At 70.4% G+C, this 225,189-nt stretch carries 212 protein-coding genes, 4 tRNA genes, 3 pseudogenes and 1 riboswitch (2 of these 220 only partly in view); of the genes and pseudogenes, 161 read left to right on the top strand and 58 right to left on the bottom strand.

Translation table 11 applies throughout. The annotated features are described in order from the left end of the window. Positions 1–782, bottom strand: the 5' portion of a protein-coding gene (locus tag ACIGDI_RS13860) for a 3-oxoacyl-ACP reductase (RefSeq protein ID WP_399895055.1). 520 nt of this gene lie to the left of the window's left edge; 782 of the gene's 1,302 nt are visible here — the first part of the coding sequence; its start codon is at positions 780–782; its stop codon lies beyond the left edge, outside the window. A gap of 266 nt (positions 783–1,048) precedes the next feature. Here ACIGDI_RS13860 and ACIGDI_RS13855 point away from each other — a divergent pair, with 266 nt between their 5' ends. Together ACIGDI_RS13855 and ACIGDI_RS13850 are read left to right on the top strand one after the other, a co-directional pair. After that, on the top strand, positions 1,049–3,001 hold the full coding sequence (locus ACIGDI_RS13855; RefSeq protein ID WP_399895052.1) for an AMP-dependent synthetase/ligase: 1,953 nt from the start codon (positions 1,049–1,051) through the stop codon (positions 2,999–3,001). 208 nt (positions 3,002–3,209) lie between these two features. Further along, positions 3,210–5,126: an AMP-dependent synthetase/ligase gene (locus tag ACIGDI_RS13850; protein WP_399895050.1), complete on the top strand. Its 1,917-nt coding sequence runs from the start codon at positions 3,210–3,212 to the stop codon at positions 5,124–5,126. Here the strand turns inward: ACIGDI_RS13850 and ACIGDI_RS13845 are convergent. Continuing rightward, positions 5,092–6,036, bottom strand: a complete 945-nt coding sequence (locus ACIGDI_RS13845; protein WP_399895047.1) for a LysR family transcriptional regulator — start codon at positions 6,034–6,036, stop codon at positions 5,092–5,094. The two genes, ACIGDI_RS13850 and ACIGDI_RS13845, sit on opposite strands and share 35 nt — an antisense overlap. Positions 6,037–6,186: 150 nt before the next feature. On the opposite strand from ACIGDI_RS13845, the gene ACIGDI_RS13840 reads away from it, so the two are divergent. Then, positions 6,187–6,747 (top strand): DUF6817 domain-containing protein, encoded by a 561-nt coding sequence (locus ACIGDI_RS13840; protein WP_399895044.1) that lies wholly within the window; start codon positions 6,187–6,189, stop codon positions 6,745–6,747. Between the two features lie 97 nt (positions 6,748–6,844). Next, positions 6,845–8,635 (top strand): 3-oxosteroid 1-dehydrogenase, encoded by a 1,791-nt coding sequence (kstD, locus tag ACIGDI_RS13835; RefSeq protein WP_399895041.1) that lies wholly within the window; start codon positions 6,845–6,847, stop codon positions 8,633–8,635. 62 nt (positions 8,636–8,697) lie between these two features. Here the strand turns inward: kstD and ACIGDI_RS13830 are convergent, their stop codons facing one another. Genes ACIGDI_RS13830 through ACIGDI_RS13820 form a run of 3 tightly spaced genes read right to left on the bottom strand, consistent with a single transcriptional unit; the run spans position 8,698 to position 10,482 of the window. Further along, positions 8,698–9,420 (bottom strand): class I SAM-dependent methyltransferase, encoded by a 723-nt coding sequence (locus ACIGDI_RS13830; protein ID WP_399895038.1) that lies wholly within the window; start codon positions 9,418–9,420, stop codon positions 8,698–8,700. A gap of 49 nt (positions 9,421–9,469) precedes the next feature. Beyond that, positions 9,470–9,766, bottom strand: coding sequence for an AzlD domain-containing protein (locus ACIGDI_RS13825; RefSeq protein ID WP_399895295.1), 297 nt, complete (start codon positions 9,764–9,766; stop codon positions 9,470–9,472). Positions 9,767–9,780: 14 nt separating this feature from the next. After that, positions 9,781–10,482 (bottom strand): AzlC family ABC transporter permease, encoded by a 702-nt coding sequence (locus ACIGDI_RS13820; RefSeq protein ID WP_399895035.1) that lies wholly within the window; start codon positions 10,480–10,482, stop codon positions 9,781–9,783. A gap of 68 nt (positions 10,483–10,550) precedes the next feature. Here ACIGDI_RS13820 and ACIGDI_RS13815 point away from each other — a divergent pair, with 68 nt between their 5' ends. Next, positions 10,551–11,123 carry a helix-turn-helix domain-containing protein gene (locus tag ACIGDI_RS13815; RefSeq protein ID WP_399895032.1) on the top strand — a complete coding sequence of 191 codons (573 nt, stop codon included), beginning with the start codon at positions 10,551–10,553 and terminating at the stop codon, positions 11,121–11,123. Between the two features lie 92 nt (positions 11,124–11,215). On the opposite strand, the gene ACIGDI_RS13810 is transcribed toward ACIGDI_RS13815, so the two are convergent. Further along, complete coding sequence (locus tag ACIGDI_RS13810; RefSeq protein ID WP_003992177.1) at positions 11,216–11,419, bottom strand: cold-shock protein; 204 nt, start codon at positions 11,417–11,419, stop codon at positions 11,216–11,218. Positions 11,420–11,699: 280 nt separating this feature from the next. Here ACIGDI_RS13810 and ACIGDI_RS13805 point away from each other — a divergent pair, with 280 nt between their 5' ends. Together ACIGDI_RS13805 and ACIGDI_RS13800 are read left to right on the top strand one after the other, a co-directional pair. Continuing rightward, on the top strand, positions 11,700–12,548 hold the full coding sequence (locus ACIGDI_RS13805) for a menaquinone biosynthetic enzyme MqnA/MqnD family protein (RefSeq protein ID WP_399895029.1): 849 nt from the start codon (positions 11,700–11,702) through the stop codon (positions 12,546–12,548). 142 nt (positions 12,549–12,690) lie between these two features. Continuing rightward, the gene (locus ACIGDI_RS13800) at positions 12,691–14,454 is read left to right on the top strand and encodes a protein kinase (RefSeq protein ID WP_399895026.1); all 1,764 of its coding nucleotides are present in this window, start codon (positions 12,691–12,693) and stop codon (positions 14,452–14,454) included. An 839-nt stretch (positions 14,455–15,293) separates the two neighbouring features. Here the strand turns inward: ACIGDI_RS13800 and ACIGDI_RS13795 are convergent. Further along, positions 15,294–15,854: pseudogene (locus ACIGDI_RS13795) on the bottom strand (RNA polymerase sigma factor); the annotation flags it as partial. Between the two features lie 245 nt (positions 15,855–16,099). On the opposite strand from ACIGDI_RS13795, the gene ACIGDI_RS13790 reads away from it, so the two are divergent. From ACIGDI_RS13790 to ACIGDI_RS13775, 4 genes are all read left to right on the top strand, one after another. Next, positions 16,100–16,513: an SsgA family sporulation/cell division regulator gene (locus tag ACIGDI_RS13790; protein WP_390630700.1), complete on the top strand. Its 414-nt coding sequence runs from the start codon at positions 16,100–16,102 to the stop codon at positions 16,511–16,513. A gap of 45 nt (positions 16,514–16,558) precedes the next feature. Beyond that, entirely contained in the window at positions 16,559–17,341 is a 783-nt protein-coding gene (locus ACIGDI_RS13785; protein ID WP_399895022.1) for a prepilin peptidase, read from the top strand. A 78-nt stretch (positions 17,342–17,419) separates the two neighbouring features. Next, positions 17,420–18,634: a cyclic dehypoxanthinyl futalosine synthase gene (mqnC, locus tag ACIGDI_RS13780; protein ID WP_399895020.1), complete on the top strand. Its 1,215-nt coding sequence runs from the start codon at positions 17,420–17,422 to the stop codon at positions 18,632–18,634. 7 nt (positions 18,635–18,641) lie between these two features. Further along, positions 18,642–19,088 (top strand): imidazolonepropionase-like domain-containing protein, encoded by a 447-nt coding sequence (locus ACIGDI_RS13775; RefSeq protein ID WP_399895017.1) that lies wholly within the window; start codon positions 18,642–18,644, stop codon positions 19,086–19,088. Positions 19,089–19,131: 43 nt separating this feature from the next. Here the strand turns inward: ACIGDI_RS13775 and ACIGDI_RS13770 are convergent, their stop codons facing one another. Beyond that, complete coding sequence (locus ACIGDI_RS13770) at positions 19,132–20,130, bottom strand: chitinase (protein ID WP_399895014.1); 999 nt, start codon at positions 20,128–20,130, stop codon at positions 19,132–19,134. A gap of 316 nt (positions 20,131–20,446) precedes the next feature. Between ACIGDI_RS13770 and ACIGDI_RS13765 the strand changes: the two genes are divergently transcribed. From ACIGDI_RS13765 to ACIGDI_RS13750, 4 genes are read left to right on the top strand one after another with little or no spacing between them, the layout of a single operon-like run. After that, positions 20,447–20,845 carry a hypothetical protein gene (locus ACIGDI_RS13765; RefSeq protein ID WP_399895011.1) on the top strand — a complete coding sequence of 133 codons (399 nt, stop codon included), beginning with the start codon at positions 20,447–20,449 and terminating at the stop codon, positions 20,843–20,845. 17 nt (positions 20,846–20,862) lie between these two features. Further along, a complete protein-coding gene (locus ACIGDI_RS13760; protein WP_399895008.1) occupies positions 20,863–23,148 on the top strand; it encodes a bifunctional polysaccharide deacetylase/glycosyltransferase family 2 protein in 2,286 nt (761 codons plus the stop codon). A gap of 1 nt (position 23,149) precedes the next feature. After that, positions 23,150–24,259, top strand: a complete 1,110-nt coding sequence (locus ACIGDI_RS13755) for an acyltransferase (RefSeq protein WP_399895005.1) — start codon at positions 23,150–23,152, stop codon at positions 24,257–24,259. Between the two features lie 36 nt (positions 24,260–24,295). Continuing rightward, positions 24,296–24,991: a demethylmenaquinone methyltransferase gene (locus ACIGDI_RS13750; protein WP_200701473.1), complete on the top strand. Its 696-nt coding sequence runs from the start codon at positions 24,296–24,298 to the stop codon at positions 24,989–24,991. On the opposite strand, the gene ACIGDI_RS13745 is transcribed toward ACIGDI_RS13750, so the two are convergent. Continuing rightward, a complete protein-coding gene (locus tag ACIGDI_RS13745; RefSeq protein ID WP_399895002.1) occupies positions 24,978–25,316 on the bottom strand; it encodes a PASTA domain-containing protein in 339 nt (112 codons plus the stop codon). The two genes, ACIGDI_RS13750 and ACIGDI_RS13745, sit on opposite strands and share 14 nt — an antisense overlap. Before the next feature lie 78 nt (positions 25,317–25,394). Continuing rightward, the gene (locus ACIGDI_RS13740; RefSeq protein ID WP_399894999.1) at positions 25,395–25,925 is read right to left on the bottom strand and encodes a GNAT family N-acetyltransferase; all 531 of its coding nucleotides are present in this window, start codon (positions 25,923–25,925) and stop codon (positions 25,395–25,397) included. Between the two features lie 47 nt (positions 25,926–25,972). Here ACIGDI_RS13740 and ACIGDI_RS13735 point away from each other — a divergent pair, with 47 nt between their 5' ends. Then, entirely contained in the window at positions 25,973–27,307 is a 1,335-nt protein-coding gene (locus ACIGDI_RS13735) for a geranylgeranyl reductase family protein (RefSeq protein WP_399894996.1), read from the top strand. A 246-nt stretch (positions 27,308–27,553) separates the two neighbouring features. On the opposite strand, the gene ACIGDI_RS13730 is transcribed toward ACIGDI_RS13735, so the two are convergent. Then, complete coding sequence (locus ACIGDI_RS13730) at positions 27,554–28,354, bottom strand: C40 family peptidase (protein WP_142141846.1); 801 nt, start codon at positions 28,352–28,354, stop codon at positions 27,554–27,556. A 768-nt stretch (positions 28,355–29,122) separates the two neighbouring features. On the opposite strand from ACIGDI_RS13730, the gene ACIGDI_RS13725 reads away from it, so the two are divergent. The 14 genes from ACIGDI_RS13725 to nuoN are packed head-to-tail and all read left to right on the top strand — an operon-like array spanning position 29,123 to position 45,142. Further along, positions 29,123–29,482, top strand: a complete 360-nt coding sequence (locus ACIGDI_RS13725) for an NADH-quinone oxidoreductase subunit A (RefSeq protein WP_003992243.1) — start codon at positions 29,123–29,125, stop codon at positions 29,480–29,482. A 15-nt stretch (positions 29,483–29,497) separates the two neighbouring features. Continuing rightward, positions 29,498–30,052: an NADH-quinone oxidoreductase subunit B family protein gene (locus ACIGDI_RS13720; protein ID WP_023547484.1), complete on the top strand. Its 555-nt coding sequence runs from the start codon at positions 29,498–29,500 to the stop codon at positions 30,050–30,052. Continuing rightward, on the top strand, positions 30,049–30,783 hold the full coding sequence (locus ACIGDI_RS13715) for an NADH-quinone oxidoreductase subunit C (RefSeq protein ID WP_399894993.1): 735 nt from the start codon (positions 30,049–30,051) through the stop codon (positions 30,781–30,783). Before ACIGDI_RS13720 ends, ACIGDI_RS13715 begins: the two co-directional genes overlap by 4 nt. Further along, positions 30,780–32,102, top strand: coding sequence for an NADH-quinone oxidoreductase subunit D (locus ACIGDI_RS13710; RefSeq protein WP_399894990.1), 1,323 nt, complete (start codon positions 30,780–30,782; stop codon positions 32,100–32,102). Before ACIGDI_RS13715 ends, ACIGDI_RS13710 begins: the two co-directional genes overlap by 4 nt. Beyond that, positions 32,099–32,971: an NADH-quinone oxidoreductase subunit NuoE gene (nuoE, locus tag ACIGDI_RS13705; RefSeq protein WP_200701467.1), complete on the top strand. Its 873-nt coding sequence runs from the start codon at positions 32,099–32,101 to the stop codon at positions 32,969–32,971. The genes ACIGDI_RS13710 and nuoE overlap by 4 nt, the downstream gene beginning before the upstream one ends. Then, a complete protein-coding gene (nuoF, locus tag ACIGDI_RS13700) occupies positions 32,971–34,317 on the top strand; it encodes an NADH-quinone oxidoreductase subunit NuoF (RefSeq protein ID WP_399894986.1) in 1,347 nt (448 codons plus the stop codon). Before nuoE ends, nuoF begins: the two co-directional genes overlap by 1 nt. Beyond that, positions 34,314–36,818 carry an NADH-quinone oxidoreductase subunit G gene (locus ACIGDI_RS13695; RefSeq protein WP_399894983.1) on the top strand — a complete coding sequence of 835 codons (2,505 nt, stop codon included), beginning with the start codon at positions 34,314–34,316 and terminating at the stop codon, positions 36,816–36,818. Before nuoF ends, ACIGDI_RS13695 begins: the two co-directional genes overlap by 4 nt. Next, complete coding sequence (nuoH, locus tag ACIGDI_RS13690) at positions 36,815–38,179, top strand: NADH-quinone oxidoreductase subunit NuoH (protein ID WP_399894980.1); 1,365 nt, start codon at positions 36,815–36,817, stop codon at positions 38,177–38,179. The genes ACIGDI_RS13695 and nuoH overlap by 4 nt, the downstream gene beginning before the upstream one ends. Next, positions 38,172–38,813 (top strand): NADH-quinone oxidoreductase subunit NuoI, encoded by a 642-nt coding sequence (nuoI, locus tag ACIGDI_RS13685; RefSeq protein ID WP_390630709.1) that lies wholly within the window; start codon positions 38,172–38,174, stop codon positions 38,811–38,813. The genes nuoH and nuoI overlap by 8 nt, the downstream gene beginning before the upstream one ends. After that, positions 38,810–39,649: an NADH-quinone oxidoreductase subunit J gene (locus ACIGDI_RS13680; RefSeq protein WP_390630710.1), complete on the top strand. Its 840-nt coding sequence runs from the start codon at positions 38,810–38,812 to the stop codon at positions 39,647–39,649. Before nuoI ends, ACIGDI_RS13680 begins: the two co-directional genes overlap by 4 nt. Next, positions 39,646–39,945, top strand: coding sequence for an NADH-quinone oxidoreductase subunit NuoK (gene nuoK / locus ACIGDI_RS13675; protein ID WP_071384283.1), 300 nt, complete (start codon positions 39,646–39,648; stop codon positions 39,943–39,945). Before ACIGDI_RS13680 ends, nuoK (ACIGDI_RS13675) begins: the two co-directional genes overlap by 4 nt. A 15-nt stretch (positions 39,946–39,960) precedes the next feature. Then, positions 39,961–41,907: an NADH-quinone oxidoreductase subunit L gene (gene nuoL / locus ACIGDI_RS13670; protein WP_399894975.1), complete on the top strand. Its 1,947-nt coding sequence runs from the start codon at positions 39,961–39,963 to the stop codon at positions 41,905–41,907. Between the two features lie 5 nt (positions 41,908–41,912). Continuing rightward, a complete protein-coding gene (locus tag ACIGDI_RS13665) occupies positions 41,913–43,487 on the top strand; it encodes an NADH-quinone oxidoreductase subunit M (protein ID WP_399894972.1) in 1,575 nt (524 codons plus the stop codon). Further along, entirely contained in the window at positions 43,484–45,142 is a 1,659-nt protein-coding gene (gene nuoN / locus ACIGDI_RS13660; protein WP_399894969.1) for an NADH-quinone oxidoreductase subunit NuoN, read from the top strand. Before ACIGDI_RS13665 ends, nuoN begins: the two co-directional genes overlap by 4 nt. Positions 45,143–45,209: 67 nt before the next feature. Here nuoN and ACIGDI_RS13655 read toward each other — a convergent pair whose 3' ends face one another. Beyond that, on the bottom strand, positions 45,210–45,731 hold the full coding sequence (locus tag ACIGDI_RS13655; RefSeq protein ID WP_399894966.1) for a hypothetical protein: 522 nt from the start codon (positions 45,729–45,731) through the stop codon (positions 45,210–45,212). Between the two features lie 219 nt (positions 45,732–45,950). On the opposite strand from ACIGDI_RS13655, the gene recQ reads away from it, so the two are divergent. Continuing rightward, positions 45,951–47,930 (top strand): DNA helicase RecQ, encoded by a 1,980-nt coding sequence (gene recQ, locus ACIGDI_RS13650; protein WP_399894963.1) that lies wholly within the window; start codon positions 45,951–45,953, stop codon positions 47,928–47,930. Between the two features lie 83 nt (positions 47,931–48,013). Here the strand turns inward: recQ and ACIGDI_RS13645 are convergent, their stop codons facing one another. Together ACIGDI_RS13645 and fahA are read right to left on the bottom strand one after the other, a co-directional pair. Further along, entirely contained in the window at positions 48,014–48,955 is a 942-nt protein-coding gene (locus tag ACIGDI_RS13645) for a M56 family metallopeptidase (RefSeq protein WP_272175225.1), read from the bottom strand. A gap of 215 nt (positions 48,956–49,170) precedes the next feature. After that, positions 49,171–50,391, bottom strand: a complete 1,221-nt coding sequence (gene fahA, locus ACIGDI_RS13640) for a fumarylacetoacetase (RefSeq protein WP_399894958.1) — start codon at positions 50,389–50,391, stop codon at positions 49,171–49,173. 239 nt (positions 50,392–50,630) lie between these two features. On the opposite strand from fahA, the gene ACIGDI_RS13635 reads away from it, so the two are divergent. From ACIGDI_RS13635 to ACIGDI_RS13625, 3 genes are all read left to right on the top strand, one after another. Further along, a complete protein-coding gene (locus ACIGDI_RS13635; protein WP_399894955.1) occupies positions 50,631–51,878 on the top strand; it encodes an ATP-grasp domain-containing protein in 1,248 nt (415 codons plus the stop codon). Positions 51,879–51,944: 66 nt separating this feature from the next. Beyond that, the gene (locus ACIGDI_RS13630; protein ID WP_399894952.1) at positions 51,945–53,147 is read left to right on the top strand and encodes an FAD-dependent oxidoreductase; all 1,203 of its coding nucleotides are present in this window, start codon (positions 51,945–51,947) and stop codon (positions 53,145–53,147) included. 176 nt (positions 53,148–53,323) lie between these two features. After that, positions 53,324–54,136 carry an HAD family hydrolase gene (locus ACIGDI_RS13625; protein WP_399894949.1) on the top strand — a complete coding sequence of 271 codons (813 nt, stop codon included), beginning with the start codon at positions 53,324–53,326 and terminating at the stop codon, positions 54,134–54,136. A 27-nt stretch (positions 54,137–54,163) separates the two neighbouring features. Here ACIGDI_RS13625 and ACIGDI_RS13620 read toward each other — a convergent pair whose 3' ends face one another. Further along, complete coding sequence (locus ACIGDI_RS13620; RefSeq protein WP_200705086.1) at positions 54,164–54,646, bottom strand: transglycosylase SLT domain-containing protein; 483 nt, start codon at positions 54,644–54,646, stop codon at positions 54,164–54,166. 5 nt (positions 54,647–54,651) lie between these two features. Continuing rightward, positions 54,652–54,828: riboswitch (cyclic di-AMP (ydaO/yuaA leader) on the bottom strand. A gap of 647 nt (positions 54,829–55,475) precedes the next feature. Here ACIGDI_RS13620 and ACIGDI_RS13615 point away from each other — a divergent pair. From ACIGDI_RS13615 to ACIGDI_RS13595, 5 genes are all read left to right on the top strand, one after another. Continuing rightward, positions 55,476–56,486 (top strand): polyprenyl synthetase family protein, encoded by a 1,011-nt coding sequence (locus ACIGDI_RS13615; RefSeq protein WP_200705085.1) that lies wholly within the window; start codon positions 55,476–55,478, stop codon positions 56,484–56,486. Between the two features lie 177 nt (positions 56,487–56,663). Then, positions 56,664–57,617: a CHRD domain-containing protein gene (locus ACIGDI_RS13610; protein WP_399894944.1), complete on the top strand. Its 954-nt coding sequence runs from the start codon at positions 56,664–56,666 to the stop codon at positions 57,615–57,617. A 283-nt stretch (positions 57,618–57,900) separates the two neighbouring features. Further along, positions 57,901–59,115, top strand: a complete 1,215-nt coding sequence (locus ACIGDI_RS13605; RefSeq protein WP_399894941.1) for an outer membrane lipoprotein carrier protein LolA — start codon at positions 57,901–57,903, stop codon at positions 59,113–59,115. A 41-nt stretch (positions 59,116–59,156) separates the two neighbouring features. Next, positions 59,157–60,131: an ABC transporter ATP-binding protein gene (locus ACIGDI_RS13600; protein ID WP_399894938.1), complete on the top strand. Its 975-nt coding sequence runs from the start codon at positions 59,157–59,159 to the stop codon at positions 60,129–60,131. Next, positions 60,118–61,023 (top strand): ABC transporter permease, encoded by a 906-nt coding sequence (locus ACIGDI_RS13595; protein ID WP_399894935.1) that lies wholly within the window; start codon positions 60,118–60,120, stop codon positions 61,021–61,023. The genes ACIGDI_RS13600 and ACIGDI_RS13595 overlap by 14 nt, the downstream gene beginning before the upstream one ends. A gap of 12 nt (positions 61,024–61,035) precedes the next feature. Here ACIGDI_RS13595 and ACIGDI_RS13590 read toward each other — a convergent pair whose 3' ends face one another. Beyond that, on the bottom strand, positions 61,036–61,623 hold the full coding sequence (locus ACIGDI_RS13590; protein ID WP_399894932.1) for a flavodoxin family protein: 588 nt from the start codon (positions 61,621–61,623) through the stop codon (positions 61,036–61,038). 239 nt (positions 61,624–61,862) lie between these two features. Here ACIGDI_RS13590 and ACIGDI_RS13585 point away from each other — a divergent pair, with 239 nt between their 5' ends. Then, complete coding sequence (locus ACIGDI_RS13585; protein WP_399894929.1) at positions 61,863–63,398, top strand: tetratricopeptide repeat protein; 1,536 nt, start codon at positions 61,863–61,865, stop codon at positions 63,396–63,398. Between the two features lie 16 nt (positions 63,399–63,414). Here ACIGDI_RS13585 and ACIGDI_RS13580 read toward each other — a convergent pair whose 3' ends face one another. The 4 genes from ACIGDI_RS13580 to ACIGDI_RS13565 all read right to left on the bottom strand — a co-directional run bounded on the left by ACIGDI_RS13580 (position 63,415) and on the right by ACIGDI_RS13565 (position 67,106). Next, complete coding sequence (locus tag ACIGDI_RS13580; protein WP_399894926.1) at positions 63,415–64,377, bottom strand: M28 family metallopeptidase; 963 nt, start codon at positions 64,375–64,377, stop codon at positions 63,415–63,417. A gap of 146 nt (positions 64,378–64,523) precedes the next feature. Continuing rightward, positions 64,524–65,003 (bottom strand): VOC family protein, encoded by a 480-nt coding sequence (locus tag ACIGDI_RS13575; RefSeq protein ID WP_399894923.1) that lies wholly within the window; start codon positions 65,001–65,003, stop codon positions 64,524–64,526. A gap of 94 nt (positions 65,004–65,097) precedes the next feature. Then, positions 65,098–66,114 carry an EamA family transporter RarD gene (gene rarD / locus ACIGDI_RS13570; protein WP_399894919.1) on the bottom strand — a complete coding sequence of 339 codons (1,017 nt, stop codon included), beginning with the start codon at positions 66,112–66,114 and terminating at the stop codon, positions 65,098–65,100. A gap of 137 nt (positions 66,115–66,251) precedes the next feature. Continuing rightward, positions 66,252–67,106, bottom strand: a complete 855-nt coding sequence (locus ACIGDI_RS13565; protein ID WP_399894916.1) for an SDR family oxidoreductase — start codon at positions 67,104–67,106, stop codon at positions 66,252–66,254. Positions 67,107–67,196: 90 nt separating this feature from the next. Here ACIGDI_RS13565 and ACIGDI_RS13560 point away from each other — a divergent pair, with 90 nt between their 5' ends. The 3 genes from ACIGDI_RS13560 (at position 67,197) to ACIGDI_RS13550 (ending at position 68,863) form a co-directional block, all read left to right on the top strand. Then, positions 67,197–67,619 carry a winged helix-turn-helix transcriptional regulator gene (locus ACIGDI_RS13560; protein WP_399894913.1) on the top strand — a complete coding sequence of 141 codons (423 nt, stop codon included), beginning with the start codon at positions 67,197–67,199 and terminating at the stop codon, positions 67,617–67,619. 181 nt (positions 67,620–67,800) lie between these two features. After that, the gene (locus ACIGDI_RS13555) at positions 67,801–68,382 is read left to right on the top strand and encodes a DUF6082 family protein (RefSeq protein ID WP_399894910.1); all 582 of its coding nucleotides are present in this window, start codon (positions 67,801–67,803) and stop codon (positions 68,380–68,382) included. A 223-nt stretch (positions 68,383–68,605) separates the two neighbouring features. Then, positions 68,606–68,863 carry a hypothetical protein gene (locus ACIGDI_RS13550; RefSeq protein ID WP_200704829.1) on the top strand — a complete coding sequence of 86 codons (258 nt, stop codon included), beginning with the start codon at positions 68,606–68,608 and terminating at the stop codon, positions 68,861–68,863. A gap of 57 nt (positions 68,864–68,920) precedes the next feature. On the opposite strand, the gene ACIGDI_RS13545 is transcribed toward ACIGDI_RS13550, so the two are convergent. From ACIGDI_RS13545 to ACIGDI_RS13525, 5 genes are all read right to left on the bottom strand, one after another. Then, positions 68,921–70,000, bottom strand: a complete 1,080-nt coding sequence (locus ACIGDI_RS13545) for a 2-oxoacid:ferredoxin oxidoreductase subunit beta (protein WP_399894907.1) — start codon at positions 69,998–70,000, stop codon at positions 68,921–68,923. Beyond that, positions 69,993–71,921 carry a 2-oxoacid:acceptor oxidoreductase subunit alpha gene (locus ACIGDI_RS13540; RefSeq protein WP_399894904.1) on the bottom strand — a complete coding sequence of 643 codons (1,929 nt, stop codon included), beginning with the start codon at positions 71,919–71,921 and terminating at the stop codon, positions 69,993–69,995. The genes ACIGDI_RS13545 and ACIGDI_RS13540 overlap by 8 nt, the downstream gene beginning before the upstream one ends. A 290-nt stretch (positions 71,922–72,211) precedes the next feature. Continuing rightward, complete coding sequence (locus ACIGDI_RS13535) at positions 72,212–72,871, bottom strand: LuxR C-terminal-related transcriptional regulator (protein WP_399895292.1); 660 nt, start codon at positions 72,869–72,871, stop codon at positions 72,212–72,214. 254 nt (positions 72,872–73,125) lie between these two features. Further along, complete coding sequence (locus ACIGDI_RS13530) at positions 73,126–74,505, bottom strand: sensor histidine kinase (protein ID WP_399895290.1); 1,380 nt, start codon at positions 74,503–74,505, stop codon at positions 73,126–73,128. 242 nt (positions 74,506–74,747) lie between these two features. Next, on the bottom strand, positions 74,748–75,947 hold the full coding sequence (locus ACIGDI_RS13525) for a sensor histidine kinase (protein ID WP_399894901.1): 1,200 nt from the start codon (positions 75,945–75,947) through the stop codon (positions 74,748–74,750). A gap of 218 nt (positions 75,948–76,165) precedes the next feature. On the opposite strand from ACIGDI_RS13525, the gene ACIGDI_RS13520 reads away from it, so the two are divergent. From ACIGDI_RS13520 to ACIGDI_RS13460, 13 genes are all read left to right on the top strand, one after another. Beyond that, positions 76,166–76,561, top strand: coding sequence for an NADH-quinone oxidoreductase subunit A (locus tag ACIGDI_RS13520; protein WP_142141881.1), 396 nt, complete (start codon positions 76,166–76,168; stop codon positions 76,559–76,561). Next, a complete protein-coding gene (locus tag ACIGDI_RS13515; RefSeq protein ID WP_399894898.1) occupies positions 76,552–77,259 on the top strand; it encodes an NADH-quinone oxidoreductase subunit B in 708 nt (235 codons plus the stop codon). The genes ACIGDI_RS13520 and ACIGDI_RS13515 overlap by 10 nt, the downstream gene beginning before the upstream one ends. After that, positions 77,256–78,656: an NADH-quinone oxidoreductase subunit C gene (locus tag ACIGDI_RS13510; protein ID WP_399894895.1), complete on the top strand. Its 1,401-nt coding sequence runs from the start codon at positions 77,256–77,258 to the stop codon at positions 78,654–78,656. The genes ACIGDI_RS13515 and ACIGDI_RS13510 overlap by 4 nt, the downstream gene beginning before the upstream one ends. Continuing rightward, positions 78,653–79,621: a complex I subunit 1 family protein gene (locus ACIGDI_RS13505; protein ID WP_272175243.1), complete on the top strand. Its 969-nt coding sequence runs from the start codon at positions 78,653–78,655 to the stop codon at positions 79,619–79,621. Before ACIGDI_RS13510 ends, ACIGDI_RS13505 begins: the two co-directional genes overlap by 4 nt. 2 nt (positions 79,622–79,623) lie before the next feature. After that, positions 79,624–80,184 carry an NADH-quinone oxidoreductase subunit I gene (locus ACIGDI_RS13500; RefSeq protein WP_200705671.1) on the top strand — a complete coding sequence of 187 codons (561 nt, stop codon included), beginning with the start codon at positions 79,624–79,626 and terminating at the stop codon, positions 80,182–80,184. Between the two features lie 14 nt (positions 80,185–80,198). Continuing rightward, the gene (locus ACIGDI_RS13495; RefSeq protein ID WP_399895288.1) at positions 80,199–80,909 is read left to right on the top strand and encodes an NADH-quinone oxidoreductase subunit J; all 711 of its coding nucleotides are present in this window, start codon (positions 80,199–80,201) and stop codon (positions 80,907–80,909) included. Next, the gene (gene nuoK / locus ACIGDI_RS13490) at positions 80,909–81,307 is read left to right on the top strand and encodes an NADH-quinone oxidoreductase subunit NuoK (protein WP_272175244.1); all 399 of its coding nucleotides are present in this window, start codon (positions 80,909–80,911) and stop codon (positions 81,305–81,307) included. Before ACIGDI_RS13495 ends, nuoK (ACIGDI_RS13490) begins: the two co-directional genes overlap by 1 nt. Then, positions 81,304–83,298 (top strand): NADH-quinone oxidoreductase subunit L, encoded by a 1,995-nt coding sequence (locus ACIGDI_RS13485; protein ID WP_399894891.1) that lies wholly within the window; start codon positions 81,304–81,306, stop codon positions 83,296–83,298. Before nuoK (ACIGDI_RS13490) ends, ACIGDI_RS13485 begins: the two co-directional genes overlap by 4 nt. Positions 83,299–83,304: 6 nt before the next feature. Then, positions 83,305–84,879, top strand: a complete 1,575-nt coding sequence (locus ACIGDI_RS13480) for a NuoM family protein (RefSeq protein WP_399894889.1) — start codon at positions 83,305–83,307, stop codon at positions 84,877–84,879. Next, positions 84,876–86,396 carry an NADH-quinone oxidoreductase subunit N gene (locus ACIGDI_RS13475; protein WP_399894886.1) on the top strand — a complete coding sequence of 507 codons (1,521 nt, stop codon included), beginning with the start codon at positions 84,876–84,878 and terminating at the stop codon, positions 86,394–86,396. Before ACIGDI_RS13480 ends, ACIGDI_RS13475 begins: the two co-directional genes overlap by 4 nt. A 194-nt stretch (positions 86,397–86,590) precedes the next feature. Next, positions 86,591–87,454, top strand: a complete 864-nt coding sequence (gene htpX, locus ACIGDI_RS13470; RefSeq protein ID WP_399894883.1) for a zinc metalloprotease HtpX — start codon at positions 86,591–86,593, stop codon at positions 87,452–87,454. Next, the gene (locus tag ACIGDI_RS13465) at positions 87,451–87,843 is read left to right on the top strand and encodes a YccF domain-containing protein (protein ID WP_399894880.1); all 393 of its coding nucleotides are present in this window, start codon (positions 87,451–87,453) and stop codon (positions 87,841–87,843) included. Before htpX ends, ACIGDI_RS13465 begins: the two co-directional genes overlap by 4 nt. Positions 87,844–87,975: 132 nt before the next feature. Continuing rightward, positions 87,976–88,542, top strand: a complete 567-nt coding sequence (locus ACIGDI_RS13460) for an SMI1/KNR4 family protein (protein ID WP_399894877.1) — start codon at positions 87,976–87,978, stop codon at positions 88,540–88,542. Positions 88,543–88,669: 127 nt separating this feature from the next. On the opposite strand, the gene ACIGDI_RS13455 is transcribed toward ACIGDI_RS13460, so the two are convergent. Further along, positions 88,670–89,947: an APC family permease gene (locus tag ACIGDI_RS13455; RefSeq protein WP_399894874.1), complete on the bottom strand. Its 1,278-nt coding sequence runs from the start codon at positions 89,945–89,947 to the stop codon at positions 88,670–88,672. Positions 89,948–90,157: 210 nt separating this feature from the next. Between ACIGDI_RS13455 and ACIGDI_RS13450 the strand changes: the two genes are divergently transcribed. Beyond that, a complete protein-coding gene (locus ACIGDI_RS13450; RefSeq protein ID WP_058923828.1) occupies positions 90,158–90,424 on the top strand; it encodes a GlsB/YeaQ/YmgE family stress response membrane protein in 267 nt (88 codons plus the stop codon). A 153-nt stretch (positions 90,425–90,577) separates the two neighbouring features. On the opposite strand, the gene ACIGDI_RS13445 is transcribed toward ACIGDI_RS13450, so the two are convergent. Then, on the bottom strand, positions 90,578–91,066 hold the full coding sequence (locus ACIGDI_RS13445; RefSeq protein ID WP_399894871.1) for a YajQ family cyclic di-GMP-binding protein: 489 nt from the start codon (positions 91,064–91,066) through the stop codon (positions 90,578–90,580). Positions 91,067–91,291: 225 nt separating this feature from the next. Here ACIGDI_RS13445 and ACIGDI_RS13440 point away from each other — a divergent pair. Continuing rightward, positions 91,292–91,373: transfer RNA gene (locus ACIGDI_RS13440), tRNA-Tyr, on the top strand. A gap of 109 nt (positions 91,374–91,482) precedes the next feature. Here the strand turns inward: ACIGDI_RS13440 and ACIGDI_RS13435 are convergent. After that, positions 91,483–92,025, bottom strand: a complete 543-nt coding sequence (locus ACIGDI_RS13435; RefSeq protein WP_399894868.1) for a hypothetical protein — start codon at positions 92,023–92,025, stop codon at positions 91,483–91,485. A 97-nt stretch (positions 92,026–92,122) separates the two neighbouring features. Here ACIGDI_RS13435 and ACIGDI_RS13430 point away from each other — a divergent pair, with 97 nt between their 5' ends. Both ACIGDI_RS13430 and ACIGDI_RS13425 read left to right on the top strand, forming a co-directional pair. Continuing rightward, entirely contained in the window at positions 92,123–92,596 is a 474-nt protein-coding gene (locus ACIGDI_RS13430; RefSeq protein WP_399894865.1) for an NUDIX hydrolase, read from the top strand. A gap of 75 nt (positions 92,597–92,671) precedes the next feature. Further along, the gene (locus ACIGDI_RS13425; RefSeq protein ID WP_142141920.1) at positions 92,672–92,884 is read left to right on the top strand and encodes a hypothetical protein; all 213 of its coding nucleotides are present in this window, start codon (positions 92,672–92,674) and stop codon (positions 92,882–92,884) included. A 35-nt stretch (positions 92,885–92,919) separates the two neighbouring features. Here the strand turns inward: ACIGDI_RS13425 and ACIGDI_RS13420 are convergent, their stop codons facing one another. Both ACIGDI_RS13420 and ACIGDI_RS13415 read right to left on the bottom strand, forming a co-directional pair. Further along, complete coding sequence (locus ACIGDI_RS13420) at positions 92,920–93,576, bottom strand: NAD(P)H-binding protein (RefSeq protein WP_399894862.1); 657 nt, start codon at positions 93,574–93,576, stop codon at positions 92,920–92,922. Between the two features lie 108 nt (positions 93,577–93,684). Next, entirely contained in the window at positions 93,685–94,956 is a 1,272-nt protein-coding gene (locus tag ACIGDI_RS13415) for an amidohydrolase family protein (RefSeq protein WP_399894859.1), read from the bottom strand. Between the two features lie 243 nt (positions 94,957–95,199). Here ACIGDI_RS13415 and ACIGDI_RS13410 point away from each other — a divergent pair. The 8 genes from ACIGDI_RS13410 (at position 95,200) to ACIGDI_RS13375 (ending at position 100,615) form a co-directional block, all read left to right on the top strand. Then, positions 95,200–95,272 (top strand) — tRNA-Thr (locus ACIGDI_RS13410). A gap of 46 nt (positions 95,273–95,318) precedes the next feature. Next, positions 95,319–95,391 (top strand) — tRNA-Met (locus ACIGDI_RS13405). An 88-nt stretch (positions 95,392–95,479) separates the two neighbouring features. Continuing rightward, positions 95,480–95,644, top strand: a complete 165-nt coding sequence (rpmG, locus tag ACIGDI_RS13400) for a 50S ribosomal protein L33 (protein WP_003948671.1) — start codon at positions 95,480–95,482, stop codon at positions 95,642–95,644. A 101-nt stretch (positions 95,645–95,745) separates the two neighbouring features. Beyond that, the gene (locus ACIGDI_RS13395) at positions 95,746–96,198 is read left to right on the top strand and encodes a MaoC family dehydratase N-terminal domain-containing protein (protein WP_399894855.1); all 453 of its coding nucleotides are present in this window, start codon (positions 95,746–95,748) and stop codon (positions 96,196–96,198) included. A gap of 7 nt (positions 96,199–96,205) precedes the next feature. Next, positions 96,206–96,634: a MaoC family dehydratase gene (locus tag ACIGDI_RS13390; protein WP_399894851.1), complete on the top strand. Its 429-nt coding sequence runs from the start codon at positions 96,206–96,208 to the stop codon at positions 96,632–96,634. Between the two features lie 124 nt (positions 96,635–96,758). Continuing rightward, complete coding sequence (locus ACIGDI_RS13385; protein WP_200703318.1) at positions 96,759–97,328, top strand: TetR/AcrR family transcriptional regulator; 570 nt, start codon at positions 96,759–96,761, stop codon at positions 97,326–97,328. Between the two features lie 123 nt (positions 97,329–97,451). Further along, on the top strand, positions 97,452–98,894 hold the full coding sequence (locus ACIGDI_RS13380) for a DHA2 family efflux MFS transporter permease subunit (RefSeq protein ID WP_399894848.1): 1,443 nt from the start codon (positions 97,452–97,454) through the stop codon (positions 98,892–98,894). 665 nt (positions 98,895–99,559) lie between these two features. Further along, positions 99,560–100,615, top strand: coding sequence for a UDP-N-acetylmuramate dehydrogenase (locus tag ACIGDI_RS13375; protein WP_399894844.1), 1,056 nt, complete (start codon positions 99,560–99,562; stop codon positions 100,613–100,615). Positions 100,616–100,625: 10 nt separating this feature from the next. On the opposite strand, the gene ACIGDI_RS13370 is transcribed toward ACIGDI_RS13375, so the two are convergent. Together ACIGDI_RS13370 and ACIGDI_RS13365 are read right to left on the bottom strand one after the other, a co-directional pair. Beyond that, positions 100,626–101,657: an adenosine deaminase gene (locus tag ACIGDI_RS13370; RefSeq protein WP_399894841.1), complete on the bottom strand. Its 1,032-nt coding sequence runs from the start codon at positions 101,655–101,657 to the stop codon at positions 100,626–100,628. A gap of 154 nt (positions 101,658–101,811) precedes the next feature. Beyond that, the gene (locus ACIGDI_RS13365; protein WP_160159850.1) at positions 101,812–103,038 is read right to left on the bottom strand and encodes a pyridoxal phosphate-dependent aminotransferase; all 1,227 of its coding nucleotides are present in this window, start codon (positions 103,036–103,038) and stop codon (positions 101,812–101,814) included. Between the two features lie 284 nt (positions 103,039–103,322). Here ACIGDI_RS13365 and ACIGDI_RS13360 point away from each other — a divergent pair. From ACIGDI_RS13360 to ACIGDI_RS13310, 11 genes are all read left to right on the top strand, one after another. After that, positions 103,323–103,395: transfer RNA gene (locus ACIGDI_RS13360), tRNA-Trp, on the top strand. A gap of 105 nt (positions 103,396–103,500) precedes the next feature. After that, complete coding sequence (secE, locus tag ACIGDI_RS13355) at positions 103,501–103,788, top strand: preprotein translocase subunit SecE (protein WP_200700855.1); 288 nt, start codon at positions 103,501–103,503, stop codon at positions 103,786–103,788. Between the two features lie 80 nt (positions 103,789–103,868). Next, positions 103,869–104,723 (top strand): transcription termination/antitermination protein NusG, encoded by an 855-nt coding sequence (gene nusG / locus ACIGDI_RS13350; protein ID WP_399894836.1) that lies wholly within the window; start codon positions 103,869–103,871, stop codon positions 104,721–104,723. 166 nt (positions 104,724–104,889) lie between these two features. After that, the gene (gene rplK, locus ACIGDI_RS13345; protein WP_055515278.1) at positions 104,890–105,324 is read left to right on the top strand and encodes a 50S ribosomal protein L11; all 435 of its coding nucleotides are present in this window, start codon (positions 104,890–104,892) and stop codon (positions 105,322–105,324) included. Positions 105,325–105,407: 83 nt separating this feature from the next. Next, positions 105,408–106,133: a 50S ribosomal protein L1 gene (gene rplA / locus ACIGDI_RS13340; protein ID WP_058923778.1), complete on the top strand. Its 726-nt coding sequence runs from the start codon at positions 105,408–105,410 to the stop codon at positions 106,131–106,133. Positions 106,134–106,323: 190 nt separating this feature from the next. Further along, entirely contained in the window at positions 106,324–107,262 is a 939-nt protein-coding gene (locus ACIGDI_RS13335) for a hypothetical protein (protein ID WP_399894832.1), read from the top strand. 122 nt (positions 107,263–107,384) lie between these two features. Further along, positions 107,385–108,242: an LppX_LprAFG lipoprotein gene (locus ACIGDI_RS13330; RefSeq protein ID WP_399894829.1), complete on the top strand. Its 858-nt coding sequence runs from the start codon at positions 107,385–107,387 to the stop codon at positions 108,240–108,242. 280 nt (positions 108,243–108,522) lie between these two features. Continuing rightward, positions 108,523–109,053 carry a 50S ribosomal protein L10 gene (gene rplJ / locus ACIGDI_RS13325; RefSeq protein WP_142141931.1) on the top strand — a complete coding sequence of 177 codons (531 nt, stop codon included), beginning with the start codon at positions 108,523–108,525 and terminating at the stop codon, positions 109,051–109,053. Positions 109,054–109,209: 156 nt separating this feature from the next. After that, on the top strand, positions 109,210–109,554 hold the full coding sequence (gene rplL / locus ACIGDI_RS13320; RefSeq protein ID WP_399895286.1) for a 50S ribosomal protein L7/L12: 345 nt from the start codon (positions 109,210–109,212) through the stop codon (positions 109,552–109,554). Between the two features lie 527 nt (positions 109,555–110,081). Further along, entirely contained in the window at positions 110,082–113,567 is a 3,486-nt protein-coding gene (rpoB, locus tag ACIGDI_RS13315; RefSeq protein WP_399894825.1) for a DNA-directed RNA polymerase subunit beta, read from the top strand. Between the two features lie 100 nt (positions 113,568–113,667). After that, positions 113,668–117,567, top strand: coding sequence for a DNA-directed RNA polymerase subunit beta' (locus tag ACIGDI_RS13310; RefSeq protein WP_272175260.1), 3,900 nt, complete (start codon positions 113,668–113,670; stop codon positions 117,565–117,567). 54 nt (positions 117,568–117,621) lie between these two features. Here the strand turns inward: ACIGDI_RS13310 and ACIGDI_RS13305 are convergent, their stop codons facing one another. From ACIGDI_RS13305 to ACIGDI_RS13275, 7 genes are all read right to left on the bottom strand, one after another. Continuing rightward, positions 117,622–118,626 carry a M48 family metalloprotease gene (locus ACIGDI_RS13305; RefSeq protein ID WP_399894821.1) on the bottom strand — a complete coding sequence of 335 codons (1,005 nt, stop codon included), beginning with the start codon at positions 118,624–118,626 and terminating at the stop codon, positions 117,622–117,624. 27 nt (positions 118,627–118,653) lie between these two features. Then, complete coding sequence (locus ACIGDI_RS13300; protein ID WP_399894818.1) at positions 118,654–119,163, bottom strand: Pycsar system effector family protein; 510 nt, start codon at positions 119,161–119,163, stop codon at positions 118,654–118,656. Next, a complete protein-coding gene (locus ACIGDI_RS13295; protein ID WP_399894815.1) occupies positions 119,160–119,918 on the bottom strand; it encodes a hypothetical protein in 759 nt (252 codons plus the stop codon). The genes ACIGDI_RS13300 and ACIGDI_RS13295 overlap by 4 nt, the downstream gene beginning before the upstream one ends. 324 nt (positions 119,919–120,242) lie before the next feature. Beyond that, positions 120,243–122,399: a hypothetical protein gene (locus tag ACIGDI_RS13290; RefSeq protein WP_399894812.1), complete on the bottom strand. Its 2,157-nt coding sequence runs from the start codon at positions 122,397–122,399 to the stop codon at positions 120,243–120,245. Continuing rightward, positions 122,396–123,139: a hypothetical protein gene (locus tag ACIGDI_RS13285; RefSeq protein ID WP_399894809.1), complete on the bottom strand. Its 744-nt coding sequence runs from the start codon at positions 123,137–123,139 to the stop codon at positions 122,396–122,398. The genes ACIGDI_RS13290 and ACIGDI_RS13285 overlap by 4 nt, the downstream gene beginning before the upstream one ends. A 138-nt stretch (positions 123,140–123,277) precedes the next feature. Next, positions 123,278–123,994 (bottom strand): Crp/Fnr family transcriptional regulator, encoded by a 717-nt coding sequence (locus ACIGDI_RS13280; RefSeq protein ID WP_399894806.1) that lies wholly within the window; start codon positions 123,992–123,994, stop codon positions 123,278–123,280. Positions 123,995–124,152: 158 nt separating this feature from the next. Beyond that, positions 124,153–125,151 carry a hypothetical protein gene (locus ACIGDI_RS13275; protein ID WP_399894803.1) on the bottom strand — a complete coding sequence of 333 codons (999 nt, stop codon included), beginning with the start codon at positions 125,149–125,151 and terminating at the stop codon, positions 124,153–124,155. 207 nt (positions 125,152–125,358) lie between these two features. Between ACIGDI_RS13275 and ACIGDI_RS13270 the strand changes: the two genes are divergently transcribed. The 6 genes from ACIGDI_RS13270 to ACIGDI_RS13245 all read left to right on the top strand — a co-directional run bounded on the left by ACIGDI_RS13270 (position 125,359) and on the right by ACIGDI_RS13245 (position 131,993). Then, on the top strand, positions 125,359–125,910 hold the full coding sequence (locus tag ACIGDI_RS13270; RefSeq protein ID WP_399894800.1) for a DUF1707 and DUF4190 domain-containing protein: 552 nt from the start codon (positions 125,359–125,361) through the stop codon (positions 125,908–125,910). 340 nt (positions 125,911–126,250) lie between these two features. Further along, a complete protein-coding gene (gene rpsL / locus ACIGDI_RS13265) occupies positions 126,251–126,622 on the top strand; it encodes a 30S ribosomal protein S12 (protein WP_003948652.1) in 372 nt (123 codons plus the stop codon). Positions 126,623–126,624: 2 nt separating this feature from the next. Beyond that, a complete protein-coding gene (gene rpsG, locus ACIGDI_RS13260) occupies positions 126,625–127,095 on the top strand; it encodes a 30S ribosomal protein S7 (protein ID WP_003992340.1) in 471 nt (156 codons plus the stop codon). Positions 127,096–127,134: 39 nt separating this feature from the next. Then, positions 127,135–129,261, top strand: coding sequence for an elongation factor G (fusA, locus tag ACIGDI_RS13255; RefSeq protein ID WP_200700867.1), 2,127 nt, complete (start codon positions 127,135–127,137; stop codon positions 129,259–129,261). A gap of 155 nt (positions 129,262–129,416) precedes the next feature. Beyond that, positions 129,417–130,610, top strand: a complete 1,194-nt coding sequence (gene tuf, locus ACIGDI_RS13250) for an elongation factor Tu (protein WP_058923768.1) — start codon at positions 129,417–129,419, stop codon at positions 130,608–130,610. Positions 130,611–130,856: 246 nt separating this feature from the next. Continuing rightward, the gene (locus ACIGDI_RS13245; RefSeq protein ID WP_399894795.1) at positions 130,857–131,993 is read left to right on the top strand and encodes an acyltransferase family protein; all 1,137 of its coding nucleotides are present in this window, start codon (positions 130,857–130,859) and stop codon (positions 131,991–131,993) included. Between the two features lie 42 nt (positions 131,994–132,035). On the opposite strand, the gene ACIGDI_RS13240 is transcribed toward ACIGDI_RS13245, so the two are convergent. Further along, positions 132,036–134,033, bottom strand: a complete 1,998-nt coding sequence (locus ACIGDI_RS13240; protein ID WP_399894792.1) for a hypothetical protein — start codon at positions 134,031–134,033, stop codon at positions 132,036–132,038. A 508-nt stretch (positions 134,034–134,541) separates the two neighbouring features. Here ACIGDI_RS13240 and rpsJ point away from each other — a divergent pair. From rpsJ to truA, 31 genes are all read left to right on the top strand, one after another. Beyond that, complete coding sequence (rpsJ, locus tag ACIGDI_RS13235) at positions 134,542–134,850, top strand: 30S ribosomal protein S10 (RefSeq protein ID WP_003948644.1); 309 nt, start codon at positions 134,542–134,544, stop codon at positions 134,848–134,850. A 17-nt stretch (positions 134,851–134,867) separates the two neighbouring features. After that, positions 134,868–135,512 carry a 50S ribosomal protein L3 gene (gene rplC, locus ACIGDI_RS13230; protein ID WP_005481233.1) on the top strand — a complete coding sequence of 215 codons (645 nt, stop codon included), beginning with the start codon at positions 134,868–134,870 and terminating at the stop codon, positions 135,510–135,512. A 7-nt stretch (positions 135,513–135,519) separates the two neighbouring features. After that, a complete protein-coding gene (rplD, locus tag ACIGDI_RS13225) occupies positions 135,520–136,176 on the top strand; it encodes a 50S ribosomal protein L4 (RefSeq protein ID WP_142141938.1) in 657 nt (218 codons plus the stop codon). Beyond that, positions 136,176–136,595 (top strand): 50S ribosomal protein L23, encoded by a 420-nt coding sequence (rplW, locus tag ACIGDI_RS13220; RefSeq protein WP_058923764.1) that lies wholly within the window; start codon positions 136,176–136,178, stop codon positions 136,593–136,595. Before rplD ends, rplW begins: the two co-directional genes overlap by 1 nt. A gap of 38 nt (positions 136,596–136,633) precedes the next feature. Continuing rightward, positions 136,634–137,470, top strand: coding sequence for a 50S ribosomal protein L2 (gene rplB, locus ACIGDI_RS13215; RefSeq protein ID WP_058923763.1), 837 nt, complete (start codon positions 136,634–136,636; stop codon positions 137,468–137,470). A gap of 12 nt (positions 137,471–137,482) precedes the next feature. Then, on the top strand, positions 137,483–137,764 hold the full coding sequence (gene rpsS, locus ACIGDI_RS13210) for a 30S ribosomal protein S19 (protein ID WP_058923762.1): 282 nt from the start codon (positions 137,483–137,485) through the stop codon (positions 137,762–137,764). A gap of 45 nt (positions 137,765–137,809) precedes the next feature. Then, entirely contained in the window at positions 137,810–138,157 is a 348-nt protein-coding gene (gene rplV, locus ACIGDI_RS13205; protein WP_019329637.1) for a 50S ribosomal protein L22, read from the top strand. Continuing rightward, on the top strand, positions 138,157–138,978 hold the full coding sequence (gene rpsC / locus ACIGDI_RS13200) for a 30S ribosomal protein S3 (RefSeq protein ID WP_003998826.1): 822 nt from the start codon (positions 138,157–138,159) through the stop codon (positions 138,976–138,978). Before rplV ends, rpsC begins: the two co-directional genes overlap by 1 nt. A 5-nt stretch (positions 138,979–138,983) precedes the next feature. Continuing rightward, positions 138,984–139,403, top strand: a complete 420-nt coding sequence (rplP, locus tag ACIGDI_RS13195) for a 50S ribosomal protein L16 (RefSeq protein ID WP_007494765.1) — start codon at positions 138,984–138,986, stop codon at positions 139,401–139,403. Beyond that, entirely contained in the window at positions 139,403–139,627 is a 225-nt protein-coding gene (rpmC, locus tag ACIGDI_RS13190; RefSeq protein WP_007494763.1) for a 50S ribosomal protein L29, read from the top strand. Before rplP ends, rpmC begins: the two co-directional genes overlap by 1 nt. Further along, complete coding sequence (gene rpsQ / locus ACIGDI_RS13185) at positions 139,627–139,911, top strand: 30S ribosomal protein S17 (RefSeq protein ID WP_200700871.1); 285 nt, start codon at positions 139,627–139,629, stop codon at positions 139,909–139,911. Before rpmC ends, rpsQ begins: the two co-directional genes overlap by 1 nt. A gap of 93 nt (positions 139,912–140,004) precedes the next feature. Continuing rightward, entirely contained in the window at positions 140,005–140,373 is a 369-nt protein-coding gene (rplN, locus tag ACIGDI_RS13180) for a 50S ribosomal protein L14 (protein WP_003998823.1), read from the top strand. Positions 140,374–140,375: 2 nt separating this feature from the next. Then, positions 140,376–140,699, top strand: coding sequence for a 50S ribosomal protein L24 (rplX, locus tag ACIGDI_RS13175; RefSeq protein ID WP_037929577.1), 324 nt, complete (start codon positions 140,376–140,378; stop codon positions 140,697–140,699). After that, positions 140,699–141,256 carry a 50S ribosomal protein L5 gene (rplE, locus tag ACIGDI_RS13170; protein WP_007494758.1) on the top strand — a complete coding sequence of 186 codons (558 nt, stop codon included), beginning with the start codon at positions 140,699–140,701 and terminating at the stop codon, positions 141,254–141,256. Before rplX ends, rplE begins: the two co-directional genes overlap by 1 nt. A gap of 5 nt (positions 141,257–141,261) precedes the next feature. Continuing rightward, entirely contained in the window at positions 141,262–141,447 is a 186-nt protein-coding gene (locus ACIGDI_RS13165; protein WP_003948630.1) for a type Z 30S ribosomal protein S14, read from the top strand. A gap of 212 nt (positions 141,448–141,659) precedes the next feature. Next, on the top strand, positions 141,660–142,058 hold the full coding sequence (gene rpsH, locus ACIGDI_RS13160) for a 30S ribosomal protein S8 (RefSeq protein ID WP_014674378.1): 399 nt from the start codon (positions 141,660–141,662) through the stop codon (positions 142,056–142,058). A gap of 24 nt (positions 142,059–142,082) precedes the next feature. Continuing rightward, on the top strand, positions 142,083–142,622 hold the full coding sequence (gene rplF, locus ACIGDI_RS13155; RefSeq protein WP_058923759.1) for a 50S ribosomal protein L6: 540 nt from the start codon (positions 142,083–142,085) through the stop codon (positions 142,620–142,622). A gap of 3 nt (positions 142,623–142,625) precedes the next feature. Then, positions 142,626–143,009 (top strand): 50S ribosomal protein L18, encoded by a 384-nt coding sequence (rplR, locus tag ACIGDI_RS13150; RefSeq protein ID WP_200700872.1) that lies wholly within the window; start codon positions 142,626–142,628, stop codon positions 143,007–143,009. 36 nt (positions 143,010–143,045) lie between these two features. Continuing rightward, a complete protein-coding gene (gene rpsE, locus ACIGDI_RS13145) occupies positions 143,046–143,651 on the top strand; it encodes a 30S ribosomal protein S5 (RefSeq protein ID WP_142141939.1) in 606 nt (201 codons plus the stop codon). Positions 143,652–143,653: 2 nt separating this feature from the next. Beyond that, entirely contained in the window at positions 143,654–143,836 is a 183-nt protein-coding gene (gene rpmD, locus ACIGDI_RS13140; protein WP_003974250.1) for a 50S ribosomal protein L30, read from the top strand. Between the two features lie 2 nt (positions 143,837–143,838). Then, complete coding sequence (gene rplO, locus ACIGDI_RS13135; protein WP_030233862.1) at positions 143,839–144,294, top strand: 50S ribosomal protein L15; 456 nt, start codon at positions 143,839–143,841, stop codon at positions 144,292–144,294. Positions 144,295–144,655: 361 nt separating this feature from the next. Continuing rightward, entirely contained in the window at positions 144,656–145,969 is a 1,314-nt protein-coding gene (gene secY, locus ACIGDI_RS13130) for a preprotein translocase subunit SecY (protein ID WP_399894781.1), read from the top strand. After that, on the top strand, positions 145,969–146,631 hold the full coding sequence (locus ACIGDI_RS13125) for an adenylate kinase (protein ID WP_399894778.1): 663 nt from the start codon (positions 145,969–145,971) through the stop codon (positions 146,629–146,631). Before secY ends, ACIGDI_RS13125 begins: the two co-directional genes overlap by 1 nt. A gap of 98 nt (positions 146,632–146,729) precedes the next feature. After that, complete coding sequence (map, locus tag ACIGDI_RS13120; protein WP_399894775.1) at positions 146,730–147,566, top strand: type I methionyl aminopeptidase; 837 nt, start codon at positions 146,730–146,732, stop codon at positions 147,564–147,566. Between the two features lie 384 nt (positions 147,567–147,950). After that, entirely contained in the window at positions 147,951–148,172 is a 222-nt protein-coding gene (infA, locus tag ACIGDI_RS13115) for a translation initiation factor IF-1 (protein ID WP_003948620.1), read from the top strand. A gap of 59 nt (positions 148,173–148,231) precedes the next feature. Next, on the top strand, positions 148,232–148,345 hold the full coding sequence (gene rpmJ / locus ACIGDI_RS13110; protein ID WP_003998809.1) for a 50S ribosomal protein L36: 114 nt from the start codon (positions 148,232–148,234) through the stop codon (positions 148,343–148,345). Between the two features lie 196 nt (positions 148,346–148,541). Further along, entirely contained in the window at positions 148,542–148,922 is a 381-nt protein-coding gene (rpsM, locus tag ACIGDI_RS13105; RefSeq protein ID WP_020135802.1) for a 30S ribosomal protein S13, read from the top strand. Between the two features lie 70 nt (positions 148,923–148,992). Beyond that, positions 148,993–149,397 (top strand): 30S ribosomal protein S11, encoded by a 405-nt coding sequence (gene rpsK, locus ACIGDI_RS13100; RefSeq protein WP_003956432.1) that lies wholly within the window; start codon positions 148,993–148,995, stop codon positions 149,395–149,397. 249 nt (positions 149,398–149,646) lie between these two features. Next, the gene (locus tag ACIGDI_RS13095; protein WP_003966937.1) at positions 149,647–150,669 is read left to right on the top strand and encodes a DNA-directed RNA polymerase subunit alpha; all 1,023 of its coding nucleotides are present in this window, start codon (positions 149,647–149,649) and stop codon (positions 150,667–150,669) included. A 95-nt stretch (positions 150,670–150,764) separates the two neighbouring features. Next, positions 150,765–151,268 carry a 50S ribosomal protein L17 gene (gene rplQ / locus ACIGDI_RS13090; protein WP_399894771.1) on the top strand — a complete coding sequence of 168 codons (504 nt, stop codon included), beginning with the start codon at positions 150,765–150,767 and terminating at the stop codon, positions 151,266–151,268. A gap of 140 nt (positions 151,269–151,408) precedes the next feature. Further along, positions 151,409–152,266 (top strand): tRNA pseudouridine(38-40) synthase TruA, encoded by an 858-nt coding sequence (truA, locus tag ACIGDI_RS13085; protein WP_399894768.1) that lies wholly within the window; start codon positions 151,409–151,411, stop codon positions 152,264–152,266. Between the two features lie 25 nt (positions 152,267–152,291). On the opposite strand, the gene ACIGDI_RS13080 is transcribed toward truA, so the two are convergent. Next, positions 152,292–153,173, bottom strand: coding sequence for a hypothetical protein (locus tag ACIGDI_RS13080; protein ID WP_200700881.1), 882 nt, complete (start codon positions 153,171–153,173; stop codon positions 152,292–152,294). Positions 153,174–153,497: 324 nt separating this feature from the next. On the opposite strand from ACIGDI_RS13080, the gene rplM reads away from it, so the two are divergent. The 3 genes from rplM (at position 153,498) to glmM (ending at position 156,021) form a co-directional block, all read left to right on the top strand. Then, complete coding sequence (gene rplM, locus ACIGDI_RS13075; protein WP_123762523.1) at positions 153,498–153,941, top strand: 50S ribosomal protein L13; 444 nt, start codon at positions 153,498–153,500, stop codon at positions 153,939–153,941. Between the two features lie 41 nt (positions 153,942–153,982). Next, positions 153,983–154,495 (top strand): 30S ribosomal protein S9, encoded by a 513-nt coding sequence (gene rpsI, locus ACIGDI_RS13070; protein WP_058923751.1) that lies wholly within the window; start codon positions 153,983–153,985, stop codon positions 154,493–154,495. A gap of 167 nt (positions 154,496–154,662) precedes the next feature. Next, on the top strand, positions 154,663–156,021 hold the full coding sequence (glmM, locus tag ACIGDI_RS13065; RefSeq protein ID WP_399894761.1) for a phosphoglucosamine mutase: 1,359 nt from the start codon (positions 154,663–154,665) through the stop codon (positions 156,019–156,021). Positions 156,022–156,106: 85 nt separating this feature from the next. Here glmM and ACIGDI_RS13060 read toward each other — a convergent pair whose 3' ends face one another. Continuing rightward, a complete protein-coding gene (locus tag ACIGDI_RS13060; RefSeq protein ID WP_399894758.1) occupies positions 156,107–157,054 on the bottom strand; it encodes a DUF389 domain-containing protein in 948 nt (315 codons plus the stop codon). 16 nt (positions 157,055–157,070) lie between these two features. Continuing rightward, positions 157,071–158,039, bottom strand: coding sequence for a type I pantothenate kinase (gene coaA, locus ACIGDI_RS13055; RefSeq protein WP_200700884.1), 969 nt, complete (start codon positions 158,037–158,039; stop codon positions 157,071–157,073). 165 nt (positions 158,040–158,204) lie between these two features. On the opposite strand from coaA, the gene glmS reads away from it, so the two are divergent. Next, entirely contained in the window at positions 158,205–160,052 is a 1,848-nt protein-coding gene (glmS, locus tag ACIGDI_RS13050; RefSeq protein WP_399894755.1) for a glutamine--fructose-6-phosphate transaminase (isomerizing), read from the top strand. Positions 160,053–160,059: 7 nt separating this feature from the next. Here glmS and ACIGDI_RS13045 read toward each other — a convergent pair whose 3' ends face one another. Then, positions 160,060–161,853 carry a M16 family metallopeptidase gene (locus ACIGDI_RS13045; protein ID WP_399894752.1) on the bottom strand — a complete coding sequence of 598 codons (1,794 nt, stop codon included), beginning with the start codon at positions 161,851–161,853 and terminating at the stop codon, positions 160,060–160,062. 18 nt (positions 161,854–161,871) lie between these two features. Beyond that, positions 161,872–162,873, bottom strand: a complete 1,002-nt coding sequence (locus ACIGDI_RS13040; RefSeq protein WP_399894749.1) for a hypothetical protein — start codon at positions 162,871–162,873, stop codon at positions 161,872–161,874. Between the two features lie 185 nt (positions 162,874–163,058). Here ACIGDI_RS13040 and ACIGDI_RS13035 point away from each other — a divergent pair, with 185 nt between their 5' ends. The 7 genes from ACIGDI_RS13035 to ACIGDI_RS13005 all read left to right on the top strand — a co-directional run bounded on the left by ACIGDI_RS13035 (position 163,059) and on the right by ACIGDI_RS13005 (position 169,295). Further along, the gene (locus ACIGDI_RS13035) at positions 163,059–163,430 is read left to right on the top strand and encodes a holo-ACP synthase (protein ID WP_351562733.1); all 372 of its coding nucleotides are present in this window, start codon (positions 163,059–163,061) and stop codon (positions 163,428–163,430) included. Between the two features lie 71 nt (positions 163,431–163,501). After that, positions 163,502–164,974: an NAD(P)H-hydrate dehydratase gene (locus tag ACIGDI_RS13030; protein ID WP_399894745.1), complete on the top strand. Its 1,473-nt coding sequence runs from the start codon at positions 163,502–163,504 to the stop codon at positions 164,972–164,974. A gap of 78 nt (positions 164,975–165,052) precedes the next feature. Continuing rightward, on the top strand, positions 165,053–165,967 hold the full coding sequence (locus ACIGDI_RS13025) for a L,D-transpeptidase family protein (RefSeq protein WP_399894742.1): 915 nt from the start codon (positions 165,053–165,055) through the stop codon (positions 165,965–165,967). Between the two features lie 47 nt (positions 165,968–166,014). Continuing rightward, positions 166,015–167,193: an alanine racemase gene (gene alr, locus ACIGDI_RS13020; RefSeq protein ID WP_399894739.1), complete on the top strand. Its 1,179-nt coding sequence runs from the start codon at positions 166,015–166,017 to the stop codon at positions 167,191–167,193. Positions 167,194–167,284: 91 nt separating this feature from the next. After that, positions 167,285–168,526 carry an alpha/beta fold hydrolase gene (locus ACIGDI_RS13015; protein ID WP_399894736.1) on the top strand — a complete coding sequence of 414 codons (1,242 nt, stop codon included), beginning with the start codon at positions 167,285–167,287 and terminating at the stop codon, positions 168,524–168,526. Next, positions 168,492–169,004, top strand: a complete 513-nt coding sequence (gene tsaE, locus ACIGDI_RS13010; RefSeq protein ID WP_200705114.1) for a tRNA (adenosine(37)-N6)-threonylcarbamoyltransferase complex ATPase subunit type 1 TsaE — start codon at positions 168,492–168,494, stop codon at positions 169,002–169,004. Before ACIGDI_RS13015 ends, tsaE begins: the two co-directional genes overlap by 35 nt. Positions 169,005–169,142: 138 nt before the next feature. Then, positions 169,143–169,295: a hypothetical protein gene (locus ACIGDI_RS13005; protein WP_200705113.1), complete on the top strand. Its 153-nt coding sequence runs from the start codon at positions 169,143–169,145 to the stop codon at positions 169,293–169,295. A 73-nt stretch (positions 169,296–169,368) separates the two neighbouring features. On the opposite strand, the gene ACIGDI_RS13000 is transcribed toward ACIGDI_RS13005, so the two are convergent. After that, positions 169,369–169,923, bottom strand: a complete 555-nt coding sequence (locus ACIGDI_RS13000) for a hypothetical protein (RefSeq protein WP_399894731.1) — start codon at positions 169,921–169,923, stop codon at positions 169,369–169,371. Positions 169,924–170,037: 114 nt separating this feature from the next. On the opposite strand from ACIGDI_RS13000, the gene tsaB reads away from it, so the two are divergent. From tsaB to ACIGDI_RS12980, 4 genes are read left to right on the top strand one after another with little or no spacing between them, the layout of a single operon-like run. Beyond that, a complete protein-coding gene (gene tsaB, locus ACIGDI_RS12995; RefSeq protein ID WP_399894728.1) occupies positions 170,038–170,694 on the top strand; it encodes a tRNA (adenosine(37)-N6)-threonylcarbamoyltransferase complex dimerization subunit type 1 TsaB in 657 nt (218 codons plus the stop codon). Beyond that, a complete protein-coding gene (rimI, locus tag ACIGDI_RS12990) occupies positions 170,691–171,197 on the top strand; it encodes a ribosomal protein S18-alanine N-acetyltransferase (protein WP_399894725.1) in 507 nt (168 codons plus the stop codon). The genes tsaB and rimI overlap by 4 nt, the downstream gene beginning before the upstream one ends. Next, positions 171,190–172,275, top strand: coding sequence for a tRNA (adenosine(37)-N6)-threonylcarbamoyltransferase complex transferase subunit TsaD (gene tsaD / locus ACIGDI_RS12985; RefSeq protein ID WP_399894722.1), 1,086 nt, complete (start codon positions 171,190–171,192; stop codon positions 172,273–172,275). Before rimI ends, tsaD begins: the two co-directional genes overlap by 8 nt. Next, entirely contained in the window at positions 172,272–172,529 is a 258-nt protein-coding gene (locus ACIGDI_RS12980; RefSeq protein ID WP_399894719.1) for a hypothetical protein, read from the top strand. Before tsaD ends, ACIGDI_RS12980 begins: the two co-directional genes overlap by 4 nt. Here ACIGDI_RS12980 and ACIGDI_RS12975 read toward each other — a convergent pair. The 3 genes from ACIGDI_RS12975 to ACIGDI_RS12965 all read right to left on the bottom strand — a co-directional run bounded on the left by ACIGDI_RS12975 (position 172,433) and on the right by ACIGDI_RS12965 (position 176,156). Next, positions 172,433–172,969, bottom strand: a complete 537-nt coding sequence (locus ACIGDI_RS12975; RefSeq protein WP_399894716.1) for a hypothetical protein — start codon at positions 172,967–172,969, stop codon at positions 172,433–172,435. The genes ACIGDI_RS12980 and ACIGDI_RS12975 overlap by 97 nt on opposite strands. A gap of 144 nt (positions 172,970–173,113) precedes the next feature. Beyond that, on the bottom strand, positions 173,114–173,821 hold the full coding sequence (locus ACIGDI_RS12970; protein ID WP_399894713.1) for a DUF4253 domain-containing protein: 708 nt from the start codon (positions 173,819–173,821) through the stop codon (positions 173,114–173,116). Positions 173,822–173,855: 34 nt separating this feature from the next. Beyond that, entirely contained in the window at positions 173,856–176,156 is a 2,301-nt protein-coding gene (locus ACIGDI_RS12965; RefSeq protein ID WP_399894710.1) for a glycoside hydrolase family 3 N-terminal domain-containing protein, read from the bottom strand. Between the two features lie 131 nt (positions 176,157–176,287). Here ACIGDI_RS12965 and ACIGDI_RS12960 point away from each other — a divergent pair, with 131 nt between their 5' ends. The 3 genes and pseudogenes from ACIGDI_RS12960 (at position 176,288) to ACIGDI_RS12950 (ending at position 178,809) form a co-directional block, all read left to right on the top strand. Continuing rightward, positions 176,288–177,346: a LacI family DNA-binding transcriptional regulator gene (locus ACIGDI_RS12960; RefSeq protein ID WP_399894707.1), complete on the top strand. Its 1,059-nt coding sequence runs from the start codon at positions 176,288–176,290 to the stop codon at positions 177,344–177,346. Between the two features lie 87 nt (positions 177,347–177,433). Then, a pseudogene (locus ACIGDI_RS12955) lies at positions 177,434–177,670 on the top strand (cellulose binding domain-containing protein); the annotation flags it as partial. 83 nt (positions 177,671–177,753) lie between these two features. Beyond that, on the top strand, positions 177,754–178,809 hold the full coding sequence (locus ACIGDI_RS12950) for an LCP family protein (RefSeq protein ID WP_399894704.1): 1,056 nt from the start codon (positions 177,754–177,756) through the stop codon (positions 178,807–178,809). An 18-nt stretch (positions 178,810–178,827) separates the two neighbouring features. On the opposite strand, the gene ACIGDI_RS12945 is transcribed toward ACIGDI_RS12950, so the two are convergent. Further along, positions 178,828–179,793, bottom strand: coding sequence for a hypothetical protein (locus ACIGDI_RS12945; protein ID WP_399894701.1), 966 nt, complete (start codon positions 179,791–179,793; stop codon positions 178,828–178,830). Positions 179,794–179,940: 147 nt separating this feature from the next. Between ACIGDI_RS12945 and ACIGDI_RS12940 the strand changes: the two genes are divergently transcribed. From ACIGDI_RS12940 to ACIGDI_RS12915, 6 genes and pseudogenes are all read left to right on the top strand, one after another. After that, entirely contained in the window at positions 179,941–181,347 is a 1,407-nt protein-coding gene (locus tag ACIGDI_RS12940; protein WP_399894698.1) for an FG-GAP-like repeat-containing protein, read from the top strand. Between the two features lie 256 nt (positions 181,348–181,603). After that, the gene (locus ACIGDI_RS12935; RefSeq protein ID WP_399894695.1) at positions 181,604–182,437 is read left to right on the top strand and encodes a hypothetical protein; all 834 of its coding nucleotides are present in this window, start codon (positions 181,604–181,606) and stop codon (positions 182,435–182,437) included. Positions 182,438–182,496: 59 nt separating this feature from the next. Beyond that, positions 182,497–183,073, top strand: a pseudogene (locus tag ACIGDI_RS12930) (Uma2 family endonuclease). 131 nt (positions 183,074–183,204) lie between these two features. Next, a complete protein-coding gene (locus ACIGDI_RS12925; RefSeq protein ID WP_399894692.1) occupies positions 183,205–183,561 on the top strand; it encodes a YciI family protein in 357 nt (118 codons plus the stop codon). A 55-nt stretch (positions 183,562–183,616) separates the two neighbouring features. Continuing rightward, complete coding sequence (locus ACIGDI_RS12920; RefSeq protein ID WP_399894689.1) at positions 183,617–184,879, top strand: RNA polymerase sigma factor; 1,263 nt, start codon at positions 183,617–183,619, stop codon at positions 184,877–184,879. 102 nt (positions 184,880–184,981) lie between these two features. Continuing rightward, positions 184,982–187,027, top strand: coding sequence for a cell wall-binding repeat-containing protein (locus tag ACIGDI_RS12915; protein ID WP_399894686.1), 2,046 nt, complete (start codon positions 184,982–184,984; stop codon positions 187,025–187,027). A 5-nt stretch (positions 187,028–187,032) separates the two neighbouring features. Here ACIGDI_RS12915 and ACIGDI_RS12910 read toward each other — a convergent pair whose 3' ends face one another. Further along, complete coding sequence (locus ACIGDI_RS12910; protein ID WP_399894684.1) at positions 187,033–188,196, bottom strand: methyltransferase domain-containing protein; 1,164 nt, start codon at positions 188,194–188,196, stop codon at positions 187,033–187,035. A 90-nt stretch (positions 188,197–188,286) separates the two neighbouring features. Between ACIGDI_RS12910 and ACIGDI_RS12905 the strand changes: the two genes are divergently transcribed. The 4 genes from ACIGDI_RS12905 (at position 188,287) to groL (ending at position 192,308) form a co-directional block, all read left to right on the top strand. Continuing rightward, positions 188,287–189,216 carry a polysaccharide deacetylase family protein gene (locus tag ACIGDI_RS12905; RefSeq protein ID WP_399894681.1) on the top strand — a complete coding sequence of 310 codons (930 nt, stop codon included), beginning with the start codon at positions 188,287–188,289 and terminating at the stop codon, positions 189,214–189,216. Then, the gene (locus ACIGDI_RS12900; RefSeq protein ID WP_399894678.1) at positions 189,213–190,019 is read left to right on the top strand and encodes a polysaccharide deacetylase family protein; all 807 of its coding nucleotides are present in this window, start codon (positions 189,213–189,215) and stop codon (positions 190,017–190,019) included. The genes ACIGDI_RS12905 and ACIGDI_RS12900 overlap by 4 nt, the downstream gene beginning before the upstream one ends. A 234-nt stretch (positions 190,020–190,253) precedes the next feature. Continuing rightward, the gene (groES, locus tag ACIGDI_RS12895) at positions 190,254–190,562 is read left to right on the top strand and encodes a co-chaperone GroES (protein WP_055493212.1); all 309 of its coding nucleotides are present in this window, start codon (positions 190,254–190,256) and stop codon (positions 190,560–190,562) included. Between the two features lie 120 nt (positions 190,563–190,682). Further along, complete coding sequence (gene groL, locus ACIGDI_RS12890) at positions 190,683–192,308, top strand: chaperonin GroEL (RefSeq protein ID WP_399894675.1); 1,626 nt, start codon at positions 190,683–190,685, stop codon at positions 192,306–192,308. A gap of 55 nt (positions 192,309–192,363) precedes the next feature. Here groL and ACIGDI_RS12885 read toward each other — a convergent pair whose 3' ends face one another. Then, positions 192,364–193,071, bottom strand: a complete 708-nt coding sequence (locus ACIGDI_RS12885; protein ID WP_399894672.1) for an ester cyclase — start codon at positions 193,069–193,071, stop codon at positions 192,364–192,366. Positions 193,072–193,147: 76 nt separating this feature from the next. Beyond that, positions 193,148–193,921, bottom strand: coding sequence for an SDR family oxidoreductase (locus ACIGDI_RS12880; protein WP_200702362.1), 774 nt, complete (start codon positions 193,919–193,921; stop codon positions 193,148–193,150). A gap of 179 nt (positions 193,922–194,100) precedes the next feature. Here ACIGDI_RS12880 and ACIGDI_RS12875 point away from each other — a divergent pair, with 179 nt between their 5' ends. After that, positions 194,101–195,000 (top strand): LysR family transcriptional regulator, encoded by a 900-nt coding sequence (locus ACIGDI_RS12875; RefSeq protein WP_399894668.1) that lies wholly within the window; start codon positions 194,101–194,103, stop codon positions 194,998–195,000. Between the two features lie 135 nt (positions 195,001–195,135). On the opposite strand, the gene ACIGDI_RS12870 is transcribed toward ACIGDI_RS12875, so the two are convergent. Continuing rightward, positions 195,136–195,465 carry a WhiB family transcriptional regulator gene (locus ACIGDI_RS12870; RefSeq protein WP_200702363.1) on the bottom strand — a complete coding sequence of 110 codons (330 nt, stop codon included), beginning with the start codon at positions 195,463–195,465 and terminating at the stop codon, positions 195,136–195,138. Positions 195,466–195,846: 381 nt separating this feature from the next. Between ACIGDI_RS12870 and ACIGDI_RS12865 the strand changes: the two genes are divergently transcribed. The 4 genes from ACIGDI_RS12865 to ACIGDI_RS12850 all read left to right on the top strand — a co-directional run bounded on the left by ACIGDI_RS12865 (position 195,847) and on the right by ACIGDI_RS12850 (position 200,237). Then, complete coding sequence (locus ACIGDI_RS12865) at positions 195,847–196,458, top strand: response regulator transcription factor (protein WP_003948568.1); 612 nt, start codon at positions 195,847–195,849, stop codon at positions 196,456–196,458. 302 nt (positions 196,459–196,760) lie between these two features. Beyond that, positions 196,761–197,348: a sigma-70 family RNA polymerase sigma factor gene (locus ACIGDI_RS12860; protein ID WP_142141982.1), complete on the top strand. Its 588-nt coding sequence runs from the start codon at positions 196,761–196,763 to the stop codon at positions 197,346–197,348. A gap of 154 nt (positions 197,349–197,502) precedes the next feature. Then, a complete protein-coding gene (gene guaB / locus ACIGDI_RS12855; protein WP_399894665.1) occupies positions 197,503–199,005 on the top strand; it encodes an IMP dehydrogenase in 1,503 nt (500 codons plus the stop codon). A gap of 107 nt (positions 199,006–199,112) precedes the next feature. After that, positions 199,113–200,237 (top strand): GuaB3 family IMP dehydrogenase-related protein, encoded by a 1,125-nt coding sequence (locus ACIGDI_RS12850; protein WP_200702365.1) that lies wholly within the window; start codon positions 199,113–199,115, stop codon positions 200,235–200,237. Between the two features lie 62 nt (positions 200,238–200,299). On the opposite strand, the gene ACIGDI_RS12845 is transcribed toward ACIGDI_RS12850, so the two are convergent. Next, positions 200,300–201,508: a nucleotide sugar dehydrogenase gene (locus ACIGDI_RS12845; RefSeq protein ID WP_399894661.1), complete on the bottom strand. Its 1,209-nt coding sequence runs from the start codon at positions 201,506–201,508 to the stop codon at positions 200,300–200,302. Between the two features lie 272 nt (positions 201,509–201,780). Here ACIGDI_RS12845 and ACIGDI_RS12840 point away from each other — a divergent pair, with 272 nt between their 5' ends. From ACIGDI_RS12840 to ACIGDI_RS12815, 6 genes are all read left to right on the top strand, one after another. Further along, positions 201,781–203,487, top strand: coding sequence for a glycerol-3-phosphate dehydrogenase/oxidase (locus tag ACIGDI_RS12840; RefSeq protein WP_399894658.1), 1,707 nt, complete (start codon positions 201,781–201,783; stop codon positions 203,485–203,487). Positions 203,488–203,836: 349 nt separating this feature from the next. Further along, on the top strand, positions 203,837–206,068 hold the full coding sequence (locus ACIGDI_RS12835; RefSeq protein ID WP_399894655.1) for a serine/threonine-protein kinase: 2,232 nt from the start codon (positions 203,837–203,839) through the stop codon (positions 206,066–206,068). Between the two features lie 163 nt (positions 206,069–206,231). Then, positions 206,232–209,132, top strand: coding sequence for a protein kinase (locus ACIGDI_RS12830; RefSeq protein ID WP_399894652.1), 2,901 nt, complete (start codon positions 206,232–206,234; stop codon positions 209,130–209,132). A 140-nt stretch (positions 209,133–209,272) separates the two neighbouring features. After that, a complete protein-coding gene (locus ACIGDI_RS12825) occupies positions 209,273–210,946 on the top strand; it encodes a serine/threonine-protein kinase (protein WP_399894649.1) in 1,674 nt (557 codons plus the stop codon). A 57-nt stretch (positions 210,947–211,003) separates the two neighbouring features. After that, positions 211,004–212,638, top strand: a complete 1,635-nt coding sequence (locus ACIGDI_RS12820; protein WP_399894646.1) for a serine/threonine-protein kinase — start codon at positions 211,004–211,006, stop codon at positions 212,636–212,638. A gap of 78 nt (positions 212,639–212,716) precedes the next feature. Continuing rightward, on the top strand, positions 212,717–214,315 hold the full coding sequence (locus tag ACIGDI_RS12815) for a serine/threonine-protein kinase (RefSeq protein ID WP_399894643.1): 1,599 nt from the start codon (positions 212,717–212,719) through the stop codon (positions 214,313–214,315). 11 nt (positions 214,316–214,326) lie between these two features. On the opposite strand, the gene ACIGDI_RS12810 is transcribed toward ACIGDI_RS12815, so the two are convergent. Continuing rightward, positions 214,327–215,229: an AraC family transcriptional regulator gene (locus tag ACIGDI_RS12810; RefSeq protein WP_399894640.1), complete on the bottom strand. Its 903-nt coding sequence runs from the start codon at positions 215,227–215,229 to the stop codon at positions 214,327–214,329. Between the two features lie 71 nt (positions 215,230–215,300). Between ACIGDI_RS12810 and ACIGDI_RS12805 the strand changes: the two genes are divergently transcribed. The 4 genes from ACIGDI_RS12805 to ACIGDI_RS12790 all read left to right on the top strand — a co-directional run bounded on the left by ACIGDI_RS12805 (position 215,301) and on the right by ACIGDI_RS12790 (position 221,509). Further along, a complete protein-coding gene (locus ACIGDI_RS12805) occupies positions 215,301–216,209 on the top strand; it encodes an MBL fold metallo-hydrolase (RefSeq protein ID WP_399894637.1) in 909 nt (302 codons plus the stop codon). A 48-nt stretch (positions 216,210–216,257) separates the two neighbouring features. Further along, positions 216,258–217,967, top strand: a complete 1,710-nt coding sequence (locus ACIGDI_RS12800; RefSeq protein ID WP_399894633.1) for a serine/threonine-protein kinase — start codon at positions 216,258–216,260, stop codon at positions 217,965–217,967. A 104-nt stretch (positions 217,968–218,071) separates the two neighbouring features. Continuing rightward, on the top strand, positions 218,072–219,685 hold the full coding sequence (locus ACIGDI_RS12795) for a succinic semialdehyde dehydrogenase (RefSeq protein WP_399894630.1): 1,614 nt from the start codon (positions 218,072–218,074) through the stop codon (positions 219,683–219,685). A 42-nt stretch (positions 219,686–219,727) separates the two neighbouring features. Continuing rightward, positions 219,728–221,509, top strand: a complete 1,782-nt coding sequence (locus ACIGDI_RS12790; RefSeq protein WP_399894627.1) for a GMC family oxidoreductase N-terminal domain-containing protein — start codon at positions 219,728–219,730, stop codon at positions 221,507–221,509. Positions 221,510–221,581: 72 nt separating this feature from the next. Here the strand turns inward: ACIGDI_RS12790 and ACIGDI_RS12785 are convergent, their stop codons facing one another. Beyond that, positions 221,582–222,601, bottom strand: coding sequence for an LAETG motif-containing sortase-dependent surface protein (locus ACIGDI_RS12785; protein ID WP_399894624.1), 1,020 nt, complete (start codon positions 222,599–222,601; stop codon positions 221,582–221,584). A 229-nt stretch (positions 222,602–222,830) separates the two neighbouring features. Here ACIGDI_RS12785 and ACIGDI_RS12780 point away from each other — a divergent pair, with 229 nt between their 5' ends. Then, a complete protein-coding gene (locus tag ACIGDI_RS12780; RefSeq protein WP_399894621.1) occupies positions 222,831–223,958 on the top strand; it encodes a hypothetical protein in 1,128 nt (375 codons plus the stop codon). Positions 223,959–224,509: 551 nt separating this feature from the next. Here the strand turns inward: ACIGDI_RS12780 and ACIGDI_RS12775 are convergent. After that, positions 224,510–224,791, bottom strand: a complete 282-nt coding sequence (locus tag ACIGDI_RS12775; RefSeq protein WP_200705907.1) for a chorismate mutase — start codon at positions 224,789–224,791, stop codon at positions 224,510–224,512. Between the two features lie 320 nt (positions 224,792–225,111). Between ACIGDI_RS12775 and guaA the strand changes: the two genes are divergently transcribed. Then, a protein-coding gene (gene guaA / locus ACIGDI_RS12770; protein WP_399894618.1) for a glutamine-hydrolyzing GMP synthase crosses the window boundary here: on the top strand, positions 225,112–225,189 show its start. It continues 1,497 nt past the right edge of the window; 78 of the gene's 1,575 nt are visible here — the first part of the coding sequence; the start codon lies at positions 225,112–225,114; its stop codon lies off the right edge, out of view.

The raw sequence follows: 225,189 nt of genomic DNA, 5'->3' as shown, positions 1-225,189 counted from the left end.
GCGGCGATCCGCTCGCCCGCGTCCGCGGCGGTGATGTCGAGCGCGAGCGCGCTTCCGCCGAGGCGGGCCGCGACGCGCGCCGCGTCCTCCTCGGCCTGCGGCACGTCCAGTACGACCACCCGGGCACCGTCCCTGGCCAGCGTCTCGGCGACAGCCTCACCGATGCCGCGGGCGCCGCCGGTGACCAGGGCGGTGCGGCCGGCGAGGGGACGGTCCGGGTCGGCGTCCGGCTGCTCGCCCTCCCCGACGGCGATGACCTGTCCGCTGACGTAGGCGGACTTGGGGGAGAGCAGGAAACGCAGCGTCGACTCGGCGGCCGGGGCGTCCGTCAGCCGCACCAGGTTCACCGTCCGCCCGCGGCCGATCTCCTTGCCGAGCGAGCGCACGAACCCCTCCAACGCCTGCTGTGCGGCGGCCTGGTGGTGGTCGGCGGGGTCGAGGGGCGCGCCCAGGACGACGATCCGGCCGCTCGCCGCGACGGACCGCACCACGGGGTGCAGGGCCGCGTGCACCTCGGCGAGCGTGTCGACGTCCCGGACACCGGAGGCGTCGAGGACGACGGCGGCCGGGGCGTCGGCCGACCCGGTCGGCAGTCCCGTACGGGCGAGGACGGGTCCGAGGCCGAGGTCGGACCGGCCGGCCGTGAGGTGGAGCAGGCCGCCTTCGAGCGTGGGGCGTTCGGGGGACCAGCGCAGCAGCGGCGCCGGTTGCGGCAGTCCGAGTCTGCGGGTCAGGAAGCGGCCGGCGGCGGTGTCGGCGAAGCGCAGATAGCGGTCGGCCATGTCCATCTCCCATGCGAAAGCCTGCTTACTCCAGAGTCAGGTTACCCGAGGTAAGGCGAGGTCAGGAGGTGAAAATTGTTCAACATACCGGCTGGTACCGTTCGATCGCCGAGAAAAGCGACGAGACTGCACATCCCTGACGCACCCCCGCCGCCGGACCATCGTCGAACCCTCACCGGCCCCTCACGCGAGGGCCGTACGATCTCCTCTCCCCACCTGCGGCAACTCCCCCGCAGGGCAACTCCGTCGGAGCTCTGGAGTCGCCCGTGTCCAGCACGTCTCCCGCCGCCGGGCCGGCGGTCCACGCCACGTCCTACGACGGCACGCCGGTCCTCGTGGAGCCCGTCGTCCGGCGGCTGGAGGGGGAGGTCCGCGAGGTCTCCGTACCGCCCTTCGTCCCGCCGACGACGTACGGCTCCCTGGCCGACCTGCCCTTCGAGAACGCGCGTATCGCCCCCGAGGACAAGGTCCTCAGCCGCCGTACCGAGTCCGGCGGATGGACGCATGTGACGGCCGCCCGGTTCGCCGAGGAGGTGCTGGCCACGGCGAAGGGCCTCGTCGCCGAGGGGCTGACGCCGGGGGACCGGATCGCCGTCATGGCGCGCACCCTCTACGAGTGGACGCTGCTGGACTTCGCCGCCTGGGCCTGCGGCCTGGTCACCGTCCCCATCTACCCCACGTCTTCCGTGTTCCAGACCCGCTGGATCCTGCAGGACTCCGGTGCCGTCGCGCTCGTCACCGAGACCGCGGCCCAGGCGGCCGCCCTCGGCCCGGAGCTGAGCCGGCTGCTGGACCTGCGCCACCTGTGGGTCATCGAGAAGGGGCACGTGGAGCGGCTGGCGGAACGCGGGGCGCAGGTGCGGGACCACGAGGTGGACGTGCGGCGCGGGATGCTCGCCCCCGACACCCTCGCCACCGTCGTCTACACCTCCGGCACCACGGGCCGCCCCAAGGGCTGCGCCATCAGCCACGGCAACTTCTTCGCCGAGGTCGACAACGCCGTCGAACTCCTCTACCCGGTGTTCCGGTCCCGGACCAGCGAAGAGGCGTCGATCCTGCACTTCCTGCCGATGTCGCACATCTTCGGGCGCATGGTGGCCGTCGCCTGCATCCGCGCGCGGGTGCGCCTGGGTCACGCCCCGAGCCTGAAGTCGGAGGACCTGCTGCCCGACCTGGCGAGCTTCCGGCCGACCTGCCTGATCACCATCCCGTACATGCTGGAGAAGGTCTTCAACGTGGCCCGCGCCAAGGCCGAGACGGGCGGCCGGGTCACCGCCTTCGACCGCGCGGCCGCCGTGGCCCGCCGGTACGGGGAGGCGCGCGAGGCCCGCCAGTCGGGCACGGGCCCGGGCCCGAGCGCCGCGCTGAGAGCGGCCCGCACTTTCTACGACCCGCTGGTCTACCGCCGTATCCGCACCGCCATGGGCGGCCGGGTCCGGTACATGATCTGCGGCGGTTCCCCGCTGGGCCGCCGGCTCGCCTCCTTCTACGCCGGCGCGGGCATCGAGATCTACGAGGGCTACGGCCTGACCGAGACGACCGGCGCGGCCACGGCCACGCCGCCCCTCAAGCCCCGCCTGGGCACGGTCGGTTGGCCTCTGCCCGGGACGAAGGTCCGCATCGCCGCCGACGGCGAGATCCTGCTGTCCGGGGACCATGTGCTGCGCGGGTACTGGGACCCGAACGCGGGCGGGGTCGTCCCCGCGACCACCGACGGCTGGCTCGCGACCGGCGACATCGGCCGCCTGGACGACGAGGGCTACCTCCACATCACCGGCCGCAAGAAGGAGATGCTGATCACGGCGGGCGGCAAGAGCGTGGCCCCGGCCCCGCTGGAGAACTGGCTGCGGGCACACCCCCTGATCTCGCAGGTCATGGTCGTCGGCGACCACCGCCCCTACATCGCGGCGCTGATCACCCTGGACATGGAGGGCGTCGGCCACTGGCGCCGGATGAACGGCAAGCATCCCGCCGTCACCGCCGAACTCGTCCAGGAGGACCCCGAGTTGCTGGCGATCCTGCAGCGCGCGGTGGACGAGGCGAACAAGCTGGTGTCGAGGCCCGAGTCGATCCGCCGCATCACGGTCCTGTCCGTCGACTTCACCGAGGAGGCCGGCCATCTGACGCCGTCGATGAAGCTGCGGCGGGAGGCGATCGCCGAGGAATTCGCGGAAGAGATCGAGCGGCTCTACCGCCAGGGACGTCAGGGCGTTCGATAGCGGAGAGGGGCGCACGTCGCCGTAAAGGTTGCACAGGCCCGGCTCCGGAGCATTTCCGAATCATTACGAAGTCGCCATGTGCGCACCGTATCCTTTCTGCTGTAACCCGCGGTAACATCCCAGCCGCACACCGCCGGTGAACAACTCGGTACGCACCGCACGTACCACTGCAGAGCGGTACCGAGCTGCCCGCCCCAGGAGAGCTGCCATGTCCGTGCCCGTGCCCTACCCGTCCGCGTCCGACTACGACGGCGTCCCTCAGTTGGTGGAGCCCGAGATCCGACGGCTGGACGGCGAGGTGCGCGAGACGTCGGTACCGCCGCTCGTGCCGCCGCGCGTCCACGGCTCGCTCGCCGACCTGCCCTTCGACAACGCGGAGGCGGCACCGGACGCCCGGGTCCTCAGCCGCCGCCGGGACGACGGCGGCTGGACGGACGTGTCGGCGGCGGAGTTCGCGCAGCAGATCCTGTCGCTGGCCAAGGGCCTGATCCAGGAGGGCCTGGTCCCCGGCGACCGCATCGCCGTCATGGCCCGGACGATCTACGAGTGGACGCTCCTGGACTTCGCCGCGTGGGCCGCCGGTCTGGTCACCGTCCCCATCTACCCCACGTCCTCCGTCTACCAGACCCGCTGGATCCTGCAGGACTCCGGCGCGGTGGCCCTGGTGACGGAGACGGCCGGGCAGGCCGCCGCGCTGGGCCCGGAGCTCAGCCGGCTGCCGGACCTGCGCCACCTGTGGATCGTCGAGAAGGGGCACCTGGAGCGGGTGGCGGAACTCGGGCAGCCCGTCCCGGACCAGGAAGTCGCCGTACGCCGGGGCATGCTGGTGCCCGACACGCTCGCCACCGTCATCTACACCTCCGGCACCACCGGCCGCCCCAAGGGCTGCGTCCTGACCCACGGCAACTTCCTGTCCGAGGTCGACAACGCGATCGAACTCCTCTACCCGATCTTCAAGTCCAAGTCGGACGACCCCTGCACCCTGCTCTTCCTGCCCATTTCGCACGTCTTCGGCCGCATGGTGGCGATCGCCTGCATACGGGCCCGCGTCCGCCTGGGGCACGCGCCCAGCCTGCAGGCCGATGACCTCCTGACCGACCTGGGCACCTTCCGCCCGACCTTCCTGCTCTGCATCCCGTACATGCTGGAGAAGGTCTACAACAACGCCCGGGCCAAGGCGGAGGACGGCGGCCGGGCCGGCGTCTTCGACCGCGCGGCGAAGGTCGCCGTCCGCTACGGCGAGGCGCTGGAAGCCCGCGCGGCGGGCACCGGCCCGGGCCCGAGCGCCTCCCTCAAGGCGGCCCGCGCCTTCTACGACCCGCTGGTCTACCGCCGTATCCGCAACGCCATGGGCGGCCGGATCCGGCACCTCATCTCCGGCGGCTCCCCGCTCGGGCGGCGGCTGGCGGCCTTCTACGCCGGGGCCGGCATGGAGATCTACGAGGGCTACGGGCTGACGGAGTCGACGGGCGCGGCCACGGTCACGCCGCCCCTCAAGCCCCGCCTGGGCACGGTCGGTTGGCCCATGCCCGGCACCAAGGTCCGGATCGCTGCCGACGGGGAGATCCTGCTGCAGGGCGGCCAGGTCTTCCGCGGCTACTGGGACCCGCACGGCGGCGGAGTGATCCCGGCCGCGACCGACGGCTGGTTCGCGACCGGTGACATCGGCCGCCTGGACGACGAGGGCTACCTCACCATCACCGGCCGCAAGAAGGAGATCCTCATCACCGCGGGCGGCAAGAACATGGCGCCCGCCCCGCTGGAGAACTGGCTGCGCGCCCACCCGCTGATCTCGCAGGTCATGGTGGTCGGTGACGCCCGCCCCTACATCGCGGCCCTCGTCACCCTGGACATGGACGGCGTGAGTCACTGGCGCCGGATGAACGGCAAGCACCCGGTGCCCGCGGAACTCCTGGTCGACGACCCCGAGTTGCTGGCGATCCTGCAGCGGGCGATGGACGAGGCGAACAAGCTGGTGTCGAGGCCCGAGTCGATCCGCCGCTTCGCCGTCCTGCCACGGGACTTCACCGAGGAGGACGGCCATCTGACCCCGTCGATGAAGCTGCGCCGGGAGGCCGTGATGAAGGAGTTCACGGCCGAGATCGAAGGGCTGTACGAGCGCTGAGGCTCGGGGCGGGAAGGGCGCCAGCCCGTCGGCGCTTTTCCACCACCGTGTCCGCGAACGCCCGTGCCGCCGGGCTCAGGGCGTCCCACCGGCGAACGGCCCAGCCCACCGGCAGCGGACGAAGGCGGGGCAGGGGGACCAGGCGCAGGGGCCCGGCGCCGGGCACCGCCAGGCCGGGCAGGGCGGGCACCACGGCGCGGCCCACGCCGAGCTCCGCCAGCAGCAGGGCCGTGTCCCAGTCGGCGATGCTCGTGTCGTAGCCCAGGCGGACCCCCAACTCCCCGCAGGCGGCGTCCAGATGGAGGGCCGAGGCGGAGTTGGGCGGCAGGCGGATCAGGCGCAGGTCGTGCAACTCCCCGGCGTCCAGCGACCCCCGGCCGGCGAGCGGGTCGTCCTCCCGTACGGCCAGTACCCACGGCAGCTCCACCACCGCCCGCTGCTCGATGCCCCGGGCCGGCGGACCGAGGGTGATCCACACCAGGTCGAGCGTGCCGTCGGTCAGCGCCTCGAAGCTGCCGCGCCCCGAACTGACGGTACGGAACTCGAGGTTGACCTTGGGATGGCGGCGGCGGAACTCGACCACCGCGTCCGACATGAAGTGCCGTACGGTCGTCGCCCCGGTCGCCACCCGTACGTGTCCCGCCTCGCCGTCGACCAGGTCGCGCAGCTGCCGCAGGGCCAGTTCCAGGCCCGACAGGCCCTCCGCCGCCGCGGCCTCCAGGACGCGCCCGGCCTGTGTCGCCGCCACCCCGCGCGCCTGCCGTTCCAGCAGTGCCACGCCCGTCTCGCGCTCCAGCCGCTTCACGTGCTGGCTCACCGCCGACTGGGTGCATCCGAGTTCCCGGGCCACCGCGCTCAGGCTCCCGGCCCGGCACACGGCGACGAACACACGTAGATCGTCCAGGGTCACAACACCCAAGCTAACACTTGGAGTTCGTGAGAAATCCCAAGGATTGACTGAGCCCATCGGTCCGTACGACGATCGTCGCAGGGCCCGACGGGCGGCAACCCGCTCCAGGCGCCGGAGCGGGTGCCGACCCAGACGCGAAGGGACTTCACCGTGCCGCGGACCCCTGTCCTCGACCAGGCCACCACACTGCTGCGAGACCTGGGAGCCGACCGCCAACCACACCCCGGCGGCACCCTCCTCGCCCACCTCGACCGGGTGCGCGAGCGCCTCGCCGGCTGGGGCGCCCGCCCCGAACTCCAGATCGCCGGACTCTGCCACGCCGCCTACGGCACCGACGGCTTCCCGACCGCCCTGCTCTCCCTGGACCGGCGGCCCGAACTGGCCGCCGTGATCGGCCCGGAGGCCGAGCAACTCGTGTACCTCTACGCCTGCTGCGACCGCGCGGCCACCTACCCCGACCTCGCGACCCCGGGCTCCCTCTTCCACGACCGCTTCACCGGCCAGAGCCTCGACCCGCCCACCCGTCCGCGCCGGGACTTCGCCGAGCTCACCGCCGCCAACGAGCTCGACCTCGCCCACCGCGACCGGGACTTCCGCGCCCGGTGGGGCCCCGACCTGCTCGCCCTCTTCACCCGCTTCCGGCCCCTGCTGAGCGACCGGGCCTGGCAGGACTGCCTCGCCACGCTGGGCTCGGGCCGGCACGGCTCTTGACTTACCAAGACCCCCGCGCCACATTCCCCACCCCGTACCTGCACCTTTCCGCACCGCGCAACCCACCCCGTCCACAGCCCGGTTGGAGTGACCTGCCATGGCCACGAGCGCGGAACCCACGAGACGTACCACCCCCATCGATGCGCGCCCCACGCGGCGGCAGGTGCTCGGCGCCACCGCCGCGACCGGAATGACCCTCGCGGCCGGCGCCCGCACCGCCGACGCCGCCGACCTGCCCCTCCTCGGCACCTACGACGTCGTCGTCATCGGCTCCGGCGCCGCCGGGATGACCGCCGCCCTCACCGCCGCCCGACGGGGCCTGTCGACGGTCGTGCTGGAGAAGGCCGCCACCTTCGGCGGTTCCGCCGCTCGCTCCGGTGCCGGTGTCTGGATCCCCAACAACCCCGTGATCCTCGCCGCCGGCGTCCCGGACACCCCCGCCAAGGCCGCCGCCTATCTCGCGGCCGTCGTCGGGTCCGACGTGCCCGCCGCCCGGCAGAGCGCCTTCCTCGCCCACGGCCCGGACATGATCTCCTTCGTCATGGCCAACAGCCCGCTGCGGTTCCGCTGGATGGAGGGGTACAGCGACTACTACCCCGAGCTCCCGGGCGGCCTGCCGAACGGCCGGTCCATCGAACCCGACCAGCTCGACGGCAACCTGCTCGGCGCCGAACTCGCCCGTCTCAACCCGCCGTACATGCAGGTCCCCACCGGCATGGTCGTCTTCAGCGCCGACTACAAGTGGCTCGCCCTCGCCGCGGTGAGTGCCAGGGGCGCCGCCGTCGCCGCCGAGTGTCTGGCGCGCGGCACCAAGGCGGCCGTGCTCGGGCAGAAGCCGCTGACCATGGGGCAGTCGCTCGCGGCCGGGCTGCGCAAGGGGCTGATGGACGCGGGCGTCCCGGTCTGGCTCGGCACCCCGCTCACCGACCTGTACGTCGAGAGCGGCGCCGTCACGGGAGCCGTGGTCACGCGCGACGGCGGGCCCGGCCTGGTACGCGCCCGCCGCGCCGTCGTCGTCGGCTCCGGCGGCTTCGAGCACAACGCCGCCATGCGGTCCCAGTACCAGCAGCAGCCCATCGGCACGGACTGGACCGTGGGCGCGAAGGAGAACACCGGGGACGGCATCCGGGCCGGGCAGCGTGCAGGCGCCGCGCTCGGACTGATGGACGACGCCTGGTGGGGGCCGGCCATACCGCTGCCCGACCAGCCCTACTTCTGCCTGGCCGAACGCACCCTCCCCGGCGGTCTCCTCGTCAACGCGGCCGGCGCGCGCTTCGTCAACGAGGCCGGCCCGTACAGCGACGTCGTGCACACCATGTACCGACTCGACCCCAGCGCACCCGACATCCCGGCCTGGCTGATCGTCGACCAGAACTACCGCAACCGCTACCTCTTCAAGGACGTCGCCCCGACGTTCACCTTCCCCGACAGCTGGTACAGCTCGGGAGCCGTCCGCAAGGCCTGGACACTGGACGCCCTCGCCACGGCCGTGGGCATCCCGGCCGCCGCCCTGCGCGCCACCGTCGACCGCTTCAACTCCCAGGCCCTGCAGGGCAAGGACCCCGACTTCCACCGCGGCGACAGCGCCTACGACCACTACTACACCGACCCCTCCGTCCTGCCGAACTCCTGCCTCGCGCCTCTGTGGCTGCCCCCGTACTACGCCTTCCGCATCGTCCCCGGCGACCTGGGCACCAAGGGCGGCATGGTCACCGACGCACGGGCGCGTGTGCTGCGCGCCGACGGCTCGGTGATCCCCGGCCTGTACGCCGCCGGGAACGCCAGCGCCGCGGTGATGGGGCACAGCTACGCGGGCGCCGGATCGACCATCGGCCCGGCGATGACGTTCGGCTACATCGCGGCACTGGACATCGCCGGGGCGCTCTAGGCCCTGTCGTCAAATTCCCGCCTGCCCGGCGGGCGGACGACGGGAATTTGACGACAGGGCCTCTAGGAGACCTCCCGGGCGGCGGGGTCCGGCTTGCGGGCCAGCAGGAAGGCCTGGGCGGTCGACTCGCCGAGGGCCTCCTCCGCTTCGCGCACCGTCCGTGAGTGGAGGGCGAATCCGGCACGCCTCAACAGCTCGGCCATGTCGTCCGGTCGGCGGCGCAGGAAGTCCAGCGCCACGTCGTGCCCGAAGGGCCGGTCGTGGCGCCGGGGCCGGTCGCCGACCTGGAAGCCGACCAGCAGGTGACCGCCGGGCGCGAGCACCCGGTGGAACTCGGCGAAGACGTCGGGCAGCCGGTCCGCGGGCGTGTGGATGGTGGAGTACCAGGAGACGACACCCGCGAGGGACCCGTCGGGAATGTCCAGGTCCAGCATCGAGCCCTGCTCGAACCGCAGCCCCGGATTCTCCCGGCGGGCGATCGCCAGCATCGACTCCGACAGGTCGAGACCGAAGACCCGCAGGCCGAGCGAGGCGAGGTGTGCGGTGACGCGCCCCGGCCCGCACCCCAGATCCGCCACCGCGCCCTCGCCGCCCACTAGTTCGGCGTACGCGCCGAGTACCGCCCGGTCCAGGGGTGTGGACACGAGGTAGCCCTCGAACATGGCCGCGTAGTCCTCGGCGATGGCGTCGTAGAACACCCGCGTGCTGGTCACGAACCCGCTGTCGGGCTCGCCGTCGCCCTCGGTCTCGGGCTCGCCGCCGGTCTCGGTCTCGATGTCGGTCATGGTCGCGACCGTAGCGGCCGCCACTGACAACGAGCCGGGACCCGCTCCCTCAGGCCGCCCCGGCCAGCCGCAGCACCGCCGCCGTCCCCGCCGCCCCCAGCACGACCACCGCGAACGGTACCCGGCGCCACGCCAGTACACCCCCCACCAGCACCCCGGTCGGCCGCGCCCATCCCGCGAAGCCGCCGCCCTCCGTCAGCGCTCCCGTCGCCAGCAGGGCCGTCAGCAGCACGACCGCGCCCGCCGACAGCAGCTCCTGCACGCGCGCCGGGAGTTCGACACGCCCGTGCAGCGCCGGTCCGACCAGCCGGAAGGCGTACGTCCCGACCGTGAGGGCCAGGATCATGGCGACCGTCGCGTTCACGCCCGTACCTCCTTGCGGCCGTACAGGGCCAGTCCCGCCAGCGCCACCAGCACCGGCACGCCCGCCGGGACGGCCGGGGTGAGGGCGAGGGCGAGCGCCGCGCCGGGCACCGCGCACCGCCGTACCCGTGCGTCGGCGCGCAGCGTCGGCAGGACCAGCGCGACCAGAACGGCGGGGAAGGCGGCGTCCAGGCCGTACCTCGCCGTGTCGCCCAGCGCGTCCCCGGCCAGCGCGCCGGCCAGGACACCGAGGTTCCACACGGCGAACAGGCCGATCCCCGACACCCAGAACGCGGCCCGCCGCCGTACCGGGTCGGCCTGGGCGAGGGCGAAGGCCACCGTCTCGTCGGTCACCAGATGGGCTCCCGCCAGGCGCGTCAGGCGCCCCGGGCCGAGGACGTCGGCGACGGCGAGGCCGAAGGCGGCCGTCCGGGTGTTCAGGAGCAGGCCGGTGGCCGCCGCCGCCAGCGGGCCGCCCCCGGCGAGCAGGACACCGACCGCGCTGAACTGGGCCGAGCCCGCGTAGACCGTCAGGGACATCACGACCGGGACCCAGACCGGCAGACCGCCCGTCACGGCGATCGCGCCGAAGGACACCCCGACGACCCCGCTGGCCACCCAGACCAGTGACGCGTCCCGGACCAGGTCCCGGTGCCGCGACCCGTCCGCACCGCTCTGTGTTCGCTCTGCCGTACGCATGTTCTCTACAATGGACAGCAGTCGACGTGTTCGTCAAGGCGAACGATCGTACCGATGGAGCGAACCATATGTCCGACGCACCGCCCTCGCCCGCCCGGCTCCCCCTGGACTGGATCGCGGCCTCCCTGCGCCGTGAGCGCACGCGCGCCGGGCTCTCCCTGTCCGAGCTGGCCAAGCGTGCCGGCATCGCGAAGTCCACGCTGTCGCAGCTGGAGGGGGCGAGCGGGAATCCCAGCGTGGAGACGCTGTGGGCGCTGGGCGTGGCGCTCGGGGTGCCCTTCAGCGTGCTGGTGGAACCGCCGACGTCCGCCGTCCAGGTGATCCGCGCCGGCCAGGGGCCCACCGTGGCCTCCGAGAAGGCCGACTACGTCGCCACGCTGCTGTCCGCCAGCCCGCCCGGCGCCCGGCGGGACATCTACCACCTGCGGGCGGAGCCCGGGGCGGCACGGGAGTCGGAGCCGCACATCCCGGGCACGGTCGAACATCTGATCGTCGGCGCGGGGCGGGTGAAGGCCGGGCCCGCGGGGGAGGAGGTCGAGCTGGCGCCCGGGGACTACATGACCTACCGCGGCGACGTGCCGCACTCCTACGAGGCGCTGGCGCCCGGGACGGCGTTCGTCCTCGTCATGCAGCACGTGTAGGAACGCGGGCCCAAAAGGCAGGAGCCCCGCCGCCTTGCGGCGCGGGGCTCCTTGGGTACTGCATCAGGTCCGGATCAGAGACGAGGCTCGCCTCAGACGGGGGTGACGTTCTCCGCCTGCGGGCCCTTCGGGCCCTGGGTCACGTCGAAGGAGACCTGCTGGTTCTCCTCCAGCGAACGGAAACCGCTCGCGTTGATCGCGGAGTAGTGGACGAAGACGTCGGGGCCGCCGCCCTCCTGGGCGATGAAGCCAAAGCCCTTTTCGGCGTTGAACCACTTAACGGTTCCGGTAGCCATAAGCCCTCCTTGGGCCCAAAGGGTTGCCCTGCTCCAGAACCTGCATGTGAAAGCTAATGCCGCACTGCATACGTCTGAAAACGACTAGAGCCTGCGGTTACATGCTCCGCAGGCTCTGTACTGCAAGGGAAACCAAACTGCAACTTGCGGCGAGCCTAGCACGCGGGCAGCCGAAAGCAATAGAGGCCAAGATCACGTCACCCGGAAGTTTGAAGATCGGAGTCCGGTTGACCGAGGGGGCGAAGACTGGAGCGTACCTCAAAGGGGCTAGCCTCGCGATGTGGACAATTCTCGCACCCGGCCGCGCGTCGGCCACATCCAGTTCCTGAACTGCCTGCCCCTGTACTGGGGGCTTGCGAGGACGGGCACGCTCCTCGACTTCGAGCTGACGAAGGACACCCCGGAGAAGCTCAGCGAGCAGCTGGTGCAGGGAGACCTCGACATCGGGCCCATCACCCTCGTCGAGTTCCTCAAGAACGCGGACGACCTGGTCGCCTTCCCCGACATCGCCGTCGGCTGCGACGGCCCGGTGATGTCCTGCGTGATCGTCTCGCAGGTACCGCTGGAGCAACTGGACGGCCGCCGGGTCGCCCTGGGCTCGACCTCGCGCACGTCCGTGCGTCTCGCCCAGCTGCTGCTGGCCGACCGCTTCGGCGTGCAGCCCGACTACTACACCTGCCCGCCCGACCTCAGCCTGATGATGCAGGAGGCCGACGCGGCCGTGCTCATCGGGGACGCGGCGCTGCGGGCCAACCTGCACGAGGGCCCACGCTACGGCCTCGACGTGCACGACCTCGGCACGCTCTGGAAGGAGTGGACCGGGCTGCCGTTCGTCTTCGCGGTGTGGGCGGCCCGGCGCGACTACCTGGAGCGCGAGCCGGAGATCACCCGCAAGGTCCACGAGGCCTTCCTCGCCTCCCGCAACCTCTCCCTGGAGGAGGTCGGCAAGGTCGCCGAGCAGGCGGCCCGCTGGGAGGAGTTCGACGAGCGGGTGCTGGAACGGTACTTCACCACGCTGGACTTCCGGTTCGGGGCCGAGCAGCTGGCGGCGGTAGCGGAGTTCGCCCGGCGCGTCGGGCCGACCACCGGATTCCCGGCGGACGTGAAGGTCGACCTGCTCCAGCCCTGAAGGTCTGCTCAGCCCTGAACGCCTGCTCCAGCTGTGAGTGTCTGCTCCGAGCCTGAACGTCCGCTCCGACCCCGAGCGGCGCGGGAACGGCGCACTACCCTTTTCTCGTCGTTACGGGGGATGCGGGGGAGGGGTGGACGTCATGCAACCGCTCGGAGCCGACGAGCCCAGCGCCGTGGGGCCCTACCGGCTGCTCGGCCGGCTGGGCTCCGGCGGGATGGGCCGCGTCTACCTGGGCCGCAGCGCGGGCGGACGCACGGTCGCCGTGAAGATCGTGCACCCGCACTTCGCTCTCGACGACGAGTTCCGCGCCCGGTTCCGGCGCGAGGTCGAGGCCGCCCGGAAGGTGGGCGGCGCCTGGACGGCCCCGGTGCTCGACGCCGACCCGGAGGCGGCGGTCCCGTGGGTGGCGACGGCGTACGCGGCCGGACCGTCGCTGGCGGCGGCGGTCGCGGACCGCGGGCCGCTGCCCGTCCATTCCGTACGGGCGCTGGGCGCGGGGCTGGCGGAGGCGCTTGCCGCCGTGCACGAACTGGGCCTGGTGCACCGGGACGTGAAGCCCTCCAACGTCCTGCTGACCCTCGACGGCCCGCTGCTGATCGACTTCGGCATCGCGCGCGCCACGGACGGCACGGCGTCCCTGACCTCCACGGGTGTCTCGATCGGCTCGCCCGGTTACATGTCTCCCGAGCAGATCACCGGCAAGAGCGCGACGGGCGCGGCCGACGTCTTCTCGCTGGGCGCGGTGCTGGTGTTCGCGGCGACCGGGCAGGCGCCGTTCCCGGGCGACTCCTCCGCCGCCCTGCTCTACAAGGTCGTGCACGAGGAACCCGAACTCGGCTCCCTGGACGGTGAGCTGCGCGAGGTGGCGCAGGCGTGCCTGGCGAAGGACCCCGCGGCCCGGCCCGCCCCCGGGGAGGTCGCCCGGCGGCTCGCTCCGGAGGGGGCGGCGCGGCTGGTGACGGGCGGATGGCTGCCGGGGGCGCTGGTGGAGCAGGTGAGCCGCAGCGCCGTACAACTGCTGAACCTCGACGTGCAGGAGGTGGCCTCCGGGCCGGTGGGGTTCAGCAGCCCTTCGGTCGGCGACGCCGTGACGGTCGGCGGCGAAGGGGCCGGACAGCCGACGGTCGGGGAGTTCGGGCCGGCGCCGGTGATGGTGCCGCCCTCCGCTCCCGGCCGGCTGCCGGAGAGTGCAGCGGTGCCGGAGCCGCGTGACGCGCCGCCGGACGCCGTCGGGAAACCGCCCGGCAAGCTGTCCGTCTCCGTGGCGGCGGCCTCCACGCCCGGGGACGGCGGGCGTGGACGGCGACTGAGCTGCACCGTGGCGCTGGCGGTCGCGGGGGCGCTGGCGGCGGTGACGGTGGGGTCGGTCTTCGTGTTCGACCTGCTGCCGGGCAACGGCAACGACGACTCCGCCTCCAGCGGCAGCGACCGCGGCGCGTACTCACCGGCGCCGAGCGTGGGCGGCAGCGCTTCGAGTGCCCCCACCGCTTCCGGCACTGCCACCGCCTCCGGTGCTCCCAGTGCTTCGGGTACGACGCCGGGTGGCACCGGTGACGTGCCCGCGGCCTACCTCGGCACCTGGGAGGGGCAGGCCACCGCCCTGGGCGGCACCCTGCCGGACGGCACCTTCCGGCTGACCGTCCATCAGGCCGCGGTGGGCGCGGAACTGGGCAGACTCCGCCAGACCGACCAGCTGGGGGGCGTCTGCGACGACGTCCTGACCCTGAAGTCCGTGAAGAAGAAGGATCTCCTCGTCACCTCGGCGGGCGCCGACTCCAACCACGCGGGCTGCGACCCGACGCCCCACACGGTCCGGCTGTCCCGGGTCGGGGACGACCTGAGGTACGTGGCGGAGAGCGAGGCGGAGGGGAATCCGACGGCTCGGTTGTCGCGGATCGGGTAGGGCGGGTCAGGGTCCGGAGAAGGGGTGCCGCCGGGGTGGTGGTGGCAGCCGGGGGACGGGGTGGCGACGGGGGGAGGGGGTTCGGTTTCGGAGGGTGTCGGCTCGGCCGGTGTGGGGTCGGCCGTCACGGGGTCGCTCGGTGTCGGGTCGGTCGGTGTCGGTTCGCTCGGTGCCGGGTCGGTCGGCGCGGGGTCGGCCGGGGTGGTATCGCCAGGTGCCGGACTGCTCGGCGCGGGAGCGGACGGCGACGGTGACGGCGTGTCCCCCGACGGTCCGTCTGCCGGGGCCGCCGGCGCCGGTGTCCCGTCGACTCCCTTGTCGCGGGCGGGCGTTCCGCCCCCGTCGGCGGTGTCGCCCGCGTCCCCCGAACCGACTCGCACATCGGTCCGGCCGGAGGCCTCACCTCGTTCGGACCTGCGGTCCCGTGCCCCGTCCGAAGGCGCCGACGTCGGCGCCCCGGTCACGGGCACCTGCGTCACCGGCGCGTCCGCGACCGGCGTCCGCCCGGCCGGGGCCGGGGAGGAGCCGCCCGGCCCGAGCACCAGGCAGAGGGCGGCGGCGCCGGCCACCACCGCGCCGGCCGTGACGGCGAGGGGCGCTTTGGCCGCGCCGACCACTCCGTGCCGCACGGCGTGCAACACGCCACCGCCATGCCCACCGGCCCCGGCGGCCCCCGCCGCCCCCACCCCGGAGGACAGCAGGAACTTCGCCGTACCCCCCAGCGCCAGCAGCAGCAACGCCGGGCCGGTCAGTGCGGGGAGCCGGTCGTTGGCGGTCATCAGGGAGGCGAGGCGGGCCCGGCAGTCGGCGCAGGTGTCCACGTGGGCGAGCAGGCGTTCGGACTGGCGCGCCGTGGCGGCGCCCCGTACGTAGGCGGGCATCCGGGCGAAGTGCACCTGGCACGCGGGGTCGTCGGGGGCGCCGGTCTGGGCCCGCAGGAACGCCTGCCGCATCCCCTCCCGCGCCCGGTGCAGCAGCACGGCCGTCGCACCCTCCTTGGTGCCGAGCTGCGGCCCGATCGCCGCCAGCGGCTGCCCCTCCGCCTCCGACAGCCACAGCGCCTTGACCCACCGCTCGGGCAACTGCCCCAGGACCCGCACCAGCAGGTCGACGGAGGAGACACGGTCGGCCGGGTCGTCCACGGAGCCCTGCCGGCCCACCACGACCCGCTCATCGCCCTGCGGATCGCGTGGCGTCTCCCGCGCCGTGCTCCCGGCGGCCGTGGCGAGGTGCCGCACGGTCGTCATCAGGTACGCGGGCACGTTCTCGATCTCGTGTCCCGCGGCCAGCCGTCGCCACACCCGGAAGTGGGCCTCGGCGACAAGGTCTTCGGCGGCCCAGGCGTTCCGGGTGAGGGAGCGGGCATACGCGACGAGACGCGGCTGCTGCTCCTCGTACATCCGGGCGTACGAGGACGTGGCGGAACCGTCGGACATGGCGGAACGCTCCAGTGCTGCCTGCTGAGGCCGGAAAGGGTTTGTCAGCCTAGATGGCAAAACTTTCAATTAAAGTTTCAAGCGGCACAGAAAGTGACGTACATCACACCAACAACTTTCCGTACCCGCGTAATGACCACCGAGACCCGGCACTCGAAGAGGTACGCCGCCCCAACCGGCCGCAGCCCCGCCCGACATCGGAGACCCTCGTGCCCATCACCCTGGAACAGCCCACCGGCGCCCACCTGCTCACCCCCGACGACGACGAACTCGCCGTCCCCGTCACCCTGCGCTACACCTGCGCCGACCCGCTGGCCGTCCACCTCGTCTTCCCGGCCTGGATCTCGCTCGACGACGAGGAGGTGACCTGGACCTTCGCCCGCACCCTCCTGGAGGAGGGTCTCGGCGCCCCCGCCGGTGTCGGTTCGGTGCACATCCGCCCGGGCGGTCCCGCCCGCACCTACGTCGAGTTCCGCACCCCCGCCGGTGTCGCCGTGGTCCGCTTCGACACGCCCGCCCTCCGCCGCTTCCTGCTCCGCTCGTACGAGATCGCCGAGCCGGGCGGCGAACCCCTGGGCCCCGCCCTCGACCGCGGCCTGGCGTCCATGCTCGGCGGTGTCTGACACTGGGCGCGGCACGGGAGGCGGCGGGGGGAAGAGGGGGAGCCCATGGGGGACCTGCTGGACGGGCTGCTCGTGGGCGTCGCCGCGGTCTGGGGTGCGGTGGCGGGCGCGCTGCTGCCGCGGGCGGCCTACCGGTTCTCCGTACCGGCCGAAGAGGACTGGCGTACCGCGTGCCCGGACGGGCACCCGCTCGACGGCTGGCTCGGGCCGGGGCGCTGCGCGGGGTGCGCCGAAGCGGCGGGTGACGCGGGCCGGACCGCCGTACGGACGAAGCGGCGGCCGTCGTACGGTCCCGGTGCCCTCGCTCTCTCCCTCGCCACCGCCCTCGTGTGCGCCGCTCTCGCCGCCGCCACCGGCACCCGGCCCGAACTCGCCGTGTGGCTGCTGCTCGCGCCCGTCGGCGTCCTGCTCGCCGCGGTCGACTTCCGGGTGCAACGGCTGCCGGACGTCCTGACGTTGCCGCTCGCGGGCCTCGCGCCGGCCCTGCTGGGCGCCGTGGCGTTCGTACCGGAGCACGCGGGCGACTGGCCGCACGCGCTGTACGGCGCCCTCGCGCTCGGGGCCGGGTTCTTCGCGCTGTTCCTGCTCAACCCCGGTGGCATGGGCTTCGGGGACGTGAAGCTGGCCCTCGGTCTCGGGGCCGTGCTCGGGTGGTACGGGTGGGCGACGGTGATGCTCGGGGCGCTCGCCGCCTTCCTGCTCGGGGCGCTGTACGGCGGCGCGCTCGTGGTCGCGCGGCGGGCCGGGCGCAAGACGGCCATCGCCTTCGGTCCGTTCCTGATCGGCGGGGCCTTCCTGGGGCTGCTCGCGGGTGCCTACGCGGCCTGACGTCGGGCTTGTCGGAGGGCTGGCGTAGGCTGGCCGAGTCCGTCCACACCCTCGACGAAGCCTGCGAAGGGGACCCCGGTGACCGAGAAGGCCGACCTCACCTCGATTGATGTCACAGCCGTCCTCGACCGAGCCGCCGCCGGTGGGCGGATCACCCCGGAGGAGGCGCTCGTCCTCTACCGCGACGCTCCGCTGCACGCGCTCGGCGCCGCCGCCGACGCCGTGCGCCGCCGCAAGTACGCGGGTACGGAGCACATCGCGACGTACATCATCGAGCGCAACATCAACTACACGAACGTGTGTGTCACGGCGTGCAAGTTCTGCGCCTTCTACGCCGCCCCGAAGGACAAGGACAAGGGCTGGACGCGCGACCTGGACGACATCCTGCGCCGGTGCGCCGAGACGGTCGAACTCGGCGGCACGCAGATCATGTTCCAGGGCGGCCACCACCCGGACTACGGCGTCGAGTACTACGAGAAGCACTTCGCCGCCATCAAGAAGGAGTTCCCGCAGCTCGTCATCCACAGCCTGGGGGCGAGCGAGGTCGAGCACATGGCCCGGATCAGCGGGGTGACGGTCGATGAGGCCATCACCCGCATCCACGCGGCCGGCCTCGACTCCTTCGCGGGCGCCGGTGCCGAACTGCTGCCGGAGCGGCCCCGCAAGGCCATCGCGCCCCTGAAGGAGAGCGGCGAGCGCTGGCTGGAGATCATGGAGATCGCGCACCGGCTGGGCGTCGAGTCCACGTCGACGATGCTGATGGGCACGGGCGAGACCAACGCCGAGCGCATCGAGCACCTGCGGATGATCCGTGACGTCCAGGACCGCACGGGCGGCTTCCGGGCGTTCATCCCGTACACCTACCAGCCCGAGAACAACCACCTGAAGGGCCGTACGCAGGCCACGCTCTTCGAGTACCTGCGGATGATCGCCATCGCCCGGCTGTTCCTGGACAACGTCCGGCACATCCAGGGCTCCTGGCTGACGACGGGCAAGGAGGTCGGCCAGCTCTCCCTCCACTACGGCGCGGACGACCTCGGCTCGATCATGCTGGAGGAGAACGTCGTCTCCTCGGCCGGTGCCAAGCACCGCTCCAACCGCATGGAGATCATCGACCTGATCCGGAAGGCGGGGCGGGTTCCGGCCCAGCGCTCGACGACGTACGAGCACCTCGTCGTGCACGACGATCCGGCGAACGACCCGGTCGACGAGCGGGTGATGTCCCACATCTCGTCCACGGCGATCGAGGGCGGGACGGCCCACCCCGAGCTGAAGCTGCTCGCTTCCAACTGACGCAGCCGTGCTGACGATTCACGCGGCGCCGGAGGTCCGGATCAGCTGGGACGCCGAGCCCGTCGCGGACGGTGCCGTGGTCGTCGAGGGCGACCGGATCGCCGCGGTGGGTCCGCTGGCGGAGGTCGAGGAGCGGTTCCCGGGGGCGCGGACGCGCAGCTGGCCGGGGGTGCTCGGGCCCGGGCGCGTCCACGAGGGCCCCCTTCCGGAGGCCCCGTCACCGCGCGAACGCGTCCACGAGGTGCTGAAGCTGGGTGCGGTCGCGGTCGTCGAGGAGTACGTCGACTCGCCCGAACTCCGTGCGGCCGCCGAGCGGAACGACGTCCTCGTGCTGTCCGGTGCCCGGCCGCGCGCACTCGTCGAGTCCGGCCGCGCCGACGTCGCCGTGTTCGACGAGACGGGCACCTGCATCGCGACGGTGTGCGCCGGGCGCCTCGTGCACCGGCGGCGCTAGGAACCGTGGGGAGCGCGAGCCCCAACTGCCCTCGCCCGTCGGCTCATCCCGCCAGCGCCTCGCCGAACGCCCCCGAATTCTGGCGCACGCCACTGCAGTTCGTCGCCGCGTCGTCAGCGGCGGAGGTGCTTCCGCACTGCCGGTCGCGGAACGTCGACCACATCGAGACCCACGCGATGTCCTTCTCCTCCGCGAACGTCCGCACCTGCGCGGCGTCGGACAGGGTGAACGTCTCGCCCTTGATGTCGTTCACGCCGATCATCGAGGTCAGCGCCATCCCCCGCCAGGCACCGGCGTCCGACAGCCCGAACACCTTCTTCAGCTGGGCGTGCGCGGCCTTCGCCGAGGTGAGGGCGTAGTCGCCCATGTCGCCGGTGTAGGACTCGCCGTAGTTCATGGTCATGAGGTTGACCGTGCCGACCTGCACGTCGTACTTGTTCACCGACCCCAGCAACGCGAGGCTGTCGGAGTCGAGCCCGGACGGCATGACCGGCAGCGTGAAGGTGACCTCCAGGTCCTCGCGCTCCTTCTGCAGCAGGGCTATCGCCTTCGACCGCAGGGCCACCGAGGCGGAGTCGGTCAGTTCGTCGCCCTCGATGTCGAAGTCGGCCTGTGCGGAGCCCGCCGCGTCGAGCGCCTCGCCGTACGCGGCGGCCAGTTCCGTCGCGCTGCCGCAGGTCGCCGCCAGCTCCTTTCCGGAGGCCCCGCCGAAGGAGACCCGTACGGTCCTGCCCGTTTTCCTCAGCCGGGCGATCCGGGACTTCACGGCCGAGTCGGAAAGGGAGTCCTCACCGTCCCATGTCGGCGTGCAGTCGCTGCCGTCGGAGATGACGAAGGCCAGGTTGTACGTCGTCGGAGAGCCGGCGGAGTCGGTGGCGGAGGCATCCGCGGCACTCACGTACGGCGCGTACGAGGTGACCGAGGCCATGTCGTCCGCCGGCGAGGCCCCCGTGCTCTTCGGCCCGGACGCCGCGGAGCACCCTGTCGTGGCCAGGGCAAACAGACAGGTGAACCCGGCCGCCGGTTTCAGGAAACTCCGCATGCAACATGCACCCGCTCTCGTGATGTCTATCTCAGAATCGAAACAACGTTTCTCCGTGACCCTATTCAAAAGGAGAACGTGCCGTCCGGGGCCGCTGTTCATGAACGGGTTCGATGCACAGTAAGTCCATGGGAGCTTTGGAATGAATCGGACTAATGGGTCTGCTCAAATGGGGCTTTCGGTTCTTTCCCTCCCGGGGTGAGTTGCGCAGGTGTTCACAGGAGTTCTAAGGAAAGGGACAGGTGGAAGCGGATCTCATATGCGGCTCACAAGAAGGGTTCCGTCGATCACATAAAGCCTGCCTAATGTCTGGGGAATGCATTCCGAGCCTGCCATCGAAAACCGCGCGGCCAGTGGTGGTCGCCGCCGCAAACGCGGCAACGGGTCCGACGAGGGGCCCGTGTTCGTCGATGCCTCCGGACGCCGCTCCAAGCTGCTGCGCCGGATCGGCATCCTCGTCGGCGTCCTGTGCCTCGGGTACGCCGTCGTCCTGGGCCTGGCCTTCATGGGCATCGGCGCCTCGAGCTCGTCCTCGCTGCTGCCCTTCGGCAGCGGCCAGGCAGGCCCGGGCGGAAGCGGCACCGGCCCCGGCGGCCTGGGCCGGCAGGGCGACGTCGGCTACCGGGTCGGCGGCCGGCCCAGCGGCGCCCCGACCGCGCTGCCCTCGGGCACCCCCTCCCCGTCCGTGACCGCGTCCGCCTCCGCGGCCGACTGACCGGAACGCGGACACCCATGACGACCACGACGACATCCTCCCGCGGCCGCCGCCGCGCCCCCTCCCGCATCGAGCGGGCGGCGGGGAAGGCCGCGGCCCTGCAGAAGCCCCGGGTCATCCTGGCCGGCCTGCTGCTGCTCGCGCTGACCAGCATCATGCTCCTCGACGGCTATCTGCGGGCCGAGGTCGGCGGCGACCAGCGGGTGCGCGACGGAGCCAGTTCCAGCAAGGTGCCGGACACGATCCTCGACGGCGGCCCGATCCTGACCTTCCGGGGCGGCCGGGCCACCACCCTGTCGGTGCCGGACAAGACCATCGCCCTCACCTTCGACGACGGCCCGAACCCCACCTGGACGCCCCAGGTGCTGGCGATCCTGGACAAGTACGACGTGCCCGGCACGTTCTTCCTGGTCGGCTCGATGGTCTCGCGCTACCCGGACATCGTGAAGACCATGGTCGAGCAGGGCAACGAGGTGGGCGTCCACACCTTCACCCACGTCGACCTGTCCTACCAGAGCGAATCCCGGGTCGACCGGGAGATGGAGCAGACCCAGCTCGCGCTGGCGGGCGCGGCCGGCATCACGACCACGCTGTTCCGGGCGCCGTACTCCTCCGAGACCGACGCCATCGACAACTACAGCTGGCCCGTCTACCAGCGGCTCGGCAAGGAGGGCTACACCAGCGTCTTCGTCGACACCGACAGCGACGACTGGAAGAAGCCGGGAGTGGCGAAGATCGTCGACTGGGCCACGCCGAAGAAGAACAAGGGCGCCTCGGTCCTGATGCACGACGCGGGCGGCGACCGCTCGCAGACCATCAAGGCGCTGCCCGAGTACATCGAGAAGATGAAGGCGAAGGGCTACACCTTCACCACCATCAGCGGGGTCGTCGAGAAGGACAACGCGAGCAGCCGCCGGGCGACGGGAGCCGTGGGACAGCAGCCCGCGCCCGGTGCCGGCACACAGCGCGGCCAGGGCGGCTCGGACACCGCCCGCCTCCAGGCGGCCCACCGCACCGCGACCGGCACCACCCTGTACGAGGGCAAGGCCCTCGTCGCCGCCGTGGCCGTCGCCGAGTGGACCGTTCCCGCACTGTCCGTGGGACTCGTCGTCGTCGGCGTGGCGGTCATGGGCCGCTTCGGGATGATGCTGGTCCTCGCCCGCCGCCACTACAGACAGCGCAACAAACGCCGCTTCAGCTGGGGGCCGACGGTCACCCGCCCGGTGAGCGTGATCGTCCCGGCGTACAACGAGAAGGAGTGCATCGCCAACACCCTCAGGTCGCTGTCGCGGAGCACCCACCCGATCGAGATCATCGTGGTCGACGACGGCTCCACCGACGGCACCTCCGAGATCGCCCGCGAGGCGGCGCGCTCGCTGGGCATGACGAACGTCCGCGTCGTCCGGCAGGAGAACGCGGGCAAGCCCGCCGCCCTCAACAATGGCGTGCGCAGCGCCAGCCACGACATCGTCGTGATGATGGACGGCGACACCGTCTTCGAACCGGAGACGGTCGGGCAGCTCGTGCAGCCCTTCGCCGCCCCCGCGGTCGGCGCGGTCGCCGGCAACGCCAAGGTCGGCAACCGTGACACGGTCATCGGCGCCTGGCAGCACATCGAGTACGTGATGGGCTTCAACCTCGACCGCCGCATGTACGACCTGCTGCGCTGCATGCCGACCATCCCCGGCGCGATCGGGGCGTTCCGCCGCGACGCCGTCCTCCAGGTCGGCGGCATGAGCGAGGACACCCTCGCCGAGGACACCGACATCACCATCGCCATGCACCGTGCGGGCTGGCGGGTCGTCTACCAGGAGCACGCGCGCGCGTGGACGGAGGCGCCGGGCTCGCTCAAGCAGCTGTGGTCCCAGCGCTACCGCTGGTCGTACGGCACCATGCAGGCCCTGTGGAAGCACCGCAAGTCCCTCACGGACAGGGGTCCTTCGGGGCGCTTCGGCCGGGTGGGCATGCCCCTGGTGGTGATCTTCCAGATCCTCACGCCGGTCTGCGCGCCTCTGATCGACGTCTTCACCGCCTACTCGATGATCTTCGTCGACTTCTGGGCCGCGCTCTGCGCCTGGCTGGCGGTCCTGGGCATCCAACTGGTCTGCGCGGCCTACGCGTTCCGCCTCGACCGCGAGAAGTACCGGTACCTGCTGATGATGCCGCTGCAGCAACTGGCCTACCGGCAGATGATGTACCTCGTGCTGATCCACTCCTGCATCACCGCCCTGACGGGCGGCCGCCTGCGCTGGCAGAAGCTGAAGCGCACCGGCGAGGTCGGCACGCCGGCGGGGGTGAGCTGAGATGGGTTCGCACAGAAGGAACGCCACTCTCCCCGCGCTCCCCGAGCCCAGCGCCGAGCCCGCCGCGGAACCCCGGCGCCCGGTACGGGACCGCTACTTCGACACTCTCCGGGCCCTCGCCCTCATCCGCGTCGTCACGTATCACACCTTCGGGTGGGCCTGGTGCGGAATGGTCTTCCCCTCCATGGGGATCATGTTCGGCCTGGCCGGCACCCTGATGGCGAAGTCCCTCGAACGCCCCGCCGCCGAGGTGCTCAGGAGCCGGCTGCGCCGTCTGCTGCCCCCGTTCTGGTTCTGGGGCGTGTTCGTGGTGCTGGCCATGCTCGTCCACGGCTGGATGCCCGGTTGGCAGATCGTCTACTGGGTCGTGCCGCTCGGCGACCCGCCGGGCAACGCGTGGGGCGAGCAGGCCTGGGAGATCCTCTGGTACCTGCGCACCTACCTGTGGTTCGTTCTGCTGTCCCCGCTGCTGCTGCGGGTCTTCCGGCTCGCCCCGGTCCCCGTCCTGTTCCTCTCCCTCGCCCCGATCCTCGTCCTGAACTTCCTCTGGTCGGGCCCCGACAACCGCTTCGGCAGCGCCCTGTGGGACCTGTCGACGTACCTCTTCTGCTGGATCCTCGGCTTCGCCCACCGCGACGGCGTGCTCCAGCGGACGAGACCCGTGGCGGTCGTCGCCCTCTCGCTCGCCGCGATCGGCTGCGGCGGCTGGTACGCCTTCTCGCACCAGGCCGACTTCGGCACCTACGACCTGGACGAGAACCCGCTCGCCCAGGCCTTCTGGTCGGCCGGCTGCGTGATGCCGCTGATGTGGGCCAAGGCGTACTTCCGGATCGACTTCGCCTGGCTCACCCGCTTCCGGCGCACCGACCGGCTCGTGACGATCTTCAACTCGCGCGCGGTGACGATCTATCTCTGGCACGAGATCGCCCTGATCCTGGCCGTCCCGCTGATCGACCGGTTCTGGAACGTGCCCGCGTTCGAGAAGTACCTGCCGCTGGAGAGCCAGTGGTTCATGTTCGGCGTCGGCTGGGTCCTGATCGCCGTGTTCGTCCTGTTGTGCGGCTGGGTGGAGGACGTGGCGGCGAAGAAGAGGCCGAAGCTCCTCCCCTGAGCGGTTCCCGGACGCCGTACTGCAAGAATGGCGGGCGTGACCCGCGCTTCCCTGAACAAGCAGCCGCACGAAGTCGCCTCGATGTTCGACGACGTGGCGGAACGGTACGACCTGACCAACGACGTGCTGTCGCTCGGCCAGGACCGGGTGTGGCGCAAGGAGGTGGCCAGGGCGGTCGACGCCCGGCCCGCGCAGAAGATCCTGGACCTGGCCGCCGGCACGGCCACCTCGTCGCTGCCGTTCGCCCGCACGGGCGCGTACGTCGTCCCGTGCGACTTCTCGCTCGGGATGCTCCAGGTCGGCAAGAAGAAGCACCCCTGGCTGCCGCTGACCGCGGGCGACGCGACGAGGCTGCCGTTCAAGGACGACACCTTCGACGCCGTGACCATCTCCTTCGGGCTGCGCAACGTCCAGGACTTCGACGGGGCCCTGCGGGAGATGTACCGGGTGACCCGGCCCGGCGGTCGGGTGGTGATCTGCGAGTTCTCGCACCCGACCTGGGCACCCTTCCGCACGGTCTACACCGAGTACCTGATGCGCGCCCTGCCGCCGGTCGCCCGCGCGGTCTCCTCCAACCCCGAGGCCTACGTCTACCTCGCCGAGTCCATCCGCGCCTGGCCCGACCAGCCGGCCCTCGCCGAGCACCTGAAGAAGGCGGGCTGGTCGAAGGTGGCCTGGCGCAACCTCACGGGCGGGGTCGTCGCCCTGCACCGCGGCTTCAAGCAGAGCTGATCACGGCGTACGGGTCGCCCGGCTGGTCCAGCTCACGCTGCAGTCCGCCCGTCGGAGGCCGGGGGATGCGGGGCTCGCGCACGCCCCCGCCGCCCTCTCCCTCGCCGAACTCGAACCACACGTACACCATCGAGTCACGCGGCACCTCGGCGCCGGGCTGCGGGTACTGGCGTACGACGTAGTCGACGACGGCCAGATGGAAGTCCGGCCGGTCGGGGGAGTTGAGGAACAGGCCTTGCGACCGCGCCGCCTCGCGCGCGTCCATGGCCATCAGCCCGACCAGCCTCGGAACTCGTACTTCGGGTGTCTTGGGCGTTATGTGCACAGATGTCACCCCCAGCGGTACTGGCAGGGTAACCGCCCGGGGTGTCGTCCGGAAGCGCCAAGTGTCTTTCTGTAACAGTCAGTTACTGAGCGTGACCGCCGTCTTGAGGTCGAGCCGGAAGCAGAGGGCGTCCTCGTCGAACCGCGGATGCGGGAAGGTGCGCTCCAGTTCCATGCCGAGGCGCCTGGTGACGGCGACGGACCGCTCGTTGCCCGGTCTGACCATCGCCACCACGCTCGCCACCCCGGCCGCCCTCAGCCGCTCCAGCGTCATCCGCGCGGCCACCGTCGCGTAGCCCTTGCCCCAGAACGCCCGCCCGAGCCGCCAGCCGATCTCGATCTCGCCCTTGGGACCCCAGTCCCGCGGCCACGGCTGGGCTCCGGTGAAGCCGATGACCCGCCCGGACTCGTCGGTCATGGTCCACAGGCAGAAGCCGAGTTCGGCGTCGTGGCGGCGCTGGCGGGCGGTGAGCTCCTCGTAGACCGACAGCTCCGCCGACGCGCCGCCGTGGAACGCCATGACGTCCGGGTCATCGAAGACCCGGTGCCAGGCGATCGCGTCCTCGTCGGTGGGGACACGCAGCCCTACTACGGGGAGAGCTCGGTTCACGGGGCAGCCCTTCAGCCGGGTGATCAATGCTGCTGAATAGACTGCCCATGTCCAGTGCCGGTCGGCACGCAGATTTCGAACCTTGGGGAGATCCCGCCGTGACCGAGCCCCTCTCCGAAAACACCGCCGATGTGATCGTGGTCGGCGCGGGGCCAGCCGGCTCCACGACCGCGTACCACCTCGCCAAGGCCGGCCTCGACGTACTCCTGCTGGAGAAGACCGAGTTCCCCCGCGAGAAGGTCTGCGGCGACGGCCTCACCCCGCGTGCGGTCAAGCAGCTCGTGGCCATGGGCATCGACGTCTCCGAGGAGGCCGGCTGGCTGCGCAACAAGGGCCTGCGCATCATCGGCGGCGGCGTCCGCCTCCAGCTCGACTGGCCGGATCTCGCCTCCTTCCCGGACTACGGACTGGTCCGCAAGCGCGACGACTTCGACGAGCAGCTCGCCCGCCAGGCCCAGAAGGCGGGCGCGCGGCTGTACGAGCGCTGCAACGTCGGCGCCCCGATCGTCGACGAGCGCACCGGGCACATCACCGGCGTGCACGCCAAGCTCGGCGAGGAGAAGCGCGAGGTCACCTTCCACGCGCCGCTGGTCGTGGCGGCCGACGGCAACTCGACCCGGCTGTCTCTGGCCATGGGCCTGCACCGCCGCGAGGACCGCCCAATGGGCGTCGCGGTCCGCACGTACTTCACCTCTCCCCGCCACGAGGACGACTACCTGGAGTCCTGGCTGGAACTGTGGGACCGCCGCGGCCCGGAAGCCCGCCTCCTGCCCGGCTACGGCTGGATCTTCGGCATGGGCGACGGCACCTCGAACGTCGGCCTCGGCGTCCTCAACACCTCCGACTCCTTCAAGGAACTCGACTGGCGCGAGGTGCTCAAGGCCTGGTGCGCGTCGATGCCGGAGGACTGGGGCTACACGCCGGAGAACATGACCGGCCCCATCCGCGGCGCCGCCCTGCCCATGGCCTTCAACCGCCAGCCCCACTACACGCGCGGTCTGCTGCTGGTCGGCGACGCCGGCGGTCTGGTGAACCCCTTCAACGGCGAGGGCATCGCCTACGCCATGGAGTCCGGCCAGATCGCCGCCGACGTCATCGTCCAGGCCCACGCCCGCCCGACGCCCGCGGGCCGCGAACTCGCCCTGCAGCGCTACCCGCGCGTCCTGAAGGACACCTACGGCGGCTACTACACCCTGGGCCGCGCCTTCGTGAAGCTCATCGGCAACCCGAAGGTCATGAAGATCGCGACCCAGCGCGGCCTCACCCACCCGCTGCTGATGAAGTTCACCTTGAAGATGCTCGCCAACCTCACCGACCCGACGGGCGGCGACGCGATGGACCGCATCATCAACGGCCTGAGCAAGGTGGCGCCGAAGGCCTAGCCCGACAGGGCTCGGCCCCGGGGGCCTTCACGTCGGCGGCCCGGCGGGACATCTCGTCCAGCCGGGCCGCCGCCATGGACGGGTCCCGACGAGTGCGCGCGACGCGCCGTCAACGCCCTGCCCATCGCGGACAATTCGGGCGTCACGCCGTACGCGGTCCCGGCCGGGGGCGCGACGGAGGGCCGCTGCCCCCGAGCGGCAGCGGCCCTTTCCGTGTCGTGTCCTGTGTCCTGATGTGTCCCGGTGTCAGAGCACCCGCACCGCGCCGGTCGGCGGGTCGTAGGAGAGCGGCTTCTCGACGACGCCGGTCGACGGGTTCTGCGCGCCGACGAACATGCCGTCACCGACGTACAGCGCCACGTGGTACGCGCTGCCCGCGCTGCCCCAGTACAGGATGTCGCCGGGCTGCAGGTTGCTCAGCGAGACCTGGGTGCCGGCCGTCGACTGGTCCTGCGAGACGCGCGGCAGGCTGATGCCGACCTGCTTGAACGCGGTCTGCATGAGGCCGGAACAGTCCCACGAGTTGGGCCCGGTGCCGCCGGAGACGTACGCGTCGCCGATCTGTGCCTTCACGAAGGCGATGACGGCCGCGGCCGAACCGGTGGCCGTGGAGGAGCTCGTGGAGGCGCTGGAGCCCACGGAGGCGGACAGGGTGGTCCGCTCCGAGCTGCGGGACGCGGCGCGCTCCGCGGCGGCCTTACGGGCCTCCTCGGCCTTCTTCTTGGCCTCGGCCTTCTTCTTCGCCTCGGCGAGGTCCGCCTTGGCCTGCTTCGCGGCCTTTGCGGCGGCCGCGTCACGCTCGGCCTGCAGCTCGTAGTTCGCGGCCGCCTGCTGAGTGGCGTCCGCGGACTGGGCGACCTGGGCGGCCAGGTCGGCCGTCAGGGTGGGCAGTTGCAGGGTCTGAGTGGTCTCGGCCGCGTTCGCCGAGGCCGCACCCGCCGCCGCCATGCTGAGAACGCCACCGGCAACTCCGGCACGCACGGCGAGGTTCGTCGTCGCGCTGCGGCGGGGTTTCCGGTGGCTGCGTATGTGAGCGGTGTGGGACATGAGAACAACCGGTATCAGGGGCTCCTCCATACCTTCAAGAAACGTGTGGTGCGCCACAGTTGCTCAATGGACCCCTCAAATTCCTCGCCCAGGGTTCCTTATTGACGCCGTAACGGACATTGCGGACGGGGGCCCTCGGGCCCGTGATCACGTTCTTTCGCCATTACGCCCGAATTGCCCCCGGCCTACCATCGGTTGGGACAGTTGGCCAAGCCCGGTTCTCAGGCGCCTCTCATGGATGTGGCGGAGGTCACGCAACGGTCACAGCGGTGTGTGCGTCACGCGCGTAGATCACGACGGGATTGCGCCGGGATCGCGAGGCGGACTCGCTCGTGAACGGATGCACGCGTTCACATCCCGCCGCCGGTCTCACTCCGAGGTGTGAATCGGCTCCACTATCAGGACGGTGGGTCCAGCACCAATTTGCATGCAGCGGAACTCTCTTGATATGGAGACGCCCCCTCCGAACTGCGCCGACGAGCGAAAATGTCACCTCTGGTGATCACTCTGGCGCTTCGCGTACGAAGATCACCGCTCATCCGACTTCATGATCCTTCGTCAGGTGGTGGAGATCACAAAGGTTGTGCAATACCCCGTGTCGCAGATCACAGAGCGGCAGGCATAAGATGCGAGGCAGTTGGGCTTGTGACCTGCTTCACATGTTCTCGATCTTCGTTGGGACGAACGGAGGTTAGAGGGGCGTAGGAGGCCGGTGTGAGTCCGACACCATCGCCAGCAGTCAGTGCCGACTGAGAGGAGCGAGGAGCGGTGAACGCGTATGCGCCCATCCTCGTACTGGGAGCCCTCGGGGCAGGCTTTGCGATCTTCTCCGTGGTCATGGCCACGCTGATCGGTCCGAAGCGTTACAACCGGGCCAAGCTCGAGGCCTACGAGTGCGGGATCGAGCCCACCCCCACGCCGGCCGGCGGCGGGCGTTTCCCCATCAAGTACTACCTGACGGCGATGCTCTTCATCGTCTTCGACATCGAGATCGTCTTCCTCTACCCCTGGGCCGTCACCTTCGACGCCCTGGGGATCTTCGGGCTCGTGGAGATGCTGCTCTTCGTGCTCACCGTCTTCGTCGCCTACGCGTACGTATGGCGGCGAGGCGGCCTGGAATGGGACTGAGGGGCCTTTAACGACATGGGACTCGAAGAAAAGCTGCCGAGCGGCTTCCTGCTGACCACCGTGGAGCAGGCCGCGGGCTGGGTGCGCAAGGCGTCCGTCTTCCCGGCGACCTTCGGCCTGGCCTGCTGCGCCATCGAGATGATGACCACCGGCGCCGGCCGCTACGACCTGGCGCGCTTCGGCATGGAGGTCTTCCGCGGCTCACCCCGCCAGGCGGACCTGATGATCGTCGCCGGCCGGGTCAGCCAGAAGATGGCGCCGGTGCTCAGGCAGGTCTACGACCAGATGCCGAACCCCAAGTGGGTGATCTCCATGGGGGTCTGCGCCTCCTCGGGCGGCATGTTCAACAACTACGCCATCGTCCAGGGCGTCGACCACATCGTCCCGGTCGACATCTATCTCCCGGGCTGCCCGCCACGGCCCGAGATGCTGATGGACGCCATCCTCAAGCTCCACCACAAGATCCAGACCTCCAAGCTCGGCGTGAACGCCGAGGAGGCGGCCCGCGAGGCGGAGGAGGCGGCGCTCAAGGCCCTGCCCACGATCGAGATGAAGGGGCTGCTGCGGTGAGCGACGCCAACGGGGTGAACCCCGAGAAGGACCTCGGCGCCTCCAACCTCCCCGGCCAGCGCGGCGAGGGCGGCGAGGAGATCCGCGTCCAGCGCGGCATGTTCGGCGCCACCAACGGCGGCGACACCTCCGGCTACGGAGGCCTGGTCCGCTCGGTCCGCCTCCCGGGACCGGCCACCCGCCCCTACGGCGGCTGGTTCGACGAGGTCGCCGACGAACTCGAGGGCGCCCTGGAGGAACAGGGCCTGCTGCCCGACAACGCCATCGAGAAGACGGTCGTCGACCGCGGCGAACTCACCTTCCACATCGAGCGTGAGCACCTGCTGCGCGTCGCCCGCACCCTGCGCGACGACCCGGCCCTGCGCTTCGAGCTGTGCACCGGCGTCAGCGGAGTCCACTACCTCCACGACAAGGGCCGCGAGCTGCACGCCGTCTACCACCTGCGCTCGATCACCCACAACAGGCTCATCCGCCTCGAGGTCAGCGCCCCCGACAGCGACCCGAAGATCCCGTCGCTGGTGTCGGTGTACCCGACCAACGACTGGCACGAGCGCGAGACCTACGACTTCTTCGGGATCGTCTTCGACGGTCACCCGGCCCTGACCCGGATCATGATGCCGGACGACTGGCAGGGCCATCCGCAGCGCAAGGACTACCCCCTCGGCGGCATCCCCGTCGAGTACAAGGGCGCCCAGATCCCGGCTCCGGACCAGCGGAGGTCGTACTCGTGAGCACGCAGTCAGCATCGGCCCGCGAGACCACCGAGGGCACCGTATACACGGTCACCGGTGGCGACTGGGACGAGATCGTCCAGTCCGCGGCCCGCGCCGACGACGAGCGCATCGTCGTCAACATGGGTCCCCAGCACCCCTCCACCCACGGAGTGCTGCGCCTGATCCTGGAGATCGAGGGCGAGACGGTCACCGAGGCCCGCTGCGGCATCGGCTACCTCCACACCGGCATCGAGAAGAACCTCGAGTTCCGCACGTGGACGCAGGGCACCACGTTCGTGACGCGCATGGACTACCTGACGTCCTTCTTCAACGAGACCGCCTACTGTCTCGCCGTCGAGAAGCTCCTCGGCATCGAGGACCAGATCACCGAGCGCGCCAAGATCATCCGGGTGCTCCTGATGGAGCTGAACCGGCTCTCCTCCCACCTGGTGTGCATCGCCACCGGCGGCATGGAGCTCGGCGCCACCACGATCATGATCTACGGCTTCCGTGATCGTGAAATGATTCTCGACATCTACGAGCTCATCACGGGCCTGCGCATGAACCACGCGTACATCAGGCCCGGCGGACTCGCGCAGGACCTGCCGCCCGGCGCGGTGGACCACATCCGCGAGTTCGTGAAGAAGATGAAGAAGAACCTCCCGGAGTACGACAAGCTCGCCACCGGGAACCCCATCTTCAAGGCCCGTATGCAGGACGTCGGCTATCTGGACCTGGCCGGCTGCATGGCCCTCGGCGCCACCGGCCCGATCCTGCGCTCCACTGGCCTGCCGCACGACCTGCGCAAGACACAGCCCTACTGCGACTACGAGACCTACGACTTCGAGATCCCGACCGCCGACACCTGCGACTCCTACGGGCGCTTCCTGATCCGCCTGGAGGAGATGCGCCAGTCGCTGGGCATCATCGAGCAGTGCCTGGACCGGCTGCAGCCCGGCCCGGTCATGGTCGCCGACAAGAAGATCGCCTGGCCCGCCCAGCTCGCCCTGGGACCGGACGGGCTCGGCAACTCCCTCGACCACATCAAGAAGATCATGGGCACCTCCATGGAGGCCCTGATCCACCACTTCAAGCTGGTCACCGAGGGCTTCCGCGTCCCGCCGGGACAGGCGTACGCGGCCGTCGAATCGCCCAAGGGCGAACTCGGGGTGCACGCCGTGTCCGACGGCGGCACCCGCCCCTACCGGGTCCACTTCCGGGACCCGTCCTTCACCAACCTGCAGGCCATGGCGGCGATGTGCGAAGGCGGCCAGGTCGCCGACGTCATCGTCGCCGTCGCGTCCATCGACCCCGTGATGGGAGGCGTCGACCGGTGACCACCAGTTCTTCGGAGCACGGCGTCAGCCTGGGCATGCCCCAACTGCCCGCGCCCGCCTACCCGGCCGACGTCCGAGAGCGGCTCGAGAGGGACGCGCGCGAGATCATCGCCCGCTACCCCGACTCCCGCTCGGCCCTGCTGCCGTTGCTGCACCTCGTGCAGGCGGAGGAGGGCCATGTCACGCGCACCGGGATGCAGTTCTGCGCGGACGTGCTGGAGCTGACCACGGCCGAGGTCACCGCCGTCGCGACCTTCTACACGATGTACCGGCGCAAGCCGAGCGGCGACTACCAGGTCGGCGTCTGCACCAACACGCTGTGCGCGGTGATGGGCGGCGACGCGATCTTCGAGGAGCTCCAGGAGCACCTCGGCGTCGGCAACGGCGAGACCACCGGCGACGGCAAGGTCACCCTGGAGCACATCGAGTGCAACGCGGCCTGCGACTTCGCGCCGGTGGTGATGGTCAACTGGGAGTTCTTCGACAACCAGACCCCGGCCAGCGCCAAGCGCCTCGTCGACGACCTGCGCGCCGGACGGGACGTCGAGCCCACGCGCGGGGCGCGCCTGTGCACCTTCAAGGAGACCGCGCGGATCCTGGCCGGCTTCCCCGACGAGCGGCCCGGGGCCGTCGAGGAGAGCGGCAGTGCGGGACCGGCGTCGCTGGTGGGCCTCCGCCTGGCAAGGGGAGAGGCCGCACCCGCGCGCGTGGTCCATCCGCGGGACGGCGGCCCGCACGACGAGCCGCAGAACAGGGAAGTGCACGAGCCGTCGCCGACCGAGCACCTCAGCTCGCACGACGCGCCGCAGGACACGTCGGCCTCCGACCCAGCCCACCCGGCAGGGCCCGCCGCCGAGGAGGGGGAGTGATGACCTTGGCACCCGAACTGAAGGACACCAGCCCGGAGAAGCTGCTCGCACCCGTGCTGTCGGCCTTCTGGGACGAGGACAGGTCCTGGACGCTGGACGTCTACAAGAGGCACGAGGGATACGAGGGCCTGCGCAAGGCGCTGGCGATGTCGCCGGACGACCTGATCGCGTACGTCAAGGACTCCGGTCTGCGCGGCCGCGGCGGCGCGGGATTCCCGACGGGAATGAAATGGCAGTTCATTCCGCAGGGTGATGGAAAGCCGCACTATCTGGTTGTCAACGCCGACGAGTCGGAGCCGGGTACCTGCAAGGACATCCCGCTCCTCTTCGCGAACCCGCACAGCCTCATCGAGGGCATCGTCATCGCGTGTTACGCCATCAGGTCTTCGCATGCCTTCATCTATCTGCGTGGTGAAGTCGTCCCCGTTCTGCGGCGGTTGCACGAGGCCGTGCGCGAGGCCTACGCGGCGGGCTACCTCGGCGAGAACATCCTGGGCAGCGGGCTGAACCTGGAACTCACCGTGCACGCCGGCGCCGGCGCGTACATCTGCGGTGAGGAGACCGCACTGCTCGACTCGCTCGAAGGCCGCCGGGGTCAACCGCGGCTCCGTCCCCCTTTCCCCGCCGTGGCGGGCCTGTACGCGTGCCCGACTGTTGTGAACAACGTCGAGTCGATCGCGTCGGTTCCCGCGATTCTCCATCGGGGCAAGGAATGGTTCCGGTCGATGGGCAGCGAGAAGTCCCCCGGCTTCACGCTGTACTCGCTCAGCGGCCATGTCGCGAGCCCCGGCCAGTACGAGGCCCCGCTCGGCATCACGCTGCGCCAGCTCCTCGAGATGAGCGGCGGCATGCGGCCGGGCCACCGGCTGAAGTTCTGGACGCCGGGCGGCTCCTCGACGCCGATGTTCACCGACGAGCACCTCGACGTGCCCCTCGACTACGAGGGCGTCGGCGCCGCCGGGTCCATGCTCGGCACCAAGGCCCTGCAGTGCTTCGACGAGACGACCTGCGTCGTCCGCGCCGTCACCCGCTGGACCGAGTTCTACGCCCACGAGTCCTGCGGCAAGTGCACGCCGTGCCGCGAAGGCACGTACTGGCTCGTGCAGTTGCTGCGTGACATCGAGGCCGGCAAGGGCGTGATGTCCGACCTCGACAAGCTGAACGACATCGCCGACAACATCAACGGCAAGTCCTTCTGCGCCCTCGGCGACGGCGCCGCCTCGCCGATCTTCTCCTCGCTCAAGTACTTCCGCGAGGAGTACGAGGAGCACGTCACGGGTCGCGGCTGCCCCTTCGACCCGGCCAAGTCGACGGCCTGGGCCGACCGCACGGAGGTGAACGCATGACCGTGACCACCAGTGCTCCCTCGGGAGGGGGAGAGACGGCGGTCCCGCCGGAGGATCTGGTGACGCTGACGATCGACGGCGCCGAGATCAGCGTGCCCAAGGGCACCCTGGTCATCCGGGCCGCCGAACAGCTCGGCATCGAGATCCCCCGCTTCTGCGACCACCCCCTCCTCGACCCGGCCGGCGCCTGCCGGCAGTGCATCGTCGAGGTCGAGGGCCAGCGCAAGCCGATGGCGTCCTGCACCATCACGTGCACGGACGGCATGGTCGTCAAGACGCAGCTCAGCTCGCCGGTCGCCGAGAAGGCCCAGCACGGTGTGATGGAGCTGCTGCTCATCAACCACCCGCTGGACTGCCCGGTCTGCGACAAGGGCGGCGAGTGCCCCCTGCAGAACCAGGCCATGTCGCACGGCCAGGCCGAGTCCCGCTTCGAGGGCAAGAAGCGGACGTACGAGAAGCCGGTCGCGATCTCCACGCAGGTCCTGCTCGACCGCGAGCGGTGCGTGCTGTGCGCGCGCTGCACCCGCTTCTCCAACCAGGTCGCCGGCGACCCGATGATCGAGCTGCTGGAGCGGGGCGCGCTGCAGCAGGTCGGCACCGGTGAGGGCGACCCCTTCGAGTCGTACTTCTCCGGCAACACCATCCAAATCTGCCCGGTAGGCGCGCTCACCTCGGCGGCGTACCGATTCCGCTCCCGTCCCTTCGACCTGGTCTCCTCGCCGAGCGTGTGCGAGCACTGCTCCGGCGGCTGCGCGACCCGCACCGACCACCGGCGCGGCAAGGTCATGCGGCGCCTGGCGGCCAACGACCCCGAGGTCAACGAGGAGTGGATCTGCGACAAGGGCCGCTTCGCGTTCCGCTACGCGCAGCAGCGCGACCGGCTCGGCACCCCCCTGGTGCGCAACGCCGAGGGTGACCTCGAACCGGCCTCCTGGCCGGAGGCGCTGCAGATCGCCGCTCAGGGCCTGCTCGCCTCGCGCGGCCGCACCGGCGTCCTGACCGGCGGCCGGCTCACCGTCGAGGACGCCTACGCGTACAGCAAGTTCGCGCGCGTGGCGCTCGACACGAACGACATCGACTTCCGCGCACGCGTGCACAGCGGCGAGGAGGCCGACTTCCTGGCGTCACAGGTCGCCGGACGGGGACGGGACCTCGACGGTACGGGTGTCACCTACACCTCCCTGGAGAAGGCGCCCGCCGTCCTGCTGGTCGGCTTCGAGGCCGAGGAGGAGGCGCCCGGCGTCTTCCTGAGGCTGCGCAAGGCCTGGCGCAAGCACGGACAGAAGGTGTTCGCGCTGGCCACGCACGCCACGCGCGGCCTGGAGAAGGCGGGCGGCACGTTGCTGCCGGCGGCTCCCGGCACCGAGACCGAGTGGCTGGACGCCCTCGCGAGCGGGGTCGGCCTGGAGGACGACGGCGCGAAGGCCGCCGAGGCGCTGCGCGCCGAGGGCGCCGTGATCGTCGTCGGCGAGCGGCTCGCCGCCGTGGCGGGCGGTCTGACCGCCGCCGTACGCGCCTCCTCCGCCACCGGGGCCCAGCTGGTGTGGATCCCGCGGCGGGCCGGAGAGCGCGCGGCCGTGGAGGTCGGCGCGCTGCCGTCCCTGCTGCCGGGCGGGCGTCCGGCGACCGACCCACGCGCGCGTGAAGAGGTCGCCGCGATCTGGGGGGTCGCCGAACTCCCGCACCGCTACGGCCGCGACACCAGCCAGATCGTGGAGGCCGCCGCGAGCGGCGAACTGCAGGCGCTGGTGGTCGCGGGTGTCGAGATCGCCGACCTGCCCGACCCGGCACGCGCGCGTGAAGCACTTCACGAGGCCGGGTTCGTGGTGTCGCTGGAGCTGCGGCCCAGTGAGGTCAGCGAACACGCCAGCGTCGTCCTGCCGGTCGCCGCGGTCGCCGAGAAGGCCGGAACCTTCCTCAACTGGGAGGGCAGGGTGCGCTTCTTCGACGCCGCGCTCAAGCCCGAACAGATGACCCGCCGCCTCGCGCCCACCGACGCGCGCGTGCTGCAGATGCTGGCCGACGCCATGGACGTGCACCTGGGTCTGCCGGACCTGCGCACCGTCCGCTCCGAGATCGACCGGCTCGGTCCCTGGGACGGGCCGCGTGCCTCCGGATCCCTGGAGACCGGGGGCCAGTTGCCGAGGCCCGCGGCCGGGGAGGCCGTACTCGCCGGGCATCGCCTCCTGCTCGATCAGGGCGTCCTCCAGGAGGGCGACGAGGCGCTCGCCGGCACCCGGCACGCCGCACACGCGCGCGTGTCGGCCGCGACGGCGGCCGAGGTGGGCGTCAAGGACGGCGACCTCCTCACCGTGACCGGCCCCGCGGGAGCCGTCGAACTTCCCCTGCAGACCGCGGAGATGCCCGACCGGGTGGTCTGGTTCCCGCTGAACTCCGTCGGCAGGGGAGTCGCCTCCGACACCGGGGCGCTGCCCGGCGCCCTCGTCCGCATCGGCCCGGCGACGACCGTCGGCGAGGCCCCGAAGGAGGTGGAGGGATGAGCCCGTACTTCGCCGCTGAAGACCTCTCGATGTTCGGCACCGACCCCTGGTGGCTGGTCGTCGTCAAGGCCGTCTTCTGCTTCGCCTTCCTGATGGTGACCGTGCTGTTCTCCATCGTCTGGGAGCGCAAGGTCGTCGCCTGGATGCAGCTGCGCATCGGCCCCAACCGGCACGGCCCCTGGGGCATGCTCCAGTCGCTCGCCGACGGTGTGAAGCTGATGCTCAAGGAAGACCTCATCGTCAAGCGCGCCGACAAGGTGGTGTACGTCCTCGCGCCGATCGTCGCGGCCATCCCGGCCTTCATGGCGATCGCGGTGATCCCCTTCGGGCCGGCCGACAACGAGGTCTCGATCTTCGGCACGCGGACCGCGATGCAGCTCACCGACCTGCCGATCGCGATGCTCTTCATCCTCGCGGTCGCCTCGGTCGGCATCTACGGCATCGTGCTGGCGGGCTGGAGTTCCGGATCGACCTACCCGCTCCTGGGCGGCCTGCGCTCCTGCGCGCAGATGATCTCGTACGAGATCGCCATGGGCGCCGCGTTCGCCTCCGTGTTCCTCTACTCCGGGTCGATGTCGACGTCGACGATCGTCGAGCAGCAGCACGACCGCTGGTACATCCTGCTGCTGCCGGTCTCCTTCATCCTCTACATCGTCACCATGGTGGGCGAGACCAACCGCGCCCCCTTCGACATGCCGGAGTCCGAGGGCGACCTGGTCGGCGGCTTCAACACCGAGTACTCGTCGATCAAGTTCGCGATGTTCATGCTCGCCGAGTACGTCAACATGGTGACCGTCTCGGCCGTGTCGACCACCCTCTTCCTCGGCGGCTGGCGCGCCCCCTGGCCGATCAGCACCTTCTGGGAGGGCGCCAACCACGGCTGGTGGCCGCTGCTGTGGTTCACGATCAAGGTCCAGCTGCTGCTGTTCTTCTTCATCTGGCTGCGCGGCACGCTCCCGCGGGTGCGCTACGACCAGCTGATGAAGCTCGGCTGGAAGGTCCTCATCCCCGTCTCCGTGGTCTGGCTGATGCTGGTCGCGACGGTGCGGGCGCTGAGGAACGAGAACTACGACTTCGCCGACATCGCCCTCTACATCGGCGGCGCCGTCCTCGCCCTGCTTCTGCTGTCCTTCGTCGCCGACATGTTCCGCGAGAAGGCCAAGGCGGGGGAGCAGGAGGCCACAGAGCCCGCCGGGTTCGACCCGATGGCGGGCGGATTCCCCGTACCGCCGCTGCCCGGACAGGAGCTCCCGCCGGTGCCGAGGCGCAGCTCGCGCCGAGAACGGGAGCTGATTGTCAGTGGCGGGCCGGATACTCCCAGTGACGGATCTTCGGATGGAAAGGAGGCGTCCGATGGCTGAGGAGCCCAAGGAGACCAAGCCCGGTTTCATGAACCCCGTCGCCGGCTTCGGCGTGACCTTCAAGGCCATGTTCAAGAAGCGGCTGACCGAGCAGTACCCGGAGCAGCAGAAGACCACCGCTCCCCGTTTTCACGGACGGCATCAGCTCAACCGCCATCCGGACGGCCTGGAGAAGTGCGTCGGCTGCGAGCTGTGCGCCTGGGCCTGCCCCGCCGACGCCATCTATGTGGAGGGCGCCGACAACACGGACGAGGAGCGCTACTCGCCGGGCGAGCGGTACGGCCGCGTCTACCAGATCAACTACGCCCGCTGCATCCTGTGCGGCCTGTGCATCGAGGCGTGCCCCACGCGCGCGCTGACGATGACCAACGAGTTCGAGCTGGCCGACTCCAGCCGCGCCAACCTCATCTACACCAAGGAGCAGCTGCTCGCCGGCCTGGAAGAGGGCATGGTCGACTCCCCGCACGCGATCTACCCGGGGACGGACGAGCAGGACTACTACCGGGGCCTGGTCACCGAGGCCGCACCCGGCACGGTCCCCCAGGTCGCCGTCTCCAAGGGCGAGGTCGTCCAGGAGGCCGACTCGACCTTCGGCGAGGACGAGCCCGCGTCGGAGAAGGTGGTCGGCCGATGAGCGCGCAACTCGCCGCCTACTCCACCTCCACCGGAGAGGCCTTCCAGTTCTGGGTCCTCGGCACGGTCGCGGTGATCGGCGCCCTGTCCACCGTCTTCATGAAGAAGTCCGTGCACAGCGCGCTGTCACTCGCCGGCACCATGATCGTCCTGGCGATCTTCTACCTCGCCAACGGCGCCTACTTCCTGGGCATCGTGCAGATCGTCGTCTACACCGGCGCGATCATGATGCTGTTCCTCTTCGTGGTGATGCTCGTCGGCGTGACGGCCGCTGACTCGCTGAAGGAGACCATCAAGGGCCAGCGCTGGCTGGCCCTTCTCTGCGGAGTCGGCTTCGGGGTCCTGCTGTTCGCCGGGATCGGCAACGCCTCCCTGCAGGAGTTCAACGGCACCGGCCAGGCGAACGCCAACGGCAATGTGGAAGGCCTCGCGGCCCTCATCTTCACCAAGTACGTCTTCGCCTTCGAAATCACCGGCGCGCTGCTGATCACGGCAGCCGTCGGCGCGATGGTGCTCACCCACCGTGAGCGCACCGAGCGCGCCAAGACGCAGCGCGAGCTGTCCGAACAGCGCGTCCGCGAGGGCAGGCACGTACCGCCGCTCCCGGCGCCCGGCGTGTACGCCCGGCACAACGCGGTCGACATCGCGGGCCTGCTGCCCGACGGCACCCCGTCGGAACTCACGGTCAGCAAGACCCTGCGCGAGCGCGGTCAGATCCGGGATGTGTCGGCCGAGGCGCTCAACGACCTCAAGGCGCTGGAGCAGCGCGCGGAGGAGCGCCTGGAGCGCACCGCGATCGAACCGGCCACCTTCAAGCGGGAGGAGGCGTCGAAGTGAACCCCGTCAACTACCTGTATCTCTCGGCCCTGTTGTTCACGATCGGCGCCACCGGCGTGCTGATCAGGCGCAACGCGATCGTCGTCTTCATGTGCATCGAGCTGATGCTGAACGCGTGCAACCTCGCGTTCGTCACCTTCTCCCGGATGCACGGCAACCTCGACGGCCAGATCATCGCGTTCTTCACGATGGTCGTCGCCGCCGCGGAGGTCGTGGTCGGACTCGCGATCATCGTGTCCCTGTTCCGCACCCGCCACTCGGCCTCGGTCGACGACGCCAGCCTGATGAAGCTCTGAGGGGTCGGAAGAAACGTGGATAACCTGATTGCGCTGCTGGTGGCGGCGCCACTGCTCGGAGCGGCCGTACTGCTGTGCGGCGGCCGGCGGCTCGATGCCGTCGGCCACTGGATCGGCGTCCTGATGTCGACGGCCTCCTTCGTGTTCGGTGTGATCCTTTTCGCCGACCTGCTCGGCAAGGACGCCGAACACCGCACCCTGATCCAGCACCTGTGGACGTGGATCCCGGTCGAGAGCTTCCAGGCGGACGTCACCTTCCGCCTCGACCAGTTGTCGATGACGTTCGTCCTGCTGATCACCGGCGTCGGCTCGCTGATCCACCTGTACTCGGTCGGGTACATGGAGCACGACGAGCGCCGCCGCCGCTTCTTCGGCTACCTCAACCTGTTCCTCGCGGCGATGCTGCTGCTCGTCCTCGCGGACAACTACCTGCTGCTGTACGTCGGCTGGGAGGGCGTCGGTCTGGCGTCGTACCTGCTGATCGGCTTCTGGCAGCACAAGCCCAGCGCGGCCACGGCGGCGAAGAAGGCCTTCCTGGTCAACCGCGTCGGCGACATGGGCCTGTCCATCGCGATCATGCTGATGTTCGCGACGTTCGGCACCTTCGCCTTCGGGCCGGTCCTCAGCCACGCGACCGACGCCTCCGAGGGCAAGCTCACCGCCATCGCCCTGATGCTCCTGCTCGCCGCCTGCGGCAAGTCCGCGCAGGTGCCGCTGCAGTCCTGGCTCGGGGACGCGATGGAGGGCCCGACCCCCGTCTCGGCCCTCATCCACGCCGCGACGATGGTGACCGCGGGCGTCTACCTGATCGTCCGCTCCGGAGCGATCTTCAACGCCGCGCCCGACGCGCAGACCGCGGTCACCGTGGTCGGCGCGGTCACGCTGCTGTTCGGTGCGATCGTCGGTTGCGCCAAGGACGACATCAAGAAGGCGCTGGCCGGCTCGACCATGTCGCAGATCGGCTACATGGTCCTCGCCGCCGGTCTCGGCCCCATCGGCTACGTCTTCGCGATCATGCACCTGGTGACGCACGGCTTCTTCAAGGCCGGCCTCTTCCTCGGCGCCGGCTCGGTGATGCACGGCATGAACGACGAGGTCGACATGCGCAAGTACGGCGGCCTGCGGAAGTACATGCCGGTCACCTTCATCACCTTCGGTCTCGGCTACCTCGCGATCATCGGCTTCCCGGGACTGTCCGGCTTCTTCTCCAAGGACAAGATCATCGAGGCGGCCTTCGCGAAGGGCGGCACCGAGGGCTGGATCCTGGGCGCCTGCGCCCTGGTGGGCGCGGCCATCACCGCGTTCTACATGACGCGCGTGATGCTGATGACCTTCTTCGGCGAGGAGCGCTGGAGGAACCAGCCCACCCGCTCCCCGGAGGCACCGAGCGCGGAGCCCGCCGCCGAGCACCAGGGCGAGCACGCCGAGCCGCACCCGCACGAGTCCCCGAAGGTCATGACGATCCCCATGATCGTGCTGGCTTTCGGCTCGGTCTTCGCCGGCGGGTTCTTCAGCATCGGCGACCGCTTCCTGCACTGGCTGGAGCCGGTCACCGGCCACAGCGAGGGTGACTCCCCGCTGAGCGCGGCGACCGTCACCGGCGCGACGATGGTCTGCCTGGTCATCGGTGTCGGCATCGCCTACGCGATGTACGGCCGCCGCCCGGTGCCCTCCGTCGCCCCGCGCGGTTCGCTGCTCACCCGGGCCGCCCGGCGCGACCTGCTGCAGGACGACTTCAACCACGTCGTCCTGGTCCGCGGCGGCGAACACCTCACGCGCTCCCTGGTGTACGTCGACCACACCCTGGTCGACGGTGTCGTCAACGGCACGGCCGCCTCGGTCGGGGGCCTGTCCGGACGCATGCGCAGGCTGCAGAACGGCTTCGCGCGCTCCTACGCGGTCTCGATGTTCGGCGGTGCGGCGGTCCTCGTCGCCGCGACCCTGCTGATGAGGGCGGTCTGATACCGATGTCCTTTCCTCTGCTGACAGCGACGGCGGTGCTCCCCGCGATCGGGGCGGTCGCCACGGCCGCCGTGCCGGCCGCGCAGCGCACCGCCGCGAAATGGCTGGCACTGCTCGTCTCGCTCGCCACGCTCGCCCTCGCGATCACCGTCCTGGTCCGCTTCGACCCGGGCGGCGGCCGCTACCAACTGACCGAATCGCACGCCTGGATCGCGGACTTCGGAGTCCGCTACGAACTGGGCGTGGACGGCATCGCGGTGGCGCTGGTCGCGCTGACCGCCCTGCTGATCCCGTTCATCATCCTCGCGGGCTGGCACGACGCGGACCCGCTGGAGACCGGCAGCCGCCGCTGGCGGCCGACGCAGGGCTTCTTCGCCCTGATCCTGGCCGTCGAGGCGATGGTGATCATCTCCTTCGAGGCGACCGACGTCTTCCTCTTCTACATCTTCTTCGAAGCCATGCTGATCCCGATGTACTTCCTCATCGGCGGCTTCGGGGACCGTGCCCACGAGCACGGCGAGGAGGCGGCGTCCACGCAGCGGTCGTACGCGGCGGTGAAGTTCCTCCTGTACAACCTGGTCGGCGGACTCATCATGCTGGCCGCGGTGATCGGCCTGTACGTGGTCGCCGGGAACTTCAGCCTCCAGGAGATCGCGCAGGCCCGCGCCAACGGCTCGCTGCACATGGCGACGAGCACCGAGCGCTGGCTGTTCCTCGGCTTCTTCTTCGCCTTCGCGGTGAAGGCGCCGCTGTGGCCGCTGCACACCTGGCTGCCCAACGCCATGCAGGAGTCCACCGCCCCGGTCGCCGTCCTCATCACCGCGGTCGTCGACAAGGTGGGCACCTTCGCGATGCTCCGCTTCTGCCTCCAGCTGTTCCCGGAGGCCAGCAAGTGGGCGACGCCGGCGATCCTCGTCCTGGCGCTCATCAGCATCGTCTACGGCGCGCTGCTCGCGGTCGGCCAGCGGGACATCAAGCGCCTGGTGGCGTACGCGTCGATCTCGCACTTCGGCTTCATCATCATGGGCATCTTCGCGATGACCAGCCAGGGCCAGTCCGGCGCGACGCTCTACATGGTCAATCACGGGATCTCCACGGCCGCGTGGATGCTGCTCGCCGGGTTCCTGATCTCGCGGCGCGGCTCGCGGCTCATCGCCGACTACGGCGGTGTGCAGAAGGTCGCTCCGGTGCTCGCCGGCACGTTCCTGATCGGCACGCTGGCCACGCTCTCCCTGCCGGGACTGGCGCCGTTCGTGAGTGAGTTCCTGGTCCTGGTCGGCACGTTCACGCGCTACCCGGCGATCGGCATCATCGGCACCTTCGGCATCGTCCTCGCCGCGCTGTACGCCCTCGTCCTCTACCAGCGGACGATGACGGGCCCGGTGAAGCCGGAGGTCTCCGCGATGCCCGACCTCAGGGTGCGCGAGCTCCTCGTGGTCGCCCCGCTGATCGTCCTGTTGATCTTCCTGGGCGTCTACCCGAAGCCGGTGACGGACATCGTCAACCCGGCCGTGAAGTCGACCCTGTCCGATGTACACAAGACGGACCCCAAGCCTGAGGTGGAGGCGGTGGCCAAGTGAGCACAGCGGCCGTCCACAGCCTGTGGACAACGGCGGCGACCGCAGCCGAACCGATTTCGAAGATCAACGCGCCGAAGATCGAATACGCGCAGTTGTCGCCCACCCTGATCGTCGTGGGCGCCGCGATCGTCGGGGTGCTGGTCGAGGCGTTCGTCCCGCGCAAGTCCCGTTACTACGCCCAGGTGTTCGTGTCCCTCGTCGCGCTCGTCGCCGCCTTCGCCGCGGTCGTCGCGCTCGCGTCGGACGGATACGGCACCACCAAGGCGCACATCGCGGCGATGGGCGCGATCGCGGTCGACGGGCCGTCCCTGTTCCTGCAGGGCACGATCCTGCTGTCCGGACTGGTCGCCCTGTTCACCTTCGCCGAGCGGCGCCTGGACCCGGCGGCGCACGGCAACCGGGTCGACTCCTTCGCCGCGCAGGCCGCCTCCGTGCCGGGCAGCGACAGCGAGAAGAAGGCCGTGAAGGCCGGGTTCACCACCACCGAGGTGTTCCCGCTGCTGCTGTTCGCGATCTCCGGAATGCTGGTCTTCCCGTCGGCCAACGACCTGCTGACCCTGTTCGTGGCCCTGGAGGTCTTCTCCCTCCCGCTCTACCTGCTGTGCGCCCTGGCCCGCCGCAAGCGGCTCATGTCGCAGGAGGCCGCGGTCAAGTACTTCCTGCTCGGCGCGTTCGCCTCCGCGTTCACCCTGTTCGGCATCGCCATGCTCTACGGCTACGCGGGCTCGGTGTCGTACGCGCGGATCGCGCAGGTCGTCGACGGCACCGTCACGAACGTCGACCCGGCGCTCGCGGACACCATGGGCAACGACGCGCTGCTGCTGATCGGCGGCGCGATGATCCTGATGGGCCTGCTGTTCAAGGTCGGCGCCGTCCCGTTCCACATGTGGACGCCGGACGTCTACCAGGGCGCCCCGACCCCGGTGACCGGGTTCATGGCGGCGGCGACGAAGGTGGCGGCGTTCGGTGCGCTGCTGCGGCTGCTGTACGTCGTCCTGCCGGGCATGCGCTGGGACTGGCGGCCGGTCATGTGGGCCGTCGCGGTCGTCACCATGCTGGGCGGTGCGATCGTCGCGATCACCCAGACCGACATCAAGCGGCTGCTGGCGTACTCGTCGATCGCGCACGCCGGATTCATCCTCGCGGGCGTCATCGCCACGTCGAAGGACGGCGTGTCGTCCGTCCTCTTCTACCTGGGCGCGTACTCCTTCGTGACGATCGGCGCGTTCGCGGTGGTCACGCTGGTGCGCGACGCGGGCGGCGAGGCGACGCACCTGTCCAAGTGGGCGGGGCTCGGCCGTCGTTCGCCGCTGGTGGCGGCCGTGTTCGCGGTGTTCCTGCTGGCCTTCGCCGGCATCCCGCTGACCTCCGGCTTCGCCGGTAAGTTCGCCGTGTTCAAGGCGGCGGCGGAGGGCGGGGCGGCCCCGCTGGTCGTGATCGGTGTGATCTCGTCCGCGGTGGCGGCCTTCTTCTACATCCGCGTGATCGTGCTGATGTTCTTCAGCGAGCCCAGGCCGGAGGGCCCGACGGTCGCCGTGCCGTCGCCGCTGACGATGACCGCGATCGGGCTCGGCGTGGTGGTCACGCTGGTGCTCGGTGTGGCGCCGCAGTACTTCCTGGACCTGGCGAGCCAGGCGAGCGTCTTCGTGCGCTGACCCGCGCACCGCGTCACGGCGGGCCCCGGTTCCCGGAAAGGGAGCCGGGGCCTTCGCGCGTGCCGGATCACGTGGTCGGACACGCGACGTCGGGGTTGTACGCCGCGAAGAGTCCGTTGACGTTGGGCTGGTAGAGCCACGCGCGGAGCGTGAAGCTACGGGAACGCGGGTTGTACTGGAAGGGCTGGCCGAACAGGGTCGGCGCGGCCTGCCCCGTGTCCTTGACGATCCACTCCACCGCGACCAGCTTGCGGTCGTGGCCGATCCCGTCCCTGTCCACGTGGTCGTCGTCGGCCTTGTCCGCGTACACCAGCGCCGCCGGTCTGGCCGGATCGAGTGAGCCGACGTTCGCCTTGTTGACGTAGTGGTAGCCCACGCCCCCCGCGCTGGTGGCGTAGCACCCGCCCAAGGGGGCGAAGGCGCTGCCCTTGGCAAGTTCCTCGTAGGCGTACTGGGCCGTCGCGTTGTAGGTGTCGACGAGATCGGTCCATACGGAGGGGTCGGGGTCGGCCTGGGCGGGCACGGCCACCAGCGAGAGGACAGCGGCCGTCGCCACGGCGAGGGCGGCCTTGTAGCGCCGAGTGGACATCGCGGTGCTCCTTGCGCTCGAGGACGGGCGGGCGGACCACCCCCGTCCGTCCGAGCAGCTTGACCCGGCCGCCTGGAGCACGCCATGCGACGGGAGCCATCGGGCTGACGGCGGAGTCCGTCGGAACAGCCTGTGGACAACTCCGACGCTGTCAGTCCGGGCCCCTATCGTGGAGGCAGTGGTCGAGGGACGACGCACGGGGGACGAGCGATGCACGGGATGGGCGGGACGGTTGTGACGACCGAGGCACACACGCCTGTGGCACACGGCGACAGCGAGGCACTGGCCACGCTCCACCGCGTCTTCGGGTACGACAGCTTCCGCGGCGAGCAGGAAGCGGTCATCGAGCACGTGGTGGCGGGCGGGGACGCCGTCGTCCTCATGCCCACCGGCGGCGGCAAGTCGCTGTGCTACCAGATTCCGTCCCTGGTCAGACCCGGCACGGGAATAGTGGTCTCCCCGCTCATCGCGCTGATGCAGGACCAGGTCGACGCGCTCCGGGCGCTCGGCGTGCGCGCCGGGTTCATGAACTCCACGCAGGACTTCGACGAGCGGCGGGTGGTCGAGGCCGAGTTCCTGGCCGGCGAGCTGGATCTGCTCTATCTCGCCCCGGAGCGGCTGCGGCTGGACTCCACCCTGGACCTGCTCTCCCGCGGCAAGATCGCCCTCTTCGCGATCGACGAGGCCCACTGCGTCTCCCAGTGGGGCCACGACTTCCGCCCGGACTATCTCGCCCTGTCCCTGCTCGGCGAGCGCTGGCCGGACGTACCGCGCGTCGCGCTCACGGCGACGGCCACCCGCGCCACGCACGAGGAGCTCACCCAGCGGCTGCACATGCCGACCGCCCGGCACTTCGTGGCCAGCTTCGACCGGCCCAACATCCAGTACCGGATCGTGCCGAAGGCCGACCCGAAGAAGCAGCTGCTGGCGTTCCTGCGCGAGGAGCACGCGGGCGACGCGGGCATCGTGTACTGCCTCTCCCGTAAGTCGGTGGAGGCGACGGCGGAGTTCCTGACCCGCAACGGCATCGAGGCGGTGCCCTACCACGCGGGCCTGGACGCGGGCACCCGCGCGGCGCACCAGTCCCGGTTCCTGCGCGAGGAAGGCCTGGTCGTGGTCGCGACCATCGCCTTCGGAATGGGCATCGACAAGCCGGACGTCCGCTTCGTCGCCCACCTCGACCTGCCCAAGTCGGTCGAGGGCTACTACCAGGAGACGGGCCGCGCCGGACGCGACGGCCTGCCCTCCACCGCATGGATGGCCTACGGCCTCAACGACGTCATCCAGCAGCGCAAGCTGATCCAGTCGTCGGAGGGCGACGAGGCGTTCCGCCGCCGGGCCGCCGCCCACCTGGACGCGATGCTGGCGCTGTGCGAGAGCGCCCGGTGCCGGCGCGGCCAGCTCCTCGCGTACTTCGGACAGGACCCGGACGCGGCGGACTGCGGCAACTGCGACACCTGCCTCACCCCGCCCGAGACGTGGGACGGCACTGTCGCCGCGCAGAAGGTGCTGTCCACGGTGGTGCGGCTGCAGCGGGAGCGGGGCCAGAAGTTCGGCGCGGTGCAGATCGTCGACATCCTCATGGGCAGGCGCACGGCCAAGGTCATCCAGTTCGACCACGACCAGCTCTCCGTGTTCGGCATCGGCGAGGACCTCACCGAGGGCGAATGGCGAGGCGTCGTACGGCAGTTGCTCGCGCAGGGGCTGCTCGCGGTCGAGGGTGACTACGGCACGCTGGTGCTCACCGAGGCGAGCGGCTCGGTGCTGCGGCGCGAGCGGGAGGTGCCGCTGCGCAAGGAGCCGAAGAAGCCGGTGACCTCACGGTCGGCGTCCTCCGCGAAGGGCTCCAAGGCCAAGGCCGCCGCGGCCGAGCTGCCCGAGGCGCTCCAGCCGGCCTTCGAGGCACTGCGCGCCTGGCGCGCCGAGCAGGCCAGGGAACAGGGCGTCCCGGCGTACGTCATCTTCCACGACGCCACGCTCCGGGAGATCGCCATGGCCTGGCCGACCTCCGTGCAGCAGCTGGGCGGCATCAGCGGCGTCGGCGAGAAGAAGCTGGTGACGTACGGCGAGGGGGTGCTGGCGGTGCTGGCCTCGCTCGACGGGGCGCCCGGCGCGGTGCCCGCGGCGGACACCGGTGCGAGCACCGAGGACGACTGGCCCGAGATGGAGGAGGAGCCGGAGCCGGACGACTGGATGTAGGGGAGGACAGGACGTCCGGGGCCACTCTCGGCGCGGGCCGACGCAACTCCGGACGTTCCGGGGCGGCGGCGCCCCGACGGGGGTCAGGCCAGCGCCGTCAGCCCGGGACCGAACACGATCAGCAGCGGCAGCAACGGCACCAGCGCGGCGACGGTCGCCGTGAGCGCCCGGTGCCGGCGGCCCAGCCTGCGCGGCGGCTGCAGCAGCCGGTCCACGCGCTCGCCGAGCAGACGGTGGCTGGAGGAGCAGGACAGCACACCCCGGTGCTGGTTCAGCTCGATCAGCGCCAGCGCGGTCGTCAGGTGCCCGCACCGCCGTGACGCCGTGTCATCGGCGGCCAGCTCGACCAGCCGGTGCGTCTGGTCGCAGAAGTGGGCGAACAACGGCACCCGGGGAAATCCCGTGGCCAGAGCCGTCGACAGATGCAGCAGCCAGTCGTGGTGGGCGCGCGCGTGGTCCTGCTCGTGCGTCAGTACGGCGTCCAACTGGTGGTCGGTGAGCCGGTGCAGGGCGCCCGTCGTGACGACCAGCTGCGCCGGGTGGCCCGGCATCCACCAGGCGTCCGGATACTCGTCCTCCAGCACCAGCAGCGGACCGCGCGCCACCGCCTCCAGCCCGGCGGGCAGCTCCGGCGCCCGCTCGCGCAGATGCGCCCGGGTCACCCCGCGCCGCCGCCGCGCCTCCACGAACTCGCGGGCGAGCATCGCGGTGCTCCAGGCGGCCCCGCAGGCCAGCAGCAGGGTGAGGGCGGCGGCCCAGACGGGCGCGGCGGACAGGTCGTACGCCGCGGTCACCGCCGGCGGCGCGGGCGCGAAGAGCTGGGCGCGCACCGTGCCGAACACGGCGGCCGCGCCCAGCGTCAGCGCCGTCAGGCAGCACAGCAGGACCGTGGCGACCAGGCACTGCCACACCCACAGCGCGACGACGGGCTCCCGCTCGGGCCAATCCGCCCGCACCAGGGCGCGCGGGACCGGCACGGCGGCCGTCAGCGCGACGACGGTCAGCAGGAGCAGGCAGTAGGTCATGCCGCGGGCTCCGGTTCCTGTTCGGAGGAAAGGGGCGAGGGCGGGGCGGCCGGCGCAGGGCCCGACTGTCCGGTGAGCCCGGCGCACGAGTCGCCCGCCGCCAGTATGACGGCGAAGGGGGCGGGAGTCAGGAGACGCGGAAGACCCACTACGTCACGTGCATCCCCGGTCACGCGGCAACGACCACCGACCGGCTTCCCGCCCCCAACTCCCGCTCACCCCGCGACGATCCGCCCCGAGACCTCGCCGAGCCCCACCCGGACCCCGCCCGGCCCCGGCGCCCACGCCGAGAGCGTCACCACGTCCCCGTCCTCCAGGAACGTCCGCTTGCCCTCCGGAAGTTCCAGCGGGTCCCGCCCGTTCCAGGTCAGCTCCAGCAGCGACCCGCGCTGTCCGGGCTCCGGGCCGCTGACCGTGCCCGAGCCGTACAGGTCGCCGGTGCGCAGCGAGGCGCCGTTGACCGTCATCTGGGCCAGCTGCTGGGCGGCCGTCCAGTACATGGTGGAGAAGGGCGGCTCGGAGACGACGTGCCCGTTGACGGCGACGGAGATCCGCAGGTCGTATCCGCCGGGCTCCACCGCCGTACCGGAGGAGCCGGTGTCGTCGAGGTACGGCAGCAACGCGTGCGTGCGCTGCGGCGGTGCCACGCGCGCGTGGTCGAGGGCGTCCAGGGGCGTGATCCACGCCGACACCGACGTGGCGAACGACTTGCCGAGGAAGGGTCCGAGGGGGACGTACTCCCAGGCCTGGATGTCCCGCGCCGACCAGTCGTTGAGCAGGCACAGCCCGAAGACGTGCTCGGGAAACTCCGCGAGCCCCACGGACGTTCCCATGGCGGAGGGCACGCCCACGACGAAACCCACCTCCGCCTCGATGTCGAGGCGGACCGACGGCCCGAAGACCGGCTCCGCGTCCCCCGGAGCCTTCCGCTGGCCGGAGGGCCGTACGACATCGGTGCCCGAGACGACCACCGTCCCCGACCGTCCGTGGTAGCCGATCGGCAGGTGCTTCCAGTTCGGCGTCAGCGAGTCCGCCGCGTCCGGGCGGAAGATCTGGCCGACGTTCCGCGCGTGATGCTCGGAGGAGTAGAAGTCGACGTAGTCGGCGACCTCGAAGGGAAGGTGGAGCGTCACCGACGACAGCGGGTGGAAGTGCTCGGCGATCGTCTCCCGGTGCACCGTCACCCACGCGGTCAGCGCACGACGTACGTCCGACCAGGTGGTGCGCCCGGCGGACAGGAGCGTGTTCAGGGTCGGTTGCGCGAGCAGGGGCGCGTACGGCGAGCCGAGCGCCCGGGCCGCCGCACCCGCGTCCAGGACATGGTCGCCGAGCCGGACGCCGACGGTCCGCTCGCCGCCGGCCGCGAGCGAGAACACGCCGTAGGGGAGGTTGTGCGGGCCGAAGGGGTCGCCCTCGGGGACATCGAAGGGGGGCATGGGGTGCTGCCTCACTCTCACCTGTGTCACGAGCCAAGAACCGCACACCGACGTGCGGTCGCGCCACACGTTACGGCCGAGTCGCCTGCCTGGGCAGTGTCTAAAGAGTTTGCAATGTCCGAATTGGCCTTGTCGGAGGCCCCAATTCCGGCTTAGCGTCCTTTGGGGGACACGGACGGGGTGGGTCCGGTCCGTAGGGGGGACACGTGGGGGGACCCGTGGCCAGGAGCACGAGCAGTGTGCCTTTCGAGGCCGACCGCGCCGTGCCGGGCCTGATCGTCAAGTTCGGCGACTACCCGCTGCACCACGGCGGAGTGGGCGCGATCCGCAGCCTGGGGCGCCTCGGCGTGCCCATGTACGCGATCACCGAGGACCCCTACACGCCCGCCGCCTCCTCCCGCTATCTGAAGAAGTCCTTCGTCTGGCCGACCACCGGCACGGAGGACCCCGCACACCTGGTCGAAGGCCTGCTGCGGATCGGGCGCCGCATCGGCCGCCCCGCCGTCCTCGTCCCCACCGACGAGGAGGCCGCCGTCCTGATCGCGGAACACCAGGACGTGCTCGCGGGCCGCTTCCTCTTCCCGCGCGTGGACCCGGCCCTGCCGCGCCGTCTCGCCAGCAAACAGGGCCTGCACGAACTGTGCGTGGAACACGGCATCGCCAGCCCGACGACCGCGTTCCCGCAGTCCTACGACGACATCGTCGCCTTCGCCGAGAAGGCCCGCTTCCCGGTGGTGGCCAAGAACCGGGAGGCGTTCCTGCGGCGCACCCGGCCGGCGGTCAACGGCACGACGAGGATCGCCACCCGCGAGGGCCTGTTGCGGCTGGCCCGCGACTGGGGCGAGCGCCCCGGCGTGATCCTGCAGGAGTACCTGCCCAGGGAGGACGCCGAGGACTGGATCGTGCACGCCTACTTCGACCGGAACTCCACACCGCTCGCCATGTTCACGGGCGTGAAGGTCCGCTCCTGGCCCCCGCACGCGGGCATGACGGCGAACGCGTACGTCGTCGACAACCCGGAACTCGCCGACATCGCCGCGCGTTTCATCAAACAGATCGGCTTCAGCGGCGTCATCGACCTCGACCTGCGCTTCGACCGGCGCGACGGACAGTACAAGCTCCTCGACTTCAACCCCCGCATGGGCGCCCAGTTCCGGCTCTTCGAGAACGAGTCGGCGGTGGACGTCGTACGCGCCATGCATCTCGATCTGACCGGACGCCCCGTCCCGGAGGGGGAACAGCGGGCCGGCCACCGGTACATCGTGGAGAACATCGACCTGCCCGCCCTGCTCGCCTACCGCCGCAGCGGCTATACGACGCCGCACGCACCGGCGCGCGCGAGCGGGACGGAGCTGGCCTGGCTCGCGGGTGACGACCCGCTGCCGTTCGTCACGATGCTCGCGCGCTTCGTGCGGCCGGGCGCGAAGCACCTGTATCAGCTGTGGCGGACCAACCGCCGCGGCGGCAAAACCAGTTCGAGCAGCTAGCCAGGTACGCCGGCTGTCCGAACCGGACACGAAGTGACGAAAGTGAACGTCCTGGGGAGGGACTTCGTGACTCAACCGGTTGCAGTCATCGGCGCCGGGCCCTTCGGCCTGTCGACCGCCGCCCATCTGCGCGCCCGGGGCATCCCGGTGCGTGTGTTCGGCGAGCCCATGGTCAGCTGGCGCGACCACATGCCCGCCGGAATGCTCCTGAAGTCGACGCCGGCCGCCTCCAGCCTCGACGCCCCGCAGCAGGGCCACACCCTGGCCGACTACTGCGACGCCGCCGGCATCAAGCGGCTGGTGACGGACGAGGACATCATCCCCGTCGAGACCTTCATCGCCTACGGCGAGTGGTTCCAGCAGAAACTGGTGCCCGAGCTGGAGCGGGTGCGGGTGGTCTCGGTGGACCGGCGCGACGGAGGCGGCTTCGAACTGAAGCTGGACTCGGGCGAGTTGTTCACCGCCCGCGCGGTCGTCGTGGCGACCGGGCTGTCCGGCCTCGCGCGCCTGCCCGCGGAACTCACCACGGCCGCCGCGGACGGCCCCGCCCCCACCGGCCCGGTCTCCCACAGCTCCCAGCACCACGACCTCACGCGCTACTCGGGCAAGGACCTGATCGTCGTCGGCGCCGGCCAGTCCGCGCTGGAGACGGCGGCGCTGGCGGCCGAGGCGGGCGCGCAGGTACGGGTGGTCTCCCGCGGGCACGGCAAGGTCGACTTCGGCGCGCCGCCCTGGAAGCAGCCGAGGCTGCGCCCCGAGTCGCCCTTCGGCCGCGCCTGGTCCCTGTGGGCGTTCAGCTACTACCCGCAGCCCTACCGCTATCTGCCCGCCCGGACCCGCCACTACCTGGTCCGCCGCGTCCTCGGCCCGCTCGGCGCCTGGTGGCTGCGCGACCGCTTCGAGGGCAAGGTCCAGGTCAGCGAGGTCGAGCGGATCGTGCGCACGGAAGCCGACGGTGGCAGCCCGACGCTGACGGTCCGCACGCTCGACAGCCGCACGGACAAGCTGTCGGCCGACCACGTCATCGCGGCGACCGGCTACCGGGTGGACATCGCGGCCATGGACTTCCTCGGCCACGAGCTGCGCACCCGCCTCGCCGTCAGCCGCGGCACGCCCAGGCTGGGCGCCGGATACGTGTCCTCGGTGCCGGGCCTGTACTTCACCGGTCTGCCCGCCGCGGCCTCGTACGGGCCGGTGATGCGGTTCGTGTGCGGCACGGAGTTCGCCTCACCGAGGCTCGCCAAGCACCTTGCGGCGGCGCACGGTTGAGACCCTGACGGACGCGGCCGAAGGGGTCCGGCGAGTGCCGGGCCCCACGGTCCAGGGCCACGGGCCGTGATCAAGGGCAGGAACCGGTACGGGAGTTGACCGAGTGACGCCGGTGAACGGGGCGGTCGTCCGGTTCGCGATGAGTCGGCGGTGCGTCCTGTCCGTATTCTCTGATCATGGCCGCACCCACCGCATATGCACTCATCGCCACCGACCTGGACGGCACCCTTCTGCGAGGCGACGACACGCTGTCCGACCGGTCCCTCGCCGCCCTCGCGCGCGTGGCGGAGTCCGGGGCCCGGCACCTCGTGGTGACCGGCCGCCCGGCCCCCAGAGTGCGGCCGCTCCTGGACGATCTGGGCAGCACGGGGCTCGCGGTGTGCGGGCAGGGCGCGCAGGTGTACGACGCCGGCGCGGACCGTCTGCTGTGGTCCGTCACGCTGGACCGGGAGCTGGCCGAGACGGCCCTCGGCAAGATCGAGGCCGAGGTGGGCCAGGTGTACGCGGCCGTCGACCAGGACGGCGTCGACGGGCTCACGCTCATCGAGCCCGGGTACCTGATGCCGCACCCGACCCTGCCCGCCGTACGCGTCGACCGGCGCGACGACCTGTGGTGCGAGCCGATCAGCAAGGTGCTGCTGCGCCATCCCTACCTGTCCGACGACGAGTTGGCGGCGACGGCGCGGTCGGTGGTCGGTTCCCTGGCCACCGTCACCATGTCGGGACCCGGGACCGTCGAACTCCAGCCATGCGGCATCACCAAGGCGACGGGCCTCGCGCTGGCCGCCGAACACCTCGGCCTGGGCCCGGGGGAGACGCTCGCGTTCGGCGACATGCCCAACGACATCCCGATGTTCGACTGGGCCGCCCGGGGCATCGCCATGGCCAACGCCCATCCCGAGCTGAAGGCGGTGGCCGACGAGGTCACCCTGTCGAACGAGGACGACGGCATTGCCGTCGTCCTCGAGCGGTTGTTCGCGCGGGTCTAGGACCTGACGGTCCTTCGCCTCGCCGGCCTAGTAGGCGCCGTAGACGTTGTCGATGGAGCCGTAGCGCTGGTACGCGTAGTTGCAGGCGGCGGTGATGTTGGCGACCGGGTCGTAGGGGTCGTACGCCGTGCCCGCGACGTGGTAGGCGGCGAACGTCGGGTCGATCACCTGCAGCAGGCCCTTGGAGGGGGTGCCGGCCAGGGCGTTGGAGTCCCAGTTGTTGATGGCGTAGGGGTTGCCCGAGGACTCGCGCATGACGTTGCGGTAGATGCCGTCGTACGTGCCGGGGATGCCGTGCTGGGCCATGACCTGCAGGGACGCCCGGATCCAGCCGTCGAGGTTGTTGCTGTAGCCGAGCGACGACGCGGTGACGACGCTGTCGGTCGCCGCGGAGGCGCTGGTCGCGCCGACGACCGGAAGGGCGAGAACGGCGGCGCCCGTTCCGATGACGGCGAGCTTGCGGACGAGGCGGGATCGCTTGGTGAGGCGGTGGCGAGCGGTTGCGGGCATGGCGGGTTTCCTCTCCGTCGCCTGCGAGGTGAGCTGTCGGGTTCGGGCGGGAGCTGCCCGGCCGCGCCGCCGTACGACGACACGACTTCACCCCAAGCCGGTGAGGGCGTCCTGGGACGCCCGTCCGGCGGCTTACCTGGTTCCCCCGCTCCTGCCGTGCGTGAGTTGGTCGATGGTGGAGAACGGGCGGCGGCAGGATTAGGCGTCCGCCCGGCAAGGCGGGAACGTATGCGACAGCACATGTCCGGAACAAGCGGCGGAGTCACACATCGGGCCGCTTGACCTCGGTGTGGGGGCTTTGGGGTGCTTGATCCTTTGCGCTTGCCAAGCCTCAACTCGCTTTTCCGGGAAGGTGGATCGGCCGAAATCGCCCGGAATGTGGATCTTGGCGTCGAGTGAGCCAAGTCACGGGTGTCGACAAGCGCGTCAAATCGGGCAATGGGCCCAACTCATAGTCAATGGGCGGCCCGTGGGAGTTCGCTCGCCCTCGGGGGCCCTCGCTCCGGGTGATGCCTTTGCGTGTGTCGCCCGGGGTCGTGCGCCGGAACCCCCGTAACCCCTTGAGTCCCCGGGAGCGGCCGCCATGTCCATGCCGTCACGGCCCGGGCGCGTCGAAAGGGGAATCGCCCCCCGCAGAGCAAGTCAGTAAAAATGCATTGTTATGAGGTGATCAGAAACATACCGGGCGTGATCCCATACCGCCCCTGCTGGACGGGCGGGCGGCATGGGTGATCGAAAGGCGACCGGATACGCTGACTTGAGTGATGGCAGCGACCTATCGACAAACCGCGTAACCAGCCAGTAGACACCAGCAGACAGGAGACCCCTCGTGACCGTCGTCGGGCCGTTCGGGCTGAGCGTGCGGGACCAGGCTCTGGAAGCCGATGTCCAGGCCGGATTGGTGGCTGTCGAGGAGGGCCTGCTCGAAGCCACCAAGAGCGAGGTCCCCTTCATCACGGAGGCCGCCCAGCACCTGGTGCGAGCGGGTGGAAAGCGCTTCCGCCCGCTGCTGGTGATGCTCGCCGCCCAGTTCGGTGACCCGTATGCGCCCGGCGTGGTGCCGTCGGCCGTGGTCGTGGAGCTGACCCACCTCGCGACGCTCTACCACGACGACGTCATGGACGAGGCGGCCGTGCGCCGCGGGGTCGACAGCGCGAACACCCGCTGGGGCAACTCGGTGGCGGTCCTGACCGGCGACTTCCTGTTCGCGCGCGCCTCCCACATCCTGGCCGACCTCGGCCCGGAGGCGGTGCGGGTGCAGGCCGAGGCGTTCGAGCGGCTGGTCACCGGGCAGATCCTGGAGACGGCGGGGCCGCAGGACGGCCGGGACCCGGTCGAGCACTACCTGGACGTGCTCAGCGGCAAGACGGGGTCGCTGGTGGCCGTGTCGTGCCGGTTCGGCGCGATGATGTCGGGCGCCGACGAGACGGTCGTGGACGTGCTGACCCAGTACGGGGAGCGGCTGGGCGTCGCCTTCCAGCTCGCCGACGACGTCCTGGACATCGCCTCCGACTCGCACGAGTCCGGCAAGACGCCCGGCACGGACCTGCGCGAGGGCATCCCGACGCTGCCGGTGCTGCGGCTGCGCGAGCGGGCGCAGCGGCTCGGGCTGGCCGAGGACCTCGCGCTGTGCGAGCTGCTGGACTCCGACCTGAGCGACGACGCGCGGCACGCGGAGGCACTGGCCGGGCTGCGGGCGCACCCCGCGCTGGAGCAGGCGCGCCGGGACACCGTGCGGTACGCGGAGGACGCCCGGTCGGCGCTGGCTCCGCTGAAGGAGTGCGACGCCAAGGTGGCGCTCATGGAGATGTGCGACGCCGTGGTGCATCGGGCGGGTTGATTCCGTCCCGGAATGAGCTGATTTCCTCCCGTTGCCCCTGGGGATCCCGCCATCGGGGCAATTCGGTGTGACGTACGTCATATGGGTGAGCTGAGCCCTGCTCGTGATCCCGCCGTACGCATGGCCAGAAGGCCGGCGCAGGCGGTGTCGGCCGGTCTGCGGGGAGAAAACAGAATCATGCGCGTTCACGCGACGTTCTCGAAGCGCGGCAAGAGCCTGATCACGACGGCTGTCACGGTGGCCGCCCTCGGTGGTGTCGCCGCCGCGGCGACCCCAGCCTCCGCCGCCGGAGGCGACGACGGCACCGGCACGGGGGTGACCCTCCTCGCCACCAGTCTGCGCGGCGCCAACGAGGTGCCCGTGCCGGGCGGCCCGGCCGTCGGGGACAAGGACGGCGCCGCTCTGGAGTTCATCAAGATCGACGGTGACCGGGTGTCCGTCGCCGTCACCTGGCGCGGCACCGGCAGGCCGACCGCCCTCCACATCCACCAGGGCGCCAAGGGCACCAACGGCGACGTCAGGATCGACTTCAGCGGCCTGCTGAAGCACAGCAGGCGGCACAGCGTCACCGGCACCGTCAAGGTCGAGGACCCGGCGCTGCTCGACGCGCTGAAGAACGACCCCGGTTCGTTCTACGCCAATCTGCACACCGCCGAGTTCCCCGGCGGAGCCGTCCGCGGCCGCCTCCACGAACTCACCGTCGCCGCCTTCGACTTCCGGGACGCCCTCGACAACTTCCGCGCCTCGGTGATCAAGGGCCGGCAGATCTACGAGTGCAAGCCCACCGACGCCGGCGGCTACGCCTACGCCCAACGGGACGTCAACGCCCTGCTCGGCGGCGGCATCCACCACACCTTCGTCGCACCCAACTCCGGTACGCCCCAGTGGGTCGCGCCCGACGGCAGCGCCGTCACCGGATCCGTCCTGTCCAGGACCCCGAACGGGGACGGCAACATCCCCGAACTCGACCTGAAGGCCACCCCGTCCGGCAGCCACCGAGGCCTGCTCGCCGGCACCACGGAGATCCTGCGGCTCAACACCGTCGGCGGAGTCGCCCCGACCGGTTCCTGCGAACCCGGCACCGTCGTGGGCGTGCCGTACCGGGCGGACTACGTCTTCCTGCAGGGCTGACGCGGAAGTTCCCGGAGAGCCGACACGAGGCCGACGCCGGCCGCGTCCGGGCGGTGCCCTCCCGCGCCACGACCCCTACGGGTCGGGGGAGGGCACCGCCCGCTCGTGTCATACCCCAGGAGTACACACAGTTGCCTCCGGGGTCTGACGCTTCCTCCCGGCCGATTTGGTCAACTGGAAACCACGGAAAACACCACTCCTCACCGATTCGGGTGAGAATGGCGGCTACGGGGTGGATGCACGGGAGTTGGAAGCCGCCGCCGACGACGGAGGTAGCGCACAGATGGCACCGTACGAATCCGACGACAGCACGAGCGCCGACGAGACCGACGACCTGCGCGCCGGACGGCGCAAGGCCGCTCGGTACGTCGTCCCGGTCGCGGTGGTGGGGGTGGCCGCTGCGACCATCGGGCTCGTCCCCGCACTCGCGGACTCGGGCGACCCGAACCTGCCGAAGATCAGCGCACAGCAGCTCATCGAGAAGATCGCCAAGTCGGACGTGCAGCAGATGTCCGGCACGGTGAAGATCAGCACCGACCTCGGTCTGCCCGACCTCGGCGGACTGGAGTCCAGCCTGACCTCCGGTGCGGCCCGCGGGTCCGGTGACGGGTCGTCCGCCGACCCCTCCGCCAAGCTCACCGAACTCGCCACCGGCACGCACACCGTGCGCGTCGCGGCCGACGGCCCGGACCGGCAGAAACTGTCCCTGCTGGAGAACGCGGCCGAATACAGCCTCATCCACAACGGCAAGGACGTCTGGGGCTACGACAGCCGGTCGAACTCGGTCTACCACTCCACCGCCCACGACAGCGCCGGCGCGCGGAAGAAGCAGGAGCAGGCGCCCGCGACCCCGGACCAGCTCGCCAAGGACGCCCTCAAGGCGGTCGACGACACCACCTCCGTCTCCGTCCAGGGCACCGCGCAGGTCGCGGGCCGGGACGCGTACCGGCTGGTCATCAAGCCCAAGGACGCCGGTTCGACGGTCGGTCAGATCACCGTCGCCGTCGACTCCAAGACCGGTCTGCCGCTGAAGTTCACGCTGACTCCGGCGAGCGGCGGCGCGGCCGTGATCGACGCCGGCTTCACACAGATCAGCTTCGCCAAGCCCGCCGCCTCGACCTTCGACTTCAAGACGCCCAAGGGCGCGAAGGTCACCGAGGACAAGAGCCACGACGACGGCGCCCCCAAGGGCGACGGCAGGAACGGCGCGCCCGGCAAGGACCTCGGCAAGGGCCCCGACGGGATGAACGTCATCGGCAAGGGCTGGGACTCCATCGCCACCTTCGACACCGGCGGCAAGGGCGTCCCGTCCGGCTCCGAGGTGGGCGGCCAGTTCGGCGGGTTCCTCGACTCGCTCGGCGACAAGGTCACCGGAAAGTTCGGCTCGGGCACGGTCTTCAAGACCCGCCTGATCAACGCACTGATCACCGACGACGGCAAGGTCTACGTCGGCGCGGTCGACAAGGGCGCGCTGGTGAAGGCGGCGAACGCGGGCTGATCGGGGAAAGACCGGTCCACGAGCACGAATCGAGGGAGCCGATGGACGAACCGTCCGCCCCGGAGCCGAAGCAGGGTGCCCCGGGTGACAGCGTCATCGCCACCCAGGCGCTCACCAAGCGCTACCGCGGCGGACAGCTCGCCGTGGACGGCCTCGACCTGACGGTCCCGGCGGGCAGCGTCTTCGGCTTCCTCGGTCCGAACGGCTCGGGCAAGACCACCACCATCCGCATGCTGATGGGCCTGATCGAGCCGACGTCGGGCTCGGCGTGCGTCCTCGGACGCCCCATGCCCAGAGCCTCACGTGCCGTGCTCCCGCACGTCGGCACCCTCATCGAGGGCCCCGCCCTGTACGGCTTCCTCTCCGGCCGCGACAACCTCCTGCGCTACGACGCCGCCGACCCGACCGCCGACCCGCGCACCCGGCGAACCCGCGTCGCGGCGGCGCTGGACCGGGTGGGGCTGACGGCGGCGGCCGGCAAGAAGGCCAAGGCGTACTCGCTGGGCATGAAGCAGCGGCTGGGCCTCGCCGCGGCCCTGCTGCAACCGCGCAGGCTGCTGGTGCTGGACGAGCCGACCAACGGCCTCGACCCCCAAGGCATGCGGGAAATCCGCTCCCTGATCCGGGAGTTGGCGTCGGACGGCACCACCGTCTTCCTCTCCTCCCACCTGCTGGACGAGATCGAGCAGGTGTGCACCCACGCGGCCGTGATGGCGCAGGGCCGGCTGATCACCCAGGGTGCGGTGGCCGACCTGGCGGCGGGCGCGCGCGGCCGGCTCACCGTCACCACACCGGACACCGGGGAGGCGGCGCGGGTGCTGAAGGAACAGGGCGCCGGTGATGTCGTGGCGTCAGACGACCGGGTGACGGCCGAGCCGCCGGACAAGGATCTCGCCGAGGTGAACGCCGCGCTGGTGAAGGCGGGCGTGCGGGTCCGCGGCTTCGGAGTGGAACGGGCCTCCCTGGAGGACGCGTTCGTGGCGCTGACGGGGGAGGGATTCGATGTCGCGGGCTGAGGTCGCCTCGCCGGGTGAGGCCGCGCCGCGGGCCGGGGAGGTCCGCGCGGTGAGCCCGCTGTGGACCTTCGGGCTCCTGCGCAGCGAACTGCTCACCACCTTCCGCCGCTGGCGCACCCTCGCCCTGCTCGCCGTACTCGCGGCCGTGCCGATCCTCGTCGGCATCGCGGTCAAGATCGAGACCGGTGACGGCTCCTCGGCCGGCCCCGGTGAGGGCGGCGGCCCGGCGTTCATCTCGCAGATCACCAACAACGGCCTGTTCCTGGTCTTCACCGCGCTGGCCGCGACACTCCCGTTCTTCCTGCCGATGGCCATCGGCGTGGTCGCGGGCGACGCCATCGCCGGCGAGGCGAACTCCGGCACCCTGCGCTACCTCCTGGTGGCCCCGGCCGGCCGCACCCGCCTGCTGCTGACCAAGTACGCGACGGTCATGGCGTTCTGCCTCGTGGCCACCCTCGTGGTCGCCGTCTCGGCCCTGACCGTCGGCGCCGTCCTCTTCCCGCTGGGCGACCTGACGACGATCTCCGGTACCCAGATCAGCTTCGCCGACGGTCTGGGCCGGGCCCTGATGATCGCCCTTGTCGTCGCCGCGTCCCTCATGGGGGTCGCGGCCCTGGGCCTGTTCGTCTCCACGCTCACGAACAGCGGCATCGCGGCGATGGCGACCACGGTCGGCCTGCTGATCACCGTGCAGATCCTCGACCAGATACCGCAGCTCCACGCCCTCCAGCCGTACTTCTTCTCCCACTACTGGCTGTCCTTCGCCGACCTGATGCGCGACCCCGTCTACTGGGACGACCTGACGAAGAACCTCGGCCTCCAGGCCCTGTACGCCGCGGTGTTCGGGTCGGCGGCCTGGGCGCGGTTCACGGCGAAGGACATCACGGCCTAGCCGCCCCGGCCGTCAGCCCTCGTAAGGGAAGCGTGCGAGCGGGGCCTCCCGGGCGAAGAAGGTCTTGGCGCGGGCGAGGGCGTCCGTGTCGTTCAGCACGTCGCCGCGCCCGCTGCCGTTGCCGAGCAGAACTCCGCCGAAGCGCATCCCCATGTAGGCGGCCGAGTTGTTGAGGGTGCCGATCAGCGGGTCGGCGACCACGGCCTCCTGGTGGGCGAGGGCGGCGACACCCCAGAGGGTGCGGCCCGCCATGGTCGCCTTGAAGTCGATGCCGGGGGTGCGCAGCCAGCCGGACCAGTAGTCCAGGTAGCGCTTGGTGAGGCCGGACACCGAGTACCAGTACAGCGGTGAGGCGATCACGAGGTCGGTGGCCGCCAGCGTGGCGTCCAGGAGGAGCGCCGCAGCGCTGCCGGCGGGCGGGCGCACATGGTCGCTGTCGCGACGCTGGTCCACGAAGTCGGGCAGCGGGTGGTCGGCCAGGCTGATCCACCGCTGCTCGACGTCCGCGGGCAGCTGTTCGGCGGCCTTCCTGGCGAGCAGTTCGGTGTTGCCGTCGGCACGGCTGCTGCCCAGGACGAAGAGGAAACGGCGGCCGGTCATGGGTCCCCCAGGGAATCGACGCGATACGGAAGGCAGGCGTTGAGCAATTAGAAGCACCTGCATTATATGCGCATGCATCGATGATGGGGGAAGTGCCGAGGCCGGGCCACTGGAACGATGCTGTGACGTCGTGGTGACATGAGAACCGTGGGTGGGCGGAGAGACTCCACCTGGAGCGTGTCGACCCGATCGTGACGCGCTGACCGCCGGTTCGCCGGCTCGTTCGAGTGAGGGCACACATGTCTCGACCCAGCCGCGACACGAAGCGGGAACAGCAGGGCCCGGCGCCCTCGGCCCTGGCGGCTGCGCCGATCGACGTGCACATCCCCGCCGAGGGAACGGGCGCGGCAGCGGCGACGATCGGCGGTGTGCCGCTCACGGTCGCCGACGGCGAGGACGTCCAGCAGGCCGTCCTCGGCCATCTCCAGCGCGTCGCCCTCGCCACCGGCCACCCGGCCCGGGCCACGATCCACGACGAACGCCTCGGCTGCGTCGTACCCCTCCAGGTGGACCCCGACGGCTCCAGCCACCTCACCGGCTCCCCGACCCCGGCACCGGCACCTGTGACCTCGCCCTCGCCCCCGGCGCCTGTGACCTCGCCCCCGGCGCCTGTGACCTCGCCCCCGGCGCCTGTGACCTCGCCCCCGGCCGTTCCCGCCGTGCCGCCGGCCGGCTCCGGTCTCCCGTCCGCCGCGCCGGTGCAGGCTCCGCGGGGTGCGCAGGACGCCCCCGTCGGCTTGGTGCGACAGGAGGCGGAAGCGGCGCGGGAGGGCGTGCCGACCTTCGCGCTGCGGGCGGTGTCCGAGCCGCAGCCGCTCGGGCAGCACGCGCCCACCTTTCCGCTGCGGGCCGTCGCGGAGTCCGCCGCCGTTCCGGCACCGACGTTCGCGATGCGAGCGGTGACCGAGCGGGCACCCGGCACGGTCGCGCCGCCGACGGGAGTGTTCGGACCGCCCCCGCCGATGGACGCGGTTCCGCCGCGCCCCGCGCCGGGCGCGGACACGGTCACCTGGCCTTCGCCGGCCGACAGCGACGAACCCGAGGACGACGCTACGGACGCTCCCGCGCCGGCATCCGTGTTCGCTCCGGCGCCTGCCGCCGAACCCACCCGGTCCTCCTCCCCGGAAGCCGGCCCCGCACCCGCCCCCCACCAGCCCGCTTCCGGTGCCTCCCGCGTTGCCGGCACCCCCCGTTCGTCCGTGACGCCCCTCCTCCCGCGCCTCGACCCCGAGCCGGCCCCCAAGGCCAACCCCACCCCCGCCCGAGGCTTCGACGCCGTGGCCGAAGCCGTGCTCGGGGACGAGCCGCCGACCGCGCCCGGATTCCTCCTGGAGCCGATGGGCCGGGTCAACGAGGCCGTGCGGTCGGGGCGGATCGCGGAGGCGGACCAACTGGTCACGAAGGTGGTGGGAGAGGCGTCGGCGGTGCTCGGACTGGAGCACCCGGAGGTGTTGAAGCTGCGCGAACTGGCCGCGTACATCGCCTACCTGGCGGGCGAGCCGGTCCGTGCCCTCCGGCTCTCGCTCGACCTCGCCCGCGTCCACCGCGGCCTGGGGGACGCGGAGGGGGCGTACGGGAACATCCAGAGCGCGGCGTCCGCCTGGCGCGCCGTGCGGGACCCGGAGCAGGGCCTCGCCCTGGGACGCGACCTGATCGGCCTGTGGAGCATGCTCGCCGCCGAGGGCGGCCCGGCCGCCGACGAGATCGAGCGCCTGGAGTCGGCCCGCACGCGCATGGGCCGACTCGCGGAACGCGCCCGCAAGTCGGCCCGGTGACGAAGGAGTCGGCCCGTCAGGCGGACAGCTTCCACACCGCGTACGCGATCGCGTCGCCGTTGCGGTCCAGCGCGGTGTCGTTGATGTTGGTGGTCTTGTCGCAGGAGGAGTGGTAGCAGGCGTCGAACGCCCGTCCCGACGTGCCGCCCCACTTGGTCGCCTGGGCCGCGGTCTTGATGTAGTCAGCGCCGCTGAACAGGCCGCCGACCGGGACGCCGGCGTTCTTGAACGGCGCGTGGTCCGAGCGTCCGTCGCCCTCCGTCTCGGGCTCCGTGGAGACGCCGAGGCCGGTGAAGTAGTCCTGGAACGTCTTCTGGATCGTGGGGTCGTCGTCGTAGACGAAGTAGCCGGGGTTCGGGGAACCGATCATGTCGAAGTTCAGATAGCCGCTGATCTTCGAACGGTTGGCGCTGGAGAGGCCGTTGACGTAGGAGCGGGAGCCGACCATGCCCAGCTCCTCTGCGCCCCACCAGGCGAACCTCAGGTGCTTGGCGGGCTGATAGCCCGCCCGTGACACGGCGAGTGCGGTCTCCAGGATCGCGGCCGAACCCGAGCCGTTGTCGTTGATGCCGGGCCCGGCGCTGACGCTGTCCAGGTGCGAGCCGACCATCAGGACCCGGTTGGCGTCGCCGCCCGGCCAGTCGGCGACGAGGTTGTAGCCGGTACGGCCTGAGGATGTGAACTGCTGGACGGTGGTGGTGAATCCGGCCGCGTCCAGCTTGGCCTTCACATAGTCGAGTGAGGCCTTGTAGCCGGTGCTGCCGTGGGCGCGGTTGCCGCCGTTGGCGGTGGCTATGGACTGCAGCTGGGCGAGGTGGGCCTTGACGTTCGCCACGCTGATGTCGGGAGCGGCGGCCGCGGTCGAGGGCGCGCCGGCGGGGGCCGCACCGGCTGTCGATCCATTGGTCAGGAGCATGACAGCCGAGAGGGTGGAGGCGGCGCACACGGCAGCCGCCCGCCCGGAAACGGAGAACTTCATGTGGGGGGCTCCGAATTCCTTTGAAGGGAATGGGGTCCCCGGATGGTGAAGCTTTTACCAACTCCGCGTCAAGAGCGTTATCAGGACACCCGGTTCGCATACCGGAGCGGCCCGCCTGACCGTGACCGTGCCCCGCAGCCTGCGCGCTAGGCCACGCAGAACTCGTTGCCCTCCGGGTCCGTCATCACCACCCACTCGCCGGACGGCTCCTTCACGTGCCGCTGCACGCTCGCCCCCAGCGCCTCCAACCGCTCGACCTCGCCCTCGCGCCGCCCCTCGCCGGGGTGCAGATCGAGGTGCAGCCGGTTCTTCACGGTCTTCGCCTCCGGCACGCGCTGGAACAGCAGCCGCCGCCCGCGCCCGATGCCGGTGTCCTCGTCGTACGGGTCCTCCGGATGCCGTACGGCGATCAGGTCCAGGAAGGCCGGGCGCCCGTGGGAGTCGACGGTCGCCTCGCCCGGCAGGGCACCGGCCTCCAGCAGCCGCCGGACGAGCGGGCTGTTGTCCTCGACCTCGTAGCCGAGCGCGGCGGCCCAGAAGTCCGCCTGGGCGTGCGGGTCGCCGGCGTCGATGACGAGCTTCCAGTGGACGGGGGTGGCAGGCGTCGGGGCGGGTGTCTGCGTCATGGGACCACTTATAGCGGCCGGGTCTGACAATCCCCGGGGACCTGCGGTTCCGGTGAGGCGCGGGTCGGAATCGGTACTGAGGCGCCGGCAGGCGTCAGGATTCCACCGAAGCCGAAGCCGGAGCGCAGGTCGAAGCCGAAGCCGAAGTCGACGGCGCCGCAGCGATCGTCGCCACAGCCGGCTCCCCGTCCCGCTCCCGCTCCCGATCGCGCTCTCGCCCGACCCGGCGCGCGGCGCGCCACGCGTCGGCCGTCAGCAGGCACAGCGCCGCCCACACGAGCGCGAACCCGGCCCACCGCTCGGCGGGCATCTCCTCGTGGAAGTACAGGATGCCCAGCAGGAACTGGAACACCGGCGCCAGATACTGCAGCAGCCCCAGCGTCGACAGCGGCACCCGTATGGCCGCCGCCCCGAAGCAGACGAGCGGCAGCGCGGTCACCACGCCGGTCGCCGCGAGCAGCGCGCCGTGCCCCGGGCCCTCGGTCGCGAAGGTCGAGTCGCCGCGCGAGCCGAGCCACAGCAGGTAGGCGAGCGCCGGCAGGAACTGGATCGCGGTCTCCGCGGCCAGCGACTCGATGCCCCCGAGCCCGACCTTCTTCTTCACGAATCCGTACGTGGCGAACGAGAAGGCGAGCGTCAGGGAGATCCACGGCGGCTGCCCGTACCCGACCGTCAGGACGACCACGGCGGCGAATCCGATCCCGACCGCCGCCCACTGCACGGGCCGCAGCCGCTCCTTGAGGACGATCACGCCGAGGGCGATGGTGACCAGCGGATTGATGAAGTAGCCCAGCGAGGCCTCGACGACGTGCCCGCTGTTCACGGACCAGATGTAGACGCCCCAGTTGACGGTGATCACGGCCGCCGCCACTGTGATCAGACCCAGTCGCCGCGGCTGCCGCAGCAGCTCGCCGGCCCAGGCCCAGCGTCGCATCACGACCAGCGCGACCCCCACGAACGCCAGGGACCAGACCATGCGATGGGCGAGGATCTCGATCGATCCGGCGGGCTTCAGCAGCGGCCAGAAGAGGGGGACGAGACCCCACATGCCGTATGCCGCGAAGCCGTTCAGCAGGCCTATCCGCTGCTCGTTCTTCGACTTCCCGGTCATGGGCACCTCCCGCTCACCTCGGCGCACACACGTGCAGCCACGAAGGTAACGCCGAGGACCCCCGCCTGTCATGCCCGTATCGCCATACGGTCATGACAGGCGGGGGTGGAGGCTCAAGGGCCTGGGCGGGGGAGCGGTCAGCCCTTGAGCGCGGCCGTGATCGACTCGGCGATCGGCGTGGTCGGGCGGCCGATCAGGCGGCCGAGGTCGCCGCTGTCGACGACCAGCTCGCCCCGCTCGACCGAGGCGTCCACACCGGCGATGATCGCGGCCACCGGCCCGGGCAGCCCGGCGCCGGCCAGGATGCCGGTGAACTCCTCGACGGAGACGGGGTTGTAGACGATCTCCTTGCCGGTCTGCCTGCTCAGCTCGGCCGCGTACTCGGAGAAGCTCCAGGCCTCGTCGCCGCCCAGCTCGTACGTCTTGTTCTCGTGCCCCTCGCCGGTCAGCACGGCGACGGCGGCGGCCGCGTAGTCGGCGCGGGCGGCGGAGGAGACACGGCCCTCGCCGGCGGCCTGGGTGACGGCGTTGTACTGCAGGACGGGGGCGAGCTGCTCGGTGTAGTTCTCGTTGTACCAGCCGTTGCGGAGCAGCACGTAGGGCAGACCGGAGTCCAGCAGCGCCGCCTCGGTGCCGCGGTGGTCGTCGGCGAGCGCGGCCTTCAGGGTGCCGGGGGCGCTGGTGTAGGCGAGGAGTGCCACGCCGGCGGCCTTGGCGGCGTTGATGACGACCTTGTGCTGGCCCACGCGGTCGTTGCCGACCTCGCTGCCGGAGATCAGCAGCACCTTGTCGCCCGCCGAGAAGACGTGGTCGAAGGTCTCGGGGGTGTTGTAGTCGGCGACCGCGAGCTTCACGCCGCGCGCGGCGAGGTGGGCCCCCTTGGCCTCGTCGCGCACGACGGCGGTGATCTGCTCCGCCGGGACCTTCTCCAGCAGCTGCTCCACGACGTGACGGCCGAGGTTTCCGGTTGCTCCGGTGACGACGATGCTCATGATTCGGGACTCCTTGTGGGGTGCGTATGCACTAACCATAGAAGAAGCGCTAACTATCGGAAAGTACCCACTTTGAAGTAAGGTACTGGCATGACAGTAAGTACCAGCAGCTCCCCGCTCGCCGTCTCCACGTACGACACCGGCGAGACGATGTGCCCCCACCGCCTGGTCCTGGAGCACGTCACCAGCCGCTGGGGCGTCCTCGTCCTGATCGAACTCCTCGACCGCCCCTACCGCTTCAGCGAACTGCGCCGGGCCATCGGCCAGGTGGGCAAGGGCGTCAGCGAGAAGATGCTCACCCAGACCCTGCAGACCCTGGAACGCGACGGCCTGGTCCACCGCGACGCCAAGCCGGTCATCCCGCCGAGGGTCGACTACTCCCTCACGGACCTGGGCCGCGAGGCCGCAGAACAGGTGCGGGGACTGGCGGAGTGGACCCAGAAGCGGATGGGGGCGGTGCAGGAGGCGCGGGAGCGGTACGACTCGCGGAAAGCGGGCGCTGAGCAGGGCTGACCCAGCCCGGCGGGGCCGTACGAGGGTATGTGGGCGGCGCCAGGGGGCACACAGAGGTCAGGGCATCGGGCGACATGGGTGCCACGTCCATCCGTGCGCCCCCTCTCCGCCTCCCGTGCCGACGTGATGCTCAGGGCAGGCTGGACGCGGAGTGGTATCGCACCCGGGGGGTTTCCCTGACATGGTCACACTGACTCCGGCCGCTAGGCGGATCGGTTCTGCAATGGTGGCGGGGTGGGGAGCACTCCGGTCGCCCCTGGCGCGGGGGACCCGCCGCCGACGCCAGGAGACGACGCTGCCGGATCTGGTGGACCAGATCGCCCGTCTCGGCGAGGAACTGCACGCCATCGGCCAGGAACTGCGCCGGGCGAACGAGATCCAGGTGCACCGCCTGCTCACGGAGCAGCTCGACCGGGCCATCGACGACCCCACGCTCGCCGCCGCGCTGAGCACGCTGAACGGCATCTCCGAGCACAAGCGCCGCCAGATGCTGTTCGCCAACCGGGAGTACGCCACGATCCTCCTGTCCCACCGGACGGGCACCATCGACTGGAGCGAACTTCTGGGCAACCTGCGCGTGCTGTGCCGCAACGAGATCTTCGCGGAGTACTGGGAGCGCACGGTCGAGCACCGGCGCAGCCTCGCCGTCGGATCGCTGGAGCGGCAGGTCGGCGAGGCGGTGGACACCCTCATGGAGGAGCTGGCCGATGACCCCGAGGAGTGGTGGATCGTGGGCCCCTCGCCGGAGCCACCCGGCGACTGAGCCGGAGCCGACCGGTCACTGCGCCGGAGCCACCGAGCGACTGGGGGGACGTTGTCGGCGCGTGGGGGTGAAATGGCGCAGCGCGCGGGAGTGAATAGGTGTGAGAGCCATCACAACGGGCCAGAATCCCGCAGGGTCACCGTGACCTCCGAGGGTGGCAGTCGTTGAGCACTGCTGCCCTTGTTGATGCGAGGCCTCAGGGCCTCGAGAGGGAGCTGCTCAGTTGCACGACGAGCTCTCGTCCGTCCGCATCGCCCGCCGCATCGGCGCCTCCCCGCGGCAGCGGGGCAGCCACACCGGCGAGACCTGCCCGGACATCTTTGAGCTGTCCGACGGAAACTACGCCATCATCGGAACCGAAGCCACGGCCGCCCTCGACTCCCATCTCCCCCCGGACGCCGCCAGAGCCGACTACGAGCGCATCGTCGTGATCACCCGCGAGACCCTCATCCGAGCCAAGAAGGACATCCCCGACGCGTAGGACGAGGGCCCGGGTGCCGTAGGGCGGCTCCGGGCCCTCCACGCCCGTGGGCGACCGTCAGCCCACCACCGTCCAGGTGTCCCCACCCGCCAGCAGCGCCGCCAGATCCCCCTTGCCGTGTTGTTCGATCGCCGTGTCCAGCTGGTCGGACATCTGGGTGTCGTACACCGGCCGGTCCACGGAGCGCAGGACTCCGATCGGGGTGTGGTGCAGGGTGTCGGGGTCGGCCAGGCGGGACAGGGCGAAGGCCGTGGTGGGGGACGCGGCGTGGGCGTCGTGGACCAGGACCTGGGACTCGTTCTCCGGCGTCACGGTGACGACCTTCAGGTCGCCCGTCGCCGCGTCCCGGACGACCCCCCGCGAACCGTCCGCACCGAAGCGGATCGGCTGCCCGTGCTCCAGCCGGATCACCGCCTCCTCCGCCTGCTGCTTGTCCTTCAGCGCGTCGAAGGCGCCGTCGTTGAAGATGTTGCAGTTCTGGTAGATCTCGATCAGGGCCGTGCCCGAATGGGCGGCGGCCTGGCGCAGGACCTCGGTCAGGTGCTTGCGGTCGGAGTCGATGGTCCGGGCGACGAACGAGGCCTCCGCGCCCAGGGCCAGCGAGACCGGGTTGAACGGCGCGTCCAGGGACCCCATCGGCGTCGACTTGGTGATCTTGCCGACCTCGGAGGTCGGGCTGTACTGGCCCTTGGTCAGACCGTAGATCCGGTTGTTGAACAGCAGGATCTTGAGGTTGACGTTGCGGCGCAGCGCGTGGATCAGGTGGTTGCCGCCGATGGACAGCGCGTCGCCGTCACCGGTGACCACCCACACGCTCAGGTCCCGGCGCGAGGCCGCGAGACCCGTCGCGATCGCCGGCGCGCGGCCGTGGATGGAGTGCATGCCGTACGTGTTCATGTAGTACGGGAAGCGCGACGAGCAGCCGATGCCCGAGACGAAGACGATGTTCTCCTTGGCCAGGCCGAGCTCCGGCATGAAGCCCTGGACGGCCGCGAGGATCGCGTAGTCACCGCAGCCGGGGCACCAGCGCACTTCCTGATCGGACTTGAAGTCCTTCATGGACTGGCGGGCCTCGGCCTTGGGAACGAGCGAAAGCGCCTCGATCGTGCCCGTGCCTTCCGTGGACGTCTCAGCCATCGATGGCCTCCTTGAGAGCCGTGGCGAGCTGTTCGGCCTTGAACGGCATGCCGTTCACCTGGTTGTACGAGTGGGCGTCGACCAGGTACTTCGCCCGGATCAGCGTGGCGAGCTGCCCGAGGTTCATCTCGGGGATCACCACCTTGTCGTAGCGCTGCAACACCGTGCCGAGATTCCTCGGGAACGGGTTGAGGTGGCGCAGATGGGCCTGCGCGATGGATTCGCCGGCCGCGCGCAGTCGCCGTACCGCCGCCGTGATGGGCCCGTAGGTCGAGCCCCAGCCCAGCACCAGCGTGGACGCCCCGTGCGGGTCGTCGACCACGACGTCGGGGACGTCGATGCCGTCGATCTTGGCCTGGCGGGTGCGGACCATGAAGTCGTGGTTGGCCGGGTCGTAGGAGATGTTGCCCGAGCCGTCCTGCTTCTCGATGCCGCCGATGCGGTGTTCCAGACCCGGCGTGCCGGGGACGGCCCAGGGGCGGGCGAGCGTGTGGGGGTCACGCTTGTACGGCCAGAACACCTCGCTGCCGTCGTCCAGAGTGTGGTTCGGTCCCTGCGCGAACTGCACCGTCAGATCGGGCAGTTCGTCCAGCTCCGGGATGCGCCACGGCTCCGAGCCGTTGGCCAGGTAGCCGTCGGAGAGCAGCATCACCGGCGTGCGGTAGGTCAGCGCGATCCGGGCCGCCTCCATCGCCGCGTCGAAGCAGTCCGCCGGCGTGCACGGCGCGACCACGGGGACCGGGGCCTCGCCGTTGCGGCCGAACATCGCCTGCAGCAGATCCGCCTGCTCGGTCTTGGTCGGCAGGCCCGTGGAGGGACCGCCCCGCTGGATGTCGATGATCAGCAGCGGCAGCTCCAGCGAGACCGCCAGCCCGATCGTCTCGCTCTTCAGCGCCACGCCCGGACCCGACGTCGTCGTCACCCCCAGCGACCCGCCGAACGCCGCACCCAGCGCCGCGCCGATCCCGGCGATCTCGTCCTCGGCCTGGAAGGTGCGCACACCGAAGTTCTTGTGCCTGGACAGCTCGTGCAGGATGTCCGAGGCCGGCGTGATCGGATACGAGCCCAGGAACAGCGGCAGATCCGCCTGACGGGAGGCCGCGATCAGCCCGTAGGCGAGAGCCAGGTTCCCGGAGATGTTGCGGTAGGTGCCGGTCGGGAACGCCGTCGTCGCCGGCGCGATCTCGTAGGAGACCGCGAAATCCTCCGTCGTCTCCCCGAAGTTCCAGCCCGCCCGGAACGCCGCCAGATTCGCCTCGGCGATCTGCGGCTTCTTCGCGAACTTCGTCCGCAGGAACTTCTCCGTCCCCTCCGTCGGCCGGTGATACATCCACGACAGCAGGCCCAGCGCGAACATGTTCTTGCTGCGCTCGGCCTCCTTGCGGGAGAGGTCGAAGTCCTTCAGCGCCTCCACCGTCAACGTCGTCAACGGCACCGGGTGCAGGCTGTACCCGTCCAGCGAGCCGTCCTCCAGCGGCGAGGCCGTGTAGCCGACCTTCTGCATCGCCCGTTTGGTGAACTCGTCCGTGTTGACGATGATCTCCGCGCCCCGCGGCAGATCCCCGATGTTCGCCTTCAACGCGGCCGGGTTCATCGCCACCAGCACGTTCGGCGCGTCACCAGGGGTCAGGATGTCGTGGTCGGCGAAGTGCAGCTGGAACGACGAGACGCCCGGTAGGGTCCCGGCGGGCGCCCGGATCTCGGCCGGGAAGTTCGGAAGGGTGGAGAGATCGTTTCCGAAGGACGCGGTCTCGGAGGTGAAGCGGTCCCCGGTGAGCTGCATACCGTCACCGGAGTCTCCCGCGAACCGGATGATCACCCGGTCCAGCCTGCGTACGTCCTTCGATCCGGCCGGCTTGCGCTGCTCTCCCAGTACGGATTCTTCGGCCTGCTCCGCTGTCCTGCTGACCTGGCTGGTCACTGAACTGGACCTCCCTCGAGGCGGCTGTCTGGGACCGGCCTTCCCGCAGGCCTTCCCTGGATCAACCCTACGTCCGTTAGGGTCGCCTTCCCTCGGCCATTCGCATGATGGACACGGTTCTGAGACGGTGCGACGCCATGACTTGTCATGATTTCTCGCCCCCCGGCACTTCCCTTGAAGACGCTCCCCGCGAACGGTTCGGTTCTGGGCCACGCCGCCGTACGGGTGCCGAAGGACGGACCACCGGCCCCGACGGCCGAACGCGCGACCACCGACTCAGCGTCGGCCCGTCACGAGTTCAGGTACCTGAGGACCGCTAGAACCCGCCGGTGATCCCCGTCACTCTGGGACAGCCCGAGCTTCAGGAAGATGTTGCTGACGTGCTTCTCGACGGCCCCGTCGCTCACCACCAGCTGCCGCGCGATCGCCGAATTGGTACGTCCCTCGGCCATGAGCCCCAGAACCTCCCGCTCCCGTGGCGTCAGCCCGGCCAGGACGTCCTGCTTCCTGCTCCGGCCGAGCAGCTGAGCGACCACCTCCGGGTCCAGCGCGGTTCCGCCCCGGGCCACCCGCACGACCGCGTCCACGAACTCACGGACCTCGGCGACCCTGTCCTTCAGCAGATAGCCGACGCCGTGGCTGGAACCGGCCAGCAGTTCGGTGGCGTAACGCTCTTCCACGTATTGCGACAGTACGAGTACCCCGAGACCGGGATGCGACTTCCGCAATTCCACGGCCGCCCGCACTCCCTCGTCGGTGTGCGTCGGAGGCATGCGTACGTCGGCCACCACCACGTCCGGCAGCTCGCCCTGTCCGTCCAGCTCCGTGATCGTCTTGATCAACGCGTCTCCGTCGCCTACACCGGCGACGACCTCGTGCCCGCGGTCGGTCAGCAGCCGGGTCAGTCCCTCCCTGAGCAGCACTGAATCCTCGGCGATGACCACCCGCACCCTGTCCTCCACGATCTCCGGCCCCCCAGCCCGACTGCGTATGCCAGTAGTCCAGCATTCCAGCATTCGGACCCGGGTGCGCCCGGCCGACGTGATTCAACGAGAAAACGCGCACGGTACGGCGGGTTCCGGGGTGGTATCAGCCCGTCCGGGCGTCCGGCATGTGAGGGCGAGGCGCCTTCGAGTCCCTCCTCGTACGCGACGGCGCCCGGGGATATGGCCCCCGGGCGCCGTCACGTACGAGGACCCGGTGGTCAGCCGAGCGCCCGCTCCCCCCGCCAGGGCAGCTCCGCGGTCACCCGCGTCGGCCCGCCGACCGGCGAGTCGACCACCAGAATCCCGTCCACGGCGTCCAACCGCTCCGCGAGCCCTCCCAGCCCCGACCCGCCGGAGGTGTCCGCGCCCCCCACACCGTTGTCCATGACCTGGACCATCAGCCGGTCCTCCACCCGCCACACGTCCACCGCCGCCCACGTGGCCCGCGAGTGCTTGCTGATGTTCTGCAGCAGCTCGGACACCGTGAAGTAGGCGATGCCCTCGATGGCGGGCGCCGGCCGCTCGGCGAGATCCACCTCTACCTGCACCGGCACGGTGCACCGCGAGGCCACCGCCGACAGCGCGGCGTCCAGCCCCCGGTCCGTCAGCACCGCCGGATGAATCCCCCGCGCCAGGTCCCGCAGCTCCTGCAGCGCCGTCTTCACCTCGCCGTGCGCCTCGTCCACCATGCGCGCCGCCGCCTGCGGGTCCTCGGTCAGCTTCTCCTTCGCCAGCCCCAGATCCATGGCCAGCGCCACCAGCCGGGCCTGGGCACCGTCATGCAGGTCGCGTTCGATGCGCCGCAGATCCGCGGCCGCCGTATCGACCACGACACCCCGGTCGGACTCCAGCTCAACCACCCGCGCCGACAGCCGGGACGGCCCGAGCAGCCCGTGCACCATCAGCCGGTCCACCGTCGTCAGCGCCCGCACGATCCACGGCGTGGCCAGCGTGAACAGCAGCCCCACCAGCGCCGTGACGGTGATCTCGAAGGGGTTGTCGAGATAGACCGAGTGGTGCGCGTCGCCGTACAGCTGAAGCCCGCCCTGGCCGACGTACACGGGGAAGACCCAGAACCACAGCGGATACGTCAGCAGCGCCCACCCGTACGCCCAGAAGTTGAGGGCGACCACGAACGAGAACAGCGACCAGGGGAACTGCAGCACCGCGTACAGCAGCGTCCGCCACGACGTGCCGCTCTTCAGCACCGCCCCCATCCAGGCCATCACCCCGGACTTCCGCATCCGCAGCGGCTCGGGGTCCGCCACCTCCAGCCCCAGCATCCCGCGGGCCCGCGCCCGCTCCAGCGCCGCGAACCCCCGGCATCCGGCCAGCCCCGCCGCCAGCACCGGAATCCCCAGGAAGGTGACCAGGAGCCCCGCCCCCACAGACAGCATGGTGACCGCGTACACGAAGAGCAGGATGCCGATCGGCAGGCCGAGCAGCACGTACCCGAACTCGCGCCAGCTGCGCGCCTCGAACGGTGCGCGCAGCCCCGCCGGCAGCCGATGCCGCCGCTCACCGGTGTGCCCGGAGTACCCGAACCCGGTTCCGTGACCCGATCCGTAGTCCTGCCCGTAGTCGTAGTCCGTGGCCATCGACGTCGTCCGTTTCTGCTCGTCCACTCGTCCACTCGACCTGCTCGGCCGCGGCTGTCCCGCCGTACCTCCACACTCCTGCGTCGCAGGTCCGCGGACCATGGAGTCCGTCGGCCTCTTGGAAGGGGGGTTTTCCCTACCTTCCGCACCTCCCAGGCGTTTCCCTGCCACCCGCTGGGAGTTTCCGCCTACCTCCCGCCCGCGGGAGTTTGCGCCCACCTTCGCCCGCGGGCCGGTCTCGCCTATCTCTCGCCCGCGGGCCGGTCCCGCCACGGCAGTTCGGCCGTCACGACCGTCGGTCCGCCCTGCGGCGAGTCGATGACGAACAGACCGTCCACCGCGTCCAGCCGGTCGGCTAGGCCCCGCATGCCGCTGCCGCCGTCCAGGCGGGCGCCGCCGCGGCCGTCGTCCTCGACCTGGATGAGCAGCCGGCTGTCCGCCCGCCACACCTCCACGGACGCGGTCTTCGCGCCGCTGTGCTTGCTGATGTTCTGCAGCAGCTCGGAGACGGTGAAGTAGGCGATGCCCTCGATCGCCGCGGCGGGCCGGGAGCCGAGATCGACCGTCACCTTCACCGGGACCGTGCAGCGCGAGGCGACCGACGAGAGCGCGGCATCGAGCCCCCGGTCCGTCAGTACGGCGGGATGGATGCCGCGGGCCAGGTCCCGCAGCTCCTGCAGCGCGAGCTTCACCTCGCCGTGCGCCTCGGCGACCATCTCCGCCGCCGTGTCGGGGTCCTCCAGGAGCTTCTCCTTGGCCAGCCCCAGCCCCATCGCCAGATTGACCAGCCGGGCCTGCGCACCGTCGTGCAGATCGCGCTCGATACGCCGCAGGTCCGCGTTCGCCGTGTCGACCACGACCCCCCGGTCCGACTCCAGCTCCGCGATCCGCCGCTCCAGCTCGTCCGAGGGCGACAGCAGGCCGCGCACCATCGCCCGGTCGGCGTTCGCCAGCCCCCGCGCGATGAACGGCAGCACCGGCCACAGCACGAACAACGAGGTCAGCGTGACGGTGAAGGTGAGGATGCCCCAGGGCAGCCGGATGAAGTCGTACAGCACCGTGCGCCAGGCGACCGGATCCTTCAACACCATCCACAGCTTGGGGAGGAGGCCGCCCGCCGCCTCCCGCCCGGGCAACGGGCTCGGCTCGTCGATGTGCACCCCGAGCAGCGCCCTGGCCCGCCGCCGCTCCAGCCGCCCCCACAGCCGCGCACCCATCAGTCCGGCCGCCAGCAACGGGAACCCGATCACCGTCACGGTCAGCCAGAACCCGGTCCACAGCACCGTCACGACGTACACGAACCCGAACAGCGCCAGCGGAAGGTTCGCCAGCAGATGCGCGATCTCCTTCCAGGTGTGCGGGTCGTAGGCGACACGGGCGGGCGGCAGACGGTCGTCGGCGCCTTCCGGGGCCCGGTCCGGGCGCGAGAATCCTTCGGTCATATGGGCTAGCGTGCCGCGCGGCGGGCAGCCGCGCCATGAGGTCGGCCGCCGCTGTCCACTGGGGAAAACCCCACCCCCGCCCACCGGCACGCGGCTCCGGCGGATCTCGACGGGATCTCGAGGCGTGACGGGCTGCTTACCGTCCCTTTATCAGGGCCTAGACTCCGGTGCGTACAGATCGTCGAACAGCAGCGAGTGACACGAGTGAGGGGACGGACGTGCGGGAACCGACCGTCGCGGTCGCGGCGGACTACTTCCAGTCGTACTCGGTCGTCGGGCTGCTCGCCGTCGTCGGCGTCCTGTTCGTCGCCGTGGCCTTCGGCGCGGGCCGGCTGCTGCGACCGGTGGTCCCCACCCCCGAGAAGCTCCTGACGTACGAGTGCGGAGTAGACCCCGTCGGCGAGGGCTGGGCCCACACCCAGGTCCGCTACTACGTCTACGCCTTCCTCTACGTCATCTTCGCCGTCGACTCGATCTTCCTGTTCCCCTGGGCGACGGTCTTCGCCGCCCCCGGTTACGGCGCGACGACCCTGGTCGAGATGTTCGTCTTCCTCGGCTTCCTGACCGTCGGCCTGCTCTACGCGTACAAGAAGGGCGTTCTGGCATGGACGTGACGCCAGACACCGACATCACCGACGGGCAGCCGGTCCTGCTGCCGGAGCCCAAGCGGCTGGGCGCCCTCGCCCGCCTCGCCCCGGAGCCGATGAAGGTGGTCCTCAACTGGGGCCGCCGCTACTCGCTCTGGGTCTTCAACTTCGGCCTCGCCTGCTGCGCGATCGAGTTCATCGCCGCCTCGATGGCCCGCCACGACTTCATCCGCCTCGGCGTCATCCCCTTCGCCCCGGGACCGCGCCAGGCCGACCTGATGGTGGTCTCGGGAACGGTCACGGACAAGATGGCCCCGGCCGTCAAACGCCTCTACGAGCAGATGCCGGAACCGAAGTACGTCATCTCCTTCGGCGCCTGCTCCAACTGCGGCGGCCCCTACTGGGACTCCTACTCCGTCACCAAGGGCGTCGACCAGATCATCCCGGTCGACGTCTACGTCCCCGGGTGCCCGCCCCGCCCCGAGGCCCTCCTCCAGGGCATCCTCAAGCTCCAGGAGAAGATCGCCCGCGAGTCCCTGGGGGAGCGGTACGGCGACGGCACGACCCGTCCGTCCGCGGCCGCCCTGCAGAGCGACCTGGTGAAGCCACCGGCTCCCGGGACGGACGACGGTGCGGCGATCGGTGATGCCGGCGGGGCCGGTGGGGGTGGCGAGACCGGCGAGCCTGCCGCGATCCGCGAGGCCGGCGAGGAGGGCGGGCGATGACCACGGTCGGCTGGCTCCCGGCACCCGTCGAGGAGCTGTTCGGTACGGAGGCCACAGCCGAGGAGTCCTACGAGGTCCTGACGGTCGACGTACCGCCCTGCTCATGGCTCACCGCGCTGGAAACGGCCCGTGACCGCCTCACCTGCACCTACTTCGACTGGCTGAGCGCGGTCGACGAACCGGGCACCGGTTTCCGCGTCGCGGCCCACGTCGTCGCCCTCTCCCCGGTCCGCCGCCTGCTCCTGCGCACGACCGTCCCGCACGAGGTCCCCGCCCTGCCCTCCGCCGTCGGCGTGTACGCGGGCGCGGCCTGGCACGAGCGCGAGACCCACGAGATGTTCGGCGTCGACTTCGAAGGCCACCCCGCCCTCGACCACCTCCTCCTCCCGGAGACCTTCGAGGGCCACCCCCTGCGCAAGGACTTCGTCCTCGCCGCCCGCGTCGCCAAGGCCTGGCCCGGCGCCAAGGAACCCGGCGAGTCCGACCACGGCGGCCCCAAGCGCCGCCAGATGCTCCCCCCGGGAGTCCCCGACCCCAACGAATGGGGCCCCCTGAAGGGCCAACTCCCCGCGGCCCCGACCCGCCCCACGAGAGCCCCGGCCCGCGCGGCAGGCGAACGCCCGGCCCGTGCGGCTGGCGAACGTCCCGTACGGCGTGCGCGGTCGGCCGCCGAGGGGTCGGCGAGCCAGGTGGGCGGGGCTGCTGAGACTGGCGGGACGGCGGGCGCCGGCGGAGCTTCGGAGGCTGGTGCGGGTTCGGCGGGCTCGGCCAGCGGCGCGCGCTCGGACGCGGCTGCTACGGGTGTACCCGGGGGACGGCCGCGGCGTGCGCGCTCGGCCGCCGAGGGATCCGTGAGTCAGACCGCGGCCGACGCCTCCGAGCCCGCGGCCGGCACGGCCGAACCCTCCTTGCCGGAGACGCCGGAGACGCCGGAGACGCCGGAGACGCCGGGGACGCCGGAGACACCGGTCGCCCGGCGCCGTGCGCGGAGCGCGAGCGAGGGCTCGGCGAGCCAGCGGGGCAGCGATGCCGAGCAGGGCGTCCTGGGCGAGCCGGCCCGAGGTGACCGGCCCGGCGAGTCGGAACCCGCTGCCGGCGAGAGCGCCGCCGCCCCGCATGCCACGGGCTCGCCTCAGCCGACGCCCCCTGGCCAGCCGAAGCCCCCCAGCGCCCCTCGCAGCCCGGACGCCCCTTGGCACCACGCCCGCCCGGCCTTCGACGAACCCGGCTCCACGGAGCACCCGGGCCTCGAGCCCGCCTCGCAACCGGAGCCGGATTCCTCATCGCCTTCGGAGCCCACCCCGAGCCCCAACGACCCCGTCCCGGACTCCGACGCCCCCACCCCCGACCCCCGGGCCCCAGAAGACCCCGACGACCGCGAAGGAGGCCAGCCGTGACCGACGCTGTCGACGTCGCCCTGCGACTCCTGATCGTCTTCGTCGTCTTCCTCACCTTCCCCCTGATCGTGGGCCAGACCGAGCACAAGGTGATGGCCCACATGCAGGGCCGCCTCGGTCCGATGTACGCCGGCGGCTTCCACGGCTGGGCTCAACTCGTCGCCGACGGCGTGAAGTTCGCGCAGAAGGAAGACGTCGTCCCCGCGGGCGCGGACCGCCGCATCTTCCAGCTCGCTCCGGCCGTCGCCCTCCTCCCGTACCTCCTGGTCCTCGTCGCCATCCCCATCGGCCCGGACGAGGGCGCCGTCGGCCAGGTCCTGGACGCCGGCATCTTCTTCGTCCTCGCCGTGATGGGCGTCGGCGTTCTCGGTTCGCTCATGGCAGGTTGGGCCTCCGCCAACAAGTTCTCCCTCCTCGGCGGCCTGCGCACCGCCGCCCAGCTCCTCGCCTACGAACTCCCGATGCTGCTGGCCGCCGCCTCCGTCGCGATGGCCGCCGGCACCGTCTCCCTGCCCGGCATCCTCGACGCCTTCGAGTGGTGGTGGCTGCCGTGGCAGATCGTCGGCGCGGTCGTCTTCTTCGTCGCCGGCCTCGCCGAACTCCAGCGGCCCCCCTTCGACATGCCCGTCGCCGACTCGGAGATCATCTTCGGCGCCTACACCGAGTACACCGGTCTGCGTTTCGCCCTGTTCCTCCTCGCCGAGTACGCCGGAATCATCGTCCTGTGCGGCCTGACCACCGTCCTCTTCCTGGGCGGCTGGCACGGCCCCTGGGGCGCCGACGGCCTCGGCTGGGTCTGGACCCTGCTCAAGACGGCCGTCCTTGCCTTCCTCGTGATCTGGCTCCGCGTCACCTACCCCCGCCTGCGCGAGGACCAGCTCCAGAAGCTCTCCTGGACCCTCCTCGTTCCTCTCGCCCTCGCCCAGATCGCCCTCACCGGCATCGTCAAGGTGGTGATCCAGTAACCATGTCCCCCATCCCCGGCTCAGGCCTGGCCAAGGGCCTGGCCGTCACCCTCCGCACGATGACGAAGAAGTCGGTCACCGAGCAGTACCCGGACACCCAGCCCGATCTCCCGCCCCGCACCCGCGGCGTCATCGGTCTGTTCGAGGAGAACTGCACGGTCTGCATGCTGTGCGCCCGGGAGTGCCCGGACTGGTGCATCTACATCGACTCGCACAAGGAGACGGTCCCGGCGGCGACCCCCGGCGGCCGTGAGCGCAGCCGCAACGTCCTCGACCGCTTCGCCATCGACTTCTCCCTGTGCATGTACTGCGGTATCTGCATCGAGGTCTGTCCTTTCGACGCCCTGTTCTGGTCCCCGGAGTTCGAGTACGCCGAGACCGACATCCACGAACTCACCCACGAGCGCGACAAACTCCGGGAGTGGATGTGGACGGTGCCGGCTCCGCCCGCCCTCGACCCCGGCGCGGAGGAACCGAAGGAGATCGCCGCCGCCCGCAAGACCGCCGAGAAGCTCGCGGCGGCACGGACGGAGCCGACCGAGCCTCAGGGAGGACAGCCGTGACCCACCCGGCCGTCATGACCCACCCGGCCGCCGTGCCTCTGGCCGTCGCGCAGCACGGCTTCCTGTCGCCGACCGGCGTCGAGATCGCGTTCCTCCTCGTCGGCCTGGCCACCTTCGGTGCCGCACTGGTGACCGTCACCACCCGGCAGTTGGTGCACGCCGCCCTGTGGCTGGTGGTCGCCCTCGGTGGCCTCGCCATCGAGTACCTCCTGCTCACCGCCGAGTTCATCGCCTGGGTGCAGGTCCTCATCTACGTCGGTTCCGTCGTGGTCCTCCTCCTGTTCGGTCTGATGCTCACCAGGGCCCCCATCGGGCGCTCCCCGGACGCCGACTCCGGCAATCGCTGGGCTGCCCTCACCGTCGCCGTCGCCGCCGCGGCCGCCCTGGTCTGGGTCGTCGTCGACGCCTTCCGCACCACCTGGGTCGATCTGGACGGGCCGGCCGCCGGTTCCACCGCCGTCACCGGAGCGAGCCTCTTCCAGAACTGGGTCCTCCCCTTCGAGGCCCTTTCCGTCCTCCTCCTCGCCGCTCTGGTCGGCGCGATCGTGCTGTCCCGAAAGGCGAAGGCCGAGTCGAGCCTTCCCCCTGTGAACTCCCGAGCGGCGACCGGCGGTTCCCCATCTGTCCCGGATTCCCGTAATCACCCGATCGAGGGAACCAACCGGAGCGGAGCGGCAAAGCCGGTCGCGGACACTCACCCGGCCGACCAGGAAGGCGCCCGCTGATGCACCTCGCCTATCCCGCGGTCCTGGCCGCCCTTCTCTTCTGCACGGGCCTGTACGGAGTCCTCGCCCGCCGCAACGCGATCCTCGTCCTGATGTCGGTCGAGCTGATGCTCAACGCCGTCAATCTGAACCTGGTCGCCTTCGACGTATGGCTCAGCAAGGCCGCCCGGGAGACGCTGCACTCCGGTCAGGCCCTGACCCTGTTCACCATCGCCATCGCCGCCGCCGAGATCGGCATCGGCCTGGCGATCGTCCTCGCCGTCCACCGCAACCGCGGCACCTCCGACATCGACAAGCTCCGCGACACCGCCGAGGGCCACGAGACGGTCGGCCCCGACAGCGACGCCCTCACGGCCGGGCCGGCCGACGGGGCCGGGAAGGCCGAGGCCACCGCGTGACCACCACCACCCTCGCCGTCCTCGTCCCGCTCCTGCCGTTCCTGGGAGCGGCCGCGGGCTTGCTGCTGGGCCGTACGGCCCCCGGCTTCGTCCGCCCGCTCGCCGTCCTGCCGGCCCTTACCTCCCTGGTGCTGGCGGTGCTCGTCGCCGTGCGCCAGGGCGGCGGCCAGGCCGTGAACGCCCACACCGAACTGACGCCCACCGGCTCCGTCCCCATCGAACTCGCCCTGCACATCGACGGCTTCGCCGCCCTCGTCGCCATCCTGGTCGGCGTCGTCGCGTCCTGCGTGCAGATCTACTCGACGGGCTACCTGCGCGACGACCCGCGCTACCCCTCCTACGCCGCGCTCGTCTCCCTGTTCACCTCCGCGATGCTGCTCGTCGTCTACTCCGGCGACCTGATCGTGCTGCTGGTCGGCTGGGAAGTCATGGGCATCTGCTCCTACTTCCTGGTCGGCCACTACTGGGAGACCCCGGAAGCCCGCGCCGCTTCCATCAAGGCCTTCCTGGTCACCAAGCTCGGTGACGTCCCCTTCCTCATCGGTCTGTTCGCCCTCGGCACCCAGGCCGGCTCCTTCCGCATCACGACGATCCTCGGCACGGTCGCGCACGGCGGCCTCGACCACCCGACCCTGATCGCCCTGCTGCTCCTGGCGGGCGTGGCGGGCAAGTCGGCGCAGTTCCCGCTGCACTCCTGGCTCCCCGACGCCATGGCCGGCCCGACACCCGTCTCCGCGCTGATCCACGCCGCGACGATGGTGGCCGCCGGTGTCTACTTCGTCGCCCGTCTCCTTCCAGTGTTCGAGGCCTCCCGGGCCGCCATGGTCGTGCTCGCCGTCATGGCCGCCGTCACCATGGTCGGCTCGGGCCTCGCCGCGCTCGCCCAGGACGACATCAAGCGTGTCCTCGCGTACTCGACGATGGGCCAGCTCGGCTACATGACCGGCGCCCTCGCCGTCGGCGACCGCTCGGCCGCCGTCTTCCACCTCCTCACGCACGGCGCCTTCAAGGGGCTGCTCTTCCTCGCGGCCGGCGTGATCATCCACGCCGCCGGCACCAACTCGCTGGCCGCCATGTCCCGCATGAGCGGGCTGCGCGACCGCGTCCCCGACGCCTTCTGGACGATGACCGTGGCGCTCCTCGCGCTCGCCGCGATCCCGCCCTTCAGCGGCTTCTTCTCCAAGGAGTCCGTCCTGGGCGCCGCCGAGCACGTCGCCACCGGCCACACCGAGCACGCACCCGGTGTAGCGGGCTGGATCACCCTCGTCGCCGGAATGATCGCGGCACTGCTCACCGCCGCGTACGCGACGCGCCTGTGGCTGCTGGCCTTCAACGGCCGGGGCGCCGAAGCCCCCGACCACGGCAGGCAGCCCCTCACCATGACCGTGGTGCTGTGGGTGCTCGCCGTCCCGTCCCTCGCGCTCGGCGCCTTCGCCTACCGATCGCTGCCCGACTGGTTCGACGGCCGCGACCTCACCCCGACCCTGACCACCTCCGTCGTCGGCACGGGCGTCGCCCTGGTCGGCGGCATCGTCACCTACGCGGCCTGGCGCCACACCACCGCTCTCGCGGCCCGTGTCCCGCTCGGGGCGGTAGCGGCCCATCCGGAGGGCGACGCCGGGCAGGTCGAGGCGGAGGCCATCGCCAGTCACGCGCCCGTCTACGGGGGAGTGGCCTACGCGCCCGACCCCGCCGACCCCGGGCGGCTGCTGCTCGGTCCGCTGCACCGGCACGCGGCCGTCGGCTTCCACCTCGACGCCGTGTACGCGGCCCTCTTCGTCCGCCCGGTCCAGGCCGGTGCGAGCCTCGTCCGGTTCCTGGACCGCGAGGTCGTCGAGACCTACGTACGCGGCGCGGGCGCCCTACCCCGGCTGCTGGGTGCCGCCGTACGGCGGGCCCAGACAGGCAATGTGCAGACCTATGTGAGCGCGCTGCTCGCCGGCACCGTCGTCCTGGCGGTCGCCGCCCTCCTCGTCGCCACGGGAGCGTGAGCAGGCGTGATCGATATCAGCGAGTCCGTGATGCAGTTCCTTCTGGCGTTCGTCGTCGTCGTACCGCTCCTCGGCGCGGTCGCCGCCCTCCTGCCCGCCCCGCCCGGACTGAAGGGGAAGTCCCCGGAGCAGGCCGTCCTGCGCCACGGCGTGACCGTCACCGGCGTGGTGCTCATCGCCGCGATCGTCCTCGCGCTCGGCTTCGACCACGACCACCCGTCGAAGATGCAGGCCACGACCGACATCAGCTGGATCCCCGCACTCGACGTGCGCATCCACCTCGGCATCGACGGCATCTCCCTCCCCCTTCTGGTCCTGACCGCGCTGCTGACCTTCCTCTGCGCGCTCTACTCGTACTTCAAGATGCCCGCGGGCCCGACCCCAAAGGCCTTCGTCGCGCTGCTGCTCGTCCTCGAGTCCGGCACGCTCGCGACCTTCGCCGTCCTCGATCTGCTGCTGTTCTTCCTGGCGTTCGAGACGGTGCTCATCCCGATGTACTTCCTCATCGCCCGCTGGGGCGGCGAGGGCCGGACCCGGGCCGCCTGGCGGTTCATCCTCTACACACTGCTCGGTTCGGTCGTCATGCTGCTCGGCCTGCTCCTGATCGGGATCAAGGCCGGCACCTTCGACATGGTGGCACTCGCCACTGACAACGGCCGGTCACTGAGTACATCCGTGCAGGTCATCGCCGTTCTGGCGATCGGCATCGGGCTGGCGGTCAAGACGCCGATGTGGCCGCTGCACAGCTGGCTGCCCGACGCCCACACCTCCGCCCCGACCGTCGGCTCGGTCCTCCTCGCGGGCGTCCTGCTGAAGATGGGCACGTACGGGTTCGTCCGCATCCTCCTGCCCATCGCACCGGACGGCTTCCGCACCTTCGCCCCCTACCTCGCGGCCTTCGCGGTCGTCGGCATCATCTACGGGTCCCTCGCCTGCCTCGCCCTCGCCAAACAGGGCGCCAAGGGCGACCTCAAGCGGCTCATCGCCTACTCCTCCGTCGGCCACATGGGCTTCGTCCTGCTGGGCATCGCCACCATGACCCCGACCGGCGTCAACGGCGCCCTGTTCGCCAACATCGCCCACGGCCTCATCACCGGCCTGCTCTTCTTCATCGTCGGCGCCCTCAAGGACCGCACCGGCACCACCGACCTGGACGCACTCGCCGAGGAGTCCGGCGCCGCCCTGTACGGCAAGGCCCCGCGCCTCGGCGGCCTCCTCGCCTTCGGCGCCGTCGCCTCCCTGGGCCTGCCGGGCCTGGCCGGCTTCTGGGGCGAAATGCTCGCCCTGTTCGGCGCGTTCGAACCCGCCGCCGACCTGAGCCGCCCCGCCTTCCTCACCTTCATGTCCATCGCGGCCTTCGGCACCCTCCTCACCGCCGCGTACATGCTCGTCGTCGTCCGGCGCGTGTGCATGGGCGCCGTACCGCAGGAAGCACCGCAGTTGACGGACGTCCGCTCCTACGAGTTCGCGGCCTGGACGCCCCTCGTCGCCCTCACCGTCGTCGCCGGGCTGTGGCCCAAGGCCCTCCTCGGCCTGACCGACCCGGCCGTGCAGCAGCTCCTCGCAGGAGGCACCCGATGAGCTCCGTGGCCCAGCCGCTGGCCGAGAACCTCGTCCAGTCCGTCGACTGGCTCGCCATCGCGCCACCCACCCTCACGGCCCTCGTCGGACTCGTCGTCCTCGTCGCCGACCTGTTCGTCGGCGAGACCAGGAAGCCCCTGCTGGGCTGGGTCTCGGTCGCCGGCCTCGCCGCCTCCGCGCTCCTGCTGCTGCCCCTCCTCGGCGACGACCGCAGCACCTTCTGCGTCGACGGCACGCACGCGTGCAGCTACACAGCGGACAACTTCACCCTCGTCATCCAGTTCCTGGTCCTCGGCGGAGCACTCCTCGTGGCCCTGCTGTCGGTGACGGCCCTCGAGGACGCCGAACGACAACTCCCCGAAGGGGAGTACTGGTTCCTACTGCTGTCCTCCGCGGCCGGCGCCGCTCTCCTGCCCGCCTCCCGCGACCTCGCGACCCTGATCGTCGCCCTGGAGGTCGCCTCCCTGCCCGCCTTCGCCCTCGTAGGCATCCGCCACGGCGACAGGAAGTCCTCCGAAGCGGCGCTGAAGTTCTTCCTGTCGTCGGTCACCGCGACCGCCGTCAGCCTGATGGGCATCAGCTTCGTGTACGCCACGACCGGCACCCTGTACCTCACCCAGGTCGCCGACCGCATCCAGCACGTCGACGGCCAACTCCACACCCTCGCCCAGACCGGAGTCGTCCTCACCCTCGTCGGGTTCGCCTTCAAGACAGCAGCCGTACCGTTCCACTTCTGGGTCCCCGACACCTACGTCGGCGCGCCCCTGCCGATCGCCGCCTATCTGTCGGTCGTCGGCAAGGCGGTCGGCTTCACCGGCCTCATCCTCGTCACCGTGGTCGCCTTCCCGTCGTACGCCGACGTCTGGGGCCCCGCCCTCGCCGCCCTGGCCGCGCTCACCATGACCGTCGGCAACGTCGGCGCCCTGCGCCAGCAGGCCACGCGCGCGTACAGCGCGGTACGCCTCCTCGCCTGGTCGTCGGTGGGCCAGGCGGGCTACCTCCTCGTACCGATCGCCGCGGCCGCGTACTCCGGCCACCCGGAGCACTCCGTCGGCTCCACCGTCGCCTACGCCCTCATGTACGCGGCCATGAACCTCGGCGCCTTCGCCGTCGCCGCACTGGTGGGCCGCACGAAGACCGCCAACCGCCTCACCGACTACCGAGGCCTGTACGCCAGGAACCCGCTCGCCGCCCTGCTCCTGGCGTTCTTCCTGCTCTGCCTGGCCGGACTGCCGCCGGGCATCATCGGCCTGTTCGCCAAGGTCACCGTGTTCTCGGCGGCCGTCGACGCGGGACTCGGCTGGCTCGCCGTGATCATGGCCGTCAATGTCGTCATCGCGCTCTTCTACTACCTCCAGTGGACGGCACTGCTGTTCCGAGCCACGGAGGGCGAACCCGTCGAGCACCGCCTCCCGGCACCCCTGACAGCGGCGATCGCCCTCACCGGGGTCCTCGGCGTCGCCCTCTCGGGAGCTCCCCAGCTGGTCCTGCGCTTCGCCGACACCGGCCTCTTCTGAGCACCTGCCCGCAGCCGCTCACCCGTACGGCGGAGGCATGCAGCCGTACGCACAAGGGAACTAGTGACCCTCGCCTGGCGTTGACCAGGACAGGAGGGTCCACTGGACGTGACACCACGGCACCAGCGGCACCGGAGACAGCAAGCAAGACGCAAGCAAAGGGTTCCCCTGCTGCATCACTTGGAGGGCGTACCGTGCACCGCCGGCACAACGGGCTAAGGACCGCAGTACTCCTCGGAGGACTGTCCGCCCTCATCATCGTCATCGGCAGCTTTTTCGGCCGCATGGGGCTCGTGGTCGCGGTTTTCGTCGCCCTCGGGACGAACGCGTACGCGTACTGGAACAGCGACAAACTGGCGCTACGCGCGATGCGCGCGCGTCCGGTGAGCGAGTTCGAGGCCCCGGCCCTCTACCGTATGGTCCGCGAGCTCTCCACCCAGGCCCGCCAGCCCATGCCCAGCCTGTACATCTCCCCGACGGAGGCGCCGAACGCCTTCGCGACGGGCCGCAACCCGCGCAACGCCGCGGTGTGCTGCACGGAAGGCATCCTGCGCCTCCTCGACGAGCGCGAACTGCGTGGCGTCATCGGCCACGAGCTCAGCCACGTCTACAACCGCGACATCCTCATCTCGTCGGTGGCCGGTGCCCTCGCCTCGGTGATCATGTTTCTGGTCAACTTCGCCTGGCTCATCCCGATCGGCCGCTCCGACGACGATGACGGCCCCGGTCTCATCGGCATGCTGTTCATCATGATCCTCGGTCCGCTCGCGGCCTCACTCATCCAACTGGCCATCAGCCGGTCGAGGGAGTACGAGGCCGACGCGTCCGGCGCCCAGCTCACCGGCGACCCGCTCGCCCTGGCAAGCGCACTGCGCAAGCTGGAGACGGGCACCAAGCAGCTGCCGCTGCCACCCGAGCCGCGCATCGAGACGGCGAGCCACATGATGATCGCGAACCCCTTCCGCCCCGGTCAGGGACTGTCCAAGATGTTCTCGACGCATCCGCCGATGGCGGATCGCATCGCCCGGCTCGAGAAGATGGCAGGTCGCCCCCAGTGAAAACCATCCTGAACGTCATCTGGCTCGTCCTGAGCGGCTTCTGGCTGTTCCTCGGCTACCTGGCAGCCGGAGCCCTCCTGTGCATCACGATCATCGGCATCCCGTTCGGCATCGCCGCCTTCCGTATCGGCGTCTACGCCCTGTGGCCCTTCGGGTACACGACGATCGAGCGTCGTGACGCCGGTGCGCCCTCGTGCCTCGGCAACGTCCTCTGGCTGGTCCTCGCCGGCTGGTGGCTGGCCCTCGCGCACATCGTCACCGGCATCGCCCTGTGCATCACGATCATCGGGATCCCGTTCGGCATCGCCAACTTCAAGCTGATCCCGGTCTCGCTGCTGCCGCTCGGCCGCGAAATCGTGCGCACGGACGAGCCGTTCGCCGCACGCTGACCTCGCCACTCACCTCGCCGCGACCCCGGCCCCTCCCCGCCCCGGCCGGCCGCCCGGCCCGGAGGATTTCCACAGCCCGGCGGTTGTCCACAGGCCGGCCCGATTGTCAGTGCCGCCTTGCATCATGAACCCATGACCGAGAACGAGCAGTTGCTGGCACGGGTGGCTGCCAAGGCGCGCAACACCCGCCCCTACGGCTGGACTTCCCTCCCCGCGCCCGTCGCCGCGGACACGCTGTCCCGCGCCGAAGCGGCCCTGGGCTTCTCCCTGCCGCAACTGCTCGCCGACCTGTACCTGCGGATAGGGGACGGCGGATTCGGCCCGGAATACGGCCTGCTGCCCCTGCTCGACGGTCCGCCTGCGGGCGAGCCCGCCGCCGTCGTGCAGTACCTGGCCAACCGCGAGAGTGGCCGCAAGGACCCGGACTGGCCCTGGCCGGAAGGTGTCCTGCCGATATCCCACTGGGGCTGTGCCATGTACGCCTGCGTGGACTGCCGTTCCCCGGATTCGACGGTCCTGCTCTTCGAGCCCAACCCGGGCGACCCCGACCACGCCTGGTTCGTGGACACTCCCACCCTCGCCGACTGGCTGCGTTCCTGGGGCGAGGGCACCGGCTGGTGGGACGTGATGGAGGACGACTTCCAGATGGCCCCCTGGCCCGACTTCCGCATACGCACGACGCGCACAGGGGTCAACTGACAACCCACCGCACTCTCCGCGAAGCTCCCACGAGAGTGACGAGGAAAACAAAACGACCCGCACTGGACCGCTACCGCTACCGCTACCGCTACCGCTACCGCTACCGCTACCGCTACCACCGCAGGCGCTACGCCCCTCGCCGCGCGTCCGTCCCCCGCCGGGCGTCCGTCCACCGCCGCACGCCATACGCCATCACACCCACCGCCAGCACCCCCGCGCCCACGACCACCGAAATCCCCGGCAGCGAGAACGCCAGCACCACGCACCCGACCAGTCCCAGAGCCGGCAGCAGCCGGGCCGTTGGGGCGGGACTCAGCGTCCAGGCCGAGGCGTTGGCCACGGCGTAGTACGCGAGCACACCGAAGGAGGAGAAGCCGATCGCACCCCGCACGTCCACCGTGGCGGCGAGGACGGCGACGACCGCGCCCACGGCCAGTTCGGCCCGGTGCGGCACCTGGAAACGCGGATGCACGGCCGACAGCGCGCCGGGCAGATTCCGGTCGCGGGCCATGGCCAGCGTCGTCCGGGAGACGCCCAGGATGAGGGCGAGCAGCGAACCCAACGCGGCCACGGCGGCCCCGACCCGCACGACCGGTACCAGCCACGGCACACCGGCCGCCCGCACCGCGTCGGCCAGCGGAGCGGCCGCGGCCCCAAGACCATCGGCCCCCAGCACAGAGAGGACGGCCACCGCCACACACACGTACACGGCCAGCGCGATGCCCAGCGCCAGCGGGATGGCCCGAGGGATGGTGCGCGCGGGATCCCGTACCTCCTCGCCGAGGGTCGCGATGCGGGCATACCCGGCGAAGGCGAAGAAGAGCAGGCCGGCCGCCTGCAGCACACCGCCGGCGCCCTCGGAGGCCCCGATGTCCAGGCGCGCGGCCTCGGACGCCCCCGACCCCAGACACACGACCACGACGGAGGCGAGGACAGCCAGCACCACCGCGACGATCACCCGGGTCAGCCAGGCGGACTTCTGAATGCCGCCGTAGTTCACCGCGGTCAGCGCCACCACCGCCGCGACCGCCACCGCATGGGCCTGCCCAGGCCAGACGTATGCCCCCACGGTGAGGGCCATCGCCGCACAGGAGGCCGTCTTCCCGACCACGAACGACCAGCCCGCGAGATATCCCCAGAACGCGCCGAGCCGCTCGCGCCCGTACACGTAGGTGCCGCCGGAGGCCGGGTACAGCGCGGCCAGCCGCGCCGACGACGTGGCGTTGCAGTAGGCGACCACGGCGGCGACCGCCAGGCCGAGCAGCAGCCCCGAGCCGGCCGCCCGGGCCGCGGGACCCAGGGCGGCGAAGATCCCGGCGCCGATCATCGAGCCGAGTCCGATGACCACGGCGTCGCCGACGCCCAGGGTGCGTCGCAGTTCGGAGGTGGAGCCGGACCGTGTCATGGCTCGCACCCTACTGATCGCTGCAACCGGCGAGCACCGCGGAGGCGTCCTCCCCAGCAACGGAACACGAACACGCGAGCCGAGACCGGATCGTGCGAGGCGGCCGGCGGCACACGCGGTCGTCGCGTGGCACACGAAGCACAGGCTGTCCGCACCGAAATCTCACCGTTCGGACAGTGGATGCACAGAGTGGGAGGGCAGGTTCAGGGCATGACGATCATCAGCTGGATCATCTTGGGGCTGTTGGCCGGAGCCATCGCCAAGTTCCTGCTGCCGGGCCGCGACCCGGGCGGCTTCATCGGCACGACGCTCATCGGCATCGCGGGCGCGTTCATCGGCGGCTGGATCTCGTCCCGCTTCCTGGACCACCCGATCACCAAGCACTTCTACGACGGCGCGACCTGGGCGGCGGCGATCGGCGGGTCGCTGGTCCTCCTGATTGCCTACCGCATCCTGTTCGGCAACTCCCGCGACTGACCGGGACGCACGGGCCCGGTGCGGCCGGGCACACCCTTGGACCGCAGCCAGCAGGCGAGAAAGGGTGGGCACCGACGGGTGCCCACCCTTTCCCGTACGCGTTCCCGTACGCCGTGAGTCAGCGGCTCGTCGCGCCCACCAGGAAAATCCGGCTCACCGGTAGTTCACGAACTGGACCGCGAAGTCGAAGTCCTTGCCCTTCAGCAGGGCGATCACGGCCTGCAGGTCGTCACGGCTCTTGGAGCTGACGCGCAGCTCGTCGCCCTGCACCTGAGCCTTGACCCCCTTGGGGCCCTCATCACGGATGATCTTCGCCACCTTCTTGGCGTTCTCCTGGGAGATGCCCTCCTCGATGGACGCGAAGATCCTGTACTCCTTGCCCGAGAGCTGGGGCTCGCCCGCGTCCAGGGCCTTCAGCGAGATGCCGCGCTTGATCAGCTTGGACTGGAAGACGTCGAGGACGGCCTTGACGCGGTCCTCGGAGTTCGCCTCCATCAGGATCTTGTCACCGGACCACGAGATCGAGGCTCCCACGCCCTTGAAGTCGTAGCGCTGCGAGATCTCCTTGGCGGCCTGGTTGAGGGCGTTGTCGACCTCCTGCCGCTCGACCTTCGAGACGATGTCGAAACTGGAGTCGGCCATGTCCTGTGGCTCCTTGTATCGGGGTGCTTGTGGGGTGCGGTTCGGCGGGCGTGGGGGTGGCCGCCGAGCCCGGCGTGGTGCGCGGGCCGCATCCGGACAAGCCTAGCCACCCGTGCTCCCTCGAGCGCAGATCAATCGGGTGGCGAAGCACCCCTCCGTATCGGGTATTGTTTACGTCGTTGCCAGCGAGCACCGCCGAAAAGCGGCTCGAACGGCAGCAACCCCGGCGGTGTGCCCGAGCGGCCAAAGGGAGCAGACTGTAAATCTGCCGGCTCAGCCTTCCCAGGTTCGAATCCTGGCGCCGCCACGCTGAGAGAAACCCCCTCCGAACTGCGGAAACGCAGTTCGGAGGGGGTTTTTCGTGCTAGACGACTGCCGTGCTGCCCCACCGCCGTACAAAAACACCACCCCGCGATTCACGACACCCGTTCGTCCTGTTCCCGCAGCGCCGCCTGCATATGGCGGCAGCGGTCCAGGGAGCGGCGGCGCATCCAGAGGGTCCAGCAGCAGATGCCGATCAGGAGGACGGCGGAGAACACGGGCAGGGAGAGCGAGCCGGTGACGGCGCCGAGAACGAGCAGGGCGACCGCGAGGAGGCCCATCAGGCCCAGGGTGTACGGCAGCCACCTGCCCCCGCGTTCCATCCGTCGCAGGTGCTCGGCGACCAGTCGGCGCATGACCGCCCGTTCCTCGGGATCGCTGGGCACCTCGCGGTGCCGGATCTTGCGGTTGAGGTCGGCGAGCCTGCGCGGGTCGGTGCCGGTCGCGCGGCCGATCCTGCGGCGCTGTACGACCATGAACGCGATGCCGACAGCCGTGTAGAGCGCGCTTCGCAAAAGCCAGGAGGCCGGATGCTCGTCCGGGCGGGAGAAGAGGGCGGTGATGGCCAGAGCCATCAGGAAGGCCAGGACGGCCTGTGCGGTCAGGCTGCTGTCGAGCCGGCGCTTCAGGGCGCTCACGGCGCGTATCTCCTCGTCGTCGAAGGGGTGTTGCCGCTGACCTCTCCCGAATACCCCGTAAAAAGACGCGTATTGGCCGCAAGAGGAGGTACGGCACATGGGACGCATCGACTACCTGCACGACCCCGACGCCCCACCGGCGACCTCGGTGGTGCCCGCCGCCGTGGCGCTCGTACGGGACGACGCGGGGCGGGTCCTCATGGTCCGTCGCTCCGACAACGGCCGCTGGGCGCTGCCCGGGGGCGGCCACGACGTGGGGGAGTCCATCAGCGACACCGTGGTCCGCGAGGTCCGGGAGGAGACCGGCATCGAGGTGGAGGTCGTCGGCCTGACGGGGATCTACACCGACCCGGGGCACGTGATGCGCTACGACGACGGCGAGGTCCGCCAGCAGTTCAGCATCTGCTTCCGGGCGCGCCCGACGGGCGGAGAACTCCGTACGAGCCCCGAAACCCCCCGGGTCCGCTGGGTCCCACCGGCCGAACTTTCCGAACTCGACATCCATCCGACCATGCGCCTGCGGATCGAGCACGCACTGGATCCCGCGCGCACCGCCCCCCACATCGGCTGACGACCGCCGACGGCACGCAGTGCGCCGGTGAGCTCGCTGGACACGATTCCCCCGCCCCCGGGGCAAACTGACTCCATGTCCACTCGCCGCAGACGCTGCCCCGAATGCCGTCGCGAAATCGCCGTCGTCGCCGGCCGCTTCGCACGGCACGACCCGCCCGGCGCCCGCGAGCACGGCGCCCTGGTGTCCTGCCCCGGCTCCCGCCGCCAGGCCCAGGCCGACGCCGCCCAACCCGCGTTGGACGGCTACGTCGTTCCCGAAATGCCGGGCCAGCTACCCCTCTTCTGATCCGGCGGCACGGACCGCCCCCCTGCGGCCGTCCCTCAGTTGCCCGCCACCAACTTCACCGCGACCGAGATCGGCGTCGACCCGCTGACGACTTCGAGGGTCAGTCCGGCGGTCGCGGCGGAGTCCACCAACTCCGCGAGCACGGCGGCCACGTCGTCGCGGGGAATGGTGCCGCGACCGGTGCGCGCCTCCAGCCGTACAAGACCCGTACCGGCGTCGTTCGTCAGCATTCCGGGGCGCAGGATCGTCCAGTCCAGTGCGTCCAGATTCTGGATGTACCGGTCGGCCTCGCCCTTCGCCCGCAAGTACACGTCGAACACGTCGTCGCCCTCGTGCTCGGGGTCGGCACCCATCGACGAAACGACGACGTATCGGCGTACGCCCGCACGGACCGCCGCGTCCGCGAACAGGATCGCCGCCCCCTTGTCCACCGTCTCCTTGCGCGCGGTCCCGCTGCCCGCGCCGGCGCCCGCCGCGAACACGGCAGCGTCCGCGCCCCGCAGATGCTCGGCGACCTCCTCGACCGAGGCCGACTCCAGATCCAGCACGATCGGTTCGGCCCCTGCCTCCCGCAGGTCGTCGCCCTGTTCGGCGCGGCGGATGATCCCCGCGACCTCGTCCCCACGCGCGGCGAGCAGCCGCTCCAGCCGCAACGCGATCTGACCATGACCACCAGCGATGACAATGCGCATGCTTCCGACCGTACGCCTGGGCGGCCCCATCCGCCGCCCGACTTGAGCCACGCCCCAACGGCCCCCCACGCCGCGCACGACACCTCGCCCGCCCCGTGGGACGCCGCCCTACGACACTTCCCCACGCCCCTGCCGAGGCAGCCCCAACTCGGCCGACGTGGCGGAGTTGCAGTACTCCCGTACCGCACTCGTCCGGGCCACAACCCGCCCTCGGTGCACGACGATCCGGCTGTACGCCAGCGACAGCGCCCCCGCCAGCCCGTCCCCGCGCACCGCGAGCAACTCCGCCGGGAAGCCCGCCTCGACCCGTACCCCGGGCAGCCCCAGGACCGCCCGCGCCGACGCGCTCACGGCGTCGTAGGCCTCCTCGGGGCGCAGCCCGTACCGGGAGGCGAGCAGATAGGCCGCCTCCAGGGGGTCGCCGCGCCCCACCGGGTTCGACAGGTCCCGCAGCGCACCGCTGCCCGCGGCGACCCGCACACCGGCCGCGCGCAGCAGCCGTACCGGAGCCGTGCCGCGCCGGTCGGTGCCGGAGCAGCCGCCCTGGGGCACGCACACCACGGTCGCCCCGGCGGCCGCGAGCTGGTCGGCGGTGCGCCGGGCCGCCTCGGCGGGCATCCGGTCCAGCCCCCCGCACGGGCCGAGGGTGACGCCGGGGCGCAGTCCGCCGGCCATCGCGGCGAGGCGCGCGAGGCGGGCCGGGTCGTCGGCGTCGGTGTGCAGGTCGACGGGGCAGCCGTATTCGGAGGCGATCTCCAGGACCGCCTCCACGTAGCCGATCGGATCCGGGTCCAGGTCCGGGCACCCGCCCACCACCGAGGCGCCCATCTTGACCGCGTCCCGCAGCACCGCGAGCCCGTCCGCCCCGGCGACCCCGGTCAGCACCCTGGGCATCGCCACGGCCGTCAGCTCGGTGAGTCCGCGCAGCGAACGCCGTGCCCGCAGGACGGCGGCCAGCGCGCCGAGCCCCTGTACGTCGCCCACGCGCACGTGTGCCCGCAACGCCGTGGCCCCGTGCCCGAGTTGCAGCAGCGCCGCCTCCGTGGCTCGGCGCTGGACGTCCTGGGGGTCGTACGAGGCGGGGCCGTCCCCGTCGGCCGTCAGCGCGGTGTCGCCGTGGGCGTGCGGTTCGGCCGGGGCCGGCAGCAGCAGATACCCGCTCAGGTCCACCCGTGCCCCACACGCGCGCGTGCCGCCCACCGCCAGGCTCCCCGCCGTGCCGACCGCCTCGATGCGCCCGCCGCCCAGCCGTACGTCCACGGTCCGGCCGTCGGTCAGCCGCGCCCCGCACAACAGCAGAGCGGCGGGGTCGCCCGGCCCGGAGGAGCCCGAAGAGCCCGAGGGTGACGAGTGGGGCGGCTGCGGCTGGCTGTCGGGCATCGCGCTCCTGGGACAAGAGGACACAAGATCACGCAGAGTGAGTCGAGCCTAGGGTGGTGATCCGTCCTCGGCGGGGAGGAGCGCAATAGTCGTACCGGTGTGGTCCTCCGTGCGGGGGGCGACCTCAGTGGCTGGTGGGGAGGCCGCTGGAAGGGCGTGTGCGGGTCGCCGCGGAGACCGGGACGGGGGCCGCGAAACGGATTTGGGTGAACGGCGGCGGACCGTGTAATGTCTTCATCGCTCGCCCCAATAGCTCAGTCGGCAGAGCGTCTCCATGGTAAGGAGAAGGTCTACGGTTCGATTCCGTATTGGGGCTCTGGTGTGAGAGGTTCCCGTCGCAAGGCGGGAACGGATCGCATCACAGCGGTGTAGCTCAGTCGGTAGAGCAAGCGGCTCATAATCGCTGTGTCACCGGTTCAAGTCCGGTCACCGCTACTGACAGTAGCCGATTGCGGGGTCGGTCCTTCGATCGGCTACTCTTACGTGCGTTAATCATCCCATCCGTTCGTCAAGGAGCACTCACGTGGCTGCCACCGACGTCCGCCCGAAGATCACGCTGGCCTGCGTGGAGTGCAAGGAGCGGAACTACATCACCAAGAAGAACCGGCGTAACAACCCGGACCGTCTTGAGATGAAGAAGCACTGCCCGCGTTGCAACGCGCACACCGCGCACCGCGAAACGCGATAAATCAGGCTCGTACGCGAGGCCGCCCCCACCACAAGGGGGCGGCCTCGCGTCGTTTGCCCGCGCAGTGAACGTAAGTCATCGACACCAGGAGGTGCCGAGCCATGGCGCTCGACCAGTCCTTCGTGGGGCGGACGTACCCGCCCACCGCCCCCTACGAGGTGGGCCGCGAGAAGATCCGTGAGTTCGCGGAAGCGGTGGGGGACACCAATCCCGCGTACACGGACCCGGAGGCCGCCAAGGCGCTCGGTCACCCCGATGTCGTCGCCCCGCCGACCTTTGTGTTCGCCATCACCTTCAAGGCGGCCGGACAGGTCGTCCAGGACCCCCGGCTCGGCCTGGACTACAGCCGGGTCGTGCACGGCGACCAGAAGTTCTCTTACGTCCGCCCGGTACGGGCAGGGGACCGCCTCACCGTCACGTCCACCATCGAGGCGATCAAGTCCCTGGCGGGCAACGACATCCTGGACATCCGCGGTGAGGTCCACGACGAGGCGGGCGAGCACGTCGTGACCGCCTGGACGAAGCTGGTCGCGCGTGCGGCAGAGGAGGCGTGAGAGCGGGATGACGGCAAAGATCGCATACGACGACGTCGAGGTCGGCACCGAACTGCCCGCCCGGACCTTTCCGGTGACTCGCGCCACACTCGTCCAGTACGCGGGCGCCTCCGGGGACTTCAACCCCATCCACTGGAACGAGAAGTTCGCCAAGGAGGTGGGCCTCCCGGACGTCATCGCGCACGGCATGTTCACCATGGCCGAGGCGATCCGGGTGGTCACCGACTGGACCGGCGACCCGGGCGCGGTCGTCGAGTACGGCGTCCGCTTCACCAAGCCGGTCGTCGTCCCGAACGACGACAAGGGCGCGGTGATCGAGGTCAGCGCCAAGGTCGCCGCCAAGCTCGACGACAACACCGTCCGCGTGGACCTCACGGCGACCAGCGCCGGCCAGAAGGTGCTGGGCATGTCGAGGGCGGTCGTCCGCCTGGCGTGAGCCCGCGCGCGTGACGAGCGGTAAGGGGCCCTCTCCATGGCGGAGCGCCCCTTACCCCACCCTGCGCGAACCCACCCACACCCTCCCCTTGACCTAGTTAGTGATTGAGTACTAACTTACTCGCATGGTCAGGATGAGCGCAGAAGAGAGGCGCGAGAGCGTCATCCGCGCGGCGACGGCCGAGTTCGCCCGCGGCGGCTACTACGGCACGTCCACCGAGGCGATCGCCAAGCGCGTCGGTGTCTCGCAGCCGTATCTCTTCCGCCTCTTCCCGGGCAAGAAGGCGATCTTCCTCGCGGCGTCCCAGCGGTGCCTGGAGGACACGATCCGCACCTTCGAGGAGGCCGCCGAGGGCCTGGAGGGCGAAGAGGCCCTGCGTGCCATGGCGAACGCGTACACCAAGGTCATCGCAGAGGAGCCCGAGCGGCTGCTGATGCAGATGCAGATGTACGTGGCCGTAGCCGCCGCCGAACAGGCCGGCGAGCACGAGCTCGGCGAGCAGGTGCGGGCGGGCTGGATGCGTCTGTGGGACACGGTCCACCTGTCGCTGGGCGCCGACACCGACGAGACGACGACCTTCATGGCGTACGGGATGCTCATCAACTGCCTGGTGTCCATGGGCTTCCCGCCGGGGCACAGGATCTGGGAAGGGCTCTACCCCGAGGCGCGCCTGAGGGGCCGGCTGGAGAAGTAGAAGCAACAGGTGGACGGAAGGGCGAATGCCTGCCCGTCACGGCGGATTTCCATGCCCGCAAAAGTAAGTCATCAATAACTAACAAAACCGATGACCTTCATCTGATGACCCTCTGGGGGAGCGATGTCAGAGCAGACCGCACGTCGCGGGGGAACCGTCTGGGCCCTCGTCATCACCAGCGTCGCCGGATTCATGGCGGCCCTCGACAACCTCGTAGTCACCACCGCCCTGCCCTCCATCCGCAAGGACCTCGGGGGAGCCCTGGACGACCTGGAATGGACGGTCAGCGCCTACACCCTGACCTTCGCCGTCCTCCTCATGTTCGGCGCGGCACTCGGCGACCGCTTCGGCCGGCGCCGTCTCTTCCTCACCGGCCTCACGATATTCACCGGCGCCTCCGCCGCCGCGGCCGTGTCGACCGGCATCGACGCCCTCATCGCCGCACGCGCGGTGCAGGGTGTGGGAGCGGCGATCATGATGCCGCTGACCCTCACCCTCCTCACCGCGGCCGTCCCCGCCGCCAAGCGCGGGATGGCGTACGGCATCTGGGGTGCGGTCAACGGCCTGGCGGTGGCGTCCGGCCCGCTGATCGGCGGCAGCCTCACCGAGCACGTCTCCTGGCACTGGATCTTCTGGCTGAACGTGCCGCTGGGCATCGCCCTGCTGCCGCTCGCCCGCCTGCGCCTGGCGGAGTCGCACGGCACCGGAGCCCCTCTCGACATCCCCGGCACCCTCCTGGCCAGCGGTGGCCTCTTCGGGATCGTCTACGGCCTGGTCCGCGGCCCCGCCGACGGCTGGACGGCACCTTTCGTCCTCACCGGCCTGTTCGCGGGCACAGCGCTGCTGACCGCCTTCGTCCTCTACAGCCTGCGCGCCAAGAACCCCATGCTGCCGATGCGCCTGTTCCGCTCCCGGGCCTTCTCCGGCATCAACGCGGCGAGCCTGCTGATGTTCCTCGGGATGTTCGGCTCGATCTTCCTGCTCAGCCAGTTCATGCAGGGCGTCCTCGGCTACTCGCCCACCGAGGCGGGCCTGCGGATGCTCCCCTGGACCGGCATGCCGATGCTCGTCGCCCCGATCGCCGGCATCCTGTCCGACCGCATCGGAGGCCGCCCCGTGGTCGCCGCGGGCCTCTTCTTCCAGGCGGCGGGCCTCGGCTGGATGGCTTCCGTGGTCGACCCCGGCGTGTCCTACGCCGCCCAGCTCCCGGCCCTGATCATCAGTGGCATCGGCATGGGCCTGTACTTCGCTCCGGCGGCCAACCTGGTCATGTCCAGCGTCCGCGCCACGGAGCAGGGCATCGCCTCCGGTGCCAACAACGCGCTGCGCGAGGTGGGTGGCGCACTGGGCATCGCGATCATGTCGTCGATCTTCTCGTCCCAGGGCGGATACGAGAGCGCCCGGGCCTTCGTCGACGGTCTCCAGCCGGCGCTGGTCACCGGCGCGGCGGTGGTCGCGGTGGCGGGTGTCGCGGCCCTGCTGATCCCCAGGCACCGCGCGCCCCAGCCGACGACCCTGTCCCCGACAGAGGACCCCACCCCGACCCTCGACCCCATCGCAGGCTGACCCCAGCCCCCGGAAACGGCCCCGCTCTCAGAGGGGGCCGTTTCCCCGTACCCCGGCACCACACGCCCCGGGGGTGGGCTCCATCACCCCGCGCCGAGCGGCACCGCTGCGCCCACCCGTGCCGCCCAAGCGGCACGACTGCCCGCAGCTGGGCGGGTGGTTCCCGTACCCCGGCACCACCCCCCGGGGGTGGGCTCCATCACCCCGCGCCGAGCGGTACCGCTGCGCCCACCCGTGCCGCCCAAGCGGCACGACTGCCCGCAGCTGGGCGGGTGGTTCCCGTACCCCGGCACCACACGCCCCGGGGGTGGGCTTCACCACCGCCCAAGCGGCACGACTGCCCGCAGCTGGGCGCGTGCAGCCACCGGCCACGGCCGACCACAGGCGCCGATATGCCCGCTGCGACGGCCCGCAGCTGGGCGGGTCCGCAACCGAGTGGCCGTAAGGCATCCGCTCCCGGAGCGCGCAGGGGCGTACGGCGGGGAGGGGGTGCGGTGGGGGGTGTTCGCCCGCAGTGGCGGGCGTCCGGCGGGCAGGGTCTCTTGGCCGACAGCACCGCCCGTCCGAGGACGGACACCCCCCACCACACCCCCGCACCCACCACCGACCCCAGCCCGGCCCCCGCCCGCGCAACCGCCGAAGCCGGAGGCCCTACCCTTGAGCCCGTGCAGGAACGACACGACGCCCCCCTCGCCCCGCTGACCACCTTCCGCCTGGGCGGCCCAGCCTCCCGCCTGATCACCGCCACCACCGACGCGGAGGTCATCGCGGCGGTCCGCGAGGCCGACGACACCGGCACCCCGCTCCTGCTGATCGGCGGCGGCTCGAACCTGGTCATCGGCGACAAGGGCTTCCCCGGCACCGCCCTGGTCATCGCCACCAAGGGTTTCACCCTCGACGGCACCCGCCTCGAACTGGCCGCGGGCGAGGTCTGGACCGACGCCGTCGCCCGCACGGTCGAGGCCGGTCTCGCCGGCATCGAATGCCTGGCCGGCATCCCCGGCTCCGCCGGCGCGACCCCCATCCAGAACGTGGGCGCGTACGGCCAGGAGGTCTCCTCGACGATCACCGAGGTCGTCGCCTACGACCGCACGACCCGCGAGACGGTCACCCTCCCGAACGCCGACTGCGCCTTCTCCTACCGTCACAGCCGCTTCAAGGCCGACCCCGACCGCTACGTCGTCCTCCGCGTCCGCTACGACCTGGAGGACGCCAACGGCCTCTCCGGCCCCATCAAGTACGCCGAGACCGCCCGCGCCCTCGGCGTGGACCCCGGCGACCGCGTCCCCCTGCCCGCCGCCCGCGAGACGGTCCTCAAGCTCCGCTCGGGCAAGGGCATGGTCCTGGACCCCGAGGACCACGACACCTGGTCTGCGGGCTCCTTCTTCACCAACCCGATCCTCACGAACGCCGACTTCGCCGCGTTCCACGCCCGCGTGAAGGAACACCTCGGCCCCGACGCCGAACCCCCCGCCTACTCGGCGGGCGAGGGCCGCACCAAGACCTCGGCGGCCTGGCTGATCGACAAGGCGGGCTTCACCAAGGGCTACGGCACGGGCCCCGCCCGGATCTCCACCAAGCACACCCTCGCCCTCACCAACAGGGGCGAAGCCACCACGGAGGACCTCCTCGCCCTCGCCCGCGAGGTGGTCGCAGGCGTCCGCGACACCTTCGGCATCACGCTGGTCAACGAGCCGGTGACGGTCGGCGTGAGCCTTTAAATAACAACCCTCAAGAGGCCAGCCAGTCCTCGATCCCCGCCAGCAGCTTCTGCTTCACATCTTCCGGCGCCGCCGATCCCCGCACCGACTGCCGAGCCAACTCCGCCAACTCCTCGTCGCTGAAACCATGGTGGCGCCGGGCGATCTCGTACTGCGCGGCGAGCCGGGACCCGAACAGCAGCGGATCGTCGGCGCCCAGGGCCATCGGCACACCGGCGTCGTACAAGGTCCGCAGCGGGACGTCCTCGGGCTTCTCGTAGACACCCAGCGCGACGTTCGACGCCGGGCACACCTCGCACGTCACGCCCCTGTCCGCGAGCCGTTTCAGCAGCCGCGGATCCTCGGCGGCCCGCACCCCGTGCCCCAGCCGGTCGGCGTGCAGGTCGTCGAGACAGTCCCGTACCGACGACGGCCCGGTCAGCTCCCCGCCGTGCGGGGCCGACAGCAGGCCGCCCTCGCGGGCGATGTGGAAGGCGCGGTCGAAGTCGCGGGCCATGCCCCGCCGCTCGTCGTTCGACAACCCGAAGCCCACGACACCCCGCTCCGCGTACCGCACGGCGAGCCGGGCCAGCGTGCGGGCGTCCAGCGGATGCTTCATCCGGTTCGCGGCGACGAGCACGCGCATCCCGAGCCCCGTCTCCCTGGACGTGGTCTCGACCGCGTCGAGGATGATCTCCAGCGCCGGGATCAATCCGCCCAGCCGGGGCGCGTAGGAGGTGGGGTCGACCTGGATCTCCAGCCACCCCGACCCGTCCCGGACGTCCTCCTCGGCGGCCTCGCGCACCAGCCGCTGGATGTCCTCGGGCTCGCGCAGACACGACCGGGCGGCGTCGTACAGCCGCTGGAAGCGGAACCAGCCCCGCTCGTCCGTGGCCCGCAGCTTCGGCGGCTCCCCGCTGGTCAGCGCCTCGGTCAGGGCCTCGGGTAGCCGCACCCCGTGCTTGTCGGCCAGTTCCAGGACCGTCCCCGGCCGCATGGACCCGGTGAAGTGCAGGTGCAGATGGGCCTTCGGCAGGTCAGAGACATCACGTACACGCTCCATCCCAGGATCCTGCCGTACGTCACCGCCGTCCCGGTAGCGGAATCCACGTTAGTGGTCTTGCTCGCACGAAAAAGCGGACCCCCTCACGAGGGGGTCCGCTCAGCCGTTGCAGCGGGCGCGGGGCGCGCGGGGCGCGGGGCGCGGGGCGCGGACCTCAGTCCCGGGCCTCCGCCAGCAGCTTCTGGATCCGCGAGACGCCCTCGACGAGGTCCTCGTCCCCCAGGGCGTACGACAGCCGCAGATACCCCGGCGTGCCGAAGGCCTCACCCGGGACGACCGCGACCTCGGCCTCCTCCAGGATCAGCGCGGCGAGCTCGACGGTGTCCTGCGGCCGCTTGCCGCGGATCTCCTTGCCGAGCAGGGCCTTCACGGACGGGTAGGCGTAGAACGCGCCCTCGGGCTCGGGGCAGACGACGCCGTCGATCTCGTTGAGCATGCGCACGATGGTCTTGCGGCGCCGGTCGAAGGCCTCGCGCATCTTCGCTACGGCCTCCAGGTCACCGGAGACGGCGGCGAGCGCCGCCACCTGCGCGACGTTGGACACGTTCGACGTGGCGTGCGACTGCAGGTTGGTGGCCGCCTTGACGACGTCCTTCGGGCCGATGACCCAGCCGACCCGCCAGCCGGTCATGGCGTACGTCTTGGCGACACCGTTGACGACGATGCACTTGTCGCGCAGCTCGGGCAGCAGCGCCGGCAGGGACACGGAGACCGCGTCGCCGTAGACGAGGTGCTCGTAGATCTCGTCGGTCAGCACCCACAGGCCGTGCTCGACGGCCCAGCGGCCGATCGCCTCGGTCTCGGCCTCGGAGTACACCGCGCCGGTCGGGTTGGACGGCGAGACGAAGAGGACGACCTTCGTCTTCTCCGTACGGGCCGCCTCCAGCTGCTCCACGCTCACGCGGTAGCCGGTCGTCTCGTCGGCGACGACCTCGACGGGCACACCGCCCGCGAGACGGATCGACTCCGGGTACGTCGTCCAGTACGGCGCGGGGACGATGACCTCGTCGCCCGGGTCGAGGATCGCGGCGAAGGCCTCGTAGATGGCCTGCTTGCCGCCGTTGGTGACGAGGATCTGCGAGACGTCGGGCTCCCAGCCGGAGTCGCGCAGCGTCTTCGCGGCGATCGCGGACTTCAGCTCGGGCAGGCCGCCGGCCGGCGTGTACCGGTGGTACTTGGGGTTCTTGCAGGCCTCGACGGCCGCCTCGACGATGTAGTCCGGGGTCGGGAAGTCGGGCTCACCGGCGCCGAAGCCGATCACCGGACGCCCGGCTGCCTTGAGGGCCTTGGCCTTGGCGTCCACGGCGAGAGTGGCGGACTCGGAGATCGCGCCGACTCGGGCGGAGACCCGGCGCTCGGTGGGAGGGGTTGCAGGGCTCATGGAGCCCATCGTTCCAGACCGGAAACATGCCGGGCACGCGGGTTTCACAGACTGAACATCCAGGGGTCGGTCACTGAACACCCGTCCGGAATCGGGCCATGGCCTGGGTGATCTTCCACGGGTTTCGTGACGATCCTCCTCCGCCAAGCCCCCTACGCGGGCTTTCTGTTCGACGGAGGGCTCCGGAACACGTACACTCTCACCTCGTTGGCCTTCAGCAGCCGCGCCGCGGGCGGTGCACACCGAGCACCCGGTCGGATGCGGTACGTTGGGGGACGCAGCAAAGGGTCGTAGCTCAATTGGTAGAGCACCGGTCTCCAAAACCGGCGGTTGGGGGTTCAAGTCCCTCCGGCCCTGCTACACACACCTTCGCCAGGTGTGCGCATGTACGTACAGCAACGCACCGCCGTGCGGCTCAGACCGGGCGCGGCACGGCCACGACCCGGGAACAGGTGAGGACGAATGGCGGACGCCGTGGGCTCCATCGACACGCCTGATGCCCAGGACGAGGCGCAGGAGACGCAGAAGAAGGCCCGGAAGGGCGGCAAGCGGGCCAAGAAGGGTCCGCTCAAGAGGCTTGCCCTTTTCTACCGCCAGGTCATCGCCGAGCTCCGCAAGGTCGTCTGGCCGACGCGCAACCAGCTGACCTCGTACACCACCGTGGTGATCTTCTTCGTCGCCATCATGATCGCCCTGGTGACCGTGATTGACTATGGGCTCAACCACGCGGCCAAGTACGTCTTCGGCTGAGTCGAAAGCGAAGGGCGCCGTGGTTACCGGCGCCCCTTTCGCATGTTCCACCCCTATGTATCCAGGAAGAAGCAGCCACCGTGTCTGACACGAACCTGAACGACGACGCCATCGAGCCGGACGAGTCGGTGGACGACGAGCTCGACATCGTCGAGGGCGCGGACGACGACCTGGACGAGTTCGAGGCTGCGGACGCCGAGGCCGGCGAGGCCGCCGAGGAGGACGCCGTCCACGTCGTGGACGAGGACGCCGACACCGACGCCGACGACGCCGATGAAGAGGCCGTCGCCGAGGAGGAGACGGAGCCCGCGGAGCCCGTCGACCCGGTCGCCGCCCTGCGCGAGGAACTGCGCACCCTGCCCGGCGAGTGGTACGTCATCCACACCTACGCCGGCTACGAGAACCGCGTGAAGACCAACCTGGAGCAGCGCGCCGTCTCGCTGAACGTCGAGGACTACATCTTCCAGGCCGAGGTGCCGCAGGAAGAGGTCGTCCAGATCAAGAACGGCGACCGCAAGACGATCAAGCAGAACAAACTGCCGGGTTACGTCCTGGTCCGCATGGACCTGACGAACGAGTCCTGGGGCGTCGTCCGCAACACCCCGGGTGTCACCGGCTTCGTGGGCAACGCCTACGACCCGTACCCGCTGACGCTGGACGAGATCGTCAAGATGCTCGCCCCGGAGGCCGAGGAGAAGGCCGCCCGCGAGGCCGCCGAGGCCGAGGGCAAGCCGGCTCCGCAGCGCAAGGTCGAGGTCCAGGTGCTGGACTTCGAGGTGGGCGACTCGGTCACCGTCACCGACGGCCCGTTCGCCACGCTGCAGGCGACGATCAACGAGATCAACCCGGACTCGAAGAAGGTCAAGGGTCTGGTGGAGATCTTCGGCCGCGAGACCCCGGTCGAGCTGAGCTTCGACCAGATCCAGAAGAACTAGCTTCTTCCGGAAAGAGCTTCCGAGCAGGTCAGGCGGGCTGTCACAGTCTGTCTGACCTGCTCGGTTTTTGGCCGCGCATCTATACCCGTTATCGTTGTGCGGTATGCCTGCGTTCGGGTGGTCCCCGCGTGCAGGCAGGACCCGAACCGAAAGGACGCGGAGAGCTATGCCTCCCAAGAAGAAGAAGGTCACGGGGCTCATCAAGCTCCAGATCAACGCCGGTGCGGCGAACCCGGCTCCGCCGGTCGGCCCCGCGCTGGGCCAGCACGGCGTCAACATCATGGAGTTCTGCAAGGCGTACAACGCCGCGACCGAGTCGCAGCGTGGCTGGGTGATCCCGGTGGAGATCACGGTCTACGAGGACCGCTCCTTCACCTTCATCACCAAGACGCCGCCGGCCGCCAAGATGATCCTCAAGGCCGCGGGTGTCGAGAAGGGCTCCGGCGAGCCGCACAAGACCAAGGTCGCCAAGATCACCGAGGCGCAGGTCCGCGAGATCGCCCAGACCAAGCTTCCCGACCTGAACGCCAACGACCTGGACGCCGCGTCGAAGATCATCGCCGGCACCGCCCGTTCCATGGGCATCACGGTCGAGGGCTGAGCCCCACCTCCCCCGTACATCAAGCAGAAGTGGCAGGGCCTGCTCGGCCCGTACCACGACTCCTAAAAACCTCAGGAGAAGTAGTGAGCAAGCGCAGCAAGGCCCTTCGCGCTGCGGACGAGAAGATCGACCGGGAGAAGCTGTACGCCCCGCTCGAGGCCGTCCGTCTCGCCAAGGAGACCTCCACGACCAAGTTCGACGGCACCGTCGAGGTCGCCTTCCGTCTGGGTGTCGACCCGCGCAAGGCCGACCAGATGGTCCGTGGCACCGTGAACCTGCCGCACGGCACCGGCAAGACTGCCCGGGTCCTGGTCTTCGCGACCGGTGACCGTGCTGCGGCCGCGGAGGCCGCGGGCGCCGACATCGTCGGCTCCGACGAGCTGATCGACGAGGTCTCGAAGGGCCGCCTGGACTTCGACGCCGTCGTCGCCACCCCGGACCTCATGGGCAAGGTCGGCCGCCTCGGCCGCGTGCTCGGTCCCCGTGGTCTCATGCCGAACCCCAAGACCGGCACCGTGACCCCGGACGTGGCGAAGGCCGTGACCGACATCAAGGGCGGCAAGATCGAGTTCCGCGTCGACAAGCACTCGAACCTGCACTTCATCATCGGCAAGACGTCCTTCGAGGACGACAAGCTGGTGGAGAACTACGCCGCGGCGCTCGACGAGATCACCCGTCTCAAGCCGTCCGCCGCCAAGGGTCGTTACATCAAGAAGGCCGCCATCAGCACCACGATGGGCCCCGGCATCCCGGTCGACCCGAACCGCACCCGCAACCTCCTCGTCGAGGAGGACCCGGCCGCCGTCTGAGCCGAGCGCTCACCGCGGTAGCCGCGTCCGGGACGCGTAGATACGAGGGCGGGCCCCGCAACCTCCTGGTTGCGGGGCCCGTCTTTTCTGTGTCCGGATGTTCCGTGGAGCACTCCGTCCGGGCTTTCCGTACGGATGTCAGTGCGCTGCGTTAGCGTGCGGACACGGCAATCGCATAGGGGTGGGACGTATGAAGCGCACGACCATGCGCCGAGTGGCCGGTTCGATCGCGGTGGTGACCGCCCTGTCGGGGGCAGCCGCCTGCGGCGCGTCGGGCTCGGGCGGTTCGGGCAAGGGCTCGGGGACCTCCGGGGGGAACGCCACCCACGTCAGCCCGGTCGCGGCCCTGCGCAGCGCCGAGAAGTCCACCGACGGCGCCGACTCGGCGAGGGTCGAGTCCACGACCACCATGGGCTCCATGATGTCCATGAAGGCCGACGGCGTCCTCGGCTGGCACGACGGCCTGACCGGCAACCTCGTCATCACGTACACCGGCGGCACCATGGCCGCGACCATGCGCCAGCTGGGCACGACGTCCATGCAGGCCCGCTACCTGCCCGACGCCTACTACGCCCGCATGGGCGAGCAGTTCGCCAAGCAGGCGGGCGGCAAGCACTGGATCCGGTACGGCTACGAGGACCTCGCCCGACTGGGCGGCAGCTCCGGCGCCTATCTCAAGGACCAGATGCAGAACACGACCCCGAACCAGTCGGTGAAGCTCCTGCTGGCCTCGGGGGACGTCAAGAAGGTCGGCACCGAGCAGGTGCGCGGGGTGGACACCACGCACTACGCGGGCACGGTCGACGTCGCCGACCTGGCCCGCAAGAACTCCGACCTCAGCGCCGGGCAGCTCGCCGGCCTCAAGAAGCAGCTCACTCAGGCCGGCGTCGGCACCGAGACCGTGGACATCTGGCTCAACGACAAGAACCTGCTGGTCAAGGCGGTGGAAAAGGGCACGATGGCGTCCGGCGAGTACGCCCAGACCGCGTACTACAGCGACTACGGGGTGAAGGTCTCCGCCCCCAAGCCCCCCGCGAGCGACACCGAGGACTTCAAGGACCTGCTGAAGAAGCAGGGCCTGACCCCGGGCAGCGGCGACACCGCCACGGGGTCCGGCAGCAGTTCCTGAGCGCTTCGCGCCGGCATCCGAGGCCGCTGGGGCCAGTGGGAAATCAAGAGCCCTTTGCAGTCTCTTGGGGCTAGGATCGCCGACAGTCTGTGTATCAGCCATGCGTTCCGTGGGGGGAATCGATGGAGACTTCTGTACGTGGTTCAGTGCGCCGTGGGGCGACGGGGGCGGGGCTCGTGGCGCTGTTGCTCGCCGGAGGCGTCGTCGGCTGTCAGAAGGGCGACTCCGCGCAGTCGCCGGCGATGACGCCCGCGGCGGCCGTCGCCAAGGCCGCGAGGAACACCGAGGACATCACGTCCATGCACTACCGGATGGCCGGCAAGGTCCCGGAGGAGGGCCGGGTGACCGGCGAGGCGGCGATGAGCATGAAGCCGCTGGCCATGAGCATGAAGATGACGGCCCAGGACCAGCCCACCTCCGGTCCGGTCGAGATCCGCGTCGTCGGCAAGGCCATGTACGTCGGCGGGAACGCCGACATGGCCAAGGAGATGAACGGCAAGAGCTGGATCAAGTTCGACATGTCCGCGCTCGGCGCCGACAAGGAGCTGAACACCCAGCAGCTGGGCGCCGGCCAGGCCGACCAGAACCCGGCCGCCGACTCCACCTTCCTCACCGGCTCCAAGGACGTGAAGAAGGTCGGCACCGAGACCGTCGACGGCGTGAAGACCACCCACTACCGGGGCACGGTCACCGTCGACGCCATCAAGGCCTCCCTCAAGGACGAGAGCAGCACCGTCCGCGAGCAGCGGGAGAAGGCCCTCGACCAGTACACGAAGATGGGCGTGGACGCGCTCACCATGGACATGTGGATCGACGGCCAGGACCACACCAAGCAGTTCCGGATGCGCGGGGACGCCGACAAGGGTCCTCTCGACCTGACGATCACCTTCCTCGACTTCAACAAGCCGGTGAAGGTCACGGCCCCGCCGGCCAAGGACACCGCCGACCTCGCCGAGATGATGAAGGACCTCCAGGGCTGAGCCGTACGGGCGGATTTGCCTGACGGCGACCGGGTCCCGTACTCTCCTACAGAAGCCAAAGACCGCTGGTCGTTGCCGTGCGCTCGCAAGAGGGCCCGGTGGCCGAAGGATCCGCTGAACCGCGGACGACCCGCGCAGGTGACTGTGGAAGTGCTCCCGGTGCGCCCCTGTCCAAGGGGATGTCCGGTCGAGCTACGCCCCGTGCGCCTGCGCCGGGGCGTTTCGTTTTCCCCAGCCCCTTCCGAGCGGTCGTCATCACCCGGAAGGAGGCCGACGCTCTATGGCAAGGCCCGACAAGGCTGCCGCGGTAGCCGAGCTGACGGAGCAGTTCCGCAGCTCGAGCGCCGCCGTGCTGACCGAGTACCGGGGTCTCACCGTGGCGCAGCTCAAGACGCTGCGCCGCTCGCTCGGTGAGAACGCCCAGTACGCCGTGGTGAAGAACACGCTGACCAAGATTGCGGCCAACGAGGCCGGGATCACGACGCTCGACGACCTGTTCAACGGTCCGACGGCGGTCGCCTTCGTCACCGGTGACCCGGTGGAGTCGGCAAAGGGTCTTCGTGACTTCGCCAAGGACAACCCGAACCTCGTCATCAAGGGCGGTGTCCTTGACGGCAAGGCTCTGTCCGCCGACGAGATCAAGAAGCTTGCGGACCTCGAGTCCCGCGAGGTTCTGCTCTCCAAGCTGGCCGGTGCCATGAAGGGCAAGCAGTCCCAGGCTGCCTCCCTCTTCCAGGCGCTGCCGTCGAAGCTCGTCCGCACCGTGGACGCGCTTCGTGCCAAGCAGGACGAGCAGGGCGGTGCCGAGTAATTCGGCTCGCGCATTGATCCGCGCCGCCTGAGGCGTGGGTCGCAGCGGGCCGAACGTACGCCCGCCACACATGTACATCCCGGCACCAGCCGAATTAGTGGAAGGAAAGCCATCGTGGCTCTCACCCAGGACGAACTGCTCGCCGAGTTCGAGGGCATGACCCTCATCCAGCTCTCCGAGTTCGTGAAGGCGTTCGAGGAGAAGTTCGACGTCACCGCTGCCGCCGCCGCCCCGGTCGTCGTGGCCGGCGGTGCCGCTGGTGGCGCTGCCGCCGAGGCCGTCGAGGAGAAGGACGAGTTCGACGTCATCCTCACCGGCGCCGGCGAGAAGAAGATCCAGGTCATCAAGGTCGTGCGTGAGCTGACCTCCCTCGGCCTGAAGGAGGCCAAGGACCTGGTCGACGGCACCCCGAAGCCGGTTCTCGAGAAGGTCAACAAGGAGGCCGCGGACAAGGCCGCCGAGTCCCTCAAGGCCGCCGGTGCGTCCGTCGAGGTCAAGTAAGACCTCTCACAGTCCCCAGGGCTGTAACGCGTAAGCGCCGAGGAGCGATCATCCATCCGGGTGGTCGCTCTTCGGCGTTCCTGGGGGCGTGGCCACGGTTGCCTTGCGGCCTCGTACACGAGGGGTATGGTGATCTTCGTCGTGTCTCCCGGCGGCCCCGGTTCGGGCTACGGGGCCTTGACGAACCGCACGCAGCGCGCAATTCTCAGGACGCGTCGCCAGAACGGTCCGAATCCGAGGCATGGATCGGCGACGAAGAGGGCAGTATCAACGTGCGTTGAGGGCAGGCATGCCGAGGGCGTTGAGGACAACGAGGGTCTCAGAAAATCGGGGCTGGACATCAGTGCGCCAAGTGGCTACACTGACCCTTTGCGCTGCCTGTTAGCTGTCCCCTGCCCGTCACCAGGGGTCTGACCTCGCCTCGGCACTTACGACCGGATCATCCCTGACCTGGGATTTCTGTCGCTTGTGTGGGGTGGGGGGCCGGGGAGCGCGTAGTGAGTCCGAGCCCTCGGAAGGACCCCCTCTTGGCCGCCTCGCGCACTGCCTCGAACGCGAATATGAACAACGGCGCCAGCACCGCCCCGCTGCGCATCTCCTTTGCAAAGATCAAGGAGCCTCTCGAGGTTCCCAACCTGCTCGCGCTGCAGACCGAGAGCTTTGACTGGCTGCTCGGCAACACCGCTTGGCAGAGTCGGGTCGAGGAGGCTCTGGAGTCCGGTCAGGACGTCCCCACCAAGTCCGGTCTGGAGGAGATCTTCGAGGAGATCTCCCCGATCGAGGACTTCTCCGGGTCGATGTCGCTGACGTTCCGCGACCACCGCTTCGAGCCGCCGAAGAACAGCATCGACGAGTGCAAGGAGCGCGACTTCACGTACGCCGCCCCGCTCTTCGTGACGGCGGAGTTCACCAACAACGAGACCGGCGAGATCAAGTCCCAGACGGTCTTCATGGGCGACTTCCCGCTCATGACCAACAAGGGCACCTTCGTCATCAACGGCACCGAGCGTGTCGTGGTGTCGCAGCTGGTCCGCTCGCCCGGCGTCTACTTCGACTCCTCCATCGACAAGACGTCCGACAAGGACATCTTCTCGGCCAAGATCATCCCGTCCCGGGGTGCCTGGCTGGAGATGGAGATCGACAAGCGCGACATGGTCGGTGTCCGTATCGACCGCAAGCGCAAGCAGTCCGTCACCGTCCTCCTGAAGGCGCTCGGCTGGACGACCGAGCAGATCCTCGAGGAGTTCGGCGAGTACGAGTCGATGCGCGCCACCCTGGAGAAGGACCACACCCAGGGCCAGGACGACGCGCTGCTCGACATCTACCGCAAGCTGCGTCCGGGCGAGCCCCCCACGCGTGAGGCCGCGCAGACGCTGCTGGAGAACCTCTACTTCAACCCCAAGCGCTACGACCTCGCCAAGGTCGGCCGCTACAAGGTCAACAAGAAGCTGGGTGCGGACGCTCCGCTGGACGCGGGCATCCTGACCGTCGAGGACATCATCTCGACGATCAAGTACCTGGTGAAGCTGCACGCGGGCGAGACCGAGACGGTCGGCGACAGCGGCGGCTCGATCGTCGTCGAGACCGACGACATCGACCACTTCGGCAACCGTCGTCTGCGCAGCGTCGGCGAGCTCATCCAGAACCAGGTCCGCACGGGTCTGGCTCGTATGGAGCGCGTCGTGCGTGAGCGCATGACGACCCAGGACGTCGAGGCGATCACGCCGCAGACCCTGATCAACATCCGGCCGGTCGTCGCCTCCATCAAGGAGTTCTTCGGCACCAGCCAGCTGTCGCAGTTCATGGACCAGAACAACCCGCTGTCGGGTCTCACCCACAAGCGCCGTCTGTCGGCTCTTGGCCCGGGTGGTCTCTCCCGTGAGCGGGCGGGCTTCGAGGTCCGTGACGTGCACCCCTCGCACTACGGCCGCATGTGCCCGATCGAGACCCCTGAAGGCCCGAACATCGGTCTGATCGGCTCGCTCGCCTCCTACGGCCGCGTCAACGCGTTCGGCTTCGTCGAGACGCCGTACCGCAAGGTCGTCGACGGTCAGGTCACCGACGAGGTGGACTACCTGACGGCCGACGAAGAGGACCGCTTCGTCATCGCGCAGGCCAACGCCACGCTCTCCGACGACATGAGGTTCGCCGAGAACCGCGTCCTGGTCCGCCGGCGTGGCGGCGAGGTCGACTACGTCGCCGGTGACGACGTGGACTACATGGACGTCTCGCCGCGCCAGATGGTGTCGGTCGCGACCGCCATGATCCCGTTCCTCGAGCACGACGACGCCAACCGTGCCCTCATGGGCGCGAACATGATGCGTCAGGCCGTGCCGCTCATCAAGAGCGAGGCGCCGCTCGTCGGCACCGGCATGGAGTACCGCTCCGCGGTCGACGCCGGCGACGTCGTGAAGGCCGAGAAGCCGGGTGTGGTCCAGGAGGTCTCCGCGGACTACATCACCACCGCCAACGACGACGGCACGTACATCACCTACCGGCTGGCCAAGTTCGCCCGCTCCAACCAGGGCACCTCGGTCAACCAGAAGGTCATCGTCAACGAGGGCGACCGGATCATCGAGGGCCAGGTCCTCGCCGACGGTCCGGCCACCCAGAACGGCGAGATGGCGCTCGGCAAGAACCTGCTGGTCGCGTTCATGCCGTGGGAGGGTCACAACTACGAGGACGCGATCATCCTGTCGCAGCGCCTCGTGCAGGACGACGTCCTCTCCTCGATCCACATCGAGGAGCACGAGGTCGACGCCCGTGACACCAAGCTCGGCCCCGAGGAGATCACCCGGGACATCCCGAACGTCTCCGAGGAGGTCCTCGCCGACCTCGACGAGCGCGGCATCATCCGCATCGGCGCCGAGGTCATCGCCGGTGACATCCTCGTCGGCAAGGTCACGCCCAAGGGTGAGACCGAGCTGACGCCGGAGGAGCGTCTGCTGCGCGCGATCTTCGGTGAGAAGGCCCGTGAGGTCCGTGACACCTCGCTGAAGGTGCCGCACGGCGAGACCGGCAAGGTCATCGGCGTCCGCGTCTTCGACCGCGAGGAGGGCGACGAGCTTCCCCCCGGTGTGAACCAGCTGGTGCGCGTCTACGTCGCGCAGAAGCGGAAGATCACCGACGGTGACAAGCTCGCCGGCCGTCACGGCAACAAGGGCGTCATCTCCAAGATCCTGCCGATCGAGGACATGCCGTTCCTGGAGGACGGCACCCCGGTCGACATCATCCTGAACCCGCTGGGTGTGCCGTCCCGAATGAACCCGGGACAGGTCCTGGAGATCCACCTCGGCTGGCTCGCCAGCCGCGGCTGGGACGTCTCCGGGCTCGCGGAGGACTGGGCGCAGCGCCTCCAGGTCATCGGCGCCGACCAGGTCGACCCGGGCACGAACGTCGCGACCCCCGTCTTCGACGGTGCGCGCGAGGACGAGCTCGCGGGACTGCTGCAGCACACCATCCCGAACCGCGACGGCGAGCGCATGGTGCAGCCGACCGGTAAGGCGAGGCTGTTCGACGGCCGCTCCGGTGAGCCGTTCCCGGACCCGATCTCCATCGGCTACATGTACATCCTGAAGCTGCACCACCTGGTCGACGACAAGCTGCACGCCCGTTCGACCGGCCCGTACTCGATGATCACCCAGCAGCCGCTGGGTGGTAAGGCGCAGTTCGGTGGCCAGCGCTTCGGTGAGATGGAGGTGTGGGCCCTCGAGGCCTACGGCGCCGCGTACGCCCTCCAGGAGCTGCTGACCATCAAGTCCGACGACGTCACCGGCCGCGTGAAGGTCTACGAGGCCATCGTCAAGGGCGAGAACATCCCCGAGCCCGGCATCCCCGAGTCCTTCAAGGTGCTCATCAAGGAGATGCAGTCGCTCTGCCTGAACGTGGAGGTGCTGTCCAGCGACGGTATGTCCATCGAGATGCGTGACACCGACGAGGACGTCTTCCGCGCTGCGGAGGAGCTCGGCATCGACCTGTCCCGGCGCGAGCCGAGCAGCGTCGAAGAGGTCTGACGGGAGTCCGGTCGGAGGTACCGGTGAGGAACCTCCGGCCGGCCCCAGGACCCCCGTTTCAGACCCCAAGACTTACAACCCTGAGAGGGATTGACGCATAGTGCTCGACGTCAACTTCTTCGATGAGCTCCGGATCGGCCTGGCCACCGCCGACGACATCCGTCAGTGGAGCCACGGCGAGGTCAAGAAGCCCGAGACGATCAACTACCGCACGCTCAAGCCGGAAAAGGACGGACTCTTCTGCGAGAAGATCTTCGGTCCGACCCGGGACTGGGAGTGCTACTGCGGCAAGTACAAGCGTGTCCGGTTCAAGGGCATCATCTGTGAGCGCTGCGGCGTCGAGGTGACTCGCGCCAAGGTGCGCCGTGAGCGGATGGGCCACATCGAACTGGCCGCCCCCGTCACGCACATCTGGTACTTCAAGGGTGTTCCTTCGCGCCTCGGCTACCTGCTGGACCTGGCGCCCAAGGACCTCGAGAAGGTCATCTACTTCGCGGCGTACATGATCACGTACGTCGACGAGGAGCGCCGTACCCGAGACCTGCCCTCCCTGGAGGCGCACGTCTCGGTCGAGCGGCAGCAGATCGAGAACCGCCGGGACGCCGACCTGGAGGCCCGCGCCAAGAAGCTCGAGTCCGACCTGGCCGAGCTCGAGGCCGAGGGTGCCAAGGCCGACGTGCGCCGCAAGGTGCGCGAGGGTGCCGAGCGCGAGATGAAGCAGCTGCGCGACCGTTCGCAGCGCGAGATCGACCGCCTCGACGAGGTGTGGACCCGGTTCAAGAACCTCAAGGTCCAGGACCTGGAGGGCGACGAGCTCCTCTACCGCGAGCTGCGTGACCGCTTCGGCACGTACTTCGACGGTTCGATGGGTGCCGCGGCGCTGCAGAAGCGCCTGGAGTCCTTCGACCTCGACGAGGAGGCCGAGCGCCTCCGCGAGATCATCCGCACCGGCAAGGGCCAGAAGAAGACCCGTGCGCTGAAGCGGCTGAAGGTCGTGTCTGCCTTCCTGCAGACCTCCAACAGCCCCAAGGGCATGGTCCTCGACTGCGTCCCGGTCATCCCGCCGGACCTTCGCCCGATGGTGCAGCTGGACGGTGGCCGCTTCGCGACCTCCGACCTGAACGACCTGTACCGCCGTGTGATCAACCGCAACAACCGTCTGAAGAGGCTCCTCGACCTCGGCGCGCCCGAGATCATCGTCAACAACGAGAAGCGCATGCTTCAGGAGGCTGTTGACGCCCTCTTCGACAACGGTCGTCGCGGCCGTCCGGTGACCGGTCCCGGTAACCGCCCGCTGAAGTCCCTCAGCGACATGCTGAAGGGTAAGCAGGGTCGATTCCGTCAGAACCTGCTCGGCAAGCGTGTCGACTACTCGGCGCGTTCCGTGATCGTCGTCGGTCCGCAGCTGAAGCTGCACCAGTGCGGTCTGCCGAAGGCGATGGCGCTGGAGCTGTTCAAGCCGTTCGTGATGAAGCGCCTGGTCGACCTGAACCACGCGCAGAACATCAAGAGCGCCAAGCGCATGGTGGAGCGCGGCCGCACGGTCGTGTACGACGTCCTCGAAGAGGTCATCGCCGAGCACCCGGTTCTGCTGAACCGTGCTCCCACCCTGCACCGACTCGGCATCCAGGCCTTCGAGCCGCAGCTGGTCGAGGGCAAGGCCATCCAGATCCACCCGCTCGTCTGCACTGCGTTCAACGCGGACTTCGACGGTGACCAGATGGCCGTGCACCTGCCGCTGTCCGCGGAGGCGCAGGCCGAGGCCCGCATCCTGATGCTGTCCTCGAACAACATCCTCAAGCCGGCCGACGGCCGTCCGGTGACGATGCCGACCCAGGACATGGTCCTCGGTCTGTTCTTCCTCACCACCGACGGCGAGATGCGGAACGTCAAGGGCGAGGACCGCTCCTTCGCGTCCGTGGCCGAGGCGATCATGGCGTTCGACGCCGGCGAGCTCTCGCTGCAGTCGCGCGTGGACATCCGCTTCCCGGTGGGCACCATCCCGCCGCGCGGCTGGACCCCGCCGGTCCGCGAGGAGGGCGAGCCGGAGTGGCAGCAGGGTGACAGCTTCCGTCTGAAGACCACGCTCGGTCGTGCGCTCTTCAACGAACTGCTGCCCGAGGACTACCCGTTCGTCGACTACGAGGTCGGCAAGAAGCAGCTCTCCGAGATCGTCAACGACCTCGCCGAGCGCTACCCCAAGGTCATCGTGGCGGCGACGCTCGACAACCTGAAGGCGGCCGGCTTCTACTGGGCCACCCGTTCCGGCGTCACCGTCGCCATCTCCGACGTCGTCGTCCCCGACGCGAAGAAGGAGATCGTCAAGGGCTACGAGGCGCAGGACGAGAAGGTCCAGAAGCAGTACGAGCGCGGTCTGATCACCAAGGACGAGCGCACGCAGGAACTCATCGCGATCTGGACCAAGGCGACCAACGAGGTCGCCGAGGCGATGAACGACAACTTCCCGAAGACCAACCCGATCTTCATGATGGTGAACTCGGGTGCACGAGGCAACATGATGCAGATGCGTCAGATCGCCGGTATGCGTGGTCTGGTGTCGAACGCGAAGAACGAGACGATCCCGCGTCCGATCAAGGCGTCGTTCCGTGAGGGCCTGTCCGTGCTGGAGTACTTCATCTCCACGCACGGTGCCCGTAAGGGTCTGGCGGACACCGCTCTGCGTACCGCCGACTCGGGTTACCTCACCCGTCGTCTGGTCGACGTCTCCCAGGACGTCATCATCCGCGAGGAGGACTGCGGCACCGAGCGCGGTCTGAAGCTGCGGATCGCCTCGCGCGGCGCCGACGGTGTCCTGCGCAAGGCGGACGACGTCGAGACCAGCGTCTACGCCCGCATGCTCGCCGAGGACGTCGTCATCGACGGCAAGGTGATCGCGCCGGCCAACGTGGACCTGGGCGACGTGCTCATCGACCAGCTGGTGCACCACGGTGTCGAGGAGGTCAAGACCCGTTCGATCCTGACCTGCGAGTCCCAGGTCGGCACCTGCGCGATGTGCTACGGCCGTTCGCTGGCCACCGGCAAGCTGGTCGACATCGGTGAGGCGGTCGGCATCATCGCCGCCCAGTCCATCGGTGAGCCCGGTACCCAGCTGACGATGCGTACCTTCCACACCGGTGGTGTGGCCGGTGACGACATCACCCAGGGTCTGCCGCGTGTCGTCGAGCTCTTCGAGGCCCGTACCCCGAAGGGTGTCGCCCCGATCTCCGAGGCCTCCGGCCGCGTGCGGATCGAGGAGACCGAGAAGACCAAGAAGATCGTCATCACGCCGGACGACGGCAGCGACGAGACGGCGTACCCGATCTCGAAGCGCGCCCGACTCCTGGTCAGCGAGGGCGAGCACGTCGAGGTGGGCCAGAAGCTCACCGTGGGTGCCACCAACCCGCACGACGTGCTGCGCATCCTGGGCCAGCGTGCCGTCCAGGTCCACCTGGTCGGCGAGGTCCAGAAGGTCTACAACTCGCAGGGTGTGTCGATCCACGACAAGCACATCGAGATCATCATCCGGCAGATGCTGCGCCGCGTGACGATCATCGAGTCCGGCGACGCCGAGCTGCTGCCCGGCGAGCTGGTCGAGCGCTCGAAGTTCGAGACCGAGAACCGTCGTGTGGTCCAGGAGGGCGGTCACCCGGCCTCCGGTCGTCCGCAGCTCATGGGTATCACCAAGGCCTCGCTGGCGACGGAATCCTGGCTGTCGGCCGCCTCCTTCCAGGAGACGACCCGAGTCCTGACGGACGCGGCGATCAACGCCAAGTCCGACAGCCTCATCGGCCTCAAGGAGAACGTCATCATCGGTAAGCTCATCCCGGCCGGTACGGGCCTGTCCCGCTACCGCAACATCCGGGTCGAGCCGACCGAGGAGGCCAAGGCCGCGATGTACTCGGCCGTCGGCTACGACGACATCGACTACTCGCCGTTCGGCACCGGCTCCGGCCAGGCCGTCCCGCTGGAGGACTACGACTACGGTCCGTACAACCAGTAAGGCGTACGTCGACCGAAGGGCGGTCACCCCGTGGGGTGGCCGCCCTTCGGCGTGTCAGCGCCTGCGCTCCAGATGCGTCTGCAGACGATGCATACGCGTATAGACATCGGGGTGCGAATCGAGCAGTCGTAGCGCCACTCCCTCCGGGGCATCTCGGCGGGGCTCCCGTCGGTCATGCTCGGCACGAAGCACGGACATCAGGGGAGCGGCGAAACCTAGTGACGCCGCGTGTTCGTCGGCGCGCAACTCCGCTTGCCGTGAGACCGCCGCCACCAGGTAGGGCGTGGCCAGCGGCAGGAAGATCAGACCGTACGTCGTGGTCGCCAGCGAGAGGACCACGACCGCGATCACGACCGCGGTCAGGATCGCCGCGCCGCCTGAGGGGCGCTGCACACGTTTGGCCAGCCGGAGAACGAGGAGTCGCGTCAGTCGTGAGGGCAGGGCATACCAGAATGCGAGCAGCGACGCCCAGGCATGACCACGAGTGTGGTGGCCGAGCTCATGGGCGAGTACACCGCCGAGCTGTGCGGGCGTGAGTGTCGACAGCGAGTGGCTGGTCACGCTGACGATGTGGCCCGCCGCCGCGGAGGCGTTGACCGCGTCCTTCTCCTGTACCCATAGCTGGTACGCGTTCGCGTCCACGCCGGCGCGACCGGTCACCTCCTGCCAGACGGGACGCAGTTTCTGTTCTTCCTCCGGGGCTGGATAGCGAAGCCGCAGCAGCCAGCGGGCCAGCAGTCGTTCGCAGGGCCGGTTGAAGGCCAGAGCACCGCTCAGTGCCCAGCAGCCGAACAGGATCCACCACTCCAGGCCTGTGACGATGCCGATGATGTACGACATCGTGAACACGACGACCGCACTGGCGAACCCGTGGGGGAGGTGCAGTACCAGATGGCCGAGGGCCGTGACGTCCACCCCTCGCCGACGGGCGGATATGTAAACGCGGCCGGTGGGAAACGACGACTCCCTCTCGCCGGGTTCCTCTGGGTTCTCCTGTGCCTCCGGGCGGCCCGGTTTGTTGGGTTCCTCGGAGTCCTTCCTTTCATAGAACAGGGACATGGCGCTTCCTTCCACGCAGGGACGAGTTCAGGCGACGAGCAATGAGACGGGGAGCAGGACCGTCGCGCCGCCGAAGGCGATCAGGCCGGTCCGGATCCAGAAGTGTTTGCGAGCGGCGATGCGGCTGTTCTCGGCAAGGGCCGTGCGTAGCGCCCAGGCGGGGGCGCGTTCCGTGTCCGCGAGGGCCGAGCCGAGGTGGCCGGCGCGGACGGCACGGCGGATGTCGCCGAAGTAGGTGAGCGGGAGCCCCGGTGTCCAGCGGCTTCTGCCGTAACGGGGCGTGACGGCGAGCAGCAGGGCGAGGAGCGACGTGGCCAGCAGGGCCGTTCCCGTCCACCACAGCAGGGCAGCTGGGGTCGCGAGCCGGGTCGGCGTCCAGCGCTGGTCGATCAGCAGTGCGCTGAGCAGTCCTGCCGTCAGCCCGAGCATGCCCACCAGCACCGTTGCCTTGGCGTCGGCGCGGGCGATCTCAGCTCGGAGGTCAGCGAGCAATTGGACGTCGGCCCGGGGACGAGGCGCCCGCGGGGTCCGGGTCATGGTTCGTCTTCCAGGTGCTTCTCAAGCGACAACTCCGGGTACGGGGGAGGAGGCTCGGCACCGGCAGGCGTACCGGTCGCCCGAAGGATGGCGGCCATCCGCTCGGCCACGAGTTGAGAGGGCTCGTCGAGCTGATAGCCCTCCAGCCGCTTGTTGTCCAGGGCCTGGTCGATCAGGTGCAGTTGGGTCTGCACCAGCTGCGCCTGGTCGGCATGAAGGCGATCGAGCACCAGAGCGGTGTCCTCCGGGTGCACCGCCAGGTGCAGGGCGACCGCGGCCGTACCGCCCCTGGCCAGCTGGCGCTCGTAAAAGGTGATCTTCTTGGCGGTCCGCTCCGCCGCGAGCTCGTCTCGGAGACTGACCGCATCGTGCTCCGGCCTGGCCGCCTCCGCCTCATGACGGGCCGTGCGCAGCCGGTCCTGGTGGAAGCGCTCCGTGGCATCGCGTCGCAGGCGCACCGAGCAGCCGACTTCCAGACCCTCGTCGGCGCCGATCGGCGGCGCGGCATCCACTGCCCGCTGGACCGCCTTCTCCGCCTCGGCACTTGCATCGATGGGGTGACTGCGGCCGGCCGCACGCATCACCCGCAGCAGCCTGTGGGCGACCAGGCCGGGCACATCTCGCTGCTGGCTCTCCACGAAGAGCGCCGGATCGACGACCCGCCAGGTGATGTCGGCCGTGGCCTCGAACTCGAAGCTGTCGACCCGGCTGGGCAGGGGCACCTTCATCTGAAAGGCGTGGGGGTTGGTGTTCACCTCGTACAGCGCGACGAAGCCCAGGACGGATGTGGGTCGCTTCGGAGGCATGTACGTCCGGTACGTCCCCTGTTTCGTGACCAGGACCAACGCGTGGTCGAGCCGCCCGGTGAACCGCCGGGTGCCGAGACGGAAGCGGGGCAGTTGCCAGACGGTGCGGACCGGGTCCGCGTCCCGGCTGGGGCTTACGGGAGGGTCGGACTGCTGACGGAACCAGTCGAGGTGATCCGGCTCTCCCTCGGCCGATGCCGGGCCCGTCGGCTCTTTCCCTGGCTTCGGTGGTGGACCGGACAATGGGTCGGTGTGTGCCATGGTCGGCCTCCTTCAGGATGTGGAGATGCGTGCCAGCAAACGGTCGGCCGCTGGGAAACGGCCCTTGTCGGCATCGCGGACCGTGCGCAGCAGGTGGCTGACGCGACTGTGGTTGGCGGGTGTCGTGACGAGGGCAGGCAGCAGGGACGTGAGGGCGGCCTCCGCCTCCGCGTCGCGATCGGCGGCGAGGACCCAGCCGCGCAGGATGCGCAGCGCCTTCGCGGTGCGTGCCCGGTGGGCCAGAGCGGCCTGCCAGAACGCGATGAGATCGTGTGCGTCGGTGTCGTCGACCGCCGCCGCGGCCTGCGCGTACCAATTGAGGACGAGCGGGCGGTCGTTCGCCTCGTCGGGCTGTTCGCACGCCTGCAGGAAGGCGAGCAGCGCGTACTCACGGACCGCGCGGTCGCGGTCGTTGAGGTGTTCTGCAAGGGCCCTCAGCACAGGCCGGCGCAATGCCAGGAGCAGGAGTTCCAGCGCGTCCGCGAACTGGATGGCTTCCTCCTTCAGGTACTCCGCGTATGCCTCCCCGTCGTCCTCGTCCTCCAGGTCGTACGGCCGGTGCTGTCCGCGTATCGCTTCCAGCAGGGCGTTCAGGGCGTGTTCGTAGTGGACGGGCCCCAGCAGGCCGTACGCGCGGACGGCTGTCCAACGACGGCCTTCGTCCCCTTCGTAGTCGGCGGTGCACCAGTCGTGCAGGATGCGGAAGACTGCGGGGACCTCCAACAGCTGGGCCATGGTGAGGGCGTTGGCTGCCGTAAGCCAGGAGCCGAACTGGTCGTCGTCCGCCCAGGGTTCGATGAGGAGGGCCATCGCCGACGACAGGTCGGCGGTGGCGAGCAGAGCGGTGGCCGAGGCCGCTCGTGTCCGGACCAGGGGGCGGCCGTCGTCGGCGAGCTCCTGGATCCACTCGACGAGTGCGGGTCGGGCGGAGGGGTGAAGGTTCCACACCTCCGTCAGCAGCAGTTGAGCCGTGCGCTCGTCCTGGAAGGCGGCGAAGTACTGGCCGACGAGGGGCCCCCACTCGGTGACCTCGGTGTCCCAGTAGCCACGGGCGTGCGCGCTTCGGAGCCGTTCCTCGCGTGAGGAGCCGAAGACCGCAATCTCGGGTGAAACACGCGGATTGGCGGTGTGCTGCAGCCGTTCGTAGAGCATGTCGGCGAGTTCTGCGGTCACCGCGTAAGGCGCTTTGTCGAACACGGCGAGGGCGATGAGAAAGGCCTTGTCGTGCAGGGAGGTCGGGCGCTGCTCGTCGGTGAGCCAGCGGGAGACCTGGGCGGTTACGGCCTGCTCGCCATAGGCGGTGAGTTTCTCCTCGTCCATCTCGCCCCGATGGAAGGCGACGAGCTGAAGTGCGAACTCCTCGATATCGCCGGGCTGTTGTTGCCGGGCCAGGAACTGTGTGACCGGTGCCAGCTCGCACAGCCGCTCCCAGGCGGCCCGCCCGGTGTGCCGGGTGACGTGTGAGCGCAGCATGTCCTCGGCTGCCGGCGGTTCCCAACGCACGAACGGGATGTCCTCCAGGGCCGCCGACGGTTCGACCGTGATCACCAAATAGCCGTCGGCGTGCTCCAGTCGCTCGCGTAGTCCCAGCAGATGTGGCTCACGCAAGGGATGGCTCCGGCTGGTGGCCAGATTGAGCAGGACGTAGCCAGCGGCGTCGTTCAATTGGTCCAGGAGGGCCGTGAGCGAGCCGGGCGGATCGAGGCTGAGCACGCGTTCGGCCCGTAGCCGCCGCAGCAGCATGAGCGCGGCCGAACGGCGGCCAGTGTCCCGCCCGCCGGCCAGGACCACCACCCGGTCGGCGCGCAGTCGGGCGAGCGCCTCGTCGAAGCTGGGGCAGGCGTGGAAGACGCACGACAGCTCCTCGATCTGTTCCCGGCGGATCTCCCCGGAGAGGTGTTCCGGCCGCTGCTGTCGCGGTCCGAAGTTGAAGTTCACGTCGCCCTCGACGGTGCCTCCGCTCACGCCGAGGAGGTCGCGTTCGATCCGCGTCCGTGCCAACGGCATGACGAAGGAGGGGCCGTGCGCGATGAGGTTCCGGCGCGCGGTCCAGGCCTCTTGCCGCTGCTGCTCCTGTGGGTCGGGCGACTCTTCCTGTTTCTTCTGCTTGCTGTCGGGCTCCGCCCCGTCCGCGGTTGTGGCGGTGGTCGCCGTGTCGTCCTGGCTCACCGGCGCTCACCTCGCGGGGACGAGCCGAAGTTGTAGTTCAGACCTCCGGAGTTGCGGCCACCGGTGGGTCCGTAGACATCGCCTTCGACGTGGGTGGTGGCGTATCCGTCGGACGGCGCACCGCCTGTCGGGGAGTCGGCGTCTGGCGTGGCGGAGTCCGGTGTGGCGGATGGAGACGCACCGTGGAGCCAGGCGATCGTCGGCCCCTCCTTCGTGTCCACCGTGATTCGGTGGAAGTCCTCCGGACGCACGCCCAGCGGGCCGTCGGACACGACTCCCTGATAAATGCCGTCGGACGCGCACAGCACGCAGTCCTCGCCGCAATCCCTCAGGGCCTCGCGCAGCGGTTCGCAGTCCAGCAGTCGGACGGCGTGGTTGAGGTCCCGCCCGACCCAGCCGCCGAGTTCGTCCACGGCGACGTAGCCGGCGGAGAGCACGATGCGCAGACGCATGCGTGTGCTTTCGGCGATCAGGCGGTTCTTCGCGTGCAGGAGAGCGGGGGTCTCGGTCAGCAGCGCCTTGGCGAGTGCCGGCACGGAGATCTGGGTGTCGATGAGTTCCATCACGGAGTCACCGCGGTCCGCGCGCAGCCTTGAGGTCTCGTCGACGCCGCCGTGCAGGAGCGTGTCGTCGACGACGTCGTAGAGCATGCGGCGCAGATACGCCTGCTCCACGTTGTCGCGCCTACCGAACTGCTCGATGTCGAAGAGCAGGATGGTGCGGTACACAGGGTCGGTCATGCGCTGGGTCATGGCTGCCTCTCGTGAGTCGGGCTCGATGCCCAGCACGATGGCTGCCTTCGGACGTACGGCCGAGGTCCGATGACACGGACGGACTGTGACCGTGTGCACAGACAGGAGACAGCGGCCCCCGTACGGTCAGGCGGCGCTCCCGGCAGCGATGCGGCGCAGGACGTCGGGTCGGAGCACGACGAGGCGCCGACGCCTGGTGACGACGACCTTGCGGCTGCGCAGGTCCCTGAGGAGTCGGGCGACCGCCTCGCGGGAGGAGCCGACCGAGCCCGCGAACTCCTGTTGGCTGAGGCCGATGGTGAGTTCGATGCCTTCGTCCGTGCGTTTTCCGTGGGTGCGGACGAGTTCGAGGAGCAGGACGGCCAGCCGCTCGCGCACCGAGAGGGCGGCCCATTCCAGTCTGCGGCGGTCGGTGGAGCGCTGCCGGTCGGTGGAGAGGCCGAGCAGATGCATTGACACGCGTGCGTTGTCCGTGAGGAACGCAGTGAACCGGCTCTCCTCGATCACCACCGCGTCGACCGGCTCCAGCGCGGTGACCGACGCCGAGCGTTGGCGCCTGCTGAGCGCGGCGCCCTCGCCGACTATGTCTCCCGGCCCGCGCAGAGCCAGTAGGGCCTCGTAGCCGTTGACTGCGAGCACCGTGACCTTCGTCCAGCCGTGCAGCAGAAGCAGCACGTGGGCCGACGGCTCGTCCTGTCGCATGATCACACTGCGTGCCGGATAGCTCAGCGGGCGTCCTATGGCGAGCAGTCCGAGCCTGTCCTCTTTTTCCAGCCGGGCAAGGAACGGCACCCGATCATCGAATCCCGCGTCGTCCCACGCGTACGTCTGCCCCCCGGTCATAGCCTGGCCCCCTCGTTAACCTGCGCTGACGTGCACGGTTCCGCAACCTTTCAACGTACTTGACGGGAGGGCGGCGGTAACGGGCGGCAATCGGCCGCAGTGGCCGACAGACGTATGTCGAGTCCAGGCGGGCGCATCGCGCGGTGCTTGCGGATCGGTCAGGGCTGGAGGCGCAGGATCCAGCAGCCGGTGGCGTCGACGCGGAGTGTCCGGCGGCGCTCCGGTACCGCCACGGTCAGGCGGGCGCTGTCGTGGCCCTCGGCGAGCAGCCGGCCGGTGTGGTGGGTGCGGGTGAGTTCGTGGAGGGCGAACGGGCCCCTGGCGCGGTGCTCGAACTCGATCAGGCGGCACCCCTCGTCCTTGAGGACCGTCTCGATGCCCCGCCCCCGCAGCTCCTGCTCCAGTCGCCGGATCTCGCCGGGCGGGCGCAGGGCGATCCGCCACGCGCCCGGTGCGCGGACGTCCAGCAGCAACCGCGCGCCGCGCCGGCCGGGCACCAGCACCCTGGCCCTGCCGCACACCGGACTCCAGGCCTCGTACCCGACGCCGAACAGCTCCCGCGGGCGTACGCCCCGGCCTCCACCCTCGTAGACCCGGAAGCCGCCGTGAAGGTCGTCGGTCTCGAAGACCAGCAGGGCGGGGCCGTCGCCCGGGGCGGGCACGTGCACCCGGGTGTCGCCGGTGCCGCGGATCCAGGTGATGTCCGTGCCGGCGAGGCGGGCGGAGTCCAGCCGGTCCAGGGCCGCCCTGCCGCGTTCCAGCAGCTCCGGTACCCGGGCGGGGGCGCTGCGCTTCGCCTCGTCGTAGACGTCCAGGGCGGTGCGGTACGCGGCGAGGTCGTCCGGGTCGGCGCCGGGGCCGGGCCGGTAGGTCTCCAGGCGCAGCAGGTCGCCGTACGACGTGACGGCGCGCTCGGCCGCTTCCGTGGCGGTCGGGCGCCTCTCGGTCGGGCGCTTCTTCCCGGGCGCCGGGGGCAGGGCGAAGCGGCGGGCCGCCAGGGTCGGCGGCACCACCAGGGCGAGGTACATGAGGAGCCCCGCCCAGCCGTCGCCGACCGGCAGCAGGCCGAGGGCGAGGACCAGCACGGCGAAGGCGGCCGTCCTGCTCAGCAGCCCGTAGCCCAGGAACCGTCCCCACGAAGCTCGGCCCGCGGTCATCGTCCCCACCCCCGTCGCATCCCCTCGGGCCATCGTGGGGCGCGTTCCCGCCCCGGCGTCAGGGACGATCCGCACCACATCGGGTGGGTTTCGGCTGCCGGGCTCCGGCAACGGCCGGAAGTAGATGTCCCCGTCCGGGAACCGGTGCCGGAAACGATGCGTTAGAGGATGATGGAGGCGTTGATTCGCTTTTGGGGGGAGGCGCCCGTGTCGCAGTCACAGCCGACGCCATGGCAGCCGTGGCAGTCGGGACAAGGTGTCCCGCAGCCCTGGCAGGCCCAGGCCTCCTCCTCCATGCTCGCCTCCCACGCGGAGCGGGAGCGGGCCGTCGACGTGCTCAGAGCCGGGTACGGGGAAGGCCGGCTGCAGCACTCCGAGTTCGAGAAGCGGGTCGCGCGGGCCTACGAGGCGCGGACGGTGGGGGAGCTGGCGCTGCTGGTGGCCGACCTGCCGCAGGGGCCCGTACCGGTCAACAGGCCGCCCGTGGGACCCGTGCCCGCCACCTTCCTGCCCGCCGCGCCGCCCACGAACGCCAAGGCGGTCGGCTCGCTCATCTGCGGGGTGCTCACGGTCGTGACCGGGGGGCTCACCGGGCTGCCCGCGGTCATCCTCGGGCACACCGCCCGCAGTGAGATGCAACGCACCGGCGAGCGCGGCGACGGACTGGCGATGACCGGGCTCGTGCTGGGCTGGATGTCGGTCGCCGGATGGGCGCTGATCATCACGATCCTCATGGCGGCGGCACTCGCCGGCGCGTGAGGCTCCTGAGCTGCGGTGACGTAGCCGCCGTAGATGACCGGGGTGTGAAATCGAAGATCAAAGACGGTGCAGGGTCTTGACATGCTCCGCATGGCGATGCGGGTGAGGCCCATTTGTTTTGACCGTAGCGTTTGAGGTAGGTACGCTCAGACCTTGTGCCTGGGGTGTGCCCTGGCTCTTGTGCGTGCCATCAACCGCATAGCGAGTCAAGACTGGCCACCGTAATCTGTGCTCTTTTCGCCTCGCGGCGGGAGTCCGCCGGATTCGACACACCCGACCGCGTGGGTCGGCGAAGTTCCAGGTTAGCTGTACCCATCGGCACACAGAAACCGGAGAAGTAGTGCCTACGATCCAGCAGCTGGTCCGTAAGGGCCGGCAGGACAAGGTCGAGAAGAACAAGACGCCCGCACTCGAGGGTTCCCCTCAGCGTCGCGGCGTCTGCACGCGTGTGTTCACGACCACCCCGAAGAAGCCGAACTCGGCCCTGCGTAAGGTCGCGCGTGTGCGTCTGACCAGCGGGATCGAGGTCACCGCTTACATTCCGGGTGAGGGACACAACCTGCAGGAGCACTCCATCGTGCTCGTGCGCGGCGGCCGTGTGAAGGACCTGCCGGGTGTTCGCTACAAGATCATCCGCGGCTCGCTCGACACCCAGGGTGTCAAGAACCGCAAGCAGGCTCGCAGCCGTTACGGCGCCAAGAAGGAGAAGTAAGAATGCCTCGTAAGGGCCCCGCCCCGAAGCGCCCGGTCATCATCGACCCGGTCTACGGTTCTCCTCTGGTGACCTCCCTCATCAACAAGGTGCTGCTGAACGGCAAGCGCTCCACCGCCGAGCGCATCGTCTACGGTGCCATGGAGGGTCTGCGTGAGAAGACGGGCAACGACCCGATCATCACGCTGAAGCGCGCACTGGAGAACATCAAGCCGACCCTCGAGGTCAAGTCCCGCCGTGTCGGTGGTGCGACGTACCAGGTTCCGATCGAGGTCAAGCCCGGTCGTGCCAACACGCTCGCGCTGCGCTGGCTGGTCGGTTACTCCCGCGCCCGTCGCGAGAAGACCATGACCGAGCGTCTGCTCAACGAGCTTCTCGACGCCTCCAACGGCCTCGGTGCCGCTGTGAAGAAGCGCGAGGACACCCACAAGATGGCCGAGTCCAACAAGGCCTTCGCGCACTACCGCTGGTAGTCGCTACCCACATCGAGACCGAGAGAAGACTGAAGCCTTATGGCTACCACTTCACTTGACCTGGCCAAGGTGCGCAACATCGGCATCATGGCCCACATCGACGCGGGCAAGACGACCACCACCGAGCGGATCCTGTTCTACACCGGTGTGTCTTACAAGATCGGTGAGGTCCACGACGGCGCTGCCACCATGGACTGGATGGAGCAGGAGCAGGAGCGTGGCATCACGATCACCTCTGCTGCCACCACCTGTCACTGGCCGCTGGAAGACGTCGACCACACCATCAACATCATCGACACGCCGGGCCACGTCGACTTCACCGTCGAGGTGGAGCGTTCGCTGCGCGTGCTCGACGGTGCCGTGACGGTGTTCGACGGCGTCGCCGGTGTTGAGCCCCAGTCCGAGACCGTGTGGCGTCAGGCGGACCGCTACGGCGTTCCGCGTATCTGCTTCGTCAACAAGCTCGACCGCACGGGCGCCGAGTTCCACCGCTGCGTGGACATGATCTCGGACCGCCTGGGCGCGCAGCCGATCGTCATGCAGCTCCCGATCGGTGCCGAGGCCGACTTCAAGGGCGTCGTGGACCTGGTCCGCATGAAGGCGCTCGTCTGGTCCGCCGAGGCCACCAAGGGCGAGATGTACGACGTCGTCGACATCCCGGACACGCACGCCGAGGCTGCCGAGGAGTACCGCGGCAAGCTTCTGGAGGCCGTGGCCGAGAACGACGAGGAGATCATGGAGCTGTACCTCGAGGGCACCGAGCCCACCGAGGAGCAGCTGTACGCCGCGATCCGTCGCATCACCATCGCGTCCGGCAAGTCCAAGGACACCACGGTCACCCCGGTGTTCTGCGGTACCGCGTTCAAGAACAAGGGCGTCCAGCCCCTGCTCGACGCGGTCGTGCGCTACCTCCCCTCCCCGCTCGACGTCGAGGCCATCGAGGGCCACGCCGTCAACGACCCGGAGGAGATCGTCAAGCGCAAGCCGTCCGAGGACGAGCCGCTGTCGGCCCTCGCGTTCAAGATCATGAGCGACCCGCACCTCGGCAAGCTCACCTTCGTCCGGGTCTACTCGGGCCGCCTGGAGTCCGGCACCTCGGTGCTGAACTCCGTCAAGGGCAAGAAGGAGCGCATCGGCAAGATCTACCGCATGCACGCGAACAAGCGTGAGGAGATCGACTCGGTGGGCGCCGGCGACATCATCGCCGTCATGGGTCTGAAGCAGACCACGACCGGTGAGACGCTGTGCGACGACAAGCAGCCGGTGATCCTGGAGTCCATGGACTTCCCGGCGCCGGTCATCCAGGTCGCCATCGAGCCCAAGTCGAAGGGCGACCAGGAGAAGCTGGGCGTCGCGATCCAGCGCCTGGCCGAGGAGGACCCGTCCTTCCAGGTCCACTCGGACGAGGAGACCGGCCAGACCATCATCGGTGGTATGGGCGAGCTGCACCTCGAGGTGCTGGTCGACCGTATGCGCCGTGAGTTCAAGGTCGAGGCCAACGTCGGCAAGCCGCAGGTCGCGTACCGCGAGACGATCCGCAAGGCCGTCGAGCGCGTCGACTACACGCACAAGAAGCAGACCGGTGGTACGGGTCAGTTCGCCAAGGTCCAGATCGGCATCGAGCCGATCGAGGGCGGCGACGCCTCGTACGAGTTCATCAACAAGGTGACCGGTGGCCGTATCCCCAAGGAGTACATCCCTTCGGTGGACGCGGGTGCGCAGGAGGCCATGCAGTTCGGCATCCTGGCCGGTTACGAGATGACCGGTGTCCGTGTGATCCTGCACGACGGTGGCTACCACGAGGTCGACTCTTCCGAGCTCGCCTTCAAGATCGCCGGCTCGCAGGCCTTCAAGGAGGCCGCCCGCAAGGCCAGCCCCGTGCTGCTCGAGCCGATGATGGCCGTCGAGGTCACCACGCCCGAGGACTACATGGGCGAGGTCATCGGCGACATCAACTCCCGCCGTGGCCAGATCCAGGCCATGGAGGAGCGGGCCGGTGCCCGCGTCGTGAAGGGCCTCGTGCCCCTTTCGGAGATGTTCGGCTACGTCGGCGACCTGCGCAGCAAGACGTCCGGCCGCGCCAGCTACTCCATGCAGTTCGACTCCTACGCCGAGGTTCCGCGGAACGTCGCCGAGGAGATCATCGCGAAGGCCAAGGGCGAGTAACGCACCGCGTTCACACGCCGTAGGCTTGACTCCGGAGCCTCACGGGGCATTCCGCCGCAAGAGCGGAGGAATGCCCCGGGGATCCGGGCCATCCAGCAAAGATCACCTGGCGCCGATGAAGCAAGGCGTTCAGAACCACTCCCAGGAGGACCCCAGTGGCGAAGGCGAAGTTCGAGCGGACTAAGCCGCACGTCAACATCGGCACCATCGGTCACATCGACCACGGTAAGACGACCCTCACGGCCGCCATTACCAAGGTGCTGCACGACGCGTTCCCGGACCTGAACGAGGCCTCGGCGTTCGACCAGATCGACAAGGCTCCCGAAGAGCGCCAGCGCGGTATCACCATCTCCATCGCGCACGTCGAGTACCAGACGGAGACCCGTCACTACGCCCACGTCGACTGCCCCGGTCACGCGGACTACATCAAGAACATGATCACCGGTGCTGCCCAGATGGACGGCGCCATCCTCGTGGTCGCCGCCACCGACGGCCCGATGCCGCAGACCAAGGAGCACGTGCTCCTGGCCCGCCAGGTCGGCGTTCCGTACATCGTCGTCGCCCTGAACAAGGCCGACATGGTGGACGACGAGGAGATCCTGGAGCTCGTCGAGCTCGAGGTGCGTGAGCTCCTCTCCGAGTACGAGTTCCCGGGCGACGACGTTCCGGTCGTCAAGGTTTCCGCTCTGAAGGCGCTCGAGGGCGACAAGGAGTGGGGCCAGTCGGTCCTGGACCTGATGAAGGCCGTCGACGAGTCGATCCCGGAGCCGGAGCGCGACGTCGACAAGCCGTTCCTCATGCCGATCGAGGACGTCTTCACGATCACCGGTCGCGGTACGGTCGTCACCGGCCGTATCGAGCGTGGTGTCCTGAAGGTCAACGAGACCGTCGACATCATCGGCATCAAGCCGGAGAAGACCTCCACCACGGTCACCGGCATCGAGATGTTCCGCAAGCTGCTCGACGAGGGCCAGGCCGGTGAGAACGTCGGTCTGCTGCTCCGCGGCATCAAGCGCGAGGACGTCGAGCGCGGCCAGGTCATCATCAAGCCGGGCTCGGTCACCCCGCACACCGAGTTCGAGGCGCAGGCCTACATCCTGTCCAAGGACGAGGGTGGCCGCCACACGCCGTTCTTCAACAACTACCGTCCGCAGTTCTACTTCCGTACGACGGACGTGACCGGCGTGGTGACCCTCCCCGAGGGCACCGAGATGGTCATGCCGGGTGACAACACCGAGATGAAGGTGGAGCTCATCCAGCCCATCGCCATGGAAGAGGGCCTGAAGTTCGCCATCCGTGAGGGTGGCCGGACGGTCGGCGCCGGCCAGGTCACCAAGATCAACAAGTGACTCTGAGCCGCTAGGCCTCTGAGAGGGCCCGTACGACTTCGGTCGTACGGGCCCTTTCGCTTGCCCGTTCGCCTTCCCCTTCGCCTGCCCGTTCGCCTGACCTTCGCTCATCCTTCGCTCGTCCTGTGAAGGCTGGGCGAACTCTGTGGGACACGGCGCCGAGGATGCCCCTTTCCCTCCACTTCGGGGTGGATGTGACGCTCTAGCGTGAGGGGGTCCGAGCAGCCAGGCAGGGGATGATCGTCGATGTCCGTGGTGGTCGACCGACCGACGCAGCAGCTGCGAACGGTGCGGGTCGACCGCCACAGACCCCCGCACCGCCCCGAACGCCCGCGCCTGTACGCCGTGGACGGCATCCGCCTCCTCGCCGCCCTGATGGTTGCCGTCCACCACTACGCCGGCAGCTGGCGGGTCGACCGGCCGGGCAACGCCGTGTGGGGCCGGCCGGTGTCGGAGGTGATGCCGACGGTGTTCCGCTTCGCGGCCTACGGCTGGATCGGCGTCGAGATCTTCTTCGTGATCAGCGGCTTCGTGATCTGCATGTCCTGCTGGGGCCGCGGCCCACGCCAGTTCTTCGTCTCACGTGTGATCCGCCTCTACCCGGCGTACTGGTTCGCCATCGTCTTCACGACAACCGTGGTCGTGGCGCTGCCCGGCGTCTGGGAACGCCTGAGGGCGCGCGACATCCTGCTCAACCTCACGATGCTGCAGTCCGGTTCGGGCGTCGACAGCGTCGACGGGGTGTACTGGACTCTCTGGTCCGAGCTGCGTTTCTACCTGCTCTTCCTCGCGGTCGTCGCCACGGGGCTGACGTACCGCAAGGTGGTCGTCTTCTGCTGCGCGTGGGGCGCGGCGGCGATGCTGGCGCCGGCGGCGCACTTCGCCCCTCTGACACTCGCGGCGAACCCCGAGGGCGCCTGGTTCTTCATCGCGGGGCTCGCCCTCTACCTGATGCACCGCTTCGGCCAGGACCTGCTGCTGTGGGGGATCCTCGCGATGGCGTGGCTGATGGGGCAGCGCCAACTGGGCCTGCGTATCGACGACTTCGAGCATGTGTCGGGCTGGCGGGGGAGTGTCGGCCTCTTCACCGGGTTCCTGCTGGTCATGGTCGCGATCGCGCTGGGCGCGACGGACCGACTCCGCTGGAAGTGGCTGGCGACGGCGGGCAGCCTCACGTATCCGCTGTATCTCCTGCACTACGTCGCCGGTACGACCCTCATCGACCGCCTGCAGGGCACGATGGACGCACGACTGCTGGTGACCGCCGTGATCGCAGGTTTCCTGGTACTGAGCTGGCTGGTGCACCGGTATGTGGAGCGGCCGGTGGCGCGGGTGCTGAAGCGGGGGTTGGAGGGGGCGTTCGGGCGGCTGCGAGGGGCCTAGGGCGCGCCGGGCCTAGACCGGGCGCGCCCTAGGCCGACAAGGTCAGCCGGACGTGACCGGCACCGCCGTCCGGTCGGCGGACGCTGGCTGTGCGGGCGGAGACGGCCGGTGCCGGTCGTGCTCCCGGATCGCCTGACGCAGCCGGGCCAGAATCGGCCCGCGCCCGGTGCCCAGTTCCCGGGCCGCGCCCGCCGGGGCTTCCGCGACGGCCGACTCGATGGCCACGAGGGTCTTCTCGCTCTCACGCCGGTAGCGGACGCCGGACATGGTGGTGCGGTTGGCGACCCGCATCCATGTGAGGTCCCCGCCCGAGTGCTCGATCTGCACCAGCTTCGAGAAGAGCCACTCGCGGCGCTTCCGGCCGACGAGGAGCACGCGCTGTCCGGTGACCACCAGCGTGCCCGAATCCTTCACGCAGGCGCCCGTGCCGACGGTGCCGGGCTGCACCAGGTCGGCATCGGTCACCCACCACACCGACTCGCCCCGCTTCCGCTTGCCCCAGTCGGCGAGCCATCCGCCCCCGTCCTGCTCCATCTCTCCCAACTCCGCCGCGAACTCGGCGAGTTCGACCAGCCGCTCGCGCCGGCGTCGCCACGTGTCCAGCTCCCGTTCGAACCGTTCGAGGCCACGTGCCGTCCGGCGGGCCTCGCGGGCCTGGCGGGTACGGCGACGGACGTACCAGACGACCGCGATCAGCGCCGTCACCAGCAGCGCCTTGAGCAGGAGCAGCAGCCACTCGCCCGCGGTCCGTCGGTCGTCCACCGTGATGCTCAGTCGCCTGACGGTGGCGTTGCCGTACGCGTCCGTCGCGGTGACGGTGACGTGGTAGGTGCCGGGGGAGAGCGCCCTGGTCACCGTGGCACGGTGACCGGCGGAGGTGAAGCCGTCGCGAGTCTTCGAGCCGTACGCCACCACGACCTCGGAGTGCGCCTCCGCCGTCACCGCGAGGGTCAGGTCACCGTGAGCCGCGCGGTCGGCGTCGGAGACGACCTTCAGCGCCGGGGCGGCGGTGTCGACGACCAGCTTCCGGCCGCTCGTACGGCCGTTTCGGCCGTAGGGGTCGGTCACCTCGACCACCGGCGCGGGGTAGCGGCCGTCGGGCAGCCGGGCGTCGACCTCGGCACGTCCGTCCGCGTCCGTGGTGAAGGCCCGGTCCGCCGTGCCGGCGATCCGGAGGGTGCCCTTGCTGTGCGGCGGGGCGGTGACGGTGAACCGGATACGTCCGGAACCGCGCTCGCGGTCGGCGGCCACCGTCGGGGCGAGCTCGCCCACGTCCACCTTCAGCTTTCGCTCCGCCCGGCCGACGTTGCCCGCGTCGTCCGTGACCGCGAGACGGACGGTGTAACTGCCGTCCGGCAGGACGAGAGCCGTGTCCGGCACCTTGCCGTCGTCGTCCACGACCCCGGTGAGCCGCTTCTTGCGGCCCGACACGGTCAGCTCGTACGCCGCTCCCGCCTCGGAGGCGAACGACACGCGCGCCGTGGCGGTCGTGGCGTCGGCGTCGGCCACGGAGAAGTCCGAGATCTCCGGTGCGTCGGCGTCCACGTCGACGGTGATGTCGTCGGTCGCGTCGCTGGTGTTCCCGGCGCTGTCGGTGGCCGTGACGCTGTAGGTGTGCGAACCGCTGTCGGCCTTGAAGCCGATGGTCTGGGCGCCCCCGGTCGCCGTGGCCTTGGCGACGACGCCGCTGTCCACGTCGTACTCGTCGGTCTCGGCGACCTCGATCCGGGCGCCCCGCTCGGCGGTGACCGTCAGGCTGACCCTGCCGCCCTTGCCGACGTGGGGCCGGGCGACCTTAGGCCGCCGGGGCGCCGTGAGGTCGAGCGACTCGGGCGGGTCGCTGTCGACCGTTCCGCCGCAGTAGGTGTCGTAGCCGAGATCGCCGCACACGTACGAGCCGGTGTCGGACGGACACGAATGCCAGCGGTGACATCCGTCGCGGTGCGCGTGGGCCGGCACCGGCAGCAGGCCGAGCAACAGCACGGCGGTTCCCACGGTGATCCCGGCGCGCGACAGCCCGCGTGCGGATCCGCGCAGCATCGATGACATGTTCAGCCCCCACCCCCGAGTGCGTCCCCACGCACTCCGTACTCACGAGGTGGCACAGCGTAGAACAGAGTGGAAGGGATCGGTCCGCTCTATGCGTGATCGTTGCGAAGGGCACCCGTGTTTGACCTACGTCACTCTCGGGGTATTCTCTCCGGCCCGATTGGCCAGGCCCCTGCCCCATATGGCAGACTGTCCGAGTTGCTCGGTCGAGTGTTGATGCTGCGCGCCTCCCGCCGGGAGGACCGGAAGCGAGTCCCACAGTACTCGTCGTCCTAACTGCCCTCGGGCAGCACTGGGGCGGACGTACGGGAATCTTCCGGGAAGTGTGGTGCGGCACCGGCCAGGCACCCGGTGAACCTCTTTCCCAAGATCAGGGATGTTCGAACAAGGGACATCTGTGTCAGTGGAAGCGCGACACGCCCGACCGCGTGGGTCGGAGAAAGTGTCAGAGGAACACCAGGTTCCAGAGCTGTAGAAGAGACAGGACTACTGAGTAGCCATGGCGGGACAGAAGATCCGCATCCGGCTCAAGGCCTACGACCACGAGGTCATCGACTCCTCGGCGAAGAAGATCGTCGAGACGGTGACCCGCACTGGTGCGTCGGTCGCGGGCCCGGTGCCGCTGCCCACTGAGAAGAACGTGTACTGCGTCATCAAGTCGCCGCACAAGTACAAGGACTCGCGCGAGCACTTCGAGATGCGCACGCACAAGCGCCTGATCGACATTCTCGACCCCACCCCCAAGACCGTTGACTCTCTGATGCGACTCGACCTCCCGGCCGGTGTCGACATCGAGATCAAGCTCTGAGGGCTGGTGATCTGAGAATGGCTAAGCAGATCAAGGGCATCCTGGGCGAGAAGCTCGGCATGACGCAGGTGTGGGACGAGAACAACCGCGTTGTTCCGGTCACCGTCGTCAAGGCCGGCCCCAACGTCGTCACCCAGGTCCGTACGAACGACGTCGACGGCTACGAGTCCGTCCAGATCGCGTTCGGCGAGATCGACCCGCGCAAGGTGAACAAGCCCCTCAAGGGCCACTTCGCCAAGGCCGACGTCACTCCCCGCCGCCACCTCGTCGAGATCCGCACCGCGGACGCCTCCGAGTACACGCTGGGCCAGGAGATCTCCGCTGAGGTCTTCGAGGCGGGCGTCAAGGTGGACGTGACCGGCAAGAGCAAGGGCAAGGGCTTCGCCGGTGTCATGAAGCGTCACAACTTCAAGGGCCTCGGCGCCGGACACGGCACCCAGCGCAAGCACCGCTCTCCCGGTTCCATCGGTGGCTGCGCCACCCCGGGCCGTGTGTTCAAGGGCCTCCGCATGGCGGGTCGCATGGGCAACGAGCGCGTCACCACCCAGAACCTGACCGTCCACGCCGTTGACGCGGAGAAGGGTCTGCTGCTCATCAAGGGCGCGGTTCCCGGTCCGAACGGCGGCCTCGTCCTGGTCCGCACCGCGGCCAAGGGGGCCTGAGGTACCGATGAGCACTGTTGACATCCTTTCGCCTGCCGGCGAGAAGACCGGTAGCGTCGAGCTCCCCGCGGAGATCTTCGGCGTGGAGAAGGTCAGCATCCCGCTGATCCACCAGGTCGTCGTCGCGCAGAACGCTGCTGCCCGTCAGGGCACGCACAAGACCAAGACCCGTGGCGAGGTTCGCGGTGGCGGCAAGAAGCCGTACCGCCAGAAGGGCACCGGCCGCGCCCGTCAGGGCTCGACCCGCGCGCCCCAGTTCGCCGGTGGTGGCGTCGTGCACGGTCCCGTGCCGCGTGACTACTCGCAGCGGACCCCGAAGAAGATGAAGGCTGCCGCCCTGCGTCACGCCCTCACCGACCGGGCCCGCCACAACCGCATCCACGTCGTCTCCGGCGTGATCGAGGGCGAGACCCCCAGCACCAAGGCCGCTCGCACGCTGTTCGGCAAGATCTCGGAGCGCAAGAACCTGCTCCTGGTCGTCGAGCGCGCCGACGAGGCCGCGTGGCTGTCCGCCCGCAACCTGCCCCAGGTCCACATCCTGGAGCCGGGCCAGCTGAACACGTACGACGTGATCGTCTCGGACGACGTGGTCTTCACCCAGGCCGCTCTCGAGTCCTTCGTCGCCGGCCCGAAGGCCAACGACACCGAAGGGAGCGAGGCCTGATGGCTACGCGTCACCCGAGCATTGCCTCCAAGGCTGCGAAGGCCGCCAAGGCCGCGCGCGTCGCCAAGGCGCGTCGCCACGCGACCGAGGGCAAGAACACGGTCGAGACCCCGCTCAGCAAGTCGTACACGGACCCCCGTGACGTGCTGCTGAAGCCGGTCGTCTCCGAGAAGAGCTACGCGCTCCTGGACGAGAACAAGTACACGTTCATCGTCGACCCGCGCGCCAACAAGACCCAGATCAAGGAGGCCGTCCAGGCGGTCTTCTCGGTCAAGGTCACCGGGGTCAACACGATCAACCGCATCGGCAAGCGCAAGCGGACCCGCACCGGCTTCGGCCAGCGTGCGGCGACCAAGCGCGCGATCGTGACCCTCGCCGAGGGCGACCGTATCGACATCTTCGGCGGTCCGACCGCGTAAGCGGGTCGGATCGTCCGATATCGGACGAGGACTGAGAAATGGGAATCCGCAAGTACAAGCCGACTACGCCGGGCCGTCGTGGTTCCAGCGTCGCCGACTTCGTCGAGGTCACGCGGTCCACGCCGGAGAAGTCGCTGGTCCGCCCGCTGCACAGCAAGGGCGGCCGTAACAACGCCGGTCGTGTGACCGTTCGCCACCAGGGTGGCGGACACAAGCGCGCCTACCGAGTGATCGACTTCCGTCGTCACGACAAGGACGGCGTGCCGGCGAAGGTCGCGCACATCGAGTACGACCCCAACCGCACCGCGCGCATCGCGCTGCTCCACTACGCGGACGGCGAGAAGCGCTACATCCTGGCGCCGAAGGGCCTGACCCAGGGCGACCGGATCGAGAACGGTCCCGGCGCCGACATCAAGCCCGGCAACAACCTGGCGCTGCGCAACATCCCGGTCGGTACGACGATCCACTCCGTGGAGCTTCGTCCGGGCGGCGGCGCCAAGTTCGCCCGCTCCGCCGGTGCCTCCGTGCAGCTGCTCGCGAAGGAGGGCACGATGGCCCACCTCCGCATGCCGTCCGGTGAGATCCGCCTGGTCGACCAGCGCTGCCGCGCCACGGTCGGCGAGGTCGGCAACGCCGAGCAGAGCAACATCAACTGGGGCAAGGCCGGCCGTAAGCGCTGGCTGGGCGTCCGCCCGACCGTTCGCGGTGTGGCGATGAACCCGGTTGACCACCCGCACGGTGGTGGTGAGGGCAAGACCTCCGGTGGTCGCCACCCGGTCAGCCCCTGGGGCCAGAAGGAAGGTCGTACTCGTTCGCCCAAGAAGGCGTCGAACAAGTACATCGTCCGCCGCCGCAAGACGAACAAGAAGCGCTAGGAGCGGGTTTAGATGCCGCGCAGTCTCAAGAAGGGGCCCTTCGTCGACGGACACCTCATCAAGAAGGTGGACGCCCAGAACGAAGCCGGCACCAAGAACGTCATCAAGACCTGGTCCCGTCGCTCCATGATCGTCCCGGCCATGCTGGGCCACACGATCGCGGTGCACAACGGCAAGACCCACATCCCGGTGTTCGTCACCGAGTCGATGGTCGGTCACAAGCTCGGCGAGTTCTCGCCGACGCGCACCTTCCGGGGCCACGTCAAGGAAGACCGGAAGTCGAAGCGCCGCTAACAGCGGATCGCATTCAGACACGTAAGTAACTCTGAAGGGACAACCATGGAAGCCAGGGCCCAGGCGCGGTACATCCGCGTCACGCCCATGAAGGCCCGCCGTGTGGTGGACCTCATCCGTGGCATGGACGCCACGGAGGCCCAGGCTGTTCTGCGATTCGCTCCGCAGGCAGCCTCGGTTCCGGTCGGCAAGGTGCTCGACAGCGCCATTGCCAACGCCGCGCACAACTACGACCACACCGACGCCGACAGCCTCTACATCTCCGAGGCGTACGTCGACGAGGGCCCGACCCTGAAGCGGTTCCGGCCGCGCGCCCAGGGCCGTGCCTACCGGATCCGCAAGCGGACCAGCCACATCACCGTGGTCGTCAGCAGCAAGGAAGGAACCCGGTAATGGGCCAGAAGGTTAACCCGCATGGGTTCCGGCTCGGTGTCACCACGGACTTCAAGTCCCGGTGGTACGCCGACAAGCTGTACAAGGACTACGTCAAGGAAGACGTCGCCATCCGTCGGATGATGACGTCCGGCATGGAGCGCGCCGGCATCTCCAAGGTCGAGATCGAGCGCACCCGTGACCGCGTGCGTGTGGACATCCACACCGCTCGTCCGGGCATCGTCATCGGCCGCCGTGGCGCCGAGGCCGACCGCATCCGCGGTGACCTCGAGAAGCTCACGGGCAAGCAGGTCCAGCTGAACATCCTCGAGGTCAAGAACCCCGAGACCGACGCTCAGCTGGTCGCTCAGGCCGTCGCCGAGCAGCTCTCCTCCCGCGTCTCCTTCCGCCGCGCCATGCGTAAGAGCATGCAGTCGGCGATGAAGGCCGGCGCCAAGGGCATCAAGATCCAGTGCGGTGGCCGCCTCGGTGGCGCCGAGATGTCCCGCTCGGAGTTCTACCGCGAGGGCCGCGTGCCCCTGCACACGCTCCGCGCGAACGTGGACTACGGCTTCTTCGAGGCCAAGACGACCTTCGGCCGCATCGGTGTGAAGGTCTGGATCTACAAGGGCGACGTCAAGAACATCGCCGAGGTCCGCGCCGAGAACGCTGCGGCCCGTGCGGGTAACCGCCCGGCCCGTGGCGGTGCCGACCGCCCGGCCCGTGGTGGCCGCGGTGGCGAGCGGCGCGGTCGCAAGCCGCAGCAGGCTGCCGGCGCCGAGGCCCCCAAGGCCGAGGCTCCCGCGTCCGCTCCGGCTGAGAGCACCGGAACGGAGGCCTGACCGACATGCTGATCCCCCGTAGGGTCAAGCACCGCAAGCAGCACCACCCCGGACGCAGCGGCGCTGCCAAGGGTGGCACGACGGTTGCGTTCGGCGAGTACGGCATCCAGGCGCTCACCCCGGCGTATGTGACGAACCGTCAGATCGAGGCCGCTCGTATCGCCATGACGCGTCACATCAAGCGTGGTGGCAAGGTCTGGATCAACATCTACCCGGACCGTCCCCTCACCAAGAAGCCCGCCGAGACCCGCATGGGTTCCGGTAAGGGTTCTCCGGAGTGGTGGATCGCCAACGTCAAGCCCGGACGCGTGATGTTCGAGCTGTCGTACCCCAACGAGAAGATCGCCCGTGAGGCGCTGACTCGTGCGGCCCACAAGCTGCCGATGAAGTGCCGGATCGTCAAGCGCGAGGCAGGTGAAGCGTGATGTCGGCCGGTACCAAGGCGTCCGAGCTGCGCGAGCTGGGCAACGAGGAGCTTCTTGCGAAGCTCCGCGAGGCCAAGGAAGAGCTGTTCAACCTCCGCTTCCAGGCGGCGACGGGTCAGCTCGAGAACCACGGCCGTCTCAAGGCGGTCCGCAAGGACATCGCGCGGATCTACACCCTGATGCGCGAGCGTGAGCTGGGCATCGAAACGGTGGAGAACGCCTGATGAGCGAGAAGAACGTGACTGAGAACGCAGAGGCCCGCGGCTTCCGCAAGACCCGTGAGGGTCTCGTCGTCAGCGACAAGATGGACAAGACCGTCGTCGTCGCTGTCGAGGACCGCGTGAAGCACGCGCTGTACGGCAAGGTCATCCGCCGTACGAACAAGCTCAAGGCGCACGACGAGCAGAACGCTGCCGGCGTCGGCGACCGGGTCCTCCTCGCGGAGACCCGCCCGCTGTCGGCGACGAAGCGCTGGCGCGTCGTCGAGATCCTCGAGAAGGCCAAGTAATTCCTGCGGGTATTCCGCAGGACAGTTCCGCCAGGCTCCGGGGGCCGTTGAAGAACGGCCCCCGGGGAACCGGCAGACGATCAGGAGATAGACGTGATCCAGCAGGAGTCGCGACTTCGTGTCGCCGACAACACTGGTGCGAAGGAGATCCTTTGCATCCGTGTGCTCGGTGGCTCCGGTCGCCGCTACGCGGGCATCGGTGACGTCATCGTCGCCACCGTCAAGGACGCGATCCCCGGTGGCAACGTGAAGAAGGGTGACGTCGTCAAGGCGGTCATCGTTCGCACCGTCAAGGAGCGCCGCCGTCCGGACGGCTCGTACATCCGCTTCGACGAGAACGCCGCCGTCATTCTGAAGAACGACGGCGACCCTCGCGGCACCCGCATCTTCGGCCCGGTCGGGCGTGAGCTGCGCGAGAAGAAGTTCATGAAGATCATCTCGCTGGCTCCGGAGGTGCTGTAAGCATGAAGATCAAGAAGGGCGACCTGGTCCAGGTCATCACCGGCAAGGACAAGGGCAAGCAGGGCAAGGTCATTGCCGCTTTCCCGCGCGAGGAGCGCGTCCTGGTCGAGGGTGTCAACCGGGTCAAGAAGCACACCAAGGCCGGTCCGACCGCTCGCGGTTCGCAGGCCGGCGGCATCGTCACGACCGAGGCGCCGATCCACGTCTCCAACGTCCAGCTGGTCGTTGAGAAGGACGGCAACAAGGTCGTCACGCGTGTCGGTTACCGCTTCGACGACGAGGGCAACAAGATCCGCGTTGCCAAGCGGACGGGTGAGGACATCTGATGGCTACCACCACCACTCCGCGTCTCAAGACGAAGTACCGCGAGGAGATCGCGGGCAAGCTGCGTGACGAGTTCAAGTACGAGAACGTCATGCAGATCCCCGGCCTCGTGAAGATCGTGGTCAACATGGGTGTCGGCGACGCCGCCCGTGACTCGAAGCTGATCGAGGGCGCGATCCGCGACCTGACCACCATCACCGGTCAGAAGCCGGCCGTCACCAAGGCCCGCAAGTCCATCGCGCAGTTCAAGCTGCGTGAGGGTCAGCCGATCGGTGCCCACGTCACGCTCCGTGGCGACCGCATGTGGGAGTTCCTGGACCGCACCCTGTCGCTCGCGCTCCCGCGCATCCGCGACTTCCGCGGCCTGTCCCCCAAGCAGTTCGACGGCCGTGGCAACTACACCTTCGGTCTCACGGAGCAGGTCATGTTCCACGAGATCGACCAGGACAAGATCGACCGCGTCCGGGGTATGGACATCACCGTGGTCACCACGGCGACCAACGACGCTGAGGGCCGCGCGCTCCTTCGTCACCTCGGCTTCCCGTTCAAGGAGGCGTGAGCGAGATGGCGAAGAAGGCTCTCATCGCGAAGGCTGCTCGCAAGCCCAAGTTCGGTGTGCGGGGCTACACGCGCTGCCAGCGCTGCGGCCGTCCCCACTCCGTGTACCGCAAGTTCGGCCTGTGCCGCGTGTGCCTTCGTGAGATGGCTCACCGTGGCGAGCTGCCGGGCGTGACCAAGAGCTCCTGGTAATCCCCTAATTCGGGATTCCTGAAGCTCTCGGTAAGCAACTGGGCGGTCAGACGCCCACCTCCGCATGCCTTAGGCTTGTGGGGTTGGGCGTCTGTCGCCGCCCGTACGACTTACTACGCCGTAGGTCCACCGCGCCGCACCCGTCCCGTCTCGGATCGGGGAGAGGGATGGCGCACCAGGAAACCCCGGCGAGAGAGGCCGAAGGCCAATTCATGACCATGACTGATCCGATCGCAGACATGTTGACGCGTCTGCGGAATGCGAACTCGGCGTACCACGACTCGGTGTCGATGCCGCACTCCAAGATCAAGTCCCACATCGCGGAGATCCTCCAGCAGGAGGGCTTCATCACGGGCTGGAAGGTCGAGGACGCCGAGGTCGGCAAGAACCTCGTCCTCGAGCTGAAGTTCGGCCCGAACCGTGAGCGCTCCATCGCGGGCATCAAGCGGATCTCCAAGCCCGGTCTCCGGGTGTACGCGAAGTCCACCAACCTGCCGAAGGTGCTCGGCGGCCTCGGCGTGGCGATCATCTCCACGTCGCACGGGCTCCTCACCGACAAGCAGGCCGGCAAGAAGGGCGTGGGTGGGGAAGTCCTCGCCTACGTCTGGTAGCGGAAGGGAACGGAGGAAACAGCTATGTCGCGTATTGGCAAGCTCCCCATCACGGTTCCCGCCGGCGTGGACGTCACCATCGACGGCCAGACGGTCTCGGTCAAGGGCCCCAAGGGCACGCTGACCCACACCGTCGTGGCGCCGATCGAGATCGCCAAGGGTGAGGACGGCGTTCTGAACGTCACCCGCCCCAACGACGAGCGTCAGAGCAAGGCCCTGCACGGCCTGTCCCGCACGCTGGTGGCGAACATGATCACCGGCGTGACCCAGGGTTACGTGAAGAAGCTCGAGATCAGCGGTGTCGGTTACCGCGTGACCGCCAAGGGTTCGAACCTCGAGTTCGCTCTCGGCTACAGCCACCCGATCACCGTCGAGGCGCCCGAGGGAATCACCTTCAAGGTGGAGACCCCGACCCGCTTCCAGGTCGAGGGCATCGACAAGCAGAAGGTCGGCGAGGTTGCGGCCAACATCCGCAAGCTGCGCAAGCCCGACCCGTACAAGGCCAAGGGTGTCAAGTACGAGGGCGAAGTCATCCGCCGCAAGGTCGGAAAGGCGGGTAAGTAAGCCATGGCATACGGGCAGAAGATCCTCAAGGGCGACGCCTACAAGCGCGCCGCGATCAAGCGCCGTCACATCCGGATCCGCAAGAAGGTGTCCGGTACGGCGGAGCGTCCCCGTCTGGTCGTGACCCGCTCCAACCGCCACATCGTGGCGCAGGTGATCGACGACCTGAAGGGCCACACCCTGGCTTCGGCGTCCACGCTGGACAGCTCGATCCGCGGTGGCGAGGGCGACAAGTCCGCCCAGGCCAAGCAGGTCGGCGCCCTGGTCGCCGAGCGTGCCAAGGCCGCCGGTGTCGAGGCCGTCGTGTTCGACCGTGGTGGCAACCAGTACGCCGGGCGCATCGCCGCCCTGGCGGACGCCGCCCGCGAGGCCGGGCTCAAGTTCTGAGCCGCTTGTAGCTAGCGGAAAGAGAGAGGTAATCCAATGGCTGGACCCCAGCGCCGCGGAAGCGGTGCCGGTGGCGGCGAGCGGCGGGACCGGAAGGGCCGTGACGGCGGCGCTGCTGCCGCCGAGAAGACCGCGTACGTTGAGCGCGTCGTCGCGATCAACCGCGTCGCCAAGGTTGTGAAGGGTGGTCGTCGCTTCAGCTTCACCGCGCTGGTCGTGGTGGGCGACGGTGACGGCACCGTGGGTGTCGGTTACGGCAAGGCCAAGGAGGTGCCGGCCGCCATCGCCAAGGGTGTTGAGGAGGCCAAGAAGCACTTCTTCAAGGTCCCCCGTATCCAGGGCACCATCCCGCACCCCATCCAGGGTGAGAAGGCTGCCGGCGTCGTGCTGCTCAAGCCCGCGTCCCCCGGTACCGGTGTTATCGCCGGTGGTCCGGTGCGTGCCGTGCTCGAGTGCGCCGGTATCCACGACATCCTGTCGAAGTCGCTCGGCTCCGACAACGCGATCAACATCGTGCACGCGACCGTGGAGGCCCTGAAGGGCCTGCAGCGCCCCGAGGAGGTCGCGGCCCGCCGTGGCCTGCCGCTCGAGGACGTCGCCCCCGCGGCTCTGCTGCGCGCTCGTGCCGGGGCGGGTGTGTGATCATGGCTCAGCTCAAGATCACGCAGGTCAAGTCCTACATCGGCAGCAAGCAGAACCACCGTGACACCCTGCGCTCCCTTGGTCTCAAGGGCATCAACACGCAGGTCGTCAAGGAGGACCGCCCCGAGTTCCGCGGCATGGTGCACACCGTCCGCCACCTCGTGACGGTCGAGGAGGTCGACTGATCATGGCGGAGCAGAACCCGCTCAAGATCCACAACCTCCGTCCCGCCCCCGGCGCCAAGACCGCGAAGACCCGTGTCGGTCGTGGTGAGGCGTCGAAGGGTAAGACGGCCGGTCGTGGTACCAAGGGCACGAAGGCCCGCTACCAGGTTCCGGAGCGCTTCGAGGGTGGCCAGATGCCCCTCCACATGCGTCTTCCGAAGCTGAAGGGCTTCAAGAACCCGTTCAAGACCGAGTACCAGGTCGTGAACCTCGACAAGCTGGCCGCGCTCTACCCCGAGGGTGGCGAGGTCACCGTCGAGGGTCTGGTGGCCAAGGGCGCCGTTCGCAAGAACGCGCTCGTCAAGGTCCTCGGCCAGGGTGAGGTCTCCGTGGCGCTGCAGGTGACGGTCGACGCCGTCTCCGGCTCCGCCAAGGAGAAGATCACCGCCGCCGGCGGTACGGTCACCGAGCTCGTCTGAGTTCCGGCGACACCGTCGCACACGTACAGAGGCCGGGCAGTTCTCCACGGGGAGCTGCCCGGCCTCTGCCGTAGAAAGTGGCGGAAATGTACGGTCGTATTACCGGAAGTCAATACGGCTTGACCGCCATCGGGTGATGCTGCGGATCTCCACCGGCCCGTAACTGACCCACCCTTGACCTGCCGTCCCTCTCACGAACTTCACCTGGCTGCACAGGCGCTGTTAGAGTCCGTAAGTCCACCTGTGCCCGCGCGAGGTATGCCGTTCGGTGTCGGGGTGGTAGAAAACATCGTTCGGCCCTCTGGGCCATGTCAGACGACTAGTCCCTGCCGCGCGCGGCGCGGGGGTCGCAGGAGGAACCGTGCTCACCGCGTTCGCCCGGGCGTTCAAGACGCCCGACCTGCGCAAGAAGCTGCTCTTCACGCTGGGCATCATCGTGGTCTACCGCGTAGGTACCCACATCCCGATCCCGGGCGTGTCCTATACGGCCGTCCAGGAGTGCGTGAAGGAGGCCCAGGGCAACCAGGGTCTCTTCGGCATGATCAACATGTTCAGCGGTGGCGCGCTGCTCCAGGTCACCGTCTTCGCCCTCGGCATCATGCCCTACATCACGGCGAGCATCATCCTGCAGCTGCTGACTGTGGTGATCCCGCGCCTGGAAGCCCTCAAGAAGGAGGGCCAGGCCGGTACGGCGAAGATCACGCAGTACACCCGTTATCTGACCGTGGCGCTCGCCATCCTGCAGGGCACCGGTCTGGTCGCCACCGCGCGCAGCGGTGCGCTGTTCAACGGCTGCCAGGTCGCCGGGCAGATCGTGCCGGACCGCTCGATCTTCTCCACCATCACGATGGTCATCTGCATGACCGCCGGCACCGCCGTCGTCATGTGGCTCGGTGAGCTGATCACCGACCGCGGCATCGGCAACGGCATGTCGATCCTGATGTTCATCTCGATCGCCGCGACCTTCCCGTCCGCGCTGTGGGCCATCAAGAAGCAGGGCACCCTGGCCGGCGGCTGGATCGAGTTCGGCACCGTCATTCTCGTCGGCCTGGTCATGGTCGGTCTGGTCGTCTTCGTCGAGCAGGCGCAGCGCCGCATTCCGGTGCAGTACGCGAAGCGCATGATCGGACGTCGTTCCTACGGCGGTACGTCCACGTACATCCCGCTGAAGGTCAACCAGGCGGGTGTGATTCCCGTCATCTTCGCGTCGTCCCTGCTCTACATTCCCGCGCTGGTCGCGCAGTTCTCCGGTTCCCGGTCCGGCTGGAAGACCTGGGTCGAGCAGAATCTGACCAAGGGCGACCACCCGATTTACATCGTTTCGTACTTCTTGCTCATCGTGTTCTTCGCGTTCTTCTATGTGGCGATCTCCTTCAACCCCGAGGAAGTCGCCGACAACATGAAGAAGTATGGTGGCTTCATCCCGGGCATCCGGGCTGGCCGACCGACCGCTGAGTACCTCTCGTACGTGCTCAACCGGATCACCTGGCCGGGTTCGCTGTATCTGGGACTGATCGCTCTCGTGCCGACGATGGCGTTGGTGGGCTTTGGGGCAAGCCAGAACTTCCCGTTCGGTGGGACCAGCATCCTGATCATCGTGGGTGTGGGTCTCGAGACGGTGAAGCAGATCGAGAGCCAGCTCCAGCAGCGCAATTACGAAGGGTTCCTCCGCTGATGCGAATCGTCCTCGTCGGGCCGCCCGGTGCCGGAAAGGGCACGCAGGCCACCCGCCTTGCCGGGAAGCTCTCGATCCCGCACATCTCCACGGGCGATCTGTTCCGCGCCAACATCAGCCGGCAGACGGAGCTCGGGAAACTCGCGAAGTCCTACATGGACGCCGGCAACCTGGTGCCCGACGAGGTCACCATCGCGATGGCGAAGGACCGCATGGAACAGCCGGACGCCCAGGGCGGCTTCCTGCTGGACGGTTTCCCGCGCAACGTCTCGCAGGCCGAGGCGCTCGACGAGCTGCTCAAGACCGAGAACATCAAGCTGGACGCGGTACTCGACCTCGAGGTCCCCGAGGAAGAGGTCGTGAAGCGGATCGCCGGCCGGCGCATCTGCCGCAACGACTCGTCGCACGTCTTCCACGTCTCCTACAGCCCCGCCAAGAAGGAAGGCGTCTGCGACGTCTGCGGTGGCGAGCTGTACCAGCGTGACGACGACTCCGAGGAGACCGTCCGCAAGCGGCTCGAGGTCTACCACACGCAGACCGAGCCGATCATCGACTACTACAAGGCGCAGGGCCTGGTCGTCACGATCTCCTCCCTGGGCCCGGTGGACGAGATCACGCAGCGCGCCCTGGAGGCGCTCAAGCGCGAGGACGACGGCAAGTAGATGCCGGTCCGGTACGGCCGTGGCACCCGTATGGGCGTCACGGCCGTACTGTTGTGTACGTAATCGGACGACGTGAGTGACGGAGAGCGCAGGCCCCCATGGTGCAGATCAAGACCCCCGAGCAGATCGCCAAGATGCGTGAGGCGGGACTGGTCGTCGCCGCCATCCACGCGGCCACCCGTGAGGCGGCGGTGCCCGGAGCCACCACCAAGGACCTGGACGAGGTCGCCCGCAAGGTCCTCGCCGAGCACAACGCCAAGCCCAACTTCCTCGGCTACGGCGGCTTCCCGGCCACGATCTGCACCTCCGTCAACGAGGTCGTCGTCCACGGCATCCCCTCGGACGACGTCGTCCTCAAGGACGGCGACATCATCTCCATCGACTGCGGCGCGATCGTCGACGGCTGGCACGGGGACGCGGCCTACACGGCCTTCGTGGGGTCCGGCCACGCTCCCGAGCTGATCGAGCTCTCCCGGGTGACCGAGGAGTCGATGTGGGCGGGCATCGCGGCCATGAAGCTGGGCAACCGGCTCGTCGACGTCTCGCGGGCCATCGAGACCTACATCCGCCGCCAGCCGAAGCCGGGCGGCGGCAAGTACGGGATCATCGAGGACTACGGCGGCCACGGCATCGGCACCGAGATGCACATGGACCCGCACCTGCTGAACTACGTCGACCGCCGGCGCGGCAAGGGCCCGAAGCTGGTCCCCGGCTTCTGCCTGGCCATCGAGCCCATGGTCTCCCTGGGCACGCCCAGGACCGAGGTCCTCTCGGACGACTGGACCGTCATCACCACCGACGGCACCTGGTCCTCGCACTGGGAGCACTCGGTCGCGCTGACCGAGGAGGGCCCGCTGGTCCTCACGGCCCCGGACGGCGGCAGGGTGAAGCTGGCGGAGTACGGGATCACGGCGGCCCCGGACCCGCTGGCGTGAGGTGGGGCCCGAGCCACGACCGCCGGTCGGGGGCCGGCGCAGCCGCTCGAAGCTTGTGAGACGCCCCAAGCGCCGAGCCCGCGAGGGCGGCATCCAGGATGGGGACCGAGGTCCTGTCCGACGACCCGCTGGTCCTCACGGCCCCGGACGGCGGCAGGCGTCGCGGCCGCGCCCGATCCGCTGGCACAGGTGGGCTGCTCGTGCAGTTCCCCGTCCGTCCCGGCGCGCTTAAGGATCTCCCCGTGAGGGCATCCTTCCTCGATTCGTCTTTCAGGGTGCGCTGACGTAGACTGACTCGTCGGCTCTCGTGCACCCGCATGCCTGCATGCGCCCGCAAGGGACAGCAGGGGAGTCGATCAAGGTAGTCGATTCGAAGGGCGAAGCGTGGCCAAGAAGCAAGGTGCCATCGAGATCGAGGGCACTGTCGTCGAGTCTCTGCCGAACGCCATGTTCAAGGTCGAGCTCCAGAACGGCCACCAGGTCCTGGCACACATCAGCGGCAAGATGCGTATGCACTACATCCGCATCCTCCCTGACGACCGGGTCGTGGTGGAGCTGTCTCCGTACGACCTGACGCGTGGCCGGATCGTCTACCGCTACAAGTAGATCTTGCCCGCATTCCGCTTCGGCGGGGTGGTGGCACTGACCCGGAGAACCTCAATCCCATGAAGGTCAAGCCGAGCGTCAAGAAGATCTGCGACAAGTGCAGGGTGATCCGCCGTCACGGTCGGGTCATGGTCATCTGCGAGAACCCGCGCCACAAGCAGCGCCAGGGCTGACGCACGATCGACCGTTCCCTCTGCATCGACATCGCAGGGATTCGCGCGACGCGAGCTGAATATGTTCATACGCAGGACCCAAGTCGCTACGGCTTGACACCCCCGGTTCGGAGGCCGGGGACCCGGTTCGTACCTGATACGGCGGCCGGGAACCGGTTCTGCGGAAGACCTCCGAAGATCACCAGGAGCCATTGAAGTGGCACGCGTTTCCGGTGTTGACATCCCGCGCGAAAAGCGCGTGGAGGTCGCCCTCACCTACGTGTTCGGCATCGGCCGGACCCTTTCGCAGCAGACGCTGGCGGAGACGGGCATCGACCCGAACACCCGTGTTCGTGACCTGAGCGAAGAGCAGCTGGTCGCGATCCGCGAGTACGTGGACAACAACATCAAGACCGAGGGTGACCTCCGTCGCGAGATCCAGGCCGACATCCGCCGCAAGGTCGAGATCGGCTGCTACCAGGGTCTCCGTCACCGTCGCGGTCTGCCCGTCCGCGGTCAGCGCACCAGCACCAACGCCCGCACCCGCAAGGGCCCGCGTCGCGCCATCGCCGGCAAGAAGAAGCCGGGCAAGAAGTAGTCCTCAGCGGACAACGCTTCATCAGCGGTCTTCGCTGTAGGACCGACCACCTCCCCGTAGGAGTTTGTAGATGCCCCCCAAGGGTCGTCAGGGCGCTGCCAAGAAGGTGCGCCGCAAGGAAAAGAAGAACGTCGCTCACGGCCACGCGCACATCAAGAGCACGTTCAACAACACGATCGTCTCCATCACGGACCCGTCCGGCAACGTGATCTCCTGGGCCTCCGCCGGCCACGTCGGCTTCAAGGGCTCCCGGAAGTCCACGCCGTTCGCCGCGCAGATGGCCGCCGAGTCGGCTGCCCGCCGCGCCCAGGAGCACGGCATGCGCAAGGTCGACGTGTTCGTGAAGGGCCCGGGTTCCGGTCGTGAGACCGCCATCCGTTCCCTGCAGGCCACGGGCCTCGAGGTCGGCTCCATCCAGGACGTCACCCCGACCCCGCACAACGGCTGCCGTCCGCCGAAGCGTCGCCGCGTCTGACGCACGGGCTCACAGCGGCTCGGCTTTCGGCTGGGGGTGTGGGGGTCGCCCCCCACATGTCGCAGCACGGCTGCCGTCCGCCGAAGCGTCGCCGCGTCTGACGCACGGTCGCTTTCAGGATTCGGGCGGTACGGCTCCGTAAAAGGGCCGTATCGCCCGTACCCTTGCAGTACCCGCGCTTCTCACAGGGCGCGGTTTCCGTCGGGCGTCAAATAGCGGGCGTCCACGAAAGAAGGATCTGATCCACACATGCTGATCGCTCAGCGTCCCTCGTTGACCGAAGAGGTCGTCGACGAGTTCCGCTCCCGGTTCGTGATCGAGCCGCTGGAGCCGGGCTTCGGCTACACCCTCGGCAACTCCCTCCGCCGCACCCTCCTGTCGTCGATCCCCGGCGCTGCTGTCACCAGCATCCGCATCGACGGCGTCCTGCACGAGTTCACCACCGTGCCGGGCGTCAAGGAGGACGTCACCGACCTGATCCTCAACATCAAGCAGCTGGTCGTCTCCTCGGAGCACGACGAGCCGGTCGTGATGTACCTGCGCAAGCAGGGTCCGGGTCTGGTCACCGCCGCCGACATCGCGCCCCCGGCCGGTGTCGAGGTGCACAACCCCGACCTGGTCCTCGCCACGCTCAACGGCAAGGGCAAGCTGGAGATGGAGCTCACGGTCGAGCGTGGCCGCGGTTACGTCTCCGCCGTGCAGAACAAGCAGGTGGGCCAGGAGATCGGCCGTATCCCGGTCGACTCCATCTACAGCCCGGTGCTGAAGGTCACGTACAAGGTCGAGGCGACCCGTGTCGAGCAGCGCACCGACTTCGACAAGCTGATCGTCGACGTCGAGACCAAGCAGGCGATGCGTCCCCGTGACGCCATGGCCTCCGCCGGTAAGACCCTGGTCGAGCTGTTCGGTCTCGCCCGCGAGCTGAACATCGACGCCGAGGGCATCGACATGGGCCCGTCCCCCACGGACGCCGCCCTTGCCGCCGACCTGGCGCTGCCGATCGAGGAGCTGGAGCTCACGGTCCGCTCCTACAACTGCCTCAAGCGTGAGGGCATCCACTCCGTGGGTGAGCTCGTCGCGCGTTCCGAGGCCGACCTGCTCGACATTCGCAACTTCGGTGCGAAGTCGATCGACGAGGTCAAGGCGAAGCTGGCCGGCATGGGCCTGGCCCTCAAGGACAGCCCGCCCGGATTCGACCCCACGGCCGCTGCCGACGCCTTCGGCGCCGACGACGACGCGGACGCGGGTTTCGTGGAGACCGAGCAGTACTGAGCAGTACTGACCGGTCGTTGCCGGTGAGCATCCGCTCATCGGGTTCCTGACCCCGGTACCTGACACGGCCGGGGCAGACACACAGGAGAAGAACAATGCCGAAGCCCACCAAGGGTGCCCGTCTGGGCGGCAGCGCCGCGCACGAGAAGCTGCTCCTCGCGAACCTGGCGAAGAGCCTCTTCGAGCACGGCCGTATCACCACCACCGAGGCGAAGGCCCGCCGTCTGCGGCCGTACGCCGAGCGTCTGGTCACCAAGGCGAAGAAGGGCGACCTTCACAACCGCCGTCAGGTGCTCCAGGTGATCTCGGACAAGAGCGTCGTCCACACGCTCTTCACCGAGATCGGCCCGCGCTACGAGAACCGTCCGGGCGGCTACACCCGCATCACCAAGATCGGTAACCGCCGTGGCGACAACGCGCCCATGGCCGTCATCGAGCTGGTCGAGGCGCTGACGGTGGCGCAGCAGGCGACCGGCGAGGCCGAGGCCGCGACGAAGCGTGCGGTCAAGGAGTCCGAGGAGGCCAAGGTCGAGGAGACCAAGGCCGACGAGGCCGAGGTCGCCGAGACCGAGGCTGCCGAGGAGTCGAAGGACGCGTAAGCGTTCTGGCGGGGGCTGCGCGTTCGCGGCCGCGGGTTCGTGGCGGCTTGTCGCGCAGTGCCTCGTGCCCCTTGGGGGCGTTGCGGGCCCGTTCCTTTCGAGGAGCGGGCCCGCTTTCTCGTACCTGAGAGGATCTCTGTGTGAGTGACGAAGTAGAGCCCGGTTACGTGCGGGTGCGCCTCGACCTGTCGTACGACGGCACCGACTTCTCCGGTTGGGCCAAGCAGGCCGGCGGGCGGCGGACCGTGCAGGGGGAGATCGAGGACGCCCTGCGGACCGTCACGCGGTCGGGGGAGACGACGTACGAGCTGACCGTCGCGGGGCGGACGGATGCCGGGGTGCATGCCCGGGGACAGGTGGCGCACGTCGACCTGCCGGAGGCCGTCTGGCGTGAACACCACGAGAAGCTGCTCAAGCGGCTCGCCGGGCGGCTGTCCAGGGACGTACGGGTCTGGGCCCTCCGGGAGGCGCCCAGCGGCTTCAACGCCCGGTTCTCGGCCGTCTGGCGGCGCTACGCGTACCGGGTGACGGACAACCCCGGCGGGGTCGACCCGCTGCTGCGCAACCACGTCCTGTGGCACGACTGGCCGCTCGACGTCGACGCCATGAACGAGGCGGCGAAGCGGCTGCTCGGCGAGCACGACTTCGCCGCGTACTGCAAGAAGCGGGAGGGCGCGACCACCATCCGCACGCTGCAGGAGCTCAGCCTGGTGCGTGGGGACGACGGGATCGTGACCGCCACCGTCCGCGCCGACGCCTTCTGCCACAACATGGTGCGCTCGCTGATCGGGGCGCTGCTGTTCGTCGGCGACGGGCACCGGGGCCCGGAGTGGCCGGGCAAGGTGCTGGCCGCCGGGGTCAGGGACTCGGCCGTCCATGTCGTACGACCGCACGGGCTGACGCTGGAGGAGGTCGGCTACCCGGCCGACGAGCTGCTGGCCGCCAGGAACAAGGAGGCCCGCAACCGGCGGACTCTCCCGGGGGCGGCCTGCTGCTGACCGCGGCGCCCGGGAGTTTCGCGTCCTACTCGGTCGCCGCGGCCGACGCCTGGGCCTCGCCGCGCCTGCGGATCTGGCGGAACGTGAACGTCTGCAGGTCGTCGCCGGTCGAGAACACCTTGGTGTCCTTGTTCGTGACGTCCTTGCCGTTCAGGAAGCCGCCGGTGGTGAAGTAGGCGTACCGGCCGTAGGAGTTGACCGTCGTGCGGCAGGTCGCGGCGTTGCAGAAGGCCTTCACACCGCCGCCCGCGAGCGGCTTGACGAAGCCCTTCTTGTCCGCCGTGGCCTTGACCTTGGTCGCCTGGGCCTCCGTGTCGAACACGGCCACGCCGACCGTCACCGCGATGCCGTCCTTCTGGTACGTCACGCGCATCAGGCGGGTGCACTTGTTGGCCGTGAGGAGATTCACGTAGGTGCCCTGCACGGCCGAGGCGCAGTTGTTGGTGTCGGCCGTGGCGCCCTTCTGGTAGACCGTCGAGCCCATGGTCAGCCGGGCGCCCGGGAAGAGCAGGGTCGCGCTGAGCGGCGCCGTGTCCTTGGCCTTGCTGGAGATGAACTCCTTCGGGTCCAGCGGCGGCGGCGCGCTGGTGGGCGCGAAGGACGGGGCCGTGGCGGTGCTGCCCGGGATGGACGCGCTGGCCGGCAGGTTCGACGGGTTGCCGGACGCCTTGTTGTCGCCGTTCGCGGACACCACGGCCATCGCGACGGCGGTGCCTATCGCGATGGTGGCGAGCGCCCCGCCGCCGATGAACAGCAGCCGGCGCCGCCTGTTGCGCGTCTCGGACGCCTCCGCGAGCGCCGCCCAGTCCGGGGTCTGGCCGTCACCGCCGCCGTTCCACGGCTGCTGGGAGTTCGGTTTCCAGGGATCCCATTGAGACTGGGGACCCCCCTGCTGCCCAAAGCTCATGGGGCGCATCTTAGACGGGGTACGGAGGGGGCCGGTGTGGCTCCGGCGAGGCTCCTGGGGACCTTTGTGACAGGGCCGTACATCTCGGCCGCAGATCGCCGCAGCGGCCTCGTTTTGACCCGTCCGGGGGCGCACCGGTATCCTGCATCTTCGTTGTGTATTGGCTTGCTCGTTCTCACGCGAGAGGCCCATACCTAGGTTCCCTGGAGCAGTTACCAGTGGGCGGCATACGGGCAGCGTCCCCGGCATTGTCGTCCCCAGCTGCACGATCGCTTCAGTGATGCCATGTGTCAGCACCCATCCACTGAAGAAAAAGGCTGCGAAGTGCGTACATACAGCCCCAAGCCCGGCGATGTGACTCGCCAGTGGCACGTCATCGACGCTCAGGACGTCGTCCTGGGTCGTCTGGCCACGACCGCCGCGTCTCTTCTCCGCGGCAAGCACAAGCCGATCTACGCGCCCCACGTCGACACCGGTGACTTCGTCATCATCATCAACGCCGACAAGGTGCACCTCTCCGGCAACAAGCGGACCCAGAAGATGGCGTACCGCCACTCCGGCTACCCGGGTGGTCTGCGCTCCGTCCGTTACGACGAGCTGCTGGACAAGAACCCCGAGAAGGCCATCGAGAAGGCCATCAAGGGCATGCTCCCCAAGAACACGCTGGGCCGTCAGATGCTCTCGAAGCTGAAGGTCTACAAGGGTGACCAGCACCCGCACGGCGCGCAGCAGCCGCAGCCGTTCGAGATCACCCAGGTCGCGCAGTAAGTCCGGCCACCCCTAAGCCTGAAGAGAATCTGAGGAGAATCGTGGCCGAGACCACTGCCGAGCAGCCGCTCGAAGAGCTTGACATCGACAGCTACACCACGGAGTCGGACGTCCCCGTCGAGGGCGAGTACACCTCCGAGTCCATGGCTTCCCGCTTCGGCGACCCGCAGCCGGCCGCCGGCCTGGGCCGTCGCAAGAACGCCATCGCCCGCGTCCGGATCGTCCCGGGCTCCGGCAAGTGGAAGATCAACGGTCGCACCCTCGAGGACTACTTCCCGAACAAGGTGCACCAGCAGGAAGTCAACGAGCCCTTCAAGGTGCTCGAGCTCGAGGGTCGCTACGACGTCATCGCCCGCATCGCCGGTGGCGGTGTCTCCGGCCAGGCCGGTGCGCTCCGTCTCGGTGTCGCCCGCGCGCTGAACGAGGCCGACGTCGACAACAACCGCGGCCCGCTCAAGAAGGCCGGCTTCCTCCGCCGCGACGACCGTGCGGTCGAGCGCAAGAAGGCCGGTCTGAAGAAGGCCCGCAAGGCCCCGCAGTACAGCAAGCGCTAATCACCAGCTGCCTGCACGTACTCCGAACGCCCCGGCGGCACGCCACAGTGCCGACCGGGGCGTTCGTTTATCACCGTCGTGGGCGTATAACGGCACAAGATGCTCAGAAGCTTGTGTGATCTGATGCCGGTACGTCTGCAACAGCTGACGCTTTCTCAGGAGGACAAGTGGGACGACTCTTCGGCACGGACGGCGTGCGTGGCGTCGCCAACGCGGATCTGACCGCCGAGATGGCACTCGGTCTGTCGGTGGCGGCGGCGCACGTGCTGGCCGAGGCGGGTACGTTCGAGGGCCACCGGCCTACGGCGGTCGTCGGACGCGATCCGCGTGCGTCCGGGGAGTTCCTGGAGGCCGCGGTGGTCGCGGGTCTCGCGAGCGCCGGCGTCGACGTGCTGCGAGTCGGTGTGCTGCCCACGCCCGCCGTCGCCTACCTGACCGGCGCGCTCGGCGCCGACCTGGGCGTCATGCTCTCCGCCAGCCACAACGCCATGCCCGACAACGGCGTCAAGTTCTTCGCCCGCGGCGGCCACAAGCTCGCCGACGAGCTGGAGGACCGGATCGAGGCGGTGTACGACGCCCACCGGCACGGCGAGCCGTGGGAGCGGCCGACCGGCGCGGGCGTGGGACGGGTACGGGCGTACGACGAGGGGTTCGACCAGTACGTCGCCCATCTCATCGCCGTACTGCCCAACCGGCTGGACGGGCTGAGGATCGTCCTCGACGAGGCGCACGGCGCCGCGGCGCGGGTGTCGCCGGAGGCGTTCTCGCGGGCCGGAGCCGAGGTCGTCACGATCGGGGCCGAGCCGGACGGGCTGAACATCAATGACGGGTGCGGGTCCACCCACCTGGACAAGCTGAAGGCGGCCGTCGTCGAGCACGGGGCCGCGCTGGGCATCGCCCACGACGGCGACGCCGACCGGTGCCTGGCCGTGGACCACACGGGCGCCGAGGTCGACGGCGACCAGATCCTGGCCGTGCTCGCGCTCGACATGAGGGAGCGCTCGGCGCTGCGGTCCGACACCGTGGTCGCCACCGTCATGTCCAACCTGGGCTTCAAGCTCGCGCTGGAGCGGGAGGGGCTGAAGCTCGTCCAGACGGCGGTGGGGGACCGGTACGTCCTGGAGGAGATGAAGCAGCACGGGTACGCGCTCGGCGGCGAGCAGTCCGGGCATGTGATCATCCTCGACCACGCGACGACCGGGGACGGGACGCTGACCGGGCTGATGCTGGCCGCTCGGGTCGCCCGGACCGGGCGGTCGCTGCGGGAGCTCGCGTCCGTCATGGAGCGGCTGCCCCAGGTGCTGATCAACGTGCCGGACGTGGACAGGTCCAGGGTCGGTACGTCGGCCGAGCTGGCGTCCGCCGTCGCCGAGGCCGAGCGGGAACTCGGTTCCACCGGGCGGGTGTTGCTGCGGCCGTCGGGCACGGAGCCGCTGGTGCGGGTGATGGTGGAGGCCGCGGACATCGAGCAGGCCCGGTCTGTGGCGGGGCGGCTCGCCGACGCGGTCAAGTCGGCTCTGGGCTAAGTCGCCGGGTTCGGGGTGGGGGTGCTGTGCGGTGCGGGCTGCCGCGCCGTCGTGGTCGATCGCGCAGTTCCCCGCGCCCCAAAGGTCAGTGACCTTGCCGTCCCTTCGAAAGATGCCGTTGCCTGGACCAGAGCCACTTCTGGACGAGCAGCGTCAGGGTGCCTGCCAGGACGATGCCCATGAGGTTCAGGAGCAGTTGTTCCGAGGAACGCACCGCCTGGTGGGTGTCGCTGTAGACCAGGGCCACGGCCGCGTTGGCGGCGGCCGGGACCGTCGTCACGGAGATGGCGACGCCGACCAGGGCGCCCGACTTGGCCGAGGTCAGGGAGAGGGTGCCCGCCGCCCCCGCCAGGAGCGCGACCACGAACGAGAACCAGTCCGGGGCGTAGATGAAGCCCGTGTTGGGCCGCTTCGCCTCCAGCTGGACCTTGGTGAACAGGCCGACCGCGTCCATGAACAGGCTGAAGCCGACCGTCAGCAGCATCGCCACGGCGAAGCCCACCAGCAGCGCGATGAGTGACCGCAGCGCCAGGCGCGGGGCGCGCTGCACGATCGCCGTGCAGACACCGGCGAGGGGCCCGAACTCCGGGCCGACCGCCATCGCGCCCACGATGAGGATCGCGTTGTCCAGGACGACACCGCAGGCCGCGATCATCGTGGCGAGCGTGATGAAGGCGAGGTAGGTGGCGGAGAGCGTCGACTCCTCGTGGGTGGCGTCGGTGAGGTGCTCCCACAGGACGGCGTCCGCGCCCTCGCCCGGGGCCTCCGCCTCCGCCTTGTCGGCCCGCTTGGACAGCGACAGGTCGATGTTCTCGACGGCGATCGAACCGGTGCGATCCAGGCCCAACTCCTGCAGCCCCGTGAGGAGTTCGTCGCCGGCCTCGCGGGCCACGTCGCACATCACGACGTCCCCGGCGGGGTTGCGGGCGGCGCCGGGGAGGACGACGAGGTGCGTGGTGCCGACGGTCTTCTCGATCAGGCGGACCACGTCGTCCGTCTTGTCTGACGGTGTGATCAGGCGCAGGTGCAGCATGGGCGCAGACTAACGGTCAGAGCTTGCGCAGCCGCAGCCGCTGCACCTTGTGGTCCGGGCCCTTGCGCAGCACCAGGGTGGCGCGGCCGCGGGTGGGGGCGATGTTCTCCACCAGATTGGGCTTGTTGATGGTGCGCCACTGGGTGCGGGCGTAGTCGAGGGCCTCTTCCTCGGAGACCTGGGTGTACTTGCGGAAGTACGAGTTGGGGTCCTGGAAGGCGGTCTGGCGCAGCTTCTTGAAGCGGTTGAGGTACCAGCTCTCGACGTCCTCGGCGCCCGCGTCGACGTACACGCTGAAGTCGAAGTAGTCGGCGAGGCCGACGCGGGTGCGGCCGTCCTTGCCGGGGAGGGCGGGCTGGAGGACGTTCAGGCCCTCGACGATGAGGATGTCGGGCCGACGGACGACGAGCTTCTCGCCCGGGACGATGTCGTAGATGAGGTGGGAGTAGACGGGGGCGGTGACCTCGTCCTTGCCCGCCTTGACGTCGGCGACGAACCGGGTCAGGGCGCGGCGGTCGTACGACTCGGGAAATCCCTTCCGCGACATCAGCCCGCGGGCCCGGAGTTCCTTGGTGGGCAGCAGGAAGCCGTCGGTGGTGACCCGCTCGACGCGCGGGTGCTCGGGCCAGCGGGACAGCAGCGCCTGCAGCAGTCGGGCGACGGTCGACTTGCCGCAGGCCACCGAACCGGCGATCCCTATGACGAAGGGGGTGCCGGACTGTGAGCCCTGTTCGCCGAGGAAGGTGTTCAGCGCGCCTCTGAGGCCGTCGGTGGCGCCCACGTACAGGTTGAGGAGGCGGGACAGCGGGAGGTAGATGTCCCGCACCTCGTCGAGGTCGATGACGTCGCCGAGGCCGCGCACCTTCTCGACCTCCTCGGCGGTCAGCGGCAGCGGCGTCTTGTCCCGCAGCGCGCTCCACTCGGAACGGGTGAGGTCGACGTAGGGAGTCGCCTCCGGCCCTCGCCGGTGGGCGCTCCGGGGCATCGAGTTGACCGGAGAGATCACAGTCCATTGTTAACGGAGTTTGAACCGGATGGTGGGTGGGGTGCGTCACGCTCTTTCCGCGCGGGTTCGTATGGCCGTGGGAATTTCCGAATCCGGGCACGCTGAGCCTCTTTCGGGCGCCGGTTCGCCCGTAGGCTGCCGCTCATGTGCGGAATCGTGGGATACGTGGGGTCGCAGTCGGCGCTGGATGTCGTGATGGCCGGACTGAGGCGGCTGGAGTACCGGGGGTACGACTCGGCGGGTGTCGCCGTGCTGGCGGACGGGGGGCTGGCGGCCGCGAAGAAGGCCGGGAAGCTGGTGAACCTGGAGAAGGAGCTGGTGGACCGGCCGCTGCCGGCGGGTTTCACGGGGATCGGGCACACCCGCTGGGCCACGCACGGCGGACCGACCGACGCCAACGCCCACCCCCATCTCGACAACGCGGGCCGGGTCTGCGTCGTCCACAACGGGATCATCGAGAACTTCGCGGTGCTGCGGGCCGAGCTGGAGGAGCGGGGGCACGAGCTGGCCTCCGAGACCGACACCGAGGTGGTCGCGCACCTGATCGCGGAGGAGTTCTCCTCCTGCGCGGACCTCGCGGAGGCGATGCGGCTGGTGTGCCGGCGGCTGGAGGGGGCGTTCACGCTGGTCGCGGTGCACGCCGACGACCCGGACGTGGTGGTGGGGGCCCGGCGGAACTCACCGCTCGTGGTCGGCGTCGGCGAAGGCGAGGCGTTCCTGGCTTCCGACGTCGCCGCGTTCATCGCGCACACGCGCTCCGCGATCGAGCTGGGCCAGGACCAGGTCGTGGAGCTGCGCCGCGACGGGGTGACGGTGACCGGCTTCGACGGGCGTCCGGCCGAGACGCGCTCCTACCACGTCGACTGGGACGCGTCGGCCGCCGAGAAGGGCGGCTACGACTACTTCATGCTCAAGGAGATCGCCGAGCAGCCCAAGGCGGTCGCCGACACGCTGCTGGGGCGCATCGACGCCGCGGGCTCGCTGACGCTGGACGAGGTGCGGATCTCCGACACCGAGCTGCGGGAGGTCGACAAGGTCGTCATCGTCGCGTGCGGTACGGCCTTCCACGCCGGGCTGATCGCCAAGTACGCCATCGAGCACTGGACGCGGATCCCCTGCGAGGTGGAGCTGGCGAGCGAGTTCCGGTACCGGGACCCCATCCTCGGCGCGCGCTCGCTGGTGATCGCGATCTCGCAGTCCGGGGAGACCATGGACACGCTGATGGCGCTGCGGCACGCGCGGCAGCAGGGGTCCAAGGTGCTGGCGATCTGCAACACGAACGGGTCGACGATTCCCCGCGAGTCGGACGCGGTGCTGTACACGCACGCCGGTCCGGAGGTCGCGGTCGCCTCGACGAAGGCGTTCCTGACGCAGCTGGTGGCCTGCTATCTGGTGGCGCTGTACCTGGGGCAGGTGCGCGGCACCAAGTGGGGCGACGAGATCACCGCCGTCATCCGGGACCTGTCCCACATCTCCGGCGAGGTCGAGCGGGTGCTGGAGACCATGGAGCCGGTACGGGCGCTGGCGCGCACCCTGGCCCACAAGAACACGGTGCTGTTCCTGGGGCGGCACGTGGGCTACCCGGTGGCGCTGGAGGGCGCGCTGAAGCTGAAGGAGCTCGCCTACATGCATGCCGAGGGGTTCGCGGCGGGGGAGCTGAAGCACGGCCCGATCGCTCTCATCGAGGAGGACCTGCCGGTGGTGGTGGTCGTGCCCTCCCCCCGCGGGCGTTCCGTCCTCCACGACAAGATCGTCTCCAACATCCAGGAGATCCGGGCCCGGGGCGCGCGGACGATCGTCATCGCGGAGGAGGGCGACGAGGCGGTGGTGCCGTACGCCGACCACCTCATCCGCATCCCGGTGACGCCGACGCTGCTGCAGCCGCTGGTGGCGACGGTGCCGTTGCAGGTGTTCGCCTGCGAGCTGGCGACGGCCCGCGGCAACGAGGTGGACCAGCCGCGGAACCTGGCGAAGTCGGTGACGGTGGAGTAGGCGGCGCTCAGGGGCGCCTTTCGGGGGCGCCCGTCGCGCTCAGGTACGTCCGGTACGTGATGCGCATGAGCAGGATGCCCGGAACGACCGCGGGCAGAAGGCGGTTCCACCGCGGGTCGGCGGACTCGGCCAGGTGGACCGCGGTGAGCAGGACGCCCGCCCCGAACACCACGTCCACGCCCAGGATGAGCAGGAGCCCGAGCGACCACCTCCAGGCCCTCTTCCCAGTCGCCCCGGAGGTCCCGGAGGCATCGGTCCCGGCGGCCGGCGCAGCGGGCTTCCGCTCCCGCGGCCGGGGGATTTCCTCCTCCTTGCGGGCCGGCAGCGGGACCACCGCCTCCGCGGGCACGGCCGCGTCCACGACCGCGATCCGCTCGGGCGTGACATCGCCGTACAGGGTCGGCTCCACGGCCACCCGGAAGCCGTCGAGGCCGGTCAGGTACCGGGCCCCGTCGGGGCGGGTGGTCATCGCGGCGCACGCGTCGTACCGGACGGTGACCAGGCCGCCGGGCAGCGACAGCGTCACGCCGGTGTCCCCGAGGACCAGCGTGACGTCGTCGTCCTCCAGCGAGGGGTGCAGGGTGCCGGACACCCCGGTCGGCGAGTACCGCGGGGCCGGGGTCAGGCCCGCCCACTCGGCGCCGCGGGTGGGCACCTGGAGCAGCCCGCCGTCCCAGGCCTCGCGGGCCACCTCGCGCAGGCCCTCCACCGTCACCGCCTCCAGCTCGGCCCGGTGCCGTTCGGGGGTCAGCAGCCGGTGGCCGAGCAGCAGGCTGTGCGCGTACGACGGCAGCAGGGCCGCGCCCAGGTCGGGCACGTCGTAGCGCTTGAGCGACTTGCCGCGCGCGGAGTCCAGTTCGGCCTGCTCGACGCGGCCCGCGCGCAGCCGGGCGAACACGTCGACGAAGCCGCCGAGTGCCGCGTCCTGCTTCTGCGGCAGGGCGTCGGCGTACGCGGTGAGGGTGGCGAAGTCGGCGTCGCGCGGGGTGTAGTCGGCCTCCGCGGAGTAGGAGTAGCCGCCCTTCTGGCGCAGGTCCTGGAAGAGGGCGCGGCCCAGGACCTCGGCGAACACGGCGGCGGCGGTGGAGCGGCGCAGCACGGAGGTGAAGACGACGTGGCCGTCGTCGCCGCAGATGTAGGCGGGCGTGACGGGCAGCGCGCTGGTGGCGGCCGGGGCGGGAAAGCGGCGGCCGGCCGGCAGGGTGAGGTCCAGGCCCTCGGGCACGTGGTCGCCGGTGCACCACAGCACCGCGTTGTCCCGGGTGAAGCGGGTCTCGGCCCAGTGCCGTACCTGGTCGGCCGTCAGGCTGCGGGTGCCGAGTTCGTCGTAGCTCGCGAGGCCGTGGCCCTGGGCGCCGTAGCGCCACAGCGGCATCTGCGACAGGGGGCCGTTCCCGCGGCTGCCCGCCTCGGTCCGCAGGATCTCCTTCTCGGTCTCCAGCCGCTCCAGCGGGAGGTCGCGCAGTGCCGCGCAGACGCCGTTGAGGTAGGTGACGACCTCCTCCTCGTCGCCGGTGACGTGGAAGAGGGTGTACGCGTCCGCCGTGGCCCCGTTGTAGTGCAGGTCGGACAGGCCCAGGCGGTGCAGCGCGAGGTGTTCGACGAGGTGGGTGACGCCGGTGGTGGGCAGGGTCTCGTCGGCCCGGCCCACCCGGAAGAGGAGACCGGCGGTGAGGGGGCCGGGGCGGGGCGCGAACAGGGCGGGGATGCCGTGCACGGTGGTGTGGCCGACGAGGCCGTCGAGCGCGGCGAGGTCCGGCTGCGCGGTGTCGGGGGGCGTGGTCGTGTTCTGCGTGGTCATGTGGTGTCGTCCCCGTCCTCAGAGCGCCGCCGACGCGGCCGTGCGGTACGTCGTGAAACGGTTCTTCCAGTCGGGCAGGTACTGCCAGAACGACTCGGAGACCGTGTCGCCCAGGGCCGCGAAGTGCGCGGCCGCGTCCCGGAGATGACCGCCGAGCGAGAAGACGAGGGCGAACGTGCTGTGGGCGCCCCACGAGTGCCAACCCGGGCGGTGGTCGGGATGCAGCACGGACGTCCGGGCGGCGTCGCGCAGTTCGTTGCGGACCGCCACGTCGCGCAGGTGCTCGGTGGCCGCGGGGCCGCCGAGGTCGAGCCAGCGCTCGATGTGGGCCTCGGCGATCAGGGCTCCGGCGGGGGAGCCGGGAGGCGCGGCCGCCGCCGTCTCCCTCGCAAAGCCGTGCGCGGCCTCCCAGGAGCCGCCCCACTTGGGGCACAGCTGCTGCAACAGCTGCGACTGCGCCCGGAGGAGGTGCGGATGGTGCTCCGAGAGCCGGTCGTATCGCCGCCGCGCCTCGGACTGCCCCAGCTCCAGGCCGCGGGCGGTCAGCAGCCGTGCGGTCCAGGCGGGGCCGTACTCCGGGTGCTCCGCGCACACCTCGATCAGCAGCAGCTCGGCCTTGCGCAGCCAGTCGTGGAACTCGGCGAACTGGTCCCGCGAGACCCGCTCGGCCCTGGCGCCGCCGCGGACGCGCCAGCCGATGCGGATGTACCGCTCCGCGAGGAGGGTGCGGGGAAGGGGGTCGGCGGGCAGCGCCTTCACGGCCCGCTCCAGAAAGGCCTCCGTCCTCTCCACTCCCGCGAGGAGGCCCGCGGCGAACGAGACGTCGGCGGCGCGATCCCCGATCTCCGCGAAGAAGGCCTGCGTGCCCGCCCAGTCGTCGTCCCACGCGGCGGCACGCAGCGGCGCCAGCCCGGGCAACGCGTCGAACGGATCACTCACCGGGACGGACGAGGCACCGGGGCCGCCGCCCTCTGCGGCCCCCTTGCTCACGGTCCCCTTGCCTACGGCGCTTTCGCCCATACGGGCGCCCCCTTGACCGGTCGATGGGAAGAGCGCGCGAACTGGCCCCCCAGGCGCGCGAGAGTTCGCAGGCTAGCAGGGGGGTGTGACGGAAGGGGACCGAGATTTCGCGCGTCCGCTTCACGTGTCCGCTACGGCTTTCCGGGCGGCCCGAGTTGCCGCCCGGCGCCCTTAGGGTGCTCGCCATGAGCATCATCGGGGTCGGTATCGACGTGGCCGAGATCGAGCGGTTCGAGGCGTCGCTGAAGCGCACGCCCGGGATGGCCGAACGGCTTTTCGTGCGGGACGAGTTGCTGTTGCCGAACGGAGAACGCCGCGGGGTCGCCTCGCTCGCCGCCCGGTTCGCCGCCAAGGAGGCCCTCGCCAAGGCACTCGGCGCACCGGCCGGGCTGCTGTGGACCGATGCCGAGGTGTACGTCGAGGACAGCGGGCGGCCCCGGCTCCGGGTGAAGGGGAGCGTGGCGGCGAAGGCGGCGGAGCTGGGGGTGCGGTCCTGGCACGTGTCGTTGAGCCATGACGCGGGGGTGGCGTCGGCAGTGGTGATCGCGGAAGGCTGAGCCGACAGGGCCTGGGGCCCTTCTGCATGCGGCGAGTGCGGGTGGCGGGGGATTCGGGGCAGACTCGGCCCATGCGTACTGCGTACAGCGTGGAGACGGTCAGGGCAGCCGAGCGGGAACTCATGGCGCGGCTTCCGGAAGGTGCGTTGATGCAGCGGGCCGCGGCGGGGCTCGCCGCCGCCTGTGCCGAACTGCTGGGGCGGGTCTACGGCAGCCGGGTCGTGCTGCTCGTCGGGAGCGGGGACAACGGGGGCGACACCCTGTACGCCGGCGCGCGGCTCGCCCGGCGCGGGGCGGGGGTCGCGGCCGTGCTGCTGTCGCCCGAACGCGTGCACGCCGGGGGGCTCGCGGCGTTGCGGCGGGCCGGAGGGCGGGTCGTGGGGGCCGGGAGCGGCACCGAACCCGCCGCGGCCGCGGGCATCGACCGTGTGGAGGAGACGATCCTGCGCGCGGACCTCGTCGTCGACGGCATCGTCGGCATCGGCGGCCAGGGCGGACTGCGGCCGGACGCGGAGCGGCTGGCCGGGGTCGTCGCCGAGTCCGGGGCGCCCGTCGTCGCCGTCGACCTGCCCAGCGGCGTCGACGCCGACACCGGAGAGGTGCGGGGCGCCGCCGTCCGTGCCGATCTCACCGTGACCTTCGGTACGCACAAGCCCGGCCTGCTCGTCGATCCCGCGCGCGAGTACGCCGGTTCCGTGCGGCTGGTCGACATCGGGCTGGGCGACGTGCTGCCCGCGCGGCCCGAGCTGGAGGCGCTGCAGCACGCCGACGTGGCCGCGCTGCTGCCGTCGCCCGGCGCCGAGAGCGACAAGTACCGCCGGGGCGTGGTGGGGATCGCGGCCGGGTCAGCCCGGTATCCGGGCGCCGCCGTCCTCGCCGTCTCCGGGGCGCTGCGCGGCGGCGCGGGCGCCGTCCGGTACGTCGGGCCCGCCGGGGACGCCGTCATCGCACGGTTCCCCGAGACACTCGTGTCGGACCAGGGGCCGCACAAGGCCGGGCGCGTGCAGGCATGGGTGGTCGGCCCCGGTGCCGGGGACGACGCCGGGACCGTGGCCGAGGTGCTGGAGGCCGACGTCCCCGTGCTGATCGACGCGGACGGGCTGCGGCTCGCCGACCTGGACGTCGTACGGGAACGGCGTGCGCCCACGCTCATGACCCCGCACGCCGGGGAGGCCGCCGCCCTGCTGGGTGTCGCGCGCGAGGAGGTCGAGGGGGCGCGGCTGAAGTCGGTGCGGGAGCTGGCGGCGAAGTACCGGGCGACCGTGCTGCTCAAGGGGTCGACGACGCTCGTCGCCGACCCGGCGAGCGGGCTCGTACGGGTCAACGCGACCGGCACGTCCTGGCTGGCCACCGCCGGCAGCGGGGACGTGCTGTCGGGACTCGCCGGGTCGCTGCTGGCATCGGGGCTGTCGGCGCTGGACGCGGGCAGCGCCGCCGCCTATCTGCACGGTCTGGCCGGGCGGTTCGCGGCGGACGGTGCGCCGGCCGGTGCGCACGACGTGGCGGATGCGATCCCGGGGGCCTGGCGGGACGTGCGCAGCTGAGCCGACCGGCTCCGCAATAAGGGTGACCCGGCCGCGCGGCATCCCCGATCGGCCGTATCGCCACGTTTATCTGATGGGATGATCAGTAGACGAATCGCCCATCGAGGCATCGCGGTGCTGCTCACCGCGGCCACCGCCCTGTCCGTCGGCGCCGGCCTCCCCGCCGCTGCCGCCCAGGCCGCCCCCGCCCCGCCGGTCCCCGCGCCCGGCCCCGCCGACGCCGAGCTCGTCCCCGGCGTTCCCCCGGGCCCCTCCCGGCCCTGGCAGATCGACACGCCGGACCAGATGCTCGCCCCGAAGACCTACACGCCGAGCGCGGCGGAGGACGCCGTCGAACCGAGGGACGCGGCCCCGGGGACGTACGACCTCGTCGAGTACGTCCCGCTCGGGGACGCGGTCAAGAAGGTGACGTGCAGCAAGCGGACCGGGCCGTACCAGCGGGCCGTGGAGCGGTGGCTGAAGCTGCGGGCGGACGGGCGGCAGTCCGGCGCCGACTGCCGGGCCATCCGCGCCTTCCAGGTCGAGCACGACATCAAGCCCGCGATCGGGTTCGCGGGCCCTGTGACATGGGCCACCATGCAGCTCATCGGGGCCCGCAAGAGCCCCAACGCCGCCGGGAAGTGCCCGGTGCGCACGTACAAGGTCGCCTGCGTCGACCTCAACCGGGAGCTGACCTGGGTGCAGAAGGGCACGAAGGTCGTCTTCGGGCCCGTGCCGATGCGCAGCGGACGGGCCGGGCACCGTACCCGGGCCGGCTGGCACACGATCTACTGGCGGCACAAGAACCACTGGTCCACGCTCTACAACTCGCCCATGCCCTACGCCCAGTTCTTCGACGGCGGAGAGGCCTTCCACGCCGTCTACGGCACCATCTACACCACCGTCGGCTCCTGGGGCTGCGTCAACCTCCGCCTCGGTGACGCGCGCAAGCTGTGGGGCGTGCTGAAGAAGGGCGACCGGGTGTACGTGTGGGGACGCAGGCCCGGCGCGTAGACGGGGCCCCCGGCGCTTCCCGCGCCCTCTGAGACACTGGGGGCGCCATGACTGAGACAGCATCTGCCCCGACCGCGCCCCTGCGCGCCCGTGCCGAGATCGATCTGGCGGCCCTGCGCGCCAATGTGCGGACCCTGCGCGCCCTCGCGCCCGGGGCGCAGCTCATGGCCGTGGTCAAGTCCGAGGCCTACGGCCACGGGGCCGTCCGGTGCGCCCGGGCGGCCGTCGAGGCCGGAGCCGGGTGGCTGGGGACCGCCACGCCCGAGGAGGCCCTCGCGCTGCGCCGGGCGGGCCTGCCGGGACGCATCATGTGCTGGCTGTGGACGCCGGGCGGGCCCTGGCGGGAGGCCGTCGAGGCCGACATCGACGTGTCCGTGAGCGGGATGTGGGCCCTGGCCGAGGTCACGGCCGCGGCGCGGGCGGCCGGGGTCCCCGCCCGCGTGCAGCTCAAGGCCGACACCGGGCTGGGGCGCAACGGCTGCCAGCCGGGGGAGGACTGGGCCGAGCTGGTCGCCGAGGCCCTGCGCGCCGAGGCCGACGGGGTGCTGCGGATCACCGGACTGTGGTCCCACTTCGCCTGCGCCGACGAACCGGGGCACCCCTCCATCGCCGCCCAGCTCGCCCTCTTCCGGGAGATGGTCGGATACGCGGAGCGGCAGGGCGTCCGGCCGGAGGTGCGGCACATCGCCAACTCCCCCGCCACACTCACCCTGCCAGACTCCCACTTCGACCTCGTACGCACCGGGATCGCTCTCTACGGCATCTCGCCCAGCCCCGAGCTCGGCACCTCCGCCGACCTCGGACTGCGGCCGGTGATGACGCTCTCGGCGAACCTCGCCCTGGTCAAGCACGTTCCGGGGGGTCACGGCGTCAGTTACGGGCATCACTACGTCACCTCCGGCCGGACCACCCTCGGCCTCGTGCCCCTCGGGTACGCGGACGGCATCCCGCGGCACGCCTCGGGGAACGGCCCGGTGCTGGTCGGGGGCAAGTGGCGGACGGTCGCAGGGCGGATCGCGATGGACCAGTTCGTCGTGGACCTGGGCGGGGACGAGCCGCCGGTCGGCGCGGAGGCGGTGCTCTTCGGGCCGGGCGACCGCGGCGAGCCCACCGCCGAGGACTGGGCGCAGGCCGCGGGAACCATCGCGTACGAGATCGTCACACGCATCGGAACGCGCGTTCCCCGCGTCTATGTGAATGAGCAACAGGACGGGGTAATCCGCTGAGTGACCTGCCGAAGGCACGGCACCGTCAGAACCTGCGGCATCAGCGTCACCCGAACCGGCGAACAGCATTCCGGCGAAAGAGGAGCGGTACGTGAGCGAGAGCAGCGCGGAGGCCGTCGCGGCCGTCGCCTCCGCCGCGGGGGCGGCCGGCAACTGGCGCCGGGCCACGGGCATCGCGGGCGCCGCGATAGGCGTGGTCGCGGCGGGGGCCGCGGCCGGCGTCGCCATCGAGCGGCTCACCGTGGGCCGCGGGATGCGGAGGAAGGCGCGGCTCGCCCTCGACTCGGCGGGCCCGTACGGCGCGCTGCGCGGCACGCCCGGCAAGGCGTCGGCCGACGACGGCACCGAGCTGTACTACGAGGTCGACGACGTCGACCCCGACGCCGTGCCCGCGCTCGGCCCGCGCCGGAGACGGCTGTTCGGGCGGAAGGCGCCCGCCCCCGTCACCGTCGTCTTCAGCCACGGCTACTGCCTCAGCCAGGACTCCTGGCACTTCCAGCGCGCGGCGCTGCGAGGTGTCGTACGGACCGTGCACTGGGACCAGCGCAGCCACGGCCGGTCCGGGCGAGGCGTGCGGCAGGTGCAGGACGGGGTGCCCGTCGACATCGAGCAGCTCGGACGGGACCTCAAGGCCGTCATCGACGCCGCCGCGCCGACCGGGCCGATCGTGCTGGTCGGGCACTCCATGGGCGGGATGACCGTGATGGCCCTGGCCGACCAGTACCCGGAGCTGATCCGGGACCGGGTCGTCGCCACCGCCTTCGTCGGTACGTCGTCCGGGCGGCTCGGCGAGGTCAACTTCGGGTTGCCCGTCGCGGGCGTGAACGCCGTACGGCGGGTGCTGCCCGGCGTGCTGAAGGCGCTGGGGCAGCAGGCCGCGCTGGTGGAGCGGGGCCGACGGGCCACCGCCGACCTGTTCGCCGGGATCATCAAGCGGTACTCGTTCGCCTCCCGGGACGTCGACCCGGCCATCGTGCGGTTCGCCGAGCGGATGATCGAGGGCACGCCGATCGACGTGGTCGCCGAGTACTACCCGGCGTTCAACGACCACGACAAGACCGAGGCGCTCGTCCACTTCACGGACATGCCGGTGCTGGTACTGGCGGGCATCGGCGATCTGGTCACGCCCAGCGAGCACAGCGAGGCCATCGCCGACCTGCTGCCGGAGGCCGAGCTGGTGCTGGTCCCGGACGCCGGACACCTGGTGATGCTGGAACACCCGGAAGTGGTCACCGACCGGCTCGCCGACCTGCTCACCCGTGCGGGTGCCGTGCCCGCAGGGGCTACCGTGGGTGGCTATGGAAGCACCAGCAGCACCGCACAACCCGGTTGAGACCCGGCTGACGGTCACCTCCCCCGAGCAGATGCAGGACCTGGGCCGCCGGCTGGCCAAGCTGCTGCGCGCCGGTGACCTCCTGATGCTCAACGGGGAACTCGGCGCCGGCAAGACGACCCTCACCCGCGGGCTCGGCGAGGGGCTGGGAGTGCGGGGCGCCGTCACCTCGCCCACCTTCGTCATCGCCCGCGTGCACCCCTCCCTGGGCGACGGCCCGCCGCTGGTGCACGTCGACGCCTACCGGCTGGGCGGCGGGCTGGACGAGATGGAGGACCTTGACCTCGACGTCTCGCTGCCCGAGTCCGTGATCGTCGTGGAGTGGGGCGAGGGCAAGGTCGAGGAGCTGACCGAGGACAGGCTGCACGTCGTCATCCACCGCGCCGTGGGGGACACCACGGACGAGGTGCGGCACGTGACGGTGACCGGGCTCGGCGAGCGCTGGGCCGCGGTGGACCTGAGCGTGCTCTCCGCGTAGCGGCCGGTCTTTTCCGTGAACGTTCCGACAAGCCGTCGGCAAAATGTTGCTTTCCGCGTCTCGCTCGTGGTCACATGGTATCCAGCTCGTGGTTAGGTCTACCTAACTACGCCCGCCCCCGCACGTCAGGAGGCGTCCATGCCGGCCACGGAACGAGACGAGAAGCAGCCGCGCGTGATGCCCGCGGTTCCCATGCGCGAGCTGCTCGCGTCCTGCGCCGCCGCGACCGCGATCTCCACCCCGCCGCGCCTGCCCGACCCCGGGACCACCGGGCACCGCAGAGCCGCCTAGGACCCGCGGACCAGGGCCTGCGTGCCTGGGGCAGGCCTACGGGACCACCACGACGTGCACGCCTGGGGCAGGCCTACGGGACCACAACGACGTTCACGCCGATCGTCGCGAATTCCCACATCGCCATGCCGTCCGCGCGGGACTCGCGGATGCCGCCCGTGCGCACGCCCGGGTCCGGCGCCGACTTCGGCTCCCGCACCGCCGCGCTGAAGCCCACGGCCACGCCGTCCACGCTCGCGAAGCGGACGACGTGCTCGATGGGGGTGCCGTCGGTGCCGGTGACCGAGTTCGAGCGGGACGTGACCGTGTAGGCGCCCGGCACCGGATCGACGTTGCCCGCGGTGACCTCGTACGTCCGGACGATCCTGTCGCGCTTGCCGACGAGCCACACCCGGTCGCCGGCCACGGAGTACACGACCCGCGGGCCCGTGCCGGACCCGGAGGGCAGGGCCGTCGGGTCCCGCCGGACGCGGGGCGCCTTCGAGACGGCCGGTGCCGCGGAGGCGCTCGCGTGCGGCTTGCCGAAGCCCGCAGGGACCGTCGCCGAGGCCTGGTAGGCGAGTGCGCCGACGGCCGCGAGGGCCGCCGCGGTGAGCCCGAACACGAATCCGGAGCTGCCGTTCGCCACCGTCGCCCACCTGACCCATCGCCTCGTACGCCGTGCTTCCCGGCGACCGTAGCAGCACGAGCGGGCCTCACCCGGGCGGCAATGCCGTGGCCCAAACCGCCGTACGCTGTTTGCGTGCTCTTGCTCGCTCTGGATACCGCCACCCCAGCCGTCACCGTCGCCCTGCACGACGGCCGCGACGTCATCGCCTCGTCGAGCCAGGTGGACGCGCGCCGGCACGGAGAGCTGCTGCTGCCGGCCGTCGACCGCGTCCTCGCCGAGTCCGGGCTCACGCTGGACGCCGTCACCGGCGTCGTCGTGGGCATCGGGCCCGGCCCCTACACCGGGCTGCGCGTCGGCCTGATGACCGCCGACACCTTCGGGCTCGTCCTCGGCGTCCCCGTGCACGGCGTGTGCACGCTGGACGGGCTGGCGTACGCGGCCGACATCGACGAGGGCCCCTTCGTCGTGGCGACCGACGCCCGGCGCAAGGAGGTCTACTGGGCGCGCTACGCCGACTCCCGCACCCGGCTGACCGACCCGGCCGTGGACCGGCCCGCCGACATCGCCGACCAGGTGGCCGGACTGCCGGCCGTCGGCGCGGGCGCGCTGCTGTACCCGGACACCTTCCCGGTCGCGCACGAGCCGGAGCACGTCTCGGCGGCGGCGCTCGCGAAGCTGGCCGCCGAGAAGCTGGCCGCGGGCGAGGAGCTGCCCGCCCCCCGGCCGCTGTACCTGCGCCGGCCCGACGCCCAGGTACCCAAGAACTACAAGGTGGTCACCCCCAAGTGACCGACGCCGTGACTCCTCGTCTGCGCGAGATGCGCTGGTGGGACATCGATTCCGTGCTGGAGCTGGAGAAGGACCTCTTCCCCGAGGACGCCTGGTCCCGGGGCATGTTCTGGTCGGAGCTGGCCCATGCGCGCGGGCCCGAGGCGACGCGCCGGTACGTCGTCGCCGAGGACGGCGAGCGGATCGTCGGCTACGCGGGCCTCGCCGCCTCCGGAGACCTCGGCGACATCCAGACCATCGCCGTCCGCCGCGACCACTGGGGCACCGGCCTCGGCGGGCTGCTGCTGACCGAACTGCTGCGGGCCGCCACCGCGTTCGAGTGCGCCGAAGTGATGCTGGAGTGCCGGATCGACAACGTCCGCGCCCAGAAGCTCTACGAGCGCTTCGGCTTCGAGGCCATCGGGTTCCGCCGCGGCTACTACCAGCCGGGCAACGTGGACGCCCTGGTGATGCGACTGACCGACCCATCCACTTCCGTACAAGGAACCGAGATCCATGGCTGACGAACCTCTCGTCCTCGGCATCGAGACCTCCTGCGACGAGACCGGCGTCGGCATCGTCCGCGGCACCACCCTGCTGGCCGACGCCGTCGCCTCCAGCGTCGACGAGCACGCCCGCTTCGGCGGGGTCGTCCCGGAGGTCGCGAGCCGGGCGCACCTGGAGGCGATGGTCCCGACGATCGACCGCGCGCTGAAGGAGGCGGGGGTCAGCGCCCGCGACCTCGACGGCATCGCGGTGACGGCCGGCCCCGGCCTCGCGGGCGCCCTCCTGGTCGGCGTCACGGCGGCCAAGGCGTACGCCTACGCGCTCGGCAAGCCCCTCTACGGCGTCAACCACCTCGCCTCCCACATCTGCGTCGACCAGCTGGAGCACGGCGCCCTGCCCGAGCCGACGATGGCGCTGCTGGTCTCCGGCGGGCATTCGTCGCTGCTGCTGTCGACGGACATCACCTCCGACGTACGGCCCCTCGGCGCGACCATCGACGACGCGGCCGGCGAGGCCTTCGACAAGATCGCGCGCGTGCTGAACCTCGGCTTCCCCGGCGGCCCGGTCATCGACCGCTACGCGCGCGAGGGCGACCCGGGGGCCATCGCCTTCCCGCGCGGCCTGACCGGCCCGCGCGACCCGGCGTACGACTTCTCCTTCTCCGGCCTGAAGACGGCAGTGGCCCGCTGGATCGAGGCCAAGCGGGCGGCGGGGGAGGAGGTGCCGGTGCGTGACGTGGCGGCCTCCTTCCAGGAGGCGGTCGTCGACGTGCTGACCCGCAAGGCCGTACGGGCCTGCAAGGACGAGGGCGTCGACCACCTGATGATCGGCGGCGGCGTGGCCGCCAACACGCGGCTGCGGGCGCTGGCGCAGGAGCGGTGCGAGGCGGCCGGCATCCGGCTGCGGGTGCCGCGGCCGAAGCTGTGCACGGACAACGGCGCGATGGTGGCCGCGCTCGGCGCGGAGATGGTCGCCCGGGGCCGTGCGACGTCGAGCTGGGACCTGTCGGCCGACTCGTCGCTGCCGGTGACCGACCCGCACGTACCGGGCCACGACCACGTCCACGAGGTCAGCAAGGAGAACCTGTACTCGTGACGGTCGCGCTGATGTGGGAGGCGCGGGCGGTCGAGGGACGCGGCGCGGACCTGCTCGCCTGGGCGCGGCGGCAGGACCTCGCCCCCGCACCCCTGCGCCGCGAGACTTTCCGCGCCCCCCAGGACCGCGTCCTCGTCATCACCTGGTGGGCCGAGCCCTACGACGCCGACATACCGGAACTGCCCGAGCCGCCGAGCGAGTTGGTGACCCGCGCGGTGCACCGCTGGCGGTTCGAGTCGGTCGCCATCGACTGAGCGGTCCCGTCGGCCGTCGTCACCAGCCACAGGCGCCGGCCGTTGCCCTGCTCCCAGCCGGCGCCCGCCACCGCCTTGCCGAGCCAGTCCAGGCCCATCGCCAGGGCCACCACGACGATGGCGGTGTCCCTGATGACGAACACGCACAGGGCCGGCAGCAGCAACAGGCCGATCATGCGGGGGGCGAAGGCGGCGCGGCGGGGAAGGCCGTCGGCGTCCGGTACCCGCGCCGCGGCCTCGAACTCCCGTGTCTGTCCGACCCACTTGAGCCGGGACGCCCGCAGCACGGTCGACAGCACGAGGCAGCCGAGCGCGGAGGCGACCAGTATCCCGAGGGCTCCGGTCCGCACCGGGGGCTCCTGCCCCGTGGCGAGCGCGGACACCCAGCCGACGGCGATCCCGGTGAGGAGGAGCGCCGAAGCCCACAACTCGTGATGCACGTAGCGAACCATCGTCCCCCCATGTTCGAAGCACCGGTCGGCCCGCTCCCCGGAGGCCACCGGCCAGTGCCTCCCACGGTAGCCAAGGCCCGCCTGCTCGGACCGCCCTCGATTGTGAGCGCTCCGTGAAGGCCGCCCGGCCGTTCAGTCCCACCAGAAGCGCCACTGACGTACGGTCATGAGTTCCTCGGGGTAGGTGCTCTCCCAGTCGTCGAAGTTGTTGTGGAACCAGTCGGGGCAGGCCAGATAGTGCTCGCCGGCCAGGACACGGGCCTCTTGGAGGTCCTTCGGCGGGATGGCGGCCGACAGGTACACGTCCCCGTGCCCGAGGCCCACGAGACGGGCACCGAAGCGGTCCTCCCAGGAGCGCAGCACGCCCGACAGCTCGTCCTTGCCCATGTGGTTGCCCATTCCGGGCCAGTTGAGCGCGATCGGCACGTCCGCCCCCCGCTCGGCCTGCACCAGCGCAAGACAGCGGGCCCGGTCCTCGCGTACGACCGCGGCCGCAGCCTCGGCCGCGCACGCGTCCGGCTCGGCCCCTGTCCCGGCCGGCGCGGCCAGGCCGGGCCACGCCGGGAAGGACGGCCAGGACCGCGGCTCCCAGGCGTCCCGGAAGTACGCTGCGGCGTCGACCGGAGCCTCACCTCCGGCGGCGAACTCGTACGTGTCCTCCGTGTATTCGAGCAGTACGGGATACAACCCCGTGCGCGCCCGGTCGGCGTACAGCCGCCGCCACCACACGTCCGCGTCCGGCAGCTTGCGGTCGCTCATCCACACGAGACGGCCCGAGCGGCCGTACGACTCGACGATCCGGCCCGGTGGCAGGGCGGGCGGCAGTGACGTGGCATCCATGGCCGGAAGGTACGCCGCGCCACTGACAACGCAGCTACGCCCGCGACACCCGCCCCTCGCACCGCATGCGTCGGTCGGGGCCGAGTTCGCGGGGCGGGCCGGTGAGGGTCAGATGGGTCGTGTGTCGGATGTCCGTGCTCGAGGCCGCCAGGCGGAGTTCCAGGGCGCCCGGTTCGACCACGCGGCGGCCGGAGCGGTCGGTGAAGGACGACAGGTCGGCGTGGAAGCGGAAGGTGACCCGCGTGGCCTCACCCGGGTCCAGGTCCACGCGTTCGTAGCCGATCAGGCGGACGTCCGGGCGGACCACCGACGCCACCGGGTCGTGCAGGTACAGCTGCACGACCTCCGTGCCCGCGCGCTCGCCCGTGTTGCGGACCGTCACCGAGACGTCGTAGGAGCCGTCCGTGCCGATCTCGGCGCCCGTGATGTCGGCGTCCCACGTGAAGGTCGTGTACGAGCGGCCGTGGCCGAAGGGGTACAGCGGGGTCGGGTCCAGGTTGCTGACCTCGCCCGCGAGGCCCAGCGGCGGCTGGAGGTACGTCCACGGCTGGCCGCCCGGCACCCGCGGGACGCTCACCGGCAGCCGGCCCGAGGGGTTGACGCGGCCCGACAGCACTCCCGCCACCGCGGGACCGCCCTCCTCCCCGGGGAAGAAGGCCTGGACGACCGCGCCCAGCCGGCCGTCCCAGCGGCCCAGCGCGTACGGGCGGCCGGTCAGCAGGACCAGCACCACCGGGACGCCGGTGGCCACCAGGGAGTCCAGCAGGTCGGCCTGTACGCCGGGCAGCCGCAGGTCCGTCACGTCGCAGCCCTCGCCCGAGGTGCCCCGCCCGAACAGGCCCGCCCGGTCGCCCAGCACCGCCACGCACACGTCCGCCTCGGCCGTCCGCGCCACGGCCTCCTCGAAGCCGCCGGTGTCGGGGTCGTCGACGCCGCAGCCCTCGGCGAACGTGACCTTGGCGTCGGGCAGTTCGGCCCGCAGCGCTTCGAGGACCGTCGGGATGCCGATGCCCATCGGCACCTCGGGGTGGTGCGTGAGGACGTGCGAGGGGAAGGAGTAGCAGCCCAGCATGGCGAGGGCGTCGGCGGCACGCGGGCCGACGACCGCGATCCGGGTGTCGGGGGCCAGCGGGAGGATGCCGTCGGGGTTGTCCAGCAGGACCACCGACTCCTCGGCCAGCCGGCGGGCGAGCGCGCGGTTGGACGCCGAGTCCAGGTCGATGCGCTCGGCCGGCTCGGGGTTCCAGTCCTCGTCGAGCAGGCCCAGTTCGCACTTCTGCAGCAGCACCCGGCGGGCCGCCCGGTCGATCAGGGACTCGGGGATCTCGCCCGCCCGCACGGCCTCGACGAGCGGGGTGCCGTAGCACCTCAGGGTCGGCAGTTCGACGTCCAGGCCGGCCGCGAGCGCCGCGTGCGCCGCCTCCGCCTCGCTGCCGGCGACCCGGTGCTGGGTCTGCAGGAAGCCGACGCCGAAGTAGTCGGCGACGACCGTGCCGGTGAAGCCCCACTTCTCGCGCAGCAGCTCGGTCAGCAGGCCCGGGTCGGCCGAGGCCGGGACGCCGTCCGTGTCGTTGTACGCGGCCATCACCGAGCGCGCCCCGCCCTCCCGCAGCGCCATCTCGAAGGGTGGCAGCGTGATGTCGGCGAACTCCCGCACCCCGGCCCGCACCGGTGCCAGGTTGCGGGCGCCCGCCGAGGACGCGTACCCGGCGAAGTGCTTGAGCGTGGAGACGATCCCGGCCGACTCCAGCCCCCGCACATACGCGGTGCCGACCGTCCCGACCAGGTACGGGTCCTCGCCGATGGTCTCCTCCACCCGGCCCCAGCGCGGATCGCGTACGACGTCCAGGACGGGGGCGAGACCCTGGTGGACGCCCACCGAGCGCAGGTCGCGGCCGATGGCGGCGCCCATCTCCTCGACCAGAGCGGGGTCGAAGCTCGCGCCCCAGGCGAGCGGCACCGGGTAGGCCGTGGCCCGCCAGGTGGTGAAGCCGGCCAGGCACTCCTCGTGCGCGAGCGCGGGAATGCCGAAACGGCCCGCGGCGGCGATACGGCGCTGGGCGCGGGCCAGTGCCTGCGCGCCCAGCGCCGGGTCCACCGGGGCGGTGCCAAAGGGGCGGGTGAGCTGGCCCAGACCGTGGGTGATCAGCTCGTCCCAGTCGTACTCGGAGGTCATCTCGCGCTGCAGCGGGGCGACCCCGTCGCCGTCCGTGTCGGCGCCCACCCACACGCCGTAGAGCTGTGCGGTCTTCTCCTGAAGAGTCATCCGGGAGAGGAGGTCGTCGACGCGGACGGCGGCCGGCAGGGCGGGGTCACGCCAAGGGGCGGTGGTCATGAAACTCCTGCTCTTGGTCGAGGCGGGGGTGTCCCTCTCGCGAATGTTTCGATGTGCACTTCGAATGTTCCGGGAACCTAGGCCGGTGAGAGGGGTTCGTCAAGAGGTCGCGCAGGGATACGATCGCCGCCATGACACCCCCGGAGCCCCTGGAAACCCGGACGACAACCCCGTCGACCGGCCGATCGACGCAGACCGCGACGCTCGCCGAGATCGCCCGCGAGGCCGGCGTGTCCGCGCCGACAGTTTCGAAGGTCCTCAACGGCCGGGCGGACGTGGCCCCGGCCACCCGCAGCCGTGTCGAGGAGCTGCTGCGCGCGCACGGCTACCGGCGCCGACGGGCCGAGGCCAGCCGTTCGCCCCTCCTCGACCTGGTCTTCCACGAGCTGGAGAGCGCCTGGGCGATGGAGGTCATCCGCGGCGTGGAGAACGTGGCCCGGGACACCGGGCTCAGCGTGGTGCTGAGCGAGAGCGCGGGCCGGCTGACGCCGGGCCGGACGTGGGCGGACCAGGTCGCCGCCCGCCGCCCGCACGGCGTCATCCTGGTGCTCTCCGGCCTCGACGAGTCCCAGCGGGCGCTGCTGACCAGCCGCTCCATCCCGTTCGTCGTGATGGACCCGGCCGGCGACCCGGGCGTCGACGTGCCGTCCATCGGCGCGACCAACTGGCAGGGCGGGCTCGCCGCCACCCGGCACCTCATCGAACTCGGCCACACCCGCATCGGCGCCATCACGGGCCCCTCCCGCATGATGTGCAGCCGCGCGCGCATCGACGGCTACCGCGCCGCCCTGGAGACCGCCGGGCTGCCCGTCGACCCGGCGCTGATCGTGACCGGCGACTTCCACCACGACGCCGGCTACCGGCAGGGGCTGGAGCTGCTGCGCCGCCCCGACCGCCCCACCGCGGTCTTCGCCCTCAACGACCTCCAGGCGCTCGGCCTGTACGAGGCCGCGCGCGAGCTCGGGCTGCGCATCCCCGAGGACCTGAGCGTGGTCGGGTTCGACGACCTGCCGGTCGCGCGCTGGGTCGGGCCGCCACTGACGACCGTACGGCAGCCGCTGATGGAGATGGCCGAGGCGGCCGCCAAGCTGGTGCTCGACCTCGGGCGCGAGGACCAGGCGCCGGTGGCCACGCGGGTGGAGCTGGCGACGAGTCTGGTGGTGCGCAGCAGTACGGGGGCGCCCGCGTGACTCAGGTGGCCGGAAGTTGATGTATTGACGGGTGGGGTCGACACCACGACACTCCTCCGAAGCCAATCGGTTGCACGACCGAAACTTTCGGTGACGATCTCCTGCTCGGGCGCCTCGCTCTCCTCGTGGAAGGCGAACTGGACGTTCGGCGCGGGTCAGCGGATCACGCACGCCTGGAACGCGACCTGCACCCAGAGCGGCTCGTCGGTCAGTTGCGCCAACGCCTCCTACAACGGCTCGGTGCCGGACGGCGGTTCGGTGACCTTCGGGTTCAACGGCTCGTGGAGCGGCGGCAATCCCGTACCGACCGTGACGCTGGGCTGAGAAATCTGAGATTCTCCCAAGAAAACCGCCTCACGGGTTCGGTGCTAACAATCTCCTAATAATTCGGACTTACGTTCCTGCTCGTGACGGGACACGTGGAGAGTGGCGGCGCGGGCAGACCCAAGGGCCGGCGATCGACCGTACTGAAGATCGTCGGCCTCACCGCGGCGGGCCTGCTGGTGCTCGGCGCGGGGGCGGCCGGACTGGCGTACTGGCACCTCGACAACAACATCAAGAGCGTCGACATCAACCAGGCGCTCGGCGACGACCGCCCGGCGAAGGCGGTGACGACCCCGTCGGCCGCCGCCTCCGCCTCGGCCTCCCCGCTGCCCTCCGGCTCGCTCAACATCCTCGTGCTGGGGTCGGACTCGCGCAGCGGCAAGGAGAACAAGCGGCTCGGCGGGGGCAGCAGCTCCGGCGCCCGGTCCGACACGGCGATGGTCGTGCACATCGACGCGGGCCGTAAGAAGGCGACCGTCGTCAGCATCCCGCGCGACACGCTGGTGACCCGTCCGTCGTGCCCGCTGAAGTCGGGCGGTTCGACGGCGGTTGCGTACAACGCGATGTTCAACAGCGCGTACTCGGTGGGCGGGCCGGTCTGCGCGGTGAAGACGGTCGAGTCGATCACCGGCATCCGCATGGACCACTACGTCGAGATCGACTTCTCGGGGTTCGCGAAGCTGGTGAACGCGCTCGGCGGCGTCACCGTCACGACCGACGAGGACATCGACGACGACGACAGCCATCTGCACCTCGCGGCCGGCACCCACCACCTGAACGGCAAGCAGGCCCTGGCGCTCGCCCGCACCCGGCACGGCATAGGCGACGGCAGCGACCTGGGCCGCATAGGCCTGCAGCAGAAGCTGGTGAAGGCCCTGCTGGACCAGATCGCCTCGACGAGCCTGTTCACCAGCCCCGCCAAGCTCTACGACGTCGCCGACGCCGTCACCGGCAGCCTCACCACCGACACCGGCCTGGACTCGCTGAGCGAGCTGGTGGGCCTGGGCGAGAGCCTGAGGGGCCTGTCCTCGGCCCACGTCACAACGGTGATGATGCCGGTGGTCACGGCCCCGTCGGACCCCAACCGGGTGGTGGCGAAGGAACCGGCGGCCGGGCAGTTGTGGAAGTCGCTGCGGTGAGGGACGGCGCGGGCCGGATCAGAAGAGGGACAGGCTCGGGGGTTCCGGGCCTTCCACGTCGAGAGACGTGTCCAGGGGTATCTCGGGCTGCCGCTCCATCGGGGTGTCGACGTCGTAGCTCCTCATCGGCTCGTCGACCGTGAGATGCCGCGGAGAGTCCGTGAGCGGGGAGGAGATCTCGGGTGTGCGGGAGGCCTCAAGAGCCTCGACGCTGCCGATCGCCTCGGACACACGGACCACGCAGCGCTGCAGCCGCCGCTTGTTGATGCCGGCCACCGCCTCGCCGACGACCTCGGTTACGTCGTTCGCCAGAGTGAGAGGCGAGGGCCCCATCAGATACTGACCCACCTTGACGGCTGCCTGGATCTCCTTGCCGGCGTGCCGGGCCGCGACCGAGAGCCCTTTGCGTGCCACCCCCTCGGAGTCCCGCAGGGTGAGGTAGGAGGCGATCTCGAACCCGAGGGCGACGGCCTTCTCGCCGGAATGCACCGCGCCCTCGTCGCCCGGCGATGGGCGCGCCCCGAAGACCGCCCGGAGTGTGTCGGGGGAGAAGTACTGCGAACGCAGCTCCTTCATCAGGGTCTCGGCCTCATCGAGGAGGTTGCTGTGCGCGGCGCGATACGCGGCTCGGTCCGCCGCCGAAGTGGCTTCCCTGCCCTTGACGAGGCGACGTTTAGGCACATGGCATGCCACGCGGAGCTGTCGGAATGCCTCCCCTTGCGCCGCCGCCGCAAGGTCCACGAGATTTTCGATGACCCCGGCAACCTTGAACGGCACCGCATCCAGGTCGTTCCGCTGATCACGCGCCGCCTTGAGAGAAAGCCTCAGTCGATCATTCAGCTTGGACAGCTCGAGCTGTGAGGACTGCGGGGACTGAGAGTTCCTCGGCATCATGAGGCGGCGGACCCGGCCTCGGCGCCTTGTACCCCTGCCTGCCGAAAGAGGCACCCCGTCGTCGGACCTGCCCGACCTCTCGACGCTCATCGCCGCGCTCCCTTCGTGCGATGGCCGATCCTGCGAACCTACTGAAGGTGACCGCGCCCGGGCAGGGCGCACATGGCGCGCACCGTTACAACCCCCGCGCCCCCTGACGAGTCTTCAGCCATGTCACCGTTACTAGGGGGTCTCCCGGTGTTTTCCCTTTCTCTGTCCGGCCGTTGGGCGGTACCGATCGTCGCGGGGCTGGTCGCGCTCGGCGTGGCACCGCCGCAGGAGCTGAGCCGGGCCGAGGCGGCGACACCGGCGTCCGTGCGGAACGACTTCGACGGCGACGGGTACGCCGACCTCGCGATCGGGGCTCCGAAAGCCACCGTCTCGGGTCATGCCGGGGCCGGCTACGTGGCGGTCGTATACGGCGGCCCGCACGGCCTGTCCGCCGCCCGACGGACCGTCATCAGCCGTTCGACGAGCGGAGTTCCGGGCGCCGCCGCCACCGACGAGGGCTTCGGCACGCAGCTCTCCCGCGGCGACCTCGACGGCGACGGCTACGCCGACCTGGTCGTCGGCAACCGTGCCGGGAAGACCGACGCGGTGATCCTCTGGGGCGGACCGCACGGCCTGACCGGCGCCGGCGCGCGCTCCGTCCCCGCCACCAACACCCAGACCGGCGACTTCGACGGCGACGGCAGGCTGGACCTGGCCCTCTTCCGGACCCGCCCGGCGATGGGCGACGACCCGAACGGCAGCACCGCCAGTGTCTGGAAGGGCCCCTTCACCCGCTCCGGACGGCACGGCACGGAGACGCGTCTCGACGCCGACCACCTCAAGTACTACGACGTCCGGGACGGCGCGACGGGAGACGTGAACGGCGACGGCCGCGACGACCTGGCGCTGAGCGTCTACGAGGGCGACGGCAGCTACGGCACGCGGTTCTACACGGGCTCCGCGTCGGGCCTCGTGCCTCAGAACGCCCCCGACACCGTCCCGAACACCGACGGCGGCCTCGCCTTCGGCGACCTCGACGGCGACGGCTACGACGACCTCGCCGTCGGCGCCGTCTACGACTCCGCGGTCACGGTGGCGTACGGCTCCGCCTCGGGTCTCGGGTCCCGCGACACCTGGAAGACGTTCACCGAGGACACCCCCGGCGTACCGGGCACCGGCGACTCCGTCTTCCGCTTCGGCCAGGCCCTGTCGGCCGGTGACGTCAACGGCGACCACATCGACGACCTCGCCGTCGGCATCCCCGGCAAGGAACTCGGCTACGACGACAACGCGGGCGCCGTCGACGTCCTGTACGGCACCAGGTCCGGCCTGACCGGCAAAGGCGCCCAGTCCTTCACCCAGGACACCCCCGGCGTCCCGGGCAGGGCCGAACTGTCCGACACCTTCGGCGCGTCCGTCGCCCTCCTCGACATCGACGGCAACGGCTACGCCGACCTGGCGGCCGCGGCCGTCGGCGAGGACGGCGGCAACGGCGCGGTGTGGTCCCTGCGCGGCCGCCCGACCGGAATCGTGACGGACGCGGCCCTGGTCCTCGGCCCCAAGGGAATCGGCGCGCCGTACACGAAGGCGGGGTTCGGGGGCGAGCTCGAGTAGCCTCCGGCGACTTGAGCTTCGGGGCTCGGGACCCGAGACACTTTTGCAAGGAACGGGTGGGTGGCTCGTCCCGCCCACCCACCCGAACTCGCCCTGCGGCCAGGCGAGATGACTTTTCGTGATCGAGTCGCGGCGGAGCGTTGCAAGCGTGTAGCGTGCGCCCCGAAAAGCATCGACCCCCGTGTGGTGTTAGCAGCACCGCGCGGGGGTCTGACCACAGATCGGAAGAAGCGATCCATGGCTGTCGCCCAGTTTAGTGCTGCCCCGCGCCCGTCCGCGCACCCGAAGGCCAATCCGGGCTACGGAAAAGAAGTCCGCGCCCGGCCAAGAGCCCCGCACCGGACGTGAGTTCGCCGGGCTCCCCGCACGTGAGGCGTCGATCGCCGGGTACCTCGACCGGCTCGACGACGGCTCGGACATCTCCATCAAGACGCTGGCCAAGTACCTCCCGTACGGCCAGTGCGCCCTCGCCACCGCCCTCAACAGGCTGTCCGCAGCCGGGCATCTGCGCCGCGTGCGCCGGCCCGTCACGGTCGACGGCAACCCGCGCTGGGTCTGGCACACCTTCTTCTCCCGCACCGCCCGCGACGACGCCTGGTGGGACGCCTTCCTCGCCGGCGAGGCGCCGGTCACCGAGCCGTCGCCGGAAGCGGTGCGTTCGGCCGCGTACGGCGTGCTCGCCCGCCTCGGCCGCGTCGACCCCCGGCTGACGCTCTCGGCCGGAGAGTGCGGAGCGCTGGAGGAGAGTGCGGCGGAATGGTTCGCGCGGGGCGCGAGCGAGGCGCAGTTCGTGCAGGCGATGACCGCCGGGCTGCCGGAACGGGTGGCGCACGCCTACGGCTTCGTACGCGCCCGGCTTCTCGCGAAGCTCCCACCGGAGCCGCTGCCGCAGCCGCCCGCTCGCTACGAGGTCGTCTGCACCGCCTGCGCCGAGCCCGCCGCCGAGGGCGCCTCGTTGCGCGGCGGGCTCTGCGAGGGCTGCCGGGGCGGACGGCTCGGCCTCGCCGTCGACCGGGTCCACGCCCACGCGGGGCGCCTGCGCGCCGTCCTGCACGCCCGCTCCCGTACACAGAAAGGACCGGACGCATGACGACCTTGCAGCACGGGCCGCCCGCCGTCGGGGCAGGATGGAGGGGAGGAGGCGACGCCATGACCCCCAGCACTGCCGACCGGCCCCAGATGCTCGTCGAGGAGTTCGAGGAGCTCGCACGTCACGCGCCGGAATCCGCGCCTGGAGTTCCTGAACGGAAAGATCGGGGTCAAGCCCATGCCGGACGGCAACCGCGGCGAGATCGTCGCCTGGCTTCTCAAGCGGTGCATGCAGCATCGACCTGAGCTGTTCCTTTATCCGGAACAGGGGCTGAAGGTCGAGGCGTATCGCAAGGGGCGGGCCAAGCCGGACGGGGTCTTGGTGCCCGAGGGCTACTTCGTCGGCAAGGGCGAGTGGTCCGACCCCGTCGGCGTCCTCATGGTCGTCGAGGTCACCTCGCACGACCGGGACGCGGACAGGCGCGACCGGGTCGAGAAGCCGGACGGCTATGCGGCGGCCGGTATCCCCGTCTATCTCCTCGTTGACCGGGACCAGAACAGCGTGACCGTTCACGCGGATCCCGAGGGCGGCGCTTACCGATCGGTGACCACTCGGGCCTTTGGAACGGAGATCGAGTTGCCGGATCCGGTCGGGTTCACGCTGGACACGGCGAGGCTCAAGGATTTCGCCGACTGATCCCACCCGCGGAAACGCCGGCCCGAAAAAATCTTGGAAGAAAATCCGCGTGCGTGTCGATCCGCCCATCCGCCGATCGACGCTGGGGTGAGAGGCCGGAAAGGAACCGGCCCCGGACCTCAGGAGTCACCATGCCCCGCTACCTCTCCCTCGTCCGCATCGACGAGTCCACCATGCCCGCCGAAGGCCCCAGCCCCGAGCTGATGCAGCGCATGGGCGAGCTGATCGAGGAGGTCACCAAGGCCGGCGTCATGCTCGACACCGCCGGTCTCACCCCGTCCGCCCAGGGCACCCGCGTGCGCTGGGAGGGCGGACAGATCTCCGTGACCGACGGGCCCTTCACCGAGTCCAAGGAGGTCATCGGCGGCTACGCGCTGATGCAGTGCAAGGACCAGGCCGAGGCGCTGGAGTGGACGAAGAAGTTCCTGAAGGTGCACGAGGAGTACTGGACGGTCACCTGCGAGGTGCGGGAGATCGCCGAGGGCTGACGCCGCGCCGGTATCCGCTTGGCCCGGCGCCGCGCACGGTGTTCGATGGTGGGCTGTGACAGCGCAGCCCACCGCCGACCCCCGCCACGCCACCGAGACCGTCTTCCGTATCGAGTTCCCCCGGATCATCGCCGCCCTCACCCGTCTCGTCCGTGACGTCGGCATCGCCGAGGAGCTCGCCCAGGACGCCCTGGTCGCCGCACTGGAGCAGTGGCCCCGGGACGGCGTGCCCGACAACCCGGGCGCCTGGCTGATGGCGACCGCCCGCCACCGTGCCGTCGACCTGATCCGCCGCCGCGAGAACTACGCCCGCAAGCTGCAGGAGATCGGCCGGAGCGTGGAGACCACGGCGCCGCCCGAGGAGCCCGCCGACCCCGACGACATCGACGACGACCTGCTCAGGCTCGTCTTCACGGCCTGCCACCCCGTGCTGTCCGCCGAGGCCCGCATCGCCCTCACCCTGCGGCTGCTGGGCGGTCTGACCACCGCCGAGATCGCCCGCGCGTTCCTGGTGCCCGAGCCGACCGTCGCCCAGCGCATCGTCCGCGCCAAACGCACCCTCGCCGCGAAGAACGTCGCCTTCGAGGTGCCGTACGGCCCCGAACGCGAGGTCCGGCTGGGGTCCGTCCTCGACGTCATCTACCTCATCTTCAACGAGGGTTACGCCGCCACCGCGGGCGACGACTGGCTGCGCCCCGCGCTGTGCGAGGACGCGCTGCGACTGGCCCGCGTTCTCAGCTCGCTCATGCCCAAGGAACCCGAGGTGCACGGCCTGACCTCGCTGCTGGAGTTCCAGGCGTCCCGTGCCGCCGCCCGCACCGGTCCCGACGGCGAGCCGGTCCTCCTCAGGGACCAGAACCGCCGCCGCTGGAACCGCATGCTCATCGCCCGCGGCATCACGGCCCTGCACCGGGCCGAGGCCACGGCCACCGGCGCCCCGGGGCCGTACGCCCTCCAGGCGGCCATCGCCGCCTGCCACGCGCACGCGTACACCTACGAGGAGACCGACTGGCGCAGCATCGCGACGCTGTACGGGCTGCTCGCCGCCCGCGCCCCGTCGCCCGTCGTCGAGCTCAACCGCGCGGTCGCCGTGTCGATGGCCGACGGGCCGGAGCAGGGGCTCGCGCTGGTCGACGCCCTCGCCGACGAGCCCGCCCTCGCCGACTACCACCTGCTGCCCAGCGTGCGCGGCGACCTGCTCGCCCGGCTCGGGCGTACGGCGGAGGCCCGCGAGGAGTTCGTACGGGCCGCGGGGCTCGCGCGCAACGAGCGGGAGCGTGAGCTGCTGCTCGGGCGGGCCGCGGAATGTGAAACGTAATCTTGTTCCCACGAAACCCTGTTCCCATGCGTCTCGATGGCATCTACAGTGACTCAGCCCCCGTGCGGGGCCTGTCTTCGTGATCCATGGGGGGTCGACAACTTGAGACTGTTCACGCGCCGCCGTGCCGCGGCGCTCGCGACCGCGGCGGCGCTCGCCGCGGTGGGCACCCTGGCGAGCGCTCCGGGCGCCGCCGCCGACGACGCCGGGCCCTGGCCGGGCACCGAGGGCAAGATCCTCACCGACGGCCCGACACTGGTCGATCCGACCACCGGGACCGCCACCCAGGTGGGCACCCACATGGGCAGCTACGCGGCCTGGGCGCCGGACGGCAGCCGGATCGTCTCCGAATGGGGCCAGCTCGCCAGCGAACGGCCCGACGGCAGCTCGCGGTTCAGCCTGCCCTGGCCGACGGGCGTGCGCTCCAGTGCCGAGCAGAAGGACATCGCCTTCTGGTGGGGCGGCCGTTACGTCGTCTACTCCACCGGCGGCCAGATCGTCTACGGCCCCTCCGACGGCTCGTGGGCCCCCGAGCCCCTGCTGTCGGCCACCCAGGAGCCGTCCACCGTCTGCGACGAGGACCCCACCGTCAGCCCGAGCGGCCTGATGGCCTTCTCCCGCCGCATCAACTACGGCTGCTACGACAACGACGGCGTCTGGGTCTACGACTCGTCCGCGAACACGGTCAAGCGCGTCATCGCCGACGCCGCGCAGCCGGCGTTCTCCCCGGACGGCACCAAGCTCGCCTTCGTCCGCAACGTGGGCGGCGGGCTCAGCCAGCTGTTCACCGCCAACGCAGACGGCACCGACGTCAAGCAGATCACCACCGACGGCCGCGGCTACGCGAACCCGTCCTGGTCGCCGACCGGCACCCGGATCATCGCCGACGTCCACACCACCGGCGACAGCTCCGACGTGCACACCACCGAGTACGTCGACGTGGCCACCGGCGTGACGACCGCGGTCCCCGGCACGCCGAAGGGCAGCAACCCCAGCTGGCAGCCGCTGCGCAAGAACTCCGCAGGCCGCGTCTGGGGCTCCGACGTCTACGCCAGCAACATCGCCTCCTCGCGCTGGACCTGGAACACCTACGGCGGCACCAAGGTCCCGGGCCTGATGGACGCCAAGGCCGCCGTCCTGATCAACCGCGACGACTCGGCGTACTCGCTCACCGCGCCCGCACTCGCCGGCAAGAAGCACGGCCCGGTCCTCGGCACCACCAAGAGCGGCCTGACGACCGCGGTGAAGAACGAGCTCAAGCGCACCCTGAAGCCGGGCTCGAACGTCTACCTCATCGGCGGCACGTCGATCCTGACCAGCACGGTCTCCTCGCAGGTCAGCTCGCTCGGCTTCACCCCGAAGCGGCTGTCCGGCACCGACCGCTACGCCACCTCGGTCGCCGTCGCCAAGTCGGTGACGAGCAGCCCGAAGTACGTCTTCCTGGCCACCGGCACCGACTACCACTCCGCGCTCGCGGCCGCCGCCGCGGCCGGCGCCGACGGCACGAGCAGCGCGGGCAGCGTCGTGCTCAACAACGGCAACTCGCTGACCTCGTCGGTGAAGTCGTACCTGAACAGCCTGAACCCGAACAACACCATGATCATCACGGTGGGTTCCTCGGCGAAGTACGCGCTGACGCACACGTACTTCTCCAACTGGCCGTCGACGTACTCGTACTACCCGATCACGGGCTCCACGAACGAGGCCACCTCGGTCGCCGTCGCCAAGTTCTGGTGGACCGCGCCGAGCACGGCGGCGCTCGCCTACACGAGCTCCTGGCGCGGCGGTGTCTCCGCGGGCGCGGCCATGAACGTCTTCGGCCCCGTCCTGTGGACCGCCAAGGACAGCCTCTCCAGCGAGGTCAAGAGCTACCTGCTGCGCGAGTCGGCGAGCACCAACTCCGTGATCGCGTTCGGCGGCACCGGTTCGGTCGCCAAGGCCGCGCTGGACACCGCGGGCGCCGCGATCAGCGCGAGCGCGAGCCAGTTCGTGTACCACCCGTACTACAACGGCGTCATCCCGGCGACGACCCTGCAGAGCACCTACGCGGCCCGCACCAACGGCGGCCGGCCCGCCACGGTGGCCCGCACCGGTCCGGTCGGGTCCGACCCGCACCTGGGCCCGCTCAGGACGGTCCAGCACCAGTAGTCCAATCAGGCGGCGGGGGCACCGATCAGCATGGTCGGCGCCCCCGCCACCCGCGTCAGGAACACCGTCGCCGAGTGGGGGCCGGACGGCTTGACCTTCCTGCGCAGTTCCTCCGGCTCCACGGCCGACCCGCGCTTCTTCACCGTCAGCGTCCCCACCCCTCGCTCGCGCAGCAGCGCCTTCAACTTCTTTACATTGAAGGGGAGTTCGTCGGTGATGTGGTACGCGGTGGCGTACGGCGACTCGTGCCGCTCGTCCGAGGTGACGTAGGCGATGGTCGGGTCGATCAGGCCGCCGCCCAGCTCCTCGGCCACCTCGGCGACCAGATGGGCGCGGATGACGGCGCCGTCGGGCTCGTACAAGTAGCGTCCGACGGGCCGGACTTCGGGGTCCGGGAGGCCTCGGCCGAGCAGGGTGCGCGGCCCGGGCAGCAGGGTGGCCCGCACTGCCCCGGGTGCCGTCCCGAACCACAGCACCGCCTCCTTCACGTCCCCGCCGTCCGAGATCCACTCGGCCTCGGCGTCGGCCGGGACGGCCTCGTGCGGGATGCCGGGCGCGACCTTCAGGGTGGCGTGGGGTGCCGTGCGGGCCGCTTCGACCGCCCAGGACAGGGGCGGCGAGTAGGCCTCGGGGTCGAAGATGCGCCCCCGGCCGCCGCGCCGGGCGGGGTCGACGAACACGGCGTCCCAGCCCGCGGTGTCGACCTCCGTGACGTCGGCCTCCCGCACCTCGATCAGGTCCGCCAGCCCCAACGCCTCGGCGTTCGCCCGCGCCGCGGCCGCCGTCACCGGGTCCCGGTCCACGGCGAGGACCCTGATGCCCGCGCGGGCCAGCGCGATCGCGTCCCCGCCGATCCCGCAGCACAGGTCCGCGAGCGAGGTGACCCCGAGCGCCCGCAGCCGCCCGGCCCGGTACGCGGCCACGCTCGCCCTCGTCGACTGCTCGACGCCGTTGGGCGTGAAGAACATCCGCCCCGCGTCCTCCTCGCCGAACTTGGCCGCCGCCCGCTGCCGCAGCCGGGCCTGGCCGAGCGCTGCCGACACCAGTTCGGCGGGGTGGTCGCGGCGCAGCCGGGTGGCCACGGCGAGTTCGTCGGCCGGGGCGGTGCCGCGCACCTCGTCGAGGAGGGTGCGGCCTTCGGGGGTGAGAAGGGGAGCGAGGTCGTTCACCGGCTCATTGTGGGCCAGTCGGGGGACGGTGTGTGTGCGGCCGAGGTGTCGGACGGGGTTGCGGGCCCGGGGCTGCGAGGATCCGGGCCCATGCGAGCAGTAGTACAAAATGACAAAAATAGGTCATCTTGGGGAACGCGAGTCCGTGGCGGAATCGCCGTGCTCGCCGTCGCCGCCATCGCCTCCGGCTGCGCGCAGGACGGCGGCCAGGAGGTGCGCCCGGCCGCCGGCCAACCCCGCCTGAAGGCACCCGAGGCCCGCGCCCTGGACTCGTACGCCACGAAGCTGCGCACGGCCTACGCCGCGCGGGCCCTGGCGGCCAGGCGCTGGGGGCTCAGGCAGGTGCCTCTGACGGCCCCGCCCGCGCCGCTCCACAAGCCGCACATCACCGCCCGCCGGGGCTTCGAGGTCGACGACCAGGAGGAGCTCGGCCTGCCGCCGGTGTTCACCACGGTCCCCACCCGGCAGAAGGTCGTCTTCCTCACCATCGACGACGGCGCCGAGAAGGACCGGGCGTTCCTGCGGATGATGAGCGAGCTGAAGATCCCGTACTCCGCCTTTCTCAGCAACTTCCTGGTCAAGGACGACTACGCGTACTTCCGCAAGATGCAGTCCGAGGGCGTCACCCTCAACAACCACACCCTCACCCACCCCTACCTGCCGGGGCTGTCGTACGCGGAGCAGAGGCACGAGATCTGCGGCATGCAGAAGATCATGAAGAGGGAGTTCGGCAAGGCCCCGACCGTCTTCCGGCCGCCCTTCGGCAACTACAACCAGGACACCCTGCGCGCCGCGAAGTCCTGCGGCATCGAGTACGCGCCGATCTGGGACGAGGAGGTCTTCGTCGACCACTGGGAGTACCGGGAGGACGACCGGGACCTGCACCCCGGCGACATCGTGCTCACCCACTTCCGGGGCCGCGACGAGTGGAAGGGCACCATGGTCGACGACATGCGGCGCTTCCTGAACAAGGTCACCGCCGAGGGGTACGCGGTGGCCCGCCTGGAGGACTACCTGTGAGGCGCCGGGGCCTGGTGACGGGCGCCCTGGCACTGGTCCTTCTCACCGGCTGCGCCCCGTCCGTGGCGCCCATCGAACGGCTCGGCGAGAAGGCGGCCCAGCGGGTGCGGGCGAACGGCCCGTCGGGCGTGTCCGTGCCGCCGTACCGCCGCTGGGGCCTGCCGGAGCCGCTGGCCCGCGCCCCGAGGCCGGCGCGCGCACGGGCCGCCCGTCCGGCGCGCCCGCTGCCCGTCGTCTCCCGCGTCGCCACCCGCGACAAGGTCGTCTTCCTCACCTACGACGACGGCGCCGAGCAGGACCCCCGCTTCGTCGACATGGTCCGTGAACTGCGCCTGCCGGTCAGCATGTTCCTCACCGACAGCGTCGTCGGACCGGGGTACGGCCACTTCGCCCGGCTGCGGTCGGTGGGCGCCGGCATCCAGAACCACACCCTCGACCACTCCGCGCTGCGCGGTCTGCCCTACGCGGGGCAGCGCGCCGAGATCTGCGGGCAGCAGGACAAGCTCCGCTCCCGCTTCGGCATCCGCCCCCGCCTCTTCCGACCGCCGTACGGCACGTACGACACCACCACCCTGCGCGCGGCCGCCGACTGCGGTGTCTCGGCGGTCGTGCTGTGGCGGGCGTCGATGGAGGCCGGGGAGCCGGCGTTCGCGCGGGGCGAGCGCCGGCTGCGGGCGGGCGACATCGTCTCGGTGCCGTCGGGCGAGTCGACCTCCCCGACTCTCGTCGAACGCACCAGAGGACTGCTGCGGGCGGCCCAGGAACGGGGTCTGACGGTGGGGCGGCTGGAGGACTACCTGTAGCCGAAGGGGGCCGTCCGGCGTCCGGGGACGCGAGGCGTCCGGGGCCGACGCGCCGTCGGGATTAGCAGTCCGCTTGACCGAGTGCTAATCGCGGTCATAGTCTCGGCTTTGGCACTCCCCCCTGGAGAGTGCCAAACAAGCGACGGGCAGGTCCGGCACCCGCGACGACGGATCGACCTGGTCGCCACCTCAGACAGTTAACCCCGTGAGATCTCCGAAGGGGGAGGTCGGATCGTGACGACCGCCAGCTCCAAGGTTGCCATCAAGCCGCTCGAGGACCGCATCGTGGTCCAGCCGCTGGACGCCGAGCAGACCACGGCCTCTGGCCTGGTCATCCCGGACACCGCCAAGGAGAAGCCCCAGGAGGGCGTCGTCCTGGCCGTGGGCCCGGGCCGTTTCGAGAACGGCGAGCGCCTGCCGCTCGACGTCAAGACCGGCGACATCGTGCTGTACAGCAAGTACGGCGGCACCGAGGTGAAGTACAACGGCGAGGAGTACCTCGTCCTCTCGGCTCGCGACGTGCTCGCGATCATCGAGAAGTAGTTCACTTCGAGGCATTTCTGCTTCCAGCTGCGCCCCTGGCCCCCCGCGACCGATAAGAAGCCGGGCGCCCGGGGCGCAGTGTCTTTTTCACCCACAGATTCCGAGAGGGCTCCCGCTGTCATGGCGAAGATCCTGAAGTTCGACGAGGACGCCCGTCGCGCCCTCGAGCGCGGCGTCAACAAGCTGGCCGACACGGTCAAGGTGACGATCGGCCCCAAGGGCCGCAACGTCGTCATCGACAAGAAGTTCGGCGCTCCCACCATCACCAACGACGGCGTCACCATCGCCCGCGAGGTCGAGATCGAGGACCCGTACGAGAACCTCGGTGCGCAGCTGGTGAAGGAGGTGGCGACCAAGACCAACGACATCGCGGGTGACGGCACCACCACCGCCACCGTGCTCGCCCAGGCGCTGGTGCGCGAGGGCCTGAAGAACGTGGCCGCGGGTGCCTCCCCGGCGCTGCTGAAGAAGGGCATCGACGCGGCCGTCGCCGCGATCTCCGAGGAACTTCTCGCCTCGGCCCGCCCGATCGACGAGAAGTCCGACATCGCCGCCGTCGCCGCGCTGTCCGCCCAGGACCAGCAGGTCGGCGAGCTCATCGCCGAGGCGATGGACAAGGTCGGCAAGGACGGTGTCATCACCGTCGAGGAGTCCAACACCTTCGGTCTGGAGCTGGACTTCACCGAGGGCATGGCCTTCGACAAGGGCTACCTGTCCCCGTACTTCGTCACCGACCAGGAGCGTATGGAGGCCGTTCTCGACGACCCGTACATCCTGATCAACCAGGGCAAGATCTCCTCGATCGCCGACCTGCTGCCGCTGCTGGAGAAGGTCATCCAGGCCGGCTCCTCCAAGCCGCTGCTGATCATCGCCGAGGACGTCGAGGGCGAGGCCCTCTCCACCCTGGTCGTCAACAAGATCCGCGGCACCTTCAACGCGGTCGCGGTCAAGGCCCCCGGCTTCGGTGACCGCCGCAAGGCGATGCTGCAGGACATGGCGGTCCTCACGGGCGCCACGGTCATCTCCGAGGAGGTCGGCCTCAAGCTCGACCAGGCCGGTCTGGACGTGCTGGGCTCCGCCCGCCGCGTGACCGTCACCAAGGACGACACGACCATCGTCGACGGCGCCGGCAACTCCGAGGACGTCGTCGGCCGCATCAACCAGATCAAGGCCGAGATCGAGAACACCGACTCCGACTGGGACCGCGAGAAGCTCCAGGAGCGCCTCGCGAAGCTGGCCGGCGGCGTGTGCGTGATCAAGGTCGGCGCCGCCACCGAGGTGGAGCTGAAGGAGAAGAAGCACCGTCTGGAGGACGCCATCTCCGCGACCCGCGCCGCGGTCGAGGAGGGCATCGTCTCCGGTGGTGGCTCCGCTCTGGTCCACGCCGCCAAGGTCCTGGACGGCGGCCTCGGCCGCACCGGCGACGAGGCCACCGGTGTCGCCGTGGTCCGCCGCGCGGTCGTCGAGCCGCTGCGCTGGATCGCCGAGAACGCCGGCCTGGAGGGTTACGTCATCACCTCCAAGGTCGCCGACCTCGACAAGGGCCAGGGCTTCAACGCCGCCACCGGCGAGTACGGCGACCTGATCAAGGCCGGTGTCATCGACCCGGTCAAGGTCACCCGCTCCGCCCTGGAGAACGCCGCCTCCATCGCCTCCCTGCTTCTGACGACCGAGACCCTGGTCGTCGAGAAGAAGGAAGAGGAGGAGCCGGCGGCCGCGGGCCACGGCCACGGTCACTCCCACTGACCCAGGTCAGCACGAAGGCCCGGCACCCGATGGGTGCCGGGCCTTCGCGTTCGCCCTACTGCTCCAGCGCGTCGAGCGCGCCCAGCTGCGCCATCAGCCCGAGCCGGTCGTACTGCCACCACCCCTCGGCGAGCTTCCCGTCCTCGTCGCACCGGAAGACGGTCGTCCCGGTCATCACGACGCTCCGCCCGGTGGCCGGCAGCCCCATGAACTCACCGCTGTGGGTGCCGCGCCAGGTCCACCGGGTGCACACCCGGTCCCCCTGCGCGATCTGGTCCTCGATGTCGAAGACGAAGTCGAACCCGCCGCGCCACATCCCGATGTCCCGCCGCATGGCGTCCATGCCCAGGGTGTCCTGCTCCTTGCCGGGATCGTGGTCGTGGTAGTTCTCGGCGACCAGTTCGTCGAGCGGCGGCAGCTCCCCCTTCTGCGCGATCGTCTCGAAGAACCGCCGCACGTTCACCGCCTGCAACTGGTCGTCCCGCACCACGTCCAGGTCCGTGAAGGTCGGCATCTCGTCGCAGAGGGCCACCATCTCCCGGAAGATCCTGTCCGTCTCGGGCAGGCCGGAGTTGCGCATCGCCTCCTCGTACGACGGGAACTCCACGATCTCGATGAAGTGCGAGGCGTCGGAGTGGTCCTTGCCGACCACCGCGTGCGTCGCCGTGCGCTTCCCCTTGGTCTGCTCGACCCATGTGTCCATCAGCCGGTCGATGTCGTCGAAGTGGCTGGTCCTGCAGTCGATGATCTGAACGAAGGTCATGGCATCGTCGCCTCCGGCCCCCCTGGGTCCGGTCGTACGGGAACCATTTTCCCACCGGAGCGCGCCGGTGCCTCGTTCACTGAGGCCCGTACTTGCGCCCGGTCCGTGAGGTGATCCCGCCCAGCAGCGCCCGCGGGGTGACCTTCACGAGCCCCATCAGCGCCTTGTACCGGGGGTCGGGGATCGACAACGACTTCCCCCGCGCCAGGTCGCCCAGCGCAGACGCCACCAGCTTGTCCGCGTCGAGCCACATCCAGCCGGGGATGTTGTCCGTGCCCATCCCGGCCCGCTGGTGGAACTCCGTGCGCACGAAGCCCGGGCACAACGCCATCAGCCGGACCCCGCTGCCCGCGAGGTCCTTCGCCGCGCCCTGGGTGAACTGCACGACCCACGCCTTGGACGCCCCGTACGTGCCGCGCGGCACGAAGGCGGCGACGGAGGCGACGTTGACGACCCCGCCGCGCCCCCGCTCCCGCATCGCCTCCGTCGCCGCCGAGGTCAGTCGCAGGACCGCCTCGCAGTGGACCTTGAGCATCTTCAGCTCGTCGGCCATGGGGACGTCGAGGTAGCGGCCCTTGTTGCCGAAGCCCGCGTTGTTGACCAGCAGGTCGACGGGGTTCTTGCGGTCGGCGAGGCGGGCGGCGACCGTTTCGATGCCGTCGTCCGTCGCGAGGTCGGCGGTGAGGACCTCGGCCTCGATGCCGTGCCGGTCGTGCAGCTCGGTCGCCTGCTCCCGCAGCCGCTTGGTGTCGCGCGCGACGAGCACCAGGTTGTGCCCGTCACCCGCCAGCCGCCGTGCGAAGGCGGCGCCGATGCCCGCGGTCGATCCCGTAATCAGAGCCGTTGTCATGGCCCAAGCGTAGTTACCCGGACCGGGCGATTCCGATCTCCGCCGGGTCTCGACGACGTCTCAGGAGTCGTACGGCACCCGGTACTTCCGCACCGGCCCCTCTCGGCACGGCGGGGCGACGCTCAAAGCGGTGACGCGTCAATCGGCGTCGTGTAAAAGGATCGCTTATCCTTGACGGTGTGATCGAAGCCCGTCATCTGCGCGTGCTGCGCGCCGTCGCCACCACCGGCTCCTTCTCCGCGGCGGGGCGCGAACTGGGCTGCACCCAGCCCGCCGTCAGCCAGCAGATGAAGGCCCTGGAGTCCTCGGTGGGCACCCCGCTGCTCGTCCGCAGCGGACGGGAGATGCGGCTGACCCAGGCGGGCGAGGCGCTCGTGCGGCACGCCAACGGCATCCTGGCCGGACTCACCGCCGCCGAGGAGGAGGTCGCCGCCATCGCGGGACTGCGGGCGGGGCGCGTCCGGCTCGTGTCGTTCCCCAGCGGCAGCTCCACCCTCGTACCGGCCGCCCTCGCCGCCCTGCGCGCCGCCCATCCCGGCACCCGCGTCTTCCTGGAGGAGGCCGAACCGCCGACGTCCGTGGAGATGCTGCGCGAGGGCGAGTGCGACGTGGCGCTCGCCTTCCGCTACGAGGGCGCGGCGGGCGCCGAGGAGTGGGACGACCTCGTCGTACGGCCGCTGCTGACCGACCGGCTCGTCGGGCTGGTGCCGGAGCGGCACCGCCTCGCGGGTGCGGGTTCCGTCGGGATCGGGGAGCTGGCCGAGGAGCCCTGGATCGCCGGATGCCCGCGCTGCCGGGGGCAGTTGGTGGAGGTGTGCGAGGGGGCCGGGTTCACCCCCCGGATCGACTTCGCCACGGACGACTACCCGGCCGTCGTGGGCCTGGTCGGCGCCGGCCTGGGCGTCGCCGTCCTGCCGCAGCTCGCCCTGGAGTCGGTACGGCCGCGCCACGCGCGCGTGCTGACACTGCGGCCGGCGGTGCGGCGGGAGATCGTGGCGCTGACCCTGCCCGACCTGGCTCAGGTGCCGGCAGTGGCGGCGACGCTGGAGCAGCTCGGGCGCGCGGCGGCCCGGCAGTAGGGACGGGACCGCCGGGAGCCGGACGGGCGGGCGGCAAAGGGCCGGCCGCGAAAAAGAAGGGCACGCGTGCGTGCCCTTCTCGTCGGGAGCTCGGGGTCCGGGAGCTCGGTGCCGCGGAATCGCAAAAACGTTCCTTCAGCTGTTCGAGACGCTGTCCCCGCTGCCGGCCATCGCCGAGACCAGCCGGGTCCGCGCCCGTCCCATCAGTTCCTCGCGCTCGTCCTCGGTCAGGCCGCCCCACACGCCGTACGGCTCTCTCACCGCCAGCGCGTGCGCCGCGCACTGCGCGCGCACCGGGCACCTCATGCAGACCTCCTTGGCCGAGTTCTCGCGAGCGCTCCGGGCCGCGCCTCGCTCGCCCTCCGGATGAAAGAAGAGCGAGCTGTCCACCCCGCGACAGGCGGCCAGGAGCTGCCAGTCCCACAGGTCCGCGTTCGGTCCGGGAAGGCGGGAGAAATCTGCCATTACGTGACCCCTTGTAGCCGTACTGAGCGGATACGGTGCCGACGACCGCATATCTACGATCTAAGGAGATGAAAATATGACTCATTGCGAATCTAGCCTCAGACACCAGCACATGGGAAGAAAAGGGGCCGAATGGGGCACCGGTTGTGATGAAACGTTGTGGGTCCGCCCCGCATGTCTGCATCGTGTCCGTGCCCTCACGTAGAGTGCCGAAGATGGCACACAGCCCCGTAACTCTTTCGAGTGACCGTCGTTGAGAGTGCGGTGGCGGTTGACGCAACAAGCGCTCGGGCGGGCGTCCGGGACGGTCGACCGCACAGGTGACGATTTCGTACCAGCCTGGAGGCTCAAGGTGACGTGCATCAGCTGCGGAGGGCGGCCATGACATCCGTCCTCGTCTGCGACGACTCCCCGCTTGCCCGAGAGGCGCTGCGCCGCGCGGTCGCGACCGTGCCCGGCGTCGAGCGCGTGACGACCGCGGCCAACGGCGAGGAAGTCCTCCGCCGCTGGGGTGCGGACCGTTCGGACCTGATTCTGATGGACGTACGCATGCCCGGACTGGGCGGCGTCGAGACCGTGCGCAGGCTGCTGTCGGCCGACCCCGGCGCGCGCATCATCATGCTGACCGTGGCCGAGGACCTGGACGGCGTGGCCCTCGCGGTCGCCGCCGGGGCGCGGGGCTACCTCCACAAGGACGCCTCACGCGCCGAGTTGCGCGCGACCGTCACCCAGGCGCTCGCCGACCCGACCTGGCGGCTCGCCCCGCGGCGGCTGCGGTCCGCCGAGATGGGTGCGGCCCCGACGCTCACCGCGCGTGAGATCCAGGTGCTCGAGGGAATGAGCCACGGGCGGTCCAACGCGGAGATCGGGCGGGAGCTGTTCCTGTCCGAGGACACCGTGAAGACGCACGCGCGGCGGTTGTTCAAGAAGCTGGGTGCTTCGGACCGGGCGCACGCGGTGGCGCTCGGGTTCCGGTGGGGTCTGGTTCGTTAGGCCTACCGCGGTGCCGCCTTGTGACATTGGCGGCAGCGGGTTCGTTGTGGCTGGTCGCGCGGTTCCCCGCGCCCCTGAAGGGGCGCGGTCGGCGAGGCTTGTCAAGCAGTCCCCTGGGCGACCGCTGCTCGTTTCGGCGCGGATGCCGCATCCTTGGAGATGTGGAGTCTCTCGGGGACGAGTCGGTCGAGCGGAAGGGGAGGGCGCAGGGGATGAGTGCCGGCGCACCTGCTCATAACGCTTCAGTGCACAACATCGGGCGTGGCGCCACGGATCCGACGGCCGCAGGGCACCATGGACCGATGCGCGACGACGAGGCGGTCCAAGCCGCAGGGGCGATCGGGCCACTCGTCCATCGCGCCGTAGACGGGGACGAGCAGGCCACGCACGACCTGCTCGCCCATGTCCACCCGCTGGCGCTGCGGTACTGCCGCACCCGTCTGTCCCGCCTTCCGGGCGACGCGCGCCACTTCGTCGAGGACCTCGCACAGGAGGTCTGCGTCGCCGTCCTGCTGGCGCTCCCGCGCTACCGGGACACCGGGCGGCCCTTCGAGGCGTTCGTCTTCGCCATCGCCGCGCACAAGGTCGCCGACCTGCAGCGGGCGGCCATGCGGCATCCGGGCTCGACGGCCGTCCCGTCCGACGAGATGCCCGAGCGGCCGGACGACTCACTGGGCCCGGAGGAGCGCGCGCTGCTCAGCAGTGACGCCGAATGGGCCAAGAAACTGCTGGCCAACCTGCCGGAGAACCAGCGGGAGCTGTTGCTGCTGCGCATCGCGGTGGGCCTCACGGCGGAGGAGACCGGCCAGATGTTGGGAATGTCACCCGGCGCGGTCCGGGTGGCGCAGCACCGGGCCCTGAGCCGGCTCAGGGCACTGGCGGAACAGTAGTTTCCGGGCGGTCGACGCCTTTTTTGAACAGGCCGCTCGGGGATTCCGTACGAACATACGAAGCCCGAGGTCACGCGGAACCGTGGAATTCGACTGCCCTGCTTCCCGTTAGCATGGACATCCGCACCGATCAAGGCCATTTGGGGAAGGTGTCATGACTGCAAACGTCGACGGAGTGCCCGGTAAATTCGCGACACTCGGGCTGACCTACGACGACGTGCTGCTGCTGCCGGGAGCGTCCGAGGTGCTCCCCAACGCGGTCGACACCTCGTCCCGCATCTCCCGCAACGTCCGGGTCAACATCCCGCTGCTCTCCGCGGCGATGGACAAGGTGACCGAGTCCCGCATGGCCATCGCGATGGCCCGGCTCGGCGGCGTCGGCGTGCTGCACCGCAACCTCTCGGTCGAGGACCAGGTCAACCAGGTCGACCTGGTCAAGCGGTCCGAGTCCGGCATGGTCACCGACCCCATCACGGTGCATCCCGAGGCCACGCTCGCCGAGGCGGACGCGCTGTGCGCCAAGTTCCGCATCAGCGGCGTCCCCGTCACCGACCCCGCCGGCAAGCTGCTCGGCATCGTCACCAACCGTGACATGGCCTTCGAGACCGACCGCGGCCGCCAGGTGCGCGAGGTCATGACGCCGATGCCGCTGGTCACCGGCAAGGTCGGCATCTCCGGGGTGGACGCCATGGAGCTGCTGCGCAAGCACAAGATCGAGAAGCTTCCGCTGGTCGACGACGCCGGTGTCCTCAAGGGCCTGATCACCGTCAAGGACTTCGTCAAGGCGGAGAAGTACCCGAACGCCGCCAAGGACGCCGAGGGCCGCCTGCTCGTCGGCGCCGCCGTCGGCGCCAGCCCCGAGGCGCTGGAGCGCGCCCAGGCGCTCGCCGAGGCCGGCGTGGACTTCCTGGTCGTCGACACCTCGCACGGCCACAACAGCAACGCCCTCAGCTGGATGTCGAAGATCAAGTCGGCGGTGAACGTCGACGTGATCGGCGGCAACGTCGCCACCCGCGACGGCGCCCAGGCGCTGATCGACGCCGGTGTCGACGGCATCAAGGTCGGTGTCGGCCCCGGCTCCATCTGCACCACGCGTGTGGTCGCCGGCATCGGCGTCCCGCAGGTCACCGCGATCTACGAGGCCTCCCTCGCCGCCCGCCCGGCCGGCATCCCGCTGATCGGCGACGGCGGCCTGCAGTACTCCGGCGACATCGGCAAGGCCCTCGCCGCCGGTGCCGACACGGTGATGCTCGGCTCGCTGCTCGCGGGCTGCGAGGAGTCGCCCGGCGAGCTGCAGTTCATCAACGGCAAGCAGTTCAAGTCCTACCGCGGCATGGGCTCGCTCGGCGCGATGCAGTCCCGGGGCCAGGGCAAGTCGTACTCGAAGGACCGCTACTTCCAGGCCGAGGTCGCCTCCGACGACAAGCTCGTGCCCGAGGGCATCGAGGGGCAGGTACCCTACCGCGGCCCGCTGGCCAGCGTCCTGCACCAGCTCGTCGGCGGCCTGCGCCAGACCATGGGCTACGTGGGCGCGGCGACCATCGAGGAGATGGAGTCCAAGGGCCGCTTCGTGCGGATCACCTCCGCGGGCCTGAAGGAGAGCCACCCGCACGACATCCAGATGACGGTCGAGGCGCCGAACTACAGCAGCAAGTAGGCGGCAGGCGTTACGAGGGGCGGCCCCGGGAGCATCCGGGGCCGCCCTTGTCGTACCCGTCGGCGATACTGGAAGACGCTGCAACGCATCAGGGAAAGGCCACAGACGTGACTGAGATCGAGATCGGGCGCGGCAAGCGCGGCCGCCGGGCGTACGCCTTCGACGACATCGCCGTCGTCCCCAGCCGCCGTACGCGGGACCCGAAGGAGGTCTCGATCGCCTGGCAGATCGACGCCTACCGCTTCGAGCTGCCCTTCCTGGCCGCCCCCATGGACTCGGTCGTCTCCCCGGCCACCGCGATCCGCATCGGCGAGCTCGGCGGCCTGGGCGTGCTGAACCTCGAGGGCCTCTGGACCCGTCACGAGGACCCGCAGCCGCTCCTCGACGAGATCGTCGAGCTGCCGGCCGAGGCCGCGACCCGGCGTCTGCAGGAGATCTACGCGGCCCCGATCAAGGAGGAGCTGATCGGCGCGCGCCTCAAGGAGGTGCGCGACTCCGGCGTGGTCACGGCCGCCGCGCTCTCCCCGCAGCGCACCGCGCAGTTCTCCAAGGCGGTCGTGGACGCGGGCGTCGACATCTTCGTCATCCGCGGTACGACGGTCTCCGCGGAGCACGTCTCCGGCTCGCACGAGCCGCTGAACCTGAAGCAGTTCATCTACGAGCTCGACGTCCCGGTGATCGTCGGCGGCTGCGCCACGTACACCGCGGCCCTGCACCTGATGCGCACGGGCGCGGCGGGCGTGCTGGTCGGCTTCGGCGGCGGCGCGGCGCACACGACGAGGAACGTGCTGGGCATCCAGGTGCCCATGGCGACCGCCGTCGCCGATGTGGCCGCCGCCCGCCGCGACTACATGGACGAGTCCGGCGGCCGGTACGTGCACGTCATCGCCGACGGCGGCGTGGGCTGGTCCGGCGACCTGCCGAAGGCGATCGCCTGCGGCGCGGACGCGGTGATGATGGGCTCGCCGCTCGCGCGCGCCACGGACGCGCCGGGCCGCGGCCACCACTGGGGCATGGAAGCCGTCAACGAGGAGCTGCCGCGCGGCAAGAAGGTCGACCTCGGCACGGTCGGCACGATCGAGGAGGTCCTCACCGGCCCCTCGCACAGCCCCGACGGCTCCATGAACCTCTTCGGCGCCCTGCGCCGCGCGATGGCCACCACGGGCTACAGCGAGCTCAAGGAGTTCCAGCGCGTCGAGGTGACGGTGGCGGACTCCCAGCACCGGCGGTAGGACTCACGACGGCCGGAGGGCCGGTCGTCCCTGGGGGGACGACCGGCCCTCCGCGCGTTCACTCACAACCGGTGCGCCGCCCCCGTCGGCGTGGCCCCCCGCGTGTCCAGCAGCAGCTGTGCCTTCACCGACAGGCCCTGCAGGTCGTACGTGCGGTGCTGCTGGAGCAGGATCGTGAGGTCGGCGTCGGCCGCCGCCTCGTAGAGGGAGTCGGCGCGGGGGACCGGGCGGTCCAGGACGTTCCAGGACGGCACGTGCGGGTCGTGGTAGCTCACCGAGGCGCCCAGCTCCATCAGCCGGACGGCGATCTCGCGCGCCGGCGTGCCCTGTTGGTCGGCGAGGTCCGGCTTGTACGTCACACCCAGAAGGAGTACGCGCGCGCCCCGCGCCGACTTGCCGTGCTCGTTCAGGAGGGCGGCCGCGCGCTGGACGACGTAGCGGGGCATCTGGCTGTTGACCTGCTGGGCCAGTTCGACCATGCGCAGGGTGCGGCCGGCGGGGGCGGTCAGGTCCTGGGGGACGGTGTGGCCGCCGACGCCGGGGCCGGGGCGGAAGGCCTGGAAACCGAACGGTTTGGTCTCCGCGCAGCGGATGACGTCCCAGAGGTCGACGCCGAGGTCGTGACAGAGGACGGCCATCTCGTTGACGAGCGCGATGTTGACGTGGCGGAAATTCGTCTCCAGGAGCTGGACCGCCTCCGCCTCGCGCGGGCCACGCGCGCGTACCACCTTGTCGGTGAGGCGCGAGTAGAAGGCAGCGGCCGACTCCGTGCACGCGGGCGTGAGGCCGCCGATCACCTTGGGGGTGTTGGCCGGGGTGAAGTCGCGGTTGCCGGGGTCGACGCGGCTCGGGGAGTAGGCGAGGTGGAAGTCGCGGCCCGCGCGCAGCCGGGAGCCCGCTTCGAGGAGGGGGCGCAGCAGGCCCTCCGTGGTCCCCGGCGGGACGGCGGATTCCAGGACGACCGTGGTGTGCGGGCGCAGCTGGGCGGCGAGGGTGCGGGCGGCCGCCTCCACCTGGGTGAGGTCGAGCCCGCCGTCGGGGCCGCGCGGGGTGGGCGCGCAGATGACGGCGGTGCGCACCCGGCCGAGCTCGGTGGGGCTGGTGGCGTGCCGGAAGCCCCCCGAGAGCATCCGGCGCAGGTCGGCCGCGCTGAGGGAGCCGGCCTCCGGGCCGGTCCGGTAGCCGACGGTCGGGATGCCGGCGGCGACGGCGGCCTGGGCCAGGGGCAGGCCGAACGGGCCGAGTCCGATGACGGCGAGATCTGCGGGCATGGCGTGGGCCGTCCTTCCCAGTAACCGAAGCGGGACAGGTGCGCAAGCCCTGTGGACAGGACGGGCGAGCGCAATGTCAGACTAGGAGTAAATATGACCGTTATGCGGGATTGGTCGGCTGTGTTTTCCGGCCGTCCCTGGAAAGTTGTCCACAGGGTGGGAGGCCGCTGTGGCTGAAGTAGGGCAAGACGGTCAGAATTTGGGCATGGGGGGGTAGGACACGGGCTTCGCCCGACGGGTGCGGCCGGCGCTATCGATAGCGGGAGGCAGCAGTGAGGACAGCGACACTCGGACCGGCGCAGCGTGCCGAGTCACTGGCGGCCATGGCCGAGCGCGAACTGGACATCCTGGTGGTGGGCGGCGGGGTGGTCGGTGCGGGCACCGCCCTGGACGCCGTGACCCGCGGTCTGGCCACCGGCCTGGTCGAGGCACGTGACTGGGCTTCGGGCACGTCCAGCAGGTCCAGCAAGCTGATCCACGGCGGCCTGCGCTATCTGGAGATGCTCGACTTCGCCCTCGTGCGCGAGGCGTTGAAGGAGCGCGGCCTGCTGCTGGAACGGCTCGCGCCGCACCTGGTGAAGCCGGTGCCGTTCCTGTATCCCCTGCAGCACCAGGGCTGGGAGCGGTTCTACGCCGGCTCGGGCGTCGCGCTCTACGACGCCATGTCGATGGCCCGTGGGCACGGCCGGGGCCTGCCATTGCACCGCCACCTGACCCGCCGTCAAGCCCTGCGGGTGGCGCCGGCCCTGAAGAAGGACGCCCTGGTCGGCGCCCTGCAGTACTACGACGCCCAGGTGGACGACGCGCGGCACACGGCCACCCTGGTGCGCACGGCCGCCGCCTACGGCGCGCAGGTCGCCAACCGCGCCCGTGTGACGGGCTTCCTGCGCGAGGGCGAGCGGGTCGTCGGCGCGCGCGTGCAGGACGTCGAGGGGGGCGGCGAGTACGAGGTCCGCGCCAAGCAGGTGGTGAACGCGACCGGTGTGTGGACCGACGACACCCAGGCGATGGTGGGGGAGCGCGGCCAGTTCCACGTCCGCGCCTCCAAGGGCATCCACCTGGTGGTGCCGAAGGACCGCGTCAACTCCACCACGGGCCTGATCCTGCGCACGGAGAAGTCGGTCCTCTTCGTCATCCCCTGGGGCCGGCACTGGATCATCGGCACGACCGACACCGACTGGGACCTCGACAAGGCGCACCCGGCGGCGTCCAGCGCGGACATCGACTACATCCTGCAGCGCGTGAACTCCGTGCTCTCGGTGCCGCTCACCCGCGACGACGTGCAGGGCGTGTACGCGGGCCTGCGGCCGCTGCTGGCCGGCGAGTCGGACGCCACCAGCAAGCTCTCGCGCGAGCACACCGTGGCCCATCCGGTGCCGGGACTGGTCGTCGTGGCCGGCGGCAAGTACACGACGTACCGGGTGATGGCCAAGGACGCGGTGGACGAGGCGGTGCACGGGCTCGACATGAGGGTCGCCGAGTGCGTCACCGAGGACGTGCCGCTGATCGGCGCCGAGGGCTATCGCGCCCTGTGGAACGCGCGGGCCCGGATCGCGGCCCGGACGGGCCTTCACGTGGTCCGCGTGGAGCATCTGCTGAATCGGTACGGCACCATGGCCGAGGAGCTCCTCGACCTCATCGCCTCCGACGCCTCGCTCGGCGAGCCCCTGCAGGCCGCCGACGACTATCTGCGGGCCGAGATCGTGTACGCCGCCTCGCACGAGGGCGCCCGGCACCTGGACGACGCGCTGACCCGGCGTACCCGCATCTCCATCGAGACCTTCGACCGCGGCACCCGCAGCGCCCGGGAGGCCGCCGAGCTGATGGCGCCGGTGCTCGGCTGGGACAAGGACCAGATCGAGCGCGAGGTCGAGCACTACGAGAAGCGGGTGGAGGCCGAGCGGGAGTCGCAGCGCCAGCCGGACGACCTGACGGCGGACGCGGCACGTCTGGGGGCCCCGGACATCGTGCCCCTGTGAGGCGGCCGGGAAGCTGAGCCCGCATCACCCGAACGAGTGTCGCAGGGCGGGATCTGCGTTCGGGGCCGGTTCGTTCTACCAGGTGTGAGAACGAGTTCGGGGTGAACTCGGCGGCGTAGAGGGTCGGTTCATGGCCGGGAACCGCTGTCGCCGCCGGGTTGACGCACACGGCGAAAGCGAGTCGGGTGAGGGACGGTGGCTGCTGCGCGCGGGAAGGAGGTGAGGGTGCGGAAGCGGACGTTCCGGGTGCGCGGCGGCTCGCGAGGGGCCTTGGGCACCCTGGGCGCCGGGCACTTGTCGGGTGAGGGACAATGGGGGCTCTGTCAGGGCGGGTTGTATGAGGGGATCCATGTCGGAGGCGGAGCGGGCGGGGACATCTCGTCAGGAGACTCGTCAGGACAAGACCGAGCGTCTTCTCGCGGGGCGGTACCGGCTGGGGGCGGTGCTCGGCCGGGGCGGCATGGGCACGGTGTGGCGGGCCGAGGACGAGACCCTCGGCCGGACGGTCGCCGTCAAGGAGCTGCGGTTCCCGTCGAACATCGACGATGACGAGAAGCGCCGGCTGATCACGCGGACGCTGCGCGAGGCCAAGGCCATCGCGCGGATCCGCAACAACAGCGCGGTGACGGTCTTCGACGTGGTCGACGAGGACGACCGGCCGTGGATCGTGATGGAGCTCGTCGAGGGCAAGTCGCTCGCCGAGGTCATCCGGGAGGACGGCCTGCTCGAACCCAGGCGGGCGGCCGAGGTGGGACTCGCGATCCTCGACGTGCTGCGCTCCGCGCACCGCGAGGGCATCCTGCACCGGGACGTGAAGCCGTCCAACGTCCTGCTGGAGACCGACACCGAACGGGTCGTGCTCACCGACTTCGGCATCGCCCAGGTGGAGGGCGACCCGTCCATCACCTCCACCGGCATGCTCGTCGGCGCCCCCTCCTACATCTCCCCGGAGCGGGCCCGCGGCCACAAGCCGGGCCCCGCGGCCGACCTGTGGTCGCTCGGCGGACTGCTGTACGCGGCCGTCGAGGGCGTCCCGCCGTACGACAAGGGTTCCGCGATCGCGACGCTGACCGCGGTGATGACGGAGCCGCTTGAGGAGCCGAAGAACGCGGGGCCGCTGAAGGACGTCATCTACGGGCTGCTCAACAAGGACCCGGCGAAGCGACTCGACGACGCGGGCGCGCGGGCGATGCTCAACGCCGTGATCCACGCGCCCGAGCCGAAGGCGGCCGAACCGGAGCCGCTGGACGCGACGAAGGTCGTGCCGATTCCCGCACAGCCGGACGGGCCCGGCCGCAAGGGCGGTTCGGGCGGCTCCGGCGGCAAGCGGGCCGAGGACGCGGCGGAGAAACTGCGCGGGGCGTTCCGTTCCGTGCGCAAGGCGGCGGGGGCCGCCGCCGGTTCGGCGGCCGCCTCCCGCGACAAGTCGGGGACCGGCACGGCGACTTCGCGGACCGGCGGCTCGGGGAACGGCGCGACCGGCGCCGGGACCCGCGGCGGCGCGGCCGGGACGGCCACTCCGGCGAGCGGGGCGTCGACCCCGACGCCCTCGGTACCGTCGCCCGCCTCGAGGCCGGTCGCCCCGCCGGCGCCTCCGAAGAGTCCGGCCTCGTCCGCCAAGCCCGCGTCGTCCTCGTCGTCCTCGTCGTCCGCGCTCTCGGCCTCCCCGTCCGCCGCGCCCTCCGCCTCCTCCCGGGGAGCCTCGGCGACGGAGGGGTCGAGGACCCCGGCGGCCGGGGCGAACGACCGCGGCAGTGGCGGGAGTTCCGGCTGGCCCAAGCTGACCCCGCCCGATCTGCCCGACCTGCCGCCCCGGTCCGTTCCGCGGGCGCCCATCACCGACGTGGTGCCCAAGCGAACCCTGGTGATCATCGCGGTGATCCTCGCGCTCGCCGTCCTCGGGACCGTGCTGGCCCTCACGCTGGGCGGCGGCGGTTCCGACAACGGTGCCAAGCGGAGCGGCGGCAAGTCCGTCGCGAGCGCGTCCGCCAGCTCGAACACCAAGGAGGACAAGGGCGGCGGAACCGGCACGGGCAGCGGTTCCGAGAAGTCCCCGGCCGCCTCGGGCAGCGGCGGCACGCCCAGCAACAGCCCGAGCGCGTCCGGCGGCAGCGGTGCGGAGACCGGCGACGACTCCGGGGGCGCGGGCAAGGTGGCGAAGACCTACCACGGCGGCCAGGGCTACTCGATCGGGTTGCCCAAGGGGTGGGCGTACCAGTCGACCGGGGCCGCGGGCGACCGGTTCGCCGGCCCCGACGGACAGAAGCTCCTCATCGCCTGGACGTCCACGCCCAAGGGCGACCCGGTGGCCGACTGGCAGAGCCAGGAGCGCTACATGACGCGCTCGCAGTACCACCGCATTCGCATAGAGAAGGTGGACTACCGCGGCTGGAACGCGGCCGACTGGGAGTTCACCTATACGGAGAGCGGGACGAAGTACCGGACCATAGACCGGGGGTTCGTCGTCAACGACCATCTCGGGTATGCGCTGATGTACACCGCGAAAGCCGCCAACTGGGACAGTGACCTCCGTAAGGACACCTGGAAGACGCTCGCGAAGACGTTCGAACCCAAGTCGTAAAGCGACTGCCCCGGGTTTGGGCCGTGAGATCTGGCAACCCCTCTCTGCCAGTTGCCTCCGGCACGTATCGTGAAGGCTTGCGGACCGTACGCATCCAGGTGTGGGCTCACAACGGTTCGCAAGTCGAACGGAATTGACCGACCGGGCGGCCGAGGGAGGCACAGTGGACGACTACGCGGGCCGGGTACTCGCCGACCGCTACCGCCTGCCGCTGCCGCCCTCCGACGAGTACGAACTCACCGAGACCCGCGCCTTCGACACCTACAGCGGGCAGGAAGTCCTCGTCCGGCAGGTGCCGTTGCCGGAGGTCGTCGAGGCGGAGGTGCTCGACGCGGAGGGGCTGCCCGACGGATTCCAGGCCCGCAGGCCCACGGCGCGCACGGGTACACGCGGGCCGGCCGACCCCGCCGTACGGCGTGCGGTCGAGGCCGCCCAGGCCGCCGCCCGAATACCCGACCATCCGCGGCTCGACCAGGTCTTCGACGTCTTCGCCGACGGCGGGTCGCTGTGGATCGTGAGCGAGTCGGTGGCCGCGCGGCCGCTCGCCGCGCTGCTCGCGGAGAAGCCGCTCACTCCCTACCGCGCGGCCGAGGTCGCCTCCGACGTGCTCATGGCGCTGCGGGTGCTGCACGCGCACGGCTGGGTGCACCGCAACATCACCGCCCGCACGGTGCTCGTCTGCGACGACGGACGCGTGATGCTGACCGGCCTCGCGGTCGGGGCGGCGGAGGAGGCACTGTGCGGATACGACCCGGTGCCGGCGCCGGACGGAGAGACGGGGGCCGGAGGCCCGGGGGGTCTCGGTGAGGGCGGGAACCCGGGTGGACACGGCGGTTCGTACGGGCCGGGCGGCCCGGGTGGCTCGTCCGCGCCGGGCGGACTGCGTGCCGACGGCGGCCGAGGAGGCCCGCAGGGCGGCCACGGCGGCCCGGGCGGTCACCGGCCGGTCGACGGGGCCGGTGGGGGCGCGGGCGGGCTCGCCGTGTCCGGAGGGCATGCCGGTTCCGGTGTTCACGGAGGCCTGAACGCGCAGGGCGGCCCCGGCGGTGTCGATCCCGTCGCCGCGCGCAGCGCCGCCATCAGGGCGCGTACGGCCGGCGGGCTGCCCGGTGCCGAGCCGGACACGGCGGGCGGCGGCGGGACGGGTGCGCTCGCGCCCAAGGCGCTCGAGACGGGCGGGGACATCAGGGCCGCGCGGGCCGGCGCGATCGCCGCGTACCGCGCGGGCGCCCGTGCCGCGGCCCGGGTGCAGGAGGCACAGAACGGCCGGGCGGCCCTGCCCGGCGCGCGCCCGGCACCCGAGGAGGACCCCGCCGCACGGACCAACGGGTCGCCGTACCGGACCGGCGAGGAGCAGGTCCATCCCAACGGCACGGCACAGCCGTACCCCACCGGTGAAGGCGGGCCCGGCGGTCCTGTGCCGCCCGGGCAGATAGCCGACCCCTACGGGGTGGGCGGTGGTTCCTGGCACGGCGCGACTCCGCGAGGCGGCGCCGACGGCGGTGGGAGCCACGCGCTGCCGCACGGCGGCGACAGCGGCCAGGGCGGCGCCGGTTCGCAGGGAGCCGGGCCCGGCATCCCGCCCCACCTCGGTACGGCCCCGCCGGCCGGCCTGCCGAACGCCCCCGGCTTCGGTGCCTCACATGCGACCGACGTCCCCGCGCCGCGCGCCGCCGGACCGGCCGGCGGCGGTTCCGACGCGGCCCCCTCCGGTCCGGGCCCCGCCGCCTCCGGCACGTCGGCCGCCCCGCAGCCCACGGCCCGCTGGGGCGACCTGGTGGCAGGCACCCCCGCCCCGCCCCGCGGCCCCGCCACCGCGCTGGCCGCCGAGCGGGCGCGGCAGGCGCGGATGGCCGTCGTCGGGCCGGTGACCGAACGCTGGGCGCCCGAGCAGGCCGGGCCCGTGCACGAGAACTGGCAGCTCGCGGCACCGATCGGGCCCGCGACCGACCTGTGGGCGCTCGGCGCGCTGCTCTTCAGGGCCGTACAGGGGCACGCGCCGTATCCCGAGGAGTCGACGGCCGAGCTGGTGCAGATGGTGTGTGCCGAGCCGCCCGCCTTCGCCGAGGAGTGCGGGCCGCTGCGGCCGGTCGTCGAGTCACTGCTCCGTCAGGACCCCACCGAGCGGCTGGACTTCGAGGAACTGCGTGGCTGGCTGCGGTCGCTGGTGCGGTCGGCGCCCGAGCCGGACGCCGGCACGCACGTCGTCCCCGCGCCGCCCGCCGACGCCAGCCGGCTGCCCGTCATCCGGCGGCGGGGCGAGCTGGTGCGCAGGCGCCGGGCCGGGGTGCCCGCGACCACGCACGGACGGCACAAGCGCGCCAAGGAACAGGCGGGTTCGCCCCGCAGGCTGGGTCGCACCCTGCTGGTGCTGATCCTGCTTCTGCTGGCGGGCGCGATCGCGTACGCCATGCTGTTCATGCCCAAGGCGGGCGAGGACGGAGCGGCGGGCGGCGAGCGGACCGGAGCGACCGGCAACGCGACCCCCGCGCCCGAGCGCTCGGACCAGGGCGGCAGCCGGCCGAGCCCCGAGCGGACCTCGCCCACCCCGAAGCCGAGCCCCTCCCGGTCGTCCGGCTCCACCGAGCCGCAGACCACCGACCCGGCCGTCGCCCACGGCTTCACCCTGCGCAAGGACCCCGAGGGCTTCCGGGTCGCGGTGGCCGAGGGCTGGTCGCGGACGGGCAGGAACGCCTGGAACCAGGTGGTCTACTCGAAGGGCGCCTTCCAGCTCATCGTCGTGCCCGGACGGGACGGCGCGGTGACCTACGGCAGCGACCCGATGGCCTACCAGCGGGACAAGGAGCACGAACTGCAGCCGTACCGCAGCTCCAGCTGGGCCACCGCGACCGGCCTGAGGACCATCACGGTGGGCACGCGGGTCATGGCCGAGGGGCAGTTCACCTGGACCGACGGCAGCGGGCAGGACCTGTACGTGCGCAACCTCGCGATCCTCATCGACGGGCGCTACCACGTGGTGCAGGTGCGCGGTCCGGAGTCCCAGCGGGACCAGGTGACGAAGCTGTACGAGCAGGCGTACTCGACGTACACGTACACCGGTTGAGTCACCCTCCGTGACAGTCCGGTCGGTCACCGCAGAACAACCGTCACAGTGGTGTCACCTTGCCACCCCCATGGTTCCCCGCGGGCGGGCCACTCCTTAGTCTGACCCTGTCAAGACCATTGCGGGGCAACGTGAATCAGATGCAGGGCCAGCTTGTCGCGGGCCGCTACCGGCTCGCCGACTCCATCGGCAGCGGCGGCATGGGCCGTGTGTGGCGGGCGCACGACGAGGTGCTCCACCGAGCCGTCGCCATCAAGGAGTTGACCGCCGCTCTCTACGTCTCCGAGAGCGACCGGGAGCGGTTGCTCGCGCGCACGCGCGCGGAGGCCCGGGCGGCCGCCCGGATCAACCACTCGGCGGTCGTCACCGTGCACGACGTGCTCGAACACGACGGCCGTCCCTGGATCGTGATGGAGCTCGTCGAGGGCTACTCGCTCGCCGACGCCGTCAAGGAGCGGGGGCGCGTGGAGCCGGCCGAGGCCGCGCGCATCGGACTGTGGGTGCTGCGGGCGCTGCGCGCCGCGCACTCCGCCGGGGTGCTGCACCGTGACGTCAAGCCCGGCAACGTGCTCCTCGGGCACGACGGCCGCGTGCTGCTCACCGACTTCGGCATCGCCCAGATCGAGGGCGACACGACGATCACCCGCACCGGCGAGGTCGTCGGCTCGGTCGACTACCTCGCCCCCGAGCGGGTGCGCGGCCACGACCCGGGCCCGGCCTCCGACCTGTGGGCGCTCGGCGCCACGCTGTACACGGCGGTGGAGGGCCGCTCGCCGTTCCGCCGCACCTCGCCGCTGTCCACGATGCAGGCGGTCGTCGAGGAGGAGGCGGCCGAGCCCGAGTTCGCCGGACCCCTCGGGCCCGTCATGGCGGCGCTGCTGGCCAAGGACCCGGCCCGGCGGCCCGGCGCCGCCGAGGCCGAGCAGATGCTCGCCGAGGCGGCCGAGGGACGCCGGTCGGACGCGGCGCAGGCGTACGTGCCCACGCAGCATGCGGGCGGCCGCTACGAGACGCAGACCGGCACGGGTACCGGGCCCTACAACACCGGTACGGGTCCGCGGACCGGGTCGGCGACCCCGTATCCGCCGCTGACCGGACCCACCGCCATCGGGTCCACCGGTATCGGCCCCACGCCCGCCCACCCGAAGCGCCGGCGCCTGCGCACCTTCGTGCTCGCCGTCGCCCTCGCGGTGATCGTCGCCGGCGGTACGGCCGTGGTGCTGCAGAAGTGGAACGAGGGACGGCAGTCGGACGCGCGCGGGACCTCCGGGTCGTCCACGAGCCCGACGCCGTCCACGACGCCCACCGGCGGCTCCGACGGAACCGTTCCCGCCAACTGGCTGAAGTACAAGGATGACAACGGCTTCAGCGTCTATCTCCCGCCCGGCTGGAAGCGCACGGAGGTCACCGGCACCGGGGACGTCGACCCCGACCTGCGGCAGGTCGACTACTCGCCGGACGACGGCCGGCACTTCGTGCGCATCGCCATCGACACCTCGCCGGACTTCGCCGACGTCACGTCGCACCAGGAGGACCTGGAGCAGCAGCTCCAGAAGCTCGTCGGCTACCACCGCGTCCAGCTGCGGAAGAACCTCTACCGCGACCGGAACGGCTCGGTGTGGGAGTACACCTGGACCGCGCTGCCCAAGGACACCAAGTTCCCGGGGCCGCGGCGCGCCATCGAGGAGACGTACATCTCCCGCGACGGCGCCGAGTACGCGATCTACGTCTCCTCGCCCGCGGCCGACTGGGCGCAGTCCGCAAAGTGGTTCAAGGCGATCCTCCAGGGCTGGCAGGAGAAGACCGCGCAGTAGCGGGTTGGCCGGTCGGCGCCCCGGAGGCGGTCCGTCCGGTGCGGCATGATGGGGCGCATGGGGACCGAGGGGGCAGGCGTCCGTGTCATCGCGGGCCGGTATCGGCTGGGGACGCGGCTCGGGCGCGGCGGCATGGGCGTGGTGTGGCGGGCGACCGACGAACTGCTCGGCCGGCAGGTGGCGGTCAAGGAGATCCCCCTGGACGTGGACGACACCGCCTCCGAGGAGGAGGTCCGTCGCCAGCGCGACCGCGCGCTGCGTGAGGCGCGTGCGGTGGCCCAGCTGCGCCACCCGCACATCATCGTCGTCCACGACGTGGTCGAGGACGACGAACGCCCGTACATCGTCATGGAGTTGATCGACGGCGGCTCCCTCGCCGACCGCATCGCGGCGCGCGGCCCGATCGAGGCGGGGGAGGCCGCCCGGATCGGCATCGGTCTGCTGAGCGCGCTGCGCACGGCGCACGGGGCGGGCGTCCTGCACCGGGACATCAAGCCCGCCAACGTCCTGCTGGAGGCGGGCACCGACCGGGTCGTCCTCACCGACTTCGGCATCGCCCAGGTCGCGGGCGCCACCACGCTCACCGAGACCGGCTCCTTCGTCGGCTCGCCCGAGTACACGGCGCCGGAGCGGATGTCGGGCGCCAGGACCGGCCCGGAGTCCGACCTGTGGTCGCTGGGGGCGCTGCTGTGCACCGCCCTGAGCGGCGAATCCCCTTTCCGGCGCGACTCGTTGGGCGGCATCCTGCACGCCGTCGTCTTCGACGAGATCCGGCCGCCCGCGCAGGCCGCCCCGCTGCTGCCCGTCGTACGCGGTCTGCTGGAGCGCGATCCGGACCGGCGGCTGGACGCGGAGCAGGCCGAGCGGATGCTGCGCGCCTTCCGCACCACGGGCCGCACCCCGGACGCACCCCCGTCCGACTACACCCCCACCCAGCGGGACGTGCCCCGCCGGCCCCCGCTCCCCTCCCCGCCCCCGCCCGGGCCCACCCCGGAGCCGGCGGCGGAGAACCGGCGCTCCACCCGGGGCGTGCTGGTGGCCGCGCTGCTGGTCGCCGCGATGGCCGGGGCCGGGGTGTCGGCGGCGGCGCTGCTGATGCACCGGGGCGGCGGCGACGGGGGCGGTACGCCGTCGAGCACGGGAACCGGTACGTCGGTGAGCGCGTCGCCGACGCCGAGCAGCCGGCGCCCGTCCGCCACCCCGAGCCGGTCGGCCACGCCCACCCCGACCGCGAAGGGCCCCTCCGCCCCCTCCGGCTACCGGGTCGCCGACGACCCGGCCGGCTTCTTCCTCGCCGTACCGGAGTCCTTCACCCGCGAGCCGCAGGGGGAGCGGATCTTCTACCTGTCCCCGGGCGGAACCTTCCGGCTCGGCATCAAGACCGCCGACCCGCAGACCGGCGGCCCGCTCGCGGTGATGCGGCGTTCGGCCGCCGAGGGCCCGGACACCAACCCCGGCTACCACGACGGCAAGGTCACCGCGACCACGCACGCCGGACACCCCGCCGCCCTGTGGGAGTTCACCTGGAACGGCTTCAGCACGGCGGAGGGCCCCCGGCACACCTACGACCTGTGCTGGGAGGAGGGCGGCCGGATGTACGACGTGTGGGTGTCGGCGCCGGTCGGGAAGGTGCGGGAGGCGAAGGAGTACTTCGACGTGGCCGTGGACACCTTCACGGGCGGACGGTCGTAGGAGCTGTAGGTCACGGGTCTGTGACCGGAACCGGCCAATGCTGGATGTGCGGCCGGGTGGCGCGATATGGATGTCCTCATGAGCGCCAACGGGGGCGTCGGCCACGAGTCCGACGACACGACGAGTTTTGTCCTGCGACCTCCCGTACCCCGGCCGTCCCCGCCCGCGCGGCCGGAACCCGGCGCGGACCGGCTCATCGCCGGCCGGTACCGGCTGCTCGGCAAGCTCGGGCACGGCGGGATGGGCACGGTGTGGCGGGCCAAGGACGAGACCGTGGACCGCGAGGTCGCCGTCAAGGAGCCGCGCGTCCCGGACCACCTGCCCGAGCGGGAGCGGGACAAGGTGTTCGAGCGGATGCGCCGCGAGGCCCGTGCCGCGGCCCGTCTGGACCATCCCGCGGTGGTCAACGTCCACGACGTGGCCGTGGTCGACGGCCGGCCGTGGATCGTGATGGAGCTGGTGCGGGGCCGTTCGCTCGGCGACGCCCTGCAGGAGGGCACGCTCGGGGCGCGGGAGGCGGCCCGGATCGGCCTGGAGGTGCTCGGCGCGCTGGAGGCCGCGCACGCGGCGGGCATCCTGCACCGTGACGTCAAGCCGGACAACATCCTGCTCGGCCGGTACGGCCGCATCGTCCTCACCGACTTCGGCATCGCGCAGATCGAGGGCGAGACGAACCTGACCGACACCGGGGGCTTCGTCGGTTCGCCCGAGTACATCGCGCCGGAGCGGGTGCTGGGCCAGCGTCCCGGCCCGGCGTCCGACCTGTGGTCCCTCGGCGTCGTCCTGTACGCGGCCACGGAGGGCGTCTCCCCGTTCCGCCGCAGCAACACCCCGGCCACGCTCCAGTCGGTGCTCAACGCGACGCCGGCCCCGCCCGCCTCGGCGTCGGGCCCGCTGGCGGAGCTGATCACCGGCCTGCTGCACAAGGACCCGGCGCACCGGCCGGACGCCGCCCGGGTGCGTGCCCTCCTGGACGCGGCCGCGAACCCGCCGGCGCCGGTGCCGACCCAGCAGGTGGCCCACGCCGACCCGGGCGCCGCGGGAACCGGGCGCGGCATCCGGCCGGGCCGTGGCGCGCTGCTGGGCGGCGGCGTGGCGGCGGTGGTCGCGGCGGCGCTGGCGTACGTACTGATCGCGAACCCGTTCGCGGGCCCGCTGCCCGACGGCTGGACCAGGCACCACGAGAAGGACGTCATGGCGACGCTTCCCGTGCCGCACGACTACCGCAGGTCGGGGCCGGACGGGAAGGACGACAAGACCCACTGGGTGGCCTACAGCGACGCGAGCGGCGCCATCCGCGTAGGCCTGACGGTGACCCGGAAGACCGACGACAACGCGTACTCCATCAAGGGTTCCGCGGCGGCGCAGATGTACGACGACGACGGCACGTTCAAGGAGTCCGGCGACTACAACCTCCAGATGCCGGAGGCCCCGAGGACCGACACGCAGCCGTCCCTCGCCTACCACGGCCGCAAGGCCGCCAAGAACACGGTCACCTACGACACCGACGACTCGCAGAACCCGCTGCCGCGCGAGGCGCAGATCTTCTACTACAGGTCGACGGCGGGCGACATGTACAAGCTGACGGTCGTCTACCCGGGCAAGGGCGACTTCACGGACCGGGGACGCGAGGTGGCGCGGACGGTCCTGGCGAACTGGGGCGTGGACAAGCTCTAGGCCGACAGGGCCTAGGCGGACGCGAGCCGGCTGCGGTACATGCCGGGCGTCATCCCGAACTCCCGCTTGAACGCGTGCGAGAGAGCGTACGGCGTCCCGTAGCCGGTCTCCCGGGCCACCGCCGCGAGCGGCGCGTCCGTGGCGCGCAGCCGGGTCGCCGCCAGGGTCAGTCGCCACCACGTCAGGTAGGCCATCGGCGGCCGGCCGACCAGCGTCGTGAAGCGGCGGGCCAGCGTCGCCCGCGACACCCCGGCCTCCGCCGCCAGCCGGTCGTTGGTCCACGCGGCGGCCGGATCGGTGTGCAGGGCGCGCAGCGCGGTCGTCGTCACGGGATCGCTCAACACCGTCGGCCAGGCTCCCGTCTCCGCCCGGGCCATCCACGCCCGCACCATGTAGACCAGCAGCAGGTCGAGGAGGCTCGGCAGGGCCAGGCACGACCCAGGGCGCCGTTCGTCCAGCTCGCGGGCCAACAGGTCCACGGCCGAACGGAGTTCGGGGTGCGCGCCGACCCGGTTGGGCAGGTGGACGACCTGCGGGAGCTCCGCCAGCAGGGGGTGCACCCGGCTGCTGTCGAGGCGGTACTTGCCGCACAGCAGCTCCGCCTCGCCCCGCCCGTCCGGTTCGCGCGGCGGCCGGCGCATCTCCTCGAACGGCACCGCGGCCGCCGTGTCCCCGGGCGAGTCCGCGAGCACATGCCCCGCCCCGTGCGGCAGCAGTACGACGTCCCCGGCGCCCAGCGTCACCGGCTCACCGCCCCCGTCGGGCAGCAGCCAGCAGCCGCCCGCCAGGACGACATGGAACCCGGCCCCGTCGTACGGGGCGAGCCGTGTGCACCACTTCCCGCCCACCCGCAGCCGGTTGGAGGAGGGCTGTCCGATGCGCACGGCGGAGATCGCGTCACTCACCACGTCCATGAGACACAAGCGTATCGAAGTGAGCCGAAGAAGCATTGGAAAGCTCATGTCCGCGCTTCTAGCGTGGAGGCATGGCTGATGAGAACACGCAGGGTTTCATGATCGGTGACGTCGAGGTCCGCAGGGTCGTCGAATGGCGGGCGCCGTACGTTCCCGCCCGCGAGCTCGTCCCGGGCGCCGAGGCGGAGGTGTGGGAGGGCAATCGCCGGTGGCTGAGCCCCGACCACTGGGACCCGGAGACCGGGCGCGCCACGGTCGCCCTGCAGACCTGGGTGCTGCGCAGCGCGGGACGGACCGTGCTCGTGGACACGGGGGTCGGACACGGGCGGGAGCGGCCCGGGAACCCCTTCTTCCACCGGCAGAGCGGCGTGGGGCTGCCCGCGCGGCTGGAGTCGCTGGCCGGTGTGCGGCCCGAGGACGTCGACCTCGTGGTCAACACCCACATCCACGGCGACCACGTCGGCTGGAACACCCATGACGTGGACGGCACCTGGACGCCCACCTTCCCCGAGGCCACCTACCTCCTCCCCGCCGCCGACGACCACCACTTCGGCCCCCGCGGCGGCTACGGCGGCGGCCTGCGCCCCGACGACCGGCTGATCTACGAGGACAGCGTCGCCCCGGTGCACGCGTCCGGGCAGGCCCGGCTGTGGGACGGGCACCACCGGATCGACGAGAACCTCACCCTGGAAGCGGCCCCGGGGCACACCCCGGGCTCCTCGGTGCTGCGCGTGGCCTCCCGCGGCGAACGCGCCGTCTTCGTCGGCGATCTGCTGCACAGCCCGGTCCAGATCCTGCGCCCCGAGTGCAGCAGCTGCTTCTGCCTGGACCCGGAGCGGGCCGTCGCCAGCCGTCGGCGGGTGCTGGAACGGGCCGCCGACGAGCGGGAGTTGGTGGTGCCCGCGCACTTCGGCGGAGCGGGTGTCGTCGAAGTGCGGCGCAGGGGAGGCTCGTTCGAGGTGGCCGACCGGACGCCGTAGTACCGCGCCGCGTCGACAAGGCCGCACCCCGCACGGTAGTCATGAGGCATGAGTGCAGGCGGTGAACATACGCGCGAGGGCCGGTTGCTCGGTGGACGCTACCGGCTGGCCGAGCGCATCGGATCCGGCGGCATGGGCACCGTGTGGCAGGCCCACGACGAGCTCGTGGACCGGGACGTCGCCGTCAAGGAGCCCCGGCTGCCCGGCGATCCGCTGGACGAGCACCGGCAGCGGGCCGCCCACCGCCTCTACCGCGAGGCCCGCGCCGCCGCCCGTGTCGACCATCCGGCGGCCGTCGCCATCCACGACGTGGTGGTGGAGGAGGACGGACTCCCCTGGATCGTGATGGAGTTGGTCCGCGGCGAGTCCCTGCACGAGGTGCTGCGGCGCGGCCCGGTGGACGCCCGAGAAGCGGCCCGTATCGGCCTGGCCGTCCTCAGGGCCCTGGGCGCCGCGCACGCCGTCGGCATCGTGCACCGCGACGTCAAGCCCGCCAACGTCCTGCTCGGCCCGCACGGCCGCGTCGTCCTCACCGACTTCGGCATCGCGCATGTGCAGGGCGAGGAATCCCTCACGATGAGCGGGGAGTTCGTCGGCTCACTGGAGTTCGTCGCGCCGGAGCGGATGTCGGGCCGCGGCGCCGGTCCCCCCTCGGACCTGTGGTCGCTGGGCGTCCTGCTGTACGCGGCCGTGGAAGGGGCTTCGCCGTTCCGGCGTACGACGGTGGAGTCCACCCTCGCCGCCGTCATCGCCTCCGAGGCGCCCGAACCGAAACAGGCCGGCGAGCTCGGGCCGCTGATCGCACGGCTGCTGGTGAAGGACCCCGAGCAGCGGCCCGGCGCGGAGGAGACGGAGGCCGTCCTGGAGGCGGTGGCCGAGGGGCGGTCGGTGCCGGTCGTCGCGAGTGACGAGGTGACGGAACCTCAGGAGCCGTCTTCTCCGCGCAAGTTGGGCGACGACTCACGGACCGTGCGGCTGGGCGGAGCGGGGCCGGCACCGGAGAAGGCGGTACACGCGGCCCTGCCGGCACCGGAGGCGGCGGCACCCGCGGCCGTACCGGAACCGGAGACCGCCACGGCAGCCGTCGCCCCCGCCCCGAAGCGGCCCGTCCTGCGCCGTCGCGTCGCTCTCGCCGCGGTCGCCGCCCTGCTCGTCGGCGGCACCTGGTTCACCGCGTCCCGGTTCGCCGAGCCCGGCGGCCAGTCCGTCACCGAACACACCGCCACCTACCGGTCGGCCCCGGCCCGCCCGACCCCCTCCGCCATCACCGGCGGCTGGGTGGCCCACTCGGAGAACGACATGGACGCCGTCCTCTCCCTCCCCGCCGCGTACAAGGAGTCCGCCCGCGAAGGCGGCACCGGCGGCCGGCCCCGGCTCGTCGTCTACGACACCGGGCTCGTCCAGGTCCGCCTCACCGAGTGGGACCGGGCCCCCGGTAACCCGCTGTACGCCGCGAAGAAGGCCTTCGACACCTGGAACGGCGCCTACGACGACGCGAGCGGCTCGCAGTACCGCACCAGCTACCAGGACCTCGACGCGGCCGTCGCCGACACCGCCTACGGACTGAAGGAGACCCCGACCCGGGTCGTGCAGCTCTTCGTCGTCACCGAGGACGACCGCATGTACGAGCTGCGCGTGGACATGCCGAAGGGCACCCCCAGCGAGCGGAAGGGCATGGCGGTGTTCAAGCAGGCCCGTGACCGGCTCGTGATCGGAAAAAGCCGTACCACCGCCCCCTCCGCCCGCCCAACGCCCTGATCAGCGCAAACCTTGCCAGTGACCACTGGCGCCGTGTGAGTACTCGGTGAAGCCGCGTTACCGACGGGTACCCAAAGGCTCCGCCGCGGCATACCCTGCGCCTCATGACGGACGCGCAGGCCCCGGCCAAGACCGGCACCAATCCCCTCGCCCCCGCCCCTGAGGGCGCCCGTACGGCCGCTGACGTGGTCACTCCCGAGCTGGTCGCCCAGCTCACCAAGGGCGTGGTCGGCTCCGGCCGCACCGCCAACCACACGCCGTTCACCGGCGAGAAGCTGGCCGACCTGCCCGAGTCCACGCCCGCGGACGTGGAGAAGGCCTTCCAGGCGGCCCGGCGGGCCCAGGCGGTGTGGGAGCAGACGCCGGTACGGCAGCGCGCCGCCGTCCTGCTCCGCTTCCACGACCTGGTCCTGGAGCGTCAGGCGGAGGTCCTCGACCTCATCCAGCTGGAGACCGGCAAGGCCCGGCTGCACGCCCACGAGGAGGTGCAGGCCGTCGCCGTCGCGGCCCGCCACTACGGCCGCAAGGCCCCCTCCTACCTCAAGCCCAAGCACCACGCGGGCGCCATGCCCACGCTGACGAGGGTCACCGAGCTGCGCCACCCGCGCGGAGTCGTCGGCCAGATCGCCCCCTGGAACTACCCGCTGGAGCTGTCGGTCGGCGACGCGCTGCCCGCCTTCGCCGCGGGCAACGCGGTCGTCATGAAGCCGGACACCGAGACCTGCCTGACCGCCCTGTGGGCCCGCGACCTGCTCATCGAGGCGGGGCTGCCCGCCGACGTCTTCCAGGTCGTCATCGGCGACGGTCCGGTCGTCGGCCCCGAGATCGTCAAGCACGCCGACTACGTCTCCTTCACCGGCTCCACCCGCACCGGCCGCGAGGTCGCCCAGGGCGCCGCCGCCCGCCTGGTCGGCGTCTCCCTCGAACTCGGCGGCAAGAACGCCATGCTGGTCCTGGAGGACGCCGACATCGAGAAGGCGGCCGCCGGCGCCGTCCGCGCCTGCTTCTCCTCCGCGGGCCAGCTGTGCATCTCCATCGAGCGGCTGTACGTCCACGAGTCGATCGCCGACGCCTTCCTGGAGCGCTTCGCCGCCCGCACCAAGGCCATGCGGCTCGGCAGGTCGCTCGCCTACGGCGCCGACATGGGCTCCCTGGTGGGGGAGCGGCAGCTGGAGACCGTCACCCGGCACGTCGACGAGGCCGTCGCCAAGGGCGCCAAGCTCGTCGCCGGCGGGGTCGCCCGCCCGGACATCGGCCCCTACTTCTTCGAGCCGACGATCCTCGACGGCGTCACCGAGCCGATGGCGGTGTGCACCGAGGAGACCTTCGGCCCGGTCGTCTCCATCTACCGCTTCAGCACGGAGGACGAGGCGATCGAGCAGGCCAACTCCACCGCGTACGGCCTGAATTCGTCGGTCTGGACGAAGAACGGCTCCCGCGGCCGCGCGGTCGCCGCCCGCCTGCGCACCGGCACCGTCAACGTCAACGAGGGCTACGCGCCCGCCTACGGCAGCGTCCAGTCACCGATGGGCGGCATGAAGGACTCCGGCCTCGGCCGCCGCCACGGCTCCGAGGGCATCCTCAAGTACACGGAGGCCCAGACGGTGGCCCAGCAGCGGCTGCTCCCGATGGCCCCGTCGCTCGGGATGGACGACGAGAAGTACGCCGCGTTCATGAGCCGCAGCCTGCGGCTGATGAAGGCCCTGCGCTTCAAGTAGGCACACCCGTTCCCGACCACCCGTTCTCGACGAGGAGAGCACGTGCCACAGGACACCTACGACTACGACGTCATCGTCGTCGGCTCCGGCTTCGGCGGTTCCGTCACCGCCCTTCGCCTCACGGAAAAGGGCTACCGCGTGGGTGTCCTGGAAGCCGGCCGCCGCTTCACCCGCGAGAGCCTGCCGAAGAACTCCTGGGACCTGAAGAACTACCTGTGGGCCCCCAAGCTCGGCATGTACGGCATCCAGCGCATCCACCTGCTGGGCAACGTCATGGTCCTCGCCGGAGCGGGCGTCGGCGGCGGCTCGCTCAACTACGCCAACACCCTCTACGTCCCCCCGAAGCCGTTCTTCGACGACCCCCAGTGGCGTGACATCACCGACTGGCAGGAGGAGCTGGAGCCCTACTACGACCAGGCCCGGCGCATGCTCGGCGTACGGCTCAACCCGACCATGACCCCCTCCGACGTCCACCTGAAGGCGGCGGCGGAGCGGATGGGCGTCGGCGACACGTTCCACATGGCGCCCGTCGGCGTGTTCTTCGGCGACGGCGAGGACGCCGACGGCAAGACCAGGGCCAAGGCCGGCGAGCAGGTCGACGACCCCTACTTCGGCGGCGCCGGCCCCTCCCGCAAGGCCTGCACCGAGTGCGGCGAGTGCATGACCGGCTGCCGCCACGGCGCGAAGAACACCCTCAACGAGAACTACCTGCACCTCGCCGAGAAGGCGGGCGCGGTCGTGCACCCCATGACCACGGTGGTCTCGATCACCGACGACTCCCAGGGCGGCTACGCCGTCGCCACCCTGCCGACCGACGACCGCCGCAAGTCCTCCAGGGGCCGCGTCCTCAAGGCCCGCCGGGTCGTCATCGCGGCCGGCACCTACGGCACCCAGACCCTGCTGCACCGCATGAAGGCCAACGGTCAGCTGCCGCACATCTCCGACCGGCTGGGCGAGCTCACCCGCACCAACTCCGAGGCCCTGGTCGGCGCCCAGACCGACAACCGCCGCTACCGCAGGGCCACCGGCGAGCCGCAGGTCGACTTCACCCGCGGAGTGGCCATCACGTCGTCGATCCACCCGGACGAGAACACCCACATCGAGCCGGTCCGCTACGGAAAGGGATCCAACTCGATGGGCGGCCTGTCCATCCTCCAGGTGCCGTACGCCGAGGGCTCGTCCAGGGCGCTGGCCTGGCTGCGCAACGCCGCCCGCCATCCCCTTCTCGTCCTGCGCTCCCTCTCCAACCGCCGCTGGTCGGAGCGGACCATCATCGGCCTGGTGATGCAGTCGCTGGACAACTCCCTGACGACGTACCTGAAGCCGGACGGGGTGGGCAAGGGCCTGCTCACCGCCCGGCAGGGGCACGGCGCCCCCAACCCCAAGCAGATCAAGGCCGCTTCGCAGGCGGCGTCCGCGATCGCCGCCGACATCAACGGCTTCGCCGGCTCCAACGTCGGTGAACTGATGGGCACTCCCCTCACCGCCCACTTCCTCGGCGGCTGCCCCATCGGTTCCTCCCGCGAGACCGGCGTCATCGACCCCTACCACCGCCTCTACGGGCACCCCGGCATCTCGGTCGTCGACGGTGCCGCGGTCTCCGCCAACCTGGGCGTGAATCCGTCCCTCACCATCACCGCGCAGGCCGAGCGCGCGATGTCGTACTGGCCCAACAAGGGCGAGGAGGACCCGCGTCCGGCGCAGGGGGAGGCGTACCGGCGTCTCGCCCCGGTCGAGCCCAAGAGCCCGGCGGTCCCGGCGGAGGCGTTCGGCGCGCTGCGCCTGCCGTTCCTCGGGATGCCGGCGGTGCCGCCCAAGAAGTGACGTGAAACGGAAGAAGGACCCGCGCTCCCCTCCGAGCGCGGGTCCTTCTTCCGTCCTTGCGGCGAGCCGTGGTTACGCGCCCGCGCCGGCCTTGCGGCGGCGCACCGCGAACACCGCACCGGCACCGGCGACGACGGCGACCCCGCCGACCAGGCCGATCACGGGCAGCGCGGAGCTGGAGCCGGTCTCGGCGAGGTTGCCGGTCGGCAGGTCGGAGATCTCACCCTGCGGCTTCTTCACCGAACCGCCCTTGCTGCCGTTGCCGCCCGGGGTGGCGGTGCCCGGGTCGGGGTTGGCCGACCCGGCCTTCAGCACCTCGAAGTCGTACTGTGCCCAGCCCTCGGCGATGCAGTCCTGGCCCTCGATGTTGTCGAGGTAGGCGCCGGAGCCGAAGGAGTAGGCGTCGCCGGCCGGGGCCTTGGCGTCGATGCTGACGCGCAGGTCCACGGACTGGCTCTGACCGGCCTTCAGCTTGTCGACGTAGAAGAAGTAGTCACCGGCCCACTCGTCGGAGCCGATCCGGTCCCAGGAACCCGTCTCGGGGTTCTTGAACTCCAGGTCGACGTAGGGGCTGAGGAACTTCGACTCGTCGAGCTCGTAGTTCTCCACCTCGGCGTAGAAGGCGACGCCCTCGACGGTGGTCTTCGCGTCGTTGGTGACGGTCAGCTCGAAGGAGTGGAACCCGTCGCCCGCGACGATCTTGCCGGGCAGGCCCTTGATGTCCGCGGACACCTTGGCGCCTTCGTAGTTCTTGTCGACGTCCTCGCAGAAGGGCACGTCGGGGTCGGTCGGCTCGTCGCTCGGGTCGGCCGAGACGGAGGGCTCGGCCGAGGCCGACGCGCTCTCGGTGGCGCTCGGGGACGTCGAGTCGGTGGCCGAGGCGGAGTCCGACGGAAGGCCGGTGTCGGAGGGAGTCGCCGACGTCGTGTCGGTGGGGGTCGCGGAGGTCGTGTCGGACGCGGTGTCGGTGGGCGTCGCGGACGTCGTGGTGGTGTCGCCGTCCTCGGCGAACGCGACGGGCGCGGACAGCAGCGCGAGAGGAGCGAGGACCGCGGTCGCGGCCGCGACACCCATGGCACGGCGAAGCTTCATCGAAAACCCCAAGGAGTCCAGTGTGGAGGGCTCCGCGTGTGGGGCGCGGGTGTGGCCCTTGTTCGCGAAGTTGGATCAGTGAGGCCTGTGAAAGGTTGTGCGCGTCTTCACAGATTTTTTATGTGCCCTGGATCACGTACGCTCTTCTGCTCGACAGGCGACACACAGTTCGATCGATACCAGTTCGAATCATTCGACGACTTCGCGTGACGCAGAAAGGGCCGGCGCCGTGGCCGACAAACCGTCCGACGAGCCGAGATCCGGTTCCGGCGAGGAACCGTCCGTACCCGACGAGGTCTGGGAGAAGTTCCTCCGGGACCACGGCTCCGTCCCGAAGGAGCCGTCCGCGCGAGCCCGCATGGTCACCGAGCGGCTGCGGCAGCAGGAGGCGCGGGGCGAGTCACCGGCCGACTGGCGCGCCGGGCCCACGGCGGCGGGTCGCAACGGCCGTCCCCGCAAGGGGTGGGCGGTGCTGGGCGTGCTGCTGGCCGCCGCCGTCGCCGTCGTGGCCATGAAGCCGTCGCTGCTGCCGGGCCACCTGTTCGGCGCTGGCGACCCGGATCCGGCCGCCGCCTCACCGCTGCCCGCCGAGACCGCCGCCCCGACCGCCGCGCCCTCCTCGGCGGATCCCGAAACCCCCACCCTCGCCCGCCCGTTCGCCGGCTCCCCGGCGGAGCGCTGGGCCGACGGCGAAGCCGGGATCGTACTGCCGAAGGCCACCGCCCTCGGCTCGGTCTCCAAGGACCGGGTGGAGTTGGCCCTGCGCCGGACGAGGAAGCTGCTGGTCGACGCCAACCTCGATCCGAAGGTGCTGTCCGGCGCCCGTCCCGAGGCCGCGCTCTCGGTGCTCGACCCGAAGCAGCCGGCCCTGCTCGACGATCTCACCACGGCCCTGCGCGCGCCCAGCGAGGCCGACGACCCGCTGTCCCTCTTCAGCCGCTTCGATCCCAAGGAGGTGAAGCCGGCGGGGAAGGTGGTCAAGGTCCGCGGCCGCATCACCTTCCACAAGGGCGACTTCGCGGGGGTGGCGGTGCACGCCGACTACACCTTCGTCTACCCGGTCGTCCGCACCGACGGCTCCACGGAGGTCACCCGCACCATCGTGCGCCGCGTCATCGACGCCGAACTCCCCGACCCCACCCACTACCGGACCACCCCGGGGCGCCTGAACCTCGTGCGCTACGTCGAGGACGCCGGCAACTCCTCCTGCGGCATCCACGACGGCTATCTGCACCCCCGGTTCCCCTCCCAGGTCCCGGCCGACGGCGCCAGTCCGACCGGCCCGTCGGTCGACCCGTACGACCGCAGCCGCGTCATCGGCCAGGACGACGCCTGCGGCACGGTCAGCCGCACCTGATCCCACGCATGCGAAGGGCCCCGCGGACGCGGCCGCGGGGCCCTTCTTTCGTCAGCACCGACGTCAGGGCAGCGTCGGTGCCTGGGAGCGGCGCCGGGGGGTTGCGCCGCTTGTCTCGTGTGCCCTCTGTGCGCCCTGGGTCGCCTCCCCGGCGCACTTGGGGCGCACGGAAGGTATGGACCTCTGGCAGTGCTGAGGGACATGCAATGCGGTTGACTGCGAGGGGACTTGGGCTTTCTACGCATCGTGCTGGATGGACGCGGCCTCCGCAACCGTTTGACCCAGGGTTGTGCATTTTTGCATTTTCCGCCGGTCGGCCCCGGGCGTCCCCGGAGCCGACCGTTTACTTGGGTGACCGGGCTGCTGTCCCCTGCCGTCCGGTCACAACCCTGGAGCGAGGTCCCACGACGCACGGCACGACCCGTACGTCTCATCGCTCCAGCAAGCCACGCGTGGTTCTTTCGGGCCCGCCCCTGGCTGGCACGGACACCCCACCAACGAAGCGGCCCGCGGGGCGGTCACGCGCCGTACGGGTGAGAAGGCATACGAACTCAGATGCGACCGCGGCACAGTTCGAGCAGGGTCATCGCGAGGGCGGTGCCGGGCTTGCCGAGCGCCCCGCTGTAGTGGTTCAGGACGTCCATCTCGCGCGAGAGGTTCACGCGCCGTCCGCCGGAGGTGATCCGTGCCTCCTGGATCACGGCCGACACGGCCATCCGTTCCTGGACCAGACCGATGATCCGGTCGTCGAGCGCGTCGATGCGCTCACGGGCGCCGGTGATCACGTCCGCGGCCTCGGGGGTACGGGCGCCGGTCACGTCGATGGCGGTCATGCGGGGCTCCTCGAAGGATCGAAGTCGGTGCCCCGGATCGGAAAGGTCCGCGAACGACAGGCGCCCCGGACCTTGTCGGCCCGGGGCGCCTGGGAAGTCGCTTGTCAGTTGCTCAAGCAGCACGACCATGGCAGCCGGTGGGCCGGTCGCCATAGGTAAAGAGGAAGGTCGCCTGCTGAAGCATGCGGCCAGTATGCCGTGCCGTGCGGGGGTGTCCAGGACGGTTCGCATCCTGAGACGGGCTTGCCCAGAAGAGGGCCCCGCCGGGCCCGGTAGACTCGGCCGCACACACACCCTCGCTCACCGCCGGAAGGCAACCCGTGTCATCAGCGACCCCAGCCGCCACCGACACCGTCCTGGTCGTCGACTTCGGCGCGCAGTACGCCCAGCTCATCGCC

This window comes from Streptomyces sp. NPDC085900 (assembly GCF_044540925.1).
Lineage (GTDB): Bacteria > Actinomycetota > Actinomycetes > Streptomycetales > Streptomycetaceae > Streptomyces > Streptomyces gilvifuscus.
Note: the sequence above shows the minus strand (reverse complement) of the source record. Positions and strands in the feature narration are given on the sequence as shown.

Coding starts and splice junctions, on each gene's coding strand:
- ACIGDI_RS13820 (WP_399895035.1), bottom strand. CDS start 10,482: ATGCGTACGGCAGAGCGAACACAGAGCGGTGCGGACGGGTCGCGGCAC.
- ACIGDI_RS13095 (WP_003966937.1), top strand. CDS start 149,647: ATGCTGATCGCTCAGCGTCCCTCGTTGACCGAAGAGGTCGTCGACGAG.
- rplX (WP_037929577.1), top strand. CDS start 140,376: ATGAAGATCAAGAAGGGCGACCTGGTCCAGGTCATCACCGGCAAGGAC.
- ACIGDI_RS13575 (WP_399894923.1), bottom strand. CDS start 65,003: ATGACGCAGACACCCGCCCCGACGCCTGCCACCCCCGTCCACTGGAAG.
- ACIGDI_RS12835 (WP_399894655.1), top strand. CDS start 203,837: ATGTCGGAGGCGGAGCGGGCGGGGACATCTCGTCAGGAGACTCGTCAG.
- ACIGDI_RS13735 (WP_399894996.1), top strand. CDS start 25,973: ATGTCCAGTGCCGGTCGGCACGCAGATTTCGAACCTTGGGGAGATCCC.
- ACIGDI_RS13525 (WP_399894901.1), bottom strand. CDS start 75,947: ATGACCGAAGGATTCTCGCGCCCGGACCGGGCCCCGGAAGGCGCCGAC.
- rpmD (WP_003974250.1), top strand. CDS start 143,654: ATGGCTCAGCTCAAGATCACGCAGGTCAAGTCCTACATCGGCAGCAAG.
- ACIGDI_RS12785 (WP_399894624.1), bottom strand. CDS start 222,601: ATGAAGCTTCGCCGTGCCATGGGTGTCGCGGCCGCGACCGCGGTCCTC.
- ACIGDI_RS13285 (WP_399894809.1), bottom strand. CDS start 123,139: ATGACCGACCCTGTGTACCGCACCATCCTGCTCTTCGACATCGAGCAG.
- ACIGDI_RS12905 (WP_399894681.1), top strand. CDS start 188,287: ATGCGAGCAGTAGTACAAAATGACAAAAATAGGTCATCTTGGGGAACG.
- ACIGDI_RS13385 (WP_200703318.1), top strand. CDS start 96,759: ATGGTCAGGATGAGCGCAGAAGAGAGGCGCGAGAGCGTCATCCGCGCG.
- ACIGDI_RS13005 (WP_200705113.1), top strand. CDS start 169,143: ATGCCGGCCACGGAACGAGACGAGAAGCAGCCGCGCGTGATGCCCGCG.
- ACIGDI_RS13300 (WP_399894818.1), bottom strand. CDS start 119,163: ATGACCCGGACCCCGCGGGCGCCTCGTCCCCGGGCCGACGTCCAATTG.
- ACIGDI_RS13825 (WP_399895295.1), bottom strand. CDS start 9,766: ATGATCCTGGCCCTCACGGTCGGGACGTACGCCTTCCGGCTGGTCGGA.
- rplJ (WP_142141931.1), top strand. CDS start 108,523: ATGGCAAGGCCCGACAAGGCTGCCGCGGTAGCCGAGCTGACGGAGCAG.
- ACIGDI_RS13730 (WP_142141846.1), bottom strand. CDS start 28,354: ATGTCCCACACCGCTCACATACGCAGCCACCGGAAACCCCGCCGCAGC.
- ACIGDI_RS13165 (WP_003948630.1), top strand. CDS start 141,262: ATGGCGAAGAAGGCTCTCATCGCGAAGGCTGCTCGCAAGCCCAAGTTC.
- ACIGDI_RS13495 (WP_399895288.1), top strand. CDS start 80,199: ATGACCCACCCGGCCGCCGTGCCTCTGGCCGTCGCGCAGCACGGCTTC.
- ACIGDI_RS13595 (WP_399894935.1), top strand. CDS start 60,118: ATGTCGCGGGCTGAGGTCGCCTCGCCGGGTGAGGCCGCGCCGCGGGCC.
- rpsK (WP_003956432.1), top strand. CDS start 148,993: ATGCCCCCCAAGGGTCGTCAGGGCGCTGCCAAGAAGGTGCGCCGCAAG.
- ACIGDI_RS13500 (WP_200705671.1), top strand. CDS start 79,624: ATGTCCCCCATCCCCGGCTCAGGCCTGGCCAAGGGCCTGGCCGTCACC.
- ACIGDI_RS13580 (WP_399894926.1), bottom strand. CDS start 64,377: ATGAAGTTCTCCGTTTCCGGGCGGGCGGCTGCCGTGTGCGCCGCCTCC.
- ACIGDI_RS13770 (WP_399895014.1), bottom strand. CDS start 20,130: ATGCGGAGTTTCCTGAAACCGGCGGCCGGGTTCACCTGTCTGTTTGCC.
- ACIGDI_RS13395 (WP_399894855.1), top strand. CDS start 95,746: ATGGCGCTCGACCAGTCCTTCGTGGGGCGGACGTACCCGCCCACCGCC.
- rplW (WP_058923764.1), top strand. CDS start 136,176: ATGGCTACGCGTCACCCGAGCATTGCCTCCAAGGCTGCGAAGGCCGCC.
- guaB (WP_399894665.1), top strand. CDS start 197,503: ATGACTGCAAACGTCGACGGAGTGCCCGGTAAATTCGCGACACTCGGG.
- rplK (WP_055515278.1), top strand. CDS start 104,890: ATGCCTCCCAAGAAGAAGAAGGTCACGGGGCTCATCAAGCTCCAGATC.
- coaA (WP_200700884.1), bottom strand. CDS start 158,039: ATGCCCCGGAGCGCCCACCGGCGAGGGCCGGAGGCGACTCCCTACGTC.
- nuoH (WP_399894980.1), top strand. CDS start 36,815: ATGAGCCCGTACTTCGCCGCTGAAGACCTCTCGATGTTCGGCACCGAC.
- ACIGDI_RS13830 (WP_399895038.1), bottom strand. CDS start 9,420: ATGACCGACATCGAGACCGAGACCGGCGGCGAGCCCGAGACCGAGGGC.
- rpmJ (WP_003998809.1), top strand. CDS start 148,232: ATGAAGGTCAAGCCGAGCGTCAAGAAGATCTGCGACAAGTGCAGGGTG.
- ACIGDI_RS13275 (WP_399894803.1), bottom strand. CDS start 125,151: ATGACCGCGGGCCGAGCTTCGTGGGGACGGTTCCTGGGCTACGGGCTG.
- ACIGDI_RS13035 (WP_351562733.1), top strand. CDS start 163,059: ATGAGCATCATCGGGGTCGGTATCGACGTGGCCGAGATCGAGCGGTTC.
- ACIGDI_RS13800 (WP_399895026.1), top strand. CDS start 12,691: ATGCAACCGCTCGGAGCCGACGAGCCCAGCGCCGTGGGGCCCTACCGG.
- ACIGDI_RS13765 (WP_399895011.1), top strand. CDS start 20,447: ATGCATTCCGAGCCTGCCATCGAAAACCGCGCGGCCAGTGGTGGTCGC.
- rplP (WP_007494765.1), top strand. CDS start 138,984: ATGCTGATCCCCCGTAGGGTCAAGCACCGCAAGCAGCACCACCCCGGA.
- ACIGDI_RS13425 (WP_142141920.1), top strand. CDS start 92,672: ATGTCCACTCGCCGCAGACGCTGCCCCGAATGCCGTCGCGAAATCGCC.
- ACIGDI_RS12800 (WP_399894633.1), top strand. CDS start 216,258: ATGAGTGCAGGCGGTGAACATACGCGCGAGGGCCGGTTGCTCGGTGGA.
- ACIGDI_RS13620 (WP_200705086.1), bottom strand. CDS start 54,646: ATGCCCGCAACCGCTCGCCACCGCCTCACCAAGCGATCCCGCCTCGTC.
- ACIGDI_RS12870 (WP_200702363.1), bottom strand. CDS start 195,465: ATGGCAGATTTCTCCCGCCTTCCCGGACCGAACGCGGACCTGTGGGAC.
- nuoF (WP_399894986.1), top strand. CDS start 32,971: ATGACCTTGGCACCCGAACTGAAGGACACCAGCCCGGAGAAGCTGCTC.
- nuoK (WP_272175244.1), top strand. CDS start 80,909: ATGCACCTCGCCTATCCCGCGGTCCTGGCCGCCCTTCTCTTCTGCACG.
- ACIGDI_RS13450 (WP_058923828.1), top strand. CDS start 90,158: ATGACGATCATCAGCTGGATCATCTTGGGGCTGTTGGCCGGAGCCATC.
- fahA (WP_399894958.1), bottom strand. CDS start 50,391: ATGCCCCCCTTCGATGTCCCCGAGGGCGACCCCTTCGGCCCGCACAAC.
- ACIGDI_RS12825 (WP_399894649.1), top strand. CDS start 209,273: ATGCAGGGCCAGCTTGTCGCGGGCCGCTACCGGCTCGCCGACTCCATC.
- tsaD (WP_399894722.1), top strand. CDS start 171,190: ATGGCTGACGAACCTCTCGTCCTCGGCATCGAGACCTCCTGCGACGAG.
- ACIGDI_RS12805 (WP_399894637.1), top strand. CDS start 215,301: ATGGCTGATGAGAACACGCAGGGTTTCATGATCGGTGACGTCGAGGTC.
- ACIGDI_RS13605 (WP_399894941.1), top strand. CDS start 57,901: ATGGCACCGTACGAATCCGACGACAGCACGAGCGCCGACGAGACCGAC.
- ACIGDI_RS13240 (WP_399894792.1), bottom strand. CDS start 134,033: ATGCTGCGCGGATCCGCACGCGGGCTGTCGCGCGCCGGGATCACCGTG.
- ACIGDI_RS13560 (WP_399894913.1), top strand. CDS start 67,197: ATGACAGTAAGTACCAGCAGCTCCCCGCTCGCCGTCTCCACGTACGAC.
- ACIGDI_RS13380 (WP_399894848.1), top strand. CDS start 97,452: ATGTCAGAGCAGACCGCACGTCGCGGGGGAACCGTCTGGGCCCTCGTC.
- ACIGDI_RS13815 (WP_399895032.1), top strand. CDS start 10,551: ATGTCCGACGCACCGCCCTCGCCCGCCCGGCTCCCCCTGGACTGGATC.
- ACIGDI_RS13530 (WP_399895290.1), bottom strand. CDS start 74,505: ATGGCCACGGACTACGACTACGGGCAGGACTACGGATCGGGTCACGGA.
- ACIGDI_RS12965 (WP_399894710.1), bottom strand. CDS start 176,156: ATGACCACCGCCCCTTGGCGTGACCCCGCCCTGCCGGCCGCCGTCCGC.
- rpsE (WP_142141939.1), top strand. CDS start 143,046: ATGGCTGGACCCCAGCGCCGCGGAAGCGGTGCCGGTGGCGGCGAGCGG.
- groL (WP_399894675.1), top strand. CDS start 190,683: ATGGCGAAGATCCTGAAGTTCGACGAGGACGCCCGTCGCGCCCTCGAG.
- ACIGDI_RS12945 (WP_399894701.1), bottom strand. CDS start 179,793: ATGAGCGTCGAGAGGTCGGGCAGGTCCGACGACGGGGTGCCTCTTTCG.
- ACIGDI_RS13060 (WP_399894758.1), bottom strand. CDS start 157,054: ATGCTGCACCTGCGCCTGATCACACCGTCAGACAAGACGGACGACGTG.
- ACIGDI_RS13475 (WP_399894886.1), top strand. CDS start 84,876: ATGAGCTCCGTGGCCCAGCCGCTGGCCGAGAACCTCGTCCAGTCCGTC.
- rplD (WP_142141938.1), top strand. CDS start 135,520: ATGAGCACTGTTGACATCCTTTCGCCTGCCGGCGAGAAGACCGGTAGC.
- ACIGDI_RS12775 (WP_200705907.1), bottom strand. CDS start 224,791: ATGACCGCCATCGACGTGACCGGCGCCCGTACCCCCGAGGCCGCGGAC.
- ACIGDI_RS13040 (WP_399894749.1), bottom strand. CDS start 162,873: ATGGGCGAAAGCGCCGTAGGCAAGGGGACCGTGAGCAAGGGGGCCGCA.
- ACIGDI_RS12885 (WP_399894672.1), bottom strand. CDS start 193,071: ATGACCTTCGTTCAGATCATCGACTGCAGGACCAGCCACTTCGACGAC.
- fusA (WP_200700867.1), top strand. CDS start 127,135: ATGGCTACCACTTCACTTGACCTGGCCAAGGTGCGCAACATCGGCATC.
- rpsS (WP_058923762.1), top strand. CDS start 137,483: ATGCCGCGCAGTCTCAAGAAGGGGCCCTTCGTCGACGGACACCTCATC.
- ACIGDI_RS13025 (WP_399894742.1), top strand. CDS start 165,053: ATGATCAGTAGACGAATCGCCCATCGAGGCATCGCGGTGCTGCTCACC.
- ACIGDI_RS12970 (WP_399894713.1), bottom strand. CDS start 173,821: ATGGATGCCACGTCACTGCCGCCCGCCCTGCCACCGGGCCGGATCGTC.
- ACIGDI_RS12960 (WP_399894707.1), top strand. CDS start 176,288: ATGACACCCCCGGAGCCCCTGGAAACCCGGACGACAACCCCGTCGACC.
- rplF (WP_058923759.1), top strand. CDS start 142,083: ATGTCGCGTATTGGCAAGCTCCCCATCACGGTTCCCGCCGGCGTGGAC.
- rpsQ (WP_200700871.1), top strand. CDS start 139,627: ATGAGCGAGAAGAACGTGACTGAGAACGCAGAGGCCCGCGGCTTCCGC.
- recQ (WP_399894963.1), top strand. CDS start 45,951: ATGGGCGGGACGGTTGTGACGACCGAGGCACACACGCCTGTGGCACAC.
- ACIGDI_RS13655 (WP_399894966.1), bottom strand. CDS start 45,731: ATGTCCACTCGGCGCTACAAGGCCGCCCTCGCCGTGGCGACGGCCGCT.
- ACIGDI_RS13415 (WP_399894859.1), bottom strand. CDS start 94,956: ATGCCCGACAGCCAGCCGCAGCCGCCCCACTCGTCACCCTCGGGCTCT.
- ACIGDI_RS13430 (WP_399894865.1), top strand. CDS start 92,123: ATGGGACGCATCGACTACCTGCACGACCCCGACGCCCCACCGGCGACC.
- kstD (WP_399895041.1), top strand. CDS start 6,845: ATGGCCACGAGCGCGGAACCCACGAGACGTACCACCCCCATCGATGCG.
- ACIGDI_RS12880 (WP_200702362.1), bottom strand. CDS start 193,921: ATGACAACGGCTCTGATTACGGGATCGACCGCGGGCATCGGCGCCGCC.
- ACIGDI_RS13695 (WP_399894983.1), top strand. CDS start 34,314: ATGACCGTGACCACCAGTGCTCCCTCGGGAGGGGGAGAGACGGCGGTC.
- rplC (WP_005481233.1), top strand. CDS start 134,868: ATGGCTAAGCAGATCAAGGGCATCCTGGGCGAGAAGCTCGGCATGACG.
- ACIGDI_RS13030 (WP_399894745.1), top strand. CDS start 163,502: ATGCGTACTGCGTACAGCGTGGAGACGGTCAGGGCAGCCGAGCGGGAA.
- ACIGDI_RS12860 (WP_142141982.1), top strand. CDS start 196,761: ATGCGCGACGACGAGGCGGTCCAAGCCGCAGGGGCGATCGGGCCACTC.
- ACIGDI_RS13390 (WP_399894851.1), top strand. CDS start 96,206: ATGACGGCAAAGATCGCATACGACGACGTCGAGGTCGGCACCGAACTG.
- rplL (WP_399895286.1), top strand. CDS start 109,210: ATGACCCTCATCCAGCTCTCCGAGTTCGTGAAGGCGTTCGAGGAGAAG.
- tsaE (WP_200705114.1), top strand. CDS start 168,492: ATGGAAGCACCAGCAGCACCGCACAACCCGGTTGAGACCCGGCTGACG.
- ACIGDI_RS13245 (WP_399894795.1), top strand. CDS start 130,857: ATGTCCGTGGTGGTCGACCGACCGACGCAGCAGCTGCGAACGGTGCGG.
- ACIGDI_RS13760 (WP_399895008.1), top strand. CDS start 20,863: ATGACGACCACGACGACATCCTCCCGCGGCCGCCGCCGCGCCCCCTCC.
- ACIGDI_RS12820 (WP_399894646.1), top strand. CDS start 211,004: ATGGGGACCGAGGGGGCAGGCGTCCGTGTCATCGCGGGCCGGTATCGG.
- ACIGDI_RS13515 (WP_399894898.1), top strand. CDS start 76,552: ATGGACGTGACGCCAGACACCGACATCACCGACGGGCAGCCGGTCCTG.
- ACIGDI_RS13565 (WP_399894916.1), bottom strand. CDS start 67,106: ATGAGCATCGTCGTCACCGGAGCAACCGGAAACCTCGGCCGTCACGTC.
- rpsH (WP_014674378.1), top strand. CDS start 141,660: ATGACCATGACTGATCCGATCGCAGACATGTTGACGCGTCTGCGGAAT.
- ACIGDI_RS12865 (WP_003948568.1), top strand. CDS start 195,847: ATGACATCCGTCCTCGTCTGCGACGACTCCCCGCTTGCCCGAGAGGCG.
- rplB (WP_058923763.1), top strand. CDS start 136,634: ATGGGAATCCGCAAGTACAAGCCGACTACGCCGGGCCGTCGTGGTTCC.
- ACIGDI_RS13645 (WP_272175225.1), bottom strand. CDS start 48,955: ATGACCTACTGCCTGCTCCTGCTGACCGTCGTCGCGCTGACGGCCGCC.
- ACIGDI_RS13420 (WP_399894862.1), bottom strand. CDS start 93,576: ATGCGCATTGTCATCGCTGGTGGTCATGGTCAGATCGCGTTGCGGCTG.
- ACIGDI_RS13280 (WP_399894806.1), bottom strand. CDS start 123,994: ATGACCGGGGGGCAGACGTACGCGTGGGACGACGCGGGATTCGATGAT.
- ACIGDI_RS13370 (WP_399894841.1), bottom strand. CDS start 101,657: ATGGAGCGTGTACGTGATGTCTCTGACCTGCCGAAGGCCCATCTGCAC.
- ACIGDI_RS12845 (WP_399894661.1), bottom strand. CDS start 201,508: ATGCCCGCAGATCTCGCCGTCATCGGACTCGGCCCGTTCGGCCTGCCC.
- rplQ (WP_399894771.1), top strand. CDS start 150,765: ATGCCGAAGCCCACCAAGGGTGCCCGTCTGGGCGGCAGCGCCGCGCAC.
- ACIGDI_RS13545 (WP_399894907.1), bottom strand. CDS start 70,000: ATGGCTGAGACGTCCACGGAAGGCACGGGCACGATCGAGGCGCTTTCG.
- ACIGDI_RS13720 (WP_023547484.1), top strand. CDS start 29,498: ATGGGACTCGAAGAAAAGCTGCCGAGCGGCTTCCTGCTGACCACCGTG.
- ACIGDI_RS13365 (WP_160159850.1), bottom strand. CDS start 103,038: ATGAGCCCTGCAACCCCTCCCACCGAGCGCCGGGTCTCCGCCCGAGTC.
- ACIGDI_RS12925 (WP_399894692.1), top strand. CDS start 183,205: ATGCCCCGCTACCTCTCCCTCGTCCGCATCGACGAGTCCACCATGCCC.
- ACIGDI_RS13330 (WP_399894829.1), top strand. CDS start 107,385: ATGGAGACTTCTGTACGTGGTTCAGTGCGCCGTGGGGCGACGGGGGCG.
- ACIGDI_RS13585 (WP_399894929.1), top strand. CDS start 61,863: ATGTCTCGACCCAGCCGCGACACGAAGCGGGAACAGCAGGGCCCGGCG.
- ACIGDI_RS13755 (WP_399895005.1), top strand. CDS start 23,150: ATGGGTTCGCACAGAAGGAACGCCACTCTCCCCGCGCTCCCCGAGCCC.
- ACIGDI_RS13335 (WP_399894832.1), top strand. CDS start 106,324: ATGAAGCGCACGACCATGCGCCGAGTGGCCGGTTCGATCGCGGTGGTG.
- rpsC (WP_003998826.1), top strand. CDS start 138,157: ATGGGCCAGAAGGTTAACCCGCATGGGTTCCGGCTCGGTGTCACCACG.
- ACIGDI_RS13555 (WP_399894910.1), top strand. CDS start 67,801: ATGGTCACACTGACTCCGGCCGCTAGGCGGATCGGTTCTGCAATGGTG.
- ACIGDI_RS13125 (WP_399894778.1), top strand. CDS start 145,969: ATGCGAATCGTCCTCGTCGGGCCGCCCGGTGCCGGAAAGGGCACGCAG.
- ACIGDI_RS12795 (WP_399894630.1), top strand. CDS start 218,072: ATGACGGACGCGCAGGCCCCGGCCAAGACCGGCACCAATCCCCTCGCC.
- ACIGDI_RS13610 (WP_399894944.1), top strand. CDS start 56,664: ATGCGCGTTCACGCGACGTTCTCGAAGCGCGGCAAGAGCCTGATCACG.
- ACIGDI_RS13590 (WP_399894932.1), bottom strand. CDS start 61,623: ATGACCGGCCGCCGTTTCCTCTTCGTCCTGGGCAGCAGCCGTGCCGAC.
- ACIGDI_RS13455 (WP_399894874.1), bottom strand. CDS start 89,947: ATGACACGGTCCGGCTCCACCTCCGAACTGCGACGCACCCTGGGCGTC.
- rpsJ (WP_003948644.1), top strand. CDS start 134,542: ATGGCGGGACAGAAGATCCGCATCCGGCTCAAGGCCTACGACCACGAG.
- ACIGDI_RS13665 (WP_399894972.1), top strand. CDS start 41,913: ATGTCCTTTCCTCTGCTGACAGCGACGGCGGTGCTCCCCGCGATCGGG.
- ACIGDI_RS12815 (WP_399894643.1), top strand. CDS start 212,717: ATGAGCGCCAACGGGGGCGTCGGCCACGAGTCCGACGACACGACGAGT.
- ACIGDI_RS13305 (WP_399894821.1), bottom strand. CDS start 118,626: ATGTCCCTGTTCTATGAAAGGAAGGACTCCGAGGAACCCAACAAACCG.
- ACIGDI_RS13045 (WP_399894752.1), bottom strand. CDS start 161,853: ATGACCACGCAGAACACGACCACGCCCCCCGACACCGCGCAGCCGGAC.
- ACIGDI_RS13510 (WP_399894895.1), top strand. CDS start 77,256: ATGACCACGGTCGGCTGGCTCCCGGCACCCGTCGAGGAGCTGTTCGGT.
- ACIGDI_RS13625 (WP_399894949.1), top strand. CDS start 53,324: ATGGCCGCACCCACCGCATATGCACTCATCGCCACCGACCTGGACGGC.
- alr (WP_399894739.1), top strand. CDS start 166,015: ATGACTGAGACAGCATCTGCCCCGACCGCGCCCCTGCGCGCCCGTGCC.
- ACIGDI_RS12810 (WP_399894640.1), bottom strand. CDS start 215,229: ATGGACGTGGTGAGTGACGCGATCTCCGCCGTGCGCATCGGACAGCCC.
- rplV (WP_019329637.1), top strand. CDS start 137,810: ATGGAAGCCAGGGCCCAGGCGCGGTACATCCGCGTCACGCCCATGAAG.
- ACIGDI_RS13785 (WP_399895022.1), top strand. CDS start 16,559: ATGGGGGACCTGCTGGACGGGCTGCTCGTGGGCGTCGCCGCGGTCTGG.
- map (WP_399894775.1), top strand. CDS start 146,730: ATGGTGCAGATCAAGACCCCCGAGCAGATCGCCAAGATGCGTGAGGCG.
- rpmC (WP_007494763.1), top strand. CDS start 139,403: ATGTCGGCCGGTACCAAGGCGTCCGAGCTGCGCGAGCTGGGCAACGAG.
- ACIGDI_RS13680 (WP_390630710.1), top strand. CDS start 38,810: ATGAGCGCGCAACTCGCCGCCTACTCCACCTCCACCGGAGAGGCCTTC.
- ACIGDI_RS13445 (WP_399894871.1), bottom strand. CDS start 91,066: ATGGCCGACTCCAGTTTCGACATCGTCTCGAAGGTCGAGCGGCAGGAG.
- rpsG (WP_003992340.1), top strand. CDS start 126,625: ATGCCTCGTAAGGGCCCCGCCCCGAAGCGCCCGGTCATCATCGACCCG.
- ACIGDI_RS13810 (WP_003992177.1), bottom strand. CDS start 11,419: ATGGCTACCGGAACCGTTAAGTGGTTCAACGCCGAAAAGGGCTTTGGC.
- rarD (WP_399894919.1), bottom strand. CDS start 66,114: ATGACCGGGAAGTCGAAGAACGAGCAGCGGATAGGCCTGCTGAACGGC.
- ACIGDI_RS13600 (WP_399894938.1), top strand. CDS start 59,157: ATGGACGAACCGTCCGCCCCGGAGCCGAAGCAGGGTGCCCCGGGTGAC.
- nuoI (WP_390630709.1), top strand. CDS start 38,172: ATGGCTGAGGAGCCCAAGGAGACCAAGCCCGGTTTCATGAACCCCGTC.
- rplE (WP_007494758.1), top strand. CDS start 140,699: ATGGCTACCACCACCACTCCGCGTCTCAAGACGAAGTACCGCGAGGAG.
- glmS (WP_399894755.1), top strand. CDS start 158,205: ATGTGCGGAATCGTGGGATACGTGGGGTCGCAGTCGGCGCTGGATGTC.
- ACIGDI_RS13080 (WP_200700881.1), bottom strand. CDS start 153,173: ATGAGCTTTGGGCAGCAGGGGGGTCCCCAGTCTCAATGGGATCCCTGG.
- rplR (WP_200700872.1), top strand. CDS start 142,626: ATGGCATACGGGCAGAAGATCCTCAAGGGCGACGCCTACAAGCGCGCC.
- rplO (WP_030233862.1), top strand. CDS start 143,839: ATGGCGGAGCAGAACCCGCTCAAGATCCACAACCTCCGTCCCGCCCCC.
- secE (WP_200700855.1), top strand. CDS start 103,501: ATGGCGGACGCCGTGGGCTCCATCGACACGCCTGATGCCCAGGACGAG.
- ACIGDI_RS13460 (WP_399894877.1), top strand. CDS start 87,976: ATGACCGAGAACGAGCAGTTGCTGGCACGGGTGGCTGCCAAGGCGCGC.
- ACIGDI_RS13850 (WP_399895050.1), top strand. CDS start 3,210: ATGTCCGTGCCCGTGCCCTACCCGTCCGCGTCCGACTACGACGGCGTC.